The 228,682-nt window shown below is 68.5% G+C and carries 223 protein-coding genes and 4 pseudogenes (1 of these 227 cut by a window edge); 76 read left to right on the top strand and 151 right to left on the bottom strand.

All coding sequences use genetic code 11. The features are described 5' to 3' along the window. The 5 genes from trpB to ABGB19_RS20155 all read right to left on the bottom strand — a co-directional run. On the bottom strand, positions 1–722 hold the 5' portion of the coding sequence (gene trpB / locus ABGB19_RS20175) for a tryptophan synthase subunit beta (RefSeq protein ID WP_347687832.1). It extends 538 nt beyond the left edge of the window; only the first 722 of its 1,260 coding nucleotides appear in the window; its start codon is at positions 720–722; the stop codon falls past the left edge of the window. A gap of 2 nt (positions 723–724) precedes the next feature. Further along, the gene (gene trpC, locus ABGB19_RS20170) at positions 725–1,543 is read right to left on the bottom strand and encodes an indole-3-glycerol phosphate synthase TrpC (protein ID WP_347687757.1); all 819 of its coding nucleotides are present in this window, start codon (positions 1,541–1,543) and stop codon (positions 725–727) included. Positions 1,544–1,614: 71 nt separating this feature from the next. After that, positions 1,615–2,196 (bottom strand): TIGR02234 family membrane protein, encoded by a 582-nt coding sequence (locus ABGB19_RS20165; protein ID WP_347687756.1) that lies wholly within the window; start codon positions 2,194–2,196, stop codon positions 1,615–1,617. Then, on the bottom strand, positions 2,193–3,719 hold the full coding sequence (locus ABGB19_RS20160) for an anthranilate synthase component I (RefSeq protein ID WP_347687755.1): 1,527 nt from the start codon (positions 3,717–3,719) through the stop codon (positions 2,193–2,195). Before ABGB19_RS20160 ends, ABGB19_RS20165 begins: the two co-directional genes overlap by 4 nt. A 3-nt stretch (positions 3,720–3,722) precedes the next feature. Next, positions 3,723–4,442 (bottom strand): phytanoyl-CoA dioxygenase family protein, encoded by a 720-nt coding sequence (locus ABGB19_RS20155; RefSeq protein WP_347687754.1) that lies wholly within the window; start codon positions 4,440–4,442, stop codon positions 3,723–3,725. Positions 4,443–4,524: 82 nt separating this feature from the next. On the opposite strand from ABGB19_RS20155, the gene ABGB19_RS20150 reads away from it, so the two are divergent. Next, positions 4,525–4,989 carry a peroxiredoxin gene (locus tag ABGB19_RS20150; protein WP_347687831.1) on the top strand — a complete coding sequence of 155 codons (465 nt, stop codon included), beginning with the start codon at positions 4,525–4,527 and terminating at the stop codon, positions 4,987–4,989. Here the strand turns inward: ABGB19_RS20150 and hisI are convergent. The 8 genes from hisI to hisD are packed head-to-tail and all read right to left on the bottom strand — an operon-like array spanning position 4,986 to position 11,449. Further along, on the bottom strand, positions 4,986–5,330 hold the full coding sequence (gene hisI, locus ABGB19_RS20145; protein ID WP_347687830.1) for a phosphoribosyl-AMP cyclohydrolase: 345 nt from the start codon (positions 5,328–5,330) through the stop codon (positions 4,986–4,988). The two genes, ABGB19_RS20150 and hisI, sit on opposite strands and share 4 nt — an antisense overlap. A 28-nt stretch (positions 5,331–5,358) precedes the next feature. Next, positions 5,359–6,141, bottom strand: a complete 783-nt coding sequence (hisF, locus tag ABGB19_RS20140) for an imidazole glycerol phosphate synthase subunit HisF (protein WP_347687753.1) — start codon at positions 6,139–6,141, stop codon at positions 5,359–5,361. After that, on the bottom strand, positions 6,141–6,956 hold the full coding sequence (locus tag ABGB19_RS20135) for an inositol monophosphatase family protein (protein ID WP_347687752.1): 816 nt from the start codon (positions 6,954–6,956) through the stop codon (positions 6,141–6,143). The genes hisF and ABGB19_RS20135 overlap by 1 nt, the downstream gene beginning before the upstream one ends. Next, a complete protein-coding gene (gene priA / locus ABGB19_RS20130) occupies positions 6,957–7,709 on the bottom strand; it encodes a bifunctional 1-(5-phosphoribosyl)-5-((5-phosphoribosylamino)methylideneamino)imidazole-4-carboxamide isomerase/phosphoribosylanthranilate isomerase PriA (protein ID WP_347687751.1) in 753 nt (250 codons plus the stop codon). It lies immediately after the preceding gene. Positions 7,710–7,714: 5 nt separating this feature from the next. After that, positions 7,715–8,335 (bottom strand): imidazole glycerol phosphate synthase subunit HisH, encoded by a 621-nt coding sequence (gene hisH / locus ABGB19_RS20125; protein WP_347687750.1) that lies wholly within the window; start codon positions 8,333–8,335, stop codon positions 7,715–7,717. Next, positions 8,332–8,958 carry an imidazoleglycerol-phosphate dehydratase HisB gene (gene hisB, locus ABGB19_RS20120; protein ID WP_347687749.1) on the bottom strand — a complete coding sequence of 209 codons (627 nt, stop codon included), beginning with the start codon at positions 8,956–8,958 and terminating at the stop codon, positions 8,332–8,334. The genes hisH and hisB overlap by 4 nt, the downstream gene beginning before the upstream one ends. Next, positions 8,955–10,094, bottom strand: coding sequence for a histidinol-phosphate transaminase (locus ABGB19_RS20115; protein WP_347687829.1), 1,140 nt, complete (start codon positions 10,092–10,094; stop codon positions 8,955–8,957). Before ABGB19_RS20115 ends, hisB begins: the two co-directional genes overlap by 4 nt. Next, positions 10,094–11,449, bottom strand: a complete 1,356-nt coding sequence (gene hisD, locus ABGB19_RS20110; protein ID WP_347687748.1) for a histidinol dehydrogenase — start codon at positions 11,447–11,449, stop codon at positions 10,094–10,096. The genes ABGB19_RS20115 and hisD overlap by 1 nt, the downstream gene beginning before the upstream one ends. Positions 11,450–11,484: 35 nt before the next feature. Here hisD and ABGB19_RS20105 point away from each other — a divergent pair, with 35 nt between their 5' ends. Then, positions 11,485–11,895, top strand: a complete 411-nt coding sequence (locus tag ABGB19_RS20105) for a nitroreductase family deazaflavin-dependent oxidoreductase (RefSeq protein WP_347687747.1) — start codon at positions 11,485–11,487, stop codon at positions 11,893–11,895. 1 nt (position 11,896) lies between these two features. On the opposite strand, the gene ABGB19_RS20100 is transcribed toward ABGB19_RS20105, so the two are convergent. Beyond that, entirely contained in the window at positions 11,897–12,925 is a 1,029-nt protein-coding gene (locus tag ABGB19_RS20100; RefSeq protein WP_347687746.1) for an alcohol dehydrogenase catalytic domain-containing protein, read from the bottom strand. Between the two features lie 64 nt (positions 12,926–12,989). Here ABGB19_RS20100 and ABGB19_RS20095 point away from each other — a divergent pair, with 64 nt between their 5' ends. Next, positions 12,990–13,580: a TetR/AcrR family transcriptional regulator gene (locus ABGB19_RS20095; protein ID WP_347687745.1), complete on the top strand. Its 591-nt coding sequence runs from the start codon at positions 12,990–12,992 to the stop codon at positions 13,578–13,580. Here ABGB19_RS20095 and ABGB19_RS20090 read toward each other — a convergent pair. From ABGB19_RS20090 to nadA, 4 genes are all read right to left on the bottom strand, one after another. Beyond that, entirely contained in the window at positions 13,561–14,043 is a 483-nt protein-coding gene (locus tag ABGB19_RS20090; RefSeq protein WP_347687744.1) for a hypothetical protein, read from the bottom strand. The genes ABGB19_RS20095 and ABGB19_RS20090 overlap by 20 nt on opposite strands. A gap of 76 nt (positions 14,044–14,119) precedes the next feature. Further along, positions 14,120–14,977 (bottom strand): carboxylating nicotinate-nucleotide diphosphorylase, encoded by an 858-nt coding sequence (gene nadC, locus ABGB19_RS20085; protein WP_347687828.1) that lies wholly within the window; start codon positions 14,975–14,977, stop codon positions 14,120–14,122. After that, positions 14,977–16,530: an L-aspartate oxidase gene (locus tag ABGB19_RS20080; protein WP_347687743.1), complete on the bottom strand. Its 1,554-nt coding sequence runs from the start codon at positions 16,528–16,530 to the stop codon at positions 14,977–14,979. Before ABGB19_RS20080 ends, nadC begins: the two co-directional genes overlap by 1 nt. Then, the gene (gene nadA / locus ABGB19_RS20075) at positions 16,527–17,570 is read right to left on the bottom strand and encodes a quinolinate synthase NadA (RefSeq protein ID WP_347687742.1); all 1,044 of its coding nucleotides are present in this window, start codon (positions 17,568–17,570) and stop codon (positions 16,527–16,529) included. The genes ABGB19_RS20080 and nadA overlap by 4 nt, the downstream gene beginning before the upstream one ends. 46 nt (positions 17,571–17,616) lie before the next feature. Here nadA and ABGB19_RS20070 point away from each other — a divergent pair, with 46 nt between their 5' ends. Then, entirely contained in the window at positions 17,617–18,321 is a 705-nt protein-coding gene (locus ABGB19_RS20070; RefSeq protein WP_347687741.1) for an NUDIX domain-containing protein, read from the top strand. A gap of 42 nt (positions 18,322–18,363) precedes the next feature. Continuing rightward, positions 18,364–19,701, top strand: a complete 1,338-nt coding sequence (locus ABGB19_RS20065) for a lipase family protein (RefSeq protein ID WP_347687740.1) — start codon at positions 18,364–18,366, stop codon at positions 19,699–19,701. Positions 19,702–20,105: 404 nt separating this feature from the next. Here ABGB19_RS20065 and ABGB19_RS20060 read toward each other — a convergent pair whose 3' ends face one another. From ABGB19_RS20060 to bioB, 3 genes are read right to left on the bottom strand one after another with little or no spacing between them, the layout of a single operon-like run. Next, a complete protein-coding gene (locus tag ABGB19_RS20060; RefSeq protein WP_347687739.1) occupies positions 20,106–20,744 on the bottom strand; it encodes a DUF2567 domain-containing protein in 639 nt (212 codons plus the stop codon). After that, positions 20,741–20,932, bottom strand: coding sequence for a hypothetical protein (locus ABGB19_RS20055; protein WP_347687738.1), 192 nt, complete (start codon positions 20,930–20,932; stop codon positions 20,741–20,743). The genes ABGB19_RS20060 and ABGB19_RS20055 overlap by 4 nt, the downstream gene beginning before the upstream one ends. 10 nt (positions 20,933–20,942) lie before the next feature. Continuing rightward, complete coding sequence (gene bioB / locus ABGB19_RS20050; RefSeq protein WP_347687737.1) at positions 20,943–21,938, bottom strand: biotin synthase BioB; 996 nt, start codon at positions 21,936–21,938, stop codon at positions 20,943–20,945. 50 nt (positions 21,939–21,988) lie between these two features. Here bioB and ABGB19_RS20045 point away from each other — a divergent pair, with 50 nt between their 5' ends. Continuing rightward, positions 21,989–22,594 carry a TetR/AcrR family transcriptional regulator C-terminal domain-containing protein gene (locus ABGB19_RS20045; protein ID WP_347687736.1) on the top strand — a complete coding sequence of 202 codons (606 nt, stop codon included), beginning with the start codon at positions 21,989–21,991 and terminating at the stop codon, positions 22,592–22,594. Positions 22,595–22,599: 5 nt separating this feature from the next. Here ABGB19_RS20045 and ABGB19_RS20040 read toward each other — a convergent pair whose 3' ends face one another. Beyond that, positions 22,600–24,087: a hypothetical protein gene (locus ABGB19_RS20040; protein ID WP_347687735.1), complete on the bottom strand. Its 1,488-nt coding sequence runs from the start codon at positions 24,085–24,087 to the stop codon at positions 22,600–22,602. Between the two features lie 186 nt (positions 24,088–24,273). Between ABGB19_RS20040 and ABGB19_RS20035 the strand changes: the two genes are divergently transcribed. Then, positions 24,274–26,898 carry an AAA family ATPase gene (locus tag ABGB19_RS20035; RefSeq protein ID WP_347687734.1) on the top strand — a complete coding sequence of 875 codons (2,625 nt, stop codon included), beginning with the start codon at positions 24,274–24,276 and terminating at the stop codon, positions 26,896–26,898. Between the two features lies 1 nt (position 26,899). Here the strand turns inward: ABGB19_RS20035 and ABGB19_RS20030 are convergent, their stop codons facing one another. From ABGB19_RS20030 to ABGB19_RS20015, 4 genes are all read right to left on the bottom strand, one after another. Continuing rightward, positions 26,900–27,409, bottom strand: a complete 510-nt coding sequence (locus ABGB19_RS20030; RefSeq protein WP_347687733.1) for a 2'-5' RNA ligase family protein — start codon at positions 27,407–27,409, stop codon at positions 26,900–26,902. Positions 27,410–27,433: 24 nt separating this feature from the next. After that, complete coding sequence (bioD, locus tag ABGB19_RS20025) at positions 27,434–28,111, bottom strand: dethiobiotin synthase (RefSeq protein WP_347687732.1); 678 nt, start codon at positions 28,109–28,111, stop codon at positions 27,434–27,436. Then, complete coding sequence (locus tag ABGB19_RS20020; protein ID WP_347687731.1) at positions 28,108–29,256, bottom strand: 8-amino-7-oxononanoate synthase; 1,149 nt, start codon at positions 29,254–29,256, stop codon at positions 28,108–28,110. Before ABGB19_RS20020 ends, bioD begins: the two co-directional genes overlap by 4 nt. A gap of 146 nt (positions 29,257–29,402) precedes the next feature. Then, positions 29,403–30,695 carry an adenosylmethionine--8-amino-7-oxononanoate transaminase gene (locus ABGB19_RS20015; protein ID WP_347687730.1) on the bottom strand — a complete coding sequence of 431 codons (1,293 nt, stop codon included), beginning with the start codon at positions 30,693–30,695 and terminating at the stop codon, positions 29,403–29,405. Positions 30,696–30,718: 23 nt separating this feature from the next. On the opposite strand from ABGB19_RS20015, the gene ABGB19_RS20010 reads away from it, so the two are divergent. The 4 genes from ABGB19_RS20010 to treZ are packed head-to-tail and all read left to right on the top strand — an operon-like array spanning position 30,719 to position 39,085. Beyond that, complete coding sequence (locus ABGB19_RS20010; protein WP_347687729.1) at positions 30,719–32,896, top strand: acyltransferase family protein; 2,178 nt, start codon at positions 30,719–30,721, stop codon at positions 32,894–32,896. Then, positions 32,896–35,049 (top strand): glycogen debranching protein GlgX, encoded by a 2,154-nt coding sequence (glgX, locus tag ABGB19_RS20005; protein ID WP_347687728.1) that lies wholly within the window; start codon positions 32,896–32,898, stop codon positions 35,047–35,049. Before ABGB19_RS20010 ends, glgX begins: the two co-directional genes overlap by 1 nt. Positions 35,050–35,052: 3 nt before the next feature. Further along, on the top strand, positions 35,053–37,359 hold the full coding sequence (gene treY / locus ABGB19_RS20000; RefSeq protein ID WP_347687727.1) for a malto-oligosyltrehalose synthase: 2,307 nt from the start codon (positions 35,053–35,055) through the stop codon (positions 37,357–37,359). Further along, positions 37,352–39,085: a malto-oligosyltrehalose trehalohydrolase gene (gene treZ / locus ABGB19_RS19995; RefSeq protein ID WP_347687726.1), complete on the top strand. Its 1,734-nt coding sequence runs from the start codon at positions 37,352–37,354 to the stop codon at positions 39,083–39,085. Before treY ends, treZ begins: the two co-directional genes overlap by 8 nt. Before the next feature lie 54 nt (positions 39,086–39,139). Here treZ and ilvA read toward each other — a convergent pair whose 3' ends face one another. Both ilvA and ABGB19_RS19985 read right to left on the bottom strand, forming a co-directional pair. Then, complete coding sequence (gene ilvA / locus ABGB19_RS19990) at positions 39,140–40,420, bottom strand: threonine ammonia-lyase (RefSeq protein ID WP_347687725.1); 1,281 nt, start codon at positions 40,418–40,420, stop codon at positions 39,140–39,142. 45 nt (positions 40,421–40,465) lie between these two features. Beyond that, positions 40,466–40,903 (bottom strand): nitroreductase family deazaflavin-dependent oxidoreductase, encoded by a 438-nt coding sequence (locus tag ABGB19_RS19985; protein ID WP_347687724.1) that lies wholly within the window; start codon positions 40,901–40,903, stop codon positions 40,466–40,468. Between the two features lie 87 nt (positions 40,904–40,990). Here ABGB19_RS19985 and ABGB19_RS19980 point away from each other — a divergent pair, with 87 nt between their 5' ends. After that, a complete protein-coding gene (locus ABGB19_RS19980) occupies positions 40,991–41,221 on the top strand; it encodes a hypothetical protein (protein WP_347687723.1) in 231 nt (76 codons plus the stop codon). Here ABGB19_RS19980 and ABGB19_RS19975 read toward each other — a convergent pair. Then, positions 41,218–41,619, bottom strand: coding sequence for an SRPBCC family protein (locus ABGB19_RS19975; RefSeq protein ID WP_347687722.1), 402 nt, complete (start codon positions 41,617–41,619; stop codon positions 41,218–41,220). The two genes, ABGB19_RS19980 and ABGB19_RS19975, sit on opposite strands and share 4 nt — an antisense overlap. A 30-nt stretch (positions 41,620–41,649) precedes the next feature. Between ABGB19_RS19975 and ABGB19_RS19970 the strand changes: the two genes are divergently transcribed. After that, positions 41,650–42,333: a hypothetical protein gene (locus ABGB19_RS19970; RefSeq protein ID WP_347687721.1), complete on the top strand. Its 684-nt coding sequence runs from the start codon at positions 41,650–41,652 to the stop codon at positions 42,331–42,333. 17 nt (positions 42,334–42,350) lie between these two features. Beyond that, positions 42,351–43,139 carry a DUF6498-containing protein gene (locus ABGB19_RS19965; protein ID WP_347687720.1) on the top strand — a complete coding sequence of 263 codons (789 nt, stop codon included), beginning with the start codon at positions 42,351–42,353 and terminating at the stop codon, positions 43,137–43,139. Here ABGB19_RS19965 and dnaE read toward each other — a convergent pair. From dnaE to lspA, 7 genes are all read right to left on the bottom strand, one after another. Next, positions 43,102–46,635, bottom strand: coding sequence for a DNA polymerase III subunit alpha (gene dnaE, locus ABGB19_RS19960; RefSeq protein WP_347687719.1), 3,534 nt, complete (start codon positions 46,633–46,635; stop codon positions 43,102–43,104). The genes ABGB19_RS19965 and dnaE overlap by 38 nt on opposite strands. 76 nt (positions 46,636–46,711) lie before the next feature. Then, positions 46,712–47,434, bottom strand: a complete 723-nt coding sequence (locus ABGB19_RS19955; RefSeq protein ID WP_347687718.1) for a TetR/AcrR family transcriptional regulator — start codon at positions 47,432–47,434, stop codon at positions 46,712–46,714. Between the two features lie 82 nt (positions 47,435–47,516). Beyond that, entirely contained in the window at positions 47,517–48,689 is a 1,173-nt protein-coding gene (locus ABGB19_RS19950) for a DUF6596 domain-containing protein (RefSeq protein WP_347687827.1), read from the bottom strand. A gap of 47 nt (positions 48,690–48,736) precedes the next feature. Continuing rightward, positions 48,737–49,114, bottom strand: coding sequence for a YciI family protein (locus tag ABGB19_RS19945; protein ID WP_347687717.1), 378 nt, complete (start codon positions 49,112–49,114; stop codon positions 48,737–48,739). Positions 49,115–49,140: 26 nt separating this feature from the next. Further along, entirely contained in the window at positions 49,141–50,043 is a 903-nt protein-coding gene (rarD, locus tag ABGB19_RS19940; protein WP_347687716.1) for an EamA family transporter RarD, read from the bottom strand. Then, entirely contained in the window at positions 50,040–50,969 is a 930-nt protein-coding gene (locus ABGB19_RS19935; RefSeq protein WP_347687715.1) for an RluA family pseudouridine synthase, read from the bottom strand. The genes rarD and ABGB19_RS19935 overlap by 4 nt, the downstream gene beginning before the upstream one ends. Further along, positions 50,970–51,557, bottom strand: a complete 588-nt coding sequence (lspA, locus tag ABGB19_RS19930; protein ID WP_347687714.1) for a signal peptidase II — start codon at positions 51,555–51,557, stop codon at positions 50,970–50,972. Positions 51,558–51,600: 43 nt separating this feature from the next. Here lspA and ABGB19_RS19925 point away from each other — a divergent pair, with 43 nt between their 5' ends. Continuing rightward, entirely contained in the window at positions 51,601–52,521 is a 921-nt protein-coding gene (locus tag ABGB19_RS19925) for an asparaginase (RefSeq protein ID WP_347687713.1), read from the top strand. On the opposite strand, the gene ABGB19_RS19920 is transcribed toward ABGB19_RS19925, so the two are convergent. Further along, complete coding sequence (locus ABGB19_RS19920; RefSeq protein WP_347687712.1) at positions 52,486–53,874, bottom strand: DNA polymerase IV; 1,389 nt, start codon at positions 53,872–53,874, stop codon at positions 52,486–52,488. The two genes, ABGB19_RS19925 and ABGB19_RS19920, sit on opposite strands and share 36 nt — an antisense overlap. A gap of 31 nt (positions 53,875–53,905) precedes the next feature. Between ABGB19_RS19920 and ABGB19_RS19915 the strand changes: the two genes are divergently transcribed. The 6 genes from ABGB19_RS19915 (at position 53,906) to ABGB19_RS19890 (ending at position 59,808) form a co-directional block, all read left to right on the top strand. Then, positions 53,906–54,139: an RNA-binding S4 domain-containing protein gene (locus tag ABGB19_RS19915; protein WP_347687711.1), complete on the top strand. Its 234-nt coding sequence runs from the start codon at positions 53,906–53,908 to the stop codon at positions 54,137–54,139. Between the two features lie 490 nt (positions 54,140–54,629). Next, the gene (locus ABGB19_RS19910; protein ID WP_347687710.1) at positions 54,630–55,781 is read left to right on the top strand and encodes a BTAD domain-containing putative transcriptional regulator; all 1,152 of its coding nucleotides are present in this window, start codon (positions 54,630–54,632) and stop codon (positions 55,779–55,781) included. A 210-nt stretch (positions 55,782–55,991) separates the two neighbouring features. After that, positions 55,992–56,294 carry a DUF732 domain-containing protein gene (locus ABGB19_RS19905; RefSeq protein WP_347687709.1) on the top strand — a complete coding sequence of 101 codons (303 nt, stop codon included), beginning with the start codon at positions 55,992–55,994 and terminating at the stop codon, positions 56,292–56,294. A gap of 357 nt (positions 56,295–56,651) precedes the next feature. Further along, a complete protein-coding gene (locus ABGB19_RS19900; protein WP_347687708.1) occupies positions 56,652–58,199 on the top strand; it encodes a hypothetical protein in 1,548 nt (515 codons plus the stop codon). Between the two features lie 5 nt (positions 58,200–58,204). Then, a complete protein-coding gene (locus ABGB19_RS19895; protein WP_347687707.1) occupies positions 58,205–58,648 on the top strand; it encodes a hypothetical protein in 444 nt (147 codons plus the stop codon). Beyond that, positions 58,645–59,808: an FHA domain-containing protein gene (locus ABGB19_RS19890; RefSeq protein ID WP_347687706.1), complete on the top strand. Its 1,164-nt coding sequence runs from the start codon at positions 58,645–58,647 to the stop codon at positions 59,806–59,808. Before ABGB19_RS19895 ends, ABGB19_RS19890 begins: the two co-directional genes overlap by 4 nt. Positions 59,809–61,019: 1,211 nt before the next feature. On the opposite strand, the pseudogene ABGB19_RS19885 reads toward ABGB19_RS19890, so the two are convergent. Both ABGB19_RS19885 and ABGB19_RS19880 read right to left on the bottom strand, forming a co-directional pair. Continuing rightward, positions 61,020–61,928: pseudogene (locus tag ABGB19_RS19885) on the bottom strand (serine/threonine-protein kinase); the annotation flags it as partial. Positions 61,929–62,106: 178 nt separating this feature from the next. Then, complete coding sequence (locus ABGB19_RS19880; RefSeq protein ID WP_347687705.1) at positions 62,107–64,167, bottom strand: cation:proton antiporter; 2,061 nt, start codon at positions 64,165–64,167, stop codon at positions 62,107–62,109. A 75-nt stretch (positions 64,168–64,242) separates the two neighbouring features. Between ABGB19_RS19880 and ABGB19_RS19875 the strand changes: the two genes are divergently transcribed. Continuing rightward, entirely contained in the window at positions 64,243–65,055 is an 813-nt protein-coding gene (locus ABGB19_RS19875; RefSeq protein ID WP_347687704.1) for a protein kinase, read from the top strand. A 43-nt stretch (positions 65,056–65,098) separates the two neighbouring features. On the opposite strand, the gene ileS is transcribed toward ABGB19_RS19875, so the two are convergent. Together ileS and ABGB19_RS19865 are read right to left on the bottom strand one after the other, a co-directional pair. After that, positions 65,099–68,287: an isoleucine--tRNA ligase gene (gene ileS / locus ABGB19_RS19870; RefSeq protein ID WP_347687826.1), complete on the bottom strand. Its 3,189-nt coding sequence runs from the start codon at positions 68,285–68,287 to the stop codon at positions 65,099–65,101. A gap of 327 nt (positions 68,288–68,614) precedes the next feature. Continuing rightward, on the bottom strand, positions 68,615–69,142 hold the full coding sequence (locus ABGB19_RS19865; RefSeq protein ID WP_347687703.1) for a hypothetical protein: 528 nt from the start codon (positions 69,140–69,142) through the stop codon (positions 68,615–68,617). Positions 69,143–69,398: 256 nt separating this feature from the next. On the opposite strand from ABGB19_RS19865, the gene ABGB19_RS19860 reads away from it, so the two are divergent. After that, a complete protein-coding gene (locus ABGB19_RS19860) occupies positions 69,399–69,767 on the top strand; it encodes an XRE family transcriptional regulator (protein ID WP_347687702.1) in 369 nt (122 codons plus the stop codon). Between the two features lie 44 nt (positions 69,768–69,811). Then, positions 69,812–70,549 carry a hypothetical protein gene (locus ABGB19_RS19855; RefSeq protein ID WP_347687701.1) on the top strand — a complete coding sequence of 246 codons (738 nt, stop codon included), beginning with the start codon at positions 69,812–69,814 and terminating at the stop codon, positions 70,547–70,549. A gap of 6 nt (positions 70,550–70,555) precedes the next feature. On the opposite strand, the gene ABGB19_RS19850 is transcribed toward ABGB19_RS19855, so the two are convergent. Genes ABGB19_RS19850 through mutA form a run of 4 tightly spaced genes read right to left on the bottom strand, consistent with a single transcriptional unit; the run spans position 70,556 to position 76,937 of the window. Beyond that, positions 70,556–71,830 (bottom strand): serine hydrolase domain-containing protein, encoded by a 1,275-nt coding sequence (locus ABGB19_RS19850; RefSeq protein WP_347687700.1) that lies wholly within the window; start codon positions 71,828–71,830, stop codon positions 70,556–70,558. 45 nt (positions 71,831–71,875) lie between these two features. After that, a complete protein-coding gene (gene meaB, locus ABGB19_RS19845; protein WP_347687699.1) occupies positions 71,876–72,868 on the bottom strand; it encodes a methylmalonyl Co-A mutase-associated GTPase MeaB in 993 nt (330 codons plus the stop codon). After that, complete coding sequence (gene scpA / locus ABGB19_RS19840; RefSeq protein ID WP_347687825.1) at positions 72,869–75,088, bottom strand: methylmalonyl-CoA mutase; 2,220 nt, start codon at positions 75,086–75,088, stop codon at positions 72,869–72,871. It abuts the gene before it with no gap. A 19-nt stretch (positions 75,089–75,107) separates the two neighbouring features. Next, a complete protein-coding gene (gene mutA / locus ABGB19_RS19835; protein ID WP_347687698.1) occupies positions 75,108–76,937 on the bottom strand; it encodes a methylmalonyl-CoA mutase small subunit in 1,830 nt (609 codons plus the stop codon). Positions 76,938–77,036: 99 nt separating this feature from the next. On the opposite strand from mutA, the gene ABGB19_RS19830 reads away from it, so the two are divergent. Further along, positions 77,037–77,786, top strand: a complete 750-nt coding sequence (locus ABGB19_RS19830) for a TVP38/TMEM64 family protein (protein WP_347687697.1) — start codon at positions 77,037–77,039, stop codon at positions 77,784–77,786. Positions 77,787–77,935: 149 nt separating this feature from the next. Here ABGB19_RS19830 and ABGB19_RS19825 read toward each other — a convergent pair whose 3' ends face one another. Together ABGB19_RS19825 and ABGB19_RS19820 are read right to left on the bottom strand one after the other, a co-directional pair. Beyond that, positions 77,936–79,126 carry an SPFH domain-containing protein gene (locus ABGB19_RS19825; RefSeq protein WP_347687696.1) on the bottom strand — a complete coding sequence of 397 codons (1,191 nt, stop codon included), beginning with the start codon at positions 79,124–79,126 and terminating at the stop codon, positions 77,936–77,938. Positions 79,127–79,157: 31 nt separating this feature from the next. Then, positions 79,158–79,589, bottom strand: coding sequence for an NfeD family protein (locus ABGB19_RS19820; protein ID WP_347687695.1), 432 nt, complete (start codon positions 79,587–79,589; stop codon positions 79,158–79,160). 59 nt (positions 79,590–79,648) lie between these two features. Between ABGB19_RS19820 and ABGB19_RS19815 the strand changes: the two genes are divergently transcribed. Then, on the top strand, positions 79,649–80,503 hold the full coding sequence (locus tag ABGB19_RS19815) for a hypothetical protein (RefSeq protein ID WP_347687694.1): 855 nt from the start codon (positions 79,649–79,651) through the stop codon (positions 80,501–80,503). Here ABGB19_RS19815 and ABGB19_RS19810 read toward each other — a convergent pair. The 10 genes from ABGB19_RS19810 to ABGB19_RS19765 form a co-directional block, all read right to left on the bottom strand. Beyond that, complete coding sequence (locus ABGB19_RS19810; protein WP_347687693.1) at positions 80,500–81,507, bottom strand: ferrochelatase; 1,008 nt, start codon at positions 81,505–81,507, stop codon at positions 80,500–80,502. The genes ABGB19_RS19815 and ABGB19_RS19810 overlap by 4 nt on opposite strands. Before the next feature lie 3 nt (positions 81,508–81,510). After that, a complete protein-coding gene (gene inhA / locus ABGB19_RS19805; protein ID WP_347687692.1) occupies positions 81,511–82,320 on the bottom strand; it encodes an NADH-dependent enoyl-ACP reductase InhA in 810 nt (269 codons plus the stop codon). A 15-nt stretch (positions 82,321–82,335) separates the two neighbouring features. After that, the gene (gene fabG1 / locus ABGB19_RS19800) at positions 82,336–83,103 is read right to left on the bottom strand and encodes a 3-oxoacyl-ACP reductase FabG1 (RefSeq protein WP_347687691.1); all 768 of its coding nucleotides are present in this window, start codon (positions 83,101–83,103) and stop codon (positions 82,336–82,338) included. A 47-nt stretch (positions 83,104–83,150) separates the two neighbouring features. After that, positions 83,151–84,161, bottom strand: a complete 1,011-nt coding sequence (locus ABGB19_RS19795) for a VWA domain-containing protein (RefSeq protein ID WP_347687690.1) — start codon at positions 84,159–84,161, stop codon at positions 83,151–83,153. A 23-nt stretch (positions 84,162–84,184) separates the two neighbouring features. After that, positions 84,185–85,192 carry a VWA domain-containing protein gene (locus ABGB19_RS19790; protein ID WP_347687689.1) on the bottom strand — a complete coding sequence of 336 codons (1,008 nt, stop codon included), beginning with the start codon at positions 85,190–85,192 and terminating at the stop codon, positions 84,185–84,187. Positions 85,193–85,213: 21 nt separating this feature from the next. After that, on the bottom strand, positions 85,214–86,158 hold the full coding sequence (locus ABGB19_RS19785; RefSeq protein ID WP_347687688.1) for a DUF58 domain-containing protein: 945 nt from the start codon (positions 86,156–86,158) through the stop codon (positions 85,214–85,216). Then, on the bottom strand, positions 86,155–87,306 hold the full coding sequence (locus ABGB19_RS19780; RefSeq protein WP_347687687.1) for a MoxR family ATPase: 1,152 nt from the start codon (positions 87,304–87,306) through the stop codon (positions 86,155–86,157). Before ABGB19_RS19780 ends, ABGB19_RS19785 begins: the two co-directional genes overlap by 4 nt. Positions 87,307–87,442: 136 nt before the next feature. Next, complete coding sequence (gene ripB, locus ABGB19_RS19775; RefSeq protein WP_347687686.1) at positions 87,443–88,114, bottom strand: NlpC/P60 family peptidoglycan endopeptidase RipB; 672 nt, start codon at positions 88,112–88,114, stop codon at positions 87,443–87,445. A gap of 65 nt (positions 88,115–88,179) precedes the next feature. After that, the gene (ripA, locus tag ABGB19_RS19770; RefSeq protein WP_347687685.1) at positions 88,180–89,595 is read right to left on the bottom strand and encodes an NlpC/P60 family peptidoglycan endopeptidase RipA; all 1,416 of its coding nucleotides are present in this window, start codon (positions 89,593–89,595) and stop codon (positions 88,180–88,182) included. Between the two features lie 272 nt (positions 89,596–89,867). Continuing rightward, positions 89,868–90,431 (bottom strand): DUF6676 family protein, encoded by a 564-nt coding sequence (locus tag ABGB19_RS19765; protein ID WP_347687684.1) that lies wholly within the window; start codon positions 90,429–90,431, stop codon positions 89,868–89,870. Positions 90,432–90,592: 161 nt separating this feature from the next. Here ABGB19_RS19765 and acnA point away from each other — a divergent pair, with 161 nt between their 5' ends. Both acnA and ABGB19_RS19755 read left to right on the top strand, forming a co-directional pair. Beyond that, positions 90,593–93,433 (top strand): aconitate hydratase AcnA, encoded by a 2,841-nt coding sequence (acnA, locus tag ABGB19_RS19760; RefSeq protein ID WP_347687683.1) that lies wholly within the window; start codon positions 90,593–90,595, stop codon positions 93,431–93,433. A gap of 10 nt (positions 93,434–93,443) precedes the next feature. Further along, positions 93,444–94,013, top strand: a complete 570-nt coding sequence (locus ABGB19_RS19755) for a helix-turn-helix domain-containing protein (protein WP_347687682.1) — start codon at positions 93,444–93,446, stop codon at positions 94,011–94,013. On the opposite strand, the gene ABGB19_RS19750 is transcribed toward ABGB19_RS19755, so the two are convergent. The 16 genes from ABGB19_RS19750 to ABGB19_RS19675 form a co-directional block, all read right to left on the bottom strand. Next, positions 94,010–94,204: a helix-turn-helix domain-containing protein gene (locus ABGB19_RS19750; protein ID WP_347687681.1), complete on the bottom strand. Its 195-nt coding sequence runs from the start codon at positions 94,202–94,204 to the stop codon at positions 94,010–94,012. The genes ABGB19_RS19755 and ABGB19_RS19750 overlap by 4 nt on opposite strands. Positions 94,205–94,304: 100 nt before the next feature. Further along, a complete protein-coding gene (locus ABGB19_RS19745; RefSeq protein WP_347687680.1) occupies positions 94,305–95,939 on the bottom strand; it encodes an ABC-F family ATP-binding cassette domain-containing protein in 1,635 nt (544 codons plus the stop codon). A gap of 82 nt (positions 95,940–96,021) precedes the next feature. Continuing rightward, positions 96,022–96,867, bottom strand: coding sequence for an enoyl-CoA hydratase (locus ABGB19_RS19740; RefSeq protein WP_347687679.1), 846 nt, complete (start codon positions 96,865–96,867; stop codon positions 96,022–96,024). Positions 96,868–96,885: 18 nt separating this feature from the next. Continuing rightward, positions 96,886–97,251, bottom strand: a complete 366-nt coding sequence (trxA, locus tag ABGB19_RS19735) for a thioredoxin (RefSeq protein WP_347687678.1) — start codon at positions 97,249–97,251, stop codon at positions 96,886–96,888. 67 nt (positions 97,252–97,318) lie between these two features. After that, positions 97,319–97,558 carry a zf-HC2 domain-containing protein gene (locus ABGB19_RS19730; RefSeq protein ID WP_347687677.1) on the bottom strand — a complete coding sequence of 80 codons (240 nt, stop codon included), beginning with the start codon at positions 97,556–97,558 and terminating at the stop codon, positions 97,319–97,321. Then, positions 97,555–98,187 carry a sigma-70 family RNA polymerase sigma factor gene (locus ABGB19_RS19725; RefSeq protein ID WP_347687676.1) on the bottom strand — a complete coding sequence of 211 codons (633 nt, stop codon included), beginning with the start codon at positions 98,185–98,187 and terminating at the stop codon, positions 97,555–97,557. Before ABGB19_RS19725 ends, ABGB19_RS19730 begins: the two co-directional genes overlap by 4 nt. Positions 98,188–98,199: 12 nt before the next feature. Beyond that, complete coding sequence (locus ABGB19_RS19720; RefSeq protein WP_347687675.1) at positions 98,200–98,916, bottom strand: flavodoxin family protein; 717 nt, start codon at positions 98,914–98,916, stop codon at positions 98,200–98,202. Beyond that, the gene (locus ABGB19_RS19715) at positions 98,903–99,550 is read right to left on the bottom strand and encodes a hypothetical protein (protein WP_347687674.1); all 648 of its coding nucleotides are present in this window, start codon (positions 99,548–99,550) and stop codon (positions 98,903–98,905) included. The genes ABGB19_RS19720 and ABGB19_RS19715 overlap by 14 nt, the downstream gene beginning before the upstream one ends. A 60-nt stretch (positions 99,551–99,610) precedes the next feature. Then, on the bottom strand, positions 99,611–99,799 hold the full coding sequence (locus ABGB19_RS19710; protein ID WP_347687673.1) for a hypothetical protein: 189 nt from the start codon (positions 99,797–99,799) through the stop codon (positions 99,611–99,613). Positions 99,800–100,160: 361 nt separating this feature from the next. Then, the gene (locus tag ABGB19_RS19705; RefSeq protein WP_347687672.1) at positions 100,161–100,508 is read right to left on the bottom strand and encodes a metal-sulfur cluster assembly factor; all 348 of its coding nucleotides are present in this window, start codon (positions 100,506–100,508) and stop codon (positions 100,161–100,163) included. Then, complete coding sequence (gene sufU / locus ABGB19_RS19700; protein ID WP_347687824.1) at positions 100,486–101,037, bottom strand: Fe-S cluster assembly sulfur transfer protein SufU; 552 nt, start codon at positions 101,035–101,037, stop codon at positions 100,486–100,488. The genes ABGB19_RS19705 and sufU overlap by 23 nt, the downstream gene beginning before the upstream one ends. Then, complete coding sequence (locus tag ABGB19_RS19695) at positions 101,033–102,286, bottom strand: cysteine desulfurase (RefSeq protein ID WP_347687671.1); 1,254 nt, start codon at positions 102,284–102,286, stop codon at positions 101,033–101,035. The genes sufU and ABGB19_RS19695 overlap by 5 nt, the downstream gene beginning before the upstream one ends. A 22-nt stretch (positions 102,287–102,308) precedes the next feature. Further along, positions 102,309–103,082 carry a Fe-S cluster assembly ATPase SufC gene (sufC, locus tag ABGB19_RS19690; protein WP_347687670.1) on the bottom strand — a complete coding sequence of 258 codons (774 nt, stop codon included), beginning with the start codon at positions 103,080–103,082 and terminating at the stop codon, positions 102,309–102,311. After that, positions 103,079–104,281 carry a Fe-S cluster assembly protein SufD gene (gene sufD, locus ABGB19_RS19685; RefSeq protein ID WP_347687669.1) on the bottom strand — a complete coding sequence of 401 codons (1,203 nt, stop codon included), beginning with the start codon at positions 104,279–104,281 and terminating at the stop codon, positions 103,079–103,081. The genes sufC and sufD overlap by 4 nt, the downstream gene beginning before the upstream one ends. Next, a complete protein-coding gene (gene sufB / locus ABGB19_RS19680) occupies positions 104,282–105,727 on the bottom strand; it encodes a Fe-S cluster assembly protein SufB (RefSeq protein WP_347687668.1) in 1,446 nt (481 codons plus the stop codon). After that, positions 105,724–106,527 (bottom strand): metalloregulator ArsR/SmtB family transcription factor, encoded by an 804-nt coding sequence (locus tag ABGB19_RS19675; protein ID WP_347687667.1) that lies wholly within the window; start codon positions 106,525–106,527, stop codon positions 105,724–105,726. Before ABGB19_RS19675 ends, sufB begins: the two co-directional genes overlap by 4 nt. A 24-nt stretch (positions 106,528–106,551) precedes the next feature. On the opposite strand from ABGB19_RS19675, the gene mptB reads away from it, so the two are divergent. From mptB to ABGB19_RS19660, 3 genes are read left to right on the top strand one after another with little or no spacing between them, the layout of a single operon-like run. Beyond that, complete coding sequence (mptB, locus tag ABGB19_RS19670; RefSeq protein ID WP_347687666.1) at positions 106,552–108,231, top strand: polyprenol phosphomannose-dependent alpha 1,6 mannosyltransferase MptB; 1,680 nt, start codon at positions 106,552–106,554, stop codon at positions 108,229–108,231. 32 nt (positions 108,232–108,263) lie between these two features. Beyond that, positions 108,264–109,172, top strand: a complete 909-nt coding sequence (locus ABGB19_RS19665) for an ABC transporter ATP-binding protein (protein ID WP_347687823.1) — start codon at positions 108,264–108,266, stop codon at positions 109,170–109,172. Further along, on the top strand, positions 109,166–109,945 hold the full coding sequence (locus tag ABGB19_RS19660; protein ID WP_347687822.1) for an ABC transporter permease: 780 nt from the start codon (positions 109,166–109,168) through the stop codon (positions 109,943–109,945). The genes ABGB19_RS19665 and ABGB19_RS19660 overlap by 7 nt, the downstream gene beginning before the upstream one ends. Here the strand turns inward: ABGB19_RS19660 and ABGB19_RS19655 are convergent. Further along, positions 109,859–110,545, bottom strand: a complete 687-nt coding sequence (locus ABGB19_RS19655; RefSeq protein ID WP_347687665.1) for a hypothetical protein — start codon at positions 110,543–110,545, stop codon at positions 109,859–109,861. The two genes, ABGB19_RS19660 and ABGB19_RS19655, sit on opposite strands and share 87 nt — an antisense overlap. Positions 110,546–110,633: 88 nt before the next feature. Here ABGB19_RS19655 and ABGB19_RS19650 point away from each other — a divergent pair, with 88 nt between their 5' ends. Both ABGB19_RS19650 and ABGB19_RS19645 read left to right on the top strand, forming a co-directional pair. Next, a complete protein-coding gene (locus tag ABGB19_RS19650; protein ID WP_347687664.1) occupies positions 110,634–111,206 on the top strand; it encodes a TetR/AcrR family transcriptional regulator in 573 nt (190 codons plus the stop codon). A gap of 53 nt (positions 111,207–111,259) precedes the next feature. Continuing rightward, positions 111,260–112,210, top strand: a complete 951-nt coding sequence (locus ABGB19_RS19645; protein ID WP_347687663.1) for a COX15/CtaA family protein — start codon at positions 111,260–111,262, stop codon at positions 112,208–112,210. On the opposite strand, the gene ABGB19_RS19640 is transcribed toward ABGB19_RS19645, so the two are convergent. After that, positions 112,160–113,101, bottom strand: a complete 942-nt coding sequence (locus tag ABGB19_RS19640; RefSeq protein WP_347687662.1) for a hypothetical protein — start codon at positions 113,099–113,101, stop codon at positions 112,160–112,162. The genes ABGB19_RS19645 and ABGB19_RS19640 overlap by 51 nt on opposite strands. A gap of 29 nt (positions 113,102–113,130) precedes the next feature. On the opposite strand from ABGB19_RS19640, the gene ABGB19_RS19635 reads away from it, so the two are divergent. Further along, positions 113,131–114,102, top strand: a complete 972-nt coding sequence (locus ABGB19_RS19635) for a quinone oxidoreductase (protein ID WP_347687661.1) — start codon at positions 113,131–113,133, stop codon at positions 114,100–114,102. Between the two features lies 1 nt (position 114,103). Here ABGB19_RS19635 and ABGB19_RS19630 read toward each other — a convergent pair whose 3' ends face one another. Continuing rightward, complete coding sequence (locus tag ABGB19_RS19630; protein WP_347687660.1) at positions 114,104–115,030, bottom strand: heme o synthase; 927 nt, start codon at positions 115,028–115,030, stop codon at positions 114,104–114,106. 174 nt (positions 115,031–115,204) lie between these two features. On the opposite strand from ABGB19_RS19630, the gene tkt reads away from it, so the two are divergent. The 5 genes from tkt to pgl are packed head-to-tail and all read left to right on the top strand — an operon-like array spanning position 115,205 to position 121,645. Then, a complete protein-coding gene (tkt, locus tag ABGB19_RS19625; protein ID WP_347687659.1) occupies positions 115,205–117,298 on the top strand; it encodes a transketolase in 2,094 nt (697 codons plus the stop codon). A gap of 28 nt (positions 117,299–117,326) precedes the next feature. Next, complete coding sequence (gene tal, locus ABGB19_RS19620) at positions 117,327–118,457, top strand: transaldolase (protein WP_347687658.1); 1,131 nt, start codon at positions 117,327–117,329, stop codon at positions 118,455–118,457. Further along, positions 118,454–119,980, top strand: coding sequence for a glucose-6-phosphate dehydrogenase (gene zwf, locus ABGB19_RS19615; RefSeq protein WP_347687657.1), 1,527 nt, complete (start codon positions 118,454–118,456; stop codon positions 119,978–119,980). Before tal ends, zwf begins: the two co-directional genes overlap by 4 nt. A gap of 19 nt (positions 119,981–119,999) precedes the next feature. Then, positions 120,000–120,911, top strand: coding sequence for a glucose-6-phosphate dehydrogenase assembly protein OpcA (gene opcA / locus ABGB19_RS19610; protein WP_347687656.1), 912 nt, complete (start codon positions 120,000–120,002; stop codon positions 120,909–120,911). Further along, a complete protein-coding gene (gene pgl / locus ABGB19_RS19605) occupies positions 120,908–121,645 on the top strand; it encodes a 6-phosphogluconolactonase (RefSeq protein WP_347687655.1) in 738 nt (245 codons plus the stop codon). The genes opcA and pgl overlap by 4 nt, the downstream gene beginning before the upstream one ends. A gap of 8 nt (positions 121,646–121,653) precedes the next feature. On the opposite strand, the gene ABGB19_RS19600 is transcribed toward pgl, so the two are convergent. After that, positions 121,654–121,851, bottom strand: a complete 198-nt coding sequence (locus tag ABGB19_RS19600; RefSeq protein ID WP_347687654.1) for a hypothetical protein — start codon at positions 121,849–121,851, stop codon at positions 121,654–121,656. Between the two features lie 160 nt (positions 121,852–122,011). Here ABGB19_RS19600 and ABGB19_RS19595 point away from each other — a divergent pair, with 160 nt between their 5' ends. Next, positions 122,012–122,383 carry an ATPase gene (locus tag ABGB19_RS19595; protein WP_347687653.1) on the top strand — a complete coding sequence of 124 codons (372 nt, stop codon included), beginning with the start codon at positions 122,012–122,014 and terminating at the stop codon, positions 122,381–122,383. A gap of 41 nt (positions 122,384–122,424) precedes the next feature. Here the strand turns inward: ABGB19_RS19595 and ABGB19_RS19590 are convergent, their stop codons facing one another. From ABGB19_RS19590 to gap, 9 genes are all read right to left on the bottom strand, one after another. After that, positions 122,425–123,228: an SDR family NAD(P)-dependent oxidoreductase gene (locus ABGB19_RS19590; protein ID WP_347687652.1), complete on the bottom strand. Its 804-nt coding sequence runs from the start codon at positions 123,226–123,228 to the stop codon at positions 122,425–122,427. 4 nt (positions 123,229–123,232) lie between these two features. Further along, positions 123,233–123,865 carry a TetR/AcrR family transcriptional regulator gene (locus tag ABGB19_RS19585; protein WP_347687651.1) on the bottom strand — a complete coding sequence of 211 codons (633 nt, stop codon included), beginning with the start codon at positions 123,863–123,865 and terminating at the stop codon, positions 123,233–123,235. Then, positions 123,862–125,007 carry a sulfotransferase gene (locus ABGB19_RS19580; RefSeq protein WP_347687650.1) on the bottom strand — a complete coding sequence of 382 codons (1,146 nt, stop codon included), beginning with the start codon at positions 125,005–125,007 and terminating at the stop codon, positions 123,862–123,864. The genes ABGB19_RS19585 and ABGB19_RS19580 overlap by 4 nt, the downstream gene beginning before the upstream one ends. Next, positions 125,004–126,221, bottom strand: a complete 1,218-nt coding sequence (locus ABGB19_RS19575; RefSeq protein WP_347687649.1) for a DUF1214 domain-containing protein — start codon at positions 126,219–126,221, stop codon at positions 125,004–125,006. Before ABGB19_RS19575 ends, ABGB19_RS19580 begins: the two co-directional genes overlap by 4 nt. 112 nt (positions 126,222–126,333) lie before the next feature. Continuing rightward, positions 126,334–129,129 carry a phosphoenolpyruvate carboxylase gene (gene ppc, locus ABGB19_RS19570; RefSeq protein WP_347687648.1) on the bottom strand — a complete coding sequence of 932 codons (2,796 nt, stop codon included), beginning with the start codon at positions 129,127–129,129 and terminating at the stop codon, positions 126,334–126,336. A gap of 53 nt (positions 129,130–129,182) precedes the next feature. Beyond that, the gene (secG, locus tag ABGB19_RS19565; protein ID WP_347687647.1) at positions 129,183–129,416 is read right to left on the bottom strand and encodes a preprotein translocase subunit SecG; all 234 of its coding nucleotides are present in this window, start codon (positions 129,414–129,416) and stop codon (positions 129,183–129,185) included. A gap of 103 nt (positions 129,417–129,519) precedes the next feature. After that, entirely contained in the window at positions 129,520–130,305 is a 786-nt protein-coding gene (tpiA, locus tag ABGB19_RS19560; protein WP_347687646.1) for a triose-phosphate isomerase, read from the bottom strand. 14 nt (positions 130,306–130,319) lie between these two features. Next, a complete protein-coding gene (locus ABGB19_RS19555) occupies positions 130,320–131,546 on the bottom strand; it encodes a phosphoglycerate kinase (protein ID WP_347687645.1) in 1,227 nt (408 codons plus the stop codon). A gap of 2 nt (positions 131,547–131,548) precedes the next feature. Then, positions 131,549–132,571: a type I glyceraldehyde-3-phosphate dehydrogenase gene (gene gap, locus ABGB19_RS19550; protein WP_347687644.1), complete on the bottom strand. Its 1,023-nt coding sequence runs from the start codon at positions 132,569–132,571 to the stop codon at positions 131,549–131,551. Positions 132,572–132,749: 178 nt separating this feature from the next. On the opposite strand from gap, the gene ABGB19_RS19545 reads away from it, so the two are divergent. Next, complete coding sequence (locus ABGB19_RS19545) at positions 132,750–133,124, top strand: hypothetical protein (protein ID WP_347687643.1); 375 nt, start codon at positions 132,750–132,752, stop codon at positions 133,122–133,124. 26 nt (positions 133,125–133,150) lie between these two features. Here the strand turns inward: ABGB19_RS19545 and ABGB19_RS19540 are convergent, their stop codons facing one another. Genes ABGB19_RS19540 through uvrC form a run of 5 tightly spaced genes read right to left on the bottom strand, consistent with a single transcriptional unit; the run spans position 133,151 to position 138,804 of the window. Continuing rightward, positions 133,151–133,861, bottom strand: coding sequence for an ABC transporter substrate-binding protein (locus ABGB19_RS19540; RefSeq protein WP_347687642.1), 711 nt, complete (start codon positions 133,859–133,861; stop codon positions 133,151–133,153). Positions 133,862–133,869: 8 nt separating this feature from the next. Continuing rightward, the gene (gene whiA / locus ABGB19_RS19535) at positions 133,870–134,847 is read right to left on the bottom strand and encodes a DNA-binding protein WhiA (RefSeq protein ID WP_347687821.1); all 978 of its coding nucleotides are present in this window, start codon (positions 134,845–134,847) and stop codon (positions 133,870–133,872) included. Continuing rightward, positions 134,844–135,857: a uridine diphosphate-N-acetylglucosamine-binding protein YvcK gene (gene yvcK / locus ABGB19_RS19530; RefSeq protein ID WP_347687641.1), complete on the bottom strand. Its 1,014-nt coding sequence runs from the start codon at positions 135,855–135,857 to the stop codon at positions 134,844–134,846. The genes whiA and yvcK overlap by 4 nt, the downstream gene beginning before the upstream one ends. After that, positions 135,854–136,795 carry an RNase adapter RapZ gene (rapZ, locus tag ABGB19_RS19525; RefSeq protein ID WP_347687640.1) on the bottom strand — a complete coding sequence of 314 codons (942 nt, stop codon included), beginning with the start codon at positions 136,793–136,795 and terminating at the stop codon, positions 135,854–135,856. Before rapZ ends, yvcK begins: the two co-directional genes overlap by 4 nt. Next, positions 136,792–138,804: an excinuclease ABC subunit UvrC gene (gene uvrC, locus ABGB19_RS19520; protein WP_347687639.1), complete on the bottom strand. Its 2,013-nt coding sequence runs from the start codon at positions 138,802–138,804 to the stop codon at positions 136,792–136,794. The genes rapZ and uvrC overlap by 4 nt, the downstream gene beginning before the upstream one ends. A 54-nt stretch (positions 138,805–138,858) precedes the next feature. On the opposite strand from uvrC, the gene ABGB19_RS19515 reads away from it, so the two are divergent. Both ABGB19_RS19515 and ABGB19_RS19510 read left to right on the top strand, forming a co-directional pair. After that, the gene (locus tag ABGB19_RS19515; protein ID WP_347687638.1) at positions 138,859–140,766 is read left to right on the top strand and encodes a gamma-glutamyltransferase family protein; all 1,908 of its coding nucleotides are present in this window, start codon (positions 138,859–138,861) and stop codon (positions 140,764–140,766) included. Then, a complete protein-coding gene (locus ABGB19_RS19510) occupies positions 140,763–141,230 on the top strand; it encodes a GNAT family N-acetyltransferase (RefSeq protein ID WP_347687637.1) in 468 nt (155 codons plus the stop codon). The genes ABGB19_RS19515 and ABGB19_RS19510 overlap by 4 nt, the downstream gene beginning before the upstream one ends. On the opposite strand, the gene ABGB19_RS19505 is transcribed toward ABGB19_RS19510, so the two are convergent. The 5 genes from ABGB19_RS19505 to ABGB19_RS19485 form a co-directional block, all read right to left on the bottom strand. After that, the gene (locus tag ABGB19_RS19505; protein WP_347687820.1) at positions 141,217–141,666 is read right to left on the bottom strand and encodes a PH domain-containing protein; all 450 of its coding nucleotides are present in this window, start codon (positions 141,664–141,666) and stop codon (positions 141,217–141,219) included. The two genes, ABGB19_RS19510 and ABGB19_RS19505, sit on opposite strands and share 14 nt — an antisense overlap. A 62-nt stretch (positions 141,667–141,728) precedes the next feature. Continuing rightward, positions 141,729–142,208 (bottom strand): 6,7-dimethyl-8-ribityllumazine synthase, encoded by a 480-nt coding sequence (gene ribH, locus ABGB19_RS19500; protein WP_347687636.1) that lies wholly within the window; start codon positions 142,206–142,208, stop codon positions 141,729–141,731. Further along, positions 142,205–143,542: a bifunctional 3,4-dihydroxy-2-butanone-4-phosphate synthase/GTP cyclohydrolase II gene (locus tag ABGB19_RS19495; RefSeq protein WP_347687635.1), complete on the bottom strand. Its 1,338-nt coding sequence runs from the start codon at positions 143,540–143,542 to the stop codon at positions 142,205–142,207. Before ABGB19_RS19495 ends, ribH begins: the two co-directional genes overlap by 4 nt. Positions 143,543–143,613: 71 nt before the next feature. After that, on the bottom strand, positions 143,614–144,222 hold the full coding sequence (locus ABGB19_RS19490) for a riboflavin synthase (RefSeq protein ID WP_347687634.1): 609 nt from the start codon (positions 144,220–144,222) through the stop codon (positions 143,614–143,616). Between the two features lie 9 nt (positions 144,223–144,231). Next, positions 144,232–144,408 carry a hypothetical protein gene (locus ABGB19_RS19485; RefSeq protein ID WP_347687633.1) on the bottom strand — a complete coding sequence of 59 codons (177 nt, stop codon included), beginning with the start codon at positions 144,406–144,408 and terminating at the stop codon, positions 144,232–144,234. Positions 144,409–144,552: 144 nt separating this feature from the next. Between ABGB19_RS19485 and ABGB19_RS19480 the strand changes: the two genes are divergently transcribed. Both ABGB19_RS19480 and ABGB19_RS19475 read left to right on the top strand, forming a co-directional pair. Beyond that, positions 144,553–145,251, top strand: coding sequence for an LppX_LprAFG lipoprotein (locus ABGB19_RS19480; protein ID WP_347687632.1), 699 nt, complete (start codon positions 144,553–144,555; stop codon positions 145,249–145,251). Next, positions 145,251–146,870 carry an MFS transporter gene (locus ABGB19_RS19475; RefSeq protein ID WP_347687631.1) on the top strand — a complete coding sequence of 540 codons (1,620 nt, stop codon included), beginning with the start codon at positions 145,251–145,253 and terminating at the stop codon, positions 146,868–146,870. The genes ABGB19_RS19480 and ABGB19_RS19475 overlap by 1 nt, the downstream gene beginning before the upstream one ends. Before the next feature lie 7 nt (positions 146,871–146,877). Here ABGB19_RS19475 and ABGB19_RS19470 read toward each other — a convergent pair whose 3' ends face one another. Further along, on the bottom strand, positions 146,878–147,030 hold the full coding sequence (locus ABGB19_RS19470; protein ID WP_347687630.1) for a hypothetical protein: 153 nt from the start codon (positions 147,028–147,030) through the stop codon (positions 146,878–146,880). Between the two features lie 171 nt (positions 147,031–147,201). Here ABGB19_RS19470 and ABGB19_RS19465 point away from each other — a divergent pair, with 171 nt between their 5' ends. Genes ABGB19_RS19465 through ABGB19_RS19455 form a run of 3 tightly spaced genes read left to right on the top strand, consistent with a single transcriptional unit; the run spans position 147,202 to position 149,851 of the window. Continuing rightward, on the top strand, positions 147,202–147,756 hold the full coding sequence (locus ABGB19_RS19465; RefSeq protein ID WP_347687629.1) for a type 1 glutamine amidotransferase domain-containing protein: 555 nt from the start codon (positions 147,202–147,204) through the stop codon (positions 147,754–147,756). Positions 147,757–147,802: 46 nt separating this feature from the next. Next, a complete protein-coding gene (locus tag ABGB19_RS19460; RefSeq protein WP_347687628.1) occupies positions 147,803–148,852 on the top strand; it encodes an ABC transporter permease in 1,050 nt (349 codons plus the stop codon). Between the two features lie 3 nt (positions 148,853–148,855). Then, the gene (locus ABGB19_RS19455; protein ID WP_347687627.1) at positions 148,856–149,851 is read left to right on the top strand and encodes an ATP-binding cassette domain-containing protein; all 996 of its coding nucleotides are present in this window, start codon (positions 148,856–148,858) and stop codon (positions 149,849–149,851) included. Here the strand turns inward: ABGB19_RS19455 and ribD are convergent. Genes ribD through ABGB19_RS19415 form a run of 8 tightly spaced genes read right to left on the bottom strand, consistent with a single transcriptional unit; the run spans position 149,848 to position 158,999 of the window. Then, on the bottom strand, positions 149,848–150,849 hold the full coding sequence (gene ribD, locus ABGB19_RS19450; RefSeq protein ID WP_347687626.1) for a bifunctional diaminohydroxyphosphoribosylaminopyrimidine deaminase/5-amino-6-(5-phosphoribosylamino)uracil reductase RibD: 1,002 nt from the start codon (positions 150,847–150,849) through the stop codon (positions 149,848–149,850). The genes ABGB19_RS19455 and ribD overlap by 4 nt on opposite strands. After that, positions 150,846–151,523 carry a ribulose-phosphate 3-epimerase gene (rpe, locus tag ABGB19_RS19445; protein WP_347687625.1) on the bottom strand — a complete coding sequence of 226 codons (678 nt, stop codon included), beginning with the start codon at positions 151,521–151,523 and terminating at the stop codon, positions 150,846–150,848. The genes ribD and rpe overlap by 4 nt, the downstream gene beginning before the upstream one ends. Positions 151,524–151,528: 5 nt before the next feature. Further along, complete coding sequence (locus ABGB19_RS19440) at positions 151,529–152,902, bottom strand: transcription antitermination factor NusB (RefSeq protein ID WP_347687624.1); 1,374 nt, start codon at positions 152,900–152,902, stop codon at positions 151,529–151,531. After that, complete coding sequence (gene fmt / locus ABGB19_RS19435; RefSeq protein WP_347687623.1) at positions 152,899–153,828, bottom strand: methionyl-tRNA formyltransferase; 930 nt, start codon at positions 153,826–153,828, stop codon at positions 152,899–152,901. Before fmt ends, ABGB19_RS19440 begins: the two co-directional genes overlap by 4 nt. Positions 153,829–153,872: 44 nt before the next feature. Continuing rightward, positions 153,873–154,409, bottom strand: a complete 537-nt coding sequence (locus ABGB19_RS19430; protein WP_347687622.1) for a LemA family protein — start codon at positions 154,407–154,409, stop codon at positions 153,873–153,875. Further along, on the bottom strand, positions 154,403–156,214 hold the full coding sequence (locus ABGB19_RS19425) for a DUF2207 domain-containing protein (RefSeq protein ID WP_347687621.1): 1,812 nt from the start codon (positions 156,212–156,214) through the stop codon (positions 154,403–154,405). Before ABGB19_RS19425 ends, ABGB19_RS19430 begins: the two co-directional genes overlap by 7 nt. A gap of 37 nt (positions 156,215–156,251) precedes the next feature. After that, positions 156,252–158,198 (bottom strand): primosomal protein N', encoded by a 1,947-nt coding sequence (locus tag ABGB19_RS19420; RefSeq protein ID WP_347687819.1) that lies wholly within the window; start codon positions 158,196–158,198, stop codon positions 156,252–156,254. 54 nt (positions 158,199–158,252) lie between these two features. Beyond that, positions 158,253–158,999, bottom strand: coding sequence for a lysoplasmalogenase (locus ABGB19_RS19415; RefSeq protein ID WP_347687818.1), 747 nt, complete (start codon positions 158,997–158,999; stop codon positions 158,253–158,255). Between ABGB19_RS19415 and ABGB19_RS19410 the strand changes: the two genes are divergently transcribed. From ABGB19_RS19410 to ABGB19_RS19395, 4 genes are all read left to right on the top strand, one after another. Next, complete coding sequence (locus ABGB19_RS19410; protein ID WP_347687620.1) at positions 158,998–159,954, top strand: alpha/beta hydrolase; 957 nt, start codon at positions 158,998–159,000, stop codon at positions 159,952–159,954. The two genes, ABGB19_RS19415 and ABGB19_RS19410, sit on opposite strands and share 2 nt — an antisense overlap. A gap of 60 nt (positions 159,955–160,014) precedes the next feature. Then, positions 160,015–160,983 carry an alpha/beta hydrolase gene (locus tag ABGB19_RS19405; protein ID WP_347687619.1) on the top strand — a complete coding sequence of 323 codons (969 nt, stop codon included), beginning with the start codon at positions 160,015–160,017 and terminating at the stop codon, positions 160,981–160,983. A 15-nt stretch (positions 160,984–160,998) separates the two neighbouring features. Further along, entirely contained in the window at positions 160,999–162,480 is a 1,482-nt protein-coding gene (locus ABGB19_RS19400) for an NAD(P)/FAD-dependent oxidoreductase (protein WP_347687618.1), read from the top strand. 148 nt (positions 162,481–162,628) lie between these two features. Next, a complete protein-coding gene (locus ABGB19_RS19395) occupies positions 162,629–162,892 on the top strand; it encodes a hypothetical protein (protein WP_347687617.1) in 264 nt (87 codons plus the stop codon). An 84-nt stretch (positions 162,893–162,976) separates the two neighbouring features. On the opposite strand, the gene metK is transcribed toward ABGB19_RS19395, so the two are convergent. The 5 genes from metK to mihF form a co-directional block, all read right to left on the bottom strand. Next, the gene (gene metK / locus ABGB19_RS19390) at positions 162,977–164,188 is read right to left on the bottom strand and encodes a methionine adenosyltransferase (RefSeq protein WP_347687817.1); all 1,212 of its coding nucleotides are present in this window, start codon (positions 164,186–164,188) and stop codon (positions 162,977–162,979) included. Positions 164,189–164,311: 123 nt separating this feature from the next. Continuing rightward, positions 164,312–165,562, bottom strand: a complete 1,251-nt coding sequence (gene coaBC, locus ABGB19_RS19385) for a bifunctional phosphopantothenoylcysteine decarboxylase/phosphopantothenate--cysteine ligase CoaBC (RefSeq protein WP_347687616.1) — start codon at positions 165,560–165,562, stop codon at positions 164,312–164,314. A gap of 18 nt (positions 165,563–165,580) precedes the next feature. After that, positions 165,581–165,898: a DNA-directed RNA polymerase subunit omega gene (gene rpoZ, locus ABGB19_RS19380; protein WP_347687615.1), complete on the bottom strand. Its 318-nt coding sequence runs from the start codon at positions 165,896–165,898 to the stop codon at positions 165,581–165,583. 75 nt (positions 165,899–165,973) lie between these two features. Next, positions 165,974–166,549 carry a guanylate kinase gene (gene gmk / locus ABGB19_RS19375; RefSeq protein ID WP_347687614.1) on the bottom strand — a complete coding sequence of 192 codons (576 nt, stop codon included), beginning with the start codon at positions 166,547–166,549 and terminating at the stop codon, positions 165,974–165,976. A 10-nt stretch (positions 166,550–166,559) separates the two neighbouring features. Beyond that, complete coding sequence (gene mihF / locus ABGB19_RS19370) at positions 166,560–166,877, bottom strand: integration host factor, actinobacterial type (RefSeq protein WP_003889986.1); 318 nt, start codon at positions 166,875–166,877, stop codon at positions 166,560–166,562. Positions 166,878–167,417: 540 nt separating this feature from the next. On the opposite strand from mihF, the gene ABGB19_RS19365 reads away from it, so the two are divergent. Then, complete coding sequence (locus ABGB19_RS19365; protein WP_347687613.1) at positions 167,418–168,455, top strand: DUF2330 domain-containing protein; 1,038 nt, start codon at positions 167,418–167,420, stop codon at positions 168,453–168,455. Between the two features lie 76 nt (positions 168,456–168,531). On the opposite strand, the gene pyrF is transcribed toward ABGB19_RS19365, so the two are convergent. From pyrF to pyrR, 7 genes are all read right to left on the bottom strand, one after another. Beyond that, positions 168,532–169,353, bottom strand: a complete 822-nt coding sequence (gene pyrF, locus ABGB19_RS19360; RefSeq protein WP_347687612.1) for an orotidine-5'-phosphate decarboxylase — start codon at positions 169,351–169,353, stop codon at positions 168,532–168,534. Further along, positions 169,350–172,688 carry a carbamoyl-phosphate synthase large subunit gene (gene carB / locus ABGB19_RS19355; protein WP_347687611.1) on the bottom strand — a complete coding sequence of 1,113 codons (3,339 nt, stop codon included), beginning with the start codon at positions 172,686–172,688 and terminating at the stop codon, positions 169,350–169,352. Before carB ends, pyrF begins: the two co-directional genes overlap by 4 nt. A 91-nt stretch (positions 172,689–172,779) precedes the next feature. Next, on the bottom strand, positions 172,780–173,898 hold the full coding sequence (gene carA, locus ABGB19_RS19350) for a glutamine-hydrolyzing carbamoyl-phosphate synthase small subunit (RefSeq protein WP_347687610.1): 1,119 nt from the start codon (positions 173,896–173,898) through the stop codon (positions 172,780–172,782). Beyond that, positions 173,895–174,398, bottom strand: a complete 504-nt coding sequence (locus ABGB19_RS19345) for a transporter (RefSeq protein WP_347687609.1) — start codon at positions 174,396–174,398, stop codon at positions 173,895–173,897. The genes carA and ABGB19_RS19345 overlap by 4 nt, the downstream gene beginning before the upstream one ends. 31 nt (positions 174,399–174,429) lie before the next feature. Continuing rightward, entirely contained in the window at positions 174,430–175,722 is a 1,293-nt protein-coding gene (locus ABGB19_RS19340; RefSeq protein ID WP_347687608.1) for a dihydroorotase, read from the bottom strand. Continuing rightward, entirely contained in the window at positions 175,719–176,669 is a 951-nt protein-coding gene (locus tag ABGB19_RS19335) for an aspartate carbamoyltransferase catalytic subunit (protein WP_347687816.1), read from the bottom strand. The genes ABGB19_RS19340 and ABGB19_RS19335 overlap by 4 nt, the downstream gene beginning before the upstream one ends. Before the next feature lie 57 nt (positions 176,670–176,726). After that, positions 176,727–177,311 carry a bifunctional pyr operon transcriptional regulator/uracil phosphoribosyltransferase PyrR gene (gene pyrR, locus ABGB19_RS19330; protein WP_347687607.1) on the bottom strand — a complete coding sequence of 195 codons (585 nt, stop codon included), beginning with the start codon at positions 177,309–177,311 and terminating at the stop codon, positions 176,727–176,729. Between the two features lie 118 nt (positions 177,312–177,429). Here pyrR and ABGB19_RS19325 point away from each other — a divergent pair, with 118 nt between their 5' ends. Beyond that, entirely contained in the window at positions 177,430–178,632 is a 1,203-nt protein-coding gene (locus tag ABGB19_RS19325; protein ID WP_347687606.1) for a serine hydrolase domain-containing protein, read from the top strand. Between the two features lie 6 nt (positions 178,633–178,638). Here ABGB19_RS19325 and ABGB19_RS19320 read toward each other — a convergent pair whose 3' ends face one another. From ABGB19_RS19320 to ABGB19_RS19300, 5 genes are read right to left on the bottom strand one after another with little or no spacing between them, the layout of a single operon-like run. After that, a complete protein-coding gene (locus tag ABGB19_RS19320) occupies positions 178,639–179,859 on the bottom strand; it encodes a prolyl oligopeptidase family serine peptidase (protein ID WP_347687605.1) in 1,221 nt (406 codons plus the stop codon). 24 nt (positions 179,860–179,883) lie between these two features. Next, positions 179,884–180,423, bottom strand: a complete 540-nt coding sequence (locus ABGB19_RS19315; RefSeq protein ID WP_347687604.1) for a hypothetical protein — start codon at positions 180,421–180,423, stop codon at positions 179,884–179,886. A gap of 6 nt (positions 180,424–180,429) precedes the next feature. Next, positions 180,430–180,939 carry a transcription antitermination factor NusB gene (gene nusB / locus ABGB19_RS19310; RefSeq protein WP_347687603.1) on the bottom strand — a complete coding sequence of 170 codons (510 nt, stop codon included), beginning with the start codon at positions 180,937–180,939 and terminating at the stop codon, positions 180,430–180,432. After that, a complete protein-coding gene (gene efp, locus ABGB19_RS19305; RefSeq protein WP_347687602.1) occupies positions 180,932–181,495 on the bottom strand; it encodes an elongation factor P in 564 nt (187 codons plus the stop codon). The genes nusB and efp overlap by 8 nt, the downstream gene beginning before the upstream one ends. Before the next feature lie 17 nt (positions 181,496–181,512). After that, entirely contained in the window at positions 181,513–182,598 is a 1,086-nt protein-coding gene (locus ABGB19_RS19300; protein WP_347687601.1) for a Xaa-Pro peptidase family protein, read from the bottom strand. 33 nt (positions 182,599–182,631) lie between these two features. On the opposite strand from ABGB19_RS19300, the gene ABGB19_RS19295 reads away from it, so the two are divergent. After that, positions 182,632–183,174 (top strand): B-4DMT family transporter, encoded by a 543-nt coding sequence (locus ABGB19_RS19295; RefSeq protein WP_347687600.1) that lies wholly within the window; start codon positions 182,632–182,634, stop codon positions 183,172–183,174. Between the two features lie 11 nt (positions 183,175–183,185). On the opposite strand, the gene ABGB19_RS19290 is transcribed toward ABGB19_RS19295, so the two are convergent. From ABGB19_RS19290 to aroC, 5 genes and pseudogenes are all read right to left on the bottom strand, one after another. Next, positions 183,186–184,220 carry a hypothetical protein gene (locus ABGB19_RS19290; RefSeq protein ID WP_347687599.1) on the bottom strand — a complete coding sequence of 345 codons (1,035 nt, stop codon included), beginning with the start codon at positions 184,218–184,220 and terminating at the stop codon, positions 183,186–183,188. Positions 184,221–184,371: 151 nt separating this feature from the next. Beyond that, positions 184,372–184,839 carry a type II 3-dehydroquinate dehydratase gene (gene aroQ, locus ABGB19_RS19285; RefSeq protein WP_347687598.1) on the bottom strand — a complete coding sequence of 156 codons (468 nt, stop codon included), beginning with the start codon at positions 184,837–184,839 and terminating at the stop codon, positions 184,372–184,374. Further along, the gene (gene aroB / locus ABGB19_RS19280) at positions 184,836–185,921 is read right to left on the bottom strand and encodes a 3-dehydroquinate synthase (protein WP_347687597.1); all 1,086 of its coding nucleotides are present in this window, start codon (positions 185,919–185,921) and stop codon (positions 184,836–184,838) included. Before aroB ends, aroQ begins: the two co-directional genes overlap by 4 nt. 139 nt (positions 185,922–186,060) lie before the next feature. Next, positions 186,061–186,561: pseudogene (locus ABGB19_RS19275) on the bottom strand (shikimate kinase); the annotation flags it as partial. Continuing rightward, positions 186,561–187,772 carry a chorismate synthase gene (gene aroC / locus ABGB19_RS19270; RefSeq protein ID WP_347687596.1) on the bottom strand — a complete coding sequence of 404 codons (1,212 nt, stop codon included), beginning with the start codon at positions 187,770–187,772 and terminating at the stop codon, positions 186,561–186,563. The gene aroC and the pseudogene ABGB19_RS19275, both read right to left, overlap by 1 nt. A gap of 118 nt (positions 187,773–187,890) precedes the next feature. Here aroC and ABGB19_RS19265 point away from each other — a divergent pair, with 118 nt between their 5' ends. From ABGB19_RS19265 to ABGB19_RS19245, 5 genes are read left to right on the top strand one after another with little or no spacing between them, the layout of a single operon-like run. Next, positions 187,891–188,424: a DUF1097 domain-containing protein gene (locus ABGB19_RS19265; protein ID WP_347687595.1), complete on the top strand. Its 534-nt coding sequence runs from the start codon at positions 187,891–187,893 to the stop codon at positions 188,422–188,424. After that, entirely contained in the window at positions 188,424–189,161 is a 738-nt protein-coding gene (gene nthB / locus ABGB19_RS19260) for a nitrile hydratase subunit beta (RefSeq protein ID WP_347687594.1), read from the top strand. The genes ABGB19_RS19265 and nthB overlap by 1 nt, the downstream gene beginning before the upstream one ends. Further along, entirely contained in the window at positions 189,158–189,778 is a 621-nt protein-coding gene (gene nthA / locus ABGB19_RS19255) for a nitrile hydratase subunit alpha (protein WP_347687593.1), read from the top strand. Before nthB ends, nthA begins: the two co-directional genes overlap by 4 nt. Further along, a complete protein-coding gene (locus tag ABGB19_RS19250; RefSeq protein WP_347687592.1) occupies positions 189,775–190,062 on the top strand; it encodes a nitrile hydratase accessory protein in 288 nt (95 codons plus the stop codon). The genes nthA and ABGB19_RS19250 overlap by 4 nt, the downstream gene beginning before the upstream one ends. After that, entirely contained in the window at positions 190,049–190,258 is a 210-nt protein-coding gene (locus ABGB19_RS19245; RefSeq protein ID WP_347687591.1) for a CbtB-domain containing protein, read from the top strand. The genes ABGB19_RS19250 and ABGB19_RS19245 overlap by 14 nt, the downstream gene beginning before the upstream one ends. Here the strand turns inward: ABGB19_RS19245 and ABGB19_RS19240 are convergent. The 9 genes from ABGB19_RS19240 to ABGB19_RS19200 form a co-directional block, all read right to left on the bottom strand. After that, complete coding sequence (locus ABGB19_RS19240; protein ID WP_347687590.1) at positions 190,255–190,860, bottom strand: helix-turn-helix domain-containing protein; 606 nt, start codon at positions 190,858–190,860, stop codon at positions 190,255–190,257. The two genes, ABGB19_RS19245 and ABGB19_RS19240, sit on opposite strands and share 4 nt — an antisense overlap. Continuing rightward, a complete protein-coding gene (locus ABGB19_RS19235) occupies positions 190,857–191,345 on the bottom strand; it encodes a DUF3237 domain-containing protein (protein WP_347687589.1) in 489 nt (162 codons plus the stop codon). Before ABGB19_RS19235 ends, ABGB19_RS19240 begins: the two co-directional genes overlap by 4 nt. Continuing rightward, entirely contained in the window at positions 191,342–191,728 is a 387-nt protein-coding gene (locus ABGB19_RS19230) for a nuclear transport factor 2 family protein (RefSeq protein ID WP_347687588.1), read from the bottom strand. Before ABGB19_RS19230 ends, ABGB19_RS19235 begins: the two co-directional genes overlap by 4 nt. Positions 191,729–191,864: 136 nt before the next feature. Further along, entirely contained in the window at positions 191,865–192,287 is a 423-nt protein-coding gene (locus ABGB19_RS19225) for an A24 family peptidase (RefSeq protein WP_347687587.1), read from the bottom strand. Positions 192,288–192,297: 10 nt separating this feature from the next. After that, positions 192,298–193,107: a shikimate dehydrogenase gene (locus ABGB19_RS19220; protein ID WP_347687586.1), complete on the bottom strand. Its 810-nt coding sequence runs from the start codon at positions 193,105–193,107 to the stop codon at positions 192,298–192,300. A gap of 46 nt (positions 193,108–193,153) precedes the next feature. Further along, positions 193,154–194,395: an endolytic transglycosylase MltG gene (locus ABGB19_RS19215; RefSeq protein ID WP_347687585.1), complete on the bottom strand. Its 1,242-nt coding sequence runs from the start codon at positions 194,393–194,395 to the stop codon at positions 193,154–193,156. Beyond that, positions 194,388–194,942, bottom strand: coding sequence for a Holliday junction resolvase RuvX (gene ruvX / locus ABGB19_RS19210; protein WP_347687584.1), 555 nt, complete (start codon positions 194,940–194,942; stop codon positions 194,388–194,390). The genes ABGB19_RS19215 and ruvX overlap by 8 nt, the downstream gene beginning before the upstream one ends. A gap of 4 nt (positions 194,943–194,946) precedes the next feature. Next, positions 194,947–197,667, bottom strand: coding sequence for an alanine--tRNA ligase (alaS, locus tag ABGB19_RS19205; protein ID WP_347687583.1), 2,721 nt, complete (start codon positions 197,665–197,667; stop codon positions 194,947–194,949). 122 nt (positions 197,668–197,789) lie between these two features. Further along, positions 197,790–198,221 carry a secondary thiamine-phosphate synthase enzyme YjbQ gene (locus ABGB19_RS19200; RefSeq protein ID WP_347687582.1) on the bottom strand — a complete coding sequence of 144 codons (432 nt, stop codon included), beginning with the start codon at positions 198,219–198,221 and terminating at the stop codon, positions 197,790–197,792. A gap of 135 nt (positions 198,222–198,356) precedes the next feature. Here ABGB19_RS19200 and ABGB19_RS19195 point away from each other — a divergent pair, with 135 nt between their 5' ends. Then, the gene (locus tag ABGB19_RS19195; protein WP_347687581.1) at positions 198,357–198,977 is read left to right on the top strand and encodes a hypothetical protein; all 621 of its coding nucleotides are present in this window, start codon (positions 198,357–198,359) and stop codon (positions 198,975–198,977) included. 72 nt (positions 198,978–199,049) lie between these two features. Beyond that, complete coding sequence (locus ABGB19_RS19190; RefSeq protein WP_347687580.1) at positions 199,050–199,364, top strand: GlsB/YeaQ/YmgE family stress response membrane protein; 315 nt, start codon at positions 199,050–199,052, stop codon at positions 199,362–199,364. A 58-nt stretch (positions 199,365–199,422) separates the two neighbouring features. On the opposite strand, the gene ABGB19_RS19185 is transcribed toward ABGB19_RS19190, so the two are convergent. From ABGB19_RS19185 to ABGB19_RS19170, 4 genes are all read right to left on the bottom strand, one after another. Next, positions 199,423–199,851: an SRPBCC family protein gene (locus tag ABGB19_RS19185; protein WP_347687815.1), complete on the bottom strand. Its 429-nt coding sequence runs from the start codon at positions 199,849–199,851 to the stop codon at positions 199,423–199,425. 38 nt (positions 199,852–199,889) lie between these two features. Then, a complete protein-coding gene (locus tag ABGB19_RS19180; RefSeq protein WP_347687579.1) occupies positions 199,890–200,249 on the bottom strand; it encodes a metalloregulator ArsR/SmtB family transcription factor in 360 nt (119 codons plus the stop codon). A 78-nt stretch (positions 200,250–200,327) separates the two neighbouring features. Next, entirely contained in the window at positions 200,328–201,656 is a 1,329-nt protein-coding gene (locus tag ABGB19_RS19175; RefSeq protein ID WP_347687578.1) for a replication-associated recombination protein A, read from the bottom strand. Between the two features lie 36 nt (positions 201,657–201,692). Continuing rightward, positions 201,693–202,532, bottom strand: coding sequence for a DUF3097 domain-containing protein (locus tag ABGB19_RS19170; protein ID WP_347687577.1), 840 nt, complete (start codon positions 202,530–202,532; stop codon positions 201,693–201,695). Between the two features lie 23 nt (positions 202,533–202,555). On the opposite strand from ABGB19_RS19170, the gene ABGB19_RS19165 reads away from it, so the two are divergent. Both ABGB19_RS19165 and ABGB19_RS19160 read left to right on the top strand, forming a co-directional pair. Further along, entirely contained in the window at positions 202,556–203,131 is a 576-nt protein-coding gene (locus ABGB19_RS19165; protein ID WP_347687576.1) for a hypothetical protein, read from the top strand. Next, the gene (locus ABGB19_RS19160) at positions 203,128–203,886 is read left to right on the top strand and encodes a TIM barrel protein (RefSeq protein ID WP_347687575.1); all 759 of its coding nucleotides are present in this window, start codon (positions 203,128–203,130) and stop codon (positions 203,884–203,886) included. The genes ABGB19_RS19165 and ABGB19_RS19160 overlap by 4 nt, the downstream gene beginning before the upstream one ends. Here the strand turns inward: ABGB19_RS19160 and ABGB19_RS19155 are convergent. From ABGB19_RS19155 to ABGB19_RS19140, 4 genes and pseudogenes are all read right to left on the bottom strand, one after another. Next, the gene (locus ABGB19_RS19155; protein WP_347687574.1) at positions 203,856–204,980 is read right to left on the bottom strand and encodes a putative zinc-binding metallopeptidase; all 1,125 of its coding nucleotides are present in this window, start codon (positions 204,978–204,980) and stop codon (positions 203,856–203,858) included. The two genes, ABGB19_RS19160 and ABGB19_RS19155, sit on opposite strands and share 31 nt — an antisense overlap. After that, positions 204,973–205,881: a transglutaminase family protein gene (locus tag ABGB19_RS19150; protein WP_347687573.1), complete on the bottom strand. Its 909-nt coding sequence runs from the start codon at positions 205,879–205,881 to the stop codon at positions 204,973–204,975. Before ABGB19_RS19150 ends, ABGB19_RS19155 begins: the two co-directional genes overlap by 8 nt. 20 nt (positions 205,882–205,901) lie before the next feature. Beyond that, positions 205,902–208,536: pseudogene (locus tag ABGB19_RS19145) on the bottom strand (circularly permuted type 2 ATP-grasp protein). Positions 208,537–208,617: 81 nt separating this feature from the next. Further along, positions 208,618–209,529, bottom strand: a complete 912-nt coding sequence (locus ABGB19_RS19140; protein ID WP_347687572.1) for a DUF389 domain-containing protein — start codon at positions 209,527–209,529, stop codon at positions 208,618–208,620. Positions 209,530–209,698: 169 nt separating this feature from the next. On the opposite strand from ABGB19_RS19140, the gene ABGB19_RS19135 reads away from it, so the two are divergent. Next, entirely contained in the window at positions 209,699–211,081 is a 1,383-nt protein-coding gene (locus ABGB19_RS19135; protein WP_347687571.1) for an HNH endonuclease signature motif containing protein, read from the top strand. Here the strand turns inward: ABGB19_RS19135 and ABGB19_RS19130 are convergent. After that, entirely contained in the window at positions 211,078–211,551 is a 474-nt protein-coding gene (locus ABGB19_RS19130) for a helix-turn-helix domain-containing protein (protein ID WP_347687570.1), read from the bottom strand. The two genes, ABGB19_RS19135 and ABGB19_RS19130, sit on opposite strands and share 4 nt — an antisense overlap. A gap of 98 nt (positions 211,552–211,649) precedes the next feature. On the opposite strand from ABGB19_RS19130, the gene ABGB19_RS19125 reads away from it, so the two are divergent. Beyond that, entirely contained in the window at positions 211,650–212,828 is a 1,179-nt protein-coding gene (locus ABGB19_RS19125) for a thiolase family protein (protein ID WP_347687569.1), read from the top strand. Here the strand turns inward: ABGB19_RS19125 and ABGB19_RS19120 are convergent. Further along, positions 212,825–213,253 (bottom strand): nitroreductase family deazaflavin-dependent oxidoreductase, encoded by a 429-nt coding sequence (locus ABGB19_RS19120; RefSeq protein WP_347687568.1) that lies wholly within the window; start codon positions 213,251–213,253, stop codon positions 212,825–212,827. The two genes, ABGB19_RS19125 and ABGB19_RS19120, sit on opposite strands and share 4 nt — an antisense overlap. Before the next feature lie 57 nt (positions 213,254–213,310). Between ABGB19_RS19120 and ABGB19_RS19115 the strand changes: the two genes are divergently transcribed. Next, positions 213,311–214,102, top strand: a complete 792-nt coding sequence (locus tag ABGB19_RS19115) for an SDR family NAD(P)-dependent oxidoreductase (protein WP_347687567.1) — start codon at positions 213,311–213,313, stop codon at positions 214,100–214,102. A 57-nt stretch (positions 214,103–214,159) separates the two neighbouring features. On the opposite strand, the gene ABGB19_RS19110 is transcribed toward ABGB19_RS19115, so the two are convergent. Together ABGB19_RS19110 and aspS are read right to left on the bottom strand one after the other, a co-directional pair. After that, positions 214,160–214,567 carry a hypothetical protein gene (locus ABGB19_RS19110; protein ID WP_347687566.1) on the bottom strand — a complete coding sequence of 136 codons (408 nt, stop codon included), beginning with the start codon at positions 214,565–214,567 and terminating at the stop codon, positions 214,160–214,162. Positions 214,568–214,704: 137 nt separating this feature from the next. Beyond that, entirely contained in the window at positions 214,705–216,474 is a 1,770-nt protein-coding gene (gene aspS, locus ABGB19_RS19105) for an aspartate--tRNA ligase (protein ID WP_347687565.1), read from the bottom strand. Positions 216,475–216,549: 75 nt separating this feature from the next. On the opposite strand from aspS, the gene ABGB19_RS19100 reads away from it, so the two are divergent. Further along, positions 216,550–217,467, top strand: coding sequence for an oxidoreductase (locus ABGB19_RS19100; RefSeq protein WP_347687564.1), 918 nt, complete (start codon positions 216,550–216,552; stop codon positions 217,465–217,467). A gap of 19 nt (positions 217,468–217,486) precedes the next feature. After that, the gene (locus tag ABGB19_RS19095; protein WP_347687563.1) at positions 217,487–217,987 is read left to right on the top strand and encodes an SRPBCC family protein; all 501 of its coding nucleotides are present in this window, start codon (positions 217,487–217,489) and stop codon (positions 217,985–217,987) included. A gap of 154 nt (positions 217,988–218,141) precedes the next feature. Here ABGB19_RS19095 and ABGB19_RS19090 read toward each other — a convergent pair whose 3' ends face one another. Together ABGB19_RS19090 and ABGB19_RS19085 are read right to left on the bottom strand one after the other, a co-directional pair. Then, positions 218,142–219,719: an MFS transporter gene (locus ABGB19_RS19090; protein WP_347687562.1), complete on the bottom strand. Its 1,578-nt coding sequence runs from the start codon at positions 219,717–219,719 to the stop codon at positions 218,142–218,144. A 184-nt stretch (positions 219,720–219,903) separates the two neighbouring features. Further along, the gene (locus ABGB19_RS19085; protein ID WP_347687561.1) at positions 219,904–221,406 is read right to left on the bottom strand and encodes a carboxylesterase/lipase family protein; all 1,503 of its coding nucleotides are present in this window, start codon (positions 221,404–221,406) and stop codon (positions 219,904–219,906) included. A 31-nt stretch (positions 221,407–221,437) separates the two neighbouring features. Here ABGB19_RS19085 and ABGB19_RS19080 point away from each other — a divergent pair, with 31 nt between their 5' ends. From ABGB19_RS19080 to ABGB19_RS19050, 7 genes are read left to right on the top strand one after another with little or no spacing between them, the layout of a single operon-like run. Continuing rightward, positions 221,438–222,337, top strand: a complete 900-nt coding sequence (locus tag ABGB19_RS19080) for a neutral zinc metallopeptidase (protein ID WP_347687560.1) — start codon at positions 221,438–221,440, stop codon at positions 222,335–222,337. Next, positions 222,330–223,976: a DUF885 domain-containing protein gene (locus ABGB19_RS19075; protein ID WP_347687559.1), complete on the top strand. Its 1,647-nt coding sequence runs from the start codon at positions 222,330–222,332 to the stop codon at positions 223,974–223,976. Before ABGB19_RS19080 ends, ABGB19_RS19075 begins: the two co-directional genes overlap by 8 nt. A gap of 40 nt (positions 223,977–224,016) precedes the next feature. Beyond that, entirely contained in the window at positions 224,017–224,688 is a 672-nt protein-coding gene (locus ABGB19_RS19070; RefSeq protein WP_347687558.1) for an MBL fold metallo-hydrolase, read from the top strand. Positions 224,689–224,704: 16 nt separating this feature from the next. Beyond that, positions 224,705–225,451 carry an NAD(P)H-binding protein gene (locus ABGB19_RS19065; protein ID WP_347687557.1) on the top strand — a complete coding sequence of 249 codons (747 nt, stop codon included), beginning with the start codon at positions 224,705–224,707 and terminating at the stop codon, positions 225,449–225,451. A gap of 40 nt (positions 225,452–225,491) precedes the next feature. Continuing rightward, positions 225,492–226,079 carry a TetR/AcrR family transcriptional regulator gene (locus ABGB19_RS19060; RefSeq protein ID WP_347687556.1) on the top strand — a complete coding sequence of 196 codons (588 nt, stop codon included), beginning with the start codon at positions 225,492–225,494 and terminating at the stop codon, positions 226,077–226,079. Further along, positions 226,072–227,637 (top strand): NAD(P)/FAD-dependent oxidoreductase, encoded by a 1,566-nt coding sequence (locus ABGB19_RS19055; protein ID WP_347687555.1) that lies wholly within the window; start codon positions 226,072–226,074, stop codon positions 227,635–227,637. The genes ABGB19_RS19060 and ABGB19_RS19055 overlap by 8 nt, the downstream gene beginning before the upstream one ends. Then, positions 227,634–228,461: a mycofactocin-coupled SDR family oxidoreductase gene (locus ABGB19_RS19050; protein WP_347687554.1), complete on the top strand. Its 828-nt coding sequence runs from the start codon at positions 227,634–227,636 to the stop codon at positions 228,459–228,461. Before ABGB19_RS19055 ends, ABGB19_RS19050 begins: the two co-directional genes overlap by 4 nt. Before the next feature lie 64 nt (positions 228,462–228,525). Here the strand turns inward: ABGB19_RS19050 and ABGB19_RS19045 are convergent. Continuing rightward, a pseudogene (locus ABGB19_RS19045) lies at positions 228,526–228,682 on the bottom strand (IS30 family transposase); the annotation flags it as partial.

The following is a 228,682-nucleotide window of genomic DNA, read 5'->3' as shown; positions in this document are numbered from 1 at the left end:
TGCGCCTGGATCTGCGCACGAGCCTCCAGGCCGATCACCCGCTGGAAGTCACGCACCATCGTCGGGAACGGATGTGGTCCGGCGGCGGTGCCGAAGCAGTAGTACGTGTCGTCGGCGTTGGTGACCCAGTCTCGGAACGCCTCGTTGATCGCGTCCTTCAGCGTCTTCGACCCGGCCTCGACCGACACCACCGTCGCCCCCAGCAACCGCATCCGCGCCACGTTCAACGCCTGACGCGCGGTGTCGACCGCGCCCATGTAGATAATGCACTCCAGGCCGAGCAGCGCGCATGCGGTCGCCGTCGCCACCCCGTGCTGACCCGCACCGGTCTCGGCGATCACCCGGGTCTTGCCCATCTGCCGCGCCAACAGCGCCTGGCCCAGCACGTTGTTGATCTTGTGAGATCCGGTGTGGTTGAGGTCTTCTCGCTTCAGAAAGATCCGCGCGCCCCCGGCGTGCCTGGAGAGCCGTTCCGCCTCGTACAGCGGGGACGGACGCCCGCTGTAGTGCCGCTGCAGTCGATCGAGTTCGTCGAGGAAGGTTTGATCACCGCGGGCCTTTTCGTAGGCGGCGGTGACCTCCTCGATCACCGCCATCAACGCCTCGGCGACGAACCGCCCGCCGTAGACGCCGAAATGACCACGCTCGTCGGGATCGTGAACGGTCGGCTCGGCGACGGCCGCGCTGGAACGGGGCAACTCGGGCCCGGCGAGATCGGCCATCCTCAGCGCGAGGGTTTGGGGCACGACGGATGCGTGCCCGCGGTGACGAGGTCGGCAACGGCACTGCGCGGATCACCACTGGTGACCAGTCCCTCGCCGACGAGCACCGCATCGGCGCCCGCACCGGCATAGGCCAGCAGATCGGCGGTGCCCCGAACACCGGATTCCGCGACGCGGATGACGTCGGTCGGCAAACCGGGCGCGATACGCGCGAAGCAGTCCCGGTCGACGTTCAATGTCTTGAGATCGCGGGCGTTCACGCCGATCACGTTGGCACCGGCCGACAATGCGCGGTCGGCTTCCTCCTCGGTGTGCACTTCGACGAGTGCGGTCATGCCCAGCGACTCGGTCCGCTCGAGTAGCGACTCGAGCACCGGCTGCTCCAGCGCCGCCACGATCAGCAGCAGCATGTCGGCGCCGTGGGCGCGGGCTTCGTGTATCTGGTACGGCCGCACAATGAAGTCCTTGCGCAACACCGGAATTCGCACAGCTGCGCGCACGGCGTCCAGGTCATCGAGCGAGCCGTTGAACCGACGCTGTTCGGTCAGCACGCTGATGATGCGGGCGCCGCCGCTTTCGTACGCGCGGGCCAGCTTCGCCGGGTCCGAGATCTGCGCCAGAGCGCCGCGCGAAGGGCTGGCACGCTTCACCTCGGCGATCACGGCGATGCCCGGCGCACGCAGCGCGGCCATCACGTTCAGCGGCGGTCGGGCATTCTTGGCCTTCGCCTTGATCTCCGCCAGCGGAACGACGGCCTCTCGGGCAGCGACGTCGGCACGGACTCCCTCGATGATCGAGTCGAGCACGGTTGCCGAACTCATGACTGCCGATTCCCTTCCCCCAGCGCCAAATGATCTTCAACGAAGGGTAACCGCCACCACAGCAACGCCGATCACCGCCCCTTGTTGTCCGGATTGGTCGGGTCGCGCCCCTCGTCGAGGGCATCCCAGATGGCCCGTTCCGACATCGCCGCCCCCGGATCCTCGACCGTCTCGGCCGCCCGCCGCGAGTACCTGGCCGCGCCGGGCCGCGCGGTTCGAGCCGCGCGCATCAACAGCACCGCGCACAGCAGCGACACCCCGGCCGCGACCACGGTGATCACCGCCCCGGCGTAGTGGCGTTGGGTGCCCACCAGGTCCGCCACCGGCGCCTCGGCCAGGTGCGAGGCCCGCACCGCGACGTCCTTGATCACCCACAGGCTGATGGCCAGATACGCGGTGCCCGCGCTCGCGGCCGCGACGAGCACCGCCAACACCCGCAACGGCCAACCGTGCACCGCCAGCGCCGCCACCGCGGCCGCCAGCAGCAGCACCGCGAGCGGCACCAGCGCCGTCGACCAGGTGCCTCCGGACAGGGCGGCGGTCTTGGGCTGGCCCAGTCCGTCGAAGGACGTCACCTGCACCCACGTCATCCGCGACGCCGCCCACAGGCCCGCCGCCGCGAGCACGAGACCGAGCTGCGCGACCCGGATCACGGTTCTGTCAGCGTTTCGGCGGCGGCGATGGCGTTGAGCACCGCGCGCGCCTTGTTCGACGCCTCGGTGTACTCGTAGGGGCCGTTGGAGTCGGCGACCACCCCGCCGCCGGCCTGCACGTAGGCGGTGCCGTCGCGCATCAGCGCGGTGCGGATGGCGATCGCGAAGTCGGCGTTGCCCGCGAAGTCCAGGTAGCCGAGCACACCGCCGTAGAGGCCGCGACGGGTCTTCTCGACCTCTTCGATGAGCTCCATCGCCCGCACCTTCGGCGCACCCGACAACGTGCCCGCCGGGAAGCACGCCGTCACGGCGTCCAGCGCGGTCTTGTCGTCGGCGAGGTCGCCGTGCACGGTCGACACGATGTGCATGACGTGGCTGTAGCGCTCGATGTGGCTGTAGTCCTCGACGCGTACCGTCCCGGGCCTGCAGACCCGGCCGAGGTCATTGCGTCCGAGGTCCACCAACATCAGGTGCTCGGCGCGCTCCTTCTCGTCGTGGAGGAGCTCCTTCTCGAGCAGCAGGTCCTCCTCCTCGGTGTCGCCGCGCCAGCGCGTGCCCGCGATCGGGTGCGTCGACGCGCGGCCGTCCTTGACGGTCACCAGCGCCTCAGGACTGGAGCCGACGATCGAAAAGTCGATTCCGCCATCGTGGTTGGGCACGTTGAGCAGATACATATAGGGACTCGGATTGGTCACCCGCAGCATCCGGTACACATCGAGCGGATCGGCGTCGGTGTCCATCTCGAAGCGCTGCGACGGCACCACCTGGAACGCCTCGCCCGCCTCGATGTCGCCCACGAGCTTGTCGACGATCGCCCCGTACTCCTCGACCGTACGCTGTGCGCGGTAGAGCGGGTCGGGCCTGCTGAACGTCGCCACAGCCGACGGCAGGTGCGCGCCCAGCGCCGCGGTCATCACGTCGAGGCGGGCGACGGCGTCGTGGTACGCCCAGTCCACCCGCTCGTCGGTGCCGTTCCAGTTCACCGCGTTAGCGATCAGGGTGATGGTGCCCTCGTGGTGGTCGACGGCGGCGATATCGGTGGCCAACAACAGCAGCATGTCCGGCAGGCAAAGGTCGTCGACGGTCAGCGATGGCAGTTTCTCAAGGCGCCGGACCATGTCGTAGGCGAAGAACCCGACCAGCCCGGACGACAGCGGCGGCAGGCCCGGCAGCGGCTCGGTCCTGAGCAGGTCGAGCGTGGTGCGGAGCGCCTGCAGCGGGTCACCGCCCTGCGGAGCGTCCTGCGGCGTCGCACCCAGCCACACCGCCTCACCGTCGCGCACGGTCAGCGCCGACGGCGCGCCCGCGCCGATGAACGACCATCGTGACCACGAGCGGCCGTTCTCGGCCGACTCCAGCAAGAACGTCCCCGGCCGGTTGGCGGCCAGCTTTCGGTACGCCGACAGCGGGGTCTCACTGTCGGCGAGCACCTTGCGGGTCACCGGCACCACGCGGTGCTCGGCGGCCAGCGCCCGGAAGTCCTCGCGCGAGGTGGCTCCGGCGAGGCCGGCGGTCGTCTGCACGGGTCAATCTTCCCAGACGCACCCCAGGGGCGACGACGATGCAGGCGTCAGCGGGCTGGTGAGCATGATCGGGCCTTGCGCCATGAACCGCGGTGTCCGTCCGCGATGCTCATCGGCGGCATGCGCGGTGAAGGGGTGCACGACGTACATGTCGCCGGGCCGACCCGTGGCGTGCACGACGGGCCGGCCCGCACTGGCTTCGTCGACAAGCCGTCCCATCGCAGCCATCTCGACCGGTTCGGGCCCCAGCACGCGTGCCACGTCATGGTGCGAGCCGGCCCGGATACGCGTCGGCGCGTCATCGGGGCCGACATCCGACAGCAGCGTCAGCAGCAGCACTGTCTGCGGGCGCCCGGTGACCGCCCACGAGCCGTCGGGCCGCGGCGTGTTGGCGTCGATGTGCCAGCCCCGATCGTCGACGGGCGGAGCCACGGGGAACCGGACCGGGATGTTGCCCAGCGAGCCCCTCGGCGCCCACCCGCCCGGATCGCAGACGTCATCCAGCGCGGCGGCCAGCGCAGGGCTACGCACCACCTCGCCGAAGGGACCCGCCCCCAGCATGTCCGAGGCCCACAGCACCGGGGCCGGCCAGGATTCGGGTTCGTCGGGCGACACACCGAGTTGCCGCCAGAGCTTCTCGCGCACGGCATCGGCCGCCCTGCGCGACGCCGCCCCTTCGATTTTCACGAACCCGTCCCGGGTGAACGCTTCGAGATCTGTCATCGGCGACGAGGCTTGCACGCAGACCACGACCGGCACCAACGATTTTCGCCGTCGGGGCGTAGCGTCGACAACTATGACACCTATCAAGCAGGGTGACCGGGTTGCCGACTTCGAACTGCCCGACCAGACGGGCACGGTGCGCACACTGGCCGAACTGCTCGCCGACGGTCCGATCGTGCTGTTCTTCTACCCCGCCGCGATGACGCCCGGGTGCACCAAGGAGGCATGCCACTTCCGCGACCTGGCAGCGGAGTTCGCCGCCGTCGGCGCACGCAGGGTCGGCATCAGCACCGACGCCGTCGACAAGCAGGCGAAGTTCGCCGACAAGGAACACTTCGACTATCCGCTGCTCTCCGATGCCGACGGCGCCGTCGCGACACGATTCGGCGTGAAGCGTGGCCTGCTCGGCAAATTCATGCCGGTAAAGCGCACCACGTTCGTCATCGATTCCGACCGCACCGTGCTCGCCGTGATCGCGTCGGAGATCAGCATGGACACCCACGCCGACAAGGCGCTCGAGGTGCTGCGGCAACGCCAGTCGGCCTAGTCGGGAGCCAGCAGCTGATCAGCGTCGAAGCAGGTGTGGTCGCCGGTGTGGCAGGCGCCGCCGACCTGGTCGACCTCCAGCAGCACGGTGTCGCCGTCGCAATCCAGTCGGACGGAGTGCACGTACTGGGTATGGCCCGAAGTCTCCCCCTTGACCCAGTGCTCCTGCCGGGACCGCGAGAAGTACGTCGCTCGACGGGTTTCCAGGGTGCGGGCCAGCGCGATGTCGTCCATCCACGCCACCATCAGCACCTGGCCGGTCCCCCGCTCCTGCGCGACCGCGGTGACCAGTCCGTTGGCGTCACGCTTCAACCGGGACGCGATAGCGGCGTCGAGCGTCATCGCAGCCCTCGGCTCTTCGCGCAAGCGCTCATCGCACCGTGATCCCTTCTGCCGCCATCGCCGCCTTGACCTGCTTGATGGTCAGCTCGCGAAAGTGGAACACGCTGGCGGCCAGTACCGCGTCGGCACCCGCGAGCACGGCGGGCGCGAAGTGTTCGGGTGCGCCCGCGCCGCCGCTGGCGATCACCGGCACGGTGACCGCCCCGCGCACCGCCTTGATCATCGGCAGGTCGAAGCCGGCCTTGGTGCCGTCGAAGTCCATGGAATTCAACAGGATCTCGCCGACACCGAGTTCCGCTCCGCGCGTCGCCCATTCGACGGCGTCGATCCCGGTGCCGCGCCGCCCGCCGTGGGTGGTGACCTCCCACCCGGACGGCGTCGACTCCTGGTCCTGCGGCACGGTGCGGGCGTCCACCGACAGCACGATGCACTGTGACCCGAACTGCCGGGACAGTTCGGCGAGCAGGTCCGGGCGGGCGATCGCCGCGGTGTTCACCGCGACCTTGTCGGCGCCGGCGCGCAGCAGCACGTCGACGTCGGCCACCGAGCGCACCCCGCCACCGACCGTCAGCGGGATGAACACCTGCTCGGCGGTGCGCTTGACGACCTCCAGCATCGTGGCCCGGCCCGACGACGACGCGGTGACGTCCAGGAACGTGAGCTCGTCAGCGCCTTCGGCGTCATAGGCGGCCGCGAGCTCGACGGGATCGCCGGCGTCGCGCAGGTTTTCGAAGTTGACGCCCTTGACCACGCGGCCGTCGTCGACGTCCAGGCACGGGATGATCCGTACCGCGAGATCCTTCGGGTCCATCAGAAGTCCTCGGGATCGCCGACGGCGCGCAGCAGGTCGAGAAGCTGACCGTGCGTGCCCGGGACCCCGGCCAGCGCCGACGGCGACTGCACCGTCCAGTCGTTGCCGACGAGGTCGGTCACCACGCCACCCGCCGCGCGGATCAGTGCGACACCGGCGGCGTGATCCCACACGTGCCCGCCGAAACTGATTGCGCCGCCGAGTATTCCGGCCGCAGTGTAGGCCAGGTCGATGCCGGTGGCGCCGTGCATCCGCATCCGGGAGCACTCACGGCTCAGGCTTTCGACGACGGCGAGCCGGTACCTGCCCGGCACCTTGCCCTTGGAGTCGACGTTGAAGGTGCTCACCCCGACTATGGAGTCCGACAGCTTGGCCGGCTCGAGTGGGGGCTGCTCGACTCCGTTGCTGCGCAACGGTCCGCCGACGACCGCCGTGAACCGCTCGCCGGTGAACGGCACCCAGGTCAGCCCGGCCACCGGTTCACCGTCGCGCACCAGGCCCAGCAGTATCGCGGCCATCGGCGAGCCGGCGGCGTAGTTGAACGTGCCGTCGATCGGGTCGAGCACCCACACCAGCGGAGAGTCGAGGTCGGCGCCGCCGAACTCCTCGCCGTGTACCTCGATGCCGGTCCTGGCGTTCAGCGCCTCGACCACCTGGCGTTCGATCGCCAGGTCCACCTCGGTGGCGAAGTCGTTGCCCTTCTTCTGCACCGCCGAGTCGGCGCGGTGGCCCTCGATGAACGGTTTGGCGGCGTCCTCGAGGATCTGCGCGGCCTCTGCGACCAACGCGTCGAGGTCGCCCGCGTCCAACGCCATCTACCGCTCCACCGCGGCCAGTGCGTCGGGAAGCGTGAACCGCCCGGCGTACAACGCCTTTCCGACGATCGCGCCCTCGACGCCGCGATCGGTCAACGTGGCGATCGCCCGAAGATCGTCAAGGCTCGACACCCCGCCGGAGGCGATCACCGGCGCGTCGGTGCGCTCGCTCACCCGCGTGAGCAACTCGAGGTTCGGTCCGTTGAGCGTGCCGTCCTTGGTGACGTCGGTGACGACGAAGCGCGAACATCCTTCGCGGTCAAGGCGGTCCAGCACGTCCCACAGGTCACCGCCGTCGGTCTCCCAGCCCCGGCCACGCAGCCGGTGGTTGCCGCCGGGCACTGACGAGTCGATCTTGACGTCGAGGCCGACCGCGACGCGCTCCCCGTGCTCGGCGACGACCTTGGCGCACCACTGCGGGTTCTCCAGCGCCGCGGTGCCGAGGTTAACCCGGGCACACCCCGTCGCGAGCGCCGCGGTCAGCGAGTCGTCGTCGCGGATGCCGCCGGACAGTTCGACGGCGACGTCGAGCTTGCCGACCACCTCGGCGAGCAGTTCGCGGTTGCTGCCCCGGCCGAACGCGGCGTCGAGGTCGACGAGGTGGATCCACTCGGCGCCGTCGCGCTGCCACGTCATCGCGGCGTCCAGCGCCGAACCGTATTCGGTTTCGCTGCCGGCCTGGCCCTGCACCAGGCGGACGGCGCGGCCCTCGACCACGTCGACGGCGGGAAGGAGAATCAGTCGGTCCGGCACGTCGGTCAACCTAGTGCCTTCACCCAGTTGGTGAGCAATTCGGCGCCCGCGTCGCCGCTCTTCTCGGGGTGGAACTGGGTCGCTGACAGCGGTCCGTCCTCGACCGCCGCCAAGAACGGCACGTGATGGGTCGCCCACGTCAGCTTCGCGGCCGGATCGCCCTCCCACTGCTGCGCGGCGTAGGAGTGCACGAAATAGAACCGGGTGTCGGGGTTCATGCCGTGGAACAGCGTGCTGTCCCCGGGTGCGTCGACGACGTTCCAGCCCATGTGCGGGATCACCGGGGCGTCCAGGCGGATCACGGCGCCGGGCCACTGACCGCAGCCCTCGGTCTCGACGCCGAACTCCACGCCGCGCGCGAACAGGATCTGCATGCCGACACACACGCCGAGCACCGGTCGGCCCGCCGCAACGCGCTCCGCGATGAGCTTCGGGCCGTCGATCTTGCGCAGCCCCGCCATGCAGGCCTCGAACGCGCCGACGCCGGGCACCACCAGGCCGTCGGCGTTGCGCGCCGCGTCCGCGTCGTCGGTCACCCTGACGTCGGCGCCGACGCGTTCCAGCGCGCGCTGGGCCGAGCGCAGGTTGCCCGAGCCGTAGTCGAGGACCGCGACTTTGCGCGTCACAGGCTGCCTTTCGTCGACGGCACGCCGGTGACGCGCGGGTCGTACTCGACCGCCTGCCGCAGCGCACGCGCGACAGCCTTGTACTGCGCCTCGGTGATGTGGTGCGGGTCGCGGCCGTAGATCGTCCGCACGTGCAGCGCGATGCGGGCGTTGGCGGCCAGCGACTCGAACACGTGCCGGTTCACCACGGTGTGGTACGGCGCCTGCGAGCCCGCGATCGTGAAGCGCAGCATGTGATCCGGTTCGCCGGTATGCACGCAGTACGGCCGACCCGACACGTCGACGGCGGCGTGCGCCAACGTCTCGTCCATCGGGATCCACGCGTCTCCGAACCGCCGGATACCCGTCTTCTCGCCGAGCGCCTGGCCCAGCGCCTGGCCCAGCACGATCGCGGTGTCCTCGATGGTGTGGTGGCCCTCGATCTCGACGTCACCCTCGGCACGCACGGTGAGGTCGAAGCTGGCGTGGCTGCCCAGCGAGGTGAGCATGTGGTCGAAGAACGGCACGCCGGTTTCGACGTGCACCTGGCCGGTGCCGTCGAGGTCCAGTTCGACGACGATGTCGGATTCCTTGGTCTTGCGCTCGACTCGAGACCGGCGCGGCGCGGGATTGAACTGAGTCACGATGCTCCTACTGGGGATAGTTCGGTGGCGGCGAGCCTGGCACTGACGGCCAGCATTGCGTCGTTCTCCTCGGCCAGCCCGGTGGTCGCACGCAGGTATCCGGGAATGCCGACGTCGCGGAGGAGGATGCCCTCGTCGAGATAGCGCTGCCAGGTGGCCGGTGCGTCGGCGAACTCGCCGAACAGGATGAAGTTGGCGTCGCTGCTGATGACGCGGAAACCCATGCCGGACAACACCTCTGCGACGCGATTGCGTTCAGCGATGAGCGTGGCGACGCTGCCGAGCGTGTCGTCGGCATGGCGCAACGCGGCGCGGGCGGCCGCCTGGGTGATCGACGACAGGTGGTAGGGCAGCCGCACCAGAAGCATCGCGTCGACCACCGCGGGCGCGGCGATCAGGTAGCCGAGCCTGCCGCCTGCGAAGGCGAACGCCTTGCTCATGGTGCGGGTGACGACGAGCTTGGCCGGATACTCGTCGATGAGGTGCACCGCGCTCGGCTGGGACGAGAACTCGCCGTAGGCCTCGTCGACGATCATCACGCCCGTGACCATTTCGTCGAGCAGGCGACGCAGATCGTCGAGTGGAACGCTTTGTCCCGACGGGTTGTTCGGGCTCGCGACGAACACGATGTCGGGCGTGTGGTCACGCACGGCGGCGACGGCCACATCGATGTCGAGGCCGAAATCCTCGGCGCGGTTGGCCACCAGCCAGGCGGTCTGGGTGCCGTCGGCGATGATCGGGTGCATCGAGTACGAGGGCACGAATCCGATCGCGCTGCGACCGGGCCCGCCGAACGCCTGCAGCAGCTGCTGCAGGATCTCGTTGGAACCGTTGGCGGCCCAGAGATTCTCGACGCCCAACCGGGTGCGGGTCTGCGCCGACAGGTAGGCCGCCAGATCGGTCCGCAGCGCGACCGCGTCCCGGTCGGGATAGCGGTGCAAGTCGCCTGCGACGGCCGCGACGGAGGCGGTCACGTCGTCGATGAGGGCCTGCGTCGGCGGGTGCGGGTTCTCGTTGGTGTTGAGCCGCACCGGGACGTCCAGTTGCGGTGCGCCGTAAGGCGATTTGCCGCGCAGATCCTCGCGCAGCGGCAGATCGGCCAGCGTCACTCCATCACCTGGCAGGCCGCCCCCCATCACGCCTCGAACCTCCGCCGCACCGCTTCGCCGTGCGCGGGCAGGTTCTCGGCCTCGGCCAGCGTGATGACGTAGCCCGAGACGTCCTTCAGCGCGGCCTCGTCGTAGTCGACGACGTGGATGCCGCGCAGGAACGTCTGCACCGACAGGCCGCTCTGGTGTCTGGCGCAACCCGCCGTCGGCAGCACGTGGTTGGAGCCCGCGCAATAGTCGCCCAGGCTCACCGGCGCGTACGGCCCGACGAAGATCGCGCCTGCCGAACGGATCCGGCCCGCCACCGCGCGCGCGTCGACCGTCTGGATCTCCAGATGCTCGGCGGCATAGGCGTTCACGGTGCGGATGCCCGCCTCGAGGTCGTCGACGAGCACCGTCGCCGACTGCCTGCCGCCCAGCGCCGCGGTCACCCGTTCGCGGTGCACCGTGGTCTCGAGCTGGACGGCCAGCTCACGATCGGTGGCGTCGGCCAACTCGACGCTCGGTGTGACCAGCACGCTGGCCGCCATCTCGTCGTGTTCGGCCTGGCTGATCAGGTCGGCGGCGACATGCCGCGGGTCGGCCGTGTGGTCGGCCAGGATCGCGATCTCGGTGGGGCCGGCCTCGGCGTCGATGCCGACCTGCGAGCGGCAGATCCGCTTGGCGGCGGTGACGTAGATGTTGCCCGGCCCGGTGATCATGTCGACCGGGGCGAGTTCGGCGCCGTCGGTGTCGGTGCCCCCGTGGGCCAGCAGCGCGATCGACTGCGCACCGCCGACCGCCCACACCTCGTCGACACCCAGCAGCGCGGCGGCGGCCAGGATCGTCGGGTGCGGCAGGCCTTGAAACGGGGCGGGGTTCGACGCCTGCGGCGGGCTGGCGATGACCAGCGAGTCGACGCCCGCGGTCTGCGCGGGCACCACGTTCATCACCACGCTGGAGGGGTAGACGGCGTTGCCGCCCGGCACGTACAGCCCGACCCGCTCGACGGGCATCCAGCGCTCGGTGACCGTCGCGCCGGGCGCCAGCATCGTGGTGGTATCGGTGCGGCGCTGGTCGGCGTGCACGGCGCGGGCCCGCTCGATGGCGACCTGCAGCGCGGCGCGGACGTCGGCGCCGAGCTCGCCCAGCGCGGCGTCGAGACGTTCGCGGGGCACGCGGACCTGCGCAGGCCGCACTCTGTCGAACGCTTCGCCGTACTCCAGGGCCGCCTCGGCACCGCGCTCGGCGACGGCGTCGACGATCGGCCGGACCTTGGGCACCACGGTGTCCACGTCGACGCCTCCGCGCGGCAGCGCGGCCCGCAGGCGGGCCGCGGACAGCTCCGCGCCGCGCAAGTCGATGCGGGCGATCGGTCCCGGCGATACATTCACGCTGACCATTCTCCCAGAGCAACACAAATCGGTTTGGAGGCGTCATGCGCGCTGAAGATCACCCCAACAATGCCCCCGGCGTTCCCATGATTTTCCCGCCCTGGTTCGAGAACTTCCAGGTCAAGTACTTCAATCCGATGCTCAAGCCGTTCGCACGGGTCATGCCCGGGATGGCCACCATCAAACACCGCGGCCGCAAGTCCGGGCGACAGTACGAGACGATCGTCACCGCCTACCGCAAGGGTGGCGTGGCGGCGATCGCCCTCGGACACGGAAAGACCGACTGGGTGAAGAACGTGCTGGCCGCCGGCGAGGCAGACCTGCACCTCGTCCGCCGCGATCTGCACCTCGTGAACCCCCGGATCATCCCCGCGGGTGGGAGCGCGGACGGGCTGCCGTTGCCGGCGCGGCTGCAGGCGGGCCGGATGGCGATCTTCGTCGCCGACATCGCCTGAGCTACGCCGCTCGGCTGAACACCGTCTTGCCGGTCATCACCGGCCACTGCGACGGTGCGTCCTGCCACGGAACGACGCGCTGCACGACTGGCGAAAGCGGTTGTGTGGCAAGCAATTCCAGGACGTCGGGAAGGGCGGCGCGGGCGTTGACGCGGCCGGTGACGAACCGCACGCCGCGGGTGTACATGGCCAGCAGCGGCATCTGCACCGAACCCTCGGCGTAGATGCCGGTGTCGGTGCACACGCCGTCGGGCCAGGTGGCGCGCAGGGCGGCGGCGAGCAGGGCCGGATCGGCGGATGTGTTGACGGTGACCGGGTAGGAGTCGGCGGCCTTGTCGGGTTTGTCGCGGTCGTGCACGACGGCGCCCAGCTTCTCGGCCACCGCGAGCCGGTTCGGGTCGGTGTCGACGTAGTCGACGGCCACGCCCAGCGCCGCGGCGGCCGCGACGGCATAGAGCCCGATCGACAGTCGGCCCACTACCAGCACCCGCCGATCCGCGGGCGCCAGCGCCGCCAGTTCGTCGCGGTACGGCCCGACGGTGCGCCAGCCGTCGGGGATGTTGTCCGACATCGAGGCGATCGCCACGGGGTCGGCGTCAGGGGCCACGGCGACGAGCATGGCGTCGGCATAGGGCACCAACACCAGGTCGGCCATGAAGCCGCCGCCGTCCATCCCGGCCAGCGGCGCCATCCCGTACATCGCCATCAGCGGCAACGAGTCGCACGATCCCGTCGCACCGCGCAGGCACGCGGCGCATTCGCCGCAGCTGATCTGGAACGGCACGACCACCCGGTCGCCCACCTTCACCCCGCGCACCGCGTCGCCGACCGCAACTACCTCGGCGACGCCCTCGTGCCCGACGGCATGACCGGGCGGCATGGGCAGCCGGCCCTGCGCCACCGCCACGTCCAGGTCACAACAGGCCACGGCCAGCGGTCGCACGATCGCCTGCCGGGGGTCGCTGAGCTGCGGATCGGGCACGTCCCGCCAGACGTATGTCCCGACGTCCTCGAACATCAGTTGCTGCATGTCGCGTCCTTCTTTAGTGGATGTTCAAGTATTGTTGAGTGATCTTTCTAGTAAAGTCAAGGGCATGCCTCGTCCCGACCGCAGCCGCGCCGCGCTGATCGACACTGCGGCCATGCTGTTCCGCAGGCAGGGTTACGCCGCGACGGGCGTCAATCAGATCCTCGAACTCGCCGACGTCAAAGCCGGATCGCTGTATCACCACTTCCCCGAGGGCAAACAGCAGTTGGCCGCGGCGGTGGTGGAACGCGCCGGCGCCGACATCGAGCGTCGACTGCGCGAGATGCTGGATTCCGGGGCGCCGGTGACCGACATCGTCGACGGCTGGATCGACCTGATGGCCGCAGGCCTGGCCTCCGATCAGCGCGACGGCTGCCCGATCGAGCCGATCGCCACCGAGTCGGTGAACGCCAGCACCGCGGTCCGAACGGCCTCCGCGGCGGCGTTCGACGGCTGGCGCCGAGCCGTCACCGACCGCTTGGCCGCCGACGGTTGGCCGCAGGCACGGGCCGCCGAGATGGCGCTGGCGGTGATCGCGTTGATCGAGGGCGCGCTGATCCTGTCGCGCACCTCCGGCGACCCTGCCGCGCTGACGGCCGCGAAGGCCGCCGCCCGCGCCCTGCTCAGCGGTGACGGCGCTACTTGCACAACTCCGTGATGGTCTTGTTGGCGGCGTCGGCATCGGCCAGCCGCTTGGACTGGGCCGGCTCGCCGTTCGGCACACCCGCCGTGGCGTTGGCCCCGATGTCCATCAGGTTATTGGCGAACTCTCGGATGTTGTCGGCGAGCTGAACCGGTGTCGCCGGGTCCAGCCGCGCCAGCAGGTACTGGCCGCCGTCGTACAGCGACACCCTGGCGTTTGCCGCGACCGCCTGGGCACCTGTGACGTCCTGCGGACCTCCCGCGGGCGTCAGGTTGGTGTTGAGCGAGATCCCGCGGCGCACCACGTCGGCCGCGGTGCACACCTTGACCTTGGCATCGGCGATCTGCACCGGGTCGTACTGGGTCTTGGACCTCTTCGAGTCGTACAGCGTCCATCCGGCCAGGGCCAGCGCGGCCACGGCGATGACGAGACTGATGACGGTCAGCAAAACCAGGCGACGCGGCGAGTCCTCATACACGCGACCGATGGTAACGGTCACGGCACCGCGGGAAGCGCAACTGTGACGAGAGCATCGACCGTGTTGCCGGCGACGGCTAGAGGTCCAGCCCGATGTCCAGCACGCGCACCGAGTGCGTGAGCGCCCCGACGGCGAGATAGTCGACTCCGGTGCCCGCGTACTCGGCGGCGGTGTCCAGCGACAGCCCGCCCGACGACTCGAGCTTCGTCGCGGGCGAACGCGAGTCGCGGCGCTGCACCGCGATCTGCGTCTGCCACACCGGGAAGTTGTCCAGCAACACGAGTTCGACGTTCTCCCCTAGGACTTCGTCGAGTTGCTCGAGCGAGTCGACCTCCACTTCGCATTCGATATCGGGCGCCACCACACGCACCGCACGCAGGGCGGCCACCACCGAACCGGCGGCCGCGACGTGGTTGTCCTTGATCAGCGCCGCGTCGCCCAGGCCCATCCGGTGGTTGACGCCTCCGCCGACACGCACCGCATACTTCTGCAGCGCCCGCAGGCCCGGCAGCGTTTTGCGGGTGTCGCGAACCTTCGCCCTGGTGCCCGATACCGCGGTCACCCAGGCGGCGGTGGCGGTCGCGATGCCCGACAGGTGGCAGACCAGGTTCAGCATGGTCCGCTCGGCCGTCAGCAACCCCTGGGTCGGCGCTTCGACGGTCAGCACCACGCTGCCGGAGTCCAGCCGCGCACCGTCGGAGACCCGATGCTTCACCAGGTAGCCGTCGACGCCGAGCACCTCGTCGAGCACGAGCAGCGCGACGTCGACGCCGGCGATCACACCCGGTTCCCGGGCCACCATCGACGCCGTCGTCCTGGCGTCGGCGCCGACCGTGGCCAGCGTGGTGACGTCCGGGCCGAAGCGCAGGTCCTCCTCCAGCGCGCGGGCGATCACCCTGCGGGCCTCGGTCAGCTCGTCGGCGGTCAGCTCCATCAGCAGCACGCCACCGCGGTGAGCAGGCTCCGGGCCTGCAGCGGATCGGTGTCGGGGTAGTCGCTGCGATGGTGGCACCCGCGGGATTCGGTGCGGGCCGACGCGGCGGCCGCGACCGCGCCCGCGGTGGTCGTCAGAGCGACGTCCTCGAAGTCGGCGCGCGAGGCGATCATCCGTGCAGGCGCGGCGTCCAGCTGGGTGGCCAGCGCGGCCAGGCCGTCGCCGTCGCGCACCACCGAGGCGTCCCTCGTCATCGCGCGCTGCAGATCGGTGCGCGGCAGTGCCCGTCGCACGGCCGGCTCCGGCGGGCACGCGGTCACGGGCCCGGCGCCCGAGGCGTGGGCCGCCGCCGCCTTTCCGGCCCGGCCACCGACCACCAGGCCCTCGAGCAGGCTGTTGGAGGCCAGCCGGTTCGCGCCGTGCATGCCGGTGCGCGCCACCTCGCCCGCGGCGAACAGGCCGGCCATCTCGGTGCGGCCGTGCACGTCGGTCATGACACCGCCGCAGCTGTAATGCGCCCCGGGCACCACCGGGATCGCCTCGAGCGTCGGGTCGATGCCCGCCGCCCGGCACGCCGCGGTCACCGTGGGGAACCGCTCGGCGAACCCGTCGATGCGGCGCGCGTCGAGGAACACGCACGGGGCGCCCGTCGCCTCCAGCCGCGCGTGGATGGCGGAAGCGACCACGTCCCGCGGGGCCAGGTCGCCCATCGGATGGACGCCCTCGGTCACCGGACGGCCTCGCGAGTCGATGAGGACGGCGCCTTCGCCGCGGACGGCCTCGGTGATCAGCGGTCGCCGGCCGGCGGCCTGCCCGTCGAACAGCATCGTCGGGTGGAACTGGACGAACTCCAGGTCGCTGACCGGCAGGCCGGCCCAGATCGCCAGCGCGACACCGTCTCCCGTGGAGCCCTCGGGGTTGGTGGTGGCCGCGTACAGGTGCCCGAGTCCCCCGGTCGCCAGGATCACCGACGGTGCATGCACGACGCCGAGGCCGTCCTCGTTGAGCACCAGCACCCCGGTGACCGCACCCGCCTCGTGCAGCAGTTCGATCGCCACGTGGTTGTGGCGGATGTCCAGTTCCGCGGCCGCCCCGTCGAGGGCACGCTGCACCTCGGCGCCGGTCGCGTCGCCGCCGGCGTGGATGATCCGGCGTCGCGAATGCCCGCCCTCGCGGGTCAGCGACCACGACCCCGGTGCCGACTCGTCGAATCGTGCGCCGTCGTCGACGAGTTCGACGACCGCGCGGTACCCGTCGGCCACGATCGAGCGCACCGCGTCGGCATCGCACAGTCCCGCCCCCGCCGCCAGCGTGTCGGCCACGTGCGCGTCGATCGAGTCGTCCGTATCGGGCAGCACGACGGCGATGCCGCCCTGGGCGTAGAACGTCGCGGTGTCACCGGTCTTGCTGAGCACCATGACCTTCCGGCCGCGACGGTGCGCCGCCAGCGCGGCGACCAGACCCGCCACCCCGGTGCCGATCACGACGACGTCGGCGCGCTGCTGCCAGCGTCCGGCCCACAGCCCCGCGCCGCAGGCCGCGGGGCGGGTCATTCGCCGCCGCCGGGCTGGCCGATCGCGATCATCCGCTGCACGCTGGCGCGTGCCAGCCGAGCGGTCTCGGGATCGACGTCGACCTCGTCCTTGCCGTCCACCAGGCAGCGCAGCAGCGCGGCCGGGGTGATCATCTTCATGAACTTGCACGAGGCGCGGTCGTTGACCGCCAGGAAGTCGACTTCCGGTGCGGCGCGGCGCAACTGGTGCAGCATGCCGACCTCGGTGGCCACCAGCACCTGGCGCGCCCGGGTATCGCGCGCGGCGTCCAGCATCCCGCCGGTGGACAGGATCTTGACCCGGTCCTCGGGGAACGCACCTTCACCCGCGAGGTATAACGCCGAAGTGGCGCAACCACATTCGGGGTGCACGTACAGCTCGGCGTCCGGATGCGTGCGGGCCTGGTCGGCGAGCTCGTCACCGTTGATGCCGGCATGCACGTGGCATTCGCCCGCCCACACATGCAGGTTCTTGCGACCGGTCACGCGGCGCACGTGCGCGCCGAGGAACTGATCCGGGCAGAACAGCACCTCCCGGTCCTCGGGAATCGAGGCGACCACCTCGACGGCGTTCGACGAGGTGCAGCAGATGTCGGTCTCGGCCTTCACCGCGGCGGTGGTGTTGACGTAGGAGACGACGACCGCACCGGGATGCTCGGCCTTCCACGCGCGCAGCTCGTCGGCGGTGATCGAATCGGCCAGCGAGCAGCCGGCCCGCTGGTCGGGAATCAGCACGGTCTTGTCGGGCGAGAGGATCTTGGCCGTCTCGGCCATGAAGTGCACACCGCAGAACACGATCGTGTCCTCGGGCACCTCGGCGGCGATGCGCGAGAGCGCCAGCGAGTCACCGACGTGGTCGGCGACGTCCTGGATGGCCGGCAACTGGTAGTTGTGCGCCAGCAGCGTCGCGCCCCGCAGGTCGGCCAGGCGGCGTACCTCGGCGGCCCACTCCTCGTCGCCGTCGACGCCGGAATAGCCGGCCGGGCCGTCGATGATTCGGCTGGTCAAGTCATCCCCAGGCGTCCGGTCCAGAACCGTCATGGCCGACTCCTCGTCCTGTCGAGGTTTTCGACTTACAATCGAAAACATGCCACATACTAACACCGCGCACGAGGTGCTCGCCGCCGTGTTCCAGGTTCGGGACCGTAACGCCGCGGGCGAACCCGGTAAACCGGCTCTTCACGTGTTGTTGTGGCAGCGTGCACTCGATCCCGAGCGCGGCAGCTGGTCACTGCCCGGTGGTCGGCTCGGCGACGACGAGGACCTGACCAGCAGCGTTCGCCGCCAACTTGCGGAGAAGGTCGATCTCCGTGAGCTTGCTCACCTCGAACAACTCGCGGTGTTCTCCGACCCACACCGCGTGCCCACGACCCGCACCATCGCCTCGACGTTCCTCGGGCTGGTGCCCTCCCCCGCGACCCCGGAACTGCCGCCGGACACGCACTGGCACCCCGTCAGCGACCTGCCGCCGATGGCGTTCGACCACGGCACGATGGTCGAGCACGCCCGCACCCGGCTCGTCGCCAAGCTCTCGTATACGAACATCGGATTCGCGCTGGCGCCAACCGAATTCGCGCTCTCCACGTTGCGTGACATCTACAGCGCCGCGCTCGGGCACCCCGTCGACGCGACGAACCTGCAGCGGGTGCTGGAACGCCGCAAGGTCATCACCCGCACCGGCACCATGGCGCGCTCGGGCCGCAGCGGCGGCCGGCCCGCGGCGCTGTACCGGTTCACCGAAGCGCGCTACCGGGTCACCGATGAATTCGCCGCGTTGCGGCCGCCCGGGTGAGTCGACTAGCTTCTTAACGCTTTCTTAAGTAAGAATGGCCGGATGGACTTGGGCAGCGCCGCTCCGGCAACGGGTGCCGAATGGATCGGTCAGGCACCTCACGAGGAACTGACCCGAGGCGCGCGCCCGCTGGTGCCCGCCAAGGACCCGTTCTACGATCCGCCCGCCGGTTTCCACCACGCCGCACCGGGCACGGTGCTGCGGACCCGCGACGTCGAGCTGGCCTTTCTCGGCCTGATACCGCAGAAGTTCACCGCCACACAGTTGCTGTACCGGACCACGGACATGAACGGCCGCCCGCAGGCCACGGCGACCACGGTGGTCGCACCCGCCGAGCGCACGTCCCACAAGCCCACCCCGATCGTGTCCTACCAGTGCGCCATCGACGCCGTGGCGGGTCGCTGCTTCCCGTCGTACGCGCTGCGCCGCGGCGCGAAGGCGATCGGGGCGCTCGCGCAGCTCGAGTTCGTCCTGATCGCCGCCGCTCTGGCCGAGGGGTGGGCGGTGTCGGTGCCCGACCACGAGGGCCCGAACGGCATCTGGGGCGCCCCCTACGAGCCCGGCTATCACATCCTCGACGGCATCCGGGCCGCGCTGAACTGTGAGCGCCTGAACCTCTCATCGGATGCCCCCGTCGGTCTATGGGGTTATTCGGGTGGCGGATTGGCCACGGCGTGGGCCGCGGAGATGCACGGTGACTACGCTCCCGAGCTCAACGTCGTCGGCGCCGTGCTCGGCTCGCCGGTAGCCGACCTCGGTAACGCCTTCCGTCGCCTCAACGGCAGCATCTACTCCGGGCTGCCCGCCATGGTGGTGGCCGGGTTGTCGCACGTCTATCCCGACCTCGACCGCGTGATCCAGCAGCACGCGAGCGACTCTGGCAAGGCGATGCTGCTGCGGGTCGAGAAGATGACCACCGCCCACGCCGTCCTCCGGTTGGTCCGGATGGACATGGGCAGGCTGATCGACGCGCCGCTCGAACAGATTCTGGACACCCCCGAGGTGCGGCACGTGTTCGACAGCATCAGGCTGGGCACCACCGTCCCGACCCCTCCGGTGCTGATCGTGCAGGCGGTGCACGACAAGATCGTCTCGGTCGACGACATCGACGAGCTAACGGAGACCTATCGGTCGGGCGGCGCGTCGGTGACCTACCACCGCGACCTGTTCAGTGAGCACATGCTGCTGCACCCGATGTCGTCGCCGATGGCGCTGCGCTGGCTGACCGACCGGTTCAACGGCAAGCCGCTGTCCGAACACATCGTGCGCACCACGTGGCCGACGCTGCTGAACCCGATGACCTATATCGGGATGGCGCGGCTGGTCAAGATCGCCGCGAAGGTGGTCACCGGGCGGAAGGTGGAACGCTCTCCGCTCTAGGGCGTGCAGTCTGCGCCCGCGCACTGGCCGAATATTCCGCTGGTGCGTCCTCGGAAGGTGTCACCGCGGAACGTACCGCTGAGGGTTCCGGTTAGCGCGCCGGATAGCTCCAGCCGGCCCGACTCCGTCGTACCCGCGGCTCGACTGTGCACACCCGGGAGACGGCCGGGACCATTGTGATACGACCCTTGGGCGCTACCGTCGGAACTGGCGCCGCCCTGTCCGAGTGCTCCTACGCCGCAGTCCGAGGAACACGATGTTCCATCTTCCGGTCGTGCGGTCGCCGATGCACAGTTCGTCGTTGCCACCGCAAACGTCAGCCCAACTGCCGCGGCCACCACAACCATGCCGTTCACGAACCTAGTCATGGGCAACCCCCTGCCAGCAAATGCACTGAGAGGACGTTACGCCCGGTCGGCTCGTGGTTGCAATGAAGTTTGCGCAGGAGAAGACGGCTCCAACGCGGATTCCACCGGCGGCCAGGCGCCGAGGTCGTCGCGGGCGGTCGAGACCGCGGTCAGCGAGTAGACCAGTGCCGCGATCGCGGCGGGGAACAGGATCGTCAGCGCCGCCTGCAGCGGCGAGAGACCGAAGAACACCGGCGGCGCCTCGACGACGTAGTGCACGCGGTGTTCCTCCGACACCGGTGCGGCGGCGACGTCGATGGACCCGTAGCGCAGCCGCACCAGGACCGCGCCGACGCCGGCCGCCACGCCCGCGCCGACCGCACAGCCGCCAGCCAGCGCCGCCGTCATGACCGGACCGCGATGAGCGCGTAACTGCCACACGGCGACCGCGGCGACCACCGCGACCGCACACATCATGCCGACGAGCAGGAACGCGGCGACGAAGAAGTGGTCGCCCTCGTTGCCCAGGTACGCGCGGATGCGGTCACCGCCGCGGGTCAGGGCGACGACGCCGTGGATCGGCGGGGCCAGCCACGCCCAGATGGCCCCCACCACCACTCCGGCGACGGTCAGCGCCGCCACCACCGCGGCTGCCGCCCGGTTGCGTGGAACACGTGGTGGCACAACGTCATTCATCGCTGGTCCAAGTCCTTCGAGTCGGTCATGCCGTGCCGCGAGCAGGTGGCCGACCACCCGTCGGGACGCACCTGGACGATCATGCGGCGGCCGCACTCGGCGCAGAAGCGCGGCGGCTCCAGGCCGAGGCGCGCGGCGGTCGGCACCGCCGTGCCGTCGGGTTCCCCGCTGTAGACGTTGAACGCCATGGTCGATGTTCTACAGGCTGGCGTTGAGCGCCTTGATGGGCATCTGCAGATCGTCGAGCAGTTCGAGATCGGCTTCGGCGGGCCGGCCCAGCGTGGTCAGGTAGTTGCCGACGATGACGGCGTTGATGCCGCCGAGGATGCCCTTCTTGGCGCCCAGGTCGCCGAGCGTGATCTCGCGACCTCCCGCGAACCTCAGCATGGTGCGCGGCAGCGCGAGCCGGAATGCGGCGACGGCCTTGAGCGCCTCGGACGCGGGCAGCACCTCGAGGTCACCGAACGGCGTGCCCGGCCGCGGATTGAGGAAGTTCAGCGGCGCCTCGTGCGGGTCCAGCTCGGCGAGGTTGGCCGCGAACTCCGCCCGCTGCTCGAGGGTTTCGCCCATGCCGAGAATGCCGCCGCAGCAGACCTCCATGCCGGCGTCGCGAACCATCTGCAGCGTGTCCCACCGCTCTTCCCAGGTGTGGGTGGTGACGACGTTGGTGAAGAACGACCGCGCGGTCTCCAGGTTGTGGTTGTAGCGGTGCACGCCCATGTCGGAGAGCCGCTCGACCTGCTCTTCGGTGAGCATGCCCAGCGAGCAGGCGATCTGGATGTCGACCTCGTTGCGGATAGCCTCGATGCCCGCCGCGACCTGGGCCAGCAGCCGCTCATCGGGTCCGCGCACGGCGGCGACGATGCAGAACTCCGTCGCACCCGTCTTGGCGGTCTGTTTGGCCGCCTCGACAAGGCTCGGGATATCCAGCCATGCGCTGCGTACCGGCGATGCGAAAAGCCCGGACTGCGAACAGAAATGGCAGTCCTCGGGGCAGCCGCCGGTCTTCAGGCTGATGATGCCCTCGATCTCGACATCGGGCCCGCACCACTTCATCCGGACTTCGTGGGCCAGTTCGAGCAGGGCGTCGAGGCGGTCATCCGGCAGCTGCAGCACCTGCAGCGTCTGGTCCTGGGTCAGACCTTCGCCGCGCTCGAGCACCTGCTCGCGTGCCACCGCCAGAATGTCGCTCACCACGTATCTCCTCTTGCCCTCTTGAACGGTGTTCAGGTTAGGGTACTGGCGTGCAGCTCCACAAACGCGACGTGGTCGACGCCGCCACGGCCCTGCTGGACAGCTACGGCATCGCCGATTTGACCATGCGGCGGCTGGCCCGCGACCTGAACGTGTCCCCCGGCGCGTTGTACTGGCATTTCGCCAACAAGCAGCAGCTGCTCGGGGCGGTCGCCGACCAGATCCTGCGATCGGTCCCCGAGCTGTCAGGGGGCTGGCGCGAGCGCGTCGCGGGAGTCTGCTCGGCGCTGCGCGACGCGCTGCTGTCGCACACCGACGGCGCCGAGTTGGTGTCGGCCAGCTTCGCCGCGGGCCAGTCGGACGCGATGGCCCGGATCCTCGCCTCGCTCACGGCGGCGACATCGGACGCCGGCGTCGCTGCGGAGCACGCCGAACTGGCCGCGCGCACGGTGCTCTATTACGTGCTCGGCTTCACCGTCGACGAGCAGTCGCGGCTGCAGTGGGACGCCGCCGGGGCCGAGCTGCCCGACCAGCAGTCGGTGCTGACCAAGGACCCGAGCGCGCGCTTCGCGTTCGGCCTTCGGTTGCTCGTCGACGGCATCACCGCCCACAGCGGCCAGCCCGGCAACCCTTTATTGAAGTCGGGTTCCGAGTAACGCGTTCACGGCGCGGTGTCGGTGTTTCCGTCGCCGGGACCCGCGTCGGCACTGAGATTATCGCCGTTGACAGTGGCGGTGTTGTTGCTTCCGAGGGTCGTAGTTCCGGGGAAACTGAATGTGCCACCGGCCCGAGCCGAGCTGTCGTCGCCATTGACGGTGGCCGTGTTCTTGTCGCCGATGCCGGCGGAGGCGTCGCTGTCATCGCCCTCGACCGTCGCGGTGTTCCCGTCGCCGATGCCGGCGGAGGCGTCGCTGTGGGTGCCGATCACGGTGGCCGTGTTGTCGTTGCCGCCGCCGGCGGTGGCCCTACTGTCCTTTCCGTCGACGGTGGCGGTGTTACCGCTTCCCTGGAAGGCGCGTGCGTCGCTGCCGTTGCCGGTGACCGTCGCAGTGTTGTTGTTGCCGACGACGTCTTCGCCCTCAATCACTGTGCCGCCGGCGAGGGCGTCACTGTTGTCGCCGGTGACGGTGGCGGTGTTGTTGTCACCGATGGCGGCGGTGGCCGTGCTGAACTCTCCCTTCACGGTGGCGGTGTTGTCACTTCCACCGGTAGCTTCAGCCTCGCTGTTGTCACCGGTCACAGTGGCGGTGTTGTCGTCTCCTCCGCCTGCGACGCTCTTGCTGTCGTCGCCGTCGACGGTGGCAGTGTTGTTGTCGCCACCTCCGGTGGAGGCGAAGCTTTGATTGCCGGTGACCGTGGAGGTGTTGTGGTTCCCGTTGACGGCGAAGGCCGCACTGTCGTCACCGGTCACAGTGGCGGTGTTGTTGTTGCCGAGCGTTGTCTCCCCGAATAGGAAGGTACCGCCGGCCTCGGCAGTGCTGTCGTCGCCGGTGACGGTGGCGGTGTTGTTGTCGCCGAAGCTGGCGGTGGCCGTGCTCTGGTTGCCGGTGACGGTGGCGGTGTTGTTGTCGCCAAGGCCCGCTGAGGCGACGCTAAAGTCGTTGCCGACGACGGTCGCGGTGTTATTGTCGCCGCCGGCGGCGGTCGCGAAGCTGCCCCTGCCGGTGACCGTGGCGGTGTTTTCGCTGCCGTGTCCGGCGAGTGCGTCGCTGCCTGTGCCGGTGACGGTGGCGGTGTTGTGGTCGCCATCAGTGGCGGTGGCCGTGCTGCCAATTCCGTTGACCTTGGCAGTGTTGTAGGTGCCGTCGGTAGCGGTCGCCGTGCTCCCGGCGCCATTGGCAATTGCGGTGTTGTGGTCGCCGTACGCGATGGCAGTGCTCTCATCGCCACGGGCGATGGCCCTCGAACCCGTTCCTTCAGAGTCGGCTTCGGCGGTGCCTCGGTCGATCCGCTGCACACCGTTGGTCGACACGCTGATGTTCGGCGAGGTCGGTAAGGGGTGAACAACCGGCGGCGGATGCGGGGGGTTAACACAAATGACTGTCGTGCAGTCCGCCGACGCTACCCAAGGCATGGCTGCCAAGCCGGCGCCGATGCCCAAGGCGACGGCCAATCCGCCGACCCGGCCTATGTATCTGGCGTACCTCATCATCGATCCTCCCGGTCAGCCGAATTGACCCCGCAAACGGACTACGCTCTATACCGCATCCCGGCGGGATGTGAGCTTTGCTGGTGTGGTGCAGGCCGCCCGCGACTTTGATGTGAAGTGTGCGGTGACGACTGGACGCGGGGGATGGGGAGTTTTCCCTATCTTTTGGTCCCCATCGAGGCTGAGGTGTCGACGCATGTGAGCGGGGGCCGCGAGATGCTGCTCGAGCGCGAACGCGTGCTGGCCGAACTGACTGGCCTACGTCGACGGGCTGGTCGTGATGGCGGACGCCTGGTGTTGCTACGGGGCGAGGCCGGGGTCGGTAAGACCACGGTGATCGACCGGTTCATCGGCGACCTCGATGAGCGCGTACGGGTGTTGCGGGGCTGGAGCGACCCGCTTACCACACCGCGGCCGCTCGGCCCGTTGCTCGACATGCTCGCCCAGCTGCGTGAACCGGAGGCGGCGGGTTTGGCCGCGGTCATTGACCGCGCCGATCCAGGAGCGATCTACACCCGCCTACTGCGCTTGTTCGGCGACGGCAATATGTGGGTGTGCGTGATCGAAGACGTGCACTGGGCCGACGGTGCCAGCTTGGATCTACTGCGATTCCTGACGAAGCGAATCGACACGCTGCCCGTCCTGTTGGTCGCGTCCTACCGCGATGACGAGGTGGGCCCGCAGCATCCGCTGGCGCTGGCGCTCGGTGATGTGGCGACCTGCGCTGCGGTGACACGCATCCGGCTTGGGCCCCTGAGCCGTGACGCGGTGGCCCTGCTGGCCGCAGGCAGCGGCATGAACGCCGACGAGTTATTCGGGCTCACCGGCGGCAATCCGTTCTTCGTCACCGAAGTGCTGGGCGCGGGCCCGCTGGGTACCGGAGCGCTGCCCAGCAGCGTGTCCGAAGCGGTGTGGGGTCGGATGGCTCGATTGTCGGCCGCTGCACTCGATACCGCGCACGCCGCAGCGGTCTGCGGTCCGCGCGTTGCTGCCGATCGGCTGGAGGTGGTGTGCCCCGGCGCGGCGAAGGCATTGCATGAATGCCTGAATGCCGGGGTGCTGGTCGACGACGGGGCGGCGGTGGGCTTCCGCCACGAACTGGCCCGCCGCGCAGCGGCCGAACAGATTCCCGATTACCGACGCCGAGAGTTACACGCACGTGCGCTCGACGCGCTGTCGGATCCACCGATTGCTCCCGAAACTCTGGGAGCGTTGGCATTTCATGCCGGGCAGGCAGGTGACGCCGACGCGGTGATCCGTTACGGGCCGGATGCGGCCGCGCGGGCTGCCGGGTTGCGCGCGAACCGCGAAGCCGCCGAGCTTTACGACTTGGTACTGCGTTACGCCGATTCGGTGCCGGCGGGGCAGAAGGTGGCGTGGCTGGAGAGGCACGCGTTCAGTCTCTACATGTGCGGGCAGGTCAACGCCGCCACCGAGTCCATACGCGCCGCGATCACGCTGCGTCACCAGCTGGGGGACCGACGCCGGGAGGGCGACGACCTGCACTGGCTCTCGCACATGCTCTGGGCGTTGGGGCGCACCACCGACGCCATCGAGGTCGGTCGTGCGTCACTGCGGCTGCTCGACGATGTTGGCCCGTGCCCACAGCTCGGCTGGTCGCTTGTCAATCTCGCGCAGCTGGCCGCCGTGGCTTACGACCCGTCCTGCGCCGGCTATGCCGCCCGTGCGATCGAGCTCGGCAGGCAGCTGGACGACCCTGCGATGGTGATTCGCGCCCGCAGTTCCGCCGCGGTGGCGAGGGCACTGCTCAACGACACCGGCTGGGACGAGCTGGAGGCTGTTTGGCGCGACGCGACGGCGGCCGGTCTGATGGCAGAACACACCGGCCTGATCGGGGCGACCATGTGCTGGGCCGCGGCGCTGCACCGAGATCTGGACCGCGCAGATCGCGTCCTCGCCGAATCTTCGGCGTTCTGTCGCGAACACGAGCTCGACGCCTTCGTCGCGCTGGTCGTCGGCGCCGAAGCGCTGGTCGCGTTGTGCCGCGGTGACTGGACCCGGGCGGCCGCCGCCGCCGACACAGTGCTCACCCGGCCCGGACTGAGCGCGTTGCGCGTCCTGCCGCTGATCACCCTCGCGCTGACCCGGGCCCGCCGCGGCGAGCAACCAGTCGCCCCGCTGCTGGACGAGGCCCTCGCGGCCATCGAACCCACAGACCTACTCCGCTCCGGTCCGGTGTGGGCTGCGCGCGCGGAGGCCGCCTGGTTGGCCGGTGACGACCGCACCGCGCGCGCTGAAGCGCTCGCCGGCCTTGCCGCGGCGACGGCCGTCGGCGCCGACCCATGGCTGGTCGGGCACTTGCATCGCTGGGTCCATCTCACGGGCGGCCCACCGAACGGTTCCTTCGATGCCGATGCGCTCACGCCCTACTCGCGTGAAGTCACCGGTGACTTTCGGGGTGCCGCCGAGGAATGGGGCCGTCGTGGGTGTCCCTACGACGTCGCGCTTGCCCTACTCGGCGGCCACGCGGACGCCGTCGAAGCCGCGCTGGAAACGTTCTGCGACCTGGGCGCCCGGGCAGCAGCGAAACGGGCCCGTCAGCGCCTAGCGGCACTGCGCGGTCAGACGCGGTGCGGAAGCCGTGCCGACACCCGCGCCGATCCACACGGACTCACCCGCCGTGAACGCGAGGTATTCGAGCTGCTTGCCATCGGCCGCAGCGATCACGAGATCGCAGTCACCCTGTACATCAGCCCGAAAACCGTCGGTCACCATGTCAGCTCGATACTGACGAAACTCGGCGTCACCAACCGCACGCAAGCGGCCGCCGCGCACAACCCGAGCCTGTGAGTCAGCTGATCAGGTGCTCGAGTTTCTTGTCGCCCTCCCAGCGGCGCAACCCGACGACGCTGCCCACGATCTCGGCCGGCCTCCCGGCGATCCGCAGCGCCTTGCCGAGTTGGGCGGGCGCCACGCGGCGTGCCAGCGTGACATGGGCGGTCCATTGGCCCGGCAACGAGTTCGCCATCGGGCCCGGCTTCGTGTGCGGCAGGCACAGTCGATACACCTCGGCGTGCACCCGCAGCAATTGGGTTGTCGGCACCAGCAGCCGCGCCAGCACGAAATTCGACCGGCCGAACAACAGCGGCGCCCCGATCCGGCACGGAAACTGGAATCGCGCGGCCAGCTGCGCCAGCAGCGGCTCAACTTCGGGGGCGATCCGCTCGCCAACCGTAAGCGTTGCGTGCGGACGGCTGGCCGGCGACTGACTGGGGATCCCGGCGAAGCGCAGGTCGTCCCAGATGTGCCGGACAGCCGCCTCGGTGTCGGGGTCGAAGACCAGCTCGACGGAGTGCACCACGTCAGATTCTCTTCGCGTAAGCGCTCATCGGCCGCTACACACCAGGCCCGCGACCCATTCGGCGTCGAACGCCGACGCGCTCATCGCCTCGAACTGCGCGGCGCTCAATGCGCCCGCCCCAGCGGGCAGCACCGCCCGCACCGGCGCCAAGCCTGCCAACGCCTCCCGGTTGCCCTGTTCGGCGACACCGGGATCCCGCGGCCAGGAGCCGATGACCAGGCCTGCGCATGGAATATGCCGAGCCGCAAGCGCTTCCAACGTCAACGCGGTGTGGTTGAGCGTGCCCAACCCGGCCGCGACGACGATGAGCACCGGCGCGGCCAGGTCTGCTGCAGCGTCGCGCAGTGTTGCCCCGTCGCCGATCTCGACCAGCAGTCCGCCCGCCCCTTCGACCAGGGTCACGTCCGCGTCGACGGCACGCACGGAATCGACCAACTCGCCGCGCGTGGGCAATGTCATGCCCGCGCGGTCGGCGGCCGCGCGCGGGGCCAGCGGCTCCGGGTAGCGCCACGACCCCGAAAGCCGGGAGACTCCCGACAGCCGGCCGATGTCGGCGAGGTCGTCGTCGCGCGGGCTGCCGGTCTGCACGGGTTTGCACACCGCGACATCGATGCCCGCCAGGCGCGCCGAGCAGGCCAGCGCAGCGGTGGCCACCGTCTTGCCGACACCCGTGTCGGTGCCCGTGACGACGAGGGTGCTCACCGGCGCGCGCCGGCCAGCACGTCGGCGAGAACCTGGCTCGCCGCGCGCATTTCGTCGTCGGTGAGCGACGCTCGCGCGGTCAGCCGCAGCCTCGAGGTCCCCGCGGGCACGGTCGGCGGCCGGAAGCACCCGACCCGCACACCGTGCTCCAGACACGCCGCCGCCGCTCCGAACGCGACCTCGGGCTCGCCGAGGATCACCGACACCACGGCCGAGTCCGGTCGTTCGGGCACAGAGCAGACGGCGGCCAGCTCCGCCGCGCGCTCCAGGACCGCCGTCGCGCGCCAGGGCTCGCCGATCAGCACGTCCAGCGCCGCCTGCGCCGCGCCCACCGCGGCGGGCGCGAGGCCCGTGTCGAAGATGAACGGACGCGCGGCGTCGACGAGATGGTCGCGCACCGCCGCGGGACCCAGCACCACGCCGCCCTGGCTGCCCAGCGCCTTGGACAGGGTCGTGGTCATCACGATGTCCGGCGCGCCGGCCAGGCCGACCTCGTGCAGCAGGCCCCGGCCGCCGCTGCCCCGCACGCCGAGACCGTGCGCCTCGTCGACCACGAGCAGCGCGCCGTGCCGTCGGCAGACGTCGTGCAGGGCCCTCAGCGGGGCCAGGTCGCCGTCGGCGGAGAACACCGAGTCGGTCAGCACGACGGCACGCTCTTCGTCGCGTCGGGCGAGCGCGGCGTCCACCGCGGCGACATCCCGGTGCGGTGTGACGACCACCCGGGCCCGCGACAGCCGGCACGCGTCGACCAGCGATGCGTGCGTCAGCGCATCGGACACCAGCAGCGATCCGGCGCCCGACAGGGCGACCACCGCACCAAGGTTGGCGGTGTAGCCCGAGGAGAACACCAGCGCCGACTCGGCGCCGACGAACTCGGCGAGCGCGCGCTCGAATCCCTCGTGAAGCTCGGTGTTGCCGGTGACCAGGCGCGATCCGGTCGAGCCCGCGCCCCAGGTGCGCAGGGCCTGCACTCCGCCGTCGATCACCGCGGGATGCTGCGACAGGCCGAGATAGTCGTTGGAGGCGAGGTCGAGTTCGGCGCCGACGGGCGGACGCGCACGCAGCGACCGGCGCAGGCCCGCTGCGCGGCGCTGCTGCTCGACGTCAGCGAGCCAGGCCAGCGGCGACAGGTCGGTACGCGTCACATGAGCCTCCGTCACTTGAACACCGTTCAGGTTAGGCCACCGGCGCGAGCCCGCACAAAGCGGCTGCGAGACCCGCGAGCGCACAACCTTGTACGGTTTCAGGCGCCAAAGCTGTACAAGGGTGAGCGCTCGGCGGGTCATTACAGCTAGCTCAGTGCACGGGCGACCCCGACCATCGCCGAGGTGATCTGGTCGATCTCGTCCGGTGTGCAGATGTAGGGCGGCATCGCATAGACGAGGTTGCGGAACGGCCGCAGCCAGATCCCCCGTTCCAGCGCCGCCGGCGTCGCGACGCGCAGGTCGACCGGACGCTTCATCTCGATCACGCCGATCGCGCCCAGCACACGGACGTCGGCCACGCCGGACAGCTCAGCTGCGGGCGCCAGCCCCGACGACAGCCCGGCTTCGATCTGCTGCAGGGTCGCGCGCCAGTCGCCGTCCAGCAGCACCTCGACCGACGCGACCGCGACAGCGCACGCCAGCGCGTTGGCCATGAAGGTCGGGCCGTGCATCAGCGCGCCGGGTTCGTGCGAGCTGATCGTGCGGGCGATCTCGCGGGTGCACAACGTGGCCGCCAGCGTGATGTAGCCGCCGGTCAAGGCCTTGCCCACGCACATGATGTCGGGGCTCACCCCGGCGTGGTCGGCGGCGAACAGCTCGCCGGTGCGGCCGAACCCGGTGGCGATCTCGTCGAAGATCAACAGCACGTCGTGACGGCTGCAGATGTCGCGCAGGTCGGCCAGGTAGCGCGGGTCGTGGAACCGCATCCCGCCGGCGCCCTGCACGACGGGCTCGACGATCACCGCGGCCACCTCGTCGGCGTGCTCGGCCAGCTGCTCCTCGAACGCCGAGACATAGCCAGCGTCGTAGCCGGCGGGCACCTGCGGCGCGAACACCTGATGCGCCAGCACGTCGGTCCACAGCTCGTGCATGCCACCGTCGGGATCGCACACGCTCATCGGCGTGAACGTGTCGCCGTGATAGCCGCCGCGCCACGTCATCAACCGGTGCTTGCCACCACGGCCGAGGCTGCGCCAGTACTGCAGCGCCATCTTGACCGCGACCTCGATCGACACCGAGCCCGAGTCGCTGAAGAACACTGTCTCCAGGCCGTCGGGAGTGATCTTGACGAGCAACTGAGCGAGCCGGGCGGCGGGCTCGTGCGTCAGCCCGCCGAACATGACGTGGTTCATCGTGGCCAGTTGCCGGGTGATCGCCGCATCGAGAACCGGGTGGCCGTGCCCGTGGATCGCGGTCCACCACGACGCCATCGCATCGAGCACCCGCACCTCGCGGCCCTCGTGGTGCAGGGTCAGCCACGCCCCGCGGGCGGCCAACGCCACCACCGGGGTCTGCGCCTCGGCGCCGATCGTGCTGTAGGGATGCCAGACGTGGGCGGCATCGAGCGCGCTGATCTCGGCAGGCGTCAAGGCTGGCACCTTCGGTAGATTATCCGTCGACCATGATGACCCTCGCCCCTCCCCGGCCGGCGCCCCTCTCGGATCCGGGCCCGTCGCCACGCGCGACGAAAGGCCCGAGCGGCGCGCGGCCATCGGCGTTCTACCGGCACGATCTGGACGGTCTGCGCGGTGTCGCGATCGCGCTGGTCGCCGTGTTCCACGTGTGGTTCGGCCGGGTGTCCGGCGGTGTCGACGTCTTCCTGGCGCTGTCGGGCTTCTTTTTCGGTGGGCGGCTGCTGCGGACCGCGATGACGCCGGGCGCGTCGCTGTGGCCGGCCCCGGAGCTCACCCGCCTGGTCCGCCGGCTGCTGCCCGCGCTGGTGGTGGTGCTCGCGGTCTCGGCGGTGCTGACGATCGTGATCCAGCCGCAGACGCGCTGGGAGACGTTCGCCGACCAGAGCCTGGCCAGCCTGGGCTACATCCAGAACTGGGAGCTGGCCAACACCGCATCCGATTACCTGCGCGCCGGTGAGGCGGTCAGCCCGCTGCAACACATCTGGTCGATGTCGGTGCAGGGCCAGTTCTACATCGCGTTCCTGGCGCTGATTTTCTTGTTCGCCTTGGTGTTTCGCCGCGTCCTCGGCAGGCATATGCGGGTGGGGTTCGTGGTGCTGCTGAGCGGGTTGACCATCGCGTCGTTCGTCTACGCGATCCTCGCGCACAACGCCGACCAGGCCTCGGCTTACTACAACAGCTTTGCGCGGGCGTGGGAACTGCTGCTTGGCGCGTTGGTCGGGGCCCTGGTGACCAACCTGCGGTGGCCGATGTGGCTGCGGACGACGGCGTCGGTCATCGCGCTGGCCGCTATTCTCGCCTGCGGCTTCTTGATCGACGGCGTCACGGAGTTCCCCGGACCGTGGGCGCTGGTGCCCGTGGGCGCCACGATGCTGTTCATCCTGTCGGCGGCGAACCGGGTCGCCGACCCGCACACCGGCGGCCGGATGCCGCTGCCGAACCGCGTGCTGGCGACCGCACCGTTCGTGTCGCTTGGCGCCATGGCGTACTCGCTGTACCTGTGGCACTGGCCGCTGCTGATCTTCTGGTTGGCCTACACCGGGCACACCCGTGCGAACTTCGTCGAAGGCGCAGGCGTGCTGCTGGTCTCGGCGCTGCTGGCGTGGCTGACCACCAAGTACATCGAGACCCCGCTGCGCTACCGGGCATCGGCGACCCCCACCACCGTCGTACCGCTGCGGGTCCGGCTGCGCCGACCGACGCTCGTGTTGGGTTCGGTGGTGGCGCTGCTTGGCGTCGCGCTGACCGCGACGTCGTTCACGTGGCGCGAGCACGTCGTCGTCGAACGCGCGAACGGGGAGGAACTGGCGGCCCTTCCGGCGAGCGACTATCCCGGTGCCCGCGCGCTTCTTGACGACGTCAGAGTGCCGAAGCTGCCGATGCGTCCCACCGTGCTGCAGGCGAAGAAGGACCTGCCACAGACCACCGAGGACGGCTGCATCAGCGACTTCGACAACGTCGAGGTCATCAACTGCAGCTACGGCGACAAGGCCGCCACACGCACCATCGCGCTGGCCGGCGGGTCGCACGCCGAGCACTGGATCACCGCCCTGGATCTGCTGGGCAGGCAGCACAATTTCAAGGTCGTCACCTACCTGAAGATGGGCTGCCCGCTGACCACCGAGAAGATGCCACTGGTGATGGGAGACAACCGGCCCTACCCGAAGTGCCGCGAGTGGAACCAGAAGGTGATGGCCAAGCTGATCGCCGACCGGCCGGACTATGTGTTCACCACCGCGACGCGGCCGTGGAACGTCAAGCCGGGCGACGTCATGCCCGGCACGTATATCGGCGTCTGGAAAAGCCTGTCGGACAACGATATTCCGATCCTGGCGATGCGCGACACCCCGTGGCTGGTACGCAACGGCAAGCCCTACTTCCCCGCCGACTGCCTGGCCGACGGAGGCAACGCGATCTCCTGCGGGGTCAAGCGATCCGACGTACTGTCAGACCACAACCCCACACTCGATTTCGTCGCGCAGTTCCCGCTGCTGAAGCCGCTCGACATGAGCGATGCGGTGTGTCGTCAGGACTTCTGTCGCGCGGTGGAGGGAAATGTGTTGCTGTATCACGACGCTCACCACATCTCGACGACGTACATGCGCACGATGGCCGGCGAACTCGGGCGCCAGATCGCCGCGGCCACCGGCTGGTGGGTTAACTGATGACCTCCTCGGAGCCCCCTGCCGCGGTACCGACCGTATGGCCGGGAGCGCCTTATCCCCTCGGCGCCACGTACGACGGTGCGGGCACGAACTTCTCGTTGTTCTCCGAAGTGGCCGATCGCGTCGAGTTGTGCCTGATCGGCAAGGACGGCCGCGAGGAGCGGGTCAACCTCGACGAGGTCGACGGCTACGTCTGGCACTGCTATCTGCCGACCGTCACGCCCGGACAGCGCTACGGCTACCGCGTGCACGGGCCGTGGGATCCGGCGGCCGGACACCGGTGTGACCCGAGCAAGCTGCTGCTGGACCCGTACGGCAAGTCGTTCCACGGCGACTTCGACTTCTCCCAGGCGCTGTTCTCCTATGACCTGAACGCCGACGACCTCGCCTCCGGCGGCACGCCGCCGCACATCGACTCGCTGGGCCACACCATGACCAGCGTCGTCATCAACCCGTTCTTCGGCTGGGCGTCGGACCGGGCGCCGCGCACGCCGTATCACGAGACCGTGATCTACGAGGCGCATGTCAAGGGCATGACGCAGACCCATCCCGGCATCCCCGAGGAGTTGCGCGGCACCTACGCCGGGCTCGGTCACCCGCTGATCATCGAGCACCTCAAGTCGCTGAACGTCACGGCGATCGAGCTGATGCCGGTGCACCAGTTCCTGCACGACCACCGGCTTCTCGACCTGGGACTGCGAAACTACTGGGGCTACAACACGTTCGGTTTCTTCGCCCCGCACTATCAGTACGCGGCCAACAAGCACGCGGGCGGGGCGGTCGCGGAGTTCAAGACCATGGTCCGGTCCTTCCACGAGGCCGGCATCGAGGTCATCCTCGACGTGGTCTACAACCACACCGCCGAGGGCAACCACCTCGGGCCGACGCTGAACTTCCGCGGCATCGACAACGCGGCCTACTACCGGCTGCTCGACGGGGACCTGCGGCTGTACAAGGACTTCACCGGCACCGGCAACAGCCTCAACGCCCGCCACCCGCACACGCTGCAGTTGATCATGGACTCGCTGCGCTACTGGGTGCTCGAGATGCACGTCGACGGGTTCCGCTTCGACCTGGCCGCCACCCTGGCCCGCGAGTTCTACGACGTCGACCGGCTGAGCGCGTTCTTCGATCTCGTGCAACAGGATCCGGTGGTCAGCCAGGTGAAGCTGATCGCCGAACCGTGGGACGTCGGCGAGGGCGGATATCAGGTCGGCAACTTCCCAGGTTTGTGGACCGAGTGGAACGGGAAGTATCGCGACACTGTGCGTGATTACTGGCGGGGCGAGCCCGCAACCCTGGGCGAGTTCGCTTCGCGGCTGACCGGTTCGTCCGACCTCTATGAGGCCACCGGCCGGCGGCCCGGCGCGAGCATCAACTTCGTCACCTGCCACGACGGCTTCACGTTGAACGACCTGGTGTCCTACAACGAGAAGCACAACGAGGCCAACGGCGAGGACAACCGCGATGGCGAGAGCCACAACCGGTCGTGGAACTGCGGGGTCGAGGGCCCGACCGACGATCCGGACATCGGTGCGCTACGGGCCAAGCAGATGCGCAACATCATGGGCACGCTGATGGTGTCGCAGGGCACGCCGATGATCTCGCACGGCGACGAGATCGGCCGCACCCAGCGGGGCAACAACAACGTCTACTGCCAGGACTCCGAGATCTCGTGGATGGACTGGTCGCTGTGCGAGACGAACACAGACCTCCTGGCGTTCACCCGCAAGGTCACCGGGCTGCGCAAGCACCACCCGGTGTTCCGCAGGCGGCGCTTCTTCCAGGGCAAGCCGATCCGTACCCGCGACGAGGTCCGCGACATCGCCTGGCTGACCCCCGCCGGCGAGGAGATGACACCCGAGGACTGGGGCAGCGGCCTCGGCAAGTGTGTCGCGGTGTTCCTCAACGGCGAGGCCATCCCCACGCCGAACGAGCGCGGTGAGCGAGTCGTGGACAATTCATTCCTGTTGTGCTTCAACGCAAATGACCACCCACAGGATTTCATCACCCCGGCCGGCGGCTACGCCAAAGAGTGGACGGCGGCGCTGGACACCGCCGACGAGACCGGGGCCTCCGACGCGGTCGTCAAGGCGGGCGAGAAGCTCTCGCTGCAGGCCCGCTCGCTGCTCGTCATGCGCAAGACCGCCTAGCGCATGACCATCACCTCGACATACCGCCTGCAGATGCGCGGTGACTGCTTCACCTTCGCCGACGCGGAGAACCTCCTGGACTACTTCGCCGACCTCGGGGTCTCGCATCTGTACCTGTCGCCGATCCTGACCGCGGCCGAGGGGTCCACACACGGCTACGACGTCACCGACCCGACCACGGTGTCGGCGGCGCTCGGCGGAGCAGAGGGCTTCGCGCGCCTGTCGCAGGCCGCGCGCGAGAAGGGCCTCGGTCTCATCGTTGACATCGTCCCCAACCACGTCGGCGTCGAGAAGCCGCAACAGAACCCGTGGTGGTGGGACGTTCTGACGCACGGCCGAAACTCGCCTCATGCAACGTATTTCGACATCGACTGGGATCTGGACGGTGGCCGCGTGGTGTTGCCGGTGCTGGGGTCCGACAGCGACGTCGACGATCTGGTCGTCGACGGTGATGTGCTGCGCCTCGGCGACCTCGTCTACCCGATCGCGCCCGGAACCGGCGAAGGAACCGGCACAGAGGTGCACGATCGGCAGCACTACCGGCTCGTCGCCTGGCGCGCCGGGGCGAGCGAAGCGACGGGGAAGTTATCCGGCGTCTGCGGCTACCGCCGCTTCTTCTCCATCACGTCGCTGGCGGGGCTGCGCCAGGAGGACCGCGCGGTCTTCGACGCCACCCACGTCGAGGTCAGGCGCTGGTTCGCCGAGGGCCTGGTCGACGGGGTCCGAATCGATCATCCCGATGGGCTGTCCAACCCGACCGGATACCTGACGTGGCTGCGCGAGCTCACCGGACCCGACGCCTGGATCGTCATCGAGAAGATCCTCGCCGCCGACGAGCCGCTGGAGCCGAGCCTGCCGGTCGACGGCACCACCGGGTACGACGCGATGCGCGAGATCGGCGGCGTCCTCATCGATCCCGCCGGCGAAGAGCCCCTGACCAACCTGTTCGCCTCCACCGGGACGGACTACCGCACGATGCGCGCCCTGGCGCGTCGGCTGAAGGCTCGCGCGGTCACCGACACACTGCGCAGCGAACTCGCCCGGCTACGGCGCACCATCGTGGCGGCCACCGGAAGCGACCATCCGCAGCTACCCGAAGCCGTAGCGGCGTTGCTCAGCCATATCGAGGTGTATCGCTCCGACTACCGGTCCCTGTCCGGCGTGCTGCCCAAGGCGTTGGCCGAAACCGTTTCGGCACAACCCGATCTGGCGGTGCCGCTCGCGGTGGTAGCCGCGGCACTGGCGGTGAGCACCGAAACCGAGGTGCGGCTGCAGCAGCTGTGTGGCGCGGCCACGGCCAAGTCGATGGAGGACTGCCTGTTCTACCGCGACGCGCGGCTGGTGTCGCTCAACGAGGTCGGCTCGGAGCCAGGGCATTTCGGCGTCAGCGTCGCCGAATTCCACCAGCGCGCAGCGGTGCGGGCGCGGACGTGGCCGCAGGCCATGGTGTCGCTCTCGACGCACGACACCAAGCGCGGTGAAGATGTCCGTGCGCGGCTCGGCGTGCTGACACAGGTCCCGTCGTTGTGGGCGGAGCTGGTCGGCAAGTGGACGCTGGCTGCCGCTCCCCCGGATGCGGGCACCGCGTTGTTCCTGCTACAGAACATGTTCGGGGTGTGGCCGGTCGACGGCGCGGTCACCGACGAGCTTCGCCGGCGGTTGCACGACTACGCCGAGAAGGCGGTCCGCGAGGCCGGCGTCCACACCACCTGGAACGACCCCGACGATCAGTTCGAGTCCGAAGTGCACACCTGGCTCGACACCGTCCTCGACGGACCGGTGGCCGCCGAGATGACCTCCCTGGTGGGCCGCATCGACGCGTATGCGCGCAGCGACGCCCTCGGCCAGAAACTGTTGGCGCTCACGGCTCCCGGCGTGCCGGACGTCTACCAGGGCACCGAACTGTGGGAGGACAGCCTCGTCGATCCGGACAACCGCAGGCCGGTCGACTACGCGGCGCGACGCGACGCGTTGACCGCGTTGCGTCATCCGAAGATGCGGGTGGTGCGTGCCGCCCTGGGGCTGCGCCGCGACCGCCCGGCCAGCTTCACCGGCGGCTACCGGCCGGTGCTCGCCGACGGCCCGGCGGCCGAACACGTGGTCGCGTTCCTGCGCGGCGACGACGTGCTGACCGCCGCGACGCGGCACGCGGTGCGGTTGTCCGAGACGGGCTGGGGTGAAACGTCTGTCGTGCTGCCCGACGGGGTGTGGACGGATCGCATCGGCGGCGTCCGGCACAGCGGGCGGGTACCGGCCGCGGAGTTGTTCACCGGACTGCCGGTCGCCCTCCTGGAGCGTCTCGATGACTGAGTTCAGCGTGTGGGCACCGCAGCCCGCGAGGGTACGCCTGGACGTCGACGGCACCCTGCACGACATGACCCGGTCCGAGGGCGGGTGGTGGCGGGCCGACGTCCCCGATTCTGAAGCCGGGCCCGATGCCCGCTACGGCTTCGTGCTCGACGACGACCCGACCGTGCTGCCGGATCCGCGCTCCCCCCGCCAGCCTGAGGGGGTGCACGCCCGTTCGCAACTGTGGCAGCCCGCGGCCGATGCGTGGACCGACGGCGACTGGTCCGGCCGGACGATCGAGGGCTCGGTCATCTACGAGTTGCACGTCGGAACATTCACCGGCGAGGGCACTTTCGAGGCGGTGATCGACAAGCTGGATTACCTTGTCGACCTCGGGGTCGACTTCGTCGAGCTGATGCCGGTGAACGCGTTCGGCGGAACTCACGGCTGGGGCTACGACGGCGTGTTGTGGTACGCGGTGCACGAGCCGTACGGCGGCCCCGACGGGTTGGTGCGGCTGATCAACGAGTGCCACCGGCGCGGACTCGGGGTGCTGATCGACGCGGTGTTCAACCATCTCGGCCCATCGGGAAACTACCTGCCGCGGTTCGGGCCGTACCTGTCGACGGGCAGCAATCCGTGGGGCGAGTCGGTCAACATCGCCGACGCCGAGGCCGACGAGGTGCGCCGCTACATCATCGACTGCGCGCTGCGCTGGATGCGCGACTTCCACGCCGACGGGCTGCGGCTCGACGCGGTACACGCGCTGGTCGACACGACCGCGATCCACATCCTCGAGGAGCTGTCCGCCGAAACCGGCGCCCTGGCAGCGCAATTGGGCAGGCCGCTGTCGCTGATCGCCGAGAGCGACCTGAACGACCCCCGGCTGATCACCCCGCGGGATCACGGCGGGCTCGGCATGACGGCGCAGTGGGACGACGACATCCACCACGCCATCCACTCGGCGGTGTCGGGCGAGCGCCAGGGCTACTACGGCGACTTCGGCACGATCGAGGCATTGGCTACCACGCTGCAGAGCGGCTACTTCCATGCGGGCACGTATTCGTCGTTCCGGCACCGCCGGCACGGCCGACCACTGGACACCGCCGCCATTCCGGCCACTCGCCTGCTGGCCTACACCCTCACGCACGACCAGGTGGGCAACCGCGCGGTCGGCGACCGCCCGTCGCAGAACCTGACCTTCGGCCAGCTCGCGGTCAAGGCGGCTCTTGCACTCGGGTCTCCCTACACGGCAATGCTGTTTATGGGGGAAGAATGGGGATCGTCCTCGCCGTTCCAGTTCTTCAGCTCACATCCGGAGCCCGAACTCGCCCGAGCGACGGCGGAGGGCCGCAAGCGTGAGTTCGCCGAGCACGGGTGGGACGCCGACGAGATTCCCGATCCCCAGGACCCGGAGACGTTCCTGCGCTCGAAGCTGAAGTGGGACGAGGTCGACGACGGTGATCACGGCCGGCTGCGGCGGGTGTACCGGGAGCTGATCGCGTTGCGGCACAACGAACCCGACCTGGCCGACCCGTGGCTGGACCACCTGCGGGTCGACTACGACGAGGACCGCCGCTGGCTCGTGATGCACCGCGGGTCGCTGGCGATCGCCTGCAACCTCGGCGCCGGGGAGGCCGACGTGCCCGTCACCGGCGAGGTCGTGCTGGCTTGGGACGAGCCGACGGTCGACGCGGCGTCGACGCGGCTGCCCGGACAGTCGTTCGCGATCCTGCGCCGAAACTGAACTCCTGCAGGCCGTTTCCCGAACAAGCTCTGCACAAGCTCAGTCTCGCGCTGTCTAGAGCAGGTAGCGGTACGCCGGCGAGCCGGGTTCCAGCGCCTCGATATGGATCTCCGAGGCGCGCATGCGCTCGAGCAGGCCCTCGAAATCGGCAGCCGAGCCCAGCTCGATGCCCACCAGCGCCTCGCCGGTCTCGCGGTTGTTGCGCTTGACGTATTCGAACAGCGTGATGTCGTCGTTCGGTCCCAGCACCTGGTCGAGGAACCGGCGCAGCGCGCCCGGCTCCTGCGGGAAGTCGACGAGGAAGTAGTGCTTGAGGCCGAGGTGCACCAGCGAGCGCTCGAGCACCTCGCCGTAGCGCGAGACGTCGTTGTTACCCCCTGAGATCACGCACACCACCGTCGACCCCGGTTCGATGTCGGCCTCCATCAGCGCCGCCACGGACAGCGCGCCCGCCGGCTCGGCGATGATTCCCTCGTTCTGGTAGAGGTCGAGCATCGCCGTGCACACCGCGCCCTCGTCGATCGTGGTGATCGACACCATGTCGCCCGCCGCGGCCAGCGCGGCATACGTCAGCGTGCCCGCCCGTCTCACCGCGGCGCCGTCGACGAACTGGTCGACGTGGTCCAGCGTCACCGGCTCGCCGGCGGCCAGCGCGGCCATCATCGCGGCGGCGCCGGCCGGTTCGACACCCAGCACCGAGGTGCTGGTCGTCCGTTCGGCGAGATAGGTGGTGATGCCCGCGATGCAGCCGCCGCCGCCGACCGGGACGATCACCAGATCGGGCTCGCCGTCGAGCTGGACGAGGATCTCGGCGGCGATCGTGCCCTGACCGGCCATCGTGCGCAGGTCGTCGTACGGCGGCACCAGGGTCGCGCCGGTGCGCGCGACGTCCTCCAGCGCTGCCGCCGCGGCGTCGTCGTAGGTCTTCCCGCCGACGATCAACTCGATGTACTCACGGCCGTGGTAGCGGATGCGGTCGCGCTTCTGCTTCGGCGTCTTGGCCGGCACGTACACCCGGCCGCGGATGCCCATGGACCGGCACGCCATCGCGAAACCCTGCGCGTGGTTGCCCGCCGACGAGCACACGACCCCGGCCGCGAGTTCGTCCGCGGACAACTGCATCAACAGGTTGTGCGCACCACGCAGCTTGTAGGACCGCACCGCCTGCAGGTCCTCGCGCTTCAGGTACACCGTCGCACCGGTGGCCTCCGAGAGACGTTCGCTGACCTGCAGCGGGCTGCGCAACACCACGCCGGAAATTCGCGCAGCGGCCTCGTCGATGTCGGCCGCACGAAGCGGCGACGTTCTACGACCCTGGCTCAGTTCGGCGGACACCGGTCAATGGTGCCACCAACCTAGCTCTTCTCTTAAATGAGCCCGTCAGTTAACCGGGGTGAGCACGAACACCGGGATCTGGCGGTCGGTCTTGGTCTGGTACTCCGCGTAGTCGGGCCAGGCCTGCACGGCACGCTCCCACCAGAGCGCCTTCTCCTCGCCGAACACCTCGCGCGCCTGGTACTCCCTGGTGACGGGGCCGTCCTGCAACTCCACCCGCGGGTTGGCCTTGATGTTGTGGTACCAGACGGGGTTCTTCGGGGCACCGCCCAGCGACGCCACCACCGCGTACTGGCCGTCGTGTTCGACCCGCATCAGCGGGGTTTTGCGGACCTTGCCCGTCTTGGCCCCGATGGTCGTCAACAGGATGAGCGGCTTGCCCTTCATCTCGACACCGTCGGTGCTGCCCGACTCCATGATCGTGTCGGCGTGTTCACGCACCCAGTCCCATGGGCTCGGCACATACTCTCCGGAAAGCGGCATGTGACCAGCTTAGACCCGCTTATCATCCGTTCGCCTGATCCGGCGTTTCGGCTGGCCGAAAAATCGATTACGAGCTATCGTCGTGTCATGACCACCGCCGGGAACTTCCGCACCGCCGCCAGCAGGGTGGCGTGCGATGTCTCGGTTGCCGGCGTGCCATGGCCTGCGTACAAGCTGATCGCGCTGATCCTCGGTGCCCTGGTGGCGGTCGTCGTCGGGCTGGCTACGATGAGCGCGGCGCCCGCCGTACTGGGCGGCGCCGCGGTGGGCGCGGCCGTGTGGCTGGCCCTCAGCGCCTACTGCTCCACCTGCCGCTAGTCCTCGATCAGCCGCCGCAGCGTCGCCAGGTCGGCGGCCACCGCCTCGGCATCCGCCTCGAACTGTCCATCGGACATGCCGGCCCTGCGCCGCACCGCGAACACCACCTCGCAGCGGGGCTCACCGACGCCACCGGGGACGACCCGCATCGGGTTGTAGACCGCCTCGCCGGACGGCAGGTGCACGACGTGGTCGAGGACGCCGAATTCGTTCGGCGGTGCGAACTCGACGGTCACCTCCCCCATCGGCGAGTCGGCCACCCAGCCGGCTGCCGTCTGCCGCAGCCCACCTTCGGCGAGGCCGGCGGCCCACCGCGGCCAGGTCCGCACATCCGCGGCGAACTCGTAGACCACCTCGGGTTGCGCGTCGATCCATACGCTGACGTGTCGCGACTCCATGTCTCCATGGTGGCGCATCACACTTACTTGATGACCTCACCATCGGCGCAGCACCGCGCATCGCCGTGGCTGCGGCGCGGTGAACCGGAGAGCACCGTGCCCGTGTTGATCGCGGTGTTGTCGGCCATGGCGCTGCAGGTCGCCATCCCCAAGTACTACACGCTGGTTCCCCGGTGGCCGCTGTTGGTCCTGGAGGGACTGCTGCTGCTGGCGCTGCTCGCGATCAATCCGCTCGTCATGTCGAGGCGGACGTGGTACGGCCGATGCGCCACGTGGGTGCTGCTGGCCGCGATCACCGTCGACAACACCCTCTCGGCGATTGTGCTGGACATCGGGATCCTGAGCGGTAGCGAGAGCAACGACGCGGCGGTGCTGCTCGGCAGTGGCGCGTCGATCGTCGTCACCAACGTCATCGTGTTCGGCATCTGGTACTGGGACCTCGACCGGGGCGGGCCGTTCGCACGCCGGGCCGGCGAGCGGCCCTATCCCGACTTTCTGTTCCCCCAGATGGCGAATCCCGATGTGGCCGCGCCGGATTGGCGGCCCACATTTCTGGACTACCTCTACGTGAGCGTGACGAACGTGATGGCGTTCTCACCGACCGACACCATGCCGCTGGCCCGCTGGGCGAAGATGATGATGACCGTGCAGGCGATGGTGGCGCTGTCCACGGCCGGTCTTGTAATCGCAAGAGCCGTGAACGTTTTGGGCTGACATGCGACGATGACGGCGTGACCCGGATCGCCAACCTGCTGACACTGGTCGGGGTCAACGCCGTTCCGGCTTCCGGGTGGTTCATCGCGCACTGGTCGGCGGGCACCACACTGACGGTCTACTGGATCGAGAACGTGGCGGTGTGTCTGTTCGTCGCGCTGCGCATCCTGGCCCACCAACGGCTGAGTCCGCGCCGCGGGCACTTCCGATACCTGGCGCCGAACGCCGAGCGCCGCGCGTCGCAGGGCTCGTTCATCAAGGGATTCCTCGTCGTCGGACTCGCGTTCAGCGCCGCGCACGCCGTGTTCCTCGCCGTCATCCTGACGATGCTCACGCACAACGGTGAGGCGACCGCCCGTGTCGACTGGCACACCGTGTGGATCGGCTGCGGGTGGGTGCTCGGGTTCCTCGCCGTGGATCTGGTGCTGGACCTCGTGCGCCTGCGCCACTGGTCGTTCTGGCGCGTCGAGCAGGCGGCCAACCGCGGCCTCGGCCGGGTGATCGTCGTGCATTTCACGCTGATCTTCGGCATGCTCGGTGTCGCCGTCACGGGTGCACCGGCTGCGCTGTTCGGCCTCTTCGTCGTGTTGAAGACGTTGTATGCGCTGGGCTCCGCGCTGCCGCAGTACAGCCCGGCCACCGCGCCCCGGTGGCTCAGCGGACTGATGAACCGGCTGCCGAATGTGCATCCGGGCGAACGGTTCGAGCAGTACTGGGCCGACGAGCAGGCCGAGGAGGCCGACCGGCGCGAGCGCAACGAGGAACCCGTCAGCCGCCCAGGCAGCCGGGGCCGAGAAGCTCCTTGAGGTCACCCATCAGCGCCGACGACGGAGTTACCCGCAACGACGCGTCGAGTTCCAGTGTGGTGATGCGCTCCCCGCTGATCAGCCGCAGATGAACCTGCGAGGTGCCGGGATGACGGGCCAGCACCTGCTTGAGCGCGCTGACCTTGTCCACCGTGCACTGTCGCGTCGGCAGGCTGACCGCCAGCGGACGGTTCAGTTGCGCGCTCGAGAAGTCCGGCGCGACAAGGTCGTTGGCGATCAGTGAGATCCGGTCGTCGCGGATCGCCACCTTCGCACCGACCAGCACGACCGCGTCGTCGGCGATCTCACCGCCGAACGTCGAGTACGTCTGGGGGAAGAACAGCACCTCGATGCCGCCGGTGAGATCCTCCAACTGCGCCGAGGCCCAGGGCAACCCGTTCTTGTTGACCCGCCGGTTCACCGACGCCAGGATGCCCCCGACGCGCACCTGGGTGTCGTTGGGGATGTCGCCGTCGAGAATGGCCGGGATCGCGGTGTCGACCTGATTCGCCAGCAGGTGGGCGATGCCGTTGAGCGGATGCCCCGACACGTAGAGTCCCAGCATCTCCCGTTCGAGCGCGAGCTTGTGCTTGTCGTCCCATTCCTCGTCGGGGACCTTGATGGTGAACACCGCGTCGGTGGCCGTGTCGGCGCCGCCGAAGAGGTCGAACTGGCCCATCGCTTCGGCCTTCTTGGTGCCCAGCACCGAATCCACGGCGTCGGTGTGCACGAGGAACAGGCCCTTGCGGGGGTGACCGAGCGAGTCGAACGCCCCCGCCTTGACCAGCGACTCGGTGACCTTCTTGTTGCAAGCGCCGATGTCGATCTTGTTCAGGTAGTCCGAGAAGTCGACGTACTTGCCCTTCTCGGTGCGCGTGTTGATCAGTGAGGCAACGACATTGGCGCCGACGTTTCGGACCGCGCCAAGTCCGTAGCGGATGTCCTCGCCGACCGAGGCGAAGTTCAGTTCGGACTCGTTGACGTCCGGTGGCAGCACCGTGATGCCGAGCCTGCGGCAGTCGGCGAGGTACACGGCGGCCTTGTCCTTGTCGTCGCCCACCGAGGTGAGCAGGCCGGCCATGTACTCGGCCGGGAAATTCGCCTTCAGGTAGGCCGTCCAGTAGGACACCAGGCCGTAGCCCGCCGCATGCGACTTGTTGAACGCGTAGTCGGCGAACGGCAGCACGGTGTCCCACAGCGCCTTGATCGCGCCCGCGGAGAAGCCGTTGCTCTTCATGCCCTCTGAGAAGCCCTCGTACTCCTTGTCGAGAACCTCACGCTTCTTCTTGCCCATCGCCTTTCGCAGAATGTCTGCTCGGGCGAGCGAGTAGCCGGCCACCTTCTGCGCGATCCGCATGATCTGCTCTTGGTAGACGATCAGGCCGTAGGTCTCCGCGAGGATCTCGCGCAGCGGCTCCTCGAGTTCGGGGTGGATCGGCTTGATGGCCTGCCGGTTGTTCTTGCGGTCGGCGTAGTCGTTGTGGGCGTTCATGCCCATGGGTCCCGGTCGGTACAGCGCGATGACCGCCACCACGTCGCCGAACTCGGTGGGCTGCATGCGCCGCAGCAGGTCGCGCATCGGCCCGCCGTCGAGCTGGAACACGCCCAGGGTGTCGCCGCGGCCGAGCAGTTCGTAGGTGAGCTTGTCGTCCAGCGGCACCGATTCGAGGTCGAGCTCGATGCCCCGGTTGGCCTTGATGTTCTCCAGCGCGTCGCCGATGATCGTCAGGTTGCGCAGGCCCAGGAAGTCCATCTTCAGCAGGCCGATGGCCTCACATGACGGATAGTCCCAGCCGGTGATGATCGCGCCGTCCTGCGGCCGCTTCCACAACGGAATCGCCTGTGTCAGCGGCTCACTGCTCATGATCACCGCGCACGCGTGCACGCCGGCGTTGCGGATCAGCCCCTCCAGGCCTCGCGCTGTCTCGTAGATGGTGCGGACGTCGGGGTCGGTGTCGATCAGCCCGCGGACCTCGGCGGCCTCCTTGTACCGCTCGTGCTCCGGGTCGGTGATCCCCGACAGCGGGATGTCCTTGGCCATGATCGGCGGCGGCAGCGCCTTTGCGATCCGGTCGGCGATCGCGAAACCCGGTTGGCCGTAGTGGATACGCGCCGAATCTTTCAGCGCCGCTTTCGTTTTGATGGTGCCGAAGGTGATGACCTGGGCGACGCGGTCCTGACCCCACTTGTCGGCGGCATAGCGCACCATCTCACCGCGCCTGCGGTCGTCGAAGTCGATGTCGATGTCGGGCATCGAGGCGCGCTCCGGGTTGAGGAAGCGCTCGAACAGCAGCCCGTGCTCGATCGGGTCGATGTCGGTGATGCGCAGTGCGTAGGCCACCAGCGAGCCCGCCGCCGAGCCGCGACCGGGCCCGACCCGGATGTCGACCGAGCGCGCATAGCTCACCAGGTCGGCCACGATCAGGAAGTACGACGGATAACCCTTGGCGCAGATGACGTCGATCTCGTAGGCGGCGCGGTCGATGTAGGACTGCGGCACCCCGTCGGGGAACCGCCGCGCCAGGCCCGCGTCCACCTCGTGGCGCAGCCATGACGCCTGGTCGTGGCCCTCGGGCACCGGGAATACCGGCATCCGGTCGCGCATCGTCCAGACGTCCTCATACGTGCTGACCCGTTCGGCGATCAGCAGCGTCGAGTCGCAGGCTCCGGGCACGGCGCCGTCCCAGATCGCGCGCATATCGGCGGCCGACTTGAGGAAGTAACCGTCGCCGTCGAACTTGAACCGGTTCGGATCCGACAGCGTCTTGCCGGTCTGCACGCACAACAGCGCCTCGTGGTTGTGGGCGGCGTCGCGGGTGACGTAGTGGCAGTCGTTGGTGGCCAGCGGCGGGATGCCGAGCTTCTGGCCGATCTCGAGCAGCCCCTCGCGCACCCGGCGCTCGATGTCGAGGCCGTGGTCCATCAGCTCGAGGAAGAAGTTCTGCGGGCCGAAGATCTCCCGCCACTTCGCGGCGGCCTCCAGCGCCTCGCGATCGTGACCGAGCCGAAGCCGGGTCTGCACCTCACCGGACGGGCAGCCGGTGGTCGCGATGATGCCCTCGGCGTGCTCGGCGATGAGCTCGGCGTCCATGCGCGACCACTTGCCGAGCTGACCCTCGAACGACGCCAGCGACGACAGCTTGAACAGGTTGCGCAGACCGGTCGCGTTCTCGGCGACCATGGTCATGTGGGTGTAGGACCCGCTGCCGGAGACGTCGTCACCCTTCTGGCTGGGATCGCCCCACAGAATGCGCTTGGTGTCGAATCGAGAACCGGGAGCGATATACGCCTCCACACCGATGATCGGCTTGATGCCGGCATCGGTTGCCGCGTTGTAGAACTCGCTGGCGCCGAACATGTTTCCGTGATCGGTCATGCCGATCGCCGGCATCTCCAGCCGCTGCGCCTCGGCGAGCATGGGCTTGACCTTCGCGGCACCGTCCAACATCGAATACTCGGTGTGGTTATGCAGGTGCACGAAGGACGACGAGTTCATAGGGAGGCCAGTCTATGACCGTGCTCCGACAGATCCCGGCGTGTCGGGGTGCGTGTCTTTGCCGGTTCTCCGCGGGTCACGCGCCGAACGCGATGGCCCTGAAATGTCGGGAGGAATCCGACGCTTGCCCGTACCGCAGCGGGTCGGCCACCAGCGCCACCGATGCGTCGACCACGGACGGACCGACCGCGGGTCTCTGCACGCGACCCGACGAATTCAGCAATCCCTTCCGGAACATGCGGTTTAGTTGCTTGGCAATGTCGGCAAGGTCGTCGGCGGAATGCACGAAGCCGGCGAAGAAGCCCACGCCCCAGAACATCGCGTACAGCATGTTGACCACCGCGGGGGCGTCGGCGTCGGCGGGCAGTTCTCCGGTCGCGATGGCCTCCTCGACGATCCGGGCGTAGAACTCGGCGACGGCCTCGCTGACCGGCGTGGCGCTGCCGCGCAGGCTGGGACAGCGGTGCTGCTCGAAGCGGGACGTGACGATGAACCGCATCAGCGACCCGTCCGACAGGTCCGCCCTGCGTGCCGCCACGACGAACGTCGTCAGCTGTTTCAGCAGGCCATCTTCGCGTTGAGCGGCGGCGATGCAGTCGGAGACGATCGAGTACGCCTCCTGCTGGAGGTTTTCGTAGATCTCTTCCTTGGTGTGGAAGTAGTAGTGCATGGTCGGGCGGCTGAACCCGGCGCGCAGCGCGATGGCCTGGAACGTCGCCGCCTCATAGCCGCGTTCGTTGATCACCTCGCGCGCGGCGCGCCGGATCGCGGCGCGCGTCTCGGCCGAGTCGGACCCCACGGGGCGACCCCGTCCGCGTCCGCCTGGTACCGGCTGGTCCCCGCTGGCCATTGGCAAACGCTAAGACATTGCTGATCCGCGGTCAACAGGACACGGTTCGCAAACGTCGCGAAAGATACTCGACGACTCCGGGGTCGGTCGTGAGTGCGATCGCGCGCCGGTACGCCGCGACCGCCTCGGCGGGCCGGTCGGCCGAGGCCAGCAGGTGGGCGCGGGTGGCCCAGGCCGGCTGGAACCGTTCGATGCCGGCGTCGGTGATCGCGTCGAGGGCACGCAGGCCCGCGGCCGGACCGTCCACCTCACCGTCGACGGCCGCCGACGCGACGGCGGCGCCCAGAGACGGCGCCACCCGCAGCACCGCCTTGTGCAGTTTCTGCAGTGCCTCGGTGTCCACCCGGCCGGTCGTCGCCCTGGCGCAGTGCGCGGACTGGATGGCCGCCTCGTACTGGAAGCGGCCCGGTCGGCCGAAGGCGTGCGCGCGGTGTAGCAGGGCTTCGCCGCGGGTGATCAGCGCGGCATCCCAGCGCTGGTGGTCCTGCTCGTCGAGCGCAACGAAGACGCCGTCGGCGCTGCGCCGGGCCGCCCGCCGCGACTCCGACAGGCACACCAGCGCTGCGAGTCCCAGCACCTCCGGCTCGTCGGGCAGCAGATCGGCCAGCACCAGCGCCAGATGCAACGCCTCGGCCGACAACGTCTCGATCGGCGGCCCCTGCGGCGTGAGTTGCCAGTCGATCGCATAGGCCCCGTAGACCGCCTCCAGCACGGCGGGCAGCCTCGCCGCGAGGTCGTCGCGCTGCGGCAGCAGGAACGGGATGCCTGCAGTGCGGATCCGTTTCTTGGCTCGCACCAGCCGCTGGGCCATGGCGGCCGGTTCGATGGCGAAGGCCGCGCCGATCGCGGCGGCGTCCACACCGAGCACCGTCTGCAGCATCAGCGGCGTGCGGATGTTCTCGGCGATCGCGGGATGGGCGCAGACCAACATGAGCTCGAGGCGGCGGTCCGGAAGCGTGGGCACCTCCTCGCCGGCGGCGGCTGCCTCGACGACGGTGGCGGCGCCGAGTGGCTCGGTCATCCGGTGCGCCGACGACTTCCACATGTCGCGCAGCCGGTTGCGTGCCACCGTGAACAGCCAGCCCTCGGGGCTGGCGGGAACGCCGTCGACGGGCCAGCGCTGCAGCGCGCGTTCCATGGCGTCGGCGAGCGCGTCCTCGGCGGCGGCGATGTCACGGCTCGGCGCGGCCAGCGCGGCCAGCAGCCGGCCGTAGCCGTCGCGGGCGACCGCAGCCACCCGCGACTGTGCCTCTACGGCGTGTACCATCCGCGGTCGGCCGCGTAAGTCGTTGCGACGGGCCGGATCTCGACCGACCCCCAGCCGTTGGCGGGGTTACGGTGGGCCCACGCCAACGCCTCGTCGAGGTTGTCCACCTCGATGACGAAGATGCCGCCAAGCTTCTCCTTGGTGTCGGCGAACGGGCCGTCCTGAACCTCGGGCGTGCCGTTGCGCGCGGTCACGGTGGTGGTGGCGATGACGGACTCCAGCACCTCGGTGTCGATCAGCACCCCGGCCGCCGACAGGTCGTCGGCGTAGACCTTGAACGCCTCCATGGCCGGAGCCATGTCCTCTTCGGTCAGGCCGACCTCGGAACCCTCCTGATAGTGCATCAACAGGCAATACCGCATGACATGTCCTTTCCCAGACGATGGTGTCACGGGTATGACGATTCGAGGGGGCGCCGATCGACACGTGCGCGCCGGATCGCGTCGACGCTGAACACCAGCAACGCCAGCCAGATCAGCGCGAAGCCCAGCCAGCGCGCCGGCGGCATCGGCTCGTGTCCGACGACCACGCCCCACGTCAGCTGCATGGCCGGGGTCAGGTAGAACAGCAGGCCCATCGTCACCAGCGGCAGCCGCTGCGCGGCCGCGGCGAACAGCAACAGCGGAAGTGCCGTCACCACTCCGGACAGCACCATCAGTGCGACATGGCCGCCGCCGTGAGCTGTGAACGTGCCACGTCCGGTCAGCTCGAGCACGACGATGTAGGCCGCGGCGAAGGGGGTGGCCAGGCCCGCTTCCACACCGACGCTCACCCGCGGGTCCGTCGGCACGACCTTCTTGACCGCGCCGTAGAGACCGAACGACAGCGCCAGCCCGATCCCGATGTAGGGCGGCGCGCCCACGTCCACCGTGAGCACCAGGACCGCAGCCACCGCGATCGCCAGTGCCGCGAACTGCGCGCGATTGAGCCGCTCGCGGAAGACGACGAGCCCCAGCGCGACCGTGACCAGCGGGTTGATGAAGTAGCCGAGCGCAGCGTCGACGACGTGGCCGTTGTTGACGGCGTAGACGTAGATCACCCAGTTCACCGAGATCAGCGCCGACGCGGCGGTCAACAGCAGCCAGGTGCGGCCGGTGATGGTCCGGAGGTCGCCGAGCCGACGGACACCGGCGATGACGACGACCATCAGCGCGAAGCTCCACACGATGCGGTGTGCGAGCACCTCGACCGCGTTCGCCGGCTTGAGCAGCGGGAAGAAGGCGGGGAAGGTGCCCCAGCACACGTAGGCGCCCACGCCGAACAGCAACCCGGACCTACGGGCGTCGCTCACAATTCGTGGTTACGCAGCACGTCGAGCGCATGCTGCAGATCGGCCGGGTACGGGCTGGTGATCTCGAGGCGGCGCCCATCGGCCGGATGCGCGAACGCCAGCGACCGGGCATGGAGCCACTGGCGTTCCAGCCCAAGCTTTTTCGCCAGCGTCGGATCCGCACCATAGGTGAGGTCACCGACGCAGGGGTGGTGCAGGGCGGCGAAGTGCACGCGGATCTGGTGGGTGCGGCCGGTCTCGAGTTCGATGTCGAGCAGGCTGGCGGCCCTGTGCGCCTCGAGCGTGTCGTAATGGGTGACGCTGTGCCTGCCGTTCTCGGTGACCGCGAACTTCCAGTCGTGGCCGCGGTGCCTGCCGATCGGGGCGTCGATGGTTCCGCTGGACGGGTCGGGGTGGCCCTGTACCAGCGCGTGATAGCGCTTCTCGACGGTGCGCTGCTTGAACGCCCGCTTGAGCACCGTGTACGCGCGCTCGGACAGCGCGACGACCATGACACCCGAAGTGCCGACGTCGAGGCGGTGCACGATGCCCTGCCGTTCGTGGATGCCCGAGGTGCTGATGCGGAATCCCGCGGCGGCCAGGCCGCCCAGCACGCTCGGACCGCTCCAGCCGACGGTCGCGTGCGCGGCGACCCCGGGCGGCTTGTCGACCGCGACGATGTCGTCGTCGGAGTACAGGATCGCCATGCCCTCGATGGCGACGGGCGTGTTCTCCACCGGCGCAGGCGCTTCGGGCAGTCGCACGTCCAGCCACGCGCCGGGGGTGAGCTTGTCGGACTTTCCGGCGCGGACGCCGTCGATGTCGACGCCACCCTCCTCGGCCAGCGCGGCGGCCGCGGTCCTGGACAGGCCGAGCAGTCGCGCGAGACCGGCATCGACCCTCATCCCCGCGAGCCCTTCCGGGACCGGGAGCGACCGGTCGGCCATCTAGGAGTCCCCGGCCGACTTGCGACGCCCGACGGTGCCTGATTCGTCGCCCGGCTGGCGCCGTCCGACGGCGTCGAAGTCGTAGCCGAACAGCGAAAGCGCGACGAGCAGGATCGCCCCGCCCACCACCGAGGGGTCTGCCACGTTGAACACCGGCCACCAGCCGATGGACAGGAAGTCAACGACGTGGCCCTGCAGCGGTCCCGGGGAGCGGAAGAACCGGTCGACGAGGTTGCCCATCGCACCGCCGAGAATCATGCCCAGCCCAACGGCCCACCACGGGGAGACCAACCGGCGGCCCATCATGACGATGCCGATCACCACGCCGGTGGCGATCAACGTCAGCACCCAGGTGTAGCCGGTGGCCATCGAGAACGCGGCACCCGAATTGCGCACCAGCGTCCAGGTCACCGTGTCGCCGATGATCGACACGGGCTGCCCGGGCGTGAGCAGCTTGACCGCGAGCACCTTCGTGACGATGTCGGTCACCAGCACCACCGCCGCGACCGTGAGCAGCAGCCGCAGCCGCCGCCTCGGCGGGGCGTGCTCGTCGGTCGTCTGCTCGGCCGCTCCCGAGTCGTCAGTCACTCCCCCATCATTCCAGGGCGTGCATCCGGGAGAATCTCGGTCCATGGGCCGTCTCGTCGTCGTCACCACCGGCGGGACCATCGCGACCAGTGCCGGCCCCGACGGGGTCAAGCGGCCCACCCGCAGCGGCGCCGAGCTCACATCCGGGCTGAACGTCGAGGTCGTCGACCTGCTGGCGGTGGACAGCTCACAGCTGACACCCGCGGACTGGGACCGGATCCGGGCGGCGGTCACCGCCGCCGGCGCCGACGGTGTGGTGGTCACCCACGGCACCGACACCATGGAGGAGACGGCGCTGTGGCTGGAGCTGACCTATGACGGCGAAGCGCCCGTGGTGCTGACGGGCGCGCAGCGCAGCGCCGACGCCCCCGACCCCGACGGCCCGGGCAACCTGCGCGATGCGCTGACGGTCGCGGCCAGCCCTGCGGCCCGGGGACTCGGGGTGCTGGTGAGCCTCGCCGGGGTCGTCTGGCAGCCGCTGGGCCTGCAGAAAGTCGCGACCGCCGACCTGCGGGGCTTCGCAGGCACGGCTGTGGGCGCGGTGTCGGGCACCGGGTTCACCGCCGAGGCCGCCAAGGACCGGGCGTACCTCGGGCCGCTGACTGCAGCGGACGCGCCGCGAGTGGACGTCGTCGTCGCCTACCCGGGCGCCGACTCCGTCGCAATGGATGCGTGCGTGGCCGCAGGCGCCCGCGGCATCGTGCTCGAGGCGCTGGGCGCGGGCAACGCCGGGACGGCGGTGATCGACGGGGTGCGCAGGCTCTGCGGCGCCGGGGTGGCGGTCGTTGTCTCGACGCGGGTGCCGGGGGGCCGGGTCAGTCCGGGCTACGGCCCCGGCCGCGACCTGGTCGACGCGGGCGCGGTGCCGGTGCCTCGGCTGCGGCCGCCCCAGGCCCGGGTGCTGCTGATGGCCGCGCTCGCCGCCGGCTCACCCGTCGAGGACGTCGTCGCCCGCTGGGGCTGAACGGGCGGCCAGCGCGCTGACATAGTCCGGCCAGTCCAGGCTGTCGACCGGGTTAGCGCGTTCGATGCCCGGAGTGTCGGCGGGGAAGGTGCGGGCCTGTCCGGGGCCGGTGCCCCGTGTCTCGAACCGCACGGTCATCACCCCGTGCCCGGCACCCTGGATCCAGCCGTGCCCGAACTCCGGATGGGTGACGTCGTCGCCGACCCGCCAGGCCGGTGGTGCCGCGGCGAGATCGGTGACCGTCGGTGGCAGCCGGCTGTCGGAGACCTCGTCGGCGTCCATCAGGTCCAGGTCCGGGAACAGCGACTCCTGACGGACATCGGAGAGCCCCGAAAAGCCAACGCCGACAAGCCGAATCGGCCCGATCTCGACCGGGTCGAGCAGCAGGCGGCGCGCGGTGGCGATCAGGGTGCCCGCATCGGTGGTGGCGTACGGCAGGGTGGCCGAGCGCGTCAGCGTGCTCATATCGGATTTCTTCAGCTTGACCGTGACGGTGCGCGCGCCGCGGCCGTCCTTCTCCAGCCGCGCGTGGGCGTGCTCGCCGATGGGTCCGGCGGCCTCCCGCAACTGGTCGAGGGTGGTCAGGTCCTCCGGAAACGTCGACTCCGCGCTGATCTGCTTGGCGGGCGCGTTCTCGGCGACCGGCCGGTCGTCGATGCCGCGGGCCAGCCGGTGCAGCGCCGGGCCGACGGTGCCGCCGAGGATGTCGGCCGCCTCGGCGTCGCTCAGTGCCGCGAACGCCCCGATGGTCTCGATGCCGAGCCGGTGCAGCTTCTCCTCGGCGACGGGCCCGATGCCCCACAGCTTGCGCACCGGCAGCGCGGCGAGCAGTGCGCGCTCCTCGTCGCGGCGCACGATCCGGATGCCGTCGGGCTTGGCCAGTCCCGAGGCGATCTTGGCGATCTGCTTGCCCGAGCCGGCGCCGACGGAGGCGACGAGCCCCGTCTCGTCGAACACCCGGGCCTTCAGCGCGAGGCAGAACTGTTCGGCGTCGGCCGCCGCTGCCCCCACCAGCTCGGCGGGTTCCCCGAACGCCTCGTCGTAGGAGAGTTGTTCCAGCACGGGAACCATCGTGCGGACCGTCTCGAAAACCCGGCGGCTGGCCAGCCCGTAGACGACGCCGCGCGGCGGCAGCACCACGGCGGTGACGCCGACCAACCTGCGGGCCTGGTGCATGGGCATCGCCGAGCGCGCGCCGTACACGCGTGACTCGTAGCTGGCGCCGGCGACCACCCCGCGGCCACCGAGCCCGCCGACCAGCACCGGCCTGCCGCGCAGCGTCGGACGCGTCAGCTGCTCGACCGACGCGAAGAACGCGTCCATGTCCAGGTGCAGGACCCAGCGAGCGTCCACATGCCGATGCTAGGGCGCTAGCCTGACGGCCATGGCGCACCCGGGAGCCGAGCCTGCCGATATTCCGATCCGGGACGCCTCGATCCGGCTCGGGCAGTTCCTCAAGCTGGCCGGACTCCTCGACTCCGGCGCGGATGCCAAGTCGGTCATCGCCGAAGGGCTGGTCACCGTCAACGGCGAGGTCGAATATCGGCGCGGCAGGCAGTTGCGCCTCGCGGATGTCGTCGCGTTCTCCGGCCGCGGCGCACGTGTCGCCGATGGCTGAGTTCGCGCAGCAGTGGGTCGAGCACTTCGAGCGCAACGACGCGGTTCTCGTATGGCTGCGCCGGCTGATGGGCCTCCACAGGGAGCCGATCTGGCGGATGCGTGCCGCGATCCCGCGACGCGCGCGGTGGCCGCGCGGATCCTCTAACACCGGCTTTACCTCGGGTTGGCCGACGCCGGCCCGGCGGTCCGTCTTTGGCCGCCGTCCTGTGGTGGGTGACCGCGATCGGTGCGACAGTGGTGGTCGCCTCCGACCACGGCCCGCTGCTGGAAGCGATCGGCTAGCGGCGCACGCGGTTCGCTCGCGATGTTCTCCGTGATTTCCGACCCGATAAGGCTTTACGATCGCCCCCCTGCCCGATAATCGGTCGACAGGATCACAAACGACCGCCCACGGGTGCACAGCCAACTCGACAAGATCCCGCCCGGAGAATGCGAGCTTTCACGCGGGCACGAGGCGAACGGTTGACTTCGGGGAGGGGAACGAAGCAATGGCGGGGGCAGGTCTCGGATATGGGCTTCTGGGACCGTTACAGATGACTGTTGACGGCAACCTCGTGGCGTTGGGAACTCCCAAGCAACGCGCGGTTCTGGCGGCGCTGCTTATCAACCGCAACAGGCCGGTGGGGATCGATTCGCTAGTCAACGCCGCGTGGCAGGATTCGTCACCTGCACGGGCGGGCGCCAGTATCCACACGTACGTCTCGAACCTGCGCAGACTGCTGAGCAACGCGGGCATCGACCCGAAAACAGTGTTGGTCAATTCACCGCCGGGCTATCGGCTCGATATCGGCGACGAGGGTGTCGACCTGGGGCGATTCGTCACCGCGAAAACCGCAGGGATGATCGCCGCCTCCGCGGGCCGATTCGAGGAGGCAAGCCGCCGATTGTCAGCCGCGCTGAGCGAATGGCGTGGACCCGTGCTGCAGGATCTGCATGACCTCGAGTATTTTGCGGCGTTCGCCATCGGACTTGCGGAGGAGAAGGTTGTCGTCCAAAGCGCCCGCGCCGAGGCCGAAATAGCCTGCGGTCGAGGCAACGGGGTCATCACCGAACTGGAAGTTCTTGCCGAAGAGCACCCCTACCGCGAACCGTTGTGGGCGCAGTTGATCACTGCCTACTATCTCGCCGGACGTCAGTCCGACGCACTCGACACCTATCGCCGATTGAAGTCCACCCTTGCCGACGACCTCGGCATCGACCCCGCAGCCCCACTGCAAACGCTTCACCAGCGGATTCTGCGCCAGGAAATTCTGGACGTGAAGCGGACCGCGCAGACGACCGCCGCCAAGACCATCACCGCCATTCAACGACGTACAGCGATGAACGTCAGGTCGGCTGTCGCCCGGCTGCGCGACACCTCGGGACAGTGCTATGTGTTGCGGGCCGCGGCCACGCGAATCGGCCGCCGCGCCGACAACGACATTGTTCTCGCCGACCCCCAAGTAAGCCGGCATCATGCGGTCATCATCGACACCGGCACCAGCTACCTCATCACTGACCTGCAGTCCGCCAACGGCCTAGAGGTTCAACAACAACCTATCCGGAGCACCGCCGCCCTCACAGATGGCGACGAGATCCGAATTGGTTTGCACAACTTCACGTTTGAATTCTGTGAGGTCTCTCCGTCGGCCACGACGTGAAACCGAGTTGGTTCCAGGCCCGCTGAGCCCAACACCTTCTCGGGTATCTGCACTGCCCGCTGTCGCGGCAATCGACTTTCTGGCTCGCGTCTGCGCGAGCACATTCACGAGGCCGCTGCGGTCCTTTGAGGATCCTTTGAGCCCACCCGGTCATTGTCACTTGCATCAAGGACGGCGCCGTGCCATCCACCTACTGAAGGGAAAGTCAACATGAAGTTCAACAAGGCGATCGGGGGGTCTTTGCTCGGGCTGGCTCTCGCGATCGGGGTGGCCACCGCCGCGGCGGGTACAGCGCAAGCCGACCCCGCCAGCTACATCGACGACTTGTCCAGCGCCGGGTTCTATGGCGACAGCGACGAAGCCCTCGCGCTCGGCTACGCAGTCTGCGACCTCGTTACAGAGGGATACACGCAGGACGAACTCGTCGACGGGGTCTGGGCCGACACCGATGAATCGATCAGTTTTTCGGATGCCCAGTACATCGTGGAGTCGGCGGAGATCTTCCTCTGCTGATCAGACGCCTCCGGCGGAAGCGCCCCCTCCTATGGACGGGGCGTTGCCGCATGGGCACCGCGAGGTCAACGCGTTGACAGCCGAGTTCACCGACCAGCCGCTCGCCAAATCGCTCTTGACGCGTGGTCGGCCCGCACATACTGGCGTAGGCACGCGATTCCGTGTGCTGACGTAGCTCGACCACTACCGTGAGGACACAACACCTTGGAGCCAAGGCGGCGGGTGAGGAGGTGGCGATGCTGTTGCGCGCCCATCATTTCCGAGGACTTGGCATGGGTACGCAGCAGCCGCATCTTTCGGGATCCGCCAAGGCGGACAGCGCAGCTTGATGTCACTCGGCACGCCTAGGGAGTACACATGAATGGAGACCTGACTCCGGTGTTGGTCGACACAGACGTCTGGACGGACGACATGGTGTCAGCCGCCGGGATACCGGTGGTCGACGTGCCCTTTGTCACCATCGGCGGTGGCATTGGCTCGTTCGTAACGTTCGACACATTGCGCATATATGGCGTGCAGGCGACGGCGATGGCGTCGCTGGGTCCCAGCGCCGTGCCGTGGTCGAGTTACGAACACCTCGTGCGGGTGTCTCAGATTCCGCGTCGCGAGCGGATCCGTTCCGACTCGGCCTCGACACCCGATAACATCTGGGGATTCCCGTCGTACGCCATTCGGGAGGCAGTTTCGGCCCACTCGTTGTCGGGGTTCATCAAACCCCTCTGGAACGTGGCTGTCGAACCGATCTTCGCGAACTACTACACGCCTCGCGCCGGTCAGGTATTCGAATCGCTGGAACGCGAATACCAGCGGGTGGGTTATGCGGATTCAACGCGCATCGGCAACGTGCGCATGCTCCGGAGGCGAAGTGGCGGCGGCTACTTCACCATCCTTACGCCACCGCCCGGATCGTCACCGACGAAGAGGGTCGCGTTCCGCAGCATGTACGCCCATGTTGCAGTGGGTTACCCCGGCTTGAATTTGCTGCCCGAGCTGCAGGAGTTTCGCGAGAGGTACCGCGATCCGTCAAAGGTCGTCAACGCCTACGAATCCCATGAGCACGTCTACGAGTCTTTGCGGCGTCGCCCGAGCACGGTGATGGTCCGCGGCAGCGGCATCGTCGCTTCGCGGGTGCTACAACGCCTGATCGACGACCGCGACAAGTACCGGCTACAGACCACAATCCTGCACCTGTTCCGTACCTACGTTGCCGCGCCTCACGGGGCTAGCATCTTCAAACGTCGAAAAGGCAAGGACGGCTGGGCATATCAGGGATTCAACTATCCGAAGTCGGTGTGGGGTGGCCAGCTCAAGTCGAAGATGCGCAAGCTCGAGGGAGAGGACCGCAAGCGGGCATACAAGGAGATGGGCGGAACCAACACGCCGGTTCGCAAGACCTGGCAGGAACAGCTACGGCGAGGTCGCACCCAGGGCTGGTACCAGGTGATGGCCGGGACTGCGCGGGACCTGCGCCCAACCCGCGACGGCCTGACCCTCACGGTCGTTCCGGACCCGAGCCAGCCGCTGCCGAACCCGCCTCCGACGCACCCGTTCGACGTCACAGTGAGTTACGTCATCGACTGCACCGGCCTGGAGGCCGACATCCGGGAACATCGACTGCTCGCTGACCTGCTCGACCACACCGGGGCCGGCCGTAATCCGCTCGGCCGACTCGACGTCGACCGCACGTTCGAGTTGATCGGCACCCGCAGCGGCACCGGCCGGCTCTACGCCTCGGGAACCGCGACACTCGGCGGCTATTTCCCGGGGGTCGATACCTTCCTCGGCCTGCAGATCGCCGCGCGCGAGATCGCCGATGACCTGGCAGCACACGGCTTCTGCCGCCGGATGGGACCGGCGCGGTCGGTTCACCAATGGTGGTTGTGGGCGAGAAACCAGAGGATCTGAGTCGGATGCTCCCTACGCTGAACGGACGGATACAGACCCGTGTGCTTGGGTTGGGCATCATCGGATTCTTTGTCGCGCTTGTGATTACTCCGATGCTGCCCACAGGCGATCTCTCACTGACGCAGAGCTATCGGGTGACCCTGAGCGTCCTGCTGACGGTCGTCTTGGTAGGAGTCCCGTGGGAGCTGCTGTACCACGGTCTGCAACAGTTTCGATGGGAGAAGGACTGGCCAACCCTGTTCGGGCTTCTCACGGCGGTCAACGAGGGCATCGTGGTCTGGCTGCTCGTCCGCTACACCACTCTCGTGGTTCCCGAAGACCTACGACCGTCGTTGACGGCCTATCTGATTCAGTTCATCATTACCTGGTTAGCGTTCTGGCTCACCGTCAACGGACCTATGCGGGTGGCATTTCACCGTTGGCGTTTTGCGGGAGGGCGGTTCCTATGAACAGTCCCCAAATCGGGGTGATCCCCGGTAATCACCTTGTGGCGGTCGTGAAAGGTGCGGTGGTCGTCGTGCCGCACCGCGAACGATCCCGGCTGAATAGCGGCTCATTGGCCGCACAGACGTGGTCGGCGCTCTCTGCGCTGATCGAAGATGCGACGGCACGCGATGGCGACCGGTTTGGACGCTTGTTCTGCAGAAATGCCGCCGAGTGGGCGGCCGATCTTGGCGGTGACGCGGAATTCGGTGCGCTGGCGCCCGTCCAGGACGGGTATGTGCTGATTTTGCACGGCGGTGCTGCGGCCATTGTCGAGCACGGGGGTGGACGGGATCTTTTCCGCGGCGGCCCCCGCTGTTCGACAGAGGTCAGCGAAATCCGTCCGGCTGCCTACCGAGCCGCCTTGTACGTCACGGACGACACCTTGTCAACGATCGACCTACCGGCCGAACGTGGAGTCGGCTCGCTTATCGAGGGCGTCGTCGAGGGCACCGGTGCCGTGGTGTGGTTGGAAGGAACTAGACCTCCTGCGCAAGTCCCGAGTTCGGGCCAATATGTCGAGCTCAAGCCGCCGAAGGTCTTCGAAACTTTCAAGCGGGACGACAAGCCACCGCCGCGTCGCGCTCCGCTACCGCTCAAAGGCAGTCCTCATGCCGCGGCGGCCGTCCCAGCTCGGCCGCCGATAAGCGTCGCCAGCCCTCAAGTTCGCGGAATCAAATGCGCGCGCGGGCACTTCAACGATCCGCGGGTCGCATTCTGTCGCTTGTGCGGACTACGCATGAATCAGACCAAGGAAATCTGCGAAGGGGAACGCCCCCCACTCGGATTCTTGGTTCTCAGTGACGGCACGACGCTCGTCTTGGCTGCCGACCTGATCATCGGGCGTGACCCGCGAAATTCACCGTCGGTCCGCAACGGAGCTACGCCCGTCTGTTTATCCGATACCGCGGGTCGACTGTCGCGGGCGCATGCTGAGATTCGCCTCATCGAATGGGACGTCGCGGTCGTCGACGTCGCGTCGACAAACGGCACCTTCGTGAAGCCGCCGGGACACGACCAATGGCTCCGCCTCACAGCTCGGCGGCCGTATGTGCTCTCTGCTGGAACTGAAGTGCAAATCGGCGGTCACACAATTACTTTCGAGTCGCCACACGCTCATCTGTAACGCCCATATCGGGCCTGCCGCCGGATCATCGGCACGACCGGTCAGCGAAGCTTCACCCGTCGTACAACACTGTTCGGCCCGTCGGTAAGCCAGAGCGTGTCGTCGAGCAGCACCATGTCATTGATTCCCTTGCCGATCCCGGTGACCGCGCCCCCCTTCGACTCCTCACCGTCCAGGTTCAGCCATTGCAGCTCGTTGGACAGCGGAAACAGGACCCACAGACCGTCGGCGGCCGCTAGAAAGAGGCTGCCGCCCTTAAGCGGTATAGGTTCGCCCACGGCGAGGGATGCCTCGTCGATCGGCGTGACGTCGCTGGTGGTCCCGACGTAGATTGTGCCATCGACAACGTCTATGCCACCAAGATCGTCGCTCAACTTCAACGGCTGGCCGATAACGGTGCCGGTGGTATCGATCATCGTGATGGTGCTGTCACCGGTATTGACGACGTAAAGAATGCCGTTGGCGAACCTCATACCGACGGGGGCGGCCCCAACGTTGATCGGCTCACCAACGAGAGCTTGGGTTCGCGTGTCAATGCGGGTCACCGTGTTCTCGGCCGCGTGTGACACCCACAGGAACCCACCACCACTCGCGATCGCCGAGATGTCTCCCAGACCCGCGCCAACGGGCTCGCTGATCTCTTCGGTTGCGAGGTCCACGCGAGTGACTCCATCGGTGTAGTTCCACACCCATATCGCGTCTTCGGTGACGATCAATTCGCTTGGTATGCCGCCGACCTCGATCTGCTCGGCGGTTCCCGTCGAGGGGTCGATCTTCGAGATCGTGGCATCACTGTTCGCGGTCCAGATGAAGCTCTCGCCGGCTTCGATGTCGTAGGGCTCCTTGCCCACCTGAATAGGATCCCCTTCCAGCGCGCCGATCGGCTGGGGCCCTTCCGGGCCACGGTCGCGGAGTAAGAACCACGCCCCCACACCGCCGGCCGTGAGAACGAGCAGCGCGACGAGCGCGACGATCAGCCCGGTGTGGCGCCGCTTCGGTGGAGTGACGACCGGGAGCGGTTGCGACGGCGGCTGCTGCAAACCTGCCGATGGGTGGGGCGGCGGACCGGGCGCCCAAGCGCCCTGCGGTCGGGGTCCGGCGGCAGCAGGGTTGGCATAGAGGGTCGGGACGGACGGGGCCGGTGGCGGGACCGGTGAGGGGGGCGGCGTGTCCGAAGGCGAGGGCGGTTGCGCGAAAAGAGTGGGCGGCTGGCCGGTCGGCGGTGGCGGCGACGGAAGGGTCGCCAGTTGGCTACGGTGCAGAATATCCGCGGCCCGATCCTGTTCCGGTGTGGCAAGCGCTTCATGGGCGGCCAGCGCCAGATCCCCTGCGGTGGCATAGCGGTCCTCCGGACTCTTGGACATGCCGCACGCAACCACTTGGTCGAACGCCACTGAGATGCCAGGCCGAAGCGCGCTCGGTCGCGGGATGGGCTGGGTCAGGTGCGCGGTCATCAACGTGATGTCGTTGCCGCGATACGGGGGAGATCCGGTCAAGCACTCGAACAGCACACACGCAAGGGCGTAGATGTCGGCGCGATAAGTGACTTGCGAGTTGGTGAACCGCTCCGGAGCCATATACCTGAAGGTTCCGATCGCACTGCCCATTTGGGTCAGCTTTTCGTCGGTCGTAGCACTTGCGATACCGAAATCGACCAGATACGCAAAGTCGTCGAGGGTTACAAGAATATTTTCCGGTTTCACGTCACGATGCATCACACCGGTGGCGTGTGCAGCGTCGAGCGCCGACGCGATCTGGCGGATGATCGCCACCGCCCGCGGCGGCGTGAGCGGCCCATAGCGGCTCAAGATGGCGGCCACGTCCATGCCCTCGATCAGGCGCATATCGACATATAGCTGCCCGTCGATCTCGCCGAAGTCATGGATGGGCACCACATGAGGTTCCTGCAGCCGCCCGGCGGTGCGCGCTTCGCGCTGCATCCGCTTTCGGAAGACGGGATCCGAAGAGAAAGCCGCCGACATCAGTTTCAACGCCACGACGCGTTGCTTGATGGTGTCCTCGGCCTCGTACACATCGCCCATGCCACCGCGGCCCAGCAGCCGGCGGAGCTGATAGTGCCCGAATCGCGAGCCCGCTCGCGAATCCTCGGTGTCGCTCATCGCCGACTCCGTCCCGCCCACGACTTACCAAACGGGGGCCTGCTACCGACCCTCCGGCGAACCACCTCCCCGCGGCACGGACGCCGGGTGGTTTGCCGGCTCATACGCTATGTCCTCCCCTGGCCGGCCGCAGGAAAACCGCCCTAGCAACCGTCGCTTTCACCCCCGGATCAGCGGCTTACACGACGTCGGCTACTGCGTCGCGCAGATTGATCTGCGAACCACCCACCCGGTCAACAACCCGGGCAACGGCCGAGATGCGGGCCTCCGTCAACGCGTCACCGTCACCGACGGAAACAAGACGAACCGGCGTCGAGGTGTGGCGCAGCGGCTCGAGCGCCTGCTCGAGCCGCCGACGCCCTCTGCCGTCCGTGTCCGACAGAACGGCGATCAGCGACCTGGCCGAAGCCGTCGCCGCCTGGACCGCGAGGAGCACGGCACGGGCACCGTTGGCGGCTCCGTCGTCACGCACAAATATCGCGTCATCCGACACGCCCAGGGTCGCCTCACGGTCGGCCACCAGCCACGCGGTCTGCGGCTCGGACGGAACAATCAGCACGGTTACCGCGTCGAGGGTTTCGAATGCCTGCGGATGCCTGTACGTCCAAATTTCGCTGACGACAACTACTTCCGCTCCCGACGTTTCCGCCTGACGCACTACATCCTGACCAGATGCTGAACCGAACCGACACAGCACGCGGAGGGTGGCGGCGGTCGCGGTGGTCTGCGTCGCGAACCGTTCCAATGATTCCACCGCTTCGGCCATACCCGCGAGATCCGGGAGCGGGCCGGATCCGAGCTCGAGAGGTGGGGCCTCATCGGACGTTTCCAGAATTCGCGAGAGCATGATCTCACCGGGACTGCGGTCTGCAAGCGCTGCGTCGGCCACCCGCAGCATTCGCTCCGTCGCTGCGTTGGGGACTGCATCGACGACGACCAGCACTCGATAGGTTTGCTCGGAGCCAAGTGCGGCCTTCGTCGCGGCGTCGATGTCGCGCTGCACCGCCTTGTCGGGGTATACGATCCTCAGTACTGGCTCAGTAATCAGCGTAGTGACCAGGGCCATCACTACCATCATCGTGAACATCGCGGTATCAAGAACGCCGAGCTGTTTGCCGATGAGAAGGATGACGAGTTCAGTCAGACCGCGGGTGTTCATCAGCACCGCGATGGCGGCGCTCTGCTGGAAACTCATGCGCTGGATGCGCGCACCAATGAAGGCGCCGCCGAACTTGCCGCAAATGGCCACCGTCAGAATCAGCAGCAGCTGCCACGACAGGCCAGGATCCTGGAACGCGCGCAGGTTTACGCCGAAGCCAGCGATCACGAAGAAGATCGGCAATAGCAGAAGCACGCTCATCTGTTCGAGACGTTCTAAGATTTCGCGCCGAAACTCCAGAGCACCCCGCCGGGGCATGATGGCGCCAAACAGGAACGCGCCGAAAATCTCGTGGATACCGATTCTTTCGGTGATCAAGGCAGACAGCAGAACACCCACGAGCACAACGGCCAGCATGTCAGGAGTGATTCGGCCCGCCCGCTCGTACCAGGCAAGCATGCGGGCCAGCGCCGGCCGCACGACGACGAACATCACCGTGACGAACACTGCGGACAACGCGATGATGCGCACCACCGACCAAGGACTGTCGCCCACCACGACCGCGTAGACGAAGGCCAGCAAGGTCCACGCCAAGATGTCGTCTACCGCCGCGGCCGAAAGCGCCAACACCCCAACGCTTGTGCGGTTCATCCTGCGTTCGGCGAGGATCCGTGCCAGCACAGGAAATGCGGTGATCGACATCGCCACACCCAGGAAGAGCACGAAACCCAACAACGGCACTGTCTTGGCGTCGACCACGTCGTGGAGCGGATGCAAAGTCAACGCCAACAACGCACCCAGCGCGAAAGGCACGACGACGGACAGCAACGAAATCGTGCCAGCGCGGCGCTGGCGGCCCCGAATCAATGCGACGTCGAGTTCGAGCCCCACGATGAACATAAACAACACCAGCCCGAGCTGCGCAAGAATCTTGAGATACGGCAGCACGTCGGGAGGAAAAAGGAGCGTGTCGAGGTGCCCGGGCAGCAGGCCGAGCAGGCTTGGGCCGAGCGCTATGCCCGCGACGATTTCACCTATCACAGTCGGCTGCCGAAACATCCGCGCGACCCGCCCAAAGAGCCTCGCGACCACGATGATCACAGCTACATCGAGCATCACGTATGCGAATGTGGCGCCCATGGAGAACAGTGCACCATAATCGGCCCGCCGCCTCCATAATCCGATACGGTTTGCTAGCGACCAAAGGACCGTGACATGCACGTCGACGCAGAATCGATGCCCGCCGCGATCGCGGACTACCGGATCCTCGGCGCGCTAGGAGAAGGCAACAACGGGCGGTTTTACCTGGCTGAAGCGCCAGAGCGGCTAGGTTTGTCGACCGATCGAGTGGCGTTGAAGGTGTTCACCGCTCCTGTCGGCAAAGACGCATATCGGCGGGGTGTGCGGGAATTGCGGGCTTTCGCTGCGGTTCGGTCGCCCCGTCTGGTGCAAATTTATGACGTTGTCCTCGAGGACAACTTCCTGTACGCAACGGAGTACTTTCCGCTCGGCTCTCTCGCGTCATCCGCGCGCATCTTGACACGCAACGAAGTTCTGCGCGCGCTCGAGGATGCGGCCCGCGCCGTACATGAGTTGCACGAGCATGGGTTGGTACATGGTGACGTCAAACCCGCCAGTGTGATGGTCGCGGACGACGGCGGTCGGCTATCCGACCTGGGGCTCACCCGGGTGCTGACTTCAGAGGGCAGCGTGACAAGCTTCGCCCCGGCAACCTCCGCTGAGTTCATCGACCCGGCTCTCTTGCAGGGCGAAATGCCCTCGCGGGCAACCGATATCTGGTCGCTTGGCGCGACCATCCATCGAGCGCTCTCCGGCGAAGGACTGTACGGCGAACTTCCCCCCGACCAGCCGATGCTGGCCATTCGTGCCGCCGTATCCGGGAAGGTACAGATATCGGTGAAGCTGGACAGGGCCGAGTCCGAATTGGTACACCATTGCATTGCTCCGGAGGCAAGCCGTTCCGCAACCGCCGCCGAAGTGGCCGAAGGCATAGCTGCGCTGCGTTAGGGGGCCATCCGAGGCCGCCGCGAACGTCGGATTCAAACTACGATCAGACCTTCGCGATCGCCACACGCACCCCGTCGCCGATCTCGCTGCCGTCGTCGGGTTCCCCGAATTCGAACCGGGTGGCCAGGATTTCGTTCGCGATCAGGTCGCTGTGCGTGCGCGCCCATGCCTCGCGCGCGGTCGGCACCGAGATGACCACCGAGATCCGGTCGGACACCTCCAGTCCGGTCGACTTGCGCAGGTCCTGAAGCTCGCGAATGCGGTCCTTGGCCCATCCCTCGGCCTCGAGCTCTTCGGTCACCGTGCCGTCGAGCAACACCAGCCCGGCGCCGTCCGCCAGCGCGGCCGTGTACTCGGGGTCGGCGGCCACCAGCCGCGAGCTGTACTCCTCGGGCTGCAGCACCGCGGGGCCCGCGGTCAGCGTGCCGTCGGCGTTGACGACGGCCTGCTCCGCCTTGACCGCCTTGATGGCCGCCTGCACGTCCTTGCCCAGCCGCGGCCCGGCGACGCGCGCGTTGACGGTCAGTTCAAATCGGCCGTAGGTGTCGATGTCGTCGGTGAGTTCGACCGACTTGACGTTGAGCTCGTCGGCGATCAAGTCGACGAACGGTTCGAGCCGCTGCGGGTTGTCAACCGCCACAGTCAGTTTCAGCAACGGCAGCCGCACCCGCAGCTTCTTGGCCTTGCGCAGCGACGAGCCGGCGGACGCCACCTCCCGCACGAGGTCCATGGTCGCGACCAACTCGGGGTCGGCGGGCAGCAGTCCCTCGGCGGGCCAGTCGGTCAGGTGCACCGACCGCTCGCCGGTGACACCGCGCCAGATCACCTCGGTGATCAGCGGCAGCAGCGGCGCGGCCAGTCGTCCGGTCACCTCCAGCACCGTGTGCAGGGTGTCGATCGCATCCGGGTCCTCCTCCCAGAAGCGCGAACGTGACCGTCGCACATACCAGTTCGTCAGCGCCTCGGTGAACTGCCGCAGCTCGTCGCAGGCGCCGGAGGTGTCGCAAACGTCGAGCGCGGCGGTGAGGTCGTCGCGCAGCACCGCCAGCTTGGCCAGGATGTAGCGGTCCAGCACATGCGTGGAGTCGGTGCGCCAAGTGCCCTTCTTCGGCGCGTACAACGCCAGGAACGTGTAGGCGTTCCACAGCGGCAGCAGCACCTGGCGGACACCCTCCCGGATGCCCTGTTCGGTGACGATGAGGTTGCCGCCGCGCAGGATCGGCGAGGCCATCAGGAACCAGCGCATCGCGTCGGAGCCGTCCCGGTCGAACACCTCGGTCACATCGGGATAGTTTCGCAGCGACTTGCTCATCTTCTGGCCGTCGTTGCCCAACACGATCCCGTGCGCCACACAGGTTTTGAAGGCCGGCCTGTCGAACAGGGCGGTGGCCAGGATGTGCAGCGTGTAGAACCACCCGCGGGTCTGGCCGATGTACTCGACGATGAAGTCACCCGGGAAATGCGAGTCGAACCAATCCTGGTTCTCGAACGGGTAGTGCACCTGCGCGTACGGCATCGATCCCGAGTCGAACCACACGTCGAACACGTCCTCGATGCGGCGCATCGTCGACTTGCCGGTCGGGTCGTCGGGGTTGGGCCTGGTGAGCTCGTCGATGTAGGGCCGGTGCAGATCGGTGGGCCGCACCCCGAAGTCGCGCTCGAGTTCGTCGAGGCTGCCGTACACGTCGACGCGGGGGTATGCCGGGTCGTCGGACTTCCACACCGGAATCGGCGTGCCCCAGTAGCGGTTTCGCGAGATCGACCAGTCGCGGGCACCGGACAGCCACTTGCCGAACTGGCCGTCCTTGACATGCTCGGGATACCAGGTGATCTCCTGGTTCAGTTCCACCATCCGATCGCGAAACTCGGTCACCTTGATGAACCACGACGAGACGGCGCGGTAGATCAGCGGGTTGCGGCACCGCCAGCAGTGCGGATACGAGTGCTCGTAGGTCTCGTGGCGCAGCAGCACGGCGCCGTTGAGCGCCGCGCCGCCGGTGCCGCTCTTGAGGTCGCGGATGATCTGCGGGTTGGCGTCGAAGACGTGCTGGCCCGCATAGTCGGGCACCGTCGCGTCGAAGCGCCCTTTCGGGTCGACCGGGGTGACGGCCTCGATGCCCGCAGCCTGGGTGGTGAGCATGTCGTCCTCGCCGTACGCGGGCGACATGTGCACGATCCCGGTGCCGTCCTCGGTGCTGACGAAGTCGGCGGGCAGCACCCGGAACGAGTTCGGCGCGTCCGAGAAGTACGGAAACGGCGGACGGTACCGCGTCTCGAGCAGGTCCCGACCGCGGTAGGTGCCCAGCACCTGCGGCTCTTCGCCCAGTTCCCGGGCGTAGGCGGCCAACCGGGCCTCGGCGAGCACGTAGCGCCTGCCGTCTGGCCCCTGCACCTGCACGTAGGCGACGTCCGGGCCGACCGCCACCGCCTGGTTCGACGGCAGCGTCCACGGTGTGGTGGTCCAGATCAGCAGGTAGGCGCCGTCGAGCGAGGCCGAAGCCGGGTGCTCCTCGTGCGAGCGCTCATCGGCGGCGACCTGAAACCCGACGGTGATCGCCGGGTCCTGACGGCTCTGGTAGACGTCGTCGTCCATCCTCAGCTCATGGCTGGACAGCGGCGTCTCGTCGTTCCAGCAGTACGGCAGCACGCGGTTGCCCTCGTAGGCCAGTCCCTTGTCCCACAACTGCTTGAACGCCCAGATCACCGACTCCATGAACTCGGGCTCGAGCGTCTTGTAGTCGTTGTCGAAGTCCACCCAACGGGCCTGGCGGGTGACGTAGGCGCGCCACTCGTTGGTGTACTTGAGCACCGACGCGCGGCAGGCGTCGTTGAACTTCTCGATGCCCATCTCGTCGATCTGCGCCTTGTCGGTGATCCCGAGTTGGCGCTGCACCTCGAGCTCGGCCGGCAGGCCGTGGGTGTCCCAGCCGAACCGGCGCTCGACCTTGTAGCCGCGCATGGTGCGGTACCGCGGCACGATGTCCTTGACGTAGCCGGTGAGCAGGTGGCCGTAGTGCGGCAGACCGTTGGCGAACGGCGGGCCGTCGTAGAAAACGTACTCGGGGGCGTCGTCGCGGCGCGCGATGCTGGCGCGAAACGTGTCGTCGGCGTCCCAGTACTGCAGCACGTCGGCTTCCAGCGCCGGGAACCTCGGCGCGCCGGCCGTCGGCTTGGGATAGGCGGTCACGTTGTCTCCTGTGCCGAACTGAGGCCTCCGGCCTCGGAAGCCAATGATCAGGCACGGGGACGACGTCGCGCTGGTGCGCAAGCGCCGCGGTACCACCCCGCTTGCGCACTTCGACACTCCGACGATGTGCGCCGCTCACTTCGGGCGATGACGGGCCCACCCGTCCGGGTCTACTGAGCAGCCGGGAATCAACCCGTCAGCTGTTCTTCCGAAGGCTCCCCGGTGATTGCCGGATCGGTGCCGTTGGCGTCGATTCTAACGAGGCCGCACATGAGAACGCGGACTGGACCGGTCGAACCCTGTCCAGCCCGCGGGCACCTCGGGGCCGGGTGCCTCCCGCCCGTCATGTCACGCTGAGGGCGGGTCCTACGGTCACCTCGGCGGCAGCGCGTCCGAGGTCACCTCGATGAGCGCGAGGCCGAACTGCTCGGTGAGCTCGGTGATCGTGTAGCTCTCGAAGCGGCTCGTGTCGTACCACCAGTCGACATGCAGGCCGTCCACGGTGCGGTACACGCGGACCTCGAGCGCGTGGCCGAGGCCCGGCGGAGTCTCCTGCACCGGAACGGTCTCCGCGGGCGCCTCGCCGATGTAGTTGAAATACACCTCGGACGGCTCGGCCGCGACATGCTCGGAAGCATCGGCCAGAGCGCGGTGCACGTTTCCGAGCACCTCGGTGGCGCTGGCCTGCCGTGCGGTCGCGCAAACCATCGGCACCGCGTCCAACAGCGAGCCGCGCTCGCTGGCGATGTCGACCAGCACGACGCCCTCGCCGAGCGTGCGGGCGATGGTCCTGGTGAGGGCGGCCAGCAGAATCTCGTCGGCCGGCAGGTCCAACCACTCCGCCGCACCGTCGAGCTCGGCCGTCAACTCAGCGCTGGTGGGCGTGGACAGCTTCGCCATGCCGGCGGAGCGGGTAGCGTCCGCTACGTCGTAGTCCGCCACGCGAACTGTTGCTGGAGCAAATGCGCCGAGCGGGTGCAGAACCTCTGTGGTCGGCGTAGCCATGTAGGGGGCAACCATGAAAGTAAAGATAGCTCAGATGTCCCAGTATTGGGAGACACATCCCAAAACTGTGACGCCAGTGTCAATTAAGGCAACACTGTCCGGTTTGCGGAGGCCGCTGCCCAAAGCGGGGAACTTACGTTAGAGTAAGTGGATGCCACGGACCGACGAGAACGGCAGACAGCTAAAAGCACTGCTCGATTACCTCCTGGATGGAGACGTCGAAGCGAAGGACATCTACGACGCGCTCGGCACGTCGAGTAGCACCTATTACCGTCGCATCAAGGACGCCGATTATCCGGACGCCGAAGAGCTGCGCCGGGTGTCCGACCGGTTCGGCCTGAGCTATCCCGACCTTCAGGTCCGATTCGGTTTGATGACCAGACAGGAAGTCCTGACCTACGTCGAATCCCTGTCCGTGACAGGCGGATCGCAGTCGGCACTGCTCGAGACGACCAGGACGCGCACGCGCGCCCCGAAGCTCTCTGAACTGCGGCCGAGGAGTGACGCTCCGCCCCTTTAGTCCGTACACTTTGCTGAGTACACCGCGGCTCGAAGGCACCGTTCATGGGTTTGGCGACACTCATCGCAATCACTCTTTGCTGTATCGCATGGAGCCTGTGGATTCGCCGTGTGACCTGGTCGTCTCGCTGGGAAGTCGCCGCGACGCTCAACATCGCTTTGCAGGGCGCCGCCGTCGTCCTGATGAGCCCCTGGGCCTCGGAGACGCTGGGCGTGGCGCTGCACGCGCTGACCGGCAAGTGGAACCTCGAGGACTTCATCGGCCACGATTGCTACATCGTCGCCGCGTCGGCCGTCGTGTACAACGCCCTGGGCCGACTGCAGGACGACCACTCGCTGCAGAAGTCGTTCAAGTTGTATGTCGAGCTGCCGGCCACGCTGTGCATTCCCCTGCTGTTGGTGACGTTCTCCCTGGGCAACGGCGCGCGGATCTACAAGCCGGACTTCTTCCAGGTGCCCACCGACTTCTGGCTGAACATGTACTGGCTGATCCTCTGCGGCATACTCATCTACCTGCTGGGCTACGGCTCCCGGGCGCTGCTGGTACTGCGCAAGGACCCGCGATCGCGCAAGATCGCGAACGTCTACCTGATCTCGTCGGCCGCCGGCATCGCAGCGTGCGTCGTGCGGCTGCTCACCGCCTACATCCCGGCACTGCAGGCCATCGACGGCGGCACGACGCTGGTGTGGGTGTTCGCGTGCATCTGCGGCGCCGGCTTCGCGCTGACGTCGGCGGAGTCCTGGCGGCAGAAGACCAGGTGGTTCAGTAAGTCTCCGGGCTGAGCCGGATCATCCCGCGACGGGCCGCCGCACCCCGTGGAACGGCGCGCCGAACTCCGACACCGTCTGGTAGCCGCGCCTGCGCGCCCGCGCGGCGTCGCGCCGGATGAGCGCGTGCAGGCCGGCGAAGGTCACCTGGTCGAGCAGCATCCGGGTCAGCAGCCGGTTGTGCACGAAGCCGAACGACAGTCCCGTCGAGGGGTCGGCCCAGCCGACCGAGCCGGCCAGGCCGGCGTGGCCGAAGCCCGACATCAGACGCGGCGGCAACGGCAGCGAGTGGTAGCCGAGGTGGAAGCTCAGGGGGACGAACAGATTGCGGTCCGGCCAGTAGCTCGGCTTGCCGGTCAACTCGGCGACCCGTTCCGGCGACAGGAACTGCCTGCCCTCGATGCGGCCGCCGTTGGCGATCGCGCCGTACATCTTGGCGATGCCGCGTGCCGTCGCGACACCGTTGGCGGCCGGGATCTCGGCGTCCAGGAACGGCGTTTCGCCCTGCACCACGGCTTTCATGCCGGGGAAGTACATCGACCCGAACGCCCCCGACACGCCGAGCGCGGCCACCCGGGGCGCGACGAAGTTGAACACCGGATTGGCCAGCGTGCCCTGCGGCGCCAGGATCTGCGCGGCGCGGGTGGGCGCACCGGCCGGGGGCCTGCCGAGGTGCAGCCCGTCGGTGTCCAGCGGCTCGGCCAGCTCCTCGCGGACCAGCTCCCGCATGCCCTTGCCGGTGACCGCCCGGCCCAGGCCCGACATCAGCCAGCCGTAGGTCAGCGCGTGGTAGGCCTGATGGCCGAACAGCAGCTTGTTGACCGGCGCGGCGGCGACGCGCTCCTCCATCACGCGGTGATCGAGCAGTTCGGCCTTGGTGCAGCCGTTGAGATGGGACAGCCCCGCCCGATGCTGCATGATCTCGCGCACTGTGATGCCCGCCTTACCCTTCGCGCCGAACTCCGGCCAGTACTGCGCGACCGGGACGTCGTAGTGGATCAGGCCGCGGTCGGCCAGGCGATGGATGACCGTCGACGCCATGCCCTTGGTGACCGAGAAGACCATTGCGCCGGTGTCGGCGGTCCAGTGCTGGGTGCCGCGGCGGTCCGAGTAGCCGGTCCAGACGTCGACGACCGGCTCGCCGTGCAGGTAGATCGCCAAGGCGCCCCCACCGAACCGGCGTCCCGGGAACAGCCGCGCGAACGCGCGCAGGGTGCAGGCGAAGCTCGAGTCCGCCGCGCCCTGGACACGGTGCGGAAGCGCTGCGCTGCGCTCCAGGCTGTTGACACCCGTCACAATTATGAATTTACCTGCACCCGCGGCAAATAAACCCGGTGTTATCTATTTGTTAGCCGGCCTTATGTCAGCGGCGTCGAGAAGCTGTTGCGCGGCCAGGGCGGGGGGCAGTTCGCCGTCGCGCACCTGCCGCTCGACCGCGCCGCGAATCTCTCTGACCTGCGGATTCGACAGCACCCGGTCCAGGACGGTGTCCCGGACCATCGACCACGTCCACTCCACCTGCTGAGTCCGTCGGCGCGCCTCGAACTCCCCCGCCTCGGTGAGGACCTGACGGTGCTTGAGCACGGTGTCCCAGAGCTCCGTCAGGCCCCTGCCTTCCAGCGCGCTCATCGTGAGAACCGGTGGGCGCCAGAGTGTTTCGCGAGGATAGATGAGCCGGATCGCTCCCGTGAGCTCGCGGGCGGCGGCCGTGGCCTCCACGGCGTGCTCGCCATCTGCCTTGTTCACCACCACGATGTCGGCGAGCTCGAGCACACCCTTTTTGATGCCCTGCAGCTGGTCGCCGGTGCGGGCCAGCGTGAGGAACACGAAGGTGTCGACCATGTTGGCCACCGTCACCTCGGACTGTCCCACCCCCACGGTCTCGACCAGGATCACGTCGAAGCCGGCCGCTTCCAGCAACACGATGGTCTCGCGGGTGGCCTTCGCGACGCCGCCCAGCGTGCCCGAGGTGGGCGACGGGCGGATGTAGGCATCGGGGTGCACGGCCAGGCGGGCCATCCGCGTCTTGTCGCCGAGGATCGATCCGCCGGTGCGGGTCGATGACGGGTCGACGGCGAGCACCGCGACACGATGGCCCTGCTCGATCAGGTGGATGCCGAGCGCCTCGATGGCCGTGGACTTGCCTACCCCGGGCACCCCGGTGATCCCGACGTGCATGGCCTTGCCGGCGTGCGGCATCAGCTTCAGCAGCAGCTCCTGAGCTTCGCCGCGGTGATCGGCGCGCGTCGACTCGACCAGGGTGATGGCTCTGGCCAGCGCGGCGCGGTCGCCGCTCGTCACGGCGGCGGCGAGTTCGGAGACCCGGTCGGCCATCTAGCCGAGGCGGTAGCCGAGCCGCTCGGCCAGCTTCTGCAGCAGGCCGATCGCGGCGTCGGCGATTACCGTGCCGGGCGGGAAGATCGCCGTCGCACCGGCGGCATACAGCTCGTCGAAGTCACCCGGCGGTATCACGCCGCCCACGACGATCATGATGTCGGGCCGGCCCACCTTGGCGAGTGCCTCGCGCAACGCAGGAACGAGCGTCAGGTGCCCGGCCGCCAGTGACGACACGCCGACGACATGCACGTCGTTGTCGGCGGCCTGCTGCGCCACTTCTTCGGGGGTGGAGAACAGCGAGCCGACGTCGACGTCGAAGCCGATGTCGGCGAACGCGGTCGCGATCACCTTCTGGCCGCGGTCGTGGCCGTCCTGGCCCATCTTGGCGACCAGGATGCGGGGCCGGCGACCGTCGGCCTCGGCGAATTTCTGCACCAACTCGCTCGCGCTGGAGATGTTGCTGACCTTTCCGACTTCGTCGCGGTAGACCCCGGCGATGGTACGGATCTCGGCCTGGTGACGACCCCAGACCCGTTCGAGTGCGTCGGAGATCTCGCCGACGGTGGCCTTGGCCCTGGCGGCGTCGATGGCGAGCGCCAGCAGGTTGCCGTCGCCGCCGTCGGCGGCCCGGCTCAGCGCGGCCAGCGCGTCGTCGACGGCGGCCCGGTCGCGGTCGGCCCGCAGCTGCTGCAGCTTGGCGAGCTGTTCGGCGCGCACCCGGCTGTTCTCGACCTTGAGCACCTCGATCTCGTGGTCCTCATCGACCTGGTACTTGTTGACCCCGATGACGGGCTGCGCCCCCGAGTCGATGCGGGCCTGCGTGCGCGCGGCGGCCTCCTCGATGCGCAGCTTGGGGATGCCGTCGCCGATGGCCTGCGCCATCCCGCCGTGCTCGTTGACCTCGCGGATGTGTTCGCGCACCTTCTCGGCGAGCGCCTGGGTCAGCCACTCCACGTAGTAGGAGCCGCCCCACGGGTCGATCGGCCGCGTGGTGCCGGACTCCTGGGCCAGCAGCAGCTGGGTGTTGCGGGCGATGCGGGCCGAGAAGTCGGTCGGCAGCGCCAGCGCCTCGTCGAGCGCGTTGGTGTGCAGCGACTGGGTGTGGCCCTGGGTGGCGGCCATCGCCTCGATGCAGGTGCGCGCGACGTTGTTGAACGGGTCCTGTGCGGTCAGCGACCAGCCCGAGGTCTGCGAATGCGTGCGCAATGACAGTGATTTCGAGTTCTTCGGGTCGAACTGCGCGACGAGTTCGCTCCACAGCAGCCGGCCGGCGCGCAGCTTGGCGACCTCCATGAAGAAGTTCATCCCGATACCCCAGAAGAACGACAGCCGGGGCGCGAACTTGTCGATGTCCAATCCGGCGGCGAGGCCGGCCTTGATGTACTCGACGCCGTCGGCCAGCGTGTAGGCCAGCTCGAGATCGGCTGTCGCACCGGCCTCCTGGATGTGGTAGCCCGAAATCGAGATCGAGTTGAACTTCGGCATGTTGGCACTGGTGTAGCCGAAGATGTCCGAGATGATCCGCATCGACGCCGTGGGCGGGTAGATGTAGGTGTTGCGGACCATGAACTCTTTGAGGATGTCGTTCTGGATGGTGCCGGCCAGCTTGTCCGGCGGCACACCCTGCTCCTCGGCGGCTACCACGTAGAGCGCCAGGATCGGCAGCACCGCGCCGTTCATGGTCATCGACACCGATACCGTCGACAGGTCGATGCCGTCGAACAGCTGGCGCATGTCCAGGATGGAATCGATTGCCACGCCGGCCATTCCGACGTCGCCCGCGACGCGGGGATGGTCGGAGTCGTAGCCGCGGTGGGTGGCCAGGTCGAAGGCCACCGACAGACCCTTCTGGCCGGCGGCGAGGTTACGGCGGTAAAACGCGTTGGACTCGGCGGCGGTGGAGAAACCCGCGTACTGCCGAATGGTCCACGGCTGGTTGACGTACATCGTGGGGTACGGGCCGCGCACGAACGGCGGTTCACCCGGGAAGGTGTCCAGCGGGTAGCCGGCGGCGACGGCGGCGTCGCGGTCGGCGCCGATGTAGACGGGCTTGACGTCGATGCCCTCCGGCGTCGACCAGGTCAGCTGCTCGGGACGGTAGCCGTGGGCATCGGCCGCCGCGTCGATGTGCGCCGCGACCGACGCCTCGGTCGGCGGTTCGGCGCCCGCCGCACCCCTGAGCGGGACGTCGGCGAAACTTCCGATGTCCTTCCCGATACCCGCAGTGGCAGTCACCTCAGGCCCCCAATCTGTCGAGCAGGTCCGACAACGCGGCGACGGCGTCGATCTTCGCGGTCAGATAGCCATCGGGTTTCGACTCCGCCTCGGCCACCGCCTTTTCCGGGCCGGCCAGCAGGACGTGCGAAACTCCGGCCGCCCTGGCCTTCTCGACGGCCGCGGACGCCTCGGCGCCATAGCGCGCATCGGTGCCGCAGATCACCGCGATCGCGAGAGATTCAGCGCCGTCGGCGTCGGTCACCGCTTCGATCCCGCCGGACGCCAGCAGGTTGGTGGCGAAGGTGGTGCGGATGTTGTGTTCGGCGAGCGGCCCGAGCGTCAGCAGCGCAACCCGCGGCCGCGCGCCGGTCTTGGCCAGGAAGGCATCCGAGCGGTCCCGCAACACCTCGAAGGCCGCGGCGTAGCGCGCCACGGTGGGCAACGAGTCACCCTGTGGCAGCGGACCTTCACCGAGGTTGGGGAACTCGTTGACGCCGGTCACCGCGGTCCGGCGGTGCGCGACGTCGTCGGCGCGGTTGGCGGCCACCTCGGCGATCTGCTCGACGACGTGGTCACGGGCCTCGGGGAAACCGCCATGTGACTCGATGTCCTGGAACTGTTTCCAGGCCTGCTCGGCCAGTTGAGCGGTGAGGTCTTCGACGTGCCAGGAACCCGCAGCGGGGTCGAGCACGCGGCCGATGTGCGATTCCTCCAACAACAGCAGTTGGGTGTTGCGGGCGATCCGGCGGGCGAAACTGGCTGCCGTGCCGGGGAACCCGCCCTCGATCGCGACGTCGAACGGATGCACCTGCACGGTGTCGGCGCCGCCGACGCCCGCGGAGAAGGCCGCCAGCGTGGTACGCAGCATGTTCACCCACGGGTCGCGCTTGGCCATCATCGGCAGCGAAGTGACGGCATGCAGGGTCGCCGCGCCCGCCTCGGGGGCTCCGGCCACCTCGGCGACCCGCGCCCACAACAGGCGGGCCGCCCGCAGCTTGGCGATCGTCATGAACTGGTCGTCGTCTGCGGCGATGCGGAAGCTGATCTGTCGCAACGCATCTGCAACGCCGAGACCGCCGTCGACCAGCAGGCGCAGGTAGGCCACTCCGGCCGCCACCGCGCCCGCGAGTTCCCATGACGCATTCGCGCCGCGGTTGTGGAACACCGGACCGTCGACGGTGATCGCGCGGACGTGACCGTGGTGGTCGCCCAGCCTGGCGGCGGTCGCGACGACGTCGGTGATGTCAGGCGCGGGCCTGCCGCTCAGCGGCGCGGTCAGCGGGTCGGCACCCAGTTCGACCGACAGCCGCGAGCGCTGGTCGTCGTCGAGACCGGAGAGCAACCCGAGTACCGCATCGGCTGCTGCACTGAAATCGGTTCCGCTGCCGTCGATCTCGAAGATCACCGGAACCAGATCCAAGAACACGCCGTCGAGGAGTTGATCCAGTTCCGACGCCGCCATCCCACCAGGTCCGCCGAGCCGGATCACCAGTGCGCTGACCCCTTCGGTCAGCGCGAGCAGCACTGCGCCGTTGACTTCGGCGACGGTCGCCGGATCGGTCGCGGGAAACGCCTCGGCGACCCGCCAACCCGACTTGACGTCGCGCAGCGCATCGCCGCCTCGCACGAACGGCCACTGCCCAGGCAGCGGAGGCTCGGGCAGCGTGTCCAGGCTGGTATAGAGAGCCCGGATCGGGAAGCCGTCATAGGTCGGCGAATCGAGCAACCGCTCGGGTTCGGCGGGCAGATCGGCGGGATCCTTGCGGGTGCTCTTTGCCAGCACCCCGGCGACCGCCGAGCGCCAGCGCTGGCGATCGGACTCGACTGCAGTGGGTTTCTGCACGTCCAACAGGCTAAATGATCGCGGTCACAGCCTTGTCGCTTGGTCAGCCGACTCGCGGCGGCGCCGACGGGTGACTTCGGCCGCCGCTGCGTAGTCTTGGTAGACGTGAATGCCGTCGTCAGCACCCTTCGCGCGGTCCGCGCCGCGGTGCTGGCCACGGCCTCCGGCGTTCCGCGACGACGGCTGGTGACCATCGCGGCGGCGATTGTGATTCTCGTCGCAGTCGCATTGCTGGTGCCACTGCCGACGGCGGTGCAACTGCGCGACTGGGCGACCTCGGTCGGCCCGTGGTTCCCGCTGGCGTTCCTGGCGGCGCACATCGTGCTGACGGTGTTCCCCTTCCCGCGCACCGCGTTCACGCTGGCCGCGGGCCTGCTGTTCGGCCCCGTGCTCGGTATTCCGCTGGCGGTAACCGCGGCCACCGTCAGTTCGCTGATCGCGCTGCTGCTGGTGCGTGCCGCCGGGTTGCAGCTGAACCGGCTGGTGCCCCATCCGCGGGTGCAGTCGCTGGACGCGCGCCTGGGTGAACGGGGTTGGCCGACGGTGCTGTCGATGCGGCTGATCCCCGCGGTGCCGTTCTCGGTGCTGAACTACGCGGCCGGCGCATCGTCGGTGCGGGTGCTGCCCTACACCCTGGCCACCCTCGTCGGCCTGCTGCCGGGGACGTCGGCGGTGGTGATCCTCGGGGATGCGCTCACCGGCAACGTGAGCCCGCTGCTGGTCCTGGTCTCGGCGTGCACGGCCAGCGTCGGCGTCGCCGGGTTGGTGTACGAGATCCGCGTGCACCGGCGTCACCACCGCGAGCGCGCGGACAACCCCGATCAGCTCTCCGATCGGGTGCGGGTGACGAGGTAGGACAGCGTCCGGTACAGCTGCACGAGCAGTTCGAGCGGCACCTCACCGGCAGGGGCCGGCGGCTGTCCCGGCGTCGATGGATCGTCTGCCCCCGACGGCTCTGTTTCCGCTTGTGACATGGCGTCCTTCCCTGCCATGTCGGCGCGCGGCTAAAGGGAATGCGAGCCGCCGCCGTCGGAGCGGGCCGGCGGCGGCACCGGCGGCGCGCCCAGCTGCGGCGCGGAGTACCCCGGGCCCTGCACCGGCGCGCGTGCCTCGGCCTCGGCCTTCGCCACCGCCCGCGCGATCTCCGGATCGGTCTCGGTGTTGAACCAGTCGGCGACCTCTTCGTCGTCATCGGTCCGGGCTGGCGTGTCGTCGACCGGCGAGGGTGTGTAGCGGAACACCCCGTCCTCGCCGGGCGCGCCGAGCATTTTGGTGAAACCCTGTAGTGCCGAACCGAAGTCGCTGGGCACCAGCCACACCTTGTTCGCCTCGCCCTTGGCCATCTGCGGCAGCGTCTGCAGGTACTGGTAGGCCAGCATCTCCGGGGTCGGCCTGCCCGCCTTGATCGCCGCAAACGTCTTCTCGATCGCCTTGGCCTGGCCCTGGGCCTGCAGGTAGGCGGCGGCTCGCTCGCCCTGGGCACGCAGCATCCGCGACTGCCGGTCCGCCTCGGCGGCGAGGATGGCCGCCTGCTTTGCGCCCTCGGCCGCCAGGATCTGCGCCTGCTTCTGGCCCTCGGCCTGCTTGATGGCCGCCTCGCGGCTGCCCTCGGCGGTCAGGATCATCGCGCGCTTCTCGCGGTCGGCGCGCATCTGCTTCTCCATCGAATCCTGGATCGACGGCGGCGGATCGATGCTGCGCAGCTCGACGCGCGCCACCCGCAGACCCCAGCGGCCGGTGGCCTCGTCGAGCACGCCGCGCAGCTGGCCGTTGATCGAGTCGCGGGAGGTCAGCGTCTGCTCGAGCGTCATACCGCCGACCACGTTGCGCAACGTCGTGGTGGCCAGCTGCTCGACACCGACGATGTAGTTGCTGATCTGGTACACCGCGGCTTGCGGGTTGGTGACCTGGAAGTAGACGACGGTGTCGATGTTGACCGTCAGGTTGTCCTCGGTGATCACCGGCTGCGGCGGGAAGGACACCACCCGCTCGCGCAGGTCGACCCTGGCCCGGATCCTGTCGATGAACGGCAACAGCAGTGTCAGCTGTCCCGACACGGTCTTGCTGTAGCGGCCGAGCCGTTCGATCACCGCCGCCTCGGCCTGAGGGATCAGCGCGATCGACTTGGCGACGATGATGGCGGCGAACACCACCAGCACGCCGACGAGGATCAATCCGGCGATGGCACCATCCATGACGGGTTCCTTCCCTGTTGCCCAGTTTTCTCTAGACGACTTTCTGCACGACGGCGGTGGCGCCGTCGATGTGCACGACGGTCACGTGGTCGCCCGCCTCGTACACCTCGTTCTCGTTGTACGGCCGCGCGGTCCACACCTCGCCGTCGAGTTTCACCTGTCCTTCATGGCGGGCCACCCGGTCGAGCACCAGCGCGCTCTTCCCTTCGAGCGCCTTGGCGGGATCGGGCAGCCCCCTTCCGGAGGTGAAGTGCCTTCGCAGCGCGGGGCGCACCAGGACCAGCAGCAGGACCGACACCACCGCGAACACCGCGCCGTGTATCCACAGGTCGTCGAAGATCAGGCTGGAGCCCGCAGCGGCGAGCGCTCCGCCGCCGAGCATCAACAAGAACAGGTCGCCGGTCAACGCCTCGGCCCCGGCGAGGGCCAGCGCGGCGATTAGCCAGATCAGCGCAGCGGGCATGGCATCAGCCTATCGCGTAGCCGACCTGATGCGGGCGTAACAACTACACTGCGACCATCATGTGGTGTCCCAGTGTTTCGCTGTCGGTGTGGGCCAACGCCTGGCTGGCGGGCGCCGCCGCCCCCGACGACGTGCTCGACGCGCTTTCGCATTGGGCACCAAAGCATTCCGCCACCGCCTATGACTCGGTTGCGGCCGCGCGCACCGGCCTGGCATGGCCGGATCTGCTGGACACCAGCGCGGTTTCACTGCTGCAGACGCTGCGCAGCGCGGCCCGCCCGGCGGAGGTGGTTCCCCCGGTCGCGTTGGCCCTTCCGGTGCCCGGCGACGTCCGGGGCCTGCCCGCCGGCACCCAGTTCCAGCGCGATGCGGTGACCGCAGGCGAGGCGATCCTCGTCTCCGGCGACCCGGCCGGCCCGATCGGCCTGGTCCCGGATTTCGAGTACGACGACCTCGATGTCGACGACGACTTCGGGCGCGATCCGTGCGCGCTGTCGTGGACGGTGTATTCGGTGTCGACCCCGGCCACGCCCGCCGAACACATCGACCTCGGTGAGGCCGAGTACGAGCTGCGCTCGGCGGTCCGCGCGGCGGCAGCGGCGCTCGGCGCGTTGCGCGCCGGCACCGCGGACGTCGACGTCGACGACCCTCGCGGACTGGTGGAACAAGTGCTGGAATCCGGTCGCATACACCCGATTCCCGGCCATGCGCCCGACCGCGCGCTGCGCGTGCTGGAGAACGCCGCGCACGTCGACGCCATCATCTCGGTCAGCTCGGGGCTCATCCCGATCGGGCTGCACAGCTCGTCGGAGGTGCAGATCGCCAACGACGCGCTGCGTCCGCTGTCGTCGGTGGTGCGCTCGGCCCGGATCGCGGCGGTCAACGCGATCCTGCAGTCAGCCTGGCGAGGTTAGGCCTCGCAGGCCGACGTACAGACCACCCCGTCGACCGAAACACCCTGCAGCGGTGGCGGATCCACGCCGGGCACGCGCGCCGGTGGACGGCCCTCGCGCAGCTCACCGATCAGATCGGCCGCCACCCGCGCGAGGTCGGCGTTCGGGGTGGCGGCCCGCGCGAACGCCACCCCGGCCTCCTGGGCCTGCAGCCGCAGTTCGTGGTCGAGGTCCCACACCACCTCGATGTGGTCGGCGACGAACCCGATCGGGCACACCACCACCGCCGTCGCGCCGCCTTCTCTCAGCCCCGTGAGATGGTCGGCCACATCGGGTTCCAGCCACGGCACCTGCGGCGGTCCCGATCGTGACTGCCAGACCTGGTCGTAGTCGTCGTAGCCGGCCGCGTCGGCCACCAGCTTGGCGGCGTAGGCCACCTGCCGAGCGTAAAGGTCCGCGCCACATCGGTTCCGGGCCGAGAACGGGATGGAGTGGGCGGTGAACACCAGCCGCGCGCCGTCGGGCACCGTCTTGGCGGCGGCGGTGACCGCCTCGGCGAACATCTGCACGAACAGCGGGTGGTCGAAGTACTGCCGCAGCTTGACCAGTTGCGGTGCGGAGTCGCCGGCCGCCCGACGCCCGCGCGCGATGTCCTCGACGTACTGGGTGCAACTGGAGTAGCCGGCCCACGCCGACGTGGTGAAGACCGCGGCGCGCTCGATGCCGTCGTCACGCATGGCCGCCACGACGTCCTCGACATAGGGCTCCCAGTTGCGGTTGCCGAAGTACACCGGTAGGTCGATGTGGGTGCGCAGCTGCTCGATCAGGTCGCGGTTGATGCCGTTGATGGGTGAGACACCACCGAAGTGCAGGTAGTGCTCGGCGACGGCGGCCAGCCGCTCCCGCGGGATCCCGCGGCCCCGGGTGACGTTCTCCAAAAACGGCATCACCTCGTCGGGGGCCTCCGGCCCGCCGAACGACAGCAGCAGGACCGCTTGAAAATCCGAGAAATCCGGGCCGGCCATTCCTTACAACAGCTGCGTGCTGGCGCCGCCGTCGGCGTAGACGACGGTACCTGTGGTGGCGGGCAGCCAGTCCGAGATCAGCGCGAGCACGGTCTTGGCCACCGGGGTCGGGTCCTTCATGTTCCAGCCCAGCGGCGCCCGCTGATCCCAGCCCTCTTCGAGGAGCCTGATCTGGTCACCCGCGTCGTCACCGAGTGCGCCGCCGACGATCGCGCTCATCGCCAGGGTCCGGATGGGACCTGCCGCAACAAGATTCGAGCGAACACCGTAGGGACCGGCTTCGCGCGCGACGAACCGGTTGACCGACTCCAGTGCGCTCTTGGCCACGGTCATCCAGTTGTAGGCCGGCATCGCCCGCCTCGGGTCGAAATCCATGCCGACGATGCCGCCGCCGCGGTTCATGATCGGCAGCAGCGCCTTGGCCAGCGATGCGTAGGAGTACGCCGAGATGTGAATGCCCTTGGCGACGTCCTCGTACGGGGCGTCGAAGAACGGGTTGATACCCATGCCGGACTGCGGCATGTAACCGATCGAGTGCACCACGCCGTCGAGCTTGTTGCCCTCGCCGATCACCTCGGTGACGCGCTCGGCCAGCGTGTCGAGGTGCTCGGTGTTCTGCACGTCGAGTTCCAGCAGCGGCGCCGGGTTCGGCAGCCGATCGGCGATCCGCTTGATCAGCTTGAGCCGGTCGAAGCCGGTCAGCACCAGCTCCGCGCCCTCCTCCTGAGCCACCCGCGCGATGTGAAACGCGATCGACGAGTCGGTGATGATCCCCGTGACGAGGATCCGCTTACCTTCGAGAAAGCCTGTCATGTCAGTCCTTATCTACTAGTGGCCCATGCCCATGCCGCCGTCGACCGGGATCACCGCGCCGGCGATGTAGCTTGCGTCCTCCGACGCCAGGAAGCTGACGGCACCGGCCACCTCCTCGGCGGTGCCGACCCGCTTGGCCGGGATGAAGTCCAGCGCACCCGCTTGGATCCGGTCGTCGAGCGCGCGGGTCATCTCGGTGTCGATGTACCCGGGGGCGACGACATTGGCGGTCACGCCCGCCTTCGCCAGCTCCCGGGAGATCGAGCGGGCCATGCCGATCAGCCCGGCCTTGGCGGCCGCGTAGTTGGCCTGGTTGCCGATGCCCCACATGCCGGAGACCGAGCCGATGAAGATGATCCGGCCGAACCGTTTGCGCTGCATGCTGCGTGACGCCCGCTGGGCCACCCGGAACGCGCCGGTGAGGTTGGCGTTGATGACCTCGGTGAACCGCTCCTCGGTCATCCGCATCAGAAACGCGTCCTTGGAGATGCCGGCGTTGGACACCAGCACCTCGACCGGACCCTGATGTTCCTCGACCTCTTTGAATGCGCGGTCGACGGCGGCGTTGTCGGTGACGTCGCAGACCACACCGAACAATCCTTCGGGCGCTCCGGACCCGCGGTGGGTGACGGCCACCTTGTGGCCGTCGGCGGCGAGGCGCTGGGCGATGGCCAGACCGATGCCGCGGTTCCCGCCCGTCACGAGGACGGAACGGGAAACGAAAGCCGGACGACTGCCTGCGGTTTGGCCGGCGGTCTCGGCCGGACGGTCGGTCGTGGTCATGCCCGCCAACTTAACGTGTGATCCACTTTCTTAAGAAATCGCCTTAGTCAGAGCGGCAACCGGCGGTTGATCAACAGGCTCGTCAACGCCGCCGCGGCGGCGACCAGCGCGGCGAGCCGCAGCCAGCCGGTGGTGGCCTCGCCGCGCACCGTCTCGTACCCGATCTGGTCCTGGAGCGTGTCGTAGACCTTGTTGAGCTCGGCGATGTTCGACGCGGTGTACGACTCCCCTCCGGACAGTTCGGCGACCTTCTTCATCATCGCGTCGTCGACGGGGACCGGAACGCGCTCCTCGTTCACCTCGACCGAGCCGTTGGGCGTGCCGAACGAGATCGTCGAGATCGGCACCCCCTGGTCCTTCGCGGAGCGGGCCGCGGTGTAGGCGCCCTTCGGATTGTCCGGATTCGACGGCACGGTCTCCTTGCCGTCGGAGAACAGCACGATGCGCGCCGGTGGCGGTTCGTCACCGCCGCCGATCACGGCGCCCACCGTGGCGATCGACGACAGCGCGGTGAAGATGGCCTCCCCCGTCGCGGTGCGGTCGGCCACCTGCAGGTTGTCGATGGCACGCCTGCTCGCATCGCGGTTGGTGGTCGGCGAGACCAGCACCGTGGCCGCGCCCGCATAGGCGATCACGCCCAGGTTGATACCCGGGGTGAGCTGATCGACGAACTGCTTGGAGGCTTCCTGCGCGGCGGCCAGCCGGTTGGGGTCCACGTCGGTGGCCCGCATCGACTGCGACACGTCGATGGCGAGCATCACGACCGCACGGTTACGCGGCAGCCGTTCGTCGTGCGTCGGCCCGGCCAACGCGATCGTGCACAGCAGCAGCGAAACCAGCAGCAGCACCGCCGGGATGTGACGCCACCGGCTGGGGCGCTGCGGGGCCACGCTGTCGAGCAGCTCGGTGTTGGCGAACTGCTGCAACCGCCTGCGCCTGGCCCGCTGGGCGACGAGGTACCAGCCGATCAGCGCCAGCACGGCGATGAGGAACAGCGCGAACCACCAGAGGTGGGTGAAGCCCGTCAGCGATACCGGTCCCAGCAGCGGAAGGGTCATGTCAGATCGTCATCCTCGCGGACTCAGTTCGGCAGGCGTCGGTTGATCAGCAGCGCCGCCAGCGCCGCGAACGCCAGCGCAAGCGCTCCCAGGCGCAGCCAGCCGGTGCTCGCATCGCCCTTGATGGTCTCGTAGCCGATCTGCTGCTGAAGGTTGCCGTAGACCTGACGCAGCTGCTGCAGGCTGGAAGCGGTGAACGCCTCACCGCCGGACAGGTCGGCGATCTCCTTGAGCATCTCGTCGTCGACGGGCACCGGCTGGCGTTGGTCATTGATCTCGACGTAGCCGTACGGCGTGCCGAAGGAGATCGTGGAGATCGGCACGCCCTGGTCCTTGGCGGTGCGCGCCGCGGTGAAGGCGCCCTTCGGGTTGTCCGGATTCGACGGCACCGTCTCCTTGCCGTCGGAGAACAGCACGATGCGCGCCGGTGGCGGTTCGTCACCACCGCCGATCACCGCGCCGACGGTGGCGATCGCCTGCAGCGCGGTGAAAATGCCCTCACCGGTGGCCGTGCGGTCGGCGAAGTCCAGCTTGTCGATCGCGGCCTTGGTGGCCTCCCGGTTGGTGGTCGGCGAGACCAGAACGGTGGCCGTGCCGGCATAGGAGATCAGCCCGAGGTTGATGCCCGCGGTGAGCTCGTCGGCGAACTGCTTGGAGGCCTCCTGCGCCGCGGCCATGCGGTTCGGCGACACGTCGGTGGCCCGCATCGACTGCGACACATCCATCACGAGCATCACCACCGCTCGGTTGCGCGGCACCCGCACGTCGTGGGTCGGGCCTGCCATCGCCACGGTCAGGAAGACCAGCGCGATCACCACAAGGATCGCGGGCAGGTGCCGCCACCGCGACGGCCGTTTCGGGGCAACGCTTTCCAGCAGTTCCATATTGGCGAAGCGAAGCATTCGCCGCTGCCGGGCCATCTGCACGACGACGTAGAGCGCGGCGATGCCGAGCACGACCAACAGGAACAGGAAAAACCAGAGATGTTCGAACCCCGACAGCGTGAGCGGTCCGAGTAACGGTAATGTCATGTGCGCCTTATCAATTCGATGCTAGGCGCGACCGGCCAATGCGAGGCGGCGGGTGGCGACGAACCGAACCACGTCGGCGATCCAGTCGCGGTCGGTGCGCAGCGACAGCAGCGGCGCGTCACAGCGCCGCAGTGTGCGCGCCACCTCGGCCCGGTGGGCGGCGGCGGCCTTCGCGAAGTCGTCGCGCAACTGCTCGTCGATGGTGAACTCGCGGATCCGGCCCGTCTCGGCGTCCTGAAGGATCACATCACCGACCGGCGGCAGCTCGACATCGCGCGGGTCGAGCACCTCGATGCCGAGCACCTCGTGGCGGCCGGCGATCGCCCGCAGCGGACGCATCCAGTCGATGGGGCCGAGGAAGTCACTGATGATGACGGCCATGCCGCGGCGGCGCTCCGGCCTGCGCAACGCGTCGATCGCGGCGGCAAGGTCACCGCGGGTGCCCGCGGGCGCCTTCGGCATCGTGGCGATGGCGCGCAGCATCTCCTGCTCGTGAATCCGGCCGGACAGGGCGGGCACCCTGCGCACCGTGTCGCCGTTGGCGATGATCGCGCCGATCCGGTTGCCGCCCCCGCTGTTGAGGAAGGTGATCGCCGCAGCGGCGGCGACCGCGAGGTCACGCTTCTCGCACTCGACGGTGCCGAAGTCCAGGCTCGCCGACACGTCGACGACCAGCCAGGTCTCCAGTTCGCGGTCGGCGATCATCTGGCGCACATGCGGGTGCGTGGTGCGCGCGGTGACCGACCAGTCCATCCGGCGCACGTCGTCGCCGGGCTGATACAGCCGCGACTCGCCGGGCTCGGAACCCGGGCCGGGCAGCAGCCCGAGGTGGTCGCCGTGCAGCACTCCGTCGAGCTTGCGGCGCACGGTCAGCTCGAGCTTGCGCAGCGCCGCCGAGAGCGCGGGGTCGCGGATCTCCCCGCGCTTCAGCGACGGCAGGTCGACCGCACGTCGGGAACTGGTCACCGACCGCTGGCCGCAGCCGCTGCGGCGGGCACGACGGGCGGCACCGAATGACCTTGCTGGGGAATGGCATTCACCTGCGGCAGGGCCACGGTCTGCAGGATGCGGTTGATCACCGTCTCGGAAGAGATCTCGTCGGCCAGCGCGTCGTAGGTCAGCACGAGGCGGTGCCGCAGCACGTCGGGGATGACCTCGACGACGTCTTGCGGGATGACGTAGTCGCGGCCACGGACCAGCGCGAGCGCGCGCGACGCCGCGATGATGCCCAGGGACGCACGCGGCGAAGCGCCGTAGGCGATCCACGCCTTGGCGTCGGGCATCCCGAACTTCTCGGGCTGACGGGTCGCCGTCACGATGCGCACGACGTAGTCCACGAGCGCGTGGTGCACGAAGTTGTTGGACGCGACGTCCTGCAGGCGCAGCAGGTCGCCGGGGGCGAGGATCTGCTTGGGTTCCGGCGGCTTGACGCCCATCCGGTAGATGATCTCGCGCTCTTCCTCCGGCGACGGGTAGTCGATATTCAGCTTGAACAGGAAGCGGTCACGCTGCGCCTCGGGCAGCGCGTAGACGCCCTCCTGCTCGATCGGGTTCTGCGTGGCCATCACCAGGAACGGCGCGGGCAGCGGAAAGGTCTTGCCGGCGATCGAGATCTTCCGTTCCTGCATGACCTCGAGCAGCGCCGACTGCACCTTGGCCGGCGCACGGTTGATCTCGTCGGCGAGCAGGAAGTTGACGACGACGGGACCGAGCTCGATGTCGAACTCCTCCTTGCCCACCCGGTAGATGCGGGTGCCGACGATGTCGGTGGGCACCAGGTCGGGGGTGAACTGGATGCGGGCGAAGGTGCCACCCACCACCTTGGCGAAGGTCTCGACGGCCAGCGTCTTGGCCACGCCGGGAACGCCCTCGAGCAGCAGGTGACCCTTGGCGAGCAGGCCGACCAGCATGCGCTCGACCAGCTGGTCCTGGCCGACGATGATGCGCTTGACCTCGAAGACCGCGCGCTCGAGGGTGTGGACCTCCTGCTGCAGGCCGCCGTTGTTGGAAGGGTTGGCGGCCGGAGCGGCGTGCGAGCCCTGCGGGTAGCCCTGCGGCGGTGCCTGGCCGGGATACCCTGCAGCCCCCTGCGGCGGCCCACTCGGTGACGTCATCAACGTTCCTTCCACATCAACTCGCTGGTCGTGGCGTTTCGGGCCGGTCGGGGCCGCACGCTCGCCGTCAACTATTCCAGGCAGTCCGGGATCCGTCGACGTTGCCCACAACGTTCAGGAATGCCTCAGGCTGCGCTCAGGATTCGATGATGCGCGCGGCATACGGCTGCAGGCCCGCCGTGCGCAGCGGGCTGACCGTCACCTTGCCCGCGCTGCTGGCCGACTCCAGCACCTGGCCGTTGCCGAGGTACATCGCGACGTGCTGGCTGCCACCAGGCCCCCAGAACACCAGGTCTCCCCTCTTGGCCTGCGCGATCGGCACCTTGCGGCCGGTGTCGTACTGGTCGCCGGAGTACTTGGGGATCAGCACCCCGACACCGGCGTAGGAGAACTGGGTGAACCCCGAGCAGTCGTAGCCGACGGTGTTGGCGCCCGAGTCGATGCCCCGGCTCGGGCCGTTCGGCTTGCCGCCGCCCCACGAGTACGGCGTGCCCATCTGCGACGCGCCGCGGCGGATGACGTATTCGATCGCCTGCGGTCCACGCACCCGGCCCGGGGCCACGGAGGCGACCTCGGGCGCGGGCCCGAACCCGAGGGTGCTCAGGAACTTGCGCCCGAGGTTCATCGTGACCTCGGTGGCCTGCGCGGTCGCGGCCAGCGATGCGTTGGCGATGGCCAGCGGGTCGCCCGGCGCGCCTGCCGAGATCAGCTTGGGCAGCGTGGGATCCCACTGCCCGTCCCCGGGCGCCGACGCGGACGGCGTCGCCAGTCCGACGGCCACCGCCACCGCCGAGAGCAGGAGCGTCACGCCGCTGAGCAAACGAAACAGTTTGGAGCGCAATGTGTTCTCTGTCTTCCCTGTCTTTGGACGCGTCACCATTCGATGAGTCGAGTCGCGTACGGGGTCATGCCGCTGGTGCGCACCGGGGACACCTTGACCACCGAACCGGTGTATGGCGCCTCGAGCATCTGCCCGTCGCCGAGGTACAGCGCGACGTGCTGGCTGGCGTTGGGACCCCAGAACAACATGTCGCCGCGGCGCATCTGGGACGACGGGACCTTGCGGCCCGCGTTGTACTGCGAGCCCGAGTAGTGGTCCAGCTTGATGCCGACGCCTGCGAACGCGTAGAGCATCAGTCCCGAACAGTCGAATCCGACTGTGCCCGCGCCGGAGTCGATGCCCCGACTCGGGCCGGCCGCGTTGCCGCCGCCCCACGAGTACGGCACGCCCATCTGCGACATCGCCCGTTTGATCACGTACTCGGTGGCCTGCCTGCCGTGGACGCGCGGGATCGCGCCGTTGGTGAAGCCCGTCGTGGCGACGGCGGGCTCGGGGAGCAGGCCCACCGATTGCAGGAACTTGCGGCCGAGGTCCTGTGTCACCTGCGCCGAGGTCGACGCGATGCCCAGCACCGTGTTGATGATCGCGATCGGGTCGCCGCTGACGAACGCGCTGGGAATGGCGGGCAGGAACGGGTCCCAGGCCGTGGCCCAGTTGCCCGTCGCCGGGTCGACACCTTGGGGTGTGCGGTCCCAGTCGGTCGTCGACGCGGCGGCCTGGGTGATCGGCTGGCTGGCCGCTGGAGCCGGGCGCGCCTCTTCGAGTTTGGCCTGCGCGGCGGACCGCTCGGCGGCCAGCTTGTCGATTTCGGCCTGCTGCGCCTTGAAGGTCTGCTGCGCGTCCGTGAGCGACGCGACCGCGGTCCGCTGGCTGGCCTCGGCGTCGGCGACGGCCTTGTCGGCGTTCTGCTTGGCCAGGCGCGCGGCGGAATCGCGGTTCACCTGCTCGGTGCGGGCCCGCTGCAGATCGGCCATCACCTGTTGTGCGCTGACCGACAGCGTCTGCCCCGCGGCGGCCGTGTCGACGATGTCGGCAGGATCCGAAGCGGTCAGGTACGAGTCCGACGGGCCGTTGATGTAGGTCGCCGCCGCGAACGAGTCGAATCGCCTCTGGGCCTGTTCGATTGCGATGTTGGCGTCTTCGACGCGCTGACCGCTCGCGTCCACCTCCCGCTGCGCGGCTGCGGCGTTGTCACGTGCGGTCTGCACGTCGAGGATCGCCTTGTTGACGCTTTCCTGCTGCTGCTGGATCGCGGCGCCCAGATCCTGCAGCTTCTGGTTGGCGTCCGCGACGGCCGCGACCAATGAGGCGATGGTGTCGGGGCCACCGGGCTGGGCGACGGCCAGTCCGGGGGTTGCCGCCAGCATGCCGGTCGCCAGCAGCGCCGCGCAGAGGCTCCGGACCCGGTCTGCTCCTCGCGCTTGCCCCCGATGATCTGCTCCTCGCATGCGCCAAGCGCCAGGGGTGCGTCTCATGCGACTCAGGTCTCCTATTGCTCTCGCGAACGTGCGGGCACATTCGTCCGGCGACTGTGCACAGAAGTCACAGAATGCACATCCACAACATCAGCCACCGAATGCACCGTACGTCACATCTGACGCTAATGAAACTTAAGTCACGAATTACAGGTTTGTAATTGAATGTGACGTTATCGGGCCGTGATATTCACCATTGCCGGCCCGACTGAGGGCGGCACGAAAAGGGTTGCTGCAGTGCGACTTTATGTCTGTCGAGGCGACGCGGCGCGCTTGCTGCGGACCTGCAAAAGTCGCGTTCCGATAACGGCCGCAATGACGCCCAACATGATCACAATCGTGAATGCGGTCCACGGAAAGTGCGGTGTCGTCAACTCGCTGACGAAATTCTTCGAACCCTGCACGGCGCCGCGGCCTTCGGCGATGTCCTGGCCGGCCTCCAGCGTCACCCGGTCGTACGTCGGGCTGTACGTGCCCGACTCGCTGGGGCTGAGCACCAACACCGTCGCGCCGGGGAACTCCTGCCCCACTTCGGTGGCGATGTCCCGCAGCGGAGGATCGGTAGGCGGGTTGCTGTCCACGACGACGATCTTGAGATCGATGCCCTTCTGCTGCGCCTCGGCGACCACGTCGGCGAGTCCCTCGTTCTCCGGCGTGGGCGAGGCGCTGACACCGTCGTCGCGGACGTCGTCGATGACGAGGTTCATGCACGTGTCGACCGGCGTCGTCGCCGGGTCCCGGCCGACCGGCCCACATACGTCGGGCGGGATGTAGGTGGGCGGGAACGGGATGACGTGCGATCCGATCACAGGAGAACCGTACGCGATGGGTACCCACCGGGGTGGCAGCACGCGCGCCCGCCGACCAGACTGGACGACGGCCCTGGGTGTTTTGCAGGACAAGCGTACTGTTAGAGTTGTCGGCGCCTCCGACACAGCCCGTCGGCGGCGAGAACTAGCCGGGAGTTGATGTGAGCAGCAAAGATTCGGTGAATTCCTTTGGAGCCCGCGACACACTGAAGGTCGGGGACAAGAGCTACGAGATCTACCGCCTGGACGCGGTGCCCGGCACCGAGAAACTGCCCTACAGCCTCAAGGTGCTCGCCGAGAACCTGCTGCGTACCGAGGACGGCGCCAACGTCACCAAGGACCACATCGAGGCCATCGCCAACTGGGACCCCTCCGCCGAACCCAGCGTGGAGATCCAGTTCACCCCGGGCCGCGTGATCATGCAGGACTTCACCGGCGTGCCCTGCATCGTCGACCTCGCCACCATGCGCGAGGCCGTCGGCGATCTGGGTGGAGATCCGCAGAAGGTCAACCCGCTGGCCCCTGCCGACCTGGTCATCGACCACTCCGTGATCGCCGATCTGTTCGGCACCGCCAACGCCTTCGAGCGCAACGTCGAGATCGAGTACGAGCGCAACGGCGAGCGCTACCAGTTCCTGCGCTGGGGCCAGGGCGCGTTCGACGACTTCAAGGTCGTCCCTCCCGGCACCGGCATCGTGCACCAGGTCAACATCGAATACCTGGCCAGCGTCGTGATGGAACGGGACGGGGTGGCTTACCCGGACACCTGTGTGGGCACCGACAGCCACACCACCATGGAGAACGGGCTGGGTGTGCTGGGCTGGGGTGTCGGCGGCATCGAGGCCGAGGCGGCGATGCTGGGCCAGCCGGTGTCGATGCTCATCCCCCGTGTCGTCGGGTTCAAGCTGACCGGCGAGCGGCGGGCCGGCGTGACGGCCACCGACGTGGTGCTCACTGTCACCGAGATGCTGCGCAAGCACGGCGTGGTCGGCAAGTTCGTCGAGTTCTACGGCGACGGCGTGGCCGAGGTGCCGCTGGCCAACCGCGCGACGCTGGGCAACATGAGCCCCGAGTTCGGCTCGACCGCAGCCATTTTCCCGATCGACGACGTGACGATCGACTACCTGCGGATGACCGGTCGCAGCGACGAGCAGCTGGCGCTGGTCGAGGCCTACGCCAAGGAACAGGGCATGTGGCACGACCCGTCGCGCGAGCCCAAGTTCTCGGAGTACATCGAGCTGGACCTGTCCGACGTGGTGCCCTCGATCGCCGGTCCGAAGCGTCCGCAGGACCGCATCGCGCTCGACGACGCGAAGTCGGCCTTCCGCAAGGACATCCACAACTACGTCGAGAATGGCAACGCGCCCGCGCACACCCAGCTCGACGAGGCGGTCGAGGAGACCTTTCCAGCGAGCGATCCGGCGTCGAGTCTGGCCTTCGCCGACGACGACGCGGTGGTGCCGTCGGCGGCCGTCGGCTCCAACGGCAGGCCCACCAACCCGATCGAGGTCACGTCCGACGAGCACGGCGAGTTCATCCTCGACCACGGCGCCGTGGTGATCGCGGCGATCACGTCGTGCACCAACACCTCGAACCCGGAGGTGATGCTGGGCGCGGCGCTGCTGGCGCGCAACGCCGTCGAGAAGGGGCTGACTTCCAAGCCGTGGGTGAAGACCACCATGGCGCCGGGTTCACAGGTGGTCACCGACTACTACGAGAAGGCCGGGCTCTGGCCGTATCTGGAGAAGCTCGGTTTCTACCTCGTCGGTTACGGCTGCACGACGTGCATCGGCAACAGCGGTCCGCTGCCCGACGAAATCAGCAAGGCCATCAACGACAACGACCTGTCGGTCGCCGCCGTGCTGTCGGGCAACCGCAACTTCGAGGGCCGCATCAACCCCGACGTGAAGATGAACTACCTGGCGTCGCCCCCGCTGGTCATCGCCTACGCACTGGCCGGCACGATGGACTTCGACTTCGACTCCGAGCCGCTGGGCAAGGACTCCGAGGACAACGAGGTCTTCCTCAAGGACATCTGGCCCTCGCAGAAGGACATCAGCGACACCATCGCCTCGGCGATCAACACCGAGATGTTCACGAAGAACTATGCCGATGTGTTCAAGGGCGACGAGCGCTGGCGCAACCTGCCGACGCCGAGCGGCAACACCTTCGACTGGGACCAGGACTCGACGTATGTGCGCAAGCCACCGTACTTCGACGGGATGCCCGCCGAGCCGGAGCAGGTCAGCGACATCGAGGGCGCCAGAGTGCTGGCGCTGCTGGGTGACTCGGTGACCACCGACCACATCTCCCCCGCAGGCAGCATCAAGCCGGGCACGCCGGCCGCGCAGTACCTCGACGAGCACGGTGTCGACAAGAAGGACTACAACTCCTACGGCTCGCGGCGCGGCAACCACGAGGTGATGATCCGCGGCACCTTCGCCAACATCCGGCTGCGCAACCAGCTGCTGGACGACGTGTCCGGCGGCTACACCCGCGACTTCACCAACGGTGGCGAGCAGGCGTTCATCTACGACGCCGCGCAAAACTATGCGTCGCAGGACATTCCGCTGGTGGTGCTGGGCGGCAAAGAATACGGGTCCGGGTCGTCGCGGGACTGGGCGGCCAAGGGCACCCGCCTGCTCGGGGTCCGCGCCGTGATCACCGAGTCTTTCGAGCGCATCCACCGGTCCAACCTGATCGGCATGGGCGTGATCCCGCTGCAGTTCCCGGAGGGCGAGTCGGCCGCGTCGCTGAAGCTCGACGGCACCGAGACGTTCGACATCTCCGGCATCACGGCGCTCAACGACCGGGGCGAGCGCAGCGACGGGGAAGGCGGAGGCAAGACGCCGAAGACGGTGCATGTGACCGCCACGAAGGAAGGCGGCGACAAGGTCGAGTTCGACGCGGTGGTGCGCATCGACACCCCCGGCGAGGCCGACTACTACCGCAACGGCGGCATCCTGCAGTTCGTGCTGCGCAACATGCTCAAGACGCAGTAACGGAAGTCCGTTGCCCCGGGTCACCGACGACCACCTGGCGGCGCGTCGTCGGCAGATTCTCGACGGTGCCCGGCGGTGTTTCGCCGAGTACGGCTACAACGAGGCGACCGTGCGGCGGCTCGAGCAGACGATCGGGCTGTCGCGCGGCGCCATCTTCCACCATTTCCGCGACAAGGACACGCTGTTCTTCGAACTCGCCCGCGAGGATGCGGAGCGGATGGCCGACGTCGCGGCGCGCGAGGGCCTCGTTCAGGTGATGCGCGATATGCTCGCCGCGCCCGACCAGTTCGACTGGCTCGCCACCCGGCTGGAGATCGCGCGCAAGCTGCGTAACGACCCCGAGTTCTCCCGAGGGTGGTCCGAGCGGTCCAGGGAGCTGTCCGCCGCGACCACCGAGCGGCTCCGCAAGCAGAAGCAGGCCGGACGGCTGCGCGACGACGTGCCGAGCGCGGTGCTGCAGACCTATCTCGATCTGGTCCTCGACGGCCTGGTTGCGCGTATCGCCTCGGGCGACGATCCGGAGAAGCTCAGTGCCGTACTGGACCTCGTCGAAGTGTCATTGCGGCAGAGCGCGAGCTAGCTCGCGCGCCTGCTGCGGTGATTCGGCCCGCCGCGGCTGCGCATCGTCGTACCCGACTCGCGCAGCATGCTGTGTATCGAACCGTACGAGCGACCCGTCGACGCTACCAACGTGCGAATGCTTGCGCCCCCTTCGTAAGCACTCCGCAGCTCGTCGATCAACTGGTCTCGCGACTTGTCCACTTTCTTCATCGGCACCTCCCCGCGCACTTGTGATGCCCCGACGCATACCCAGCGTAGGAACGGCCTAACACACAGGGGAAGAATTTCTGGAAACGATTCGCGTTTTGACCTACGCCAGCTCGATCAGGTCCCGGTAGTCGTCGGACCAGAAGTCCTCGGTGCCGTCGGGCAGCAGCACCACCCGCTGCGGATCCAACGCCTCCGCCGCACCGGGGTCGTGGGTCACCAGCACCACCGCGCCGACGTAGCTGCGCAGCGCGTCGAGCACCTGCTCGCGCGAGGCCGGGTCGAGGTTGTTGGTCGGCTCGTCGAGCAGCAGCACATTGGCCGTCGAGGCGACCAGACCGGCCAGCGCCAGCCGGGTCTTCTCACCGCCGGACAGCGTGCCCGCCGGCTGCTCGAGCTGCGGTCCGCTGAACATGAACGCGCCCAACAGTCCTCGCAGATCCTGCTCACCGGTGTCGGGCGCCGCGTGCCGGATGTTCTCCCACACCGTGGCGGTGTCGTCGAGGGTGTCGTGCTCCTGGGCGAAGTAGCCGACCTTGAGACCGTGGCCGGGCTCGAGCCCACCGGCGTCCGGCGTCTCGGCGCCAGCGAGCAACCGCAGCAGCGTGGTCTTGCCCGCGCCGTTGAGGCCGAGCACCACGACGCGCGAACCGCGGTCGATGGCCAGGTCGACGCCGGTGAAGACCTCGAGCGAGCCGTAGTTCTTCGTCAGGCCCTTGGCGACCAGCGGGGTGCGCCCGCACGGGGCGGGCGTCGGGAACTTGATCCTGGCCACCTTGTCGCCGACGCGTTCCTCGTCGAGCGCGGCCATCATCCGGTCCGCGCGACGCAACATGTTCTGCGCCGCAACGGCTTTGGTCGCCTTGGCGCCCATCTTGGCGGCCTGGGTACGCAGCGCGGAGGCTTTGCGTTCCGCGTTCGCCCGCTCGCGGCGACGCCGCTGCTCGTCGGTGGCACGGGCGTCGAGATACTTCTGCCAACCCATGTTGTACACGTCCACCTCACCGCGCACGGCATCGAGGAACCACACCCGGTTCACCACGTCGGCGAGCAGGTCGACGTTGTGGCTGATCACGATCAAGCCGCCGGTGTGCTGCTGCAGGAAGTCCCGCAGCCAGCCGATGGAATCGGCGTCGAGGTGATTGGTGGGTTCGTCGAGCAGCAGCGTCATCGAGGAATCCGAGCCGATCCCTCCGTGGGACGCGGCGAACAGGATGCGGGCCAACTCCACCCGGCGGCGCTGGCCGCCCGACAGCGTGCGCAGTGACTGCGTCAGAACCCGTTCGGGCAGTCCGAGACTCGCACAGATGCGGCCGGCCTCGCTCTCGGCGGCGTACCCGCCCAGTGCGGCGAACCGCTCTTCGAGCTGACCGTACTTGCGCACGGCCCTGTCGCGGGCGGCGTCGTCGGCGACTTCGGCCATCAACACCTGTTGTTTCTCCAGGTCGGCAAGCAGCGTGTCGAGGCCGCGCGCCGACAGCACCCGATCACGGGCCAGCACGTCGAGGTCGCCCTCCCGCGGATCCTGTGGCAGGTAGCCGATTTCACCCTTGCGCATGATGGCCCCGGCGTAGGGCTCGCCCTCACCCGCCAGGATCCGCATGGTGGTGGTCTTGCCCGCGCCGTTACGGCCGACCAACCCGATCCGGTCGCCGGGCTGCACCCGCAACGCCGCCCCGTCGGTGGACAGCAGCGTGCGCGCCCCGGCGCGGACCTCCAGGTCCGTTGCGGTGATCACGCTTCACTCCTATCCCCGGTCGCTGGCGCTCTCCCCTGCCCTTCGGGCGTGGGCCCAGCCCGCCGGATCTCCTGCTGCTCGTCTACTTCTCGTCGGTGAAGACCGGGGCGCGTTTCTCGGCGCGCGCTGCCACCGCTTCTTCGAAATTGGCGGTGAGCAAACGGACGAAGAGTTGTCCAAGGCCCTCGGCTTGCATGTGCCCTTCCAGGCTACCGGCGTCCAGTCCACTCCAAAGTGTGCGCTTGGTCAACTCGGTTCCCGGCCGGGAGAACGACGCGACCCGTTCGCCGAGCTGGTAGCAAACCTCCAACAGCTCGTCGGCCGGCACGCTGCGCGACACCAGGCCGATACGCTCGGCTTCCTCGGCATCCACATCGCGGCCGGTCAGCATCAGCTCGAACGCCCTCGACGAGCCGATGGCACGCGGCAGCAGGTAGGACAGGCCGAGCTCGCTCGCGGTCAGCCCGTTGTTGATGCCCGCCGCGCGGAAGTACGCGGCGCGCGAGGCGACCCGGATGTCACAGGCCAGCGCCAGGCACAGCCCGCCGCCGATCGCGGCGCCGTTCACAGCGGCGATGACCGGCTGGTGCATCTTGCGCAGGGCCAGGATGACGTCGTCGAGCACCTCCATAGAGCGCAGGGCGAACGTCGGCCGGGTGAGGCCGTCGATGTGCGGCACGGACCCCGCCGACTTGTGGTCGGCACCCGAGGAGAAGCCGCGGCCCGCGCCGGTGAGCACGACTGCACGCACCGAGTTGTCGTAGGTCAGCTCCTCGAGCACCTTCTTCAGTGGCACCATCACGTCGAAGGCCATGGAGTTCATCCGCTCGGGCCGGTTGAGGGTCACCAGCGCGATGTTCGGACGGGGCCTGTCGACGAGAACGAAGTCGGAGCGTCCTGGGTCAGCGTGATCGGTCACGCAGTGCACGCTATCGCGTGCGGCACCTCACTCCGTCTGGCCGTTGTTCTGCGCGGCGATCGCGGCGTCGATGTCGAACTCCTTGACCCGCTGGACGAGTTCTTCCAGGGCCGCCGGAGGAAGCGCGCCGGCCTGGTTGAACACCAGCTTGCCCTTCTTGAACGCCATCAGCGTCGGGATCGAGCGGATGTCGGCGGCGGCGGCGAGCGCCTGCTCGGCCTCGGTGTCGACCTTCGCGTACACCACATCGGGGTGCTGCTCGGAGGAGGCGGCGAACGTCGGGGCGAATGCTTTACAGGGGCCACACCACGACGCCCAGAAGTCCACCAGCACGATCTCGTTGTCGTTGATGGTGTCGTTGAATTGTTCGGCGGTGAGTTCCAGGGTAGCCACGATCTGTCCTAACGCTGAGGGTCCGCTGAGTGTTCCCAGCCTAGGGCCGACGAAACGGGCGTGGGCGTCATCGGTAGTTCTTGAATGCGCCGAGCAGCCTGCTGCGGAAAGCCGGGTCGAGTTGGTCGTCGGTGATCCGGCCGACCGTGCGCACCGTCTGGCGGAACTGCTCGACGTAGTTGGCACAGCCCTCGCAGTCGGCGAGATGGGCCTCGACCCTGGCGCGGGTCTCGGTGTCGAGCGCATCGTCGAGGTAGGCGGTCACCAACTCGACGAGTTCGTTGCAGTCCATCGGTCCAACGCTCATGGTTTCTCCGCCAGATAGTCTTCCAGCACGTGCCGGACGGCCGCGCGGCCGCGGTGCAGCAGCACGCGCTGATTCGCGACGCTGATGTCGAGCAGGTCGCACACCTCGGCCGAGTCGAAGCCGAGCATGTCGCGCAGTGTGACCACCACACGCTGGCGTTGGGGCAACCTGTCCAGTTCGGCGCGGGCGACAGCGACCAGTTCGCTGCCCAGCAGCGAGCCCTCCGGGGTGTCCGGGAACGGCGAGGGCTCCTCCTCGGGCCGCCAGTGGCCCGGGTACGGGTCGCCTGCGTCCCGGAACCGCCCCGGGTCGACGGTGCCACCGGTGTGAGCCGCGATCTCGGCGTCGGCACCGCGGCGTTCTCGGACACCGCGTGTCTTGGCGATGTTGATCATCACCGCGAAAAGCCAAGTGCGAAGAGAGGATCGGCCCTCGAAGTTGTCGAGGCCCTTCAGCAGCGCGATCCAGGTCTCCTGGACCACCTCTTCGGCGATCTCGTGGCTGGGCACATAGCCGCGGGCCACCCGCAGCATCGCCGGTGTGTGCTGGTCGACCAGGCGGGCGAACGCGGACTCGTCGCCGTCGCGCAGGGCGGCGATGAGACCGGTCTCGTCCATGGTGGTGATCATCGGATCATCGCGTCACCGATACTCGGGATTGGCGAAGTCGTAGCGACAGCCCGCGTCCCAGCCGGTACGGATGTTCCCGTAGGCGGGCACGCCGCCGGCGGCGCGCAACAGGCGCGCCACATGCATCAGATTCCATGTCATGAAAGTCGTGTTGCGGTTGGTGAAGTCGTTCTCCGGTCCGCCGGAGCCCGGGTCGAGGTAGGACGGGCCCGGCCCGGCCTCGCCGATCCACCCGGCGTCGGCCTGCGGCGGGATCGTGTACCCGATGTGCTGCAGGGTGTAGAGCACGTTCTGCGCGCAGTGCTTGACGCCGTCCTCGTTGCCGGTGATCAGACAGCCCCCGACGCGGCCGTAATAGCGATACTGGCCGGCATCGTTGAGCAGGTGCGACCCGCCGTACAGGCGCTCGTGCACCCGCTTCATCACCGAACTGTTGTCGCCCAACCAGATCGGTCCGGCGAGCACCAGGATGTCGGCGGCCAGCACCTTGTCGAAGATCTCGGGCCAGTCATCGGTGGCCCAGCCGTGTTCCCGCATGTCCGGCCACACCCCGGTGGCGATGTCGTGGTCGACCGCGCGCACCTCCTCGACTTCGACACCGTGCTTGCGCATGATCCCGGCGCTGATGTCTACCAGGCCCTGCGTGTGGCTGGGCTCCGGTGACCGCTTGAGCGTGCAGTTGATGAAAAGCGCCCTCAGCCCGGTGAAGTCGAGGTCAACCTCGGCCATGTTGCAGTTCCTTTCTGCCGCGCTCGAAGAAGTCCGCGATCTGTGACGTGAGCGCGTCGACGTCATGGGCGGGGTCGAGCGGGTGCAGCGCGCCGAACGGGGCGTTCCAGAACGGCCCGGTGCGCGTCTGCCACGGCCCGACGTACGCATACGGCGTCGGATGCGTTTCGTCACCCGCCGAGACGCCGTAGTTGACCTCGTCCTCGGTGACGGCGACGTCGAAGTGCTCCGGCCACAACACCGGATGTTGTTCGGGAACAACCTGTTTGAGCGCATGTCCACCGGCGTAGTGAGAGCGCGCCGTCCACTCGGCCGCCACCGCGTCGAGCGCCAGCACGGCATCCCCGGGCAGTGGGTCGACGATCTTGTAGACGCCGTCGGGCGGGCCGACGTCGACACCCGCCGCCGCGGCGATCGCGTCCAGCGGCCCGGCCAGCGGCACACTGCCGTTGGGGAAGACGAGGTCGGTGCCGTGCACGGCCAGCGGGATCGCCGCGGCGGCGAAGCCGTCCGGGCGCACCGCCAACCGGATGGTGCCGGCCGCGCGGTACTGCGGGCCGGCGACCAGGCTCTCGGCGACCTGTCGCAGCTGTCGGCGGGTGGCGACGTAGGTGTCGGCGAACCCAGCGGCCATCGTGGCTCCTTCCCGGACACCAGGGTGGTGTAGCGATGCCGCTCAAGCGTTACACGCGAATCACGCCGATGGGCGTGTCGCCGCGGCCGCCCGGTTCGCGTTGGCCAGCAGCTGCGCCTGACGTCGTGGCCACCAGAACAACTCGACGCCCAGCGCGGCCAGGTAGATCGCCGACGCGATGGCGCTGCCCCACGATCCGAACACCGCGTCCCACACCGCCGTCCCGACGGCGACGACGAGGACGAACACCAGCAGCCAACGCCACGCCGGGCCGCCTCGGCGGCCTCGTGCAGGCCGCGGGCATAGTCGGCGACCGGCTCCGCCAGGCCGGGGTCGCTGACCCGGTGGCCGAGGCGCGCCGCGCGGGCCACCGAAACCCGTTGATCACCGGTCAGCTTCGCCGACCCGGGCCAGTAGCGCGGCATCCGGCGGGCCATCCATCCGCCGTAGAACACCGCGACGACGACGGTGACGATCGCCCCGGCGAGCACGAAGCCCGAGTCCAGCCAGGCCAGCACCCCCAGGCACAGCCCGACGCCGCCGCCGATCAGTGCCGCGCGACGCACCGCGCCGCCCCGCCAGACGAACGCCGGGACCGTGACCACCGCGGCTAGACGGTGAAGCCCAGGGCCCGCAGCTGTTCGCGGCCGTCCTCGGTGATCTTGTCCGGCCCCCACGGCGGGTTCCACACCCAGTTGATGCGCAGTTCGTCGACAAGGCCCGCGCCCACCAACGCGGTACGCGACTGGTCCTCGATGACGTCGGTCAGCGGGCACGCCGCCGACGTCAGCGTCATGTCCAGCAGCGCGATCTTGCCCTGCTCACCCTTCTCGACGTTCAGGTCGTAGACGAGGCCGAGGTCGACGACGTTGATGCCGAGTTCCGGATCGACGACGTCGCGCATCGCCTCCTCGAGGTCGGCGAGCAGTTCGTCGTCAGGCACTGCGGTGTCGCTCATCGGTTGTCTCCTCTGTCCCATATTCTGCGCCGGCCTCCGCCAGCGCCGAAGCTGATGCGCCGGCCTCCGCCAGCGCCGAAGCTGATGCGCCGGCCTCCGCCAGCGCGGCCTTGAAAGCTGTCCAGCCCAGCAGCGCACACCTGATCCGCGCCGGGTACTTCGCGACGCCGGCGAACGCGACGCCGTCACCAATGACATCCTCGTCGCCCTCGACGGTCCCCCGCGACGAGATCATCTCGCTGAACGCGGCGACGGTCTTGAGGGCGTCGCCCACGCTGCTGCCGATCACCAGATCGGTGAGCACTGACGTCGCGGCCTGACTGATCGAGCAGCCCTGCCCGTCGTAGGAGATGTCGGCGACCTGCTCGCCGTCGCCGGACAGCGTCACCCGCAGCGTCACCTCGTCGCCGCACGTCGGGTTCACATGGTGCACCTCGGCGTCGAACGGCTCACGCAGCCCGCGGTGGTGCGGGTGCTTGTAGTGGTCGAGGATCACTTCCTGGTAGATCTGCTCCAGGCGCACGTCAATCCCTGCCGAAGAACGTCACGGCGCGGCGCACGCCGGCCACCAGGCGGTCGACTTCCTCCATCGTGTTGTAGATCGCGAACGACGCGCGCGCCGTCGCCGCGATGCCGAACCGGCGGTGCAGTGGCCACGCGCAGTGATGCCCAACCCGCACCGCGACCCCGTCGTCGTCGAGCACCTGCCCGACATCGTGGGCGTGGATGCCGTCGACGACGAAGCTCACCGGGGACCCGCGGTGCTCAGTGGACGCCGGGCCGACGATGCGCACCCCGTCGATCGCCGACAGTCCCTCCAGCGCGGCGGCCACCAGTTCGGCCTCGTGGGCTTCCACCGTGGCCATCCCGATCTCGCGCAGGTACCGGGCGGCCGCCGCCAGGCCGACGACCTGGGACGTCATCGGGGTACCCGCCTCGAACCGCTGCGGGGCCGGGGCGTACGTGGTCTCCTCCATCGTGACGGTCTCGATCATCGAGCCGCCGGTGATGAACGGTGGCATCGCGTTGAGCAGTGCGCGCCGGCCGTACAGCGCGCCGATCCCGTTGGGCCCGAGCATCTTATGGCCGGAGAACGCCGCGTAGTCGACGTCGAGCGCGTGGAAGTCGACAGGCTGGTGCGGTACGGACTGGCAGGCGTCCAGCAGGGTCAGCGCCCCGACGGCCTTCGCCCGCGCAACCAGTTCGGCGACTGGGGCGACCGCCCCGGTAACGTTCGAATGATGGCTGAAGGCAACGAGTTTCACCCGCTCGTCCAGCTCGAGCGAGTCGAGGTCGATGCGGCCGTCGTCGGTGACCGAGTACCACTTCAGGGTGGCACCCGTGCGACGGGCCAGCTCCTGCCACGGGATGAGGTTGGCATGGTGCTCCAGCTCGGTGGTGACGATGACGTCACCCGGCCCGACGGCACGGTCGAACCGGGCATCGCCGAGCACGTAGGACACCAGGTTGATGGCCTCGGTGGCGTTCTTCGTGAACACCAGCTCGTCGGGGTCGGCGCCGACCAGCGCCGCGATGGCGGCGCGGCCGTCCTCGTAGGCGTCGGTGGCCTCTTCCATCAGCTGGTGCGCGCCGCGGTGCACCGCGCCGTTGGACGACACCAGGAACTCCCGCTCCGCGTCGAGGACCTGCACCGGACGCTGCGACGTCGCGCCCGAGTCCAGGTACGCCAACTGGGTTCCGCCGCGCATCACCCTCTTCAGGATGGGGAAGTCGGCGCGGATGGCTGCCACATCGAGCGGACGAACCGACGCGGTCATGGCTCTGGCCTCCTCCAGACGCTCAGGAAGCGCTCGCTGCTGCCTGGGTGAAGCGGACGTAGCCGTTCTCCTCGAGCTCGTCGGCCAGCTCAGGACCGCCGGACTCGACGATGCGGCCGCCGACGAACACGTGCACGAACTGCGGCTGGATGTAGCGCAGGATGCGGGTGTAGTGCGTGATCAGCAGCACGCCACCGTGCTCGGCTTCGGCATAGCGGTTGACGCCCTCGCTGACGACCCGCAGCGCGTCGACGTCCAGGCCGGAGTCCGTCTCGTCGAGGATCGCGATCTTGGGCTTGAGCAACGACAGCTGGAGGATCTCGTGGCGCTTCTTCTCGCCGCCCGAGAACCCCTCGTTGACACTGCGTTCGGAGAACGCCGCGTCGATGCCGAGGTCCTCCATTGCGCCCTTGACCTCTTTGACCCAGTGCCGCAGCTTCGGCGCCTCTCCGCGGACGGCCGTCGCGGCGGTGCGCAGGAAGTTCGACATCGACACGCCAGGCACCTCGACCGGGTACTGCATGGCGAGGAACAAGCCCGCGCGGGCGCGCTCGTCGATGCTCATCGCGAGCACGTCCTGGCCGTCCAGCGTGATCGACCCGGACGTCACCGTGTACTTGGGGTGCCCGGCGATGGCGTAGGACAGCGTCGACTTGCCGGAACCATTGGGGCCCATCAGCGCATGGGTCTCCCCCGACTTCACGGTGAGGTCGACGCCCTTGAGGATCGGGATGTCGGTCCCGTCCTCCGCGGAGACGACGCTCACGTGCAGGTCCTTGATTTCCAGTGTGGTCATTGCTGCGCTTTTCCTTCGGTTAGCTCGAGTTCGTGTTCGATGGCCTCGGTCAGCCGGTCCCGCACGGCAGGCACGCTGATCTTCTGGATGATCTCGCCGAAGAAACCACGTACGACGAGTCGCCGGGCCTGGTCTTCGGGGATGCCCCGGGACTTCAGATAGAACAGCTGCTCGTCGTCGAATCGCCCGGTGGCGCTGGCGTGTCCGGCCCCGGCGATCTCGCCGGTCTCGATCTCGAGATTTGGCACCGAGTCGGCCCGGGCGCCGTCGGTCAGCACCAGGTTGCGGTTGGTCTCGAAGGTGTCGGTGCCGGTCGCGGCGGCGCGGATCAGCACGTCGCCGACCCACACCGTGTGCGTGTCGGGCTTGGCCGACGCCGGATCTCCTTGCAGCGCGCCCTTGTACGTCACATGTGAGCGGCAGTTCGGCTCCGCGTGGTCGACCAGCAGGCGCGATTCGAAGTGCTGGCCGTCGTCGGCGAAGTACAGCCCGAGTAACTCGGCCTCCCCGCCCGGCGCACAGAACCGCACGCGGCCGGTCATCCGGACCACGTCGCCGCCGAGGGTGACCGCGGCGTGGCGCAGCACCGCATCCTTGCCCAACCGGGCGTGGTGTGTGCTGACGTTCACGACGTCGTCCGCCCAGTCGGCGATCGACACCACCCGCAGCGTCGCGCCGTCGCCGACGACGAACTCGATGTTGTCGGCGTAGGTCCCGCTGCCGCGCTGGTCGATCACCACGACGGCCTCGGCGAGCTCTCCGACGCGGATCTGCAGATGGCCGTAGGCCGTCGCTCCCTCACCGGGGCCGGTGATCACGACCTCGATCGGGTCGCGCACCACGGTCTGCTTGGGGACCTCGATCAGGGTGGCGGTCTCGAAGGACGAGTACGCCTGTGCCGCAACGCGATCGGCCGGGGCACCGGCCTGCCCGATGCGGGGGTCGTCGCGCGTGGTGCGGTCGACCCGCACGTCGTCCGGGGTGGTCACCTCGATCGTCGCGCTGCCGGTGGCCTTCCCGTCGGACCCAGCGGACCCGTCGTGCAGCCCGCGCAGGCGCCGCAGTGGGGTGAAGCGCCAGATCTCGTCGCGCCCGCCGGGCACCTCGAAAGCGTTGACGTCGTAGGACGTGAAGATCTCGCCCTTGTTGAGCGCCGAGCCGGCGGGTATCCCCTCGAGGGCAGTGTTGAGTTCCGTCACTTAGCCGACCGCGCCTTCCATCTGCAGTTCGATCAGCCGGTTCAGCTCGAGCGCGTACTCCATCGGCAGCTCCTTGGCGATCGGCTCGACGAAGCCGCGCACCACCATCGCCATCGCCTCGTCCTCGGTCAGGCCGCGGCTCATCAGGTAGAACAGCTGATCCTCGCTGACCTTCGACACGGTGGCCTCGTGCCCCATCGTCACGTCGTCCTCGCGGATGTCGACGTAGGGATAGGTGTCGCTGCGGCTGACCGTGTCAACAAGCAGCGCATCGCATTTCACGCTGGAGCGCGAACCGTGCGCGCCCTTGTTGACCTGGACCAGACCGCGGTACGACGCGCGGCCGCCGCCGCGGGCCACCGACTTGGACACGATGTTGCTCGAGGTGTGGGGCGCCAGATGCAGCATCTTGGCGCCGGTGTCCTGGTGCTGACCCTCGCCGGCGAACGCCACCGACAGCACCTCACCCTTGGCGTGCTCGCCGGTCATCCAGACCGCGGGGTACTTCATGGTGACCTTGGAGCCGATGTTGCCGTCGACCCACTCCATGGTGGCGCCCGCCTCGGCGCGGGCCCGCTTGGTGACCAGGTTGTAGACGTTGTTCGACCAGTTCTGGATCGTCGTGTAACGGCAGCGACCGCCGGGCTTGACGATGATCTCGACGACCGCGGAGTGCAGCGAGTCGCTCTTGTAGATCGGCGCGGTGCAGCCCTCCACGTAGTGCACGTAGGCGCCCTCGTCGACGATGATCAGCGTCCGCTCGAACTGGCCCATGTTCTCGGTGTTGATCCGGAAGTAGGCCTGCAGCGGAATGTCGACGTGCACGCCGGGCGGCACGTAGATGAAGGAACCGCCCGACCACACGGCCGTGTTGAGCGCCGAGAACTTGTTGTCACCGGCCGGGATCACCGTGCCGAAGTACTGCTTGAAGATGTCCTCGTGTTCGCGCAGCCCGGTATCGGTGTCGAGGAAGATGACGCCCTGCGCCTCCAGATCCTCGCGGATCTGGTGGTAGACCACCTCGGATTCGTACTGAGCGGCGACGCCGGCGACCAGGCGCTGCTTCTCGGCCTCGGGGATGCCCAGCCTGTCGTAGGTGTTGCGGATGTCCTCGGGCAGATCCTCCCAGGAGGCGGCCTGCTTCTCGGTGGAGCGCACGAAGTACTTGATGTTGTCGAAGTCGATGCCCTCGAGGTTGGAGCCCCAGTTCGGCATCGGCTTCTTGTCGAACGTCCGCAGCGCCTTGAGCCGGGTCTGCAGCATCCACTCCGGCTCGTTCTTCTTCATCGAGATGTCGCGCACCACGGCCTCTGAAAGACCCCTCTTGGCCACACTTCCGGCATCGTCGGAGTCCACCCAGCCGTAGCCGTACCGGCCCAGCGAGGCGATCGCCTCTTCCTGGCTGAGCGGTTCGCCGACCTTGTGGGCTTCGGGCGTGGTCGTCATGTCGACGCTCCTTGTGTGCTCTCGATTTTCTCAGTGGATCTCCGGTGCGGGGCTGTGCGCCGAAGTGGGGTCGGGGTATCCAACGGAACGTGCGTGGTGCACGCGCAGTCACCGTTGACGATCGTGGCCAGCCGCTGGACGTGCGTACCCAGGATCTCGGCGAAGGCCTCGCGCTCGGTCTCGCACAGTTCCGGGAACTCCTCGGCGACGTGGGACACCGGGCAGTGATGCTGGCACAGCTGGATGCCGTGGATGGGGCCGGTGACCGGTGTGGTCGTCGTGGCGTAGCCGGCCTTCGTCAGCGCGGCCGCGACTCGATCGGCGGTTGATTCAACGTCATCCGGGCCGTCGGTTACTCCCGCCAGGATGCCGTCGATGCGGCGGCGGGCGAACGCCCGCACCGCATCCTCGCCGCCGATCTCGCGCAGTTGGCGGATGGCCGCCACCGCGAGATCGTCGTAGGCGTGGGCCAGCTTGGCCCGCCCCGCCGCGGTCAGCCGGTAGCGCTTGGCCGGCCTGCCGCGTCCGTGGTGCTGCCAGGCCGCCGCGGCGCTGGACTGCGCGTCGCCGGCGTCCATCAGTGCATCGAGGTGACGGCGCACGCCCGCGGCGGAGATGCCCAGTTGCTCGCCGATCTCGCCCGCGGTGATCGGCCCGGACTCCAGCAACAGCTGCACGATCGCGCCACGGGTGTGGCGGTCGGCCCCTGCGTTGGTCTCCGGACGGATTTTCACAACACTATTGTGACGGAATTCGAAAACGCGGTAAAGCAAGGGCACCCTTAGCGTGACGGCCGCCATCGGACCGGCGGTTACGCTGCTGAGGTGGCAGCCCGCCTCCGCTCGCTCAGTTCGTCGATTGCCCGTTGGCATGCCGACGAACGACTCGTGGGCTCGCCGCTGAACGAAGCCGAGACCATGGCCTTGCGACGGACCCGGCTGTTCGGCGCCGCGGGCACGGTGGTGATGGCGATCGGCGCGCTCGGTGTCGGTGCCCGGCCGGTGGTGCAGGATCCGACGTTCGGCGTGCGACTGCTCAACCTGCCGTCGCGCATCCAGACCGTGTCGTTGACCATGACCACCACCGGCGCGGTGATGATGACGCTGGCGTGGCTGATGTTGGGCCGATTCGCGTTGGGCGACCGCCGCATGTCCCGCAGCCAACTCGACCGCACGCTGCTGCTGTGGGTGTTACCGCTGCTGATCGCCCCGCCGATGTACAGCCGCGACGTCTACTCGTATCTGGCGCAGAGCGAGATCGCGATCAAAGGTCTCGACCCGTACAAGGTCGGGCCCGCCCCCGGCCTGGGCCTCGACCACGTGTTCACGCTGTCGGTGCCCAACATGTGGCGGGAGACGCCGGCGCCCTACGGCCCGCTGTTCCTGTGGATCGGCGAGGGTATCTCCGCGATCACCGGCGAGAACATCGTCGCGGCGGTGCTCTTCCACCGCCTGGTGGTGCTGCTGGGCGTCGGCCTGATCGTGTGGGCGGTGCCCCGACTCGCCCGCCGCTGCGGCGTCGCCGAGGTCAGCGCGCTGTGGTTGGGGGCGGCCAATCCGCTGTTGATCATGCATCTGGTCGCGGGCATCCACAACGAGGCGCTGATGCTGGGGCTGATGCTCGCGGGCACGGAGTTCGCGCTGCGCGGTGTCGACGCGGCCACGCCCCTGATTCCGCGTCCGCTGTCGTGGCCGCGCGGCCGGCAGGACCGGGCGCGCTGGTGGCCGATGGCCATGCTCCTGCTGGGCATCGTGCTGATCACGATGTCCTCACAGGTCAAGCTGCCGTCGCTGCTGGCACTGGGATTCGTGGCGATGGCGCTGGCCTGCCGGTGGGGCGGCACGTTCAAGGCGTTCGTGCTGGCCGGCGGGTCGCTGACCGCGGTGTCCGTCGCGGTGATGGCGGTCATCGGCTGGGCCAGCGGACTGGGGTTCGGCTGGATCTTCACGCTGGGCACGGCCAACGTGGTGCGCAGCTGGATGTCGCTGCCGACGCTGCTGGCCTTGGGCACCGGCCAGGTCGGCATCCTGCTCGGCCTGGGCGATCACACCACCGCGGTGCTGGGCCTCACCCGCGCCATCGGCGTGTTCATCATCGCGATCCTGGTCACCTGGCTGTTGCTCGCCGTGCTGCGCGGCAGATTGCACCCCGTCGGCGGCCTGGGTGTCGCGCTCGGCATGACCGTGCTGCTGTTCCCCGTCGTGCAGCCGTGGTACGTGCTGTGGGCCGTGCTGCCGCTCGCCGCATGGGCCACCCGTCCGGCCTTCCGCGGCGCCACCATCGTGGTGACGCTGGCCGTCGGCATCTTCGGCCCCACCGCCAACGGCGACCGGTTCACGCTGTTCCAGATCCTGCTCGCCGTGGTGGCGAGCACGGTGATCCTGGTGCTGCTGATGGCGCTCACCGTCAACCGGCTGCCCTGGCGAAGCGTGCCGTTCGCCAGGGAACCGTCACCACCGCCGCCGCAGCCGGTGCGGCCCGACGCCTACGCTGAATCTCCGTGACCCACCTTGGATCGGGGACCTCGACCGTCCCCGTGCGGCTGCGCGGCGTCAGCAAGCGCTATGGGTCGACGACCGCGGTGTCGAACCTCGATCTCGAGGTGCAGAGCGCGGAGGTGCTCGCGCTGCTCGGCCCGAACGGCGCGGGCAAGACCACGACCGTGGAGATGTGCGAGGGGTTCATCAAGCCCGACGCGGGCTCGATCGAGATCCTCGGCCTCGACCCGTTCGCCGACAACGCCCGGCTTCGGGAGCGCATCGGCGTGATGCTGCAGGGCGGCGGCGGCTACCCGGCGGCACGCGCCGGCGAGATGCTCGACCTCGTCGCCTCCTACGCCGCCAATCCCCTCGACCCGCAGTGGCTGATGGACACCCTGGGCCTGACCGAGGCCGCGCGCACCACCTACCGGCGGCTGTCCGGCGGCCAGCAGCAGCGGCTCGCGCTCGCCTGCGCGGTGGTGGGCCGTCCCGAGTTGGTCTTCCTCGACGAGCCGACCGCAGGAATGGACGCGCACGCGCGAATCGTGGTGTGGGAGTTGATCGATGCCCTGCGCCGTGACGGCGTCACGGTGGTGCTGACCACCCACCAGCTCACCGAGGCCGAGGAGTTGGCCGACCGGATCGTGATCATCGACCATGGTGCGGTGGTCGCCACGGGTTCGCCAGAGGAATTGATGCGCAGCGGCGCGGAGAACCAGTTGCGGTTCCGCGCCCCGCGCAGGCTCGACCTGTCCCTGTTGATCACGGCGCTGCCCGAGAGCTATCAGGCGAGCGAGACCGCCCCCGGTGAATACCTGATCGAGGGCGCCATCGACCCGCAGGTGCTGGCCACGGTCACGGCGTGGTGTGCCCGGCTCGACGTGCTGGCCACCGATATGCGTGTCGAGCAGCGCAGCCTCGAGGACGTGTTCCTGGATCTGACCGGGCGGGAGCTGCGATCGTGACGGTGAACCGGTTCGAGCCGGGCACATTCGCGCCCGACCCGCGGCCCGCGACCGTGCCGAAGATGCTGACCGCCCAATTCGGCCTGGAACTGCGGCTGCTGTTGCGCAACGGCGAGCAGTTGTTGCTGACGATGTTCATCCCGATCACTCTGCTGATCGGGTTGACGGTGCTGCCGCTGGGTTCGTTCGGACCCAATCGGGCCGCGACGTTCGTGCCGGCGATCATGGCGCTCGCGGTGATCTCGACGGCGTTCACCGGACAGGCGATCGCGGTGGCGTTCGACCGCCGGTACGGGGCGTTGAAGCGCCTGGGTGCGACGGCCCTTCCGGTGTGGGGCATCATCGCGGGCAAGTCACTGGCCGTGGTGAGCGTGGTGTTCCTGCAGTCGATTGTGCTGGGCGCCATCGGTTTTGCGCTGGGCTGGCGCCCGCATCTGGCGGGGCTTGCGCTCGGCGCCGTGGTCATCGCTTTGGGCACGGCGGGTTTCGCCGCGCTGGGGCTGCTGCTGGGCGGCACGCTGCGCGCGGAGATCGTGCTCGCGGTGGCCAACCTGCTGTGGTTCGTCTTCGCCGGGCTGGGCGCCCTGACCCTCGAAGCCGGGGTGGTGCCGTCCGCCGTGCAGTGGGTGGCGCGGCTGACGCCCTCGGGTGCGTTGACGGAGGCGCTGTCGCGGGCGATGACGCTGTCAGTGGACTGGTTCGGCCTGCTGGTGCTCGCGGTGTGGGGTGGCCTCGCCGCGTTGTGCGCGTTGCGCTGGTTCCGGTTCACCTGACGCGGCGAGCATCGGCAGCAGATACTCCAGCTGGCCCACCTCTTCGATGTTGTGCTTGATCCACGCCCGGGTCTTGGCCACCGGAAAGTGCTGTCGCACAAAGCGGTTGACGGGGGCAAGCAGTGCCGACCGGACACCGAGGTCCATCACCGTCACGTAGTGCGCACCATCGGCGCCCGCAGACCAGGTGTGCTCGAGCTGAAACACCGGTATCCCGGCGATCCGCTTGACCAGGCGGATTCCCGTCTCATCGAGTTTTTCGACCCGGGCGACCTCGTCGATCCGGTACTCGGGCCGCCCGCCGAACGCCTCCACCATTCGGAAGCGGGCGCCCTCGGCTGCCCCGCCACCGCGGGCCGGGCGGGCGAGTTCCCAGGCGATGTGGTCGATCGGGTGCCACGCCAGGTAGCGGTCGATGACCTCACCGCCGTAGGTCATGGTCTCCCCCAGATGCGTGAACCAGTCGAGCAGCACGGCCGGCGTCACCCCGGCCAACGGCCGGTGGTCGATGGTGATGCGGCGCCGTCCGTGTGGGTGGTCGGAACAGCGAACAGTCGCGGTGTCGACCGGACGAAGTGGGTAGAGCACGGGACGAACCATGTCGAGCCTCCAAGATACGGTTTCGTTTCTTACATAACGGACGCTAGACTCCGGTTCTAAGATACGCAAGCGTTTCTTTGGAGGATCGATGCAACGCCGCCGCGGCCAGGAACTGGACACCGCGATCCGCGACGCCGTGCTCACCCTGCTCGCCCGGCACGGTCCCGGCGCGGTCACCATGGAGGCCGTCGCGGCGGCCGCCCAGACCAGCAAGCCGGTCCTTTACCGAAGGTGGCCCGACGCCGCGGCGCTGCTGCGCGACACCCTGCTGCGCATCGCGACCGCAGCGATCCCGCACGAGGACACCGGTAGCTTCCGCACCGACATGCTTGCGGTCCTGCGGGGCTGGGCAGCACTGTTCACCGGCCCGCAGGCCGAGCTGTTGCGCGCAGCGATCGCCGCCACCGCCTACGATCCCGATCTGTCCGCCGCCTTCCGCACCGACGTCATCGGCTGGCGCAAGCGGGAAATGGCCGCGCTGCTGGCGCGCGGCATCGAGCGCGGCGAGGTGCGGCCGGACGTGCCCGTCGAGATCGCCCGCGAGTTGGCACAGAGCGTGCTGTGGCACCGGCTGCTGATCACGGGTGACCCCATCACCGACGACCTCGTGGTGCAACTGGTCGACGAGGTGCTGGTGCCGTTCGTCGCACCCCGGACCTGACCCCGAGCAGGCCGCTACTACGGGTTGTAGTTGCGCTGCACTACCATCGGGGCGTGCGACGCGTCTTCCTGCGGCTGGTCGACCTCCTGCCGCTGCCGAGCCTGCGGGTTCAGCGCGTGATCGCGTTCCTGGTCATCCTCACCCAGGGCGGCATCTCGGTGACCGGCGCGATTGTGCGCGTCACCGCATCGGGCCTCGGCTGCCCGACGTGGCCGCAGTGCTTCCCCGGCAGCTTCACCCCGGTGCCCGTCGCCGAGGTGCCGGTCGTGCATCAGGCTGTCGAGTTCGGCAACCGGCTGATCACGTTCCTGGTGGTGCTCACCGCGGCGGCCGCCGTCCTGGCGGTGGTCCGCGCCCGGCGCCGCCGCGAGGTGCTCGTCTACGCCTGGCTCATGCCGGTGTCGACGGTCGCGCAGGCCGTCATCGGCGGGATCACCGTGCTGACCGGTCTGCTGTGGTGGACGGTCGCGATCCACCTTCTGGTGTCGATGACCATGGTGTGGCTGTCGGTGCTGCTGTTCGTCAAGATCGGCGAACCCGACGACGGCGTCCCGGTGCGACGGGTGGCGAAACCCTTGCGCCAGCTGACCTTCCTGACCGGCGTCGCGCTGACCGCGGTGCTGGTGACCGGCACGCTGGTCACGGGGGCCGGACCGCATGCCGGCGACAAGAGCATCGAGGCGCCGGTGCCCCGCCTCGAGGTGGAGATCGTCACGCTGGTGCAGTTGCACGCGACGCTGCTGGTGGCCTACCTGTCGCTGTTGGTGGCGCTGGTGTTCGCGCTGCGGGCCGTCGCGGCGCCCCGGCTCGTCGTCCGGCGGCTGGCCGTGCTGCTCGTCGTGGTCGCCGCACAGGCGCTGGTCGGGCGCATCCAGTACGCGCTGGGCGTGCCCGCCGCGCTGGTGGCCGTGCACGTCGCGGGCGCGGCCATCTGCACGGCGGCCACCGCCGCGCTATGGGCGTCGATGCGACAGCGGGCCGAGCCCGAGCCGGTCGAGAGCTGACTCGACGCACAGGACGAACACCCGCTGCTGGCGGTCCCGGCTCGCGGCGTCCAGCTGGCCCCAGCCCAGTGACGGCTCGACGAGTTCCACCTCGAGCACACGCGGGTCATCGCGCGCACCGATCACGTCGACCCGCGCGTAGAGCAGGTCCTCGGGCGCCATGCCGAGATGTGCGGCGGCCGACGCCAGTGCGGCCAGGCCGACATCCCACACCTCGAAGTCCGGTTCGGCGGGCGTGAGCGTCTCCTCGGCATAGGTGCCGGACTCGTCGAACACCGGCGGTGCCCCCGGCGCGGCGAGAATCGGGCCCTTGGTGAACGCGTGCGACTGCACACCGCCGAGGAACACCAGCGCGGTCTCCCCCTCCTCGATCCGGGCATCGTATGGCTGCACCAGTACCGACCGGCCCTGCGCCTGCAGCGCCGCGGCGTGGTGCCGCGCATCGTCGCGGTCGCGGAACCTCAGAGCGCCAACCGATCCCACTCCGATGACCGGCTTGACGACCACCTCGTCACTGTCCGGCAGGCGGACCCGGTCACCGGGTCCGAAGAACCGGCTCGGCACCGTCGGGACACCGCTGTCGGCCAGGTCGGCGAGATAGCGCTTGTCGGTGTTCCACGCCACCACTGCCGGCGGGTTGAGCAGGTTGCGAACCCGCCGCGTCCAGTCGAGGAACTCGTCGAGGCGGTCGATGTAGTCCCACGTCGCCCGCAGGATCACCAGGTCCGCGTCCAGCGTGGCCGGGTCGTCCCACGACAGCCACCGGGCGTGCAGGCCGTGTCTGCGTAATGCCGCCACCAGGCCGGCGTCGTCGCCGTCCCCCTCCGGCAGGGCCGGACACGCGGCCAACACGATGCGCGGATGGAACACGTCGGGGCGGGCGAGCTTCACAACTGCCAGGATATTGGGAGGATGTGAGCATGCACGCCATCGAAGTCGCCGAGACAGGCGGACCCGAAGTCCTGACCTACGTCGAGAAGCCACCGCCCACCCCCGGCGCCGGCGAGGTGCTGATCAAGGCCGAAGCGATCGGCGTGAACTTCCTCGACACCTACTTCCGGTCCGGGCAGTACCCGCGCCCGACCCCGTTCATCGTCGGCAACGAGGTGTGCGGCACCGTCGAGGCCGTCGGCGACGACGTCGCCGCACTGAAGGTCGGCGACCGCGTCGTCACCGCCCAGGCCAACGGTGCTTACGCCGAATACAGCGTCGCGCCAGCCGATTTCGTCGCCTACGTACCCGACGGAGTGGCCCCCGACGCGGCCGCCGCGGCGCTGCTCAAGGGAATGACCGCGCACTATCTCATCAAGTCGCTGTACCCCGTGCAGCAGGGCGACGCGGTCCTGGTGCACGCCGGCGCGGGCGGTGTCGGCCTGATCCTGACGCAGTGGGCGACCAGCATGGCCGTGCGCGTCATCACCACGGTGTCCACACCGGAGAAAGCCGAGCTGTCCCGTCAGGCGGGTGCGGCCGAGGTGCTCGACTATCCCGACGACCCCGCCGCGTTCGGCGCCACGATCAAGGAGATGACGGACGGGGGTGTCGCCGCGGTGTACGACGGTGTGGGTGCGGCCACCTTCGAGGCCAGCCTGGCCAGCCTCGCGGTGCGCGGCACGCTGGCGCTGTTCGGCGCGTCCAGCGGGCCCGTTCCGCCGTTCGACCCGCAGCGGCTCAACGCGGCCGGCTCGCTGTTCCTGACCCGACCCACGCTGGTGCACTACACCCGCACCGCCGACGAGTTCAGCTGGCGCGCAGGCGAACTGCTCGGTGCCATCGCCGCGGGCACGCTCACCATCACGGTCAGCGAGCGCTACCGCCTTGCCGATGCCGAACAGGCCCACCGCGATCTGCAGGGCCGCAAGACGGTCGGCTCGGTGGTCCTTATCCCCTGACTCAGAGCAGAGTCGGAAGCGCTAGCGCCGAGTCGACGGCCAGCGCGCAGAAAACCACCGCGAGGTAGTTGTTCGACTGCAAAAACAGCCGCAGCGGCTTGACGGGTTCGCCCCGGCGCACGCCGCCGTAGAGCTGGTGTGCCATCGCCAGGAACCAGACGCCGGCCGGCACGGCGACCGCCAGGTACAGCCACCCGGTGGCCGGTGCCAGCGCCAGCGTGGCCGCGACGGTCAGCCAGGTGTAGATCAGGATCTGCTTGGTGACCTGGCGCTCGGTGGCCACCGCGGGCAGCATCGGCACACCGGCCGCCCGGTAGTCCTCCTTATAGCGCATGGCCAGCGCCCAGGTGTGTGGCGGCGTCCAGAAGAAGATGATCGCGAACATCACCAGCGCGGGCCAGGAAATGGTGCCGGTCACCGCCGACCAGCCGATCATCACCGGCATACAGCCGGCGGCCCCGCCCCACACCACGTTCTGAGAGGTGCGCCGCTTGAGCAGCAGCGTGTAGATCAGCACGTAGAACGCGATCGTCGCACCGGCCAGATGGGCCGAGAGCATGTTCGTCGTCCACCACAGCCAGAAGAACGAGCCGACCGACAGTGCCAGCCCGAACACCAGGGCATGGCTGCGTGGCACCGTGGCGCGGGCCAGCGGCCTGCGCTCGGTGCGCTTCATCACCTTGTCGATGTCGGCGTCGGCCACGCAGTTCAGCGTGTTGGCGCCCGCGGCCGCCAACAGCCCGCCGACCAGCGTGTTGAGGATCAGCAGCGGATCCACCGTGCCGCGATCGGCCAGCAGCATCGCCGGGATGGTGGTGACCAGAAGCAGTTCGATGACGCGCGGCTTGGTCAGCGAGACATAGCCGAGGAGCGTGTCGCGGATCCGGTTGGGCGCCCCGTCGACGAGGCGGCCTTCGCGAACGCTCACGCAGATAACTCCTCTAAGAAAGGCGGCAGCGCGGGGCTTCTACTACAGACGATGGTAGACCCCGCCCGAACGCCGGCCTAATCGTCCCCCAGCTGCCTGCAGCGGATGACCATCCCGCACTAGGGTGTGTTAGCGAGCAGCGAGAAGAGCTCACCGTCGACCAGGAGTGCGCCTGTGACCACGCTCGAAGAAATCTCCACCCTGACGCGGCCGAATCACCCCGACGACTGGACCGAGGTGGATTCGCTCGCGGTCGACACCGTCCGGGTGCTCGCGGCGGACGCGGTACAGAAGGTGGGCAACGGCCACCCCGGCACGGCGATGAGCCTCGCCCCGCTGGCGTACACGCTGTTTCAGCGGCAGATGCGCCACGACCCGAGCGACGTGCACTGGCTGGGCCGCGACCGCTTCGTCCTGTCGTGCGGGCATTCCAGCCTGACCCTGTACATCCAGCTGTACCTCGGCGGCTTCGGCCTCGAGCTGTCCGACATCGAGTCGCTGCGCACCTTCAAGTCCAAGACGCCCGGACACCCGGAGTTCCGCCACACCAGGGGCGTCGAGATCACCACCGGCCCGCTGGGCCAGGGGCTGGCGTCCGCCGTCGGAATGGCGATGGCATCGCGGTACGAGCGGGGACTGTTCGACCCCGACACGCCGTGGGGCGAGAGCCCGTTCGACCACTACGTGTATGTGATCGCCTCGGACGGCGACATCGAAGAGGGCGTCACCAGCGAGGCGTCCTCGCTGGCCGGCACGCAACAGCTCGGCAACTTGATCGTGTTCTACGACCAGAACCAGATCTCGATCGAGCACGACACCAATATCGCGCTCTCCGAAGATGTTGCGGCCCGCTACCGGGCTTACGGCTGGCATGTGCAGGAGGTCGAGGGCGGCGAGAACGTCGTCGGAATAGAAGAAGCCATCGAGGCCGCACGCACAGTCACCGACAAGCCGTCGTTCATCGCGCTGCGCACGATCATCGGCTATCCGGCCCCGAACAAGATGAACACCGGCGGCGTGCACGGGTCGGCGCTCGGCGAGGACGAGGTCGCCGCCACCAAGAAGATCCTCGGCTTCGACCCGGACAAGACGTTCGAGGTCCGGCCCGAGGTCATCGAGCACACCCGCAAGCTGGTCGACCGCGGCCAGGAGGCACATGCCAAATGGCAGAGCGGGTTCGACGCCTGGGCCGAACGCGAGCCCGAGCGCAAGGCGCTCCTGGACCGACTGCTCGCCCAGGAGCTGCCGGAGGGCTGGGACGCCGACCTGACCCACTGGGAGCCCGGATCCAAGCCGGTGGCCACCCGCGCCGCGTTCGGCCAGGTGCTCAACGACGTCGCGCCGAAGCTGCCCGAGCTGTGGGGCGGTTCCGCCGACCTCGCGGGCAGCAACAACACCACCATCAAGGGCGTCAAATCCTTTGGTCCACCGTCGATTTCGACTGAGGACTTCACGGCGGACTGGTATGGCCGGGTGCTGCACTTCGGCATCCGCGAGCACGCGATGGGCTCGATCCTGTCGGGGATCGTGCTGCACGGTCCAACGCGCGCGTTCGGCGGCACCTTCCTGCAGTTCTCCGACTACATGCGGCCCGCGGTGCGGCTGGCCTCGCTGATGGACATCGACACCATCTACATCTGGACGCACGACTCGATCGGCCTGGGCGAAGACGGTCCCACTCACCAGCCGATCGAGCATCTCGCGGCGCTGCGGGCGATCCCGAACCTGTCGGTGGTGCGGCCGGGTGACCCCAACGAGACGGCGTACGCCTGGCGCAGCATCATCGCCCGCGGCAACGGCAGCGGCCCGGTCGGTTTCATCCTGACGCGTCAGGGCATCCCGGTACTGGAGGGCACCGACGCCGACGGGGTGGCCCGCGGCGGGTACGTGCTGGGTGGCGGAAACCCCGCCGACGACGCCGACGTGATCATCATCGCGACGGGGTCGGAGCTTCAGCTCGCCGTCGAGGCCCGAAAACAGCTTGCCGAAAAGGAGATCACCGCCTACGTGGTGTCCATGCCGTGTGTGGAGTGGTTCGAGTCGCAGCCGAAGGAGTACCGCGATTCGGTGTTGCCGCCGACGGTCTCGGCGCGGGTCGCGGTCGAGGCGGCCGTGGCGCAGAGTTGGTACAAGCTCGTCGGCGACACCGGCGAGATCATCTCGATCGAGCACTACGGCGAGTCCGCCGACGACAAGACGCTGTTCCGCGAGTTCGGGTTCACCCCCGAGGCGGTGGTGGCCGCCGCGGAGCGATCCATAGACAACTGAGGTCGAAACGGTAGGGAAAGGCACAGCAATGGCTCAGAATCCGAATCTCGCGGCGCTGTCCGGCGCGGGTGTGTCGGTATGGCTCGACGATCTGTCGCGCGACCGGCTGCAGACCGGGAATCTCCAGGAGCTCATCGACACCAAGAGCGTGGTCGGCGTGACGACGAACCCGTCGATCTTCCAGGCCGCGCTGTCCAAGGGCCACGCCTACGACGGGCAGGTCAAGGAGCTGGCCGACCAGGGCGCCGACGTCGACGCCACGATCCGCACCGTCACCACCGACGACGTCCGCAATGCGTGCGACGTCCTGGCCAAGGCCTGCGAGCTGTCCGACGGCGTCGACGGCCGGGTGTCCATCGAGGTGGACCCGCGGCTGGCACACGACACCGACAAGACGATCCTTCAGGCGATCGAGCTGTGGAAGATCGTCGACCGGCCCAATCTGCTGATCAAGATTCCCGCCACCATGGCCGGCCTGCCCGCGATCACCGCCGTTATCGCCGAGGGCATTTCGGTCAACGTGACGCTGATCTTCTCCGTCGAGCGGCACCGCCTCGTGATGGACGCCTACCTCGCGGGCCTGGAGAAGGCCAAGGAGGCGGGCCACGATCTGTCGAAGATCCATTCCGTCGCCTCGTTCTTCGTCTCCCGGGTCGACACCGAGATCGACAAGCGGCTGGAGACGATCGGGGGCGACGAGGCGTTGGCGTTGCGCGGCAAGGCCGGTGTCGCGAACGCCCGGCTCGCCTACGCGGCCTACGAGGAAGTGTTCGTCGGCGGTGAGCGCTATGGGGCCCTCAAGGCCGACGGCGCCCGGGTGCAGCGCCCGCTGTGGGCGTCCACCGGCGTGAAGAACCCCGAGTACTCCGACACCCTCTACGTCACCGAGCTGGTCGCACCGAACACGGTGAACACCATGCCGGAGAAGACGATCGACGCGGTCGCCGACCACGGCGTCGTCACGGGTGACACCGTCACCGGCACCGCCGCCGAGTCGCAGGCGCTGTTCGACGAACTAACCGCCGTCGGCATTGATTTGCCTGATGTGTTCCGGCTGCTCGAGGACGAAGGCGTCGAGAAGTTCGAGAAGTCGTGGCTCGAATTGCTCGAGGCCACGCAGGGTCAGCTCGACATGAACAAGCCCTCAGCCAAGAAATGACGGCCTGGGCCAACCCGCTTCGCGACAAGCGCGACAAGCGGATGCCCCGCATTCCGGGGCCGTGCGGCATCGTGATCTTCGGCGTGACCGGTGACCTGTCGCGCAAGAAGTTGATGCCGGCGATCTACGACCTGGCCAACCGCGGCCTGCTGCCCCCCTCCTTCGCCCTGGTCGGTTTCGCCCGACGCGATTGGGCCGACGAGGATTTCGGCCAGGTCGTGTACGAGGCGGTCAAAGAGCACGCGCGGACACCGTTCCGGCAGGAGGTGTGGGACCGGCTCGCCGAGGGGTTCCGGTTCGTGCAGGGCACGTTCGATGACGAGGCGGCGTTCGGCCGACTCGCCGAGACGCTGGAGAAGCTGGACGCCGAACGCGGCACGGGCGGCAATCACGCGTTCTACCTGTCGATTCCGCCGAAGGCCTTCCAGCAGGTGACCGAGCAGCTGCAGCGGTCCGGGCTGGCCCGGCAGCAGGACGGCCGATGGAGCCGGGTGGTCGTCGAGAAACCGTTCGGCCACGACCTGGAGAGTGCACGTGAACTCAACGCCGTGGTCAACAGCGTCTTTCCCGAGGAGTCGGTGTTCCGCATCGACCACTATCTGGGCAAGGAAACCGTCCAGAACATCCTCGCGCTGCGGTTCGCCAACGAATTGTACGAACCGATCTGGAACAACAACTACGTCGACAGTGTGCAGATCACCATGGCCGAGGACATCGGGCTCGGTGGTCGCGCAGGCTATTACGACGGCGTCGGCGCCGCACGCGATGTGATCCAGAACCATCTGATCCAGCTGCTGGCGCTCACCGCGATGGAGGAGCCGGTCAACTTCGGCCCGCACGAACTTCAGGCCGAGAAGATCAAGGTGCTCTCGGCCACCCAACTCGTCCAGCCGTTGGACCGGACGACAGCGCGCGGACAGTACGCGGCCGGCTGGCAGGGCAGCGAGAAGGTCGTCGGCCTGCTCGAGGAGGAGGGCTTCTCCAAGGACTCCACCACCGAGACCTACGCCGCGATCACGCTGGAGATCGACACCCGGCGGTGGGCCGGCGTGCCGTTCTTCCTGCGCACCGGAAAGCGGCTGGGCCGCAGGGTGACCGAGATCGCGCTCATCTTCAAGCGGGCGCCCCATCTGCCGTTCGACAAGACGATGACCGAGGAACTCGGACAGAACGCACTGGTGATTCGCGTGCAGCCGGACGAAGGCATCACCACGCGGTTCGGCTCCAAGGTGCCGGGCAGCGCGATGGAGGTCCGCGACGTCAACATGGACTTCTCCTACGGCTCCGCCTTCGCCGAGGATTCCCCCGAGGCCTACGAACGACTGATCCTGGACGTGTTGCTGGGTGAGCCCTCCCTGTTCCCGGTGAACAGGGAGGTCGAATTGTCCTGGGAGATACTCGATCCGGTCCTCGACCACTGGGCGGCGCACGGTAAGCCGAAGGCCTACGAGTCCGGAACGTGGGGTCCCGCGTCGGCCGACGAGATGCTGCACCGGATGGGCCGGGAATGGAGGCGACCGTGACGCGCGAAGGAGTCGAGCAATGATCGTCGACCTGCCCAACGCCACCACCAACGACATCAACAAGAAGATCACCGGCCTGCGCGAAGAGGGCGGCGCGATCACGCTGAGCCGGGTGCTCACCCTGGTCATCTGCCTGAACACCGATGATCTGCTGGAGGATTCGATCGACGCCGCCAGCTTCGCCAGCCGCGAGCATCCCTGCCGCGTGATCGTCGTCGTACCGGGTGACCGGGACGCCGTCGAGTCCCGCCTCGACGCGCAACTGCGCGTCGGTGGCGACGCGGGCGCAGGTGAGATCGTCGCGCTGCGGTTGCACGGCGAACTCGCCGGTCACGCCAACAGCGTGGTGCTGCCCTTTCTGCTGCCGGACACCCCGGTCGTCGCCTGGTGGCCGGCGGACGGCCCGGACGTTCCCGCGCAGGATCCCGTGGGACGGTTGGCGATTCGGCGGATAACCAACGTGACCCAGAGCTCCGATCCGCTTTCCGCGATCAAGGCCCGCCTGAAGGGTTACACGGCCGGGGACACCGACCTCGCCTGGGCTCGCATCACCTACTGGCGGGCCCTGCTGGCATCGGCGGTCGACCAGGAACCTCGTGAACCCGTCACCTCCGCACTCGTGTCCGGCCTGCGCAACGAGCCGTCACTCGACGTCCTCGCCGGTTGGCTGGCCACCCGGATCGATGGCCCCGTGCAGCGGGCGGTGGGTGAGTTGAAGGTGGAGCTGACCCGCAGCAGCGAGACGATCACCTTGCGGCGACCGCAGCAGGGTGTGACGGCCACGTTGACCCGCACCAGCAGACCCGAGGCACGAATTCCGTTGGCTCGCAGGGAGGTCAAGGAGTGCCTCGCCGAGGACCTACGCAGGCTCGACGCCGACGAGGTCTATCACGAGGCCCTCGAGGGCATCGACAAGGTGCAATACGTATGAGCACGGTCATCGAGAAGTATGCGGACACCGCGGCTCTGGTGGCTGCCGCAGGCGATCGGCTGGTGACGGCGATCGTGGACGCGATCGACACGCGGGGCGCGGCGCACATTGTGCTGACCGGTGGCGGGGCCGGGATCGGCCTGCTCAAGCGTGTCGCAGAGCGCGGCGGTGGGATCGACTGGTCCAAGGTGTACGTGTACTGGGGCGACGACCGGTTCGTGCCCGCCGACGACGACGAGCGCAACGACAAGCAGGCTCGCGAGGCGCTGCTCGACCACGTCGACATCCCCGCGGAGAACGTGTTTCCGATGGCGCCCAGCGGCGGTGAGTTCGGCGACGACCTCGATGCGGCGGCGGCGGCATACGAACGGGTGCTGGCCGCCAATGCCGGAGCGGGCCGGCCGGCGCCGGACTTCGACGTTCACCTGCTGGGGATGGGCGGCGAAGGGCATGTCAACTCGTTGTTCCCCCATACCCCGGCGGTGCGTGAGCGGGAGCGGTTGGTGGTCGGTGTCGTCGACTCCCCCAAGCCGCCGCCCCGCCGTATCACGCTGACACTGCCCGCGGTCCAGCGCTCGCGCGAGGTGTGGCTGGTGGTTTCGGGCGCCGCCAAAGCCGATGCGGTCGCGGCCGCCGTGGGAGGCGCGGACCCGGACGAGGTTCCGTCCGCCGGCGCCGTTGGCCGGGTGTCGACGGTGTGGCTGCTCGACGAAGAGGCGGCTTCGAAACTCTAGTGCCGCGGTCAGGCTGACGTTCGATTCCGCCAGCTGCTCGTGTAGATCAACTGGGCGAAGGAGTCGTGCCGACTCTCACGGATCATCGCCCGTTGTCGCATGACTACCGCGCGCATGGTGAGCGCCATCAACACGACCATGACGACTGCCGTAAGGGCCATGGATAACGGCGTGGCCATCAGTTGGTTGAAATCGCTGGTGTTCATGTCTTGTCTTCGTAGCCGTCGTCGAGTTGGATGGGCCACGAAAAATGACATGCGGCTGAGCTGAGGGCTTGTTCATTTCCCGCCGCCCATCCCCATTCATCATGTCGGTGACGGGGGACATCCACGCGGCAGTTCCACCGGTGTGGTCATAATGACCGTCATGGCAGACAAGGGTGGTAGGCCGGTACGCACCGGGCCGGAGCGCATCAGGAAGCTGGCGCAGGCGGCGCTCAACGCCGACGTCACGGTCGAGCAGGTCGACACCATCCTGGAGGGGCTGAGCGAAACCCTCGAGGACTTGAACAATTCGACGGCGAATCTGGACTCCACACTCGAGCGGTTCAACGACACCATCAACCAGATCAACGCGCTCGCACCGCGGCTCAACGCGGTGGTGGACCGAATGGAAGGCATCGTCGAGCGCGTGGAGCGCATCGTCGGCATGGGCGAGTCCGTGATCATGCCGCTGGCCGCGACCGAACAGGTGGTGCGCGGGGCGGTCAACAAGGTGCGCCGCACCACCGGCCTGTAGCGGCGATCGAGAACCCTCCTTTGCCGCACCCGTGGCGGCGCTCAGACGAAATCCGAGCCACCGTCGACGTTGACGGTGGCTCCGGTGACATACCCGTTGCGTCTCGACACCAGGTAAGCGGTGATCGAGGCGATCTCCTCGGGCAGACCCGCGCGTCCGAGATCACACGGCTGGTGAAAATTTCTGTCGATCCAGGTCATCACGTCCGTGGGGTCAGCGGCGTCCAGACCGTCGGCGGCGAGGACCTCCTTGAGGTTCTCGGTGAAGCTCGCCGTGACGATGGTGCCCGGACAGACGCAGTTGACGAGAATCCCGTCCGAGGCAAGGCTTTTGGACAGGTTCTTGGTGACACTGCTCAAGGCCGCTTTCGACGCCGTGTACGCCACGATCCGGGGGTTCTGCCGTTGTATCGAATGAGCCGACAGCGTGACGATCCTCGACCATTCCGCGGCCCGCAACATCGGCAACGCCGCTCGGATCGAGCGCACCGCCGACATCGTTCCCAACGCGAAGGCCTCTTCCCACTGCGAGTCGGTCATCTCCTCGAAGTAGCCGTCGCCGGGCCCTATCGTGTGCACCAGGCTGTTGAGCACTCCCCACCGCTCGGCGATGCAGGCGAAGCCCGCGGCGATCGAGGCAGCGTCGGACATGTCGACCCTGATTCCGAGGGTGTCGGGTGATCCGGCCGCGCTTAGCGTCGCCACCGCCTCCTCGAGGGCTGCTGCGCCTCTGGCCATCACGGCGACCCTCGCGCCCTCTTCGGCCAGCGTGGTGGCGATCGCCAGGCCCATGCCCTTGCTGCCTCCCGTCACGACAGCCGCCGATCCCGCCAGTCCCAGGTCCATCGCGTTACCTTCCGTCGACGTGGGTGACGCCGAGTCCGCGCATGCAGAAGCGCACCACCTGTTCGCGAACATCAACTCGATCGCAGTCGCCCGTTGCCCATTGGCGCTCGACACTTGCCCAGATCGCACCGTGAATCGACAGTGCGACCGCAGCGGGGTCGACATCGGGGAACAAGCCGGCGTCTCGACCCACTTCGAGCTGCTGCACAAGCGGCTTGAGGATCTCGCGGTACGCATCGCCGATCAACTGGGGTGCGGCGAACATCTGCGTCTGCGCCTCCAGGGACAGCCGTCGCAAATCGGATCGGATCTGGTCGTCGAAGGCGAGGTCCAGGCGTCCGTCGATCCACGCCACCACCGCTTCCGCAGGACCGGCCACTGCTGCCATCTTCCGCTTGAGCCTGCGGGCCTCGCTCTGCGCCATCCGAAGGAACACCGCGGCGACGAGGGCGTCCTTGGAGTCGAAATGCCGGTAGAACGCACGGGTACTGAGCGCGGAGCGATCGAGAACCCGTGCGACATTGACTGCGGCCGCCCCCTCCTCGCGGAGGATTTCGGTGGCCGCCTCCACGAGTGTCTGGCGGATCCCGGGGTCGGGATCCAGCTTCTTTCGCTTCCGCTTGACGACGTCGGTCATGCGCTCGCGTCGTACGTCGCGAGGTATTCCGCGAAACATTCACGCACTTGACCCGCGGCGAGGCCGTAGTCGGCGAGGTCGTAGACGTGCTCGCCCCGCGAGCCCGGCCGGTGCCCGTCCGCCCACTCCCGCACCCGCCGGCGTGCTTGCTCGGTGAGGGGCAGCCCGAGCCGGGTGTAACCGCGTTCCAAGGTGCCGATGGGATCGGCGGAGAGCTCGGCGAAGGACACGTCGACGAACCGGTCGTCGCCGACGCGGTTGCGGAAATCCATCGCGCGCCTAACTGCCTCCGCCCAGCTTGCCAGCTGCTCTGCGCCCAGTTCGTGAGCGTCGTCGCGGTCGCTACTCCAGCTGCGCACGTACCTGATGAGGCTGCACACCGACCCGAGCACCTTGGCCGGATCGCGGTGGCTCCAAAGGAATCTGGCGTTCGGATAGGCCGCGACGAGCGCATCGAGGGCGAACATGTGCACCGGGGTGCGCAGATGCCAGAGGGTCGGCGGGCAGTGCCACTGAAGCAGTTTGAGCACCTGCCGGTGGAAGACATAGGTCTCCCGCATGTCACATTGCAGCAGCCACTCGAGGTATCCCGGAACGCGCACCACCCCGTCGAAATGGAAAGTGCGGAAGCTCATCCCCATCAGGTCCTGACATTCGGTGGCGGCTTGCGGCTCCGAGTTCATCATCGACCGCATGCGCGGGAACATGTTGTCCATCATCGCGATTCCCGCGGCGGCCTGGGCGATCCGCGGATCGTCGTGCTGGGTGGCGGCTTCCGGTGGCGGCGTGCAGGCCTGCGATTCCCAGAGCCGCAACGACCGGAATTGGGGATCACTGGCCACGAGTTGACTCAGCGCCGTCGTGCCGGTACGGGGCAGTCCGATCACGAACACCGGTCCGCCGACGACTTCGTCGTCGATCTCGGGATGCTGCTTGTAGGTGTCGACGATGCGTAGCCGTTGGATGAGGGCGTTGCTGATCGTCGCGTGCTGAATGACGCGGCCCATATCGGTCAGATCGGCTTCGTGGTTCAACGCCTCAACGGTGCGCTCGAGCCCCTCGCGATAGTAGGGCGAGCCGAAATCGCAGAGTCCCGTCGCGCGGCGCGCCCCGTCCTCGAGTTCGTCGGCGGTGAACGTCATCGGGAGAATCTCGCGTGTACAGCGCGGCGTCGCGCGGCGATGATGGCCGCCCGTTGTCGTGGGCCGACCACCGCGGTGCCGGGCGGCAATTCCGACGAGATGTCAGCGAATGCGACCACACGTGCACTCGGGGTGGGCGCGGTTTCGGTGCGTACGCAGCGCAGGATCATCGCCCCGTTGCTGTGCCCGGCCGTGTCGAGCCAATTGGCGACCCCGGGATCGCGCGCGCTGATCACTACGCGGAGGATCCCGTCGGAGTCGATCACGGCCTGATGGGCGTTGAGGCTGGATTGATGGCGACCGTAGTGGATGGTCTCCCACCACTGGTTGCCCAGTGAATAACCCCAGTAGACACCGTCGGGCGGTGCTACCTCCAGGATGAGCGCCTCGTCCGGTCCGAGATCGTATCGGCCGATGACCGGACGGTTCTCCGCGGCGGCGCCGATGTCGCTTCGGTCGATCGGGGACATGAACCCGTTGGTGGGTGGGCCCGCGTTGAAGTCGAGGAAGAACTGCAGGTTGTCGTGCACGAAGTCGCCCAGCGCTCGAATCTGTTGTGACACCGCCACATCGGACGGGATGAGGCGAACCTCCGGCTCGACCGCGTCGCCGATACGCTGGATCTGCAGTGAAGACGGTTTCTCGGCCTCCCAGTCGTAGAAGAAGTGGCGCACCACCAGGGTGGGATGATCGCCGGCCACGCGAAGCCAGTTGCCGGGCTGTCGTTCTCGCGACAGCACGACTTCGAAGTTCCCGTCCTCGCCCACCTCGAGGTCGTCGACCAGGCAGTTGGCGGTCGACGCGATCCCGTCCATGGTCTGAAGACCGACGTAACGCGCCGTGCCCCGATTGCCGAAGAGTCGGTACGTTTCCCCACCCCGCAGCGTGGCGCGCAGGTAGATGCAGTCCGGGCACTCCATTCCCCAGGTCAGGATGTCGTCGGTGCTGGTGCGCGACACGGCGAGAACGGGATCCGGGTCGGCTCGCAACGCCTCGTCGACCCCGACCGCCAGCAGGACCAGAAGGTGCCTCGTGCCCGATGCGCGGTCGACATTGTTGCGATTGACCTCGCTTGACGCGACGAGATCACCGGCGGTGGCCAACCGATCCAGCAGGTGCGCCCAGGCGGCGGGCAGATCGGCCTCGCCGCGACCGGACAGCGCCGCTTCGGCGATGGAGTGCGGCAACCAGGCCGCCGGGTTTGCGTCGCTCAACTGCTCTCCACTCGTCAGCGCACCCTTAAACGAAAACCATGTTTTCAGTTAAGGTTGCTCCGACTTTACATCTCGCCGACCAAGTGTCAATACCCGGCCGCCGACCCGTGCCCTAACCGCTATTGCGCAGGGCGGTGGCCAGGCCGCTCATGGTGAGCAGGATGCCGCGCTGGACGAGTTCGTCGTCGTCGCCGGACCGGTAGCGCCGCAACAACTCGACCTGCAGGTGGTTGAGCGGTTCCAGATACGGAAAACGATTGAACACCGAACGCGCCAGCGAGGGATTGTCGGCGAGCAGGTCGTCCTGGCCGGTGATGAGCTTGTGCATGCGAATCGTGCGCTCGTGTTCGGCCGCGATCTTGTCGAACACCCGGCGCCGCAACTGTTCGTCGTCGACCAATTCGGAGTAGTGCGCGGCAAGGCCGAGGTCGGACTTCGCCAGCACCTGCGCCATGTTCGACAGCACAGTGCTGAAGAACGGCCACCGCCGATACAGGTCCTGCAGCACTTCGAGGCGGCCGTCGCCCTCGGCGATCCACTGCTCGAATGCCGCGCCGGTGCCGTACCAGCCGGGCAGCATCACGCGCGACTGGCTCCACGCCAGCACCCACGGGATCGCACGCAGGTCGGCGATGGACGTCGTCGGCTTGCGGGACGTCGGCCTGCTGCCGATGTTGAGCGCGCCGATCTCACTGACCGGTGTCGATGCCTTGAAGTACTCGACGAAACCCGGTGTTTCGTGCACCAATTCGGCGTATGCCCGTCGGGCGCGCGCGGCGAGATCGTCGAGCACCTCGTAGGCGGGTCCGGCGGCGTCTCCGAGGCCCTCCACGTCGAGCAGCGTGGCCTCCAGCGTCGCGGCCACCAGGGTCTCGAGGTTACGGTGCGCGATCTGCGGTTCGGCGTACTTGGCGGCGATGACCTCGCCCTGTTCGGTGATGCGCAGCGACCCGTTCACCGCTCCCGGCGGCTGCGCGAGAATCGCGTCGTAGCTCGGGCCGCCGCCGCGGCCCACCGTCCCGCCACGTCCGTGGAACAGGCGCAACCTGATTCCGGTCTTGCGTGCCGACTCGACGAGGTCGAGTTCGGCACGGTACAGCGCCCAGTTCGCAGCCAGATATCCGCCGTCCTTGTTGGAGTCGGAGTAGCCGAGCATCACTTCCTGGCTCTCGCCGCGGGCCGACACCATCGCTCGGTAGGCCGGAAGGTCAAGTGCCGCTTCGAGAATCGACGAGCCGCGCTGCAGGTCGTCGATGGTCTCGAACAGTGGGACGATGCCCACCGGGTAAGAGGGACTCGACGCCCCGTCACCCGGGATGAGCAGGCCCACCTCCTTGAGCAGGACAGCCGCCTCGAGCATGTCGGACACCGACTGGCACATCGAGATGATGTAGTTGGGCACGGCTCGCGGTCCGAAGACCTCGACGGCGCGCGCGGCCGCGGCCACGATGTCGAGTTCCTTGCGCGCCAGCTCCGACAGCGTCGCACCGTCTCTGGTCAGCGGACGCCGGCTCGCCAGCTCGGCCGCAAGCAACTCCACCCGCTCGGGCTCGTCTAGCGAGCGGTAGTCCGGGTGCACACCGGCCCATGCCAGCAGCTCGGCGACGACCTCCTCGTGCACCTCGGAGTTCTGCCGCATGTCCAAGCCGGACAGGTGAAAGCCGAAGACGTGCACCGACTCTCGCAGCCGGGCCAGGCGGTCGTCGGCGAGCACCGCACTGCCGTTGGCCCGCAGCGACGCGTCGACGACGTCGAGGTCGGCCAGTAACTCCGCGGGTGTTCGGTAGCGCTCGAGGCCCAGCTCCAGTTCGTGCTCGGGCTGGCGGTCGAGGATCTCGCGCGCCGTCGCGGTCAGCCTGCCGTGGATGACGCGCAGCGCGCGGCGGTACGGTTCGTCCGCGCGTGCGGGCTCGTGGCACCGGTCGGCCAGTGCGGCGAGCTCGCCGCTGATCCGCACCAGCCGCGCCGACATCGACAGTTCCTCCTCCAGCGCGGTGATCTCGGCGAAGTAGTGGTCCAGCGCGGTGTACGCCGCGCTGCCCGTGGCGAGGCGCACCACGTCGGCGGTGACGTTCGGGTTGCCGTCGCGGTCGCCGCCGATCCACGACCCGGGCCGGACCATCGGCTCGTGCAGCAACTCGGCATCAGGCCACCGGTGCTGCAGAGCTGTCCGGACACCGGCGTTGACGGCGGGGATGACTTCGAAGAAGGCGGCCGGGTAGTAGCGCAATCCGGTTTCGATCTCGTCCTGGATCTTCAATCGCGACAACCGGATCAGCGCGGTCTGCCACAGCGTGAGGATGTGGCGGCGCAGTTCGCACTCGATGTCGCGGCCGTCGTCGGTGCTCGAGTGCCCGTGCAGGCGCAGCCGCATCAACTCGGTGATGCGGTGTTGGGTGTCGAAGACGGTCCGGCGCCTGGTCTCGGTGGGATGCGCGGTGATCACCGGCGACACCAACGCACCGGTCAGCGCGTCGGCAACCGTCTGTGAATCCAGGCTGACCGAGTCGAGTTTGGCGTAGGTGGCGGCCAGGCTGCTGTTCTGCGGCGGTTCACCCGCGGCGACATGGACCGCGCGACGCCGCTCGCGGTGGATGTCCTCGGCGACGTTGGCCAGCAACGCGAAATGGGTGAAGGCGCGGATGACGGGGATGGCCTGGTGGATGTCGATACCGTCGAACATGCCCGCCATGTCGGCGCGCTCGATCTCGGAGCGACGCACCCGGAACGACTCCACGCGGGCGCGCTCGACGAGGTCGAACACCTCCTCGCCGTTCTGTTCGCGGACGGTGTCGCCGAGGATCGCGCCCAGCAGACGGATGTCCTCACGCATCGGCTCGGTGGCCTCGCGGCCCACCTGGGTTCGCCTGACCGCGCCGATCGGTTCCAGTCCGGCGACTTCAGCCATGCCTCAAGTATCGACTCCGGCGCGACTGCCCGCAGGATGAGTAAACGCTCAGGTCAGCTGTACTTGATCAGCAGCGCCACGCCGACGATCGACACCACCCAGATCCCGGTGACGAAGTACGTCAGCCGGTCGAGGTTCTTCTCCACCACCGTCGAGCCCGACAAGCTGGACTGAACGCCGCCGCCGAACAGGGTCGACAGGCCGCCGCCCTTGGCGCGATGCAGCAGCACCAGGAGCACGACCAGGACGCTGGTCACGACCAGGGTGATCTGCAGGGCCAATTCCATGGCCGCAAGACTACCGAATCGGCGGTGGCGGTTACGACGGCGGGCCGTCAATACAGCACGACTGCGGGCCGTCATACAGCACGACGGCGGGCCGTCAATACGGTTAGGGCAGGGGCCCGCCGGCCGCGATGGCCGACAGGGTGGCGAACTGCTCGCCGTCCAGCGACGCCCCGCCGACCAGCGCGCCGTCGACGTCTTCCTGCGCGACGATCTCGCCGACGTTCTTGGCGTTCACCGAGCCGCCGTAGAGCACGCGGACCCCGGCGGCTAGCTGCGGTGTCGCCAGCTTGCCGAGCTCGTCTCGGATGGCCTTGCAGACCTCCTGCGCGTCGGCCGCGCCGGCCACCCGGCCCGTGCCGATGGCCCACACGGGCTCATAGGCAATGACCACCTGGCCGATCTGCTCGGCCGACAGCCCGGCCAGCGACCCGCGCAGCGACTCGACGTTGTGTTCGACGTGGTTGCCCGCCTCACGCACCTCGAGTTGCTCACCGATGCAGACGATCGGCACCACGCCGTGCCGGAACGCGGCGGCGGCCTTGGCGGCCACGATCGCGTCGTCCTCGTGGTGGTAGGTGCGCCGCTCGGAGTGCCCGACGACGACGTAGGTGCAGCCGAGTTTGGCCAGGAACGCACCGCTGGTGTCACCGGTGTAGGCACCCGAGTCGTGCTGCGAGAGGTCCTGTGCGCCGTAGGTCAGCAGCAGCTTGTCACCGTCCACCAGCGTCTGCACACTGCGCAGATCGGTGAACGGCGGGATCACCGTGACGTCGACCTTGTCGAAGTACTTCGCCGGCAGGGCGAAGGCGATCTTCTGAACCAGCGCGATGGCCTCGAAGTGGTTGAGGTTCATCTTCCAGTTGCCGGCGATCAGCGGCTTGCGGCTCACGACTCTGAAACCTCTCACTCTTCTAGAACGGCGATGCCGGGCAGTTGCTTGCCCTCAAGGTATTCCAGCGACGCTCCGCCGCCGGTGGAAATGTGCGAGAACCCCTCCTCGTCGAGGCCGAGTTGTCGCACCGCGGCCGCGGAGTCGCCGCCGCCGACGACGCTGAACGCCCCCTTGCCGGTGGCGCCGATGATCGCCTCGGCGACGCCCTTGGTGCCCGCCGCGAAGGCAGGGAATTCGAACACCCCCATCGGGCCGTTCCAGAAGATCGTCCTGGCATTGGACAGCAGCGCGGTGAACCGCTTCACCGACTCCGGGCCGATGTCGAGACCCATCTTGCCGTCGGGTATGCGATCGGCGGCAACGGTTTCCGACGGCGAGTCCGCCTTGAACTCGTCGGCGACCACGATGTCGACCGGCACATGGATGACGTCGCCGTAGTCTTCGAGCAGCTTGCGACAGGTGTCGATCATGCCCTCTTCGAGCAGCGAGCTGCCGACCGAAACGCCTTGCGAGGCAAGGAACGTGAAGCACATCCCACCGCCGATCACCAGGCTGTCGGCCTTGGTCGCCAGGTTCTCGATCACCGCGAGCTTGTCGGACACCTTCGACCCGCCGAGGACCACGGCATACGGCTTGTCGGTCGAACTGGTCAGCTGCTCGAGCACCTTGACCTCGGTGGCCACCAAGGTGCCCGCGTAGTGCGGCAGCAGGGTCGCGACGTCGTACACCGACGCCTGCTTGCGATGCACCACACCGAAACCGTCGGAGACGAAGGCGCCACCGTCCCCGACGAGGTCGACCAGCTGCTTGGCCAGCGCCAGCCGCTCGTTGTCGTCCTTACTGGTCTCCCGCGGATCGAAGCGGATGTTCTCCAGCAGCAGGATGTCCCCGTCGGTGAGGCCTTCGGAGCGGGCCAGCGCGTCGGCGCCGACGACGTCGCCGGCCAGTTGGACATGGCGGCCCAGCTGCTCTCCCAGCGCGTTGGCGACCGGGGCCAGCGACAGCGTCGGATCCGGGGTGCCTTTGGGGCGGCCCAGGTGCGCGGTGACGACGACCTTCGCGCCCGCGTCGGACAGCGCCTTCAGCGTCGGCACCGAGGCGATGATGCGGCCCGGATCAGAAATTCGGGCGATGGTGCCATCCAGGTACTCGAGCGGGACGTTGAGGTCCGAGCGGACCAGCACGCCGCGCCCCGAAACACCCTCGGAGAGAAGATCTTCCAGAGTCCGGATCGCCACGGTTACAGGGACTTGCCGACCAGCGCGACGAGGTCGACGAGGCGGTTGGAGTAGCCCCACTCGTTGTCGTACCACGACACGACCTTGGCCTGGTTGTCGATGACCTTGGTCAGGCCCGAGTCGAAGATCGAGCTGTGCGGGTCGGTGACGATGTCGCTGGAGACGATCGGTTCGTCGTAGTACTTGAGGATGCCCTTGAGCGGACCCTCCGCGGCGGCCTTGAAGGCGGCGTTGATCTCCTCGGCGCTGGCCGACTTGCTCAGCTCGGCGGTCAGGTCGGTCGCCGACCCGGTGGGAATCGGCACCCGCAGGGCGTAGCCGTCGAGCTTGCCCTTCAGCTCGGGAAGCACCAGCCCGATGGCCTTGGCGGCGCCGGTGGAGGTCGGCACGATGTTCAGCGCGGCCGCGCGCGCCCGGCGCAGGTCCTTGTGCGGGCCGTCCTGCAGGTTCTGGTCCTGGGTGTAAGCGTGCACGGTGGTCATCAGGCCACGGACGATCCCGAACTCGTCATTGAGCACCTTGGCCAGCGGGCCGAGGCAGTTCGTAGTGCACGACGCGTTGGAGATGATGTTCTGGCTGCCGTCGTACTGGTCGTCGTTGACGCCGAGCACCACGGTCAGGTCCTCGCCCTTGGCCGGGGCGGAGATGATGACTTTCTTCGCGCCGGCGTCGAGGTGGCCTTTTGCCTTCGCGGCGTCAGTGAAGATGCCGGTGGACTCGACGACGACGTCCACGCCCAGGTCACCCCAGGGCAGCGCCGCCGGGCCTTCCTTGACCTCGAGGGCCTTGATCTTGGTGGAGCCGACGACGATGGTGTCGTCGCCTTCCAGGCTCACCTCGTACGGCAGCCGGCCCAGGATCGAATCGAACTTCAGCAGGTGCGCCAGGGTGGCGTTGTCGGTGAGGTCGTTGACCGCGATGACCTCGATGTCGGTGGCCTTGCCGTCGGCCTTCTGGGCATCGAGAGCCCGAAAGAAGTTGCGCCCGATGCGGCCGAATCCGTTCACGCCTACGCGGATGGTCACGCTGTCTCCTTAGTCGCCTCTGATGTAGTACTCGGCGACCAGCCTAGTGGTGTGATTCCCGCCAAGGGCAACCTGGTCAGCACGCGCGGGATAGCGCTCGGTCAGGGGGCCTTCGGGACGTCGCGGCGATGACCTTCGGCCCTGCCGACCGCCCGACACCTGCATCGACGATGAGCGAATGGCAGTCGATCCTGAGGCTCGTCACCTCGATGGTGATCCTGGCGCGGTCGCGGCGCGACGGGCTTCGGAGCTCCGCGAGTTGAAGGCGCGGTTGAAGGCGGGTGGCGTCGTCACCGCGCTCGACGTCGAGACCGCCGCGGTCCGCGCGAAGGAGGCGCATGCGCGGGCGCGTCACGCCCACCTCGTTGCCGTGGAGCGTCACTACCTCGCGGCCGAAGCCCACGACAGGGCCGCCGAGGTACACCGGCGGGCCGCGGAGTCGGGTGTCGGAGACGTCGCCACGCATCTGAGGGCTGTCGCAGTGCACGAAGCCGCGCGCGACGACGATTATCGGGCCGCCGAGGTCGCGCAGCGCATGGCGGCCGACGAGTAGCGGACCCGGTCGCCGACCGGTCGCCGTCAGAGTCGGCCGAGACCCTGGTCTGCGTACGGGTTGCCCAACCATTTCCCGCGGATCTGCTGCAGGGTGCCGTCCGCCTCCAGTTCGGCCTGGGCGACGGTGAGCCTGCCCAACAACGCCTGGTCGCCGGGTGCGACGGAGATCGCAATGTGCTCGACCGTGATACCCCGCTGGACGACCTCGACACCGGCGATCGGCTTGACGAGTTCGGCGAGGACGGGGGCCAGTTTCATGACCGCGTCACACGCGCCGGTGGTGAGGTCGGTCAGTGCCGAACGGATGTTGCCGTAGTCGTACACCCGGACGGCGGCGGCCTTGCCCTCGGCGACGAGGCGCTCGGCGATCGGCTGGCTGGTGTTGCCCTGCTGCACGCCGACGGTGAGCCCGGTGAGGTCGTCGACGGAGCGGACGTGGGGCAGCCGCCCGGTGTCGACGGCCAGCGCCTGACCGGAGATGAGGTACGGCGGGAGGAACGCCGCCTTCTTCTCGCGCTCGCCAGTGACGGTGGTACCTGACGCGACGCAGTCGTAGTCGACGCCGAGACCATCGAAGATGCCGGTGAAGTCGGCTCCGTCGTAGGCGACGAATTGGACTGTGGCGCTCAACTGTTCGGCCAGCGCGGTCATCAGGTCGATGTCGAGGCCGGCGTCGTCGGGCATGCCGTTGAACGGCGGATCGGGAAAGGCCGCACCGACCCTGAGAGTCTCCATGGCGAAGATCAGGCGTCTTCGAGGAGGTCCGGCGTCACGGCCGACTCGGTGTCGGGGATGCCGTCCTGCTTGGCCTTGCGGTCGGCCATCGACAACAAGCGCCGGATACGTCCTGCCACAGCATCTTTGGTCATCGGCGGATCAGCGAGACGGCCCAATTCCTCCAGCGACGCCTGCCGGTGCTCGACGCGCAGCTTGCCGGCGGCCGCCAAGTGGTCGGGCACCGTGTCGCCGAGGATCTGCAGCGCCCTCTCCACCCGCGCCGCCGCGGCGACGGCCGCCCGCGCGGAGCGCCGCAGGTTCGCGTCGTCGAAGTTCGCCAACCGGTTCGCGGTAGCCCGCACCTCGCGGCGCATCCGGCGCTCTTCCCACGTCAGCCGGGTGTCCTGCGCGCCCATCCGGGTCAGCAACGCGCCGATCGCCTCGCCGTCGCGCACCACCACGCGGTCGGCGCCGCGCACCTCTCTGGCCTTCGCGCTGACGCCCAGCCTGCGTGCCGCACCCACCAGCGCCAGCGCGGCCTCCGGGCCGGGGCAGCTGACCTCGAGCGCCGACGAGCGGCCCGGTTCGGTGAGCGATCCGTGCGCCAGAAACGCTCCCCGCCAGGCGGCTTCGGCGTCGGCGACATTGCCGCCGACCACCTGTGCGGGCAGCCCGCGCACCGGACGGCCCCGCAGGTCAAGCAAACCCGTCTGCCGGGCGAGCGCCTCACCGTCCTTGGCCACCCTCACGACGTACCGGGTGCTCTTGCGGATTCCGCTGGCCGACAGCACGTGCACGACGGCGTTGTAGCCGTAGAGGTCGTAGATGTCCTTGCGCAGCCGCCTGGCGATGATGCCCAGGTCGACCTCCGCCTCGACGACCACTCGCCCGGACACGATGTGCAGCCCGCCGGCGAAGCGGAGCAGCGAGGCCACTTCGGCGCGGCGCGCACTGACCGAATTGACGACCAGCCGGCTCAACTCGTCTTTGACCTCGGCTGTCATCGCCACGGGTCGTCACCTCTCGGTCCATTCATCGTCGGCGTCGGCACGGTCGACGCCGGCGGCGCCGCGCCACGCAGGCGTACTCCGTCCAGCGCCGCCGCCAACCTCGCCGGGTCATGTAAAGGTGTACCAGGTCTGGACACGTCAGCAAACTCAACTCGGGCACCCAAAATCGTCGCGGTGCGCCGCAATTGATCGCGTTCGCGCTCGCCGGGCACCCGGCTCGCGTCGACGATGATGTCGTGCACGGTGAACCCGGGTGCGTGCTGCGACAACACGTGGATGTGCCGCTCCACGGAGAAGCCCGCCGTCTCCCCCGGCTCGGCCACCAGGTTGAGCACAAGCGCCCGACGCGCCGTGGTCGCCTGCAGCGCCGCCGCCAGGTCGGGCACCAGCACGTGGGGGATGACGCTGGTGAACCACGAACCCGGTCCCAGCACCACCAGGTCGGCGGCCATGATCGCGTCGACGGCCTGCCGCGTCGCCGGCGGATCCCCCGGCAGCAGCCGCACCCGACGGACCTTGCCGACGGTGGTGGCGATCGCCACCTGCCCGCGGATCACCCGGCTCATTCGCGGATCGGCCTCCAGGCCGGCCACATCGGCCTCGATGCTCAGGCCCATGGGGCACATCGGCAACACCCGGCCCTTGACGCCGAGGATGCGGCCCAACTCGTCCAGCGCGGCGACGGGATCGGCGAGCACCTCGGACAGGCCCGCCAGCATCAGGTTGCCGATCGGGTGCCCGGCGAGCGCACCGCTGCCCCCGAAGCGGTGCTGGATGATCGTCGCCCAGAGTCGCCCATGCGGACTGTCGGATGCCAACGCCGCCAAGGCCATTCGCAGGTCGCCCGGCGGCACCACGTCCAGTTCGCTGCGCAGCCGCCCCGACGAGCCGCCGTCGTCGGCGACCGTGACGATGGCGGTGACGTGTGGGGTGAGCCTGCGGGCGGCCGACAGCGTGGCATAGAGTCCGTGCCCTCCCCCGAGGGCGACGATCCGCGGGCTCATTCGCGACCCAGATCCCGGTGCAGCACCCGCACCGTGAGGTTCTCACCCGCCTGCAGACGACCCGCCAGAGCCTCGGCGATGGCCACACTGCGATGCTTGCCGCCGGTGCATCCGATGGCGACGGTCATATAGCGCTTCCCCTCGCGACGGTATCCGTCGATGACGACATCGAGCAGCCGATGATAGGTGTCCAGAAACTCCCCCGCACCCGTCTGGCCGAGGACGTAGTCCCGCACCGCGGGATGCTGCCCGGTATGGGGCCGCAGATCGTCCACCCAGTGCGGGTTCGGCAGGAACCGGACATCCATCACCGTATCGGCGTCCATCGGCAGCCCGTACTTGTACCCGAACGATTCCACCGTGACGTTCGTGTGCGCAACGGTTTCGCCCCCGAAGGCGCGCTCGATGCTCTCCCGCAGCGCGGGCACCGACAGCGTCGACGTGTCGATCACCAGGTCGGCCGACGCTCGCACCGGCGCCAGCAGGGCCCGCTCGGCCGCGATGCCCTCGGCCAGGGTCTGGTTGCCCTGCAGGGGGTGGCTGCGACGGTTCTGCTCGTAACGGCGGACCAGGATGTCGTCCGAAGCCTCCAGGAACAGCACGCGCGGCGCGATGTTGCGGGTGGCCAGGTCCTTGCGCACCCAGTCCAGGTCCCCGCTGAACCCGCGGGAGCGCACATCCATCACCACGGCCAGCTGAGTGATGCGCGAGCCCGCCGCCAGCCCCAGTTCCACCATCCGCGCGATCAGCTCCGGCGGCAGATTGTCGGCCACATACCAGCCCAGATCCTCGAGCACCTTGGCCGCGGTACCCCGGCCCGCCCCTGACAGCCCGGTGACCAGGACCACGTCGATATCTGATTCGCCCGCTCCGCCGACGGGTGCCGGATCGGTACTCGCCTCGTCGCGCAGTTCGTCGTGCATTCCCCGGTCAGTCATCCCGATACCTTGCTCCGATCATCGCCGATTACGTCGCCGGGCGCGCCGGAATCGGGGGCGACGCCGAGCGCCTCGAGCACCGCACGTGCCGTCGCCACACCGATACCCGGTACGGCGGTGATCTCCTCGACGGTCGCCTCCTTCAATCGGGCCACCGATCCGAAGTGGGTCACCAACGCCTTGCGACGGTGCTCGCCGAGCCCGCGCACCGAGTCCAACGCCGAGGCCGTCATGCGCTTGGACCGCTTGCTGCGGTGGTAGGTGATCGCGAACCGGTGCGCTTCGTCGCGCACCCGCTGCAACAGGTACAGACCCTCGCTGTTGCGGGGCATGATCAACGGGTCGGGTTCCCCGGGCACCCACACCTCTTCCAGCCGCTTGGCGAGCCCGATCACCGCGACGTCGCTGACGCCGAGATCGTCGAGGACCGCCTGCGCGGCATTGACCTGCGGCGCTCCGCCGTCGACGACGAACAGGTTCGGCGGGTAGGCGAATTTTCGCGGCTTCCCCCCCGGAGCCGCGCCAGCGGCTCCATCATCTTGCGCCGCAGGTCCTTTGAAATCCTCCGTGTCGTGCAGGTGGCGGTAGAACCGGCGTCGGGTCACCTCGGCGATCGAGGCCACGTCGTCGGAGCGGCCGCCGCCCGCGGCGGCCCTGATCGCGTAGTGCCGGTAGTCCGATTTACGGGGCAGCCCGTCCTCGAACACCACCAGCGACGCCACCACATCGGTGCCCTGGACATGGCTGATGTCCACGCACTCGATGCGCAGTGGCGCGTCGGCCAACCCCAGCGCATCCTGAATGCTCTGCAGCGCAGCAGTTCTCGCGGTGAAGTCGCCGGCCCGCTTGAGCTTGTGCTGCGCCAGTGCGTCCTGCGCGTTGCGGCGGACGGTTTCTGCCAGTGCGCGCTTGTCCCCGCGCTGCGGCACCCGCAGTGCGACCCGTGAACCCCGCAACTGCGTCAACCACGCCGCCAACTCGTCGGAGTTGCCGGGCAGACACGGGGCCAGCACCTGTCGCGGCACCGGGTTCGACGACTCGTCGGCCGCGCCGTCCAGTTCGGCCTGCTCACCGTAGAACTGGGTGAGGAACTGTTCGACGAGGTGTTCCTGGCTGGATTCCCCTGGCTCTCCGGACTTCTCGACGATCCACCCGCGCTGGCCGCGGACCCGGCCGCCGCGAACGTGGAAGACCTGCACAGCGGCCTCCAACTCGTCGTCGGCGAAGGCCACCACGTCGGCGTCGGTGCCGTCGCCGAACACGACGGCCTGCTTCTCCAGCGCGCGCTTGAGCGCGCCGATGTTGTCGCGCAGCCTGGCGGCCCGCTCGAAGTCCAGTTGCTGGGCGGCCTCGTTCATCTGCAGTTCCATGTCGCGGACCAGCCGGTCGGTCTTGCCCGCCAGGAAGTCGCAGAAGCCCAGGACGATCCGGCGGTGCTCATCGGCGCTCACGCGGTCGACGCACGGCGCCGAGCACTTGTCGATGTAACCCAGCAGGCACGGTCGGTCGATCTGTTTGTGCCGCTTGAAAACTCCCGCCGAACAGGTCCGCGACGGGAAAACTCGGGTCAGCAGGTCGAGCGTCTCGCGAATGGCCCATGCGTGCGAATAGGGACCGAAGTACCGCACGCCCTTGCGCCGTGCCCCGCGGTACACCATCAACCGCGGGTACTCCTCGTTCAAGGTGACCGCGAGCACCGGGTACGACTTGTCGTCGCGGTAGCGGATGTTGAACCGCGGGTCGAACTCCTTGATCCAGTTGTATTCCAGCTGCAGCGCCTCGACCTCGGTGTTGACCACCGTCCACTCGACGCTGCCTGCGGCCATCACCATCTGCCGCGTCCGCGGCGCCAGGCCGCCGATGTCGGCGAAGTAGGAGTTGAGCCGGCTGCGCAGGCTCTTGGCCTTGCCCACGTAGATCACGCGGCCGTGCGGGTCTCGGAACCGGTACACCCCCGGCTCGACGGGAATCGACCCGGGTGCAGGCCGGTACGTCGAGGGATCGGGCACGGATTCCAGGTTACTGCCGCCGGCAGACGTTCCCGATCCACTACCGTCGGGGTGATGCGGATTCCCTCGCTGATCACGGTGATGGCGCCGCTCACCGGGATCACGGTGGTGCTGGCCGGGTGCGCCGCCGATGAGGGCGCCGAGCCCCGGGCGGCAGGTCCGTGCGCGATCGTCGAGAACGGCACCCCGACCGACCCGGAAGTCGCCACGAGCTACCGCACGGACATGACGCCGGTGCGCACCGACAGCTACTCGGTGGTCACGGCCAGCCCGCTGGCCACCCGGGCCGCCTGTGAGGTGCTGCGCGACGGCGGCACGGCGGCCGATGCGCTCGTCACCGCCCAGGCCGTGCTGGGCCTGGTGGAGCCCCAGTCGTCCGGCATCGGTGGCGGTGGCTTCCTGCTGTACTTCGACGCGGCGTCCGGCGCGGTACAGGCCTACGACGGTCGCGAGACCGCACCCGCGGCCGCCACGGAGAACTACCTGCGCTGGGTCTCCGACACCGACCGCACCGAACCTCGGCCCGACGCCCGCGCCTCCGGTCGCTCGATCGGTGTGCCCGGCATCGTGCGGATGTTGGCCGAAGCGCATGCCGAGCACGGCAAGACCGGATGGCGTGAGCTGTTCGACCCTGCCGTTGCGATGGCCGACGACGGCTTTGAGATCGGCCCGCGGCTGGCAGCGGCGATCGCCGACGCTGCGCCCGAACTGAAGGTCGATCCTCAGGCCGCCGAGTACTTCCTGGAACCCGACGGCGCCGCGAAGACCGAGGGCACCCGGCTGACCAACCCGGCGTACTCAAAGACGTTGGGCGTCATCGCGACTGACCCGCAGGCGTTCTACACCGGTGCCGTCGCGCAGGACATCGTCGCGGCCGTGGCCGATACGTCGGGCGGGCGCACCCCCGGCCTGATGACGGCACAGGACCTGGCCGGCTACACCGTGAAGATGCGCGAGCCCCTGTGCACCCCGTACCGGGGCCGAGAGATCTGCGGTATGCCACCGCCCTCGTCGGGGGGCATCGCGGTGGCCGCGACACTCGGCATCCTCGAACGCTTCCCGATGGCCGAGCACACGCCCACCGACATGGACCGCAACGGGGGGCGACCCACGGTGATGGGGGTGCACCTCGTCGCCGAGGCCGAGCGACTGGCCTACGCCGACCGCGACAAGTACGTCGCCGACACCGATTTCGTCCCGTTGCCGGGAGGCAGCCCCGATACCCTGCTCGGCAGCGACTACCTCGCCGGCCGCGCCGCGCTGATCTCCGAACAGCGCAGCATGGGCGAAGCGGAGGCGGGCGAGTTCGGCCCGCCGACCGCCCCGGTGCCGCCGCCACCGGAACACGGCACCAGCCAGATCAGCATCGTCGACGCCCAGGGCAACGCGGCGGCGCTGACGACCACGGTGGAGTCGGCCTTCGGTTCGTTCCACATGGTCGACGGGTTCATCCTCAACAACCAGTTGACCGACTTCTCCGCCGAGCCCGCAGGCTCGGACGGCGCGCCCATCCCCAACCGCATCCAGCCGGGCAAGCGGCCGCGCAGTTCGATGGCGCCGACGCTGATCTTCGGGCAGGGCCGGCCGGGTCAGCGCGGCGAGCTGTCCGCGGTGCTCGGGTCGCCGGGCGGATCGGTGATCATCCAGTTCGTCGCGAAGACCATTGTGGGCATGCTGGATTGGGGTATGGACCCCCAGCAGGCGGTGTCGATGGTCGACTTCGGCGCAGCGAACAGCCCGAAGACCAACGTCGGTGGCGAGCACCCCAACGTCGACACCTCGGGCCCACCCGGTTCGGCTGGCGATCACGACCCGCTCGTGCAGGGGCTGCGCGAACTCGGCCACCAGGTCGACCTCGCCGACCAGTCGAGCGGCCTGTCGGTCGTCGTGCGCGACCGCACCGGTCTCATCGGCGGTGCGGATCCGCGCCGGGAGGGACTGGTCATGGGCGACACCCGGTGAGCACGCGGGTCGCCCGTCTGACCGAATCGGACTGGCGGATGTTCGCGCGGATGCGGTTGCGGGCCTTGACCGAATCGCTCGGGGAGAACGACCCGAACTACCGGGCGGAATCGACGTTCACCGCGGCCCAGTGGCGCCGCAGGCTGCGCGAACACGCCCAGTTCGCAGCGCTCGTCGAAGAGCGGCCCGTCGGCCTCATCGCCGCCCAGCAGCAGGATTCCGGAAGCGCGTACCTCTACTCGCTGTGGCTGCACCCGTCGGCGCGGGGTCGTGGCCTGGCGCGGCGGTTGGTCGCGGCGAGCCTGGACTGGGCCCGCGGCTGCGGGGTGCACACCGTTCGATTGCGGGTCGCCGCCGACAACACGGCGGCCAGGGGCGTCTACGAAAGCCTGGGATTCCGCGTCGCCCCGGACGAAACACCCGACGGGCGAAGCGAGGTCGCGATGACGATCAGTGTGAGCTGATGTTCTTGTACCGCTCCAGCAGCGCGCGGACGCTGTCCATCGCCTCGACGGCGCGGTGCTTGTCGACCGCCTGGATCGCCATGACGGGGATGTACTCGTCGTCGGGCAGGTCGACGCGCGCCCATCGCGCACCGCGCGGAAACGACACGTCGACCACGTCCGCCCACGGGATCAGCCGGTAGCCGAACAGGTTTCGTACCGAAACGCCCTGCGGGCCGATCCGCAGCCGGGGCCGGGCGAACATCACCACCAGCCCCGCGATGACCACCCCGAGAAGCGCGATCGCCACCTGGTCGGCGGTCCGGAAGATGACCCCGGTCGACGCGATCTTCAGCAGCGCGCCCACCGTCACATGCGCCGCGAGGATCAACGCGGCGGCGCCGTAGGCGAAGTACGGCGTCAGATGCGGCCGGATCTCGACGTCCCAGTGGCCGATGCCTCGACCGCCCGCTCGCTCCGGTCCTCGCTCGTTCCTCACTCGCGGTCGTCTTCGGGCGCTCATGACGATGCGCGGAGGTCCCGCAGGGTCAACGCCGTGGACAGCGCGGCCGCGGCCGCCTGTGCGCCCTTGTCCTCGGCGGAGGTGGGCAGCCCGGCGCGGTTCAGCGCCTGTTCTTCGGTGTCGGTGGTCAGCACACCGTTGGCGACGGGCGTCGACGCGTCGAGCGACACCCGGGTCAGGCCCTGCGTCACCGCATCGCAGACGTAGTCGAAGTGCGGTGTCTCACCGCGGATCACCACACCCAGCGCGACCACGGCGTCGTGTTGGGCCGCGAGTGCCTGCGCCACCACGGGTATCTCGATCGCACCGAGGACCCGCACCACGGTGGGGTCGTCGACGCCCGCGGCCACTGCGACCTTGCGGGCGCCGTCGAGCAGCGCGTCGCAGATGGTTTCGTGCCATGTGCTGGCCACGATGGCCAGCCGTAGTCCCGATCCATCGATGTTCGGCAGATCGGGTACACCCGTACCGCTCACAGGGCTCCGCCGAGATCGCGTTCGGTGGACCGCCGGTCGCCGAGCAGGTAGACGCCCTCCTCGTAGTCGGCCATGGTGGTGGCCTCGTGGTAGTCGTCCAGACCGCTCAAGTCGTGACCCATCCGGTCCCGCTTGGTCATCAGGTAGCGGATGTTCTCCTTGTTCGCGCGCACCGGCAGCGGCACCCGTTCGATGATGTGCAGCCCGTAACCGTCCAGGCCGACCCGCTTGGCCGGGTTGTTGGTCAGCAACCGCATCGACCGCACACCCAGATCGACGAGAATCTGTGCGCCGATGCCGTAGTCACGGGCGTCGGCGGGCAGTCCCAGCTTGAGGTTGGCGTCGACGGTGTCGTCGCCGGCGTCCTGCAGCTGGTACGCCTGCAGTTTGTGCATCAGACCGATGCCGCGGCCCTCGTGGCCGCGCATGTAGAGCACGATGCCGCGGCCCTCGCGGGCCACCATCGCCATCGCGGCGTCGAGTTGCGGCCCACAGTCGCAGCGCTTGGAGCCGAACACGTCACCGGTGAGGCACTCCGAGTGCACGCGCACCAGCACGTCGTGACCGTCGGCGCCGGGGCCCGCGCCCGTATTGACGATGTCTCCCTTGACCAGCGCGACGTGCTCGACGTCGTCGTAGATGCTGGTGTAGCCGACGGCGCGGAACTCGCCGTGGCGGGTCGGGATGCGAGCCTCGGCGATGCGCTCGATGTGCTTTTCGTGCTTGCGCCGCCACTCGATGAGGTCGGCGATCGAGATCAGCGCCAGGTCGTGCTCGTCGGCGAAGATACGCAGCTCATCGGTCTGCGCCATCGCCCCTTCGTCCTTCTGGCTGACGATCTCGCAGATCGCGCCCGCGGGCTGCAGGCCGGCGAGGCGGGCGAGGTCGACGGCGGCCTCGGTGTGCCCGGGGCGGCGCAGCACGCCACCGTCCTTGGCGCGCAGTGGAACGACGTGGCCGGGCTTGGTGAAATCGTCGACGACGCTCGACGGATCGGCGAGCAGGCGCATCGTCGTCGCCCGGTCGGCCGCCGAGATCCCGGTTCCCACACCGACTTTGGCGTCGACGGTCACGGTGTAGGCGGTGCCGTGCTTGTCCTGGTTGACCGCGTACATGGGCAGCAGGCCCAGCTTGTCGCAGATCGCTCCGTCCAGCGGCACACACAGGTAGCCCGAGGTGTAGCGGACCATGAACGCGACGAGTTCCGGAGTGGCCTTTTCGGCGGCGAAGATCAGATCGCCTTCGTTCTCCCGATCCTCGTCATCGACGACGACTACGGCCTTTCCCGCGGCGATATCGGCAACCGCCCGCTCGATCGAGTCCAGCCTCGTCACCACATCAGTATGAACCACCAGGGTCGAGAACTTATTGCCGCTCCCATGAGCTGGGACGATACGACTTTCGGCTACCGCCCGTCGGCCTCTCCGGCGCTCAGCAGCCGCTCAACATACTTGGCGATGATGTCGACTTCGAGGTTGACGGGTGTGCCGACGTGGGCGCGACCGAGCGTGGTGAGGTCGAGCGTCGTCGGGATCAACGACACCTCGAACCAGTCGTGGCCGATCGCGGAAACGGTCAGCGACACCCCCTCCACGGTGATCGAGCCCTTCTCAACCACATACCGCGACAACGCGGTCGGCAGCGCGATGCGCACGACCTCCCAGTGCTCCGCCGGCGTGCGCGCGATCACGTGCCCGGTGCCGTCGACGTGGCCCTGCACAATGTGCCCACCGAGCCTGCTGTTCACCGCGGCCGCACGCTCCAGGTTCACCCTGCCGCCCACGCCGACGCCCCGCAGGCTGGACCTGTTCAGCGTCTCGCCCATGACGTCGGCGGTGAACGCCCCGTCGGGCCGCACCTCGACGACGGTCAGGCACACCCCATTGACCGCGATCGAGTCGCCGTGGCGAGCGTCCGAGGTCACCACCGGTCCGCGGATGGCCAGCCGTGCGGAGTCCCCGAGGTCCTCCTTGCCGACGACCTCGCCAACTTCTTCGACGATTCCGGTGAACACGCCGCAAGACTATCCAGACAGCCGCTTCTCGCCGAAGAACGTGGCCACGGGGTTGCCGTTGAAGTTCGGCACGGGCCGGTAGCCCTCGCGGAGAGATAGAGGCCCTGCGCGTGCGGCTGGCGAGGGCCGGTGTCCAGCGAGCATGTCCGGGCTGTTGAGGTCGAGTACCTCGTACAGCTCGCGCATTCGTCGACCTTCGCCGCGACCAGCGCAGTACCGGCGCCGTCATCGGCCGGCATCCGCTGAAAGTCCAGCTCACCAGCCACGTTTCCACTCTTACCCGGCTACCGTGCCCGGCGTCCACGCACGTACACCCTCTACGATGCACTCATGCAGACGCGCCTCATGGCCATCTTCGCCGCCCTCGTCACCGCCATCGCCCTCCTCGCGGGGTGCTCATCGTCGTCGGAGGACTCCGGGAAGGACCTCCCGGACGCCGCGACGCTGCTGCAGCAGTCCAGCGAAACCACCAAGGGCCAGACGAGCGTGCACCTGCTGCTGACGGTGCAGGGCCAGATCGAAGAGTTGCCGATCGAATCACTCGAGGGCGATCTGACCAACGCACCCGCTGTCGCCGCCCAGGGGAAGGCCAACATCGTGTTTCTCGGCCAGCGGCTCGAGGCGGTGAATTTCGTCGTTATCGACGGCATATTGTACGGCGCGATCAGTGCGGGCAGTTTTCAAGATTTCGGCCCGGCCGCTGACATCTATGACGCGTCGGCGATCCTCAACCCCAACACCGGATTGGCAAATTTGCTGGCCAATTTCACCGACCCCAGGGCCGATGGCCGGGAAACCATCAACGGGGTTGACACAGTCCGGGTAACAGGCAATGTCAGCGCCGATGCGGTGAACAAGATCGCTCCGCAGATTGGTGCCACCGGCCCGGTACCCGGTACCGCCTGGGTCGCCGAGAACGGCAATCACGAGCTGATGCAGGCCAAGCTGCAGCCCTCCGAAAACACCAGCGTGACAATGACGATGTCGGACTGGGGTAAGCCGGTGTCGGTCACCAAGCCCGCCGTCTGATGACGGAGGCGCAGCGAGCGACCCACCCGGCAGCCGCGCAGGCGGCGACATCGAACCGCCGGATCGCGATCAGCGCGGGCAGCCTCGCGGTGCTGCTCGGCGCGCTGGACACCTATGTCGTGGTCGCGATCATCCGCGACATCATCCTCGACATCGGGATTGCCATAAACCAGCTCCAGCGGGTCACGCCGATCATCACCTGGTACCTCCTCGGCTACATCGCCGCGATGCCGCTGCTCGGCCGCGCCTCCGACCGGTTCGGCCGCAAGTTCATCCTGCAGCTGAGCCTGGCCGGGTTCGCGGCGGGCTCGGTCGTCACCGCGCTGTCCAACGACCTGATCCCCATGGTCGTCGGCCGCACGATTCAGGGCGTGGCCAGCGGCGCCCTGCTGCCGGTCACGCTGGCGCTTGCCGCCGACCTGTGGGCAAGTCGCAACCGCGCCTCCGTCCTCGGCGGCATCGGTGCCGCGCAGGAACTCGGCAGCGTGCTGGGCCCGCTGTACGGCATCGCCGTGGTCGCGGCGCTGAACACCTGGCGCGACGTGTTCTGGATCAACGTGCCGCTGGCGGCAGTCGCGATGGTGCTGATCCACTTCAGCCTGCCGTCGCGGCTCAAGCCGGATCAGCCGGAAAAGGTCGACGTGGTGGGCGGCGTGCTGCTGGCCATCGCGCTCGGCCTCGCGGTCATCGGTCTGTACAACCCCGCCCCCGACGGAAAAACGATCCTGCCGAGCTACGGGCTGCCGATGCTCATCGGCGCAGCGGTCGCCCTGGTGGCGTTCTTCGTCTGGGAACGCTTCGCGAAAACGCGGCTCATCGAACCGGCCGGAGTGCACTTCCGGCCGTTCCTGGCCGCCCTGGGCGCATCTCTGTGCGCCGGCGCTGCGCTCATGGTGACGCTCGTCAACGTCGAACTCTTCGGCCAGGGGGTGCTCGGCAAGGGCCAGACCGAAGCGGTGCTCCTGCTGCTGCGCTTCCTGATCGCACTGCCGATCGGCGCGGTGATTGGCGGCTGGCTCGCCAGCCGCATCGGCGACCGCATCGTGGCGTTCGCCGGCCTGATGATCGCCGCGGGCGGGTACTGGCTGATCTCCAAGTGGCCGGTCGACCTGCTCTCGGCGCACCATGACCTCGGGTTCGTCACCTTGCCGATGCTCGACACCGACCTGGCGATCGCCGGTATCGGCCTCGGGCTGGTCATCGGGCCGCTGACGTCGGCAACGCTGCGCGTGGTGCCCGCCGCCCAGCACGGCATCGCGTCCGCCGCGGTGGTGGTCGCGCGCATGATCGGCATGTTGATCGGCCTGGCGGCGCTCACCGCTTGGGGGCTGTACCGGCTCAACCAGCACCTGCAGACCCTGCCGTTCCCTCCCGGCGCCGACACTCTGGCCGAGCGGCTGGCCGCCGAGGCTGACCGGTACCGCGCCGCCTACGTCCTGCAGTACGGCGACATCTTCCTGGTCACGGTCGTCGTGTGCGTCGTCGGCGCGCTGCTGGGCCTGCTGATCAGCGGACGCGACGAGCACGCCGACGAACCCGCGGCCGTGACCGAGGGCGACGCGTCCCCGGCGTCGGCGGTGCTCGAGCAGCAGCCCTCGGGCCGCCACCACCGCAGCTAGCGGGTCCTCAGCAGCGCTCGACGCCGCGGCGCAGCACCGTCGGCCGCGCGGGCGGCGCCGACTCCTCGGCAGCCGGCCGCCTGATCACCTCGCAGATCAGCGTCTTGAGCGTGCGGGGGTCGATCGGCCGATTGCTGAGCCAGTCCTGGACAGCAGTCATAAAACGTCCTTCGGTCGTGCTCTCAGCGCGCGAATCGTCGGTGAAAGCGCGAATTGCCTCGGGGCCGCAACGGCCCGTGCTCAATCGAGCTTACCGGCGTCAGCCTGCTGATTGGCTGCTCGCCGCGCCGGGTATTCGTGGCGTTGACGACAACTTCAACGGAGAGAATTCATGTCAAGTTCACTGGATGGCAAGAAGATTGCGTTTCTGGTTGCTCCCGAGGGCGTCGAACAGGTCGAGCTCACCGAACCGTGGAAGGCGGTGGAGCAGGCCGGCGGCACGCCCGAACTCGTGTCCACGGAGGTGGGCAAGATCCAGGCGTTCAACCATCTGAAACCGGCCGACACCTTCGAGGCCGAACAAGCCGCGGACTCGGTGTCGGCATCGGACTACGCCGGGCTCGTCCTGCCGGGCGGCGTCGCCAACCCCGACTTCCTGCGCACCAGTTCCTCGGCGGTCGCGTTCGTCAAGTCCTTCTTCGATGAGGGCAAGCCGGTCGCCGTCATCTGCCACGCGCCGTGGACATTGATCGAAGCCGACGTGGTGCGCGGCCGCACCATGACGTCGTGGCCGAGCGTCAAGACCGACCTGGTCAACGCGGGCGCGAATTGGGTCGATGACGAGGTCGTCGAATGCTCCCGCGGGACAAACACTTTGGTGTCCAGCCGCAAGCCCGACGACCTACCTGCCTTCTGCAACACACTGGTGAGTGCCTTCGCCAAGTAGCCGAAACCCGGCGCGCGAACGATCCCGGCTCGGTAACGTCGCAGGCATGCTCATCGCCGCGCTGCGCGACATGCAGTGGAGACGGCGGCGTTTCGCCATCGCGGTGCTCTCGACGGCGATCATCTTCGCGATGACGCTGGTGCTCACCGGTCTTGCCAACGGTTTTCGGGCCGAAGCCGTGCGCACCGTCGATGCGCTCGGCGTGGACCAGTTCCTCGTCAAGGCGGGCGCGTCCGGTCCGTTCGTCGGTGCGACACCGTTCGCGCCGGTGGAACTGCGCAGGGTGGCCACCTCGCCGGGGGTGCAGGCGGCCGCACCGCTGGCCTATGCCGGCGGCACCGCGACACTCGGCGACGCGACGCGCAACGTCGACATCTTCGGGGCACCCGAGCGCGGGCCCGGGATGCCCGCGGTCTCCGCCGGCCGCGCACCGGCCGCGCTCGACGAGGTCGCGGTGTCCAGCACCCTGGGCCGCAACCTCGGCGACGACGTCGAAATCGCGTCGCGCACCCTGAAGATCGTCGGCATCGTCGAGAATTCCACCGCGCTGGCCAACCTGCCCAACGTCTTCCTGACCACCCAGGGTGCGCAGCAGTTGGTGTACGGCGGCGAACCGCTGGTCGCGTCGATCGGGGTCCGGGGCGCGCTCGCGCAACCGCCGCCCGGGTACCGTGCGGTCGACCGGGCGGGTGCGGTGGAGGACCTGCTGCGGCCGCTGAAGGTGGCGGTGAACTCGATCACCATCGTCGCGATCCTGTTGTGGATCGTGGCGGTGCTGATCGTCGGGTCGGTGATCTACTTGTCGGCGCTCGACCGGTTGCGAGACTTCGCGGTGTTCAAGGCGATTGGCGTGCCGACGCGGTCGGTGATGGCCGGGCTCGCGTTGCAGGCGATCATCGTCGCGCTGTCCGCGGCCCTGGTGGGCGCGGGCCTGTCGACCGTGCTCGGCCCGATGTTCCCGATGCAGGTGATCGTGCCGACGCAGGCCTTCGTCGCCTTGCCGGTGATCGCCGTGGTGATCGGCTTGATCGCCAGTGCCGCCGGCCTGCGCCGCGCGGTGGCCGTCGACCCGGCGCTGGCGTTCGGAGGCCCGTGAGCCGTGGGTGATCTGTCGATCAAGGACCTGGTGGTCGAATACTCCGGCGGCGGCCATGCGGTGCGACCGATCGACGGCCTGAGCCTCGATGTGGCCGCCGGGTCGCTGGTGATCCTGATGGGCCCGAGCGGGTGCGGTAAGACGACGCTGTTGTCGTGCCTCGGCGGAATCCTGCGGCCCTCCGACGGGACGATCAGGTACGGCGACGTCGACGTGACGTCGTTGAACGCCAAAGAGCTTGCGGCATATCGTAGGAACTCCGTGGGCATCGTGTTCCAGGCGTTCAATCTCGTCCCCAGCCTGACCGCGGTGGAGAACGTGGTCGTCCCGCTGCGCGCCTCCGGGTTGTCGCGGCGCGCGTCGCGCAAGCGGGCCGAGCAGCTGCTGGCCCGCGTCGGGTTGGAGGACCGCCTGCACCACCGGCCCGGTGATCTCAGCGGCGGGCAGCAGCAGCGCGTCGCGGTCGCCCGCGCGATCGCGCTCGACCCACCGCTGATCCTCGCCGACGAGCCCACCGCGCACCTCGACTTCATCCAGGTCGAGGAGGTCCTCAAGTTGATCCGGGAACTCGCCTCCGGTGACCGGGTTGTCATCGTGGCGACCCATGACAGCCGGATCCTCCCGCTGGCCGATCGCGTCGTCGAAATGGTGCCGGAATTGGCCTCTGCCGACCGGCCGGCCGAGACGGTGGAACTGGCCGCGGGCGAAGTACTGTTCGAACAGGGCACGATGGGCGACCTGATCTACATCGTGTCCGCAGGCGAGGTCGAGATCCTGCGCGAACTGCCCGGCGGAGAAGAGGAGACGCTCAAGTTCGTCGGCGACGGCGACTACTTCGGTGAGATCGGCCCGCTGTTCCACCTGCCCCGCTCGGCCACGGCGCGGGCCCGCACGGACACCACGGTCGTCGGATACACCGTGCAGGCGTTCCGCGAACTGCTCGGCGTGAGCGGATCGCGCGACCTCATCGAACACCGACCGCTGTCCGACGACGACTAGTTGGGGACGAGGCTCAACAGCACGTCGGGCCCGATCGGTTCGATGCCGTCGAACCGCCAGCGCTGCGCGTGCGCGATGCTGAGCACACCGACGTCGTCCACGGCGGTGACCGGACCGCCCAGCAGGATCGGAGCGACGTAGGCCAGGATGCGGTCGATCACCCCGGCGCGCAGGAACGCGCCTGCCAGCGTGGGCCCACCTTCGAGCAGCACATCGGTGCGGTCCGACAGCGCCTTGGTCACTTCGTGCGGATCGTGGGTGCGGATCACCATGGTGCGCGAGTCGTCGTTGAGAACCCTTGCCTCCTGCGGGATTTCGCGTTCACCGACGACGACTCGCAGCGGCTGGCGGTCGGCCAGCGACCCGTCGGGCAGGCGCGCGGTCAGCACCGGGTCATCGACGAACACCGTGCCCGTGCCGACCACGATGGCGTCGGCGACGCCGCGCCTGCGATGGACGTCGGCGCGCGCGGACTCACTGGTGATCCACTGGCTGGTGCCGTCCGCGGCGGCGCTTCGGCCGTCCACGCTTGTCGCGAATTTCCATGTCACGTGCGGCATCCCGGTGCGCTGCTTGTGCAGCCACTCCCGCAGCGGCCCACCCGCCACGGCGTCGGCGAGCACGCCGGCGGTGACCCCCAGCCCCTCGTCGGCCAGCCGCGCCGCCCCGCCCGCCGCGACCGGGTTCGGGTCGGCGACCGCGTAGACCACTGCTGACAGCCCCGCCGCGACAAGTGCGTCGACGCACGGCGGTGTCCGGCCGTGATGGTTGCACGGCTCCAACGTGACGACGGCCGTTCCGCCCACGGCGCGCTCCCCCGCCCTGCGTAAGGCGAGCACCTCGGCGTGCGGTCCGCCCGGCGGCGCAGTGGCGCCGACGCCGGCGACATTGTTGTCGCTGTCCAGAATGACCGCGCCGACAGGCGGATTGGGATACGTGGTGCCCTTGACGCCTTCGGACTGTTGGATCGCCAGCCGCATCGCGGCTTCGATCGTCATAACCGCAGATGTTTGGACGCAGTCGCAGCCTGGCGGCGCAGCGACTGCACCGCGGCGGCCGGATCCTCCGCGCTGTAGACGGCCGATCCCGCGACGAAGCAGTCCACGCCCGCCTCCGCCGCCTGGGCGATGGTGTCTTCGTTGATGCCGCCGTCGATCTCGATCACGATCGTCAATTCGCCGGCGTCGACCAGGCGGCGGGCCGTACCGACCTTCGGCAGCACCTCGGGGATGAACTTCTGGCCGCCGAAACCGGGTTCCACCGACATGATCAGCAGCGTGTCGAACTCGCGCAGGATCTCCAGGTACGGCTCCAGCGGGGTGCCGGGCTTGACGGACAGCCCCGCCTTCGCGCCGGCGGCGCGGATGTCGCGGGCGACCGCGACGGGGTTGTCGGTGGCCTCGGCGTGGAAGGTGACGTTGTAGGCGCCTGCTTCGGCGTAGGGCGGCGCCCAGCGCCCCGGGTTGTCGATCATCAGATGGCAGTCCATCGGGATGTCGGACACCTCGAGCAGCGACTCGACGACGGGTTGACCGATGGTCAGGTTCGGCACGAAGTGGTTGTCCATCACGTCCACATGCAGCCAGTCCGCACCCTGCACGGCCTGGACTTCGTCCGCGAGCCGGGAGAAGTCGGCGGCCAGGATCGACGGCGCGATGAGGGGTCCAGCCATGGCGATCACCCTACTTTGAGGGCGGCCGCGAACATCGCATCGGTGCCGTGGCGGTGCGGCCACAACTGCACGTACGGCCCATCGCCGAGGTGCCCGACGGGGGCGAACAGCGGCCGGGTGTCCAGCGCGGTCACCGGGTGACGGCGCAGCGCGTCGGCGACGACGCCGACGGTCTCGGCGAGGTGAGGCGAGCAGGTGGCATACAGCGCGACCCCGCCGGGGCGGGTGAGCCGGATGGCGGAGGCGAGCAGTTCACGCTGCAGTTTGGCCAGTGGCGGCACGTCGGCAGGCCGGCGCCGCCAGCGGGCCTCGGGTCGGCGGCGCAGCGCGCCCAGCCCGGTACAGGGGGCGTCCACCAGCACCCGGTCGAACCCGGGAGCTACGCCCGGATCGCGGCCGTCCACCCGCAGCACGTCGACGGGCAGGCCGCGGGTGTTCTGCTCGACGAGGTCGGCGCGCGCCGGTGCGGGTTCGATCGCGGTGACCCGGGCCCCGTCGTTCGCGAGCGCGGCCAGCAGGGCGGTCTTGCCGCCGGGACCCGAACACAGGTCCAGCCACCGGCCGGTGTCGGTCCCGTCGACGTCGGCGAGGGTGAGCGCCCGCGCGACCAGCTGGCTGCCCTCGTCCTGCACCAGGGCCGCACCGTCGCGCACCGCCGCGAGCCGGCCGGGGTCGCCGCCGGAGAGGTAGACCGCGTACGGCGAATACCGCCCGACGGCGCCGTCGGCCTGCGCTGCGAGGTCCGCGGCGGTGAGCACACCGGGACGGGCCGCGAGGTGCACGACGGGACGCTCGTCGTCGCTGGCCAGCAGCGCATCCAGTTCACCGGCGTCGGCGCCGAGCGCATCGGTGAACGCCTGCGCGATCCACCGGGGGTGGGCGTGTACGAAGGCCGTGTGACCCACGGGATCGGTGGCGGCGTCGGGCGCCAGCTCGTGAATCCAGGCCTGCTCGTCTCGCCCGGCGATGGTGCGCAGCACCCCGTTGACGAATCCTGCTCGGGCGGAATCGAATTCGATGCCCGCCTGCTCGACCGTGGTGGACACGGCGGCGTGTTGTTCAACCCGGGTACGCAGCAGTTGGTAAGTGCCGAGTCGCAGCAGGTCCAGCAGGACCGGGTTGATGTTCTCGGGCGGACGGTCGGCGGCGCGACCGATGACGGCGTCGAGGAGTCCCCGGGTGCGGCAGGTGCCGTAGGTCAGTTCGGTGGCGAAGGCGGCGTCGCGGCCGGTGACGTCGCGGTCACGCAGGATCGCGGGCAGCGCCAGGTTGGCGTAGGCATCCTTCTCCGAGACGGCCCGCAGCACGTCGAACGCCGCGCGCCGCGCCGGGTCGAGGGGCTTGCGGCGCTGCGGACGTTTCTTGTGCGGCTTCGTCATTCGGCTCGCACCGACTCGTCGAGGCGCGCGCCGCGGGCCCAGTCGGCCGCGTTCATCGCCTTCTTCCCGGGTGGCTGGATGGTGCCCAGGAGCACCGGAGCGGACGCGGTGCCGACGCGTACGCCGTCGCGGCCGGCCCAGATCACGCCGGGCGCAAGGGTTTCTGCGTCGTCGTCGATGGTCACGGGCCCCAGTTTGAGGCGCAGGTCGCCGATCATCGTCCACGCGCCGGGGTTCGGCGTGACGGCGCGGATCCGCCGCTCGACCACGAGGGCGGGCAGGTCCCATCGCACCCGGGCTTCCTCGACGGTGATCTTCGGCGCGATCGTCACGCCGTCGGGCGCCTGCGGGACCGGGGTGAGGGTACCGTCGGCAATGCCGTCAAGCGTCGTTTCCAGCAGCGCCGCACCCGAAATCGAGAGTCGCTCCAGCAGATCTCCGGCCGTGTCGGTGGGCCGGACGGTCTCGGTGACCACGCCGTAGACCGGACCGGAGTCGAGCGCAGGCTCGATCAAGAAGGTGGTCGCCCCGGTGACGGTGTCGCCGGCGGCGACCGCGGCCTGCACCGGCGCGGCGCCCCGCCATGCGGGCAGGAGCGAGAAGTGCAGGTTCACCCAGCCGTGTTCTGGCACCGCCAGCAGGGGCTCGCGGAGCAGGGCGCCGTAGGCGACGACCGCGCAGCACTCCGGGGCCAACCCGGTCAGCTCGGCGACGAACTCGTCGGAGTTGGGCCGGTGTGGGCGCAGCACCGGGATGTCGTGCTCGAGCGCCAGCCGGGCGACCGGTGACGGCGCGGGCTTGCCGCGCCGGCCCGAGGCCGCGTCCGGACGGGTGAGCACGGCGATCACGTCGTGGCGCGGCGATTCGATGAACCGGCGCAGCGACGGCAGGGCGGGCTCGGGTGTCCCGGCGAAGACGATGCGCACCGCGCCAGTGTAGAGACGGCCCGCGGCACTTCCCGCAGCCGCGCTCAGCGCGGTGTCTGGTAGTACTCGCGCTCCGACACTCCGGTCAGCGGCGCGACGAACATCCACGGGATCGTGGTGATCAACCGGTTCAGGGTGGCCGCGGCGTCGTTGTAGTACTGCCGGGCGAACGCCAGCTTGTTCTCGGTGTCGGCGAGGTTGTCCTGCAGGTTGAGGAAGTTGTTCGACGAGTTCAGTTGCGGGTAGTTCTGGCCGAGCGCGAGCAGCGGAACCAACGCGCTGTCGAGATCCTTCTCGGCGGCGCTGCGCTGCGCCACCGACTTACCGGCAGTGGCCGACGTCAGCGCGGCCCGCGCATTGGTGACGTGATCGAGGATGCCCTTCTCATGGGCGGCGAAGGTCTGCACCGTGTGCACCAAGCTCGGGATCAGCGAGGCCCGACGGGTGAGCTCGACGTCGATGCCGGACAGCGCCTCGGCCACCCGCACGTCGGCGGCGCGAAGCTTGTTGTAGCCCAACACGAAGAGGACGAGTGCCAGCACCGCCAGCATCAGTGCGATGATCAGCAATGCCCTCACCATGAACCGCCTCCTCCCCCGCCGCCGCCGCCCCCACCACCGCCGCCGCCGCCACCGCCGGAGCTGCTGCCGCCGCTGGACGACGACTGCGACGCGGTGTAGGCGCCGATCGACGACGACAACGCCGACTCGAAGGAATCAAAACTCGCACCGCCGGAGCTCCCGATGAACCCGGGGCTGGTAGACGACGAATGGTACCAGTCAGGTTGCGGAGCAACAGATCCCGTCGCTGTCTCGTACTTCTTGGCCCACAGCGCCGCCGCGCCGGCCGCGACCGCGAACGGCACGTAGGCCGAGTAGAGGTCCTTGCGGGCGCCGAAGTCGAACCGCGCCTCGGCCGAGTCGGTGGTCAGCATGCGGTGGAAACCGCCGGCCCGCGACCACAGCTCGCGGCCCGCCTCTGTGCGCCTGCTGCCCACGCCGGCGGTCCACGACCCGATCGACATCAGGAAGAACGCCGCAAAAGGCAGCGCCCACAGCGTCATCGGGAACAGCCAGCCGAACACCGCGACCAGAAGGATCAGGAACGCGACCGCGTTGGCGGTGCGGACCCACAACTCGCTGCGGCGCTTGACCAGAAGCTTGTTGTCGAATGCCCATTTCTGGACGGCCTTGGTCATGTCGGTCTTGGCTTTGTCGAGCTTCTGCCCCGACTTGACCGTCTTCTTGGCCTCGAACTCCGTGCCGCGTCCCATAACCTTCAACGCCGACCCGACCGCCACGCTGACCGGATCGACGTCGGCCCACGCGCTCTTCTCCGCGACGCCGCGCACCCGCCAGTGCTCGTCGGACATCTGGCGCAATTCGACGAGGCCGCGCTCGGCGAGATAGAACAGGGTCGCGGTCAGGCCGTTCTTGGGAACCGCCTCGGTGCGGATGTATTCGGTCTGCACCGGTCCGAGTCCTGGCGGCGGCGCATACTGCAGCGGGAAGCCGGGCGAGGGTTCGACCGTGGTGCGGTACCACAGCAGGGCACCCACGCCGGACGCGACGGTCAACGCCACCACCCACAGCACACCGGTCACCGACTGGCCGAGGACGCGGTCCCACTTGTACGTCCACGGCAACTCGGTGCGCGGCGGTGTCGGCACGTCGACGTCGGCGCGCACCGTCACCGGCGTGCGGGGCGCGAGGTACTGGGCCGAGAACCGCACGGTGTCACCCGAGATCGTCAGGTCCCGGCACGGTGCGCCGACGCCGTAGCCGACCGAACACTGCGCCCGCGGCACCGCGCCCGGCAGGGTCACCGAGATGTCGGCACGCTGGATCCGGTTGTTCCACGCCGGTGCGATGACGTTCCAGAAGAAGACCGATCCGGCGGCGGCGGGCTCGCCGGTCGACGCGGCGAATCGGCGGTCGGCGCCGGTGGTCCCGGGGTCGAGGACACCGTCGATGGTGTAGCGGATCTCGAAGACGTGACTGCCCGGGCTCAGGTACTCGTCGGGGTCGCCGATCTTGGCGACCCGGAAGCGTTCACCGTTCTCCCACAGCATCTGGTAAGGCACCGAACCGTCGTCGAGGGTGATCGAGTCGATCTGCGGCTTCTGCCGGACGTGTGGGCTGTTCGGGTTGGCCACGTCCCAGTAGCGGAAGAGGCCGTGCCTGCCACCCGGGAAGTCCGCCGTGATGGTCTCCAACGCTTGGAGCCTGCCGTCGTCGTCGACGACGAAGTCCGCCTTGTAGTTGGTGATGACGACCGGATCGTCGGCCGCGGCGGACTGCGATCCGCCGCCGGTGAAGACCAGCGGCCACAGCACACCAAAAGCCAAGAACCCCAGGGTGATCAGCCACAGGATCAGCCGACGCATTACACCTCCACCTCCGGCTTGACGCCAGGTATCGGCATCACCCTATGTGCAACGGGTCGATTTGGACGCGAACCGGCTGCTGATCGTGGCGCGCGCTGTGCACCGCGGTGGCCCGACGCAGCGCCGCGGCCAGTGCCAGCCCGGTGTCGCGCGGTACCCGCACCAGCATGCGGATCACCGCGCTGTCAGCCGCGACGCCTGGCGGGCGGCGCACCCCGACCGGCAGGTCCACCGGCCCGAGCCGCTCCGCGTTGTCCGGCAGTTCGGCGTGGTCCAGCAGAGCGTGCACCGCCTCCGATGCGCCGTCCACGGCGGCCATGTGAGTGGTCGGCGGCAAGCCGACCTCGCCACGGGCGTTGAGTTCGGCGTCGGCGTGGCCGACGGGGTCCCAGCGGATCAGTGCCTGCACGGTGGGGATCGCCGACTCGGCGACGACGGCGACGACCCCGCCGTCGGACCGGCTGCGCACCCGCGCAGCGGCGGCCATCCACCGGCGCAGCGTGTCCTCGGCGGCGCGCAGGTCCTGGCGCCCCAGCAGCGCCCAGCCGTCCAGCAGCAGCGCCGCGCCGTAGCCGCCGGCGGCGACGGGTTCGGCACCCGGCGTCGCGACGACCAGCGCCGGGTGGGCGACCACGTCGCTCACCACCGCGTCGCCGCCGGAGGTGATGACCGTCGTGCCGGCAAACGCGCGGCCGAGTTCCTCGGCGGTGCGGCGGGCGCCGACGACCACCGCGCGCACCGCGTCCGACCCGCACCGGACGCAGCGCAGCGCGGTATCGGCGCGGCCACACCACCGGCACGCCGCTCCCACGGCGTCGCGGTCGGGCAGCGACAACGGACCGGTGCAGTGCCGGCAGCGGGCGATTGTCCGGCACCGCCCGCAGGCCAGCGCGGGGACATACCCGCGCCGGGGTACCTGGACGAGCACCGGTGAGCCGGCCTCCAACGCCTTGCGCGCGGCCTGCAGGGCCATCGACGGCAGCCGTGCGGTGTGCGCGGCGGGGTCGCGTTCCTGGGTGTAGCCGCTGTCATCGACGGCGATGACGCGCGGCGAGGCGGCGCGCACCGCCTGGCGCGGCGCCACCAGGTCGTGCGCCCACCGGCTGCGCACCAGTGCCTGCGCTTCGGCGGTGCGGGCGAAACCCCCGATGAGCGCCGCACAGCGCAGTTGGTGGGCGCGCAGCATCGCGACCTCGCGCGCGTGCGGATACGGCGCGCGGGGCTCGGCGAGCGTGTCGTCGCCGTCGTCCCACACCATCACCAAGCCGAGGTCGGCCACCGGTGCGAACACCGCGCTGCGCGTGCCGATCACCAGACGCGCGGTACCGCGCAGCGCCGACAGCCAACGCCGGTAACGCTGCGCCGGTCCCAGCCCCGCCGACAGCGCCACCACCCGTGACTCGTCGGTGAGCCGGACGGCCGCCGCATGCACGGCGTCGATGTCGCGCTGATCCGGCACGATGACCAGCGCGCCGCGACCGGAGCCGACGGTGACGGCGGCGGCCTCGGCCAGCCGGTCGGCCCAGCGCTCACCGGGCAGCGCCTGCCACACCGCGCGGGCGGCACGACCGTCGACTAGCGCCGACACGAACTGCTCGCCGCGGCCGTAGACCGTCCACGCCGCCGTGTCCACCGGCGCGGGCTCCAGCGGCGCGGCCTCGGGCGGCTGCTGCTTCTCGACGTTCGCATGCCGCGGCGGGATGGCCAGGCGAAGCACGTCGGCGCGGGTGCCCGCGTACCGTGCCGCCACCGCGTCGGTCAGCCTGCGGATCTCCGGTGTGAGCACCGGCTCGGCGGACACCACCCGGTCGAGCCAGCCGAGCTTGCCGACATGGTCTGTGTCCGAACGTCTTTCAAGGACAAACGCATCGACCAGCCGGCCGTGGAAGCGCACCCGCACCCGCACGCCGGGCTGCGCGTCGTCGGACTGCTCGGCCGACACCAGGTAGTCGAATTCACGGTCGAGGTGCGGCACCGTCAGCATCGGCAGGACGCGCGCGATGGGCTCGTGCTCGGCCGGAAGCTGGGCGGTCTTCACCTACGAAGTGGTAGCAGACCGCGTGGACAGCGGGGACGGCACTGCGGTCCGGCCGAAGAAGATTCCCGCGGTGATGGCCAGCAGCGACGTCGCGTACGCCCACCAGATCGGCACGGCCAGCGCCTCTGCGTTCGTTGGCGCCAGGACGAATTTGCCGATGCCGATCATCGCATCCGACACCGCGAAACACACCGCGCCCACCGCGGTCCACGGGGTCGGCAGCCGCGCCAGCAGCGCGGTGCAGACCATCGCGCCGAGCACCGCGATGTACAGCGTGACGGGCACCGCCATGCCCTCGGCCAGCAGCCGCGGCCAGAACCAGACCAGCAGCGCGAGGCAGGCCAGCACGGTGACCGCGCAGGCCACCAGCCGGGGCGCCGACCGGGCGGCCAGCGGCAGCAGCGCGGCCAGAAAACACAGATGCGCGACGAGGAACGCCGCCAGGCCGAGCACGAACGACGGCTTCCACCACGGCATCGCCAGCAGGAAATCCCCCGCCGCCGAGAACACCAGCGCGCCGACCAGCCAGCGGCGCTCCCGAGCGAAGGGGTGCGTCAACGCGGCAAGCGCGAGCAGCACCGCCGCGGCGGCCTTGGCCGCGGGTTGGAGGGTGAACTGGCCGGTCAGGTCGGCGCCCGCGGGCAGCCGCAGCGCCGTGACGAGGAGAAAGACGCCGTAGCAGGCGCCGACGGCCGCGGCCGCCACCCACAGAAGCCTGGTTCGCGGGTGAACGTACGGTGTCCTCATGTCCGTGGAGAAGCCGGCCAGCCCGGAACCCATAGACGCCATTCTGCAGAAGGTACTGGAGGTCGTGCCGTTCGAGTTGACAACCGACGGAGGTGTAGAGGCCTCGCGGCAGCGGTTCCGCGAATTGCCCCGCAAACCGGTGCATCCGGAGGTCGTGGCCGACGATCGCACGATCGACGGCCCGGACGGTCCGATCCCGGTTCGGGTGTACCGGCCGCCGAGCCGGCATGAGGGGCGCCTACCGGTGGTGGTGTTCATCCACGGCGGCGGATGGTCCGTCGGCGACCTCGACACCTACGACGGCGAGGCCCGCAACCACGCGGTCGGCGCCGATGCGGTGGTGGTGTCCGTGGACTACCGACTGGCACCCGAGCATCCCTATCCCGCCGCGGTGGACGACGTCTGGGCGGCGACGCAGTGGGTCGCCGCGCACGCCGACGAATTGCAGGTCGACGCCGACCGGTTGGCCGTCGCGGGCGACTCGGCGGGCGGTAACCTGGCCGCGGTGGTGGCGCAGCTGGCGCGCGACGCGGGCCGACCGCCGATCCGCTTCCAGCTGTTGTGGTACCCCGCGACGACGTGGGACACCTCGCTGCCGTCGTTCGCCGAGAACGCGCAGGCGCCGGTTCTCAACCTCGGTGCGATCGCGGGGTTCTCCCGCTGGTACATCGGCGATCGCGACACCTCCGATCTGCCGCCGACGCTCGCACCGGCACGGGCGACGGACTTGACCGGACTGCCGCCCGCCTACATCGCCGTCGCGGGCCACGACCCGTTGCGCGACGACGGCCGCCGGTACGCCGAATTGCTAACGGCCGCAGGCGTTCCTGCTGAGCTCCACAATGCCGAGACGCTGATCCACGGCTATCTCGGGTACGCGGGGGTGGTGCCCGCGGCGACGGAAGCGGCGGAGCGGGGTCTGACGGCCCTCCACACCGCATTGCACGCCGCGTGAGGTCCCGGAGATTTGCGTCAGACGGCTCACGCCCGCCGGGCGCCGCGCTAACGTGGGGCCATGGCTGATCCCACGACGGCCCGGCCGGGCATCGACCCGGCGCTGAAGGAGCTGCTCGACGCGTTCCCGTTCACCTTCACCGCCGAGGATGGTGTCGAAGCGGCACGGGAGAAGATGCGCCAGCTGAAGGCGCCCCCGGAATTGTTACCCGACATGCGAATCGAAGAACGCACCGTCGGCTACGGCGATGTCAGCGACATCCCGGTACGCATCTACTGGCCACCGGTCGACCAGCACGTGGACCTGCCCGTGGTGGTCTTCTATCACGGCGGCGGGTGGTCGATCGGCGATCTCGACACCCATGATCCCGTGGCACGGGACCATGCGGTCGGCGCGGAGGCGATCGTGGTGTCGGTGGACTACCGCCTCGCCCCCGAACACCCCTTCCCGCAGGGCATCGAGGACTCCTGGGCGGCGCTGCGGTGGGTCGGCGAACACGCCGCCGAACTGGGCGGCGACCCCGCACGCATCGCCGTCGCCGGGGACTCGGCCGGCGGCAACATCTCGGCGGTGATGACGCAGCGTGCCCGCGACAACGGCGGACCGCCGTTGGTGTTCCAACTGCTCTGGTATCCCTCGACGACCGGTGACATGGCGCTGCCGTCGATGTCCGAGAACGCCGACGTGCCCGTCCTCGATGGCGACGTCGTCTCGGCGTTCCTCAAGTGGTATCTGCCGCACGAATTCGATCTGAGCTCACCGGCGGAACTGCCGTCCGAACTCGCGCCGGCGAACACCACGGACCTGTCCGGTCTGCCGCCGGCGTACATCGGCACCGCGGAGTACGACCCGATCCGCGACGACGGTGCCCGCTACGCCGACCTGCTGCGGGCCGCGGGGGTTCCCGTGGAGCTTCACAACGCGTCCACGATGGTGCACGGCTTCGTCAACTTCGCCCTCGTCGTCCCCGCCGCGGCGGATGCGACCAACCGCGGACTCGCCGCGCTCAAGGCCGCTCTGCACCCGTAACCGAAAGGAGGCCCGATGACAGTGCCCGATAGGGAGACCGTCATCGTGGGCGCCGGATTCTCCGGTATCGGTGCCGCGATCAAACTCGACCAGGCCGGGATGGGCGACTACCTCGTGATCGAGGCGGGCGACGGGCCGGGCGGCACGTGGTACTGGAACACGTACCCCGGTATCGCCGTTGACATTCCGTCGTTCTCCTACCAGTTCTCCTTCGAGAAGAGTCCCGACTGGACCCGCACCTACGCGCCGGGCGAGGAACTGAGAGCCTACGCCGAGCACTGCGTCGACAAGTACCGGATCCGGCAGAAGATCCGCTTCAACACCAAGGTGCTCGGCGCGGCCTTCGACGACGGCGACGATCTCTGGCGCATCGAACTCGACGACGGCGCAGCGGTCACGGCCAGATTCCTGGTCAACGCCTGCGGTGTGCTCATCACGCCGAACCTGCCGGACATCGACGGCGTCGACTCTTTCGGTGGCGTGACGATGCACACCGCACGCTGGGACCACGACCAGGACCTCACCGGCAAGCGCGTGGCGATCGTCGGGACGGGCGCGTCGGCGGTTCAGGTCATCCCCGAGATCGCACCGATCGTGGAGCGGCTCACGGTGTTTCAGCGCACACCGATCTGGTGTTTCCCCAAGCCCGACGTGCCTCTGTCACGGATGGCGCGACGGATGATGCGGCTGCCCGGCGCCAACACACTGCAGCGCGTGCTCAGCCAGGCCTACGTCGAGTTGACGTTCACGCTGCCCGCGCAGTACTTCACCGTCAACCCGATGGCGAAGAAGATGTCGAAGGTCGGTGAGTCGTATCTGCGAAAGCAGGTTCACGATCCCGAGGTGCGTGACAAGCTCACCCCGCGCTACGCCGTCGGCTGCAAGCGGCCCGGTTTCCACAACACCTACCTGTCGACCTACAACCGCGACAACGTCGAGTTGGTGACCGACCCCATCGACAAGATCACCGGATCGGGCGTGGCCACGGTCGACGGCCGGACGCGCGACGTCGACGTGCTGATCCTGGCGACCGGCTTCCGGGTGATGGACCCCGACGACATGCCCACCTATCCGCTCACCGGGTCCGGCGGTCGGTCGTGGAGTGAGCACTGGGACCTGCACCGACTGCAGGCCTACGAAGGCGTCAGCGTGCCCGGTTTCCCGAACTTCTTCACCGTGTTCGGCCCCTACGGCTACGTCGGATCGTCGTATTTCGCGCTGATCGAAACGCAGACTCACCACATCGTGCGCTGCTTGAAGCACGCGCGGCGCAGACGCGCGCGCCGCGTCGAGGTCACGCAGGAGGCCAACGACCGCTACTTCGCGGAGATGATGCGCAAGCGGCACCGGCAGATCTTCTGGCAGGACAGCTGCCGGCTGGCCAACAGCTACTACTTCGACAAGAACGGCGACGCGCCGCTGCGGCCGACGACCACACTGGAGGCGATGTGGCGCAGTCGCCGGTTCCCGCTGCGGGATTACCGATTCACGGCCTGAGGCGCGTTCGGCGAACCTAGGCTGGTCACCACTCGATCCAGCGAATAGGGGCCAGCATGCAGAGCATGAAGTTCGCGGACATCCCGGTGGCCGTCGCCGCCGAGGGGGTGGATTTCCGTAGCCAGGAAGTCGGCGACATGTCGATCGCATGGGTAAGCTCGACGCCGGGGCCGATTTGCGCCCCGCACTCAAGGGACTGCCGGGCGACATGTGCCAGTGCCCGCACTGGGGATACATGCTCGCCGGACAGCTGCGGATGCACACCCCGAACGGCTCCCAGACCTACGGCGCCGGCGAAGCCTTCTACTGGGCCGCCGGGCACGCGCCGGAGGCCGTGACCGACTGCGAGTACATCGACTTCTCGCCGACCGACGAGATCAGGACGGTCCTTCGGCATGTCACGGGCGGTTAGCGGGTCACCTTCCGCTCGAGGCAGACGCAAAACTGCCCATTTTCCCGCCGTAGCGGGCAGTTTCACGTCTGCTCGTCACGAGAACTAGACGGCGGCCTTGAGCTCGTCGACCTTGTTCAGCCGCTCCCACGGCAGGTCCACATCGGTGCGGCCGAAGTGGCCGTACGCGGCGGTCTGCGCGTAGATCGGGCGCAGCAGGTCCAGGTCACGGACGATGGCGCCGGGACGCAGATCGAACACCGAGGTGATGGCCTTCTCGATGCGGGCCGGGTCGACGGTCTCGCTGCCGAACGTCTCGACGAACAGGCCGACCGGGGCCGCCTTGCCGATCGCGTAGGCGACCTGCACCTCGACCCGCTCGGCCAGGCCGGCGGCGACGACGTTCTTGGCCACCCAGCGCATCGCGTACGCCGCGGAACGGTCCACCTTCGACGGATCCTTGCCGGAGAACGCGCCGCCGCCGTGACGCGCCCACCCGCCGTAGGTGTCGACGATGATCTTGCGGCCGGTCAGGCCCGCGTCGCCCATAGGGCCACCGAGCACGAACTTGCCGGTCGGATTGACCAGCAACCGGAAGTCGGAGATGTCCATCGTGTCGTGGTTCAGGTCGGCCAGCACCGTGTTGACGACCTTCTCCCGGATGTCGGGGGTCAGGGTGGCGTCGAGATCGATGCCCGCAGCGTGCTGCGTGGAGAGCACGACCGTGTCGAGGCGCACCGGCGTGGTGCCGTCGTACTGCACGGTGACCTGGGTCTTGCCGTCCGGGCGCAGATAGCCGAGCACGCCGCTCTTGCGCACCTCGGTCAACCGGCGCGACAGCCGGTGCGCCAGCGCGATCGGCAGCGGCATCAGCTCCGGGGTGTCCTTGATTGCGTAGCCGAACATCAGGCCCTGGTCGCCGGCGCCCTGCAGGTCCAGCGGATCGCCCGCGCCCTCGACGCGGGTCTCGTGGGCGGTGTCGACGCCCTGGGCGATGTCGGGCGACTGACGGCCGATGCCGATGTTGACGCCGCAGGTCTCGCCGTCGAAGCCCTTCTCCGAGGAGTCGTAGCCGATCTCGAGGATGCGGTCGCGGACGGTGTTGGTGATGTCGGCGAAGGCCTCCTTCGCCGAGGTGGTCACCTCGCCGACGACGTGCACCTGCCCGGTGGTCACCAGCGTCTCCACTGCGACGCGAGACCTCGGATCGCCGGCGAGCAACGCGTCGAGCACCGAGTCGCTGATCGCGTCACAGATCTTGTCGGGGTGGCCCTCGGTTACCGACTCACTGGTGAACAGCCGAGCTTCGCTCACGATGCGATCCTTCCGCTCAAGTCCTCTTGAGATAGTTAGTCCATCAAATTGTATGTGGCCTGTTGCACCCATGCGGGTGCGCCGGTTGCGCGCAAGCTTTTCACGCAGTCAGATGCGTGATTGGAGCTACCCGCCGCCGCTCTGCAGGAAGGCCACGATCGCGTCCACGATACGGCTGGCCATCAGAGTTTTCGAGCCGTGTTCCAGTGCGGACTCCGCGCCGTCGGCCGCGAGCAGCCAGCCGTCGTTGTTGTCCACTTCGAACGCCCGATTCTCGCCCACGGCGTTGACGACGAGCAAATCACAACCCTTGCGCTGCAGTTTCGCCCGAGCGTGGTGAAGCACATCGCCGTTCGCATCACCGGTTTCGGCAGCGAAGCCGACGATGGCGCGCATGTTTGGCAACTGGCCGTCGCTGCGGGCCCGCACGGCGCCGGCCAGCACGTCGTCGGTGCGGGTCAACTCGATGACGGGTGCCGCGGCATTCGGGTCGGTGGACTTCTTGATCTTGCTGGTCTGCACGTTCGTCGGCCGGAAGTCGGCGACGGCGGCGGCCATCACGAGCACGTGGGCGTCCGGCGCGTGTTTGGACACCGCGTCCTTGAGCTGAGCGGCCGACCCGATGTGCACCACCTCCACGCCGGCCGGGTCGATCAGGCCCGCGGTGTTGCCCGCGATCAGCGTGACCTCGGCGCCGCGCTGGGCCATCACCCTGGCCATCGCGTAGCCCTGCTTGCCGGAGCTGCGGTTGCCGATGAACCGCACCGGGTCCAGCGGCTCGCGGGTGCCGCCGGCGGTCACCAGCACCTTGACGCCGGCCAAGTCATACGGGAGCGCGTCGGCGCGGGCCAGCAGGAGCTGGGCCAGCGCGGTGATCTCCTCGGCCTCGGGCAGCCGTCCGGACCCGCTGTCGGAGCCAGTGAGCCGGCCCGAGGCAGGTTCGAGGACGATGGCGCCGCGGCGGCGCAGGGTTGCGACGTTCGAGACCGTCGCCGGATGAAACCACATCTCGGTGTGCATGGCCGGGGCGAACAGCACGGGACAGCGCGCGGTCAGCAAGGTGGCGGTCAGCAGGTCGTCGGCGCGACCGGCGACGGCGCGGGCCAGCAGGTCGGCGGTGGCGGGCGCGACGACGACCAGGTCGGCCTCCTGGCCGATGCGCACGTGTGGGACCTCGTGCACGTCATCCCACACGCCGGTGTGCACCGGATTGCCGGACAGGGCCTCGAACGTGGCGGCGCCGATGAAGCGCAGCGCCGACTCGGTGGGAACGACGCGGACGGAATGGCCCGCCTCGGTCAGCTGTCTGACCACGGTGGCCGCCTTGTAAGCCGCGATGCCACCGGCGACGCCGACGATGATCCGCTTGGGCTCCATGGCGGCCGCTCCCTGCTGCTACTCGCCCTCGGTGTGCTCGAGCAGGTCGCCGTGGATCTCCCGCAGCGCGATCGACAGCGGCTTCTCCTGCAGGCCGGGCTCGACCAGCGGGCCGACGTACTCGAGGATGCCGTCACCGAGCTGGTTGTAGTAGTCGTTGATCTGCCGCGCGCGCTTGGCGGCGTAGATCACCAGCGCATACTTGCTCGACGCGCGGTCCAGCAACTCGTCGATGGGCGGGTTGGTAATGCCCAGCGGCGTGTCGTAGGCGCCGGCGGCGGACGGGTCGATGTCGTCCACAGCGGCCAGCTGCGCATCGGCGTGCGGGGTGCTCACGTAAAAAGTCTCCTGGCGGTTTGAGTGAAAATTCTTCGGCCTCGCGGGCCCGGCCGCAGCCGTGCGGTGCTGGGGTTATCTGTGGGCCACCAGCAAGGATACCAATTCGGCGCAGGCAGACTCCAAATCGCGGTTCACCACGACCGAGTCGAAGTCGTCCTGAGCGGCCAATTCGGCCCTCGCGGTCGCCAGGCGGCGCGCCATCGCCTCGGCGGTCTCGGTGCCGCGCCCCGTCAACCGGCTCTCCAGCGTCTCCCAGCTGGGCGGCGCCAGGAAGACGGTGAACGCTTCGGGCATCGCCGCCTTGACCGCCCGGGCGCCGGCGAGATCCACCTCGATCAGGACGGGACGCCCGGCCGCGACGGCGTCCCGGACGGGCTGCGAAGGGGTGCCGGAGCGATGCAGGCCGCCGTGGATGTCGGCCCACTCGAGCAGGGCTCCGCCATCGATCAACTGCTGGAATCGCTCGGCTGTGACAAAGGAGTAGTCGATGCCGTCGACCTCGCCAGGACGAGGCGCCCTGGTGGTGACGGACACGCTGAAGTACAGGTCGGGAATCCGCTCGCGCAGGCAGCGCACAACGGTCGACTTCCCGACGGCTGAGGGGCCGGACAGCACAACCACCCGGCCGGCCCCTCGGCCGGCGCTCAACGTATTGCGCCTAGGACTGGTCGAACTTTTCCAGCAGCGCCTTGCGCTGACGATCGCCGAGGCCGCGCAGCCGGCGGGTCGGAGCGATCTCGAGTTCGGTCATGATCTCCTGCGCCTTGACCTTGCCGACCTTGGGCAACGCCTCCAGAAGCGCAGACACCTTCATCTTGCCCAAGACCTCGTCGGTCTCGGCGTCCTTGAGCACCTGCTTGAGGTTGGTGCCGCCGCGCTTGAGCCGATCCTTGAGTTCGGCACGTGCTCGACGTGCGGCAGCAGCCTTCTCCAACGCTGCCGCGCGCTGTTCGTCGGTCAACTGGGGAAGGGCCACGGGATTCCTCCGTCTCTCACCATCATTTTGTTTCTGCCTCGGCTGATAGAAAAATCCAGAACAGCCAGCGACGACGACCGTACCCACGCATCCTGACGAAAGCGAACCCCACCCCCTGCTTTCAGCGATAAAAGCCCAGCGTGTTAGGCGGTCGCGCGCCGCGGACAACGATTGTGCGACGGGCGTCGGATCGACGAATTCGGCCCGCGGACCGGCGGAACCGCCTGCATTTCAAGGCATTTCACGGCCCAGAATGCCGTTTCCGGCGCTTCGGTCTGTGACCGGGACCACACCGGGCCGACGCCGCGCGGGTGGCGAAAGAAAATTTTCGCTGGTCATGCGGTTTGGGCGTGTCGCAAGCCCGCGGTCGCCCATCGGGAATCGCTCAATGTGAGGCTGCTGTGACCTGCGTTTCTGGTGTGACAGTTGAGACCCCTGTGGTCGAATTTCTGGTTGCCCGCGCGTGCCGCGACCGATCTGTTGGCATGATCGCCACGTGGCCCACCGGTTGGGCGGCCGCCACAGCAAAGGAGTGGGCGGGTGCAAAGCGTCGTGCGGTGGCTCAGTGCAGCGGTGACGGTCGCAGTCGCGATGGCCGTCGTCGTCCTCGGCGCCCCGGCCCGGGCGTGCGGGTGCGGCGCATACATTCCCGACCGGCCGGGCGCGTCGATCGCCACCGAACGCGCGCTCATCGCGTTTGACGGAGTAAGCCAGGACGTCGTGATGTCGTTCAACGTGAGCGGCGAGTCGGACACGGCGGCGTGGATCATGCCCGTCCCGTCGTCGGCGCAGGTATCGCTCGGCGAGCCGGCGCTGTTCGAGGAACTCGGTCGCGTCACCGCACCCCGGGTGGAATACCACGACAACTGGTGGCCCACCTTCGACTGGCTGGCGCCCTCGCGCGGGGACGCCGACACCGCGGGCGCCCGGCCGGGCTCGGGCGTGAACGTGCTGGGCAGGCAGCGCATCGGTCCTTTCGACGTGACGCGGCTCGCCGCCGATGACGCGGCAGGCTTGGCAAACTGGTTGGCGCAGAACGGCTTTCCCACTTCCGACGGGCTCGGGGACAACCTTGCCGACTATGTCGAGGACCGCTGGGAGGTCGTCGCGATCAAGCTGGTGCCCGGTGATACGGCGCGCACGCTGACCGGTGATCTGCAGCCGTTGCGGTTGTCGTTCGCCTCGGACACCGCGGTGTATCCGATGCGTCTGTCGCGGTCGGCCCGAACGCCGCAGACCGTCGACTTGTATGTCCTGGCCGATCATCGGATGGATTCGACGGCGGTGCCCGTCGCGGGCCATGCGCCCACGCTCGAGTTCGCGGGTCCGGTCGATTCTCCTGCGCTGCAGCCGTACCTGTCCAAGGGCGGGTACTTGACCCGCTGGAGTGACTTCATCGGCACGCCGCAATCCATCGGCGGCGACTACGAATTCGGTCGCTCGCCCGAGGACACCGCGTATCAGCGCGTCATCGACGTGACGCGCAACCGGGGTGACATGACCGGGGCGATCCTCCTAGTGCTCGTCGGACTCGGGCTGGTATCGCTGACCATTGTGGCCGTCCGCCGCACCCCGTGATGCACAGCGCCCAGTTGATTCCGCGCTCAGGGCGCACTTGCGGGTGGTATCCGCGCCCTGAGCGCAGAATCAACGCCTACGGCGCGAGGTAGGCCACCGCGTCGCGCATCTTCTCCGCGGCGGCGCGCAGCGCCGCGACAGCCGGGCCCGCGCGCAGGACCTCGCGCGACACCGCGGGCAGCACCCGGCCGGGCGCCGCTCCCCCGAATCCGCGAAGCGCGTCCGGCCGCCCGCCCTGCGCCCCCACACCGGGGGTCAGCACCGCGCCGTTGAGCGCGCTGACATCGGGCGGGTCCGACAGCGTGGCCCCGACGACGACGCCGACCGAACCCGGCTCGGGCAGTGCGGAGCGGTTCGTCTCCGCGGCGGCGTCGACGATCGACTGCGCGACCGTGCGCCCGCCGGCGTCGGCTCCCTGCACGCCTGCACCCTCCGGGTTCGACGTGGCGGCAAGCACGAACACCCCGCGGCCATGGCTGAGCGCGGTGTCGATCAGCGGCTGCAGCGAGCCGAAACCGAGGAATGGCGAAGCGGTCACGGCGTCGGTCGCCAACGGCGAGTCGCCGGCCCACGCGTGCGCGTAGGCGGCCATCGTCGAGCCGATGTCGCCGCGCTTGGCGTCGGCCAGCACCAACACGCCCGCGTCCCGCAGGGCAACGATGACGTGCTCGAGCACCGAGTAGCCCGCGGCGCCGTAGGCCTCGAAGAACGCCACCTGTGGCTTGACGACGGCGAATTCGGCGAACCCCGTCACGCAGATGTCGCAGAACCGGCGCAACCCGTCGGCGTCTGCGCCGAGGCCCCACGCTCGCATCAGTTCCGGATGCGGGTCGATGCCCAAGCAGAGCGGTCCACGTCGTGCGACCGCATCGGCCAGGCGCAGACCGAAACTTCTCACGGCCCCAGCACGCTGTGCAGTTCCTGCAGCGACATCACGCCGATGTCACCGCGGATGCCGGCCTCGATGCCCTGCACGGCCGCCGAGGCACCCTGCACCGTCGTCACACACGGGATGTTGTTCGCGACGGCTACCGACCGGATCTCGTAGCCGTCGATGCGCGGGCCGGAATTGCCGTACGGCGTGTTGATGACCATGTCGACCTCGCCGGCCTTGATCAGGTCGACGGCCGAGGAGGCCGGCCTGCCCTCGCCGGGCGGCTGGAAGTGTTTGCGCACCTCGTCGCACGGAATGCCGTTGCGGCGCAGCATCTCCGCGGTTCCCTCGGTGGCCAGCACGCGGAAGCCCAGATCGGCGAGGCGCTTGACCGGGAACACCAGCGAGCGCTTGTCGCGGTTGGCCACCGACACGAACACCGTGCCTTCGGCGGGCAGCGATCCGTAGGCCGCGGTCTGGCTCTTGGCGAATGCCGTGCCGAAGTCGTGATCGATGCCCATCACCTCGCCCGTCGACTTCATCTCGGGGCCGAGCAGCGAGTCGATCTGCGAGCCGTCGGCCTTGCGGAACCGGTGGAACGGCAGCACCGCCTCCTTGACCGCGACGGGCGCGTTGCGCGCGGTGGTCGCGCCGTCGCCGGTGCGGGCCAGCACGCCCTCGTCGCGCAGTTGGGCGATGGTGGCGCCGAGCATGATCCGCGCGCACGCCTTTGCCAGTGGCACTGCCGTGGCTTTGGACACGAACGGCACGGTGCGGCTGGCGCGCGGGTTGGCCTCCAGCACGTAGAGCACGTCGTCCTTGAGCGCGTACTGGACGTTGAGCAGGCCGACGACGCCGATCCCGTGCGCGATCGCCTCGGTGGCGCGCCGGACCGCGTCGATGTCGCTGCGGCCCAACGTGACCGGAGGCAGTGCGCACGCCGAGTCGCCGGAGTGGATGCCCGCCTCTTCGATGTGTTCCATGACGCCGCCGATGTAGACCTCGGTGCCGTCGCACAGTGCGTCGACGTCGATCTCGATGGCGTCCTCGAGGAACCGGTCGACGAGCACGGGATGCTCGGGCGAGAGCTCCGTGGCCCGCGTGATGTAGCCCTGCAGCGTCTCCTCGTCGTAGACGATCTCCATGCCGCGCCCACCCAGCACGTACGACGGCCGTACCAGCACCGGGTAACCGATCTCGGCGGCGATCCGGCGGGCCTGCTCGAAACTCGTCGCGGTGCCGAAGCGGGGCGCGGGTAGGCCCGCGATGGTCAGCACCTCGCCGAACGCGCCGCGGTCCTCGGCGAGGTCGATCGCCTTGGGGCTGGTGCCCACGATCGGCACGCCCGCCTTCTCCAGCCGTTCGGCCAGGCCGAGCGGCGTCTGACCGCCGAGCTGCACGATCACCCCGACGACGCCGGGCCCGCCCCGACCGGACTCCTGCTCGGCGTAGTACACCTCCAGGACATCCTCGAAGGTGAGCGGTTCGAAGTACAGCCGGTCGGCGGTGTCGTAGTCGGTGGAAACCGTCTCCGGGTTGCAGTTGACCATCACGGTCTCGAAACCCGCGGCGCTCAACGTCGTCGCGGCGTGCACACAGCTGTAGTCGAACTCGATACCCTGGCCGATGCGGTTGGGCCCCGAACCGAGGATCAGCACCTTGGGCCTCTCGGCCTGCGGTGCCACCTCGGTCTCGGCGGCGGGGTCGAGCTCGTAGCTGCTGTAGTGGTACGGCGTCTTGGCCTCGAATTCGGCGGCACAGGTGTCGACGGTCTTGTACACCGGATGGATGCCGAGACGCTGGCGCAGCGCCCGCACGCCGACCTCACCGGCCAATTCCGGTCGCAGCGCGGCGATCTGGCGGTCGGACAGCCCGTGGTACTTGGCGCGGCGCAGCAGGTCGTCGTCCAGCACTGGCGCGTCGACGATCTCGGCGCGCAGCGCGACCAGCAGGGCGATCTGCTCGACGAACCACGGGTCGACGCCGGAGGCCTCTGCGACCTGCTCGACGGAGGCGGCCTTGCGCAACGCCAGTTCGATGTCGTAGAGCCGCCCGTCAGACGGCGTCCTGAGCCGGCGCAGCAACTCGTCGACGGTGACGTCGTCGTCGGGCTTGGTCCAGAAGCCCGCACGCCCGGTCTCCAGCGAGCGCATCACCTTGCCGAGCGATTCGATGAAGTTGCGGCCCAACGACATCGCCTCACCGACCGACTTCATCGTCGTGGTCAGGGTGCCGTCGGCGCCCGGGAACTTCTCAAAGGCGAAGCGCGGCGCCTTGACGACCACGTAGTCGAGCGTCGGCTCGAAACAGGCGGGCGTCTCCTTGGTGATGTCGTTGACGATCTCGTCGAGGGTGTAGCCGATGGCCAGCTTGGCCGCGATCTTGGCGATCGGGAACCCGGTCGCCTTGGACGCCAGCGCACTCGAGCGCGACACCCGAGGGTTCATCTCGATCACGATCAGCCGGCCGTCAGCCGGGTCGACGGCGAACTGGATGTTGCAGCCGCCGGTGTCGACACCGACCTCGCGCAGGATCGCTATGCCCAGATCGCGCATGGTCTGGTACTCGCGGTCGGTGAGCGTCATCGCGGGGGCGACGGTGACCGAGTCGCCGGTGTGCACGCCCATCGGGTCGAAGTTCTCGATCGAGCACACCACCACCACGTTGTCGTGGCCGTCGCGCATCAGCTCGAGTTCGAACTCCTTCCAGCCGAAGATCGACTCCTCGATCAGCACGTTGGCGCTGGGCGAGGCCGCGAGCCCGTCGCCGGCCATCCGCTCGACGTCCTCGGCCGAATGGGCCATGCCCGAGCCGAGCCCACCCATCGTGAACGACGGCCGCACCACCACCGGCAGCCCGAGGTCCGCGACGGTCTCGCGGACCTCCTCCATGGTGAAACAGACTCGGCTGCGGGCGGATTCGCCGCCGACCTTGGAAACAATGTCCTTGAACCGCTGGCGGTCCTCACCGCGCTGGATCGCCTCGAAGTCGGCGCCGATCAACTCGACGCCGTACTTCTCCAACACCCCGTTCTCCGACAGCGCCACCGCGGTGTTCAGTGCGGTCTGGCCGCCCAGCGTGGCGAGCAGGCCGTCGATCTTGTTGCCGCGCTCGGCCTGCTGGGCGATGACGCGTTCCACGAACGCCGGCGTGATCGGCTCAACGTAGGTGTGGTCGGCGTACTCCGGGTCGGTCATGATGGTCGCCGGGTTCGAGTTGATCAGCGTGACCTGTAGCCCCTCGGCGCGCAGCACCCGGCACGCCTGGGTGCCGGAGTAGTCGAACTCTGCGGCCTGCCCGATGATGATCGGCCCGGAGCCGATCACCAGCACGTGGTTGAGATCTGTGCGCCTGGGCATTACCGCACCCCCGCGAGCGCGCATTCTTTTACACGAAACGCCCGGAAATCTGTACACCAGTGAGCGCTCGCGGGAGTTATACGGGTCGCGGTCATGACTCTCCCGCCATCAGGTCGACGAACTGGTCGAACAGATAGTTCGCATCGTGTGGTCCCGCCGCCGCTTCGGGGTGGTACTGCACCGAGAAGGCGCGGCCGTTGACGAGCTTGACGCCTTCCACCACACCGTCGTTGGCGCAGGTGTGGCTGACGACGGCCTGCCCGAAGGGGGTATCGAAGACCTCGCCGCGCTCTCCTTCGAGGGCGAACCCGTGATTCTGCGCGGTGATCGCCACGTTGCCGGTCTCATGGTCGATCACCGGCACGTTGATGCCGCGGTGGCCGAACACCATCTTGTAGGTCGAGCGGCCCAGCGCGCGGCCGAGAAGCTGGTTACCGAAGCAGATGCCGAAGAGCGGAATGCCCGCGCCCAGCACCTCACGGGTGACGCCGACGATGTGGTCGGCGGTGGCAGGGTCGCCGGGTCCGTTCGACAGGAAAACCCCGTCCGGCTTCAGGTCGGCGATCTGGTCGAACGTCACCGACGACGGCAGGACGTGGCTGCGAATTCCGCGCTTGGCGAAGTTGCGTGGCGTGTTCGTCTTGATGCCGAGGTCGATGGCGGCCACGGTGAATCGTTGCGCCCCTTCGGGTTCGACGATATAGGCGGTGTCGGTACTGACCTGGCCGGCCAGGTTGGCACCCAGCATCGAGGGCTGGCTGCGGACCCTGCCCAACAACTCGTCGGGGTCGGCGAGTGCCGCACCGGAGAACACGCCGGCCTTCATCGAGCCTCGGCTGCGCAGATGGCGCACCAGCGCGCGGGTGTCGATACCGGCGATGCCCACGATGCCCTGGCGGTCGAGTTCGTCGTCCAGGGTGCCGGTCGACCGCCAGTTCGACGCCCGCGGCGACGGGTCGCGCACGGCATAGCCGGCCACCCAGATCTTGTCGCCGCGACTCTCGGCATCCTCGTGGTTCCACCCGGTGTTGCCGATCTGCGGCGCGGTGGCGACCACGATCTGCCCGTGGTAGCTCGGATCGGTCAAGGTCTCCTGATAGCCCGACATTCCGGTGGAGAACACCGCCTCACCCAGCGTCTGGCCGACCGCGCCGAAAGTCGTGCCGGTGAAGACCCGGCCGTCCTCCAACACCAGCAGGGCCTGATTCACGCGGCCTCCTGTTCTACCCACTGCGAATACTCCCGACGGTCGTTGGCGCGAAACCCGGTGTCGATCTCGGTTCCCGACGGCAGCCGCCACCGGATGGCCAGGATTCCCTCGTGCGTCATCGCCTTTCCGGCGATTCCGCGTTCGGTGCGGATCGCGGTGATCGACTCGTTTGGGATCCAGATCGGCCCGGCGCCGCTGCGCTGCAACATGATTCCTTCGGGATAGCGGGTCAGCACCGCTTTCGCGCGGAAGCCGAGATCTCCGACGGCCACCCGGTCGTTCCAGTGCGGGACCAGGGTGCTGCCCACGTACAGACCCTTGGTCGCGGGGACGATCGCCGACCCCACGGTGTTCGGCAGGGCGGGCAGGGTGCCGATGAGCTGCGCCTGGCGTTCGGCGCGGCGGCGCCATCCGCGCATCATCGCCTGGATCAACACCGCGATCAGCACGACGACGATCCCGGCCACGACCAGCGACCCGACCAGCGTTGCGGTGTTCATGCGCGATCCGCCTGCGCTACTCGCTTGCCGTTCATGCCGGGCACTTTCCGTCCCGCGCGGTGATCTTGCCGCGCAACAGCGTCAGGGTGACGGTGGCCGGCAGTTCCATGGCCTCGTACGGGGTGTTGGTCGACCGGCTCGCCAGGGCGGGCCCCGCCACCGTCCACGTGGTGTCGGGGTCGACGACGGTCAGGTTGGCGGGCTCGCCGATCTCCAGTGGCCTGCCCTGGTCGGGCAGGCCGACGATCTCGGCGGGCTTGTCGCTCATGACGCGGGCCACGTCCCGCCAGGTCAACAGCCCCGGCCGCACCATCGTCTCGACCACCACCGACAGCGCGGTCTGCAGTCCGAGCATGCCTGGGCGCGCTACGGCGAATTCGCAGCACTTCTCGTGTTCGGCGTGCGGCGCGTGATCGGTGGCCACACAATCGATGATCCCGTCCGCCAGCGCCTGTCGCAGCGCCTGCGCGTCGGACGCCTCGCGCAGCGGCGGGTTGACGCGGTTACGCCCGTCGTAGCTGGCCAGCCGTCCGTCGTCGAGCATCAGGTGGTGCGGGGTCACCTCGGCGGTTATCGAAATACCTTGCGCTTTAGCCCATTTGACGAGCTCGACGGTGCCTGCGGTGGAGGCGTGGCAGACGTGCACCCGCGCTCCGGCGTCGCGGGCCAGCAGCGCGTCGCGCGCGACGATCGACTCCTCTGCCGCGCGGGGCCAGCCGGCCAGGCCGAGGCGGGCGGCGGTGGGCCCCTCGTGGGCGACGGCGCCGACGGTCAGCCGCGGCTCCTCCGCGTGCTGCGCGATCAGGACACCCAGGCCGGTCGCATACTCCAGCGCGCGGCGCATGATCAGCGGGTCGTGCACGCAGATGCCGTCGTCGGAGAACATCCGGACCTGCCCGGCACCGGCGGCCATCAGGCCCATCTCGGTGAGCTGGGTCCCCGCCAGTCCTACCGTGACCGCGCCGACCGGATGCACGTCGACCAGGCCGACCTCCTGACCGCGGTGCCAGACGTGGTCGGTGACGACGGGGCTGTCGGCGACGGGGTTGGTGTTGGCCATCGCGAACACCGCGGTGTAGCCGCCCAGAGCTGCGGCCGCGGAACCGGTTTCGATGTCCTCGGCGTACTCCCGGCCCGGCTCGCGCAGGTGGGTGTGCAGGTCGACGAAGCCGGGCAGCAGGACCTGATCGGTGACGTCGACCACGTCGGCGTCCTCGGGGACGGGAAGATCGGCTCCGATGTCGGCGATCTGCCCGTCGGACACCAGCACGTCGACACGGTCGCCCTCGCCGTAGAGTCGCACTCCCCTTATCAAGACGGTCACGCGCTGATCGCCCCTTGCTCGGCTCCCACCAGCAGATGGAAGAGCACCGCCATCCGGACATGCACACCATTGGAAACCTGTTGCAGCACTGCCGATTGCTCGGAGTCGGCGACAGCGAACGCGATTTCCATGCCCCGGACCATCGGGCCGGGGTGCAGCACCACCGCGTTGCCGGACAGCAGCGCCTGCCGTTTCTCGGACAGACCGTAGAGCACCGAGTACTCGCGCGCGGAGGGGAAGAACCCGCCGTTCATCCGCTCGGCCTGCACCCGCAGCATCAGGACCGCGTCCGCGGTGGGCAGTTCGGCGTCCAGGTTGTGCGACACGGTGACCGGCCAGTCGGCGACCCCGACGGGCAGCAGTGTGGGCGGCGCGACGAGCACCACCTCCGCGCCGAGCGTATGCAGGAGCGCGACGTTGGAGCGCGCGACCCGGCTGTGCAGCACGTCGCCGACGATGACGACGCGCCTGCCGTCGATCTCGCCGAGCCGCTGCCGGATGGTCAGCGCGTCGAGCAGCGCCTGGGTGGGATGTTCGTGGGTGCCGTCGCCGGCGTTGATGACCGCCGGGCCCCCGTCCTCGGTGGCCGTCCACTCCGCGAGTAGCTGCGGTGCCCCCGACGCGGGGTGGCGGATGATCAGCGCGTCGGCGCCCGCGGCGCGCAGGGTGAGCGCGGTGTCGCGCAACGACTCCCCCTTGGACACCGACGATCCCGACGCGCTGACGTTGATGACGTCGGCGCTCATCCACTTGCCTGCCACCTCGAACGACACCCGGGTCCGGGTGGAGTTCTCGTAGAACATCGTGATGATGGTGCGCCCGCGCAGCGTCGGCAGCTTCTTGACCTCGCGGCCCAGCAGCGCCTGGCTGAAGCGGTCGGCGTTGTCGAGGATGGCCACCGCATCGTCGCGTGACAGATCGGCGGCCGACAGCAGATGTTTCACGATGGTCTCTTCTTCATCGTCGGCTCTTCGCCCAAGGGCTCATCGCGGCGCAAGCGCTCATCACCGGGCGGGTCCTCCATGAGGTGCGATCGACACGCCGTCGACTCCATCATCTTCGGCAAGGCGCACCTTGACGTTCTCGCTGCGTGACGTCGGCACATTCTTGCCGACGTAGTCGGCGCGCAGGGGCAGCTCGCGGTGGCCACGGTCGACCAGCACCGCCAATTGGACCGCGCGGGGCCTGCCGATGTCGCGCAGGGCGTCGAGCGCCGCGCGCACCGATCGTCCGGTGTAGAGGACGTCGTCGACGAGGATCACCAGGGCCTGGTCGATCCCACTCTCCGGGATCGTCGTCTCCTCCAGGGCACGCGGCGGCTTGAAGTCGAGGTCGTCGCGGTAGAGCGTGTTGTCCAGGGCGCCCCGCGCGACGGTGACGCCGGAGAACTCCATGATCTTTTCGCCGAGCCGGGTGGCCAGCGTGACGCCCCGGGTCGGTATGCCGAGCAGGATGACGCGCGGTGCGTCGGGACCGTCGAGTGCGGTCTTCTCGATGATCTGATGGGCGATACGGGAGATGGTTCGGCCGACGTCCGCGGCGGACATCAGCTCCCGGTCGGTGCCTGACGGGCCGGTGTTGGCGCCCAAGCGACTCTGACCTCCTTCTCCGCCTCTCTGGACGGATCGTTAAAGGACGTCGAAACTGCGGCGAGCTTAGCACCTCGTGTTCGAGACCCTTTCCGCGACATCAGTACGCTTGGCGGCGATGAAACTCGACGGGAACGCGGCGTCCATCCGCGAGGCGATCGACGCCGGACTACTGGCCGGCGCGGTGACGCTGGTGTGGCACGCAGGCGACGTGCTTCAGGTCAACGAGCTCGGCCACCGCGATGTCGACGCCGGACTGCCGATGCAACGCGACACCATCTTCCGCATCGCCTCGATGACCAAGCCGGTGACCGTGGCGGCCGCGCTGAGCCTCGTCGAGGAGGGCAAGCTCGGCCTCACCGACCCGGTCGCCCGGTGGCTGCCCGAACTCTCCGACATGCGTGTCCTGGCCGACGCTCACGGCGAACTGGACAGGACCACCCCGTCGCGGCGGCAGATCACGATCGACGACCTGATGACCCACCGCAGCGGGCTGGCCTACGCCTTCTCCGTGCCGGGCCCATTGAGCCGGGCGTACGGTCGGATGTCGTTTCGTCAGGACCAGGACCGGTGGTTGGCCGAACTGGCGCAGTTACCCCTGGCACACCAGCCCGGCGAGCGGCTCACCTACAGCCACTCGACCGATGTGCTCGGCATCGCGCTGTCGCGGATCGAGGGCAAACCGCTCTCCGAGGTCCTGGCGGAGCGGATCTTCGGGCCACTCGGCATGGCCGACACCGGCTTCGCGGTGGGCATGGCCGGGCGGCGCCGCGCGGCCACGATGTACAAGCTGGACAAGGACAACATCCTGCGCCACGACGTGATGGGGCCCGCCCCGATCACCGACCCTCCCTTCTGTACAGGTGGCGCGGGGCTGTGGTCGACCGTCGACGACTACCTGCGCTTCGCGCGGATGCTGCTGGGCGGCGGGACGCTCGACGGCGTCCGTGTGCTGTCCGAGGACTCCGTACGGCTGATGCGCACCGACCGGCTCACCGACGAACAGAAGCGCCACCCCTTCCTGGGTGCGCCGTTCTGGGTGGGACGCGGGTTCGGGTTGAACCTGTCGGTGGTGACCGATCCGGCGAAGTCGCGGCAACTGTTCGGTCCCGGTGGTGCTGGAACGTTCAGCTGGCCGGGCGCATACGGAACGTGGTGGCAGGCCGATCCCGCGGCCGACCTGATCCTGATCTACCTGATCCAGAACCTGCCGGACCTCAACGTCGACGCCGCCGCCATCGCAGGCAATACGTCACTGGCGAAACTGCAAGGGGCACAGCCGAAGTTCGTGCGCCGGACGTATCGGGCCCTGGAACTGTAAATCGAGTCAGCGCAGGGTTTCGTCCAGCCAGTCGAGCGTGACCGCGTTCGACAGCGTGAGATTGCCCAACTGGCAGTGCGTGTCGGCGCCCTCGGCCCCGGTGAACATCCGCCGCGTCACGGGTCCGCCTGCCTGATCGGCGAACAGCTCGTACTGGCGGATGGGTTCCCCACCTTCCCCCGATCCCACCAGCGCCAGCGCCGGGCATGCCACCGACGCCGGATCGACCGTGAACCGTCGCAGATAGTCGAACGTGCCGAGGAATGTCGTCTGCCCGAAGCGTCGGATCAGCGACCGTGACATCTCTTTGATCGGCGGTGGCATTTCCTCGTCGGGGATCCGGTCGATGTCGGCAAGGCTGAAATCCTCCTCCGGGGTGAGCACCTCTTGCGGGTCACCTCCCATGCCGGCGACGAACGACACCAGGTAGGCGCGCAAGTCGATCACCGGCGAATTGGCCACCAGCGCGCGCACCCGTGGATCGTGTGCGGCGGCCCGCGTCGCGAAGTATCCGCCGAAGCTGATCCCGAGCAGCGCCAGGCGCTTTGGGTCGACTTCCGGGCGCTCGAGCACCGAGTCGATCCACGCCGACACCCAGGTTTCGGTGTCGGGCACGAAGTGGCTGTCGGGTTCGGTTCGGGCGGTGTCCATCTGGCCGGGACCACAGATCTGCATCACCCGCCAGCCGCGCTGCAGAGCGGACAGACCGACCTGGAAGTAGGTTTCCTCCAGCGTGCCGTCGAAGCCGCTGGTGGCGACGAGCGTCGGGCCTGCCCCGGTGGCGCCCGGCGGCGCGAACCAGTATCCCGGCAATCGCTGCCCGCGCCACGGCACCCACAGTTGCTCGACGCCGGCATCGGCCATCCCGGCCAGGAACGCCGCCCGGCTGGCGAGCCCCAGCGAGACATGGCGATCGGTGCCGAATGGCGAAAAGTATTCGGCGGCACGGTAACTGTTCGACGCATGCAGGTAACGCTCACGCGCGCTGGTGGCGTGGCCGGCGGCCGCTCGCTCGTCGGCGTCGGCCCGTTGCCGCTCGGCGAGCGAGGCGAACTCGTCGGACCACGTCTGGGGCCCGGCGTCGCGGATCCGCGCCGCCACGGCCAGGCACTCGCCGACCGAGGCGCCGCCGTATGCCGCGGAACCGAGTTGGCGCAGCAGCTGGAAATCGAGCTCGGGGTCTTCGAATCCGGTCACCCGGGTGGAACTCCGGACAGTGGTATCCATGGCAACTCCCCTTCGCCGCAGGATCTACTGCATACTCCGCGACAACACGCGGCCGAACTGCAGGAGCCTCTGCATCTGTGCCAGCCCGCCGTTGTCGACGGACCTGAAATACCGGAACGACTCGCAGTAGATGTCGGATTCGGTGGCCGACTTCTGCCGCGACCGGGTGATCAACTGCGTGTACATCCGCAGCCGGACCTCCGAGAGCCTGCGGGTGTTGTCCTCGAGCACATCGTATTCCGCGGTGAGCACATGGTCGGTGATCGTCGACAACAGGATCGTGCGCACCGAGGCGTTGAGCACCCGGTGTTCCCGCTCCCCCGAGGTCGCCATCTCGTCGTCGGCGCGCCACATGATCAGCCGGTGCCCGTCGGTCAGCACGACCTCCTGCCAGAGGGCCTCACCCCAGGACTCCTCGGTGAGGCGCGACATGATGAACGACTTGATGCTCGGCAGGTCCACCACCGGCCGCAGTTGGTCCAGCGCGAGGTCGGGGTCACGCAGGTACACCCGCGCCGCCGCGTCGACGCTCGAGTACGGCGCCCAGTCCTGCGGTGCGGGCATTTCCGGCTACCCCGCGCTACCGTCGCCAACCCCCCGGACGGCTTGGGCGGCCGCCCGGATCTGGGGCGTCACGAGCATCACCTGACCCAGCACGCCGTTGACGAAACCCGGTGAGTCGTCGGTCGACAACTGCTTGGCGAGTTCGACGGCCTCGTCGACAGCGACGGGTTCGGGCACATCCTCGGCGTGCAGCAGTTCCCACACCGCCACGCGAAGGATCGCGCGGTCGACGGCGGGGAGCCGGTCCAGCGTCCAGCCCTGCAGGTGCGCGGCGATCAGGTCGTCGATGTGCGCCGAGTGCTCGGTGACGCCACATGCCACGGTCACGGTGTACGGGTTCAGTGGCGCGACGTCGTCCTGCGTGTCGGCCAAGGCATTACGGGACTCGGCCACCTCGGCAGCGGTGATGCCGCGCGCCTCCGCCTCGAACAGCAGGTCGACGGCGCGCTTACGCGCCTGATGACGGCCACGGTCGGGCCGACCAGTCCGGCTCGAGTCGCCTCTGCGATCAGGCATTCACCCGACCGAGGTAGCTGCCGTCGCGCGAGTCCACCTTGAGCTTGTCTCCGGTGTTGATGAACAGCGGCACCTGGATCTCGGCCCCGGTCTGGACGGTGGCGGGCTTGGTGCCGGCGCTGGACCGGTCCCCCTGCAGGCCGGGCTCGGTGTGGGTCACCTCGAGTTCCACGGTGACCGGCAGTTCGAGATACAGCGGAGCGCCGTTGTGGAAGGCGATCTGCACCGGCATGCTCTCGAGCAGGAAATTGGCCGCATCGCCGACCAACGACTCGGGCAGCGGGTGCTGCTCGTAGTCCTCCGAGTCCATGAACACGAAGTCCGAACCGTCGCGGTACAGGTATGTCGCGTCGCGCCGGTCCACGGTCGCGGTCTCGACTTTCACCCCGGCGTTGTAGGTCTTGTCGACGACCTTGCCGGACAACACGTTCTTCAGTTTCGTGCGCACGAAGGCCGGCCCCTTGCCCGGTTTGACATGCTGGAACTCGACGATCTGCCACAGCTGCCCGTCGATCTGGAGGACGAGGCCGTTCTTGAAGTCGGCGGTCGTTGCCACGGTCGGTTGTTCTCCTGTCAGAGGATGGCCAGCTCCTTGGGGAACCGGGTGAGTAAGTCGGGAGCGTTGTCGCCTACCACCAGCGTGTCCTCGATCCGGACACCGCCACGGTCGGGCAGATAGACGCCGGGCTCCACGGTCACCGCGGAGCCAGCAAGAAGTGTACCGGCGGAGGCAGCGTTGATTCCCGGCGCTTCGTGGATCTGCAGACCGACGCCGTGACCCAGCCCGTGGCCGAAGTGGTCGGCGTATCCCGCGTCGGCGATGACCTGCCGCGATGCGGCGTCGACGGCCTTGAGCGAGGCTCCCGGCGCCAGCGCCTCCCGGCCCGCCCGCTGCGCGGCCGCCACCAGCCCGTAGACGTCGCGCTGCCAGTCCGCTACCGGCGACAGCACGAACGTCCGGGTCATGTCGGAGTGGTAGCCGCACACCAAGGCTCCGAAGTCGATCTTGACGAAGTCGCCCCGGGCCAGCACGGCATCGGTCGGCCGGTGATGCGGGATCGCCGAGTTGGGCCCGGCCGCCACGATGGTCTCGAACGACGGGCCGTCGGCGCCGCGCTCGAGCATCAACGCCTCCAGTTCACCCCTCACCTCTTTCTCGGTGCGCCCTGCCCGCAGTCCACCCCGGTCGACCAGATCCTGCAACGCGGCGTCCGCCGCCTCGCAGGCCAGCCGCAGCAGCGCGATCTCACCGGCGTCCTTCACCTCGCGCAGCGCCTCCACCGTTCCCGCGGCGCGCACCAGCTCGGTCTGGTCACCGGCCGCCTCGGAGAGCCTGCTGAACGCGTCGACGGTCACCACGTGGCTCTCGAAGCCCAGGCGCCGCACGCCGGCGGCCGCGGCCGCGGCCACCAGGTGCGGTGCGCAGGCCCGCTCGATGACGACGTCGGCGTCCGGACTCTGCTGCGCGGCCTGCGTGCGATAGCGCCCGTCGGTGGCCAGCACCGGCGTCCCGTCGGCGACGCGGACGAGCAGGGCGGCGTTGGAGCCGGTGAAGCCGGTCAGGTAACGCACGTTGACCAGGTCGGACACCAACATGGCGTCGAGGTCGGCAGCGGCGAGCCTCGCGCGCAGCCGATCCCGGCGCTGTGAAATAGTCACAGCTGATGACGCTACTCGCTAAGGTGTGGCCCCATGAGTAAGTGGTTGCTGCGCGGACTGGTGTTCGCGGCCCTGATGGTGATTGTGCGATTGCTGCAGGGCGCGCTGATCAATACGTGGGAAACCAGGGCCGGATTGATCAGCATCGTGCTGGTGGTTCTGTTCGCGCTCGCGGCGTTCGCGTGGGGCTTGGTCGACGGCCGGGCCGACGCCCGAGCCAACCCCGACCCGGACCGCCGCGGCGACCTGGCGATGACGTGGCTGATGGCCGGGCTCTTCGCCGGCATCGTCAGCGGCCTCGTCGCCTGGTTCATCTCAATGTTCTACAAGAGCCTTTACGTCGAGGCGCTGATCAACGAGGTGACGACGTTCGCCGCGTTCACCGCGCTGGTGGTGTTCCTGCTGTCGATGGCCGGCGTGGCGCTCGGGCGCTACCTCGTCGACCGCAAGGGGCAAGAGGTTCCACACCACGGCTCGGTCCATGAGGAAGACCGCGCCGACACCGACGTGTTCTCGGCCGTCAATCCCGACCGGGACGACAGCGCTGACACCGCGCGGCGCCAGGAACAGGCCTAAGCGCCGCCGGCCTACTCGGCCGCACTCGCATCGTCCCCAGCGCCGCCCTCACCGGCGTCCTCGGTGGGCTCCCCTCCGTCGTTGACGGTGCCCTCTTCGGCGACGACGGTGGTCGACTCCTCGTCACTGCCGCTCCCGAGGTCGCTACCGGCGACACCGGGCCCGGCCTTGTTTCCATCCGAGAGATCCGTTGCGCCATCGGGCGATTCGTCCTCACCGGCCACCTCCTGTGGCTCGTCTTCCTGCTCTCCGGTTTCGCCGGGTGCGGCGGCGTCGTTCTCATCGAGGTCCTCGGGTGTCGCCGTGTCGACGGTGACGGTCGCGGTGCCCACGGACGCGTCGAACGCGACGGAAGTGATGCTCTGCGAGGACAATTCGGCGGTCGATAGGTCAGCCGAGGCGTCTGGAAGCTCGTCGTCGACGGCCAACGTCTGGAACTCGAGTGCCGACACCGGGAGCGCACCCCCGATCGCGGCGACGATCTTCTGGATGCTCTCGACGGCGGCCGTGATCCGGGTGGTGATCGCGGCCAGCGCCAAGTCAGGGAAGTCGGCGGGCGAGATGAAACCGTCGACGACGTTGGCTGCCAACAGAAGCAAGTCAACAGGTATCGAGGGCGGGGAATTGACCAAGAAGAGGCCCTGCTGGAGGACTCCATCGAACGTGCCGAGGGGCAGGGGTAACTCATTGGCCAAGGCGCTGACGAGCGGCGCCCACGGAAGTGAATACCCGACCGCGATCGCCGCGATCGATATCGCCGCGGCGTGACCGAACCGGCCCGCGGCGATGTCGGCCAGGACCACGGCGGGCACCGTTTCGAGGAAGAATGTCACGGTGCCGGCCACCGCTTCCGCTGCCGCCGCCAGAAGCGCCTCGGGCAGTGCGGTCAATGCCACCTCGGCGCTCACCGTCCGAACGGCGTCCACAGCTGCGACTTCGACCGCCGGCAGGTCCGGTGGCGGCACGGTTGTCGGGGCGACGGCGATGACGCCGGCTCCGACGATCGCGATGCCAGCGGTCGTATACGGGCGAAGTGCGGCAAACATGACGATCCCCTTTCGAGTTCAACGAACCCATCGGATCCGATCGTCAGTTGACCGCGCGCAACCCAAAGGGGTAGGGCACTACCCCACTTTTGGATCGACGTCCGCCCGTCTACGTCACGCGTGCCGGGTCAGCCGTCCCGGGCATCGCGATCTACGCGGTTCCTTCGTCGTCGACCGGACTCGACACCGTCGTCGCGGCCAGATAGCGCAACGCGAGCAGGTAACCCTGCACGCCCAGTCCGACGATCACCCCGGTCGCCACCGCGCTGAGATACGAGTGGTGCCGGAACTCCTCGCGCGTGTGAACGTTCGAGATGTGCACCTCGATCAGCGGTGCGCGCAGTTCGGAACAGGCGTCGCGCAGGGCGATCGACGTGTGGGTGAGCGCACCGGCATTGAGGATCACCGGATCGCCGGCATCGGCAGCGGCGTGTATCCACCCCAGCAGGTCTGCTTCGTTGTCGCTCTGCCGCACAACGGCTTTGAACCCCAGTGCGTCGGCCTCGCGCTCGATCAGCCCGACCACTTCGTCATGCGTGGTGCTGCCGTAGACCTCGGGTTCGCGGCGACCGAGTCGCCCGAGGTTCGGCCCGTTGAGCACCAGCACCGTCTGTGTCATGACGACTCCGTCCCGATTTCCGAGTACGCCGCCGCCAGCAGTGACGGGTCGGGTCCCTCCAGCCGCCCCGGCTTGCCGAGCCCGTCGAGCACGACGAAGCGCAGCACACCCGCACGGGTCTTCTTGTCGCCCGCCATGTTCTCCAGCAGCTCACCGAACGCGTCGGCGTCGTAGCCGACCGGGAGGCCCAGCGCGGTGAGGATGGACCGGTGCCGGTCGGCGGTCTCGTCGTCGAGCCGGCCGGCGAGGCGCCCGAGTTCGGCGGCGAACACCAGACCCACCGACACGGCCGCACCGTGCCGCCATCGATAGCGCTCGCGGCGCTCGATGGCATGGGCGAGGGTGTGGCCGTAGTTGAGGATCTCGCGCAGCTGCGATTCCTTCTCGTCGGCGGCGACCACCTCGGCCTTGACCGCGATCGCGCGGCGGATCAGCTCGGGCAGCACGGTGCCCTCGGGATCCAGCGCCGCCTCCGGGTCGGCCTCGATCAGGTCGAGGATGACCGGATCGGCGATGAAGCCCGCCTTGACGATCTCGGCCATCCCGGCGACGAGTTCGTTGCGCGGCAACGTCTGCAGGGTCGCCAGGTCGACCAGCACGGCGGCCGGTTGATGAAAGGCGCCGACGAGGTTCTTACCCGCGTCGGTGTTGATGCCCGTCTTGCCGCCCACCGCGGCGTCGACCATGCCGAGCAGCGTGGTGGGCACGTGCACGATGTCGATACCCCTGAGCCAGGTGGCCGCGGCGAAGCCGGCGACGTCGGTCGCCGCTCCCCCGCCCAGGCTGACGATCGCGTCCTTGCGTCCGACTCCGATGCGCCCCAGCACTTCCCAGATGAAACCGACGACGGGCAGGTCCTTGCCCGCCTCGGCATCGGGGATCTCGATGCGGTGCGCGTCGATACTTCTGTCCGACAGCGCTTTCCGGATGACCTCGGCGGTCTGCGCCAGCGTCGGCTGGTGCAGGATCGCCACCTTGTGCCTGCCCTCGAGCACCCGCTCCAGCTCGCCGAGCAGTCCGGTGCCGATGATCACCGGATACGGCGGATCGACGTGGACGTCAACGGTTACCGGTTCAGTCACGGTTGGCCTTTGTGTTGCGGGCGGCGACCGCCGCCGGCGACGGCGGGGCCTCGGTGCTCGGTTCTGCGGTCAGCGAGGACGGACCGCGGCGCCAGGGCGGACGACGACGCCGGCGCGGCGGGCGGGGTCCGTCGCCGTTCTCGAGCCGCTCGACGATGTAGCGCACCACCGCTCCCGGGTTGCGCCGGTTGGTGTTCACCCGGATGGTCGCCACCCGCCGGTACAGCGGAACGCGCGCCGTCATCAATTCCTTGAACTTCTCGCTGCGGTCGCCGCCTGCCAGCAGTGGCCGCACGGTGCTGCCGCCGGTGCGGCGCACCCCCTCGGCGGCGCTGATCTCGAGATAGACCACCGTGTGGCCGGCCAGCGCCTCCCGCACGCCGGCCGTGGTGACCGCACCACCGCCCAGCGACAGCACGCCGTCGTGGGTCTGCAGCGCCGAGCGCACGACCTCCTCCTCGATGCGACGGAACTCCTGCTCGCCGTCGGTGGCGAAGATGTCGGCGATGGTGCGCCCGGTGGTCTGCTCGATCGCGGCGTCGGTGTCCAGCAGCTCGACATTCAGCGTCTTGGCCAGCCGGCGGCCGATCGTCGACTTGCCCGACCCGGGCAAGCCGACCAGCACGGCCTTCGGAGCCATCAGCGCGACGCCTGCACCGGTTGTGCGGACGGTTCGCGCTCCGCCACCGCCCGCAGATAGTTGTCGATGTTCGCGCGCGTCTCGGTCAGCGAGTCGCCGCCGAACTTCTCGAGCGCCGCCCGCGCCAGCACGAGCGCCACCATCGTCTCGACGACGACCCCCGCCGCCGGCACCGCGCACACGTCGGAGCGCTGGTGGATCGCGACGGCCTCGTCACCCGTGACCATGTCGACGGTGGCCAGGGCCCGCGGCACGGTGGAGATCGGCTTCATCGCGGCCCGCACGCGCAACGGCTGGCCGTTCGTCATCCCACCTTCCAGACCGCCCGCCCGGTTCGTCGAGCGCATCACGCCGTCGGGACCGGGATACATCTCGTCGTGGGCGACGCTGCCCCGGCGGCGCGCGGTTTCGAACCCGTCGCCGATCTCGACGCCCTTGATCGCCTGGATGCCCATCACCGCGGCGGCCAGTTGGCTGTCCAACCGGTTGTCGCCGCTGGTGAACGAGCCCAACCCGACCGGAAGTCCGTGGGCGACGACCTCGACGACGCCGCCGAGCGTATCGCCGTCCTTCTTGGCGGCCTCGATCTCGGCGATCATCGAATTCTCAGCGTCCTCGTCGAATGCGCGGACGGGGCTGGCGTCGATCGCGGCGAGGTCGACAGCCTGCGGCGGCGGACCGTCGTAGGGCTGCGACGCCCCGATCGAGATGACGTGCGACAGCACGTCGACACCGAGGGCTTCTAAGAGGAAGGCCCGCGCGATCGTGCCCGCCGCGACCCGGGCGGCGGTCTCGCGGGCGCTGGCGCGTTCCAGCACCGGTCGGGCGTCGTCGAAGCCGTATTTCAGCATGCCCGCGTAGTCGGCGTGTCCGGGGCGCGGCCGGGTGAGCGGCGCGTTGCGCGCGCTCTCGGCCAGCTCGGCGGGGTCGACCGGGTCGGGCGCCATCACGGTTTCCCATTTCGGCCATTCGGTGTTGCCGATCTCCACGGCGATCGGGCCGCCCAGCGTCACGCCGTGCCGCACGCCGGCCAGCATCGTGACCAGGTCCTGCTCGAACTTCATCCGGGCACCGCGGCCGTAGCCGAGCCGACGGCGCGCCAGCTGCGACGCGATGTCGCCGGAAGTGACGTGGACGCCGGCGACCATGCCTTCGACGACCGCCACCAGGGCGCGGCCGTGGGATTCACCAGCTGTGGTCCATCGCAACACGTGTCCCATTTTCGCACGTCGGCGTCGTATCACCGATTCGCCCGCTGCCAGCCATTTCGGCACGAGACCGAAAACAGCGCGAAACGACCGTGAAACGAGCAGGCCGCAGAGTCTTCCCATGGATTCACGATCGGCGTTGACGGTGAGCATCGGGGTGCTCGGCGGACTGGCGGTGGCGTTGACCGCCGAGGTGATCACCGTCCCGATCTGGGTGGTGTTCCTGACGTGGGCGTCGTTCTTCTTCGTCGGCGGCGGGTTCGCAGGCTGGGTGCGGTCACTGGCCAGCAACCTCGTCGGTGTGCTCATCGCCTCGGCGAGCCTGTACGCCGCCCACCTGATGGGCGGCGGTCTGTGGATGACCGCGCTCGCCGTCGGGGTCGGCAGTGCGGCGATGGTGCAGGCCTCCTGGGTGCCGCTGCTCTCGACGACGCCCGCGGTGGTCGTCGGCTTCGCGAGCACGGTCTCCACGGTCGCGGGCACCGGCAACACGATCACCGCCACGACGATCTCGCATCCCGGCCTCGTCGCCGCGACGGCGTGCGTCCTGGGCGCGTCATTCGGCCTGCTGTCGGAGTACCTGGCAGGGGTGTTGACCCGAGAGCCGGCCGACGTGACGCCGGCCGCACCGACAGCGCAAGGGAGTACCGCGTAGTGAAGCTGCAGCACTATCTCGGCGGACTGGAGGGCCTGCCCGAACCCCTCACCCTCGAGAAGCGGGTGTTCGTCGAGGACTGGGAGAAGCGGATCTTCGGCATCCATGTGGCGATGATGGGCCTGTCGAACCATCTCGGCGCGGCGCTGCCCGAGTACCCCATCGACGAGGTACCCACCACGTTCAAGGACGAGTGGACCTGGGCCAGCCTGCGCACCGGAGCCGAGGCGATGAACCCCTTCGACTACTTCAAGTTCCGCTATTACGAGAAATGGCTGGGTGGCATCACGCAGTTCTTCATCGATCAGGGATACGTGACCGAGGACGAATTGTCCTCGCGTCAGGCCGAACTCGCCTCGGACAACACTCCTGCGTCGCCCGCACCGGCATCGGAGATCGACGGGCAGGTCATCGCCTATCTGCGCAAGGGCGACAGTCCGCGCCGCGACGTCGCGCACCCGAAGTTCGCGGTGGGCGACCGCGTGCGCATCGCCAATGTGCCCGCCGCGGCGCACACCCGGCTGCCGGGCTACCTGCGCGAGCGCGAGGGCACGGTCGAGCGCGTCTTCGAGGGCGACTACGGCTATTTCGTGCACACGGGCGACGGCATCGGCGACCCGATGCCCATCTACATCGTCGCGTTCGAGGCCGGGGAACTGTTCGGGCAACGTGCAGAGGGTGGCCCGCTGACGATCTACGCCGAGTTGTTCGAGGCTTATCTGAAGGGAACGCAATGACCGCCCAATTCTTCTACCCCGATGACCGTGAGGCCTCCAGCGCGGCCAAAGTCGCTGCGCTGGAATCACTTCTGATCGACAAGGGAGTGATCACCGGGCAGACCGTGGACAAGGTGTTGTCCTACTTCGAATCGGAGATGACGCCCCTGAACGGACGCAAGATCGTGGTGAGGGCCTGGACGGACCCCGAGTTCGCCGCGCGCGTTGTCGTCGACACCCCGGCGGCGATCGCCGAATTGGATCTGCCCGAGGGTATGGCCGGGGCCGAGGGTGAGCATCTGCAGGCCGTCGCCAACGCGCCGGGGCTGCACAACCTGATCATCTGCACGCTGTGCTCCTGCTTCCCGTGGCCGGTGCTGGGCCTACCGCCCTACTGGTACAAGGATCCGGTGTTCCGGTCCCGGGCGGCCCGTGAGCCACGCAAGGTGCTCGGCGAGATCGGTGTGGACCTGCCCGCCGACACCGAGATCAAGGTATGGGACAGCAGCGGTCATTCCCGGTGGTTCGTGATTCCCGAACGGCCCTCGGGCACCGAGGAGTTCACCGACGAGATGCTGATGGAGCTGGTGACGACCGAGTCGATGATGGGAGTTGCGCTCGCGGGGCCCGCGTCATGACCCTGCACGAGACCTGCACGACCGATCAGGCCGCCCCGCAGTTCGACCACGAGTGGCAGCGGAGGGCGTTCGGCCTCGCGCTGGCGCTCTCGGAGTTCGGCCACTACCCGTGGGCCGACTTCCAGCAGAGCCTCATCGAGACGATCGGCCGTTGGGAGGACACGCCCGAAACCGACAGGGACGCTTGGGAGTACTACGACCACTGGGTGGCCGCGCTGGAGAAGGTGATCGACGACCACGACGTGCTGACCAATCCGAAGGGGAAGGGCGATGACCATGGCTGAACCACTTGCGCCGACACGCGTCGACGTGTCCGGGCTCGCGGCGGCGTGCTGGCTCAGCGGTACCACGTTCCTGGCGCTGCTGGTGCTGTACTTCGTGGGTCTCGACCAGGGGGCCACGTCGGCCTTCGGCGCCAACACCCAGATTCACGAGTTCCTGCACGACGCCCGGCATCTGCTCGGTTACCCCTGCCATTAACCGATCACCAGTCCGTCGAGGATTCGGCGGATCTCGGTGACGGCCTGCCGGTGGGCGGCCTGCTGGTCGTCAGCGCGAGCGACGATCATCGCGGTCTCGCACAGCGCTCCGAACAGGAAGTGGGCCAACGGCCCCGGTGGACGCTTGGCGATCCGGCCCGCATCGACCGCCCGGGTGATGCCTGCCTCCATCATCTCGAGCAGCGGGGTCTCCAGACGGCGCATCCGCTCCCATCCCAGCGCGGTGAACGCATCGAGCAGCACGATGCGCTGCGTGCCGGGGTCCAGGCACTCGTCGAGGAAGGCGCGGCACGCGGCGTGGAATGCATCCCAGGGATCCCGCTTGCGGCGGTACGCCGCCAGCAGTGGGGTTGCCATCCTGTCGATCTCGCGGGTGAACACGGCTTCGAAGAGTTGCGGTTTACCCGTGAAGTGGTGATAGACAGCGCCTTTGGTCACTACGGCGCGCGCCGCCACCGCGTCCAGTGACGTCGCCTCGTACCCGTGGGCGGCGAACAACTCGCGGGCGGCCTCCACGAGCGCCGCGACGGTCGCCTCGGTGCGCTCGGCCTGCGTGCGCCTGGGAGCCTTCGACCGACTCACAGCACCCGGAAGATGCGATAGTCGATGTGGTTGGGAGACAGCACGTTGTAGCCGACGGTGACGATCTCGCTGAGCCAGGCGTAGCGATCGTCGGACGTTTCCATTGTGGGAGTGGTCCGCACGTAGGTGTCTGCGAAGGGCAGCACCTCGCCTGCGCCCAGCCGGTCGAGCCCGTCGGCGGGAATCTTGATGACACCACGGGCTTCGTAGTGGATGAGCGCATCGTCGTGGGTGCGCAGCGTCGCCCGTACGTCGACGCGCCCGACGCCGTCGCTGCCGACCATCAGCCAGTCGCCGCCGCCGGGGAGCACCTCGCCACGAAGCTTCGGCCCGTCGATGCTTCCGCCGGTCGTGACGAAGGTCAGCCGGGCTCCCAGCGGCGTCGCGATCGGTTGTGCCGGTAGCAGGTCGACGTGCATGTCGAAGAGGTGCTCGACGGGCAGGGCGTCGACGAGCGGCAGCTGGTCCGCGGCCGCCGCGGTCACGCGCTCGCCTCGCTCAGGGCCGCCTGCAACTGGATGGAGTCGATGAACGTGTCCTTGCGCGCAACGAGGCCGTCCGCCGACACGGTGACCACGTCCAGGCAGTCGAACCGGATACCGCCGGAGATGAGCGCCCAGTCGAGCACCCAGTGATCATCGCCGTACAGCACGCGGTACGTCTCGAAGGAGAAGTCCGGGAACTGCGCGAAGATGCCGGCGAAGGTGCCGCGTACCGCATCGCGGCCGACGACGGGCGCAGCGCCGGTGTGCGTCCAGAAGCGGGTGTCTTCGGTGTGCAGGGCGACGATGGCGTCCGGATCACGGTCGGCCCAAGCCGCAAAGTAGCGGCTCGAGACCGCCTTCAGATCAGGGGTGAGGTTTCGCATACCGTCAGTATGCATCTACCTACCGCGAATATGCAAGTATCGGTTCTAGGCGCGGGTTGCCCAGCGTCGGGCAGGCGCCTACGTACGCCGACCAGAACCCGCGAGACACCAGCGAACCGCCGCCGACGGCCGGCACCTAGACCATCGCGAGCGCAGTGGCCGCCGCTGCCGCCACACACATCGAAGGACCGTGCGGGACAGTCGGTTTCGAGTAACGCAGCAATGCGACGGCGGCGGTCAGCAGCGGTGCGGCGAGCGCGGCCAGCACCCAGACGTCGATACCGAAGGCACCGGTCAACGCGCCAACGCCCAACGCCAGTTTCACGTCACCGGCTCCCATCGCCGCGGGTGCGGTCAGATGCACGAGTAGATATGCCGCGAACAGTGCGGCCGCTCCCAGCATCGCGGGCATCCCCCGTCCGGCGATCGCGGCTCCGACCACGACGACCGTGGCGCCGGGCAGGGTCAGATGATTCGGCAGCCGCCGGTGCCGCATGTCGACGATGCTCAGCGCCGCCAACCAGGCCAGCACACCGCCGGCCGCGAGTGCCTCCCCCACGCCTGAAAGGCTAACTCCCGCCGAGCGCCGCCCTCATCGCCTCTTTCGGCGCCGGCATCCCGGTGAACTGCTCGACCTGTGCGAAAGCCTGGTGCAGCAGCATCTCCAGGCCGTCGATCACGTGTCCGCCCGCCCCCTCGACCGCGGCGGCCAACGGTGTGGGCCACGGATCGTAGATCGCGTCGAGCAGCAGCGGGACCCTCGCGATCGTCTCGGCATATCGCCCGGCCACATCGGCCGGGAGGGTGCTGACGACGACGTCGACGTCGGTCACCGGGTCACCCAGCGCGATCCACCGCGCGTCGACACCGACCCGGGCCGCCAGCGCGAGCAGCGAGGCGGCCTTCTCCCGGTTGCGGGCCACCACCGACACATGCTCGACGCCGAGCTCGGCCAGCCCCACGACGGCGGCGGGCGCCGTGCCACCCGAGCCCAGCACGGCAGCCCGACCGGATACCGCACCCAGCGCACCCGTCACACCGTCGATGTCGGTGTTGTCAGCTCTCCAGCCCGCCGGTGACCGGACCAACGTATTCGCCGAGCCGACCAGGTCGGCCCGCGGAGTGCGCACGTCGGCGAACCTCAACGCCGCGAACTTGCCTGGCATGGTCACCGACACCCCGATCCACTCGGGCCCGAAACCGCCGACCACCGTGGGCAGCTGCTCGGCGGTGCACTCGATGCGCTCGTAGGTCCAGTCGCTCAACCCGAGTGCGCGGTATGCCGCCAGATGCAGTTGTGGTGACCGCGAGTGGGCGATCGGCGAACCGAGCACCGCGGCCTTGCGTGGCTCATCGCGCTCCCGCCCATTCGCGCTCATCGCGCTCCCGCCCATTCGCGCTCATCGCGCTCCCGCCCATTCGCGCTCATCGCGCGGAGTCGAGGACACCGTTGCGTTGAGCCAGTTCGATATTGGCGAGATGCTGCTCGTAGTCGCGGGTGAACAGCGTGGTGCCCTGCATGTCGATGGTGACGAAGTAGAGCCAGTCCCCGGCTGCCGGCTGTTCCGCGGCCGCCAGCGCCGGCTGGCTCGGCGAGCAGATCGGCGTGGCCGGAAGCCCCGGTCGCACATAGGTGTTCCACGGGGTCATCTGGCCGCGGTCGGCGTCGGTGGTGGCCACCTCGATCCGGTCCAGCGGATAGTTGACCGTCGAGTCGAACTCAAGGGTGCGGTTCTCCGCCAACCGGTTGTAGATGACGCGTGCGACCTTGGCGAAGTCCTCCGGCGTCGACTCCCGCTGCACCAGCGATCCGACGGTGAGGATCTCGTACGGCGACATGTTCATCGCCGCGGCCGTGTCGAGCAGCCCGCCCTGTGCGTATTGCGTGGCGCTCGCGGAGATCAGCGTCGACAGGATGGCCTGCGGTTGCGCCGACGGGTCGATGTTCCAGGTGCCGGGCGCGATGAGCCCCTCCAGGCGCCGGTGGTCGTCACCCATGGTGGTCACGGGCTTCAACGCCCAGTCGGGTACCTGCAGCTCCGCTGGACTGGCGGTGGCGGCCACCTCCTTCAGTGCATCCGCCGACACGCACTTGCGTTCGCCGTCGAGGTCGACGCACGTCGCGCGCGAGATCATCGTCAGGATGCCTTCGGTGACGGCGTTCGTCCTGACGTCGCGGACGTCGTCGAGTTGGCGACCTTCGGGAATGGTCAACTTGCCGACGCGGTTCTGCGGATCCGCCAGCCGCTCAACGGCATTGGCGGCGGGGATCTCGGTGCGCACCTTGTAGAAGCCCGGCTGAATCGAGGAGATCGCGGCGTTGCCCTCGGCGGCGTCGACGAACGTGCTGGCGGCCGCGACCACATTGCTGTCCTGCAGCGTCTTGCCGATGGCGGTAGTCGAGTCGCCGTCGCGCACCTGGATCACGACGTCGCTGACACCGTCACCGGAGAAGTCGTTGGCGCCGAACAGCGAATGCCACAGCTTGGAGCCGAGGAACACCGCACCGATCACGACGATGATCAGCACGCCGAGCGTCAGGCCGCCGGCGACCCGCCGCCTGCGCCGGCTGCGTGCTTCCCGTACCCGGTCGGCGCGCGTCATCCGCCGCCGCGGCGGCCCGACCGCCACGGGTTCCGCCCGCTCCCGGCTCCAATGGTTAGTCATCCTCGACCTCTCCATGCGTGGCACCGTGATCGCCCGCTCCTCGCGTGCACGGCGCCGCGCGTCGTTGGTCCAACCAGTTCTGCAGAATGCCTACCGCAGCCGCCTGATCGATGACCGATCGCTGCCCCTTGGCGCGCACCCCGGCCTCGCGCAGCGAGCGCTGGGCCATAACCGTAGTGAATCGTTCGTCGGTCAGTCGCACCGGCGTCGGTGCGATGCGGCGGGCCAGGGCGTCGGCCAGCGCGACGGCGTCCTCGGCCGACGATCCCGACCGGTCAGCAAGGGTGCGCGGCAGGCCGACGACGACCTCGACGGCGCCGACCTCGCCGACCAGTCCCGCGAGCCGGCGGATGTGCCGGTCCGAGTTCTTGCGGCGGTCTCGCTCGACCGTCTCCAGCGGCGTGGCGAGGATGCCGTCCGGGTCGCTGGCGGCCACCCCGATGCGCACGGTGCCGACGTCGATGCCGATCCGCCGACCCCGACCGGGGTCGGGAGGGTCGAGGGGGCCCCCGGCCCGATCCGGATGACGGTCATCGGAGAGGGCCACGCGGTCAGCTCCGGTCGATCTCTGCGCGCAGCGCGGCCAATGCCGCGTCGATACCCGCCGCCCCCCTGCCGGAACCCTGCGCCAAGTCGGGCTTGCCGCCCCCACGGCCGTTGACCGCGGCACCCACCCGCTTCACCAGATCGTTAGCCCGCAGGCCGAGGTCCTGTGCCGCCGCGTTCACCGCGACGACGAACGGCACCGAGTCGTCGTCGCCCTCGGCGATCAACGCGACGACGGCCGGGTCGCTGCCGAGCTTGCCGCGGATGTCGCCGACGAGGGTGCGCAGGTCTGCAGCCGACATCCCACCGGCCATCCGTTGCGCCACGACACGGACCTTACCGATAACCTCGGCGCCCGCGGCGGCATTCGCTGCTGCGGCGCGTGCGTTGGCCAGTCGGAGCCGGTCGAGTTCCTTCTCGGCGGCCCGCAGCCGTTCCACGAGGTTTGCCACCCGGGCCGGCACCTCTTCCGAGGGCACCTTCAGCGACGAGGCGAGCCCGGCCATCAAGGCGCGCTCCTTGGCCAGATGACGGAACGAGTCGAGTCCGACGTAGGCCTCCACGCGGCGCACCCCCGAGCCGATCGACGACTCGCCGAGAATGGTCACCGGTCCGATCTGCGCCGAGTTGTGCACGTGCGTGCCGCCACACAGCTCCAGTGAGAACGGGCCGCCGATCTCGACCACCCGGACCTGGTCGGGGTACTGCTCGCCGAAGAGCGCCATCGCGCCCATCGCCTTGGCCTTCTCCAACTCGGTGGTGAACGTGTTCACCTCGAAGTCGGCTTCGACGGCCTGGTTGGTGACCTCTTCGATCTCGGTGCGCTGCTGCTCGCTCAGCGCACCCTGCCAGTTGAAGTCGAAACGCAGGTAGCCCGGCCGGTTCAAGGAGCCGGCCTGGACCGCGTTGGGGCCCAACACCTGTCGCAACGCGGCGTGCACCATGTGGGTACCCGAGTGCCCCTGCGTGGCTCCGTGCCGCCACCTCGGGTCGACGGCCGCCACCACCGTGTCGCCCTCGACGAACTCGCCGGACTCCACATTGACGCGGTGCGACCACAGCGTTTTGGCGATCTTCTGCACGTCGACGACGGCCGCCTTGGCTGCACTGGACGCGCCCGCGCCGCTGATCGCTCCCTCGTCGGCGATCTGACCGCCGGACTCCGCGTAGAACGGGGTGCGGTCGAGAATCAGCTCGACGCGGTCGGGTGGCGGTCCGCCAGCCAGACCACCGTTGTGCGAGCCACCCCAGTGTGACACCACCGGGACCCGCTTGCCGTCGACGAAGATGCCGAGGATCCGCGCCTCGGTGGTCAACTCGTCGAAGCCGGTGAACTCGGTGGGACCCGCGTCGACGAGATCGCGGTACGCGGACAGATCCGTATGCGCCTGCTTGCGGGCGGCCGCGTCGGCCTTGGCGCGCGCCCGCTGCTCGGCCATCAGGGCGCGGAAGCCTTCGTCGTCGACGCTGAGATCGGCTTCGGCCGCCATCTCCAGGGTCAGTTCGATCGGAAAGCCGTAGGTGTCGTGCAGGGTGAAGGCGTCACTGCCGGACAGTTTGTCGGCCCCCGACGCCTTGGTCGCGCGGGCGGCCTCGTCGAACAGCCGGGAGCCGGAGGCCAGCGTGCGGTTGAACGCGGTCTCCTCGGCCACGGCGATGCGCTGGATCCGGTCGAAGTCGGCGACGAGTTCGGGGTACGACGGACCCATCGCGTCGCGGACCGTGGTCATCAGGTCGGCCATGATCGGCTGCTCGACGCCGAGCAACTTGGCGGCGCGGATGATGCGGCGCAACAACCGGCGCAGCACATAGCCGCGGCCCTCGTTGCCCGGGCTGACGCCGTCGCCGATGATGATCGCCGCGGTGCGGCTGTGGTCGGCGATGATCCGGTAGCGCACGTCGTCATCGTGGACGCCCCTGCCGTAGCCGCGCGGGGCGACCGCGGCCACCAGGTCGATGACCGGGCGCAGCAGGTCGGTCTCGTAGACGTTGTCCACGTTCTGCAACAGGCAGGCCACCCGTTCCACGCCCATGCCGGTGTCGATGTTCTTGCGCGGCAGCGGGCCGAGGATCTCGAAGTCCTCCTTCGACGTGCCCTGGCCGCGCTCGTTCTGCATGAAGACGAGGTTCCAGATCTCGATGTAGCGGTCCTCGTTGGCCTCGGGACCGCCTTCGATGCCGTACTCCGGGCCGCGGTCGTAGTAGATCTCCGACGAGGGGCCGCACGGCCCGGGGATGCCCATCGACCAGTAGTTGTCGGCCATGCCGCGGCGTTGGATCCGCTCGGCCGGCAGGCCGGCCACCTCCTGCCACAGCGCCATCGCCTCGTCGTCGTCGAGATAGACCGTCGCCCAGAGCCGTTCGGGGTCGAATCCGTATCCGCCCTGATCCTGCGGATTGGTCAGCAGCGTCCAGGCGAACTCGATGGCGCCCTTCTTGAAGTAGTCGCCGAAGGAGAAGTTGCCCGCCATCTGGAAGAAGGTGTTGTGGCGGGTGGTGATGCCCACCTCGTCGATGTCGGGGGTGCGGATGCACTTCTGAACGCTGGTCGCCCTGTTCCAGGGCGGTGTCTGCTGGCCGAGGAAGTACGGCACGAACTGCACCATGCCCGCGTTGACGAAGAGCAGATTGGGGTCGTCGAGGATCACCGAAGCGCTCGGCACCTCGGTGTGGCCCGCTTTCACGAAGTGATCGAGGAAGCGCTTCCTGATCTCGTGTGTCTGCACGTCTGACACGTCCTTGTTCGTTGCTTAGTTGCTGATACCTGCGACTATTCGACCGCACTACAGTACCGGTCGACGTTGTCACGTCGACAAGTCAACGAACCGGCGACGCGCGCAGTGCCCGGTCAGGCTCGATCGGATGTCGCCGCGTCCGCGGCTCCGGCGACGAAGCTCAGCCGCACCGTGCGTTGCGGGTTGTCGCGGTTCAGATCCACCAGCACGATGCTCTGCCAGGTTCCCAGCAGCGGCTGGCCGTCCTGCACGGGCAGCGTCACCGACGGCGAGACCAGCGCGGGCAGGACGTGGTCGGCGCCGTGGCCGGGTGAGCCGTGCGAGTGGCGGTAGCGGTCGTCGCGCGGCAGCAGACGTTCGAGCGTGTCGACCAGATCGTCGTCGGACCCGGCGCCGATCTCGATGACGGCGACGCCGGCCGTCGCGTGCGGCACGAACACGTTGCACAGGCCGTCGCCGCGACCGTCGCAGAAGGCGCGCACCTGGTCGGTCAGGTCGACGATGCGGCGGCGCGCCGAATCGATGTTGAGAACGTCGGAGTCCACGCCACCGAGCCTACGAGCCGGTGCCCCGCGAGAGGAATTCCGCCCGTTTCCGTTGCGAAGCAGCCATTGAGGAGGAAGCTGAAGAGTTGTCCGGTGGCGCCACCGGGGCGCCGCCCCGAATGTCAGGGGTGAACCGTGTACGCACGCTCGACCACTGTTCAGGCGCAACCCGCATTGATCGACGCCGGGATCGCATACATCCGCGACGAGGTCATGCCCGCCCTACAGGAAATGGAGGGATACGTCGGCCTCTCGCTGTTGGTCGACCGCGAATCGGGTCGGTGCATCGCCACCAGCGCATGGGAGACCGAGGACGCGCTGCGCATCAGCACCGACCAGGCAGCGCCGTTGCGGAACCGGGCCGGCGAGATCTTCGGCGGGGATGCCGACGTCGACCAATGGGAAGTGGGCGCACTGCACCGCGACCATCGTTCGAGCGAAGGCGCCTGCGTGCGCGCCACCTGGCTGAAGGTGCCCCCAGGGCACGTCGACCGGGCCGTCGACTTCTACCGGACCGAGGTCCTGCCTGCGCTCGAGGATCTCGAGGGATTCTGCAGCGCGAGCCTGCTGCTGAACCGGTCGACCGGGCGCAGCGTGTCGTCGGCGACCTTCGACAGCCGCGACGCCATGGACCGCAACCGGGAGCAGGCCAGGGAACTGCGGAACGCACGGACACGCGAACTCGGCGCGGACATCACCGACGTCGGCGAATTCGAACTCGCGATTGCGCACCTCAGGGTGCCCGAGATGGCCTGACCGACCGGCCGAGGCGTTTATTCACGTCGGCGTAAGGGTATGTCAGCTCCACCCCTAGACAGTGGAGGAAACATGACCATCACCGGCATTATCAGCGCCATTCTCATTGGCATCGTGGTCGGCGTACTCGGGCGCCTGGTGCTTCCCGGCAGGCAGCCGATCGGCTTCGTGATAACGATCCTGGTGGGCATCGTGTCCGCTTTCATCGGCACCGCGATTGCCCGCGCGCTGGGTATCCCGACCGCGACGAGCGGGGTCGACTGGCTTGAACTGTTGGTCCAGGTCATCGTCGCCGCGATCGGCGTCGCCATCGCAGCATCGATCATGGGTCGCCGGGGACGCACCGGCGCGATGGGTACGCGCCGCCGCTCCGGCCTGATGCGGTAATCAGACCCCCCTCGCGACCCCGGCTGCGCCCCTCGGCAGCCGGGGTCGCACCCGCTTTTCAGAGGGTTTTCAGCAGCTCGTCGAGCTTCTCGTAGCCCTCGGTCATCCCGCCCTCCATGCCGGAGGACAGCAGCGCGTCGCGGGCGTCGGTGTTCGGGCAGATGGACCGGCCCCGAAGGCGACTGCGTCCTCCGCCGAGATCCTCGAACCACATGTACTCGATGTTGACCATGTCCGGGGCGCCCTCGAACTCGAACGTCTGCAGGATGAATTCGTTGTCCCGGACGGTGTGAAACGTGCCGTTGAAGCCGAATACACCGTGCTCGTTCTTGTGGGTGTAGCGGTAGCCGCCGTGGTTCTTGAACTCCCACTCGGTGATGTCCATCTCCAGGTCCCGCGGGCCCAGCCACTGCTTCACCAGGTCGGGTTCGGCGTGGGCGCGGAACAGCGCCTCCACCGGAGCGTCGAACTCGCGGGTGAACTCCATGGCGAGGGTGTCGACGGGCGCGGTCAGGTTGAGTGCGTTCACTTTTCGGTTCCTTTCTCTGCATCGGTCATGTCCGCCAGCAGGGCATCCAGCCGGCGGTAGCTGCGTTCGGCGTCGAGCCGATACCGGTCGATCCATGCGGTCAGCCGCTCCAGCGCGGCGGCGTCCAGATGGACGGGCCGTCGCTGCGCGTCGCGGGTCCTGGTGACAAGGCCTGCCTGCTCGAGCACCTGAATGTGCTTGGACACCGCCTGTTTGGTGATGTCGAACGGCGCGGCCAACTCGTTGACCGTGGCCGGCCCCCGCGACAGCCGCGCCACGATGGCGCGCCGAATCGGGTCGGCCAGCGCCAGGAACGCGCGGTCCAGCCGGGCGTCGACATCCCCATCACTCCCCAATTATCAACCTTAGTTTTGATCAACCAGTTTGTTGACTACCAACGTAGATGGCGGCGCGCACGGTGTCAAGAGGGCGATTCAGCGCTTGCGGCGGATGATCGCGCGCAATTTGTCCAGGCGGCCCGCGATTTCGCGTTCGTTGCCGTGGGTGGTCGGCCGGTAATAGTCGACGCCGACGACTTCGTCGGGGGGATACTGTTGCGCCACAACGCCATCGGGATCGTCGTGGGCGTACTTGTAGCCGATCGCGTTGCCCAGTTTGGCGGCGCCGGAATAGTGCCCGTCGCGCAGGTGCGGAGGCACCAGACCCGCCTTGCCCGCCTTGATGTCGCCCATCGCCGCGCCCAGTGCCGTCGTCACCGCGTTCGACTTGGGGGCCGTGGCGAGGTGCACGGTCGCGTGAGCCAGCGTCAGTTGGGCCTCCGGCATGCCGATGAGCTGGACGGTCTGCGCGGCGGCGACCGCGGTCTGCAACGCCGTCGGGTCGGCCATGCCGATGTCCTCGCTGGCCAGGATCATCAGCCGACGCGCCACGAAGCGCGGGTCCTCCCCCGCCACCAGCATCCGGGCCAGATAGTGCAGCGCCGCATCGACGTCCGAGCCGCGCACCGACTTGATGAACGCGCTGACGACGTCGTAGTGCTGGTCGCCGTCGCGGTCGTAGCGCACGGCGGCCTTGTCGAGCGACTGCTCGATGGTCTCGACCGTCACCTCCTCCCCTGCCTCGGCGGCGACCTCGAGCGCGGTCAGCGCGCGGCGGGCATCACCGGCCGAGAGTTGCACGACCAGTTCGACGGCCTCGTCGGTGACTTTCACCTTCCCGCTCAGGCCCCGAGGGTCGTCGATGGCGCGACGGACGAGCGTGCGCACGGCGTCGGCGTCGAGCGGCTGCAACTGCAGGATCAGCGACCGGGACAGCAGCGGTGCGACGACCGAGAAGGACGGGTTCTCCGTGGTGGCCGCGACCAGCAGCACGACGCGGTTCTCGACGGCCGAGAGCAGCGCGTCCTGCTGGGTCTTGGAGAAACGGTGCACCTCGTCGATGAACAGCACGGTCTGCTCGCCGTGAGCGGCCGCGCGTCTCGCGACGTCGATCACCGCCCGGACCTCCTTGACGCCCGCCGAGAGCGCCGACAGCGCCTCGAAGCGGCGCCCGGTGGCCTGCGAGATCAGCGAGGCGAGCGTCGTCTTACCCGTGCCGGGCGGGCCGTACAGGATGACCGAGGCCGCCCCCGATCCCTCGACCATCCGGCGCAGCGGCGAGTTCGGCTGCAGCAGGTGGTCCTGGCCGACGACCTCGTCGATAGTGGCTGGGCGCATGCGCACCGCCAGAGGCGCCGACGCCCCGACGGGCCCGACCGCGGTCGAGGGCACCTCGCCGGGGACGTCGAACAGACCGTCGGACACGTGTTCTGCTTACCACGTCCGCGCGACTTGGCGGCCTCAGAGCTCGGCGGGGGCGGTCACGAAGTCGATCAGCTCCTCCACCCGGCCGATGAGGGCGGGCTCGAGGTCGTTCCAGTCGCGGACCCGGCCGCGGATCCGCTGCCAGGCCCGCGCGGTGTCGGCCTGCTGGTCGGCCGGCCAGCCCAGCGCGCGGCAGACGCCCTTCTTCCAGTCGACGCCCTTCGGCACGACCGGCCACGCCGCGATACCGAGCCGTTCCGGTTTGACCGCCTGCCAGATGTCGATGAAGGGATGGCCGATGACGAGCGTGTGGTCACCGCCCGGGCCTTGGTGCACGGCCTGCGCGATGCGGGCCTCCTTCGAACCCGCGACGAGATGGTCGACGAGCACGCCGAGCCTGCGTCCCGGACCGGGCTGGAAGTCAGCAACGATCGAGGCGAGATCGTCCACACCGCCCAGATATTCGACGACCACGCCTTCGATCCGTAGGTCGTCACCCCAGACCTGCTCGACGAGTTCGGCGTCGTGGCGGCCCTCGACGTAGATCCGGCTCTTCAGCGCGACCTTGGCGCGTGCCCCGGGCAGGGCGACCGAACCCGACGCGGTGCGCGTGGCCTTCGACGCGGCTTTGCGCGGCGCCGTCAGGATGACCGGGCGGCCGTCGATCAGATAGCCGGGGCCGACCGGGAACGGCTTCCTGCGCCCGTGCCGGTCTTCGAGCTCCATGCGCCCGTACTCGACCCGCACGACGGCGCCGACATAACCGGTCTGGGCGTCCTCGACGACGAGACCGATCTCGACGGGTCGTTCGGTGGAACGCACCTTCGCACGGTGCGGGTTGTCGGCGAGGACGTCGGAGCCATAGCGATCAGCCACCGGGTGATCGTAGGGTCACTCGCGTGCTGCTCAACCGCGACACGGCCGAGGGAATCGCTAACGGCCGCATCACACTTGTGCTGCGGCGCTGGGATGCGCCGCGGGTGAAGGCGGGCGGCACCCAGCGGACCGTCGCGGGCACCATCAGCATCGACACCGTCACCGAGTACCCCGGTGGCTACCGCGTGACTGCGGCGCAGGCGCGCGCGGCGGGGTATCCCAGCGCCAAGACCGCCCAACAGGAACTTGACCGTCGATCGGCACGGCACACCTACGCGATCGCGGTGTCCTTTCTCACCCCCGACGAGCGACCCGACCTCGCCGCCGACGACCGGTTGTCCGATGCCGACGTCGCGACGATCAGCGCCCGCCTCGACCGGTGGGATGCCGCTACCGAACCGTGGACTCGGCGGTACCTCACGCTGATCGCGGCCAACGACGCGGTGCGCGCACCGGATCTGGCCGCGAGCGTCGGACTGGATGTGCCGCGGTTCAAGCGTCGGGTCCGGCAACTCAAGGGCCTCGGCCTGACGATCAGCCTCGACGTCGGATACCGGCTGTCGTCGCGCGGCCGAGCCTACCTGAGAGCCGCACGGTGACGATCGAACTCGCGCTCACCCCGGACGCCCGCTGGCCGTTTGCGCTGCCCGAACTGCTTGCCTCCGCAGCGGCAGCGGGGTTCACGTCGGTCGGGGTCAACGGTGATCAGGTCGACGACGACGTTCGCGGCGCGTTTGCGGCTTCGGGCCTGGCGTGCCATGAGGTGATGGCGCTGATCGTCGGCGACGACGAGGCCGCCGCGGTAGCTGCCGCCGAGCAGCTCGCGGACTGCGCGAGGGCGGTCGGCGCGGCGTGGGTGCTGACGGTGTTCACCACACCACCGCGCGCCCCGCTCATCCGGCGATGTGCGCGCGCGATCGGCGCAGCGGGCGTGGCGATGGCCGCCGAGTTCAGCCCGTTGGGACCGGTCTCAACGATCGACGCCGGGATGGAGGTGGTCCGAACTGCGCAGCAGGGCGGGCCTGCCGGGCTGCTGATCGACTCCTGGCACTTTTTCTTCGGCGAGAGCACGTGGGCCGACCTGGCGGCGGTGCCGTTGGACGACCTCGCCTATGTGCAGTTCACCGATGCGCTGGCACCGGAGTCTCGCGATCGCCTGGTCCGCGAAACTTTGCACCGCCGTGCGCTTCCCGGCGACGGCATCCTCGAGCTGAATCGCTTCGCGGGCACGCTGCTCGACCGCGGGTACGACGGCATCGTCAGCCTCGAGGTGCTCAGCGCCGCACTGCGTGAGCTTCCCGTCGACGATGTGGTCGGCAGCCTCTACCGCGCCGGCGCCCCGTTCTGGATCTGAGCACCCTTTTCGGTGCGAGGGTGCGTGTCTGCACGCGACACGCCGCTGACTTCGGCGAGTTTGGCGGGGTCCGAGGTGATCTCCTCGATGACCGTGTGGATGAAGCGCATCTTGTCCAGCACGGCAGGCGGCAGCACGAACGGGTAGAGATCCGACTTTCCCATCGACCGGTTCAGCATGTTCAACGCCCACGCCGAAGGCAACCACAGCTCGATGATCGCGTCGAATCCACTCGGCCCGAGCACTTTTCGCTCGAACGTCGCCGCCGCAGGCGCGAATCCGAATGCGGCGGCCGTGTCGAGCGTGTCGCGGATGTGCAGGTAGTGCGCGAAAGTCTCGGCCCAGTCCTCGGCGGCGTGCATCGTCGCGTACGAGGAAACGAACGTCTGGTCCCAGTTGGCGGGCGGGCCGTCCTTGTAGTGGCGGTCCAGTGCGGCCTGGTAGTCGGCGTCCGGATCACCGAAGAGTTCGCGGAACGTGGCGTCGTAGTCCGACGAGGTGCTGACCAGGCGGTAGTAGTAATAGTGGCCGATCTCGTGGCGGAAATGACCGAGCAGAGTGCGGTACGGCTCGTCCATCTCCTTGCGAAGCTGCTCGCGGTGGACGTCGTCACCTTCGGCGAGATCCAATGTGATGACACCGTTTTGGTGACCGGTGAAGACCTTCTCCTGTCCGCTCGAGAGCAGATCGAACGCCAAGCCGTAGTCGGGGTCCTCGTCGCGGCCGATGATCGGCAGCTTGAGCTCGTGTAGTTCGGCGAGCAACCGCCGCTTGGCCCGCTCCGAGTCCGCGAACGCCACGAGCGCCACGGTGTCGGCATCGTTGGGCCGGGTCCTCGTCAGCGTGCACGCGGTGCAGAGCTTGTGTACCTCCCCCTTCTCGACGAGCCAATTGCATTCGGCCAGATGCATGTTCGCGCACAGCTCGTAGCGGTCGCCGTCGACGAACCCGGCCTGGCTCCGCTCGTCGCCCGTCGCGATCACCAAGAGTGCCATGTCGTCGGGCGAGAACCCCAGCGGACGACCGCACGACAGGCACAGCGAGTTCTCGAAGACCAGACGTTGCCCGCAGTTCGGGCACAGGAAGTCACGCATGCAGGATCCCCCCGTCGAACGGCTCGACGTCGACGGCCACGTCGACCACGCTGCTCTGCGAGTCCGTGTAGATGATGCCGCGCAACGGTGGGACGTCGGCGTAGTCGCGCCCGTATCCGACGGTGATGTACCGCTCGTCGACCATCTGGTCGTTGGTCGGATCCATTCCGAGCCAGTGGTTCTGCGGTGCCCACACCGCGGCCCACGCATGGGTCGCGTCGATGCCGATCATCCGTTCCTTTCCGGGGGGCGGATCGGTCGCCAGATACCCGGACACATAACTGGCGGCCAACCCGTTGGCGCGCAGGCAGGCGATGGCCAGCCGTGCGAAGTCCTGGCATACCCCTTCTCGCGCCGTCAAAACCTCACCCACCTGCGTGGACACCGTCGTCGACCCGGAGCGGTAGGTGAAGTCGGCGTAGATCCGGTGCGTGAGATCACCGAGCACCTCGATGAGTGGCCGGCCCGGCACGAAACTGGGTGCCGCATAGTCGCGTACGGCATCGGTGATCTCCGGCGGCTGCAGGTCGAGCGTGAACTCGACGGCCAGCGCGCCGTCGACGCCGACCGGCCGGGCGATCTCCCACGGTGCGCGCGCCGAGCCGCCGCCGTAGAGCGAGTCCGGTGGCGGGTCCACCTCGACGACCGAGCTGCTTGTCACCGACAACGTGTGATGCCGTTGAGTCACATGGAAATAGGAGCTGATGTTGCCGTAGACGTCGCGACTGGTCGAGCTGTCCGATGCGGGGGGATCGATCACCAGCTCGTGTGACAGGCAGCGCTGGCGGGCGGAGTCGCGCGGGGTGAGGAAGCCGCGTCCATACGAATTGGTCACGACGTCGCTGTAGTGGTACACGGTGCGGTGCACGACGCGGTAACTGCGGGTCGCACGCGGGGCCATCGGACCGTCGGTAAACACCGTCACGGCACGACCCGCCGCTCGTCGGGCCCCCACAGGTGCTGCATGCCGCCTGGCACCGACAGGTGCGTCGCGGAGATGACGCCGGCGAGTTCGCGAAGATCGCAGTGCACGCCGTCGAGCAGACCGGCCAGTTCGGTGCGCCTGCCGTCGGCGGACGCCTCCCCCATGTCGGCGGGGTCCAGACGGCGCAGCCGGGTGCCGATCTCGTCGACCATCCGCTCGGGCCGCGACGACCCCGACGAGCCGGGCAGCGCCTTGAGCCCGGCGCGCAACCGCTCCAGTTGATAAGCCAGCGACCGCGGGTTGTCGGCGTCGAACAACACCAGCTCCGCCACGGACGCCACACTGATCCTGCCCAGGGTCCGTCGCCGATAGACGACCGACGACTCACACACCACCAGCGCCGACTCGGTGATGGCCTGCTCGGCGCCCGGGCTGCGCACGGTGGTCAACGTCGCGCTCAGCAGCGCGGTCAGATTCAGCCCGCGTTCGATGCGCTTGCCGATGTCCATCATCGTCCAGCCGACGTCGCGGACCATCGACTCCGCGGCCACGCCGGACAGCGCGAGCATCCCCGCCAACGTCAGGTTGTTTGTCGCCGACAGGAACGCCTCGCCTTCGGCCTGTGACTCCGGCGGACCCTCGGGCGCGTCCAGTAGCGCGCTCCACGGACGCGAGCACCATCCAGGTGTCGTTGGACAGCTGGTCGCGCACGGCTCGGGCGGCCAACCCGAGCCGTTCGACCGACTGCGCGAGCGACCCGGACCGGTGCCGGTCGGCGGTCAGCGACCACAAGGTCGACCGCGCGGTCGCGACCATCTCGGCGTAATCGTCGCTCGCACCGGTCTCGGTGCCGGTGATGTTGCCGAGCGCCGCCAGCAAGACGGGCACGCACTCGCTGCCCGCCATCTCTCGCCGGTAGTGGAATTCGTGGTAGCGCTCGCGGGTGACGGTCAGCAGCCGCGCCATGTGCTCCGCACGCTCGGCGTAGCGGCCCGTCCAGAACAGGTCGGACAGCACCCGCGGCGAACTGACCGCCCGGGTGGGGCTCGGCGTGATGGCGGGCAACTCCACCGGCGGTATTCGCTCGGCGGTCACCCGCGTCGGCGCTCGCACCCAGATATCTTTGGCTGCAACGGTGTTGAGTTTGTATGCGGCTGCCCCGGGGGCCAGCAGGTAGCCCAGACCGCCGAGCATGGGCGCATAGCCTCCGCGCTGCGCGACCGTGAACAGCCGCATGCCGACATTGGCCGCCGACAGCCCGCCCGGGTGGTAGTCGCTTGGCGCGGAGGAGAATTCGGGCAACTCCTGACCGATCCACTGCCACGGCGCCGCCTCGATGCGGGCGGCGAGCGATTCGCGTTGCACGGTCGACAATGCAGGGCCGACTAGCGTTTCGCCCCCGGTGACCGGCTTGATGAGCAGGCAGGACAGGTTGGCGAGCAGGTGCGAGCGTTCGGTGCTGATGCCGCCCCAGTACAGCGGCGCGCTGGCCAACAGCGGCCGTTCGCCAACCAGACGCTCGGCAAGCTCCGGCAGGAACCGAAGCAGCCCGGGGCTTTCCAGGATGCCGCTGCCGAGCGTGTTGACGACGGTGACCGCGCCCCGGCGCAGCACCTCGACGAGGCCGACGACGCCGAGGCGGGAGTCGGCACGCAGGTCGAGCGGGTCGGCGTACTCGGCGTCCACTCGGCGCAGCACGACGTCGACGCGCTTCAGCGTGCCCATCGAGCGCATCCACAACTTGCCGTCGCGCACCACCAGGTCGGCGCTCTCGACCAGCGGGAAGCCCAGCATGCTCGCCAGGTAGGCCTGGTCGAACGCGGTTTCGGAGAAGATGCCGGGGCTGAGCACCACCACCATGGGTTCCTCGGCCGACTCCGGGGCGGCGTCGATGAGCGCCAACCGCAGGGCCTGTGCCCACGGCGATGCGGGTCGCGGCCCGATCCGCTCGTAGAGGTCGGGCACGGCGTGGGCGACGACGCGCCGGTCGGCAAGCGCATACCCGGCGCCCGACGGCGCCTGCGTCCAGTCGGCGTTGACGCGGAAGGCCCCGTCGGCGGCGCGACTGATGTCGCAGCCGTGCAGGAACAGTTGGTGGCGGCCGGGAATCTGGACGCCGCGCGCGGCGCGCACGTAGCCGGGATGGGCGAACAACAACGGTGCCGGCAGCACGCCGCTGGTCACCGACACCTGCGGCCCGTACAGGTCGGCGAGGACGGCGTCGAGCAACCGGGACCGCTGCAGCAGTCCGGATTCCAGGATGTCCCAGTCGGTGGCAGAGATGACCAATGGCAGCGAATCGAGATGCCACGGACCGGGCTCGGCGGCGCCGTCGACCGTCTGCCCGAGCACCGAGCCGTGCCTGCCGACCTCGACGTAGGTGATGCCGTCGTTGTCGACCAGGTTGCGCACCACCGCGCGCAGCTGGTCCAATCCGGCGCGGCCGCGGTTGCCGACGCATTCGGCGACTTCGTGCCACGCCGGCCGGACATCGCCTGCCGCGTCGACGAATTCGTCGTACCCGCTGCCCGCGCCCGGACGCACGTCGAACAGCGCCTGCTGGGTGCGCGCGGCGCGGTACCGGGCCAGCAGGTCGTCGAAGTCGGGCGCGCTCGGCGCGGGCAGTGCCATCAGTGCAGAACGGTACGCACTCGCCGCCGTGAACCCATCCGCAGATCCCACCACAGCGGTTGAGGGCGCGCAGCGCGTCTCCTACCGGGTGCCATGGAGCCGATACACCCACAACACGAGCACACCGGCGATCGTGATGCCGACGAGGTTGACGACGAGTTGGGCAGCCGACTGCGCCGCGATCCGCCAGTCCCCCACCGTCGCGGCGACGACCGCGAAGCCGGCCGCGGGCACCGTCGTGACCGAGATGAAAACCCCGACCAGCGCCGCCGACTTCGACGACACCAGCGACAACATCCCGGCCGCACCGGCGAGCAGCGCGACGACGAACGAGAACGGCCCGACCCGGAAGATGAAATCGACCTCGCTCAGCGAGCTCGTCGTCTCCAAGGTGACCCATCCGAGGGCTTCGAAAATCAAGGTGAACAAGGCGGTTACGGCCATGGCCGCCGGAAAGCCGATCAGCAACGCCAGCGCCGCGCGGCGCGCCAGGTACATCCGCCTCCGCACCAGCGCCACCGCCAGCGCCGCCAGCGGGCCGAACTCAGGACCGACGACCATCGCGCCCACCACCGTGACGGGTGAATCGGTGACAACGCCGACCGCGGCGATGAGGCAGGCGATGCACAGGAAAGCCAGGAAGGTGACGTTGAGCGTGGACTCCTCGCGGGTGCGGACGGCAAGCTCGTCCCACACGACGGCGTCGGCGGGATCGCCTTCGGCCCTGTCCTCGGCGCGGTAGGCCCTGGCGGACAACACGGTGTCGACGAAGTCGAGGGTGATCGCCCCGCGCTCCTTGACCTGCAGGCCCTTCAACGCCTCGACGATGTCGTTCGCGGACTCGCGGGCGATGTCGGAGGTGATCTCGTCACCCGAGGGTTCGATCGCCGCGTCGCGGTGCACGACGATGTGGGTGGCGCCCGGGTTGTCCCGCAACACGCCGATGACGTCGTCGCGCAGGTCCGTCGGCGCGATCACCCGCAAATGCAGCACAGCGGCACCCTAGCCTCGCTCTTTGGTGGGTGTGGGCTGTTGGCACGGCTTTGTCCACGGACCGCGGACGAAACCGCACTGCCGCGGATTCGAAATCCCTTGCGACACTCTGGCTTCAGCAGTCACAAAGCCCGACCGATCTGTCGGAGCATCGAACTAGTGTTCGGGTATGTCGTTCGAACGGATCAGCAAGCGGGTGGCGGACATGTCCGACGACTTCGCCGAGCTGATGGCCGAGTCGCTCGACTCGCTGAGCACCGCCGAGCTGTTGAAGCTGACGGCGCAGTGGGAGGCGTTCACCCGTAGGCAGGCAACGCTGGGTCATCGGTTGGTCGCCAATCTCGAGCGTGCGCCCCTGGCCGAGATCGGTGAGAGCAGCGCCGCCAAGGCACTGTCCTTCATGCTGCGAATCGATAAGGACGAAGCCACGCGGCGGGTCAAGGAGGCGCGTGATCTCGCCCCGCGGCGGACGATGACGGGTGAGGTGCTCGAACCGGCGCTCACCGGTACGGCGGCTGCGCAGGAGCGAGGCGACATCGGCGGCGAGCACGTGAAGGTCATCCGGCTCTTCCTGAAGAAGCTGCCCATGCGCGTGAGTTACGACGAACGCGAGGCCGCCGAAGCCCAACTGGCGCAGATCGCCTGCACCTTGACGCCCGAGGAGCTTCGGAAGGCGGCGGATCGACTGGCGGCGCTACTCGACCAGGACGGTGAGTACTCCGACGTCGACCGGGCCAATCGCCGCTACCTACTCATCGGCAAGCAACAGCCCGACGGCATGAGCGATCTTCGCGGGCGTCTGGACCCGCAAGGGCGTGCGGTCCTCGAGTCGGTGTTGGCCAAGCTCGGCGCTCCCGGCATGTGCAACCCGGAAGACGAGTCGCCCTGCATCGACGGCGAGCCGTCGGCGGATTCGGTGGCCAAAGACCTGCGCTCCACAGGCCAGCGCAACCACGACGCGCTGACCGCCATGGGCCGGGCGCTCTTGGCCTCGGGGGCGCTCGGCAGCCACAACGGCCTGCCGGTGACCGTGGTCATCACCACCACGCTTCAAGAGTTGGAGTCGGGAACCGGGCATGCCGTGACCGGTGGCGGGACCCTGATCCCGATGACCGAGGTGATCCGTCAGGCGACAGCCGCGCACCACTACCTCGCGGTGTTCGACAAGCACACCGAGGAACCGTTGTACCTCGGCCGAGCGAAACGGCTGGCGACGAAAGCGCAGCGAATAGTTTTGTACGCCAAGGACCGCGGCTGTACCCGGCCGGGCTGCACCGCACCCGCCTACCACTCGCAGGTCCACCACGCGGTCGCCGACTGGAAAGACGACGGACAAACCAACATCACCGACCTGACTTTGGCCTGCGGGCCGGACAACCGCCGCGTCAAGCGCGGTGGCTGGCGAACCCGAAAACGCAAGGACGGCCGCACCGAATGGCTGCCGCCGCCACAACTGGACACCGGCCAGGCGCGGGTGAACAACTATCACCATCCGCAGCGCTATCTGGTACCCCACGACGACACCGAAGATCCGGACGGCCGCGCGAGCTAGCCGCGCTTGACCAGGCGCACCGTCAGCTCGTCGGGCGGCACGTGATGCCCCTCGGCGCAGCGGATCTCCACCGTGGCCTCGGCGCCGCAGCCCCTGTGCGCCAGGCGTAGCGGGGTGCGGTTCGGCAGATGGCGTCGGCCCCACTCGAACATCGCCCAAACCACCGGCATGAAGTCACGGCCCGCCTCGGTGAGCACGTACTCGTCGCGGCTGCGCTGACCGGGCTCCTGATATGGCCGCCGCTCCAGCAGCCCGGCGTCCACCAAGTCCGAGAGACGTGCTGCCGCGGCGGCTTTGGTGACGCCGACCCGCTTCCAGAAGTCGTCGAACCGGGTGGTGCCGTAGTAGGCCTCACGCATGATCAGCATCGCCGACTTGGTGCCCAGCACCGCCATCGTCTTCTCGATCGGGCACTCACCCGCCGCCGACCAGGCATCCCGGTCCGCGAGCCTGCCCTCCAGGAGTGTCATGGATGTCACTGTACCCCTGAGTTGTTTCCTCTATACCTAGCTGGTATAGCTGAGTATACAAAGTAATACTCAGCGACGAGTTCACACAGGAGGCAGCGATGAGCGGATACGGACGGAACGCGGTCATCGTCGGGGCGGTCCGCACCCCGATCGGCAAGGGCAAGGCCGGCGGCGCACTGCACGACGTGCTCCCCGTCGATCTGCTCGGGCACAGTCTCACCGAGCTCGTCGCCAGGACCGGCATCGACCCGGCCCGGATCGACGATGTCATCGCCGGCGCGGTCACCCAGGTCGGCGACCAGGCCGTCAACATCGCCCGCAACGCCGTGCTCGGCGCCGGCTTCCCGGAGACGGTGCCCGGCACCACCATCGACCGGCAGTGCGGCAGCAGCCAGCAGGCCGTCCACTTCGCCGCCCAGGGGGTGATCTCCGGCGCCTACGACATCGTGGTCGCCGCGGGCGTCGAGTCGATGTCGCGCACACCGATGGGCTCGAGCGTGCTACCGGGAAGCGACCCGTTCGGCGCGATGGCGCAGCGCTACCCCGAAGGCCTTGTCCCGCAAGGCATCAGCGCCGAGCTGATCGCGGCCAAGTGGGGGTTCTCCCGACAACAGCTCGACGAGTTCTCCGCCTCGAGCCACGAGAAGGCGGCCGCCGCAACCAAAGAGGGCCGGTTCGACAACGAACTGATCCCGATCGCCGGACTGACCACCGACGAGATCATCCGGCCCGGCACGACGGTCGACACGCTCGCCGCGCTGAAACCGGCGTTCTACAACCCGGCCTACGAGCAGCGCTTCCCTCAGATCGGTTGGAGCATCACCCCGGGCAACTCCTCGCCGCTATCCGACGGGAGCGCGGCGGTGCTGATCACCACGAGCGAAGTCGCCGCGAAGCTGGGTCTGCGACCGCTCGCCCGGATCCACTCGATGACCGTGGTCGGGTCCGACCCGCTCTACATGCTGACCGGCGTCATCCCCGCGACCGCGAAGGTCTTGGCGCGCGCCGGGCTGACCCTGGCTGATATCGACCTGTTCGAGGTGAACGAGGCCTTCGCTCCGGTGGTGCTGGCGTGGGCCCACGACACGGGGGCGGATCTGGCCAAGACCAACGTCAACGGCGGCGCGATCGCGATCGGTCACCCGCTGGGCGCCAGCGGGGCGCGCCTCATGACGACGATGGTCAACGCCCTGGAGCAGCGCGGCGGCCGGTACGCACTGCAGACGATGTGCGAGGGCGGCGGCATGGCCAACGCCACGATCATCGAGCGCCTCTAGTTCAGCGATTTCGCGAGCTCGAACAGCGGGATGATCCGGCTGGTCTTGCTCTGGTACTCACCGAACACCGGCGCGAGCTCGACCAGCAGCGGGTAGAGCGCGTCGCGTTCGGCGGTCGGCAACTCGCGGGCCTCCACGTCATAGGCCGACGTGCCCACCTCGACGTGCGCCCGCGGGTTGGCCCGCAGGTTGTGCACCCACGCCGGATCCGTGTTGGCGCCGGCGTACGAGCCGATGACGATCGTCCTGCCCTCGATGGTGAAGTAGGCCAGCGGCGAGATCCGCTGCTGACCGGTCTTGGCGCCGGTGGTGTGCAGCAACAGCAGGTCGGCGCCCTCGAACGGGCCACCGACCTTGCCGCCGTTGGCGCGGAACTCGTCGACGATGGCGGCGTTGAAGGACTTGATGTCGGGTATCTCGGTCACTTTCCATCCAGCCATCGGTTGCCCGCGCGTATTCCGGGTGCCACATAATCGACATCCATGCGGGTGATCGTCACGGGCGGCAACAGCGGCGTAGGCAAGGCGACGGCGGCGGCACTGGCGTCCGTCGGCCACACCGTGGTGATCGCGTGCCGCGATGTGAGGAAGGCCGAGCAGGCCGCCGCCGAGATGACCGGCGATGTCGAGGTGAGCGCTCTCGATCTGGCCGACCTCGCCAGCGTGCGAGCGTTCGCCGACTCGGTGAGTTCCGTTGACATGCTGGTGAACAACGCCGGCGTGATGGGTATGCCGCTGACCCGCACAGCCGACGGGTTCGAAGCGCACATGGGCATCAACCACCTTGGCCACTTCGCGTTGACCTGTCTGCTCGCGGACCGCATCACCGACCGGGTGATCTCCGTGGCCAGCGCGACGTACCTGTACTGCCGCATCCACCTCGACGACCTCAACTGGCACCGGCGCCGGTACTCGAAATGGCTGGCCTACGGCGAGTCCAAGCTGGCCAACCTGCTGTTCGTCACCGAACTGGCCCGCCGCGGCGTACGCGCCTACGCATCGGATCCCGGCGCCACCGACACCGACATCACCCGGTCGATGGGCATGGGCGAGCACCGACGGATGCGACGGCTGCTGCACACTCCTGCCCAGGGCGCCCGGGCCAGCCTGCAGGCGGCCACCACCGATCTGCCCAGCGGCACCTATTTCGCGCCGCGGTTCAACCAGTTCGGCCCTCCGAAGGTGACGACGTTGCGGCCCAAGGCAACCGACCCGGTGACGGCGCAGGGGTTGTGGGCGCTGTCGGCGGAATTGACCGGCTGCGACTGGCGTTAGCCGTCGGCCTTCGGCTTGGCGTCGATACCGGACTCCTTGCGCTGCAGTGACGTGATGTCAGCCGCGACTGGCCGGGGGCAGCGTCGGCGCGACAGGCGCCGGTGAGGAGGTTGCCGGGACCGGCGTCAGTGTCTGCCCCGGCAGATTGAACCCCGGCGGCAGATTGAAACCTGGCCGGATCTCGGCGGGTTCGGCGGGTGGCGCCTGGCAGTCGTAGGTGTTGTCGTTCCAGGTTCCGCCCGCTTCTACGCAGCAGGTCGCAGCGTGGGTGAAGAACTCGTCCTCGTCCAAACCCTGCCCGTAGCCCTTCTGGTAACACTCGTCGTATGCGCCGACATCCAGTTCTGCGTCGTTTGGTGCGGCGTTCGCCGGAAGGACGGATCCGGCGCCGCCGAGGGCGACCGCGACCGCGCACAGAGATACGGATGCTCGGCGGCGCCACTGCGCCCGTGTTGTGGATCGCATGGGTGGCCCCTTCGTGAATGGCGGCGGTCTTCGCGCCGATCCCGCATCGGAGAGGAGGCCGCCACACTGGGTGTGTCGGATGGCAGTCAGTATGCGCCGAAGGCCATATCAGGTGACTGGTTCAGCGGCGATCGCGCCTAGCCGTCGGCCTTCGGCTTGGCGTCGATGCCGGACTCCTTGCGCTGCAGTGACGTGATGGGCGAGGGTGCGCCGGTGAGCGGATCGACCCCGCCGCCGGACTTCGGGAACGCGATCACCTCGCGGATCGAATCCGTGCCCGCGAGCAACGCGGTGATCCGGTCCCACCCGAACGCGATGCCGCCGTGCGGCGGGGCGCCGAAGGTGAACGCCTCCAACAGGAATCCGAACTTCTCCTGGGCCTCGGTTTCGCCGATGCCCATCACGGCGAAGGCCTTCTCCTGGACATCGCGGCGGTGGATACGGATCGACCCGCCGCCGATCTCGTTGCCGTTGCAGACGATGTCGTAGGCGTCGGCGAGCACGCTGCCCGGGTCGGTGGTGAGCTGATCGGAGAATTCGGGCTTCGGCGCGGTGAACGCGTGGTGCACCGCGGTCCACGCCCCGGATCCGACGGCGACGTCGCCGTGCGCGGCCGCCTCGTCGGCGGGTTCGAACATCGGGAAGTCGATTACCCAGGTGAACGCCCACGCGTTCGGGTCGATCATGTCGAGTCGCTTGGCGATCTCGATGCGGGCCGCACCGAGCAGCGCGCGCGACGACTTGGCCGGGCCCGCCGAGAAGAACACGCAGTCGCCCGGCGACGCGCCGACCGCGGCCGCCAGCCCGGCCCGCTCGGCGTCGGACAGGTTCTTGGCGACCGGACCGCCCAGTTCGCCGTCCTCGGTGATCAACACATAGGCCAACCCGCGGTGCCCGCGCTGCTTGGCCCACTCCTGCCAGGCGTCCAGGGTGCGGCGCGGCTGCGACGCGCCACCGGGCATCACCACCGCGCCGACGTACGGCGCCTGGAACACTCGGAACGGCGTCTCGGCGAAGTAGTCGGTGAGCTCGACGAGTTCCAGGCCGAACCGAAGGTCGGGCTTGTCGGTGCCGAACCGTCGCATCGCCTCGGCGTAGCTGATGCGCGGCAGCGGGGTGGGCACCTGGTAACCGATCAACGCCCACAATGCCGCGATGACCTCCTCCGACACCGCGATCACGTCCTCGGTGTCGACGAAGCTCATCTCCATGTCGAGCTGGGTGAACTCGGGCTGGCGGTCAGCGCGGAAGTCCTCGTCGCGATAGCAGCGGGCGATCTGGTAGTAGCGCTCCATGCCGGCCACCATCAGCAGCTGTTTGAACAGCTGGGGGCTCTGCGGCAGCGCGTAGAACGACCCGGGCTGAAGCCGCGCCGGCACCAGGAAGTCACGCGCGCCCTCCGGCGTCGAGCGAGTCATGGTGGGCGTCTCGATCTCGACGAAGTCGTGGTGCGCCAGCACTTCACGCGCGGCGGCATTCACCTTGGAGCGCAAGCGGATTGCGGACCCCGGGCCATCCCGACGCAGGTCGAGGTAGCGGTACTTCAGCCGAGCCTCCTCACCGGCGTGCTCGTCGAGCTGAAACGGCAGCGGCGCACTCTCCCCCAAGACCGTCAGCGACGTGGCGTTGACCTCGATCTCGCCGGTGGGGATCTCGGGGTTGGCATTGCCCTCGGGGCGGACCTCGACGACGCCGTCGACGGCGATGCAGAACTCCGCGCGCAACCGGTGGGCCGACTCGAGCACGTCCGCTTCACGGAAGACGACCTGTGACACCCCGGATGCGTCGCGCAGATCGATGAAGATGACACCGCCGTGGTCGCGACGACGCGCCACCCAACCGGCCAGCGTCACCTTCTGACCGGCGTCGGCGGGCCGCAACGATCCGGCGGCATGACTGCGCAGCACACAAACTCCTGGGAATCGCCTGATGGGACAACTGCACAAGTGTAGAGGGGGCGATCGCGCCGGTAGTTTGGCGTCGTGAATGAGCGCTTGCGCCAAGACCCTGTTCCGGCCGTCTCCGTCGCGCTGATCGGACCCGGTGCGATCGGCTCGACCGTCGCGGCGCTGTTGCACGCGGCCGGTCATCCGGTGACGTTGTGCGGGCGCACGCCGCGGGCCTCGATCGAGGTGAGACCGGACGACGGGGACCCGATCGTGGTGCCCGGGCCGGTGCTGACCGATCCCGCCGCGATCGCCGAACCCGCGGACGTGGTGTTGGTCGCGGTGAAGGACACCCAGAACGAGCAGGCCGCGCCGTGGCTGGCCCGGCTGTGTGACGACCGCACGATCGTGTGCGCACTGCAGAACGGGGTCGAGCAGATCGAGCGCGTCGGCCGCCACTGCCCGACATCGACAGTCGTGCCCGCCGCCGTGTGGGTCTCCGCGGAGCCCGCGTCGGACGGCGCGATACGGCTGCGCACGTCGGCGCGGCTCGTGCTGCCCGACGTCGAGGCCGCACGGAGGTTGGCGGACCTGTTCGCCGACACCGCGATCGACGTCGAGATCGACCCGAACTTCTTATCCGCCGCGTGGCACAAGCTTCTGGTCAACGCCGTCGTCGGCTTGATGGTGCTGGCCGGGCGCCGCGCGGGGATGTTCCGCCGCGCCGACGTGGCCGCGCTCGGCAGGCGCTATCTCGACGAGTGCCTGGCGGTGGCCCGAGCGGACGGCGCGAAGCTCGGCGACGAGGTGATCGAGGACATCATCGGCCTGCTCGCCAAGTCACCGCCGGACATCACCACGTCGATGCTCACCGACCGCGAGGCAGACCGGCCACTGGAGTGGGACATCCGCAACGGGGTGATCGCCCGCAAGGCCGTCGGGTACGGCTTGGCCACCCCGATCAGCGACGTCCTGGTTCCACTGCTCGCCGCAGCCAGCGACGGACCCGGGTAGACACTGTCGTCTACTGTGTATGCCCATGCAGGCATGCGAACGCGTCGACCTCGGCTTCATCGACATCGCGCCGTTCCGGTTCGTCAGCACCGTCGACCTCGCCATCACGCCTGAGCAACTGTTCGAGGTGCTCGCCGACGCGGAGTCGTGGCCGCACTGGGCCACCGTGATCACGAACGTGGAGTGGACCAGTCCCGAACCCCGCGGCGTCGGCACGACGCGCACCGTGACGATGCGCGGCGGCATCATCGGTGACGAGGAGTTCCTGGCCTGGGAACCCTTCAGCCACATGGCTTTTCGCTTCAATGAGGCATCGACCGGCAGCATCGCGGCGTTCGCCGAGGACTACCGTGTGGTGCGCACAACCGGCGGCTGTCACCTCACCTGGGTGATGGCGATGAAGCCGAACGGCCTCGCGGCCAAATTCGGGATGTCGCTAGGCAGGCCGGTGATGGGCCGGATGTTCCAGAAGTTCCTGTACAACCTGCGCGATTACTCAGCTAGGCGGTTTGCGATTTAGTGTCAGTGCGGAAATCTTGGCTTGACCAGCGCGCTACTCCCAACGGTGGCGCCGCTATTCGCGGCCCGGCCCTGTCACGTTGTAGACGGTCCCGCCTCGTCCTTTCAATCGGAGAGAGGTCAGTCCTGGCCCGCCGTTGAGATCCGAATCCGTTTCATTTCCGCGCCGTAACGCGACGCACCAGCTGTAGCTGTTGGCCATCGCGCCCCGGCGCGAACACGGGGATGATCAACGCAGCGACACCGACGATGGCAGCCATGACGAGATAAGAAGAGGTGTTGGCCTGTATGAAGGCCTCCTTGCTGGCGCTGGCCAGCTGACGTCCTTGCGGTCCGAGTCGTTCGGCCACCGCGAGAGCCTGCGCCAACGACTCGGAGGACGGATCCCGAACGGCGTCCGGAAATGCCGTCAAATCAGATGCAATGTGATGACTGTAGCTGCCGGCCAGGATGGATCCCGCCATCGCGATGCCAAGCGCGCCTCCCACTTCGCGAGTGGCGTCGTTGACCGCCGACGCGACGCCCTGCTTGTCGCTGGGAGCGGCCGTCATTATCGCCGACGTCGTTGGTGCCGTGCACAATCCGAAACCGGAACTGATCACGAGCAGCGGCCACAGCAGGTCCAAGTACGTCGAGTCGACCCGCAACGTACACATACACAAGAAACCGACCGACACCAAAAGCATGCTCGTGAGAACCACTGCACGCAGGCCGAGTTTCGGCAGATACCACGAAGACAACAATGAGAAGGTCAGCAACGGCACAGCCATCGGCGCCAAGGCCACGGCTGTCGCCAACGGGGTGTATCCCATCACCTGCTGGATGTATTGCGTGACAAGATAGAAGAGCGCGAATGTCCCGAGGAACACCATCGTGATCACGGCTGCGCCGGTGCCGAAATCGGGGTCGAGGAACAGGCGGATGTCCAGCAACGGTTGGCGCCGGCGCAGTTCGATCAACCCGAAGGCCACCGCAAGCACCACGCCGGCCACCATGCAGCCGAATACGCGCGGGTCAGTCCAACCGTGGGCCGGCGCTTCCAGGATCCCGAACACGAACACCGCCACCGCCGCGCCGATTGTCACCGCGCCCGGCCAATCCAGCGGTGGCGCATCGCCCTCCCGCGACTCGGCGATGGTAAGCGTCAGCAAGAACAGCAGTACAGCGGCGCCGGCGAGCGTCCAGAAGATCGACTGCCATTCGAAGAAGCGCAGCAACAGGCCGGTGCCGATCAATCCGAAGAGTCCGCCGGAGCCCGCGACACCCGCCCAGATGCCTACCGCCTTCGTGCGCGCCTCCGCGGGGTATACCACCGTCAGCAACGACAGTGTCGCGGGCATGACGAATGCCGCTCCGGCGCCGGCCACGGCTCGCGCGGCGATGATCTGCACCGGGCTGTCGAAGACCAGCGGCGCGAACGAGGCCATTGCGAAGATCGCCAGCCCGACCAACAAGGCGCTACGTCGGCCGTAGCGATCGCCGACCGCGCCGGCTGGCAGCAGTAGGCAGGCCAACAGCAGCGTGTAACTGTCGACGATCCACGTCAGCTGGGTCTGCGTCGCGGAGGTGGCAACGGCGATGTCCGCCAACGCGGTATTGAGGGCGACCATCGACGAGATGACCAGCGCGACGCCCGCGCATGCGACGAACAGCGTCCAACCGCGTCGGGCGCGAGACTTGGAAGCTAGCGCGTCTCCACTGCGATCGATGCTTTCCACCGCGGAATGGGTCATGGCCTACTTCCTGTGATCCCGTGCCTGATCATTTGAGACGAGCGGTCTCGGACAGAGACTTGCAGTCTCGCTTACCCGCGGTGGGCGACGAAGAAACCGGACCATCGCCGCCGAATCCGACGGCGAGCTATCCGCTGACGACGGTGGAAATCCGTCGCGGTTCGTTAGCCGACAGATCTACAGTTCACAGGCCGGCCCAGGCCCGGCGGCGCTCGGCGTCGGGGTCCTCGACGATGGTGTCGCGGGCCGACATGATGATGCGGGTGTAGCGGTGCTCGGTGTCGTAGACCGGCCACTCATGCCCGCTGGACCATTCGATCTGGCCGCTGTCCCAGCCCTTGGCGGCGAAGTCCAGCCACGCCCGCTGCATGCGACGTCCGACCGAGGGCTGCAGCCGACGGCCCAGCGGATGCAGCTTTCGGCCGATAAACGACGCGTAGCTGTGCTGGATGTGGACGATCTCGCTGCCGTGGGTTGCGCCGAGACCCAGCATGCGCAGGCTGAACCCGACGTGGTCGAAGCGGTACATGTGCGTCGGGGCGTGATCGCTGTACGCGTCGGCGAACGCCCACGCCGGCCCGCCGAACATCACGTCGGAGCCGAACGCGATCAGCGCCCGCCTGCGCGGATAGTCCGGGTAGGCGGCCAGCACCCGCTGTTTGGCGTCGGGTGCGACGCGGTCGAGGTAGGCGTCGACCGACTGCTGCGTAGTGGGCAGCATCGGCGGCTTGGTCCACGCGAACATCGATGCCTCGTGGCTGTTGGTGCCGATGATCAGCGGCACTCGTGCGAGTTCACCGTCGCGGGCGGCGTCGACCGGATGACGCGGCAGCAGGTCGACCCCGTATGTCAACCCGTAGGCGAGGGTGGGCGTGGTCGCGGCGCTGTTGAGTTGCAGGTGACCCGCGGCGCGGCGCAACTCGCGCTGCGGCAGGCCTTTCACCTCGGTGGCGGCCACGCCGAGCCGCTTCAGGAACTCGTGCGCCTGCCTGGCGCGCACCTGTCGGTCGGCGATCAGCGGCAGTGCCGGGCTCTGCGCGATGGCGCGGCTGAACAGGCCGTCGCCCGCCGGGCTGGCCAGCAGCGCGAGTACCGATGTGCCGCCCGCGGACTCACCGAAGACGGTCACACGATTCGGATCGCCGCCGAAGGCCGCGATGTTGTCGCGGATCCAGCGCAGCGCCGCGATCTGATCGCGCAGCGCGAGGTTGTCGTCGAACCCGTCGCCGAGGTCGCTCAGCTCGAACCCGCCGAACACGCCGATGCGGTAGGTGAGGTTGACGACGACCACGTTGCCGTTGGCGGCCAGCCGCGAGCCGTTGTAGAGCTGGAACTGGCCGGCGCCGTACACGAACGCGCCGCCGGGTATCCACACCATCACCGGCAGCGACGCGCTGGTGTCCGGGGACCACACCGTCAGGGTGAGGCAGGCCTCGTCGCGGACCTTCGGGTCGTCGCGCCCGCCGCCGACGAACGACTTGCTCTGCGGCGGCAGCGGTCCGTGCTCGAGGGCGTCGCGCACCCCGCGCCACGGTTTGACCGGCTCGGGTGCGAGGAAGCGGCGTGGCCCCACCGGCTGTTCGGCGTAGGGAACGCCCCGCCAGACGCCGACGCCGCCTTCGGTGCAACCGCGTAGGTCGCCGAGGTCGGTGTGCACGACGGCCGAATGTCCGACGACGACTGCCACGACTGAATCCTAGTGTGCAAAGCTGGGCGTCATGACCTTCAACGAAGGCATGCGCATCGATACGAGCACCACGTCGACCAGCGGTGGCGGGGGCGGACCCGGACGCGGCATCGCGATCGGCGGTGGTGTCGGCGGCCTGCTGATCATGGTGGTGGCGTTGTTCCTCGGCGTCGACCCCGGCACGGTGGTGCCGCAGCAGGGCGGCCAGTACGACAGCCAGGGCGTCGAGACGCCCGGCTTCGACCTCAGCCAGTGCCGGACCGGCGCCGACGCCAACGCCATCCCCGAGTGCCGTGTCGTGGCGACCGGCAACTCGGTCGACGCCGTGTGGGAGCAGCTGCTGCCGGGCCAGTACACGAGGCCGAAGATGGAGATCTTCCGGAACGACGTCGGCACCCGCTGCGGACCGGCGACCAGCGATGTCGGACCGTTCTACTGCCCGGTCGACCAGACGGCGTACTTCGACGTCGGATTCTTCGATGTCCTGCGAGACCAATTCGGTTCCAGCGGTGGCCCATTGGCGCAGGAGTACGTCGTCGCCCACGAGTACGGCCACCACGTGCAGAATCTGACGGGCGCGCTTCAGAACTCGCAGGGCCCCGGCGCGGCGGGCCCGACGGGCGGCGGGGTGCGCACCGAGCTGCAGGCGGACTGCTATGCGGGTGTGTGGGCGCACTACGCCGCCATCACCAAGCAGGAGGGCACCGACGTCACGTTCCTGCAGCCGCTGACGGATAAGGACATCGCCGACGCGCTGTCCGCGGCGGCGTCGGTGGGCGACGACCGGATTCAGGAGCAGGCGACCGGTCGCGTCAACCCCGAGGCGTGGACACACGGGTCCGCGGAACAGCGGCAGAAGTGGTTCACCGAGGGCTACCGCACCGGCGACCCGAACGCCTGCGACACGTTCGCCACGAACAACCTTGGGTAGGACGCCTACGGCCGTCGACGCCGTCGCCGAACGCTACCTCGAGACGTTCGCCCGGCTCGATCCTTGCGCCGCAACCGAAATGGGCATCACCGGCCACGATGACGACATCACCGACTACTCCTCCGACGGCGCCGCCGCCCGTGCCGACGCCGCACGCGACGCCTTGCGTGAGCTCGACGGCGTCGAGGCGGTCGACGATGTGGACACGGTGACCATCGCCGCGATGCGCGAGCGGCTCGGCGTCGCGGTCGAGATCCACGAGGCAGGCCTCGACGTCGGCGAACTCAACGTCATCGCTTCGCCGCTGCAGTCGATGCGCAACGTGTTCGACCTGATGCCAGGTGAATCCGACGACGACTGGGCGCAGATCAGCCGTCGGCTGTCTCGGCTGCCCGACCGGATCGCCGGCTACGCCGAGGCGCTGCGCGCCGCCGTCGCCAACGGGCATCCCCCCGCGGTGCGCCAGGTCGCCCGCGGCATCGAGCAGTCCACCAGCATTCAGCAACTGCTCGTCGACATGGTCGCCGACGCAGCTCCGGGTAACGCCACACTGCACGACGAGCTGCAACAGCACGCGGCCAACGCCGCGCATGCCTACCGGGAACTGGGCCGCGTCCTCGGCGACGAGATCGCACCGCATTCCCGGCAGGAGGACGCCGTCGGGCGCGACACCTACCGGCTGTGGTCGCGGTCGTTCCTCGGGGCGACGGTCGACCTCGACGAGACGTATGACTGGGGTCTGACGGTGCTCAAAAGCATTGTCACCGAACAGGAAGCACTCACTCGGCAGCTGTATCCGGGCGCCGCGGTGGCCGACGCGCTGCGGCACCTCGACGAAGAAGAACGCTACCTCGTGCACGGCGTCGACGCGTTGCAGGCCTGGATGCAGGATCTCTCCGATCGCGCGGTGGCGTCGCTGGCCGATACACATTTCGACATCGCCGAACCGCTGCGACGACTCGAATGCCGCATCGCACCGACGCACACCGGCGGCATCTACTACACCGGCCCCTCGGAGGATCTCAGCAGGCCGGGACGCATGTGGTGGTCGGTGCCCCACGGCGTGGACACCTTCCACACCTGGCAGGAGACCACGACCGTGTTCCACGAGGGGGTGCCGGGACATCACCTGCAGATCGGCCGTGCGGTGGTGCTCGCCGATCAACTCAACCGGTGGCGTAGGTTGGGCTGCTGGGTGTCCGGCCACGGCGAGGGCTGGGCGTTGTACGCCGAGCGGCTGATGGCCGAACTCGGATGGCTCGACGATCCCGGAAACCGAATCGGGATGCTGGACGCACAACGGTTCCGCGCGGCGCGAGTCGTCATCGACATCGGAGTGCACTGCGGGATGACGGCACCCGACGGAGGCGTGTGGGACGCCGAGAAGGCGTGGGAGTTCCTGGTGTCGCACAGCGCGATGACGGAGGAACATCTGCAGTTCGAGCTGGACCGCTACCTCGGCTGGCCGGGTCAGGCACCGTCGTATGCGATCGGGCAACGCATCTGGCAGCAACTGCGCAGTGATGTGCTGGCCCGCGACGTATCGATCAAGGAATTCCACAGTCGTGCACTGGATTTGGGCGGGCTGCCGCTCGACGTGCTCAGGTCGGCGCTGGCCGATGATTTCGCCACCAGCTGATCGCCTTCTGTCCGGCAGCCCGGCGGTTTAGCGTCGGGGGATGGACACCGTCACCGTCACGCCGAACCTCACCATGCTGGTCGTCAACGGCTGGCAGGTCTACGTCTGGCGCGACGGCGAATCGGTCACGCTGATCGACACCGGAGCGCCCGGCTCGGGTGCCGCCATCCTCGACGTGGTCCGCACTGTCGACCGGATCGTGTTGACCCACGGCCACATCGACCATATCGGCTCGGCGGCCGAGCTTGAGCAGGCCACCGGCGCAGCGGTGTTCGCGGGAGCCGGCGATGCGGAGGCGATCCGAACCGGGGCGGCCGTACCACCGCCGGTGTTCGAGGACTGGGAAGTGCCGATCCACCAGCGGGTGTCCGCGGGGCTGCCCGACGTGGCGCCGCCCGTGCCGCTCGAGCGTGAGCTGCAGGACGGCGATGTGCTCGACTTCGGCGGCGGCGCCGTGATCGTGGCCGTCCCCGGCCACACGGCGGGCAGCATCGCCGTTCACCTTCCGAAACACGGGGTGCTGCTCGCCGGCGACACCATCGCCAACGTCGGCACCGTCATGCTGGGCACCTTCAACCAGGACCGCGCCCGGACCGTCGACTCGTTCAAACGTCTCGCCGATCTCGACGTCGAAACCGTGTGCTTCGGCCACGGCGAGCCCCTAGCATCGGACGCCAGCGCGCGGTTACGGGAGGCAGCGGCCGCGCTGTAGCCGGGAGGACACCAGCATGCGTATCGCAGTGGCCGGGGCGACGGGCAACATCGGCGGTCGCACGGCCGCGTTCCTCGAACGCGACGGGCACGACGTCGTGCGCATCAGCCGCTCGCTCGGCGTGGACCTGATGACCGGCGACGGACTCGACGACGCACTATCCGGTGCGGACGCCGTCGTCGACGCCATCAGCGCACCACCCACCGACCGGGACCGGACCACCGAATACTTCGGCACCACGACCCGCAATCTGCTCGCCGCCGAACAGCGGGCCGGTGTGCGACACCACGTGCTGTTGTCGATCGTCGGCATCCACGCCATCGAGGGCAACGCACACTACTCGGGCAAGCGCGAGCAGGAACGGCTGATCTCCGAGGGACCCGTGCCGTGGACGATCGTGCCCGCCACCCAATTCCACGACTTCGCGGCGATGGTCGCCTCCTGGACCGAGCAGGACGGCGTCGCCACCATCGCCCCGCTGCTCGTGCAGCCGATCGCGCCCGGCGACATCGCGGAGGTGCTGGCGGAGGTCGCGACCGGTGAACCGCAGGGCCGCCACGTCGACGTCGCCGGACCCGAAACCCAGGATCTGGTCGACATGGCGCGCCGCACGCTGCAGGCCAAGGGCCGCAACGTCAAACTGGTGCCGACGTGGGCCGGGGTGTTCGGCGTGTCGATGGCGGGTAACGTCCTGCTGCCCGGCGACGGGGCACGCATCACGCCGACCACCTTCGACGACTGGCTCGCCGCGGGTGCCGATTGACCCATTGACCGCGTTGAACACATTTCGCTAATGTGTGCAAATGCCCGAGCGGTCCGTGTCGCCCGCCCTGCTGGCGGCCACGACGTCGACGCTGCGCCGTCTGGGCCCCCGGCAGTTCAGCCTGACGGCGGTGGCCGAGGCGGCCGGGGTGTCGCGCGGCACCGTGCACAACGCGCTCGGTAGCCGCGACGCCGCGATCAAGACCGCGCTGGACTGTCTCGCCTCGGTGTTCATCGACACCATGGCGGCCGAGGTCGACAAGGAGACCACACTCAGCGCCCAGGTCGCGGCCGCCGCCGTGCTGGTGTGTCAACACCGCCAGCACTCGGACTCGGTGGCCCCGCGCGGCATCAACGAGAGCATTCTCGTGCTGCTGCTGCGCAACATCGGCGACGACCTGATGAAACGCGCTGTGGACCTGTGGAAGTCACGGGTGCGGGCCGCGCAACGGCGCGGAGAACTCGACGCCGGAGTGGACCCCGGCCGGGCAAGCGAATGGATTGTGCGAATGCTGTTGAGTTTCGAACTGCTCCCCCCGATGGGTGTGAATCTGGACAGTCCGCGCGCGGTGCGGCGGTTCGTCACCGACCACATCGTCGACGGGCTGACCGGAGGCCGACATGGGTGAACCGATGTACGAGGTGGCCATCATCGGCGCCGGGCCCGGCGGTATCGCCGCCGCACATCTGCTTCGTGAAAAGGGGATCACGGACTTCGTCATTCTCGAACGCGCCGACGACTTCGGCGGCACCTGGCGCGACAACCACTACCCCGGCCTCGCCGTCGACATCCCGACGCTGTGGTATCAGCTGTCGTTCGCGCCCAACCCGAACTGGAGCCGATTCTTCGCGCCGGGCCCGGAGATCCACCGCTATCTGCAGGACACCGCGCGCGAACTCGGGCTCTACGCACATCTTCTTGCGAATGCCGATGTCGTGCAACAGAAGTGGGACGACATCGACGGACTGTGGCGGCTGCAGATCCGCAACCGACCGCCGGTCACCGCACGGTTCCTCATCAGCTCGGTGGGCGGATACGTCAACGCCAAGAACACCGTCGACCTCGCGGGCATCGACGACTACGAGGGCACCATCCTGCGGCCCAACGCGTGGGACGACACCTTCGACACACGCGGCAAGCGGATCGCGGTCATCGGCACCGGATCCAGCGGGGTGCAGATCGCGGCGGCGCTGTCCGCCGAAGCGGGTCGCCTCGACGTGTACCAACGCACCCCGGCATGGGTGCTGCCGAAGATCGACTTCGACATCACGCCGTTGTGGCGCAGGATCTTCCGGCTGCCCGGCGTCGTCACTGCCGCCAATCTCGCGGGCCGCGTCGCCATGGACATCTTCATGGTGGCACCGATCGTGCACGTATTCTCCCGACTGCCCGACCGAGTCCTCGCCAGGACGATGCCGTGGTACGACGCCTACTGCCGCGCCCTGTACCGACTGCTGCTGCGCGCGGTCATCTCCGATCCCGACACCCGCCGGGCACTGGTCCCGCGCTACGGCATCATGGCCAAGCGCCCCGTCATCTCCAGCACCTTCTTACCCGCACTCAACAATCCGAGCACGCACCTGATCACCACCCCGATCGACCGCATCACCGCAACCGGTGTGCGGACCGTCGACGGCGTCGAGCGTCCGGTCGACCTCCTGGTACTGGCTACCGGCTATGAGCTGTGGACCGACCCTGAGACATACCGGCGGGGAAGCGTGCTGGGCGCCAATGGATTCGACCTCGCCGAGTACTACCAGGCCCACGGACTGGAAAGCTACGCGGGCACCGCGCATCCGCGACTGCCGAACCGGTGGGAGATCGTCGGCCCGCTCGGCTTCGTCGGGTTCGCATGGCCCGACTTCGTCGAGACGATGGCGGCGCACGCCGTGCGCGTGATCGACGAGGCCCGCCGCCGCGGCGCCCACGTCGTCGACGTCAGCCAGGACGCCTTCAACCGCTGGAACACCCTGATGCGGCGCCGGGGCAGAACCGCTCACCTGTACTACACGGCGACCCCGGGCATCAACAGCTACTTCGTCAACTCGCAACACGACACGCTGTACTACCGGCCGCAAACCATAACCGCCTCGCGGCGTTTCGCCCGTCGTTCACCGCTGTCCGACTATGAGTTCACCCGCCGCCACGCTGCTGAGCGGTCCTACCCCACGGAGGTGCCGGCATGACGAACCCCGATCTGCCGCTGGCCGGCAAGGTCGCGTACGTGACGGGCGCCGCCCGGGGGCAGGGCCGCTCGCACTGCATCCGGTTGGCCCGTGCCGGCGCCGACATCGTCGCCATCGACGCCTGCGGGCCCGTCGCCGAGCACAACGGCTATCCGCCTGCCCTGCCCGAGGATCTCACCGAGACGGTGCACCTGGTCGAGGGTGAAGGCCGCAAGATCGTCGCCGATCATGTCGACGTCCGCGACGGCACCGGCCAGCAGCGGGTGGTCGCCGACGCGGTCGAGCAGTTCGGCCGCCTCGACATCGTCGTCGCCAACGCCGGCGTGATGAACTGGGGTCGCCTGTGGGAGATCTCGGCGCAGCAGTGGCAGGACGTCATCGACGTCAACCTGACCGGTGTCTGGAACACCATCAAGGCGGTGGTGCCGCCGATGATCGAGGCGGGCAACGGCGGGTCGATCATCACCATCAGTTCGGCGGCAGGCATCAAGGCCGTTCCCGGCTGCGGTCATTACTGCGCCAGCAAGTTCGGCGTCGTCGGGCTCACCAACTCACTGGCGGTCGAACTGGGCGAGTTCGGTATTCGCGTCAACTCGGTCCATCCGTACGGCACCGACACCCCGATGGGCAACGACACGTCGATGTGGCAGATCTTCGCCGACCACCAGACCTACATCCACAGCTTCTCGCCCGGCGCGCTGCCGACCGACTCGCTGGCCGACCCGAACCTCGTCTCCGACATCGTGGTGTGGCTGGCCAGCGACGCGTCTTCACTGGTGACCGCCGCCCAGATCCCCGCCGACAAGGGCTACCTCAAGATCTGACCGCCGAAACTGAAGTTGTGCAGGTCGAACACGTCTCAAAGTCAAGTGGTTAGTGCAATGCGGCCTACGCCGCTTGGTCGAGGAGGGCGGCTAAGCGTTGGGCTGGAGTGTCGAGATTCAGGGTGGGTCGGGGTCGGCTGTTGAGTTTGTCTTGGACCCGTTTGAGGTCGGTTTTGGTGTAGCCGCTGAGGTCGGCGCCCTTTTCGAACCAGAACCGCAGC

This window comes from Mycobacterium sp. B14F4 (assembly GCF_039871645.1).
GTDB lineage: Bacteria > Actinomycetota > Actinomycetes > Mycobacteriales > Mycobacteriaceae > Mycobacterium.
The sequence above is the reverse complement of the archived record's forward strand: the minus strand, read 5'-3'. Positions and strand labels throughout refer to the sequence as shown.

Bases quoted from the DNA above. Each gene is read 5' to 3' on its own strand.
- ABGB19_RS20155 (WP_347687754.1), bottom strand. From the start codon at position 4,442: ATGACAGATCTCGAAGCGTTCACCCGGGACGGGTTCGTGAAAATCGAA.
- ABGB19_RS19780 (WP_347687687.1), bottom strand. From the start codon at position 87,306: ATGACGTCACCGAGTGGGCCGCCGCAGGGGGCTGCAGGGTATCCCGGC.
- ABGB19_RS19135 (WP_347687571.1), top strand. From the start codon at position 209,699: ATGTCGTTCGAACGGATCAGCAAGCGGGTGGCGGACATGTCCGACGAC.
- ABGB19_RS19985 (WP_347687724.1), bottom strand. From the start codon at position 40,903: ATGCCGCTTTCCGGAGAGTATGTGCCGAGCCCATGGGACTGGGTGCGT.
- ABGB19_RS19415 (WP_347687818.1), bottom strand. From the start codon at position 158,999: ATGAGGACACCGTACGTTCACCCGCGAACCAGGCTTCTGTGGGTGGCG.
- whiA (WP_347687821.1), bottom strand. From the start codon at position 134,847: ATGACAGCCGAGGTCAAAGACGAGTTGAGCCGGCTGGTCGTCAATTCG.
- ABGB19_RS20135 (WP_347687752.1), bottom strand. From the start codon at position 6,956: ATGGCGTTGGACGCGGGCGACCTCGACGCGTTGGTCGCAGAGGCCGCG.
- ABGB19_RS20080 (WP_347687743.1), bottom strand. From the start codon at position 16,530: ATGACCCGCCCCGCGGCCTGCGGCGCGGGGCTGTGGGCCGGACGCTGG.
- nusB (WP_347687603.1), bottom strand. From the start codon at position 180,939: ATGCCTGATCGCAGAGGCGACTCGAGCCGGACTGGTCGGCCCGACCGT.
- pgl (WP_347687655.1), top strand. From the start codon at position 120,908: ATGAGCACGGTCATCGAGAAGTATGCGGACACCGCGGCTCTGGTGGCT.
- ABGB19_RS19320 (WP_347687605.1), bottom strand. From the start codon at position 179,859: ATGGATACCACTGTCCGGAGTTCCACCCGGGTGACCGGATTCGAAGAC.
- ABGB19_RS19905 (WP_347687709.1), top strand. From the start codon at position 55,992: ATGAAGTTCAACAAGGCGATCGGGGGGTCTTTGCTCGGGCTGGCTCTC.
- ABGB19_RS19705 (WP_347687672.1), bottom strand. From the start codon at position 100,508: ATGAGCGACACCGCAGTGCCTGACGACGAACTGCTCGCCGACCTCGAG.
- ABGB19_RS19875 (WP_347687704.1), top strand. From the start codon at position 64,243: ATGCACGTCGACGCAGAATCGATGCCCGCCGCGATCGCGGACTACCGG.
- ABGB19_RS20040 (WP_347687735.1), bottom strand. From the start codon at position 24,087: ATGAGGTACGCCAGATACATAGGCCGGGTCGGCGGATTGGCCGTCGCC.
- ABGB19_RS19470 (WP_347687630.1), bottom strand. From the start codon at position 147,030: ATGACTGCTGTCCAGGACTGGCTCAGCAATCGGCCGATCGACCCCCGC.
- fabG1 (WP_347687691.1), bottom strand. From the start codon at position 83,103: ATGACCACGACCGACCGTCCGGCCGAGACCGCCGGCCAAACCGCAGGC.
- ABGB19_RS19580 (WP_347687650.1), bottom strand. From the start codon at position 125,007: ATGACGTTCACCGCCGACGAACTCGAGGACGGGGCGCGCCGCGCGACG.
- treZ (WP_347687726.1), top strand. From the start codon at position 37,352: ATGACTGAGTTCAGCGTGTGGGCACCGCAGCCCGCGAGGGTACGCCTG.
- ABGB19_RS20115 (WP_347687829.1), bottom strand. From the start codon at position 10,094: ATGGGGGGCGGCCTGCCAGGTGATGGAGTGACGCTGGCCGATCTGCCG.
- ABGB19_RS19540 (WP_347687642.1), bottom strand. From the start codon at position 133,861: ATGGAGACTCTCAGGGTCGGTGCGGCCTTTCCCGATCCGCCGTTCAAC.
- ABGB19_RS19860 (WP_347687702.1), top strand. From the start codon at position 69,399: ATGCCACGGACCGACGAGAACGGCAGACAGCTAAAAGCACTGCTCGAT.
- hisD (WP_347687748.1), bottom strand. From the start codon at position 11,449: ATGGTCAGCGTGAATGTATCGCCGGGACCGATCGCCCGCATCGACTTG.
- ABGB19_RS19725 (WP_347687676.1), bottom strand. From the start codon at position 98,187: ATGATCACCACCATGGACGAGACCGGTCTCATCGCCGCCCTGCGCGAC.
- ABGB19_RS19515 (WP_347687638.1), top strand. From the start codon at position 138,859: ATGCGGATTCCCTCGCTGATCACGGTGATGGCGCCGCTCACCGGGATC.
- coaBC (WP_347687616.1), bottom strand. From the start codon at position 165,562: ATGGAGCCCAAGCGGATCATCGTCGGCGTCGCCGGTGGCATCGCGGCT.
- ABGB19_RS19910 (WP_347687710.1), top strand. From the start codon at position 54,630: ATGGCGGGGGCAGGTCTCGGATATGGGCTTCTGGGACCGTTACAGATG.
- ABGB19_RS20060 (WP_347687739.1), bottom strand. From the start codon at position 20,744: ATGAATGACGTTGTGCCACCACGTGTTCCACGCAACCGGGCGGCAGCC.
- ABGB19_RS19110 (WP_347687566.1), bottom strand. From the start codon at position 214,567: ATGCGATCCACAACACGGGCGCAGTGGCGCCGCCGAGCATCCGTATCT.
- ABGB19_RS19895 (WP_347687707.1), top strand. From the start codon at position 58,205: ATGCTCCCTACGCTGAACGGACGGATACAGACCCGTGTGCTTGGGTTG.
- ABGB19_RS19425 (WP_347687621.1), bottom strand. From the start codon at position 156,214: ATGCGTCGGCTGATCCTGTGGCTGATCACCCTGGGGTTCTTGGCTTTT.
- ABGB19_RS19230 (WP_347687588.1), bottom strand. From the start codon at position 191,728: ATGCGAAACCTCACCCCTGATCTGAAGGCGGTCTCGAGCCGCTACTTT.
- carB (WP_347687611.1), bottom strand. From the start codon at position 172,688: ATGCCCAGGCGCACAGATCTCAACCACGTGCTGGTGATCGGCTCCGGG.
- ABGB19_RS19750 (WP_347687681.1), bottom strand. From the start codon at position 94,204: ATGAAGAAAGTGGACAAGTCGCGAGACCAGTTGATCGACGAGCTGCGG.
- meaB (WP_347687699.1), bottom strand. From the start codon at position 72,868: ATGGCCGACCGGGTCTCCGAACTCGCCGCCGCCGTGACGAGCGGCGAC.
- ABGB19_RS20095 (WP_347687745.1), top strand. From the start codon at position 12,990: ATGCCTCGTCCCGACCGCAGCCGCGCCGCGCTGATCGACACTGCGGCC.
- ppc (WP_347687648.1), bottom strand. From the start codon at position 129,129: ATGGCTGAAGTCGCCGGACTGGAACCGATCGGCGCGGTCAGGCGAACC.
- rpe (WP_347687625.1), bottom strand. From the start codon at position 151,523: ATGGCTGGACCCCTCATCGCGCCGTCGATCCTGGCCGCCGACTTCTCC.
- ABGB19_RS19250 (WP_347687592.1), top strand. From the start codon at position 189,775: ATGACCCTGCACGAGACCTGCACGACCGATCAGGCCGCCCCGCAGTTC.
- ABGB19_RS19820 (WP_347687695.1), bottom strand. From the start codon at position 79,589: ATGCCCGCTGCGCTGATCTGGCTAATCGCCGCGCTGGCCCTCGCCGGG.
- ABGB19_RS19220 (WP_347687586.1), bottom strand. From the start codon at position 193,107: ATGAGCGCGAATGGGCGGGAGCGCGATGAGCCACGCAAGGCCGCGGTG.
- ABGB19_RS19095 (WP_347687563.1), top strand. From the start codon at position 217,487: ATGCCCATGCAGGCATGCGAACGCGTCGACCTCGGCTTCATCGACATC.
- ABGB19_RS19395 (WP_347687617.1), top strand. From the start codon at position 162,629: ATGGGTAAGCTCGACGCCGGGGCCGATTTGCGCCCCGCACTCAAGGGA.
- ABGB19_RS19655 (WP_347687665.1), bottom strand. From the start codon at position 110,545: ATGGTTCGTCCCGTGCTCTACCCACTTCGTCCGGTCGACACCGCGACT.
- ABGB19_RS19945 (WP_347687717.1), bottom strand. From the start codon at position 49,114: ATGCGGTATTGCCTGTTGATGCACTATCAGGAGGGTTCCGAGGTCGGC.
- ABGB19_RS20070 (WP_347687741.1), top strand. From the start codon at position 17,617: ATGCCACATACTAACACCGCGCACGAGGTGCTCGCCGCCGTGTTCCAG.
- ABGB19_RS19325 (WP_347687606.1), top strand. From the start codon at position 177,430: ATGAAACTCGACGGGAACGCGGCGTCCATCCGCGAGGCGATCGACGCC.
- ABGB19_RS19695 (WP_347687671.1), bottom strand. From the start codon at position 102,286: ATGACCGCGTCGGTTCGTCCGCTCGATGTGGCAGCCATCCGCGCCGAC.
- ABGB19_RS19245 (WP_347687591.1), top strand. From the start codon at position 190,049: ATGACCATGGCTGAACCACTTGCGCCGACACGCGTCGACGTGTCCGGG.
- ABGB19_RS19215 (WP_347687585.1), bottom strand. From the start codon at position 194,395: ATGACTAACCATTGGAGCCGGGAGCGGGCGGAACCCGTGGCGGTCGGG.
- inhA (WP_347687692.1), bottom strand. From the start codon at position 82,320: ATGACAGGCTTTCTCGAAGGTAAGCGGATCCTCGTCACGGGGATCATC.
- ABGB19_RS19890 (WP_347687706.1), top strand. From the start codon at position 58,645: ATGAACAGTCCCCAAATCGGGGTGATCCCCGGTAATCACCTTGTGGCG.
- sufB (WP_347687668.1), bottom strand. From the start codon at position 105,727: ATGACGACCACGCCCGAAGCCCACAAGGTCGGCGAACCGCTCAGCCAG.
- ABGB19_RS19465 (WP_347687629.1), top strand. From the start codon at position 147,202: ATGTCAAGTTCACTGGATGGCAAGAAGATTGCGTTTCTGGTTGCTCCC.
- ABGB19_RS20065 (WP_347687740.1), top strand. From the start codon at position 18,364: ATGGACTTGGGCAGCGCCGCTCCGGCAACGGGTGCCGAATGGATCGGT.
- ABGB19_RS19855 (WP_347687701.1), top strand. From the start codon at position 69,812: ATGGGTTTGGCGACACTCATCGCAATCACTCTTTGCTGTATCGCATGG.
- ABGB19_RS19440 (WP_347687624.1), bottom strand. From the start codon at position 152,902: ATGACGAAGCCGCACAAGAAACGTCCGCAGCGCCGCAAGCCCCTCGAC.
- ABGB19_RS19410 (WP_347687620.1), top strand. From the start codon at position 158,998: ATGTCCGTGGAGAAGCCGGCCAGCCCGGAACCCATAGACGCCATTCTG.
- sufC (WP_347687670.1), bottom strand. From the start codon at position 103,082: ATGACCACACTGGAAATCAAGGACCTGCACGTGAGCGTCGTCTCCGCG.
- ABGB19_RS19290 (WP_347687599.1), bottom strand. From the start codon at position 184,220: ATGTTTGCCGCACTTCGCCCGTATACGACCGCTGGCATCGCGATCGTC.
- ABGB19_RS19050 (WP_347687554.1), top strand. From the start codon at position 227,634: ATGACGAACCCCGATCTGCCGCTGGCCGGCAAGGTCGCGTACGTGACG.
- ABGB19_RS19060 (WP_347687556.1), top strand. From the start codon at position 225,492: ATGCCCGAGCGGTCCGTGTCGCCCGCCCTGCTGGCGGCCACGACGTCG.
- nadA (WP_347687742.1), bottom strand. From the start codon at position 17,570: ATGACGGTTCTGGACCGGACGCCTGGGGATGACTTGACCAGCCGAATC.
- ABGB19_RS19650 (WP_347687664.1), top strand. From the start codon at position 110,634: ATGCAACGCCGCCGCGGCCAGGAACTGGACACCGCGATCCGCGACGCC.
- ABGB19_RS19480 (WP_347687632.1), top strand. From the start codon at position 144,553: ATGCAGACGCGCCTCATGGCCATCTTCGCCGCCCTCGTCACCGCCATC.
- ABGB19_RS19590 (WP_347687652.1), bottom strand. From the start codon at position 123,228: ATGGACCTGGGACTGGCGGGATCGGCGGCTGTCGTGACGGGAGGCAGC.
- ABGB19_RS19190 (WP_347687580.1), top strand. From the start codon at position 199,050: ATGACCATCACCGGCATTATCAGCGCCATTCTCATTGGCATCGTGGTC.
- ABGB19_RS19315 (WP_347687604.1), bottom strand. From the start codon at position 180,423: ATGCCCGCACCGCAGGACTGGGCGCCGTACTCGAGCGTCGACGCGGCG.
- ABGB19_RS19430 (WP_347687622.1), bottom strand. From the start codon at position 154,409: ATGGTGAGGGCATTGCTGATCATCGCACTGATGCTGGCGGTGCTGGCA.
- ABGB19_RS20100 (WP_347687746.1), bottom strand. From the start codon at position 12,925: ATGCAGCAACTGATGTTCGAGGACGTCGGGACATACGTCTGGCGGGAC.
- ABGB19_RS19900 (WP_347687708.1), top strand. From the start codon at position 56,652: ATGAATGGAGACCTGACTCCGGTGTTGGTCGACACAGACGTCTGGACG.
- ABGB19_RS19935 (WP_347687715.1), bottom strand. From the start codon at position 50,969: ATGGCCGACCGGTCGCTCCCGGTCCCGGAAGGGCTCGCGGGGATGAGG.
- tal (WP_347687658.1), top strand. From the start codon at position 117,327: ATGGCTCAGAATCCGAATCTCGCGGCGCTGTCCGGCGCGGGTGTGTCG.
- ABGB19_RS19115 (WP_347687567.1), top strand. From the start codon at position 213,311: ATGCGGGTGATCGTCACGGGCGGCAACAGCGGCGTAGGCAAGGCGACG.
- ABGB19_RS19865 (WP_347687703.1), bottom strand. From the start codon at position 69,142: ATGGCGAAGCTGTCCACGCCCACCAGCGCTGAGTTGACGGCCGAGCTC.
- ABGB19_RS19090 (WP_347687562.1), bottom strand. From the start codon at position 219,719: ATGACCCATTCCGCGGTGGAAAGCATCGATCGCAGTGGAGACGCGCTA.
- ABGB19_RS19080 (WP_347687560.1), top strand. From the start codon at position 221,438: ATGACCTTCAACGAAGGCATGCGCATCGATACGAGCACCACGTCGACC.
- ABGB19_RS19795 (WP_347687690.1), bottom strand. From the start codon at position 84,161: ATGACCCTTCCGCTGCTGGGACCGGTATCGCTGACGGGCTTCACCCAC.
- ABGB19_RS19130 (WP_347687570.1), bottom strand. From the start codon at position 211,551: ATGACACTCCTGGAGGGCAGGCTCGCGGACCGGGATGCCTGGTCGGCG.
- ABGB19_RS19975 (WP_347687722.1), bottom strand. From the start codon at position 41,619: ATGGAGTCGCGACACGTCAGCGTATGGATCGACGCGCAACCCGAGGTG.
- ABGB19_RS19065 (WP_347687557.1), top strand. From the start codon at position 224,705: ATGCGTATCGCAGTGGCCGGGGCGACGGGCAACATCGGCGGTCGCACG.
- ABGB19_RS19730 (WP_347687677.1), bottom strand. From the start codon at position 97,558: ATGAGCGTTGGACCGATGGACTGCAACGAACTCGTCGAGTTGGTGACC.
- ABGB19_RS19915 (WP_347687711.1), top strand. From the start codon at position 53,906: ATGGCGCACCCGGGAGCCGAGCCTGCCGATATTCCGATCCGGGACGCC.
- ABGB19_RS19460 (WP_347687628.1), top strand. From the start codon at position 147,803: ATGCTCATCGCCGCGCTGCGCGACATGCAGTGGAGACGGCGGCGTTTC.
- ABGB19_RS19295 (WP_347687600.1), top strand. From the start codon at position 182,632: ATGAGTAAGTGGTTGCTGCGCGGACTGGTGTTCGCGGCCCTGATGGTG.
- ABGB19_RS19810 (WP_347687693.1), bottom strand. From the start codon at position 81,507: ATGGCCGGCCCGGATTTCTCGGATTTTCAAGCGGTCCTGCTGCTGTCG.
- ABGB19_RS19420 (WP_347687819.1), bottom strand. From the start codon at position 158,198: ATGCTGACGGTGCCGCACCTCGACCGTGAATTCGACTACCTGGTGTCG.
- ABGB19_RS19070 (WP_347687558.1), top strand. From the start codon at position 224,017: ATGGACACCGTCACCGTCACGCCGAACCTCACCATGCTGGTCGTCAAC.
- ABGB19_RS19635 (WP_347687661.1), top strand. From the start codon at position 113,131: ATGCACGCCATCGAAGTCGCCGAGACAGGCGGACCCGAAGTCCTGACC.
- ABGB19_RS19880 (WP_347687705.1), bottom strand. From the start codon at position 64,167: ATGGGCGCCACATTCGCATACGTGATGCTCGATGTAGCTGTGATCATC.
- ABGB19_RS19155 (WP_347687574.1), bottom strand. From the start codon at position 204,980: ATGCGTGACTTCCTGTGCCCGAACTGCGGGCAACGTCTGGTCTTCGAG.
- ABGB19_RS19925 (WP_347687713.1), top strand. From the start codon at position 51,601: ATGGGCCGTCTCGTCGTCGTCACCACCGGCGGGACCATCGCGACCAGT.
- ABGB19_RS19595 (WP_347687653.1), top strand. From the start codon at position 122,012: ATGGCAGACAAGGGTGGTAGGCCGGTACGCACCGGGCCGGAGCGCATC.
- rapZ (WP_347687640.1), bottom strand. From the start codon at position 136,795: ATGACTGACCGGGGAATGCACGACGAACTGCGCGACGAGGCGAGTACC.
- ABGB19_RS19815 (WP_347687694.1), top strand. From the start codon at position 79,649: ATGTGGTGTCCCAGTGTTTCGCTGTCGGTGTGGGCCAACGCCTGGCTG.
- ABGB19_RS19265 (WP_347687595.1), top strand. From the start codon at position 187,891: ATGGATTCACGATCGGCGTTGACGGTGAGCATCGGGGTGCTCGGCGGA.
- ABGB19_RS19980 (WP_347687723.1), top strand. From the start codon at position 40,991: ATGACCACCGCCGGGAACTTCCGCACCGCCGCCAGCAGGGTGGCGTGC.
- ABGB19_RS19675 (WP_347687667.1), bottom strand. From the start codon at position 106,527: ATGGCGGCCGTCACGCTAAGGGTGCCCTTGCTTTACCGCGTTTTCGAA.
- ribD (WP_347687626.1), bottom strand. From the start codon at position 150,849: ATGACGATCGAAGCCGCGATGCGGCTGGCGATCCAACAGTCCGAAGGC.
- aroQ (WP_347687598.1), bottom strand. From the start codon at position 184,839: ATGACACAGACGGTGCTGGTGCTCAACGGGCCGAACCTCGGGCGACTC.
- ABGB19_RS19600 (WP_347687654.1), bottom strand. From the start codon at position 121,851: ATGAACACCAGCGATTTCAACCAACTGATGGCCACGCCGTTATCCATG.
- ABGB19_RS20055 (WP_347687738.1), bottom strand. From the start codon at position 20,932: ATGGCGTTCAACGTCTACAGCGGGGAACCCGACGGCACGGCGGTGCCG.
- nadC (WP_347687828.1), bottom strand. From the start codon at position 14,977: ATGGAGCTGACCGCCGACGAGCTGACCGAGGCCCGCAGGGTGATCGCC.
- opcA (WP_347687656.1), top strand. From the start codon at position 120,000: ATGATCGTCGACCTGCCCAACGCCACCACCAACGACATCAACAAGAAG.
- ABGB19_RS19405 (WP_347687619.1), top strand. From the start codon at position 160,015: ATGGCTGATCCCACGACGGCCCGGCCGGGCATCGACCCGGCGCTGAAG.
- zwf (WP_347687657.1), top strand. From the start codon at position 118,454: ATGACGGCCTGGGCCAACCCGCTTCGCGACAAGCGCGACAAGCGGATG.
- ABGB19_RS19585 (WP_347687651.1), bottom strand. From the start codon at position 123,865: ATGACCGACGTCGTCAAGCGGAAGCGAAAGAAGCTGGATCCCGACCCC.
- ABGB19_RS19790 (WP_347687689.1), bottom strand. From the start codon at position 85,192: ATGACATTACCGTTACTCGGACCGCTCACGCTGTCGGGGTTCGAACAT.
- ABGB19_RS19150 (WP_347687573.1), bottom strand. From the start codon at position 205,881: ATGGCCCCGCGTGCGACCCGCAGTTACCGCGTCGTGCACCGCACCGTG.
- ABGB19_RS19545 (WP_347687643.1), top strand. From the start codon at position 132,750: ATGGCAGTCGATCCTGAGGCTCGTCACCTCGATGGTGATCCTGGCGCG.
- hisI (WP_347687830.1), bottom strand. From the start codon at position 5,330: ATGACGCTCGACGCCGCTATCGCGTCCCGGTTGAAGCGTGACGCCAAC.
- ABGB19_RS20010 (WP_347687729.1), top strand. From the start codon at position 30,719: ATGATGACCCTCGCCCCTCCCCGGCCGGCGCCCCTCTCGGATCCGGGC.
- yvcK (WP_347687641.1), bottom strand. From the start codon at position 135,857: ATGAGCCCGCGGATCGTCGCCCTCGGGGGAGGGCACGGACTCTATGCC.
- ABGB19_RS19475 (WP_347687631.1), top strand. From the start codon at position 145,251: ATGACGGAGGCGCAGCGAGCGACCCACCCGGCAGCCGCGCAGGCGGCG.
- ABGB19_RS19485 (WP_347687633.1), bottom strand. From the start codon at position 144,408: ATGCGCGAGCTGTACGAGGTACTCGACCTCAACAGCCCGGACATGCTC.
- dnaE (WP_347687719.1), bottom strand. From the start codon at position 46,635: ATGAACTCGTCGTCCTTCGTGCACCTGCATAACCACACCGAGTATTCG.
- ABGB19_RS19185 (WP_347687815.1), bottom strand. From the start codon at position 199,851: ATGGAGTTCACCCGCGAGTTCGACGCTCCGGTGGAGGCGCTGTTCCGC.
- ABGB19_RS19970 (WP_347687721.1), top strand. From the start codon at position 41,650: ATGACCTCACCATCGGCGCAGCACCGCGCATCGCCGTGGCTGCGGCGC.
- nthA (WP_347687593.1), top strand. From the start codon at position 189,158: ATGACCGCCCAATTCTTCTACCCCGATGACCGTGAGGCCTCCAGCGCG.
- trpC (WP_347687757.1), bottom strand. From the start codon at position 1,543: ATGAGTTCGGCAACCGTGCTCGACTCGATCATCGAGGGAGTCCGTGCC.
- ABGB19_RS19345 (WP_347687609.1), bottom strand. From the start codon at position 174,398: ATGAACACCGCAACGCTGGTCGGGTCGCTGGTCGTGGCCGGGATCGTC.
- ABGB19_RS20105 (WP_347687747.1), top strand. From the start codon at position 11,485: ATGCGCGCTGAAGATCACCCCAACAATGCCCCCGGCGTTCCCATGATT.
- ABGB19_RS19400 (WP_347687618.1), top strand. From the start codon at position 160,999: ATGACAGTGCCCGATAGGGAGACCGTCATCGTGGGCGCCGGATTCTCC.
- ABGB19_RS19055 (WP_347687555.1), top strand. From the start codon at position 226,072: ATGGGTGAACCGATGTACGAGGTGGCCATCATCGGCGCCGGGCCCGGC.
- treY (WP_347687727.1), top strand. From the start codon at position 35,053: ATGACCATCACCTCGACATACCGCCTGCAGATGCGCGGTGACTGCTTC.
- ABGB19_RS19125 (WP_347687569.1), top strand. From the start codon at position 211,650: ATGAGCGGATACGGACGGAACGCGGTCATCGTCGGGGCGGTCCGCACC.
- ABGB19_RS19715 (WP_347687674.1), bottom strand. From the start codon at position 99,550: ATGGCCGCTGGGTTCGCCGACACCTACGTCGCCACCCGCCGACAGCTG.
- ABGB19_RS19825 (WP_347687696.1), bottom strand. From the start codon at position 79,126: ATGGATGGTGCCATCGCCGGATTGATCCTCGTCGGCGTGCTGGTGGTG.
- hisF (WP_347687753.1), bottom strand. From the start codon at position 6,141: ATGGACCCGAAGGATCTCGCGGTACGGATCATCCCGTGCCTGGACGTC.
- secG (WP_347687647.1), bottom strand. From the start codon at position 129,416: ATGGAATTGGCCCTGCAGATCACCCTGGTCGTGACCAGCGTCCTGGTC.
- glgX (WP_347687728.1), top strand. From the start codon at position 32,896: ATGACCTCCTCGGAGCCCCCTGCCGCGGTACCGACCGTATGGCCGGGA.
- ripA (WP_347687685.1), bottom strand. From the start codon at position 89,595: ATGCGAGGAGCAGATCATCGGGGGCAAGCGCGAGGAGCAGACCGGGTC.
- ABGB19_RS19720 (WP_347687675.1), bottom strand. From the start codon at position 98,916: ATGGCCGAGGTTGACCTCGACTTCACCGGGCTGAGGGCGCTTTTCATC.